Origin of the sequence: Aequorivita lipolytica (assembly GCF_007997135.1) — a bacterium.
In the GTDB taxonomy this organism is placed as follows: Bacteria; Bacteroidota; Bacteroidia; order Flavobacteriales; family Flavobacteriaceae; genus Aequorivita; species Aequorivita lipolytica.
Map to the genome: position 1 here is coordinate 1 of NZ_VORU01000006.1, position 163848 is coordinate 163848.

Below are 163848 nucleotides of genomic sequence, written 5' to 3' on the forward strand. Positions count from 1 at the left end.
GCAACAGCGAAAGATTGGATTTTAAAATATTCCGAAGAATATTTGTCCAAAAAAGAAGCCTACGCTCGTGAACTGGCTATCAAAAGAAAAAAATCCAAAAAATTTATCCAAAATCTTATCAACTCAGCTGAATAGCGCATCCCGATTTCCAATCGGGACGGTCGAAGGTTCGAATCCTTCTGCGATCACAGACAATCCCCTATTCAGGGGATTTTTTGTTTTAACAAGCTGCCTTAATAAACCACAATGTTTATTTCAGCATTAATTTCAATGGTTTTGTTTCCTGCCTTGGCTGTCTCTATAAGATTTGAAACTGTGGTTTGCGCACATTTTAATTCTTCAAGACGCTTTTTATATCTTTCTGAGTTACCAAGATTACGTTCTTCGCTACTAAATATTTGACGGTTATTAAATTTTATTTTATCACCGATTATCGAAAATAATATTTCTTTCGCTTCCTCAGGCGTAAACTCACCCTTAATTAAATCTACTGTTTCCTCTTTATTCATAAATCATTTTTTTTCGTTCTAGATACAAATATGACGATGTTTTATCATATATTTTTATTTATATTTACTATCTATTACATAAAATATATTAATGAATTATACACTGAATCAACTTAATATTTTTTTGAAAATAACGGAGCTTAAAAGTATCACCAAGGCAGCAGAAGCGCTTTATTTAACGCAGCCTGCAGTATCCATTCAACTTAAAAATTTTCAGGATCAGTTTGAAATTCCCTTAACGGAAGTGATTGGAAGGCAGCTCTATGTTACCCCATTCGGTCAAGAAATTGCCGAGGCGACCAAAAGAATTTTAGCCGAAGTGGAAATGATGAAGCATAAAGGCCTCGCCTTTAAAGGGCAACTTACAGGTCGTTTAAACATTGCCATTGTTTCTACGGGAAAATATGTTATGCCGTATTTTCTCTCTACTTTTCTAAAACAGCACAGCGGGATAGATTTGGTGATGGACGTTACCAATCGTTATCAGGTATTAGAATCTCTCGAAAAAAACGAAATAGACTTTGCCTTGGTTTCCGTATTGCCGGACAATCTAAAAGTGGAGAAAATAAGCCTAATGGAAAATAAATTATTCCTTGTAGGAAATCCTGAATTAGCGAAGACCATTTCAAAAGAAGAAAACGAATTGTTTGAGAATTTATCCTGGATTTATCGCGAAGAAGGCTCCGCTACCCGTCAATCTATGGAACGGTTTATAGCGAACAAGAAAATACAGGTAAACAAAAAAATACAGTTAACCTCCAACGAAGCTGTAAAACAAGCAGTCCTAGCGGGTTTGGGATTTAGCATTATGCCGTTGATTGGCTTAAAAAATGAATTGAATGACCGCGAAATAGCCATTATTCCCGTTAAAGGCCTTCCCATAAAAACGTCTTGGAATTTAATTTGGTTAAAGGGCAAAAAATTCTCCCCCGCTGCCCTCGCTTATCTTGAATTTTTGAAAAGTAATATTGAAGCGGTTATAAATACTAATTACAAGTGGTTGGAAAACTACTAATTCAAAAAGCCACTATTTAAGGATTGCAATAATCACAAAATGTGGGATCTTGAAACGGTATACCTTCTTTTTTCCGCTCACAAGTGAAAGCACATTTTTGGCACGAAAAGATATATGCCTTCACTCCCTTTGTAGGCAAATTGCATAGCTGGCAGCGTAAGCCACGCATAGCTTCAATAATAGAAAAGCCGGGAGCATTACATTCGGGACAAAGTGAATTGATGTTAATCAGTAAGTTTTTCGTGGCCAATCCTATTGCCAGCATTCTGGTGGGATTATTCATCGCCCGCATATCTGTTTCTGCACTGATGGTATTTCCACCTGTCAAAAATTCTAAAACTTGGCTTTGTAATGAAATGAAATCTTTAAAGTCTTTGTGTATGATTTCTGAATTAGCTTTATTTCTAACCTTCACAATTATTCCGTGTTCAGGAAAACCTATTCGCTCCGTAAACTCCTTCAAATCAAATAGTGCTTCTATTTTTTGATGGTTGAAATTTGTTTTTTCAGTAAAAAAACGACCTATTATTTCGAAATTGTTTTCTATATCTATAAGTATTACCAATTCTTCACTTCCCGTTACAAATGGACTTTCGGGATGCGGTCCGAAAGAGCCCTCACTTGCTATTACCAAAGTTTCATTACAATCTGAAAGTGCCGCTAAAGCTTTTGCTCGAACGGTTTCCAATGGATTGCTCTTTCGTTCAATTTCTCCACTAAAAGTGCCGAATTGATCTGTATTAAATCCCTTCGGCACTAAACATTTCATATTAAATTCATCTTCCAGCAAGGGTGCAATTACCTTTTCCTTTGCGTGCATCGTGGCTATTACCACTCGCCTATTTTTAAAAATTTTGACACCCGTATATTTGTTCATTTCGAAAAAAAATTGATCTAAACCGCAGTGGCTATTTCTACTTTACTTGCTGTTTTGGTGCTTTTCGTATTCGCTTCAGAAGATATAACGGCGTTCCAATTCATTCCTTTTGAATATTTCTTGATACGATAATTATCATTTGGATCCATTGCCATTAGATAAATCCATTCGTTGTCCAAAAGACCTTTTAGATTTTCGTTTTTATTTAAAATACTCTCAATATTCTCAATCGGTGCCTGAATAATTACTGAAAGTCGCAGCGGTTGATGGTACATTTCATTATCGCTCTGGTTTACCGATTCTAAAGGAAGTCCCATTTTTAAATCGCCACCATTGCCCTGCACTACACCAAATTTTCCAGTAATATTATGAGTTATTTTTGAACCGCCCCCAAAGGTTTCATTATCAACGGTCGAAAAATAATAATGGTTGTTGATCCACTGTGTAACCACCATCGGCCCCTGCATTATTCCTTCCAATGCGGCGCCTTCTAAATCTCGCTCCCAATCGTAAGAATGTAGAAAGCAACGTCCGTCAAGATTTAGATTTTTGGTCAATTTCCGCGGTGCGATTATAAAACTCGCATTTTTTGCAAGTCCCCATTCTGGTCGCGTTTCAGACCAATTATTGGCGTTGCTCTGGGCTTGCGAAACGCTCTTATTCTTATTCTTTTTATTTAAGCGTTCTGCAGTGGCATTATCTTGTGCTTTGGCGAGATTAACTTTCAAATTTTGAATTGCGGAAGTCTGAACAGGTGGAACATCGGCGTCAAAGATTACAATTTCATCTGTTGTTGTGTTGTGTTCGGCTCCTATAAAAACCGTATCCTTTGGAATTTCAATAGCGTACTTCTCCATTAAAGTGTTACGTACATCTTTCAAATTGGCCATTTTGGCAAGCATCCGCGCGTTGTGTCTTCCAGGGCTTGCGGCACAGGCACCACAATCTAAACTGGAACCAAAGGGATTGTTTGCAGTATGGCTCCCGTGGCCTACAAAAAGAACCAGCGGCGCAAAGTTTTTCCAACCCGTGAGATCAAACGCTCCTTTTACAATTGCAACTTTTTCATCCAATGGAATGTCAAGTTGTTCGTGGTTTTCCCCTGAACACTTATTAATTTTTGGTTGGTATATTTTTTCATAATCGGTTGCTTGCAGGGTACTTTTTCTATAGTTATATCCTGGAAATAATGTTCTGCCAACCAGTGAAAAGCCATAAAAAATACCAGAACCTTCCACATAACCAAAGGCTGACGGGAGCATATTTTTCAATCTTCTCAAAAAGTATTCGCTGAAATTTTTCAGCTGAATTTTCTTGGCGAATTTTTCAGCTTTATCCGTCTTATTTTCCTGCGGTGTTTCTGAAACAACATAGGCAGAACCTAAAATTGGCGGACAAGATTTACGAACAATACCGTCATTTTCATTTTTATAATCCATCGCAATTCCGAAGAAACCTGCGTAGCCGAAGGTTTCGTAGTTACCCGCATTTTCAATATGCCTGCGCATCATTTCAGAACGGGTGTCAATGCACAATGCAAATTGTGCATCGGGAATTTGTGGTTGTGAAGTTTTAGATTTCAATTCATTTTTATTGTTTTCTAGCGTTGTAGAAATTTGTTTTTGCCAACTCCCTTCCCATGCCTTTAACCAAAGATGGCGAAGCGTTAAGGTTTCCAAATGTTTTTTCGGAGAAGCGTTCTTCGGAAGAAACTCCGCTTTTAGTTGTTTCGCAATAAAAAGTCGCACGGCCAAGTAATCCAGCAATGTAATTGGATATTCTCTTTGCCAAGCTGTATCGTTTTCATTTCTATGCTTTATGTAGCCGGTCCAACCTGGAAGTGCGGCCAAATGGTGTTTGAAGATTTCTAAATGCTCTTTCTGTGAATAATCCTTCAACAATATATCTAAGGTTTCAAGAGCTGTGGATGGAATATCGTTCGTATTTCGAACTTTGATTTCAGAATCATATTTAGCCAATTTTCTCCAAGAGTTATAAAAACCTTCATTTTTGTTCGGCATTTCCCATTCTGCCAATCCTTCGTCCATAAAGGCGGCGAGCCATTTTGAAACAAGCCTGTCTAGATTTGCATTGTGGTTTCTTTCAATGGTAACTGTTTCAATTTCCATCTGCTTCAGGGATTCTGAAGGTGTAGTTTTAAATCCGTTTTCTTTCAGCAAATTAGCCACTTCACTTTCCAGAATTTCATTGCGCTGCCAAGCTTGACGATAAACAGCAACTTCTGGAAATGATCTTGCTCCAAAAAGAGTTTCGGCTTGGTTCACGGCTTCGGAAAAGTGTTTCTTTTCAAACCCAACCAGCGGATTGGAAGTTACAAAGGTATACAGCGGCCAGGTGGTTCCAACAATTTCGGAAGCTTCATTTAAACTTTGCTGCAATTTTGAATTCATCATAATGATTTCTTATTTGAAGTTAGAATGGATTTTTTATAAGGTTGTGAATCGTTCATCAGTTTTACATAAAGCCACGGTACTTTGCGGAAGATTCCTAATTTCATAATAAAGAAACCGATTAGGAAAATGATTCCGAAAATAATGTGCACCGCGGAAATTGGTACGGCGGCATCCACCATCGGCATATCGCCCATTAAGAAGGTTACCGCGTTGTAGAGCATTGCATAGAGCACGATACCCACTGTGAAAAGTAGTATGGGGAAGAAAATCTTTTGAAATGAATTGAAAATTTCCTGTTTCACAATATTGTAAGTTACCTGTCCTACCGTTATTGCAACAATTAGGGTTAGAATAATCCCACTGTCCATAGCCGTTCCTTTTCCGGTGAGATAGGAAAACAGCACCGCACCCATAGCTCCGAAAATTAATACCACCAAAGCTTGAACCGGCGTGATTACTATTTTGTATGGTTTGGTAGGTTTTGTATTTTTAATTTCCTCTCCCGCCGAAAGGAACAAATAGGCCTTATAAAACCCGTGCAAAATAAGGTGTGCAATGGCCGCGTTAAAAAAGCCTAACCCGCACTGCATAATCATAAACCCCATTTGGGCAATTGTGGAGCAGGCCAGTTTTTGCTTTACGTTTACTTGTAATAGTTTTGTGAACTGCGCTGTTACGGCCGTAATTCCTCCTATTATGAAAAGAAGCGTCAAGGTATGTGATTCAAAAAACAATGTTGAAAAGAATGCGAGTAGAATTCCGGCACCATTTACAAAGCCAGCGTGCATAAGTGCAGAAGCCGGCGTAGGTGAAGTCATCGCCGATAGCAACCATCGCTGAAAAGGAAAAATAGCAGATTGTATTATTGCCGCCATTATTGTACAAAGCGCTGCAATAACGGTAATGTATGTTGGCAGGAATGACAGATTCTGAATTATTCCATCAATAGCGTATGTATTGGTTTGGGTTGCCAAAAGAAGTAATCCCGCTCCAAGAAAGAAAGTACCCAATAAAAAAAACTTTTGTGCGTACTCTGAAGCCTCCCGAGCCTCTGCCCAAGATTTGTTGATACCAATAAGTTGTGCCATAAATATGCCCATTAGCAACCAAGAACCCACAAAGGGAATTATATGGTTGGACATAACTAGAAGCATTACTGAGAATAGGAACCCCAGACTGTTTAGCGTAAAACTTAAGTGATGGGCGAACCCTTTTAAATAATTGCTCGCATAGGTACTTACTATGGCGCTAAAAAATGTTACCGTTGTCCAGATTAAAATAGTAAAACCGTTTATTCTGAAAATGTTTTCCCATTGCCACAAAGGCGTATTTGGTAGATAATAAATTATGGCAAAAAGAGTCGCTAGAAAAAGAACCCAGTGAATGACGGGAACGAGTGTGTAAATTTTAGATTGTTGAAGTAATTTTTGGTTTGGATGGGATTGGTTTAAATCTGGTTGTTTCAGGATGGCCTGCATAATTTTCAAGGTTTTTTAAAAATTTGAATTTTTAAGCTGATAACCAATTTATCAACGGGACAAATGTCCAAAAACCTTTTCATTAATTTTTATTTATATTTTATATCATTAGCATAAATAATTTTAATGCAATAAGTATCGGAAAACTCTAGCCAATCAACTAAACATAAGCGGATCTCGAAGAATAAGGAAACCGATCAGAAGAAGAGTCGGTAGAAATTATTTATTTCCTATTCTGGATATTCAACTCTAAGATGGTAAATATTGTTGAGTTTCTTTTTGAGTACTTTCTTAATCATTTCAATTTCCTTGAAAGTAATATCCGCATTTAAAAATTGGCCCTGCGCCATTTGGTTGTTGATTATTTTTTCAACAAACTCATCAATAATTGTAGAAGATGGTTCCTTTAAACTTTTGCTGGCGGCCTCCACGCTGTCCGCCATCATTAAAATCGCAGTTTCTTTTGAAAAAGGAATTGGACCCGGATACGTAAAGTCGTCTTTATTGGCCTCTCCTTGAAGTTCCTTCTCTTTTTTGTAGAAGTAATATACCAGGCTCGTTCCGTGATGGGTTCTTATAAAATCAATCACCCGGTCCGGGAGGTTATGTTTTCGGGCTATTTCTATGCCCTTTATTACGTGATCTATTATTATTTGGGAGCTTTCTTTCGGGTCCAGTTCGTTGTGCGAATTGATTGAATTCGCTTGGTTTTCGGTAAACATTGTTGGATTCAACATTTTGCCAACATCGTGGTAAAGCGCTCCTACCCGCACCAGCATACTGTTTGCGCCAATCTCGTTTGCGGAAGCTTCTGCCAAATTTGCAACGTTCAAAGAATGGTGAAATGTTCCCGGCGCTTTATTAGAAAGTTCTTTCAACAGTTTTGAATTGGTATCGCTCAGTTCCAATAATGAAACATCTGAAACCAATCCGAAGATTTTTTCGTAAAAATATATAAGTGGATGCGCAAATAGCGTTGCCAAACCACAAAGAATAAAATATTGGAAATTCTGCCATTCCATGGTTTGTATATTTCCTTCCTGAATTACGAAAAAGGCGAAATATCCAAGAATATATATCAACGTTATCTGCCCTACGGAAATAAATAGGTTGGCTCTTTTGTACAATTCTGAAACGGTAAGAATCGTTACAATTCCCGCAATAAATTGCAGAAACATATACTCAAAACTATTGGGTACAATAAATCCGAGCAATAAAATTGTCAAAACGTGAACAAACAAACCAACGCGTGGATCGAAAAATGCCTTTAGAATAAGCGGCAGAATACATATGGGTACAATATAAACATAATCGGCGTGAACCTTTAATACCAGCGTGGTTAAGAAAACCATCAAAAAAATGTTGAAGAATATAAAAGTTACCTTGGTATTATTATTATATATGTAAGGACGATAATTTTTCAGAAATAGAAAAAGCATCAAAAACACTAGTGAAACCAACATAGAATAGCCAACCAAGAGCCACAGGTAGTTGTTTTTGCTCCATATTTGGCTATCAAATTCGGCTTTCAGCGAATTTAAAATCTGGAATTTATCACCTTCCACCACTTCGCCTTTTGCGATTACTCGTCCACCTTTTTCAATGATTCCACGATTTGGATTTAAGGCCTGTATTTCTGCATCAATGGCAGATTCTGTTAATTTGATATTTAGGGATACATTGGGCTGAAAAACCTCGTTAAAAATATTGTAGAGCAATACTTGTGCATCTTCGGTTCTGTTCTTTTCAACCAGTTCCCTAACTTTTTTGTTAAGAATTTCCTTTTTGAAAAATTGTGAATAATTACGCTCTTCTATCTCGTTTCCGTTTTTTAAATAAATAAGCCGGTCGCCATCGTATACGTGAATTTCATCAGTAACCCCATTTTTATACGCTTCGGAGATAAACCTTTGCCCTAATGTCTCTAAGTTTTTTTGTGGCGTTTGGTAAAGACTATCCACATATTTGGTTTTAAGCTGGCTTTCAAAATTTTCTAAAACATCTTCCTCCACATTAGTATTATACTCAAAATACGGAATGGCATTCGCCCTTATTTCCTCACGCTCTTTCTTTAAAGTTTCTTCGTTCTTTTTGATGGTAAAGCTGAAGGGAGCGTAAAGATTTTCATACTGCCAAGGCTTCCCTTTTTGGAAATTATATTTAAACTGTCCGCCCTTCGGAAGAAAATAAATAACTAAAAGCGTGGAGATTATGAAAAGAAAAACCTTATAAATAAGGGATTGGTTTTTTGCGAACAAAGAAATAAGGTTCTTCATAAAATTATAACTTAGAGTAAAGGTATAAATAAGGAACGAGTTATCCCAAAACCAATACCTGCAAAGATTGATATTTAAGTTAGAAATATGTAATTTCGCAGTCCTTATTTTAATTATTAAAACCGTAGCATGAGCAACAAAGTAGTTATAGTATCCGCAGCCAGAACACCCATAGGAAGTTTTATGGGAAGCCTTTCATCACTAACAGCAACCCAATTGGGTTCTGCGACCATAAAAGGCGCAATGGAAAAAATAAACCTCGATCCAGCTTTGGTTCAGGAAGTTTATATGGGTAACGTTGTTCAAGCTGGCGTAGGCCAGGCTCCGGCAAGACAAGCAGCTTTAGGTGCTGGAATTCCAGATACCGTTCCTGCTACAACAGTAAATAAAGTTTGTGCCTCTGGAATGAAAGCTGTAATAAACGCCGCACAAGCCATTGCTTTGGGCGATGCCGATGTAATTGTTGCCGGCGGAATGGAGAGTATGAGCAATATTCCACACTATGTATATATGCGAAGCGGAACTAAATTTGGTCCAGCTACCCTTATTGACGGAATGCAAAAAGACGGTTTGGTAGATGCTTACGATCACAACGCAATGGGAACTTGCGCAGATCTTTGTGCTGCGGAATACAACTTTTCACGCGAAGATCAGGATGCTTTCGCAGTAAAATCTTATGAACGCTCCGCAAAAGCTTGGGCTGATGGTAAATTTAACGACGAAGTAATTTCAGTTGAAGTGCCACAGCGCCGTGGTGAGCCAATTGTAATTTCTGAAGACGAAGAATTCAAAAATGTAAAAATGGACAAGATTTCTTCATTACGTCCTGCCTTTTCAAAAGATGGAACAGTAACTGCAGCAAACGCTTCAACCATAAATGATGGCGCTGGTGCAATGGTTTTAATGAGCGAAGCAAAAGCAAAAGAATTGGGACTAACTCCACTGGCTTACATAAAAAGTTATGCCGATGCCGCGCAAGAGCCAAAATGGTTTACAACCGCACCGTCAAAAGCGCTTCCAAAGGCTATTGCAAAAGCTGGAATCGATATTAAAGATGTAGATTATTTTGAATTCAATGAAGCATTCGCAGTTGTGGGTCTTGCAAATATGAAAATTCTTGGACTAAACGATAGTAATGTAAATGTAAATGGTGGCGCCGTATCTTTAGGCCATCCACTTGGTTGTAGCGGAGTGCGTATTTTGATAACGCTTCTAAATGTTTTGAAACAAAACGATGCCAAAATTGGAGCTGCAGCAATCTGTAATGGTGGAGGTGGTGCTTCTGCAATGGTAATTGAACGATTCTAGAACCCTATATTTTCAATAATTGTTGAATGGATTACGGTATCTGTAATTTAAGTATTGTTCCACTTAGAGCTGAAGCTTCCGATGCGAGCGAAATGGTTACGCAACTACTCTATGGCGAACATTTCAAAATAGTTGAAACCCGAAAAAAATGGAGCCGAATCCGTTTGGCTTTTGATAAATATGAAGGGTGGATAGACAATAAACAATTTATAAATATAGCTGAAGAGGACTATTCAGATTTTGAAAAAAAGGAACTGAAGCTATCCTCAGATTTGGTGGATTTTGTTACTGCTGCAGATAACCAGTTATTTTCAATTTGTCTGGGAAGCAATGTTTCCGCAGCGCCATATTTGAAGCATAAATTTGAAGGAAAATCTATTTCCGAAAAACTTCCGAAGGAACACTTAATAGAAACTGCCTTACTGTACTTAACCAGTCCATATCTTTGGGGAGGTAAAACACCATTTGGCATTGATTGTAGCGGCTTTACGCAAATGGTTTATAAATTGAACGGCCATAGGTTATTACGCGACGCTAGCCAGCAAGCTACCCAAGGGGAAGCGTTGAGTTTTATTGAAGAAAGTGAGCCGGGAGATTTGGCGTTTTTTGACAATGACGAAGGAAAAATTACGCACGTTGGCATAATTATGAAAGATAACTACATTATCCACGCGCATGGGAAGGTTCGTATTGATAGGCTTGACCATAGCGGTATATTTAATTATGATGTCCGCAACCACACACACAAACTCCGTGTAATAAAACGAATTATCTAAAAAGAAAAACCCCTGATATTGCAGGGGTTTTTAGTATAATTGATATTTTAAACTATCCTTTCGTTTCTAAAGCATCTAGTTTGGCTTTCATTTCCTTAAATTTTGCATCTTCCGCCAATTGACCGTAGATGTTCATCAAAGTCCTCATCACTTCAGGATTGTTAGGATTGAGCTGCAATGCTTTTTCCAAGTAAGGCATCGTTTCTTTGTAGACATCATTTCGCTGCTGCTTCAATTCATCATATTTTTGATTGTCTGCCCTAGAATTGCCCAAACTGTTCATTTGCTCAACTAATTTATCTTCTTTGGAAAGTTTCAAAACCGCTACGTTAATCAGTGCCGCTTCATAATTAGGGTCAAGCTCTAAAGCTTTTTTGTAATATCCAATTGCTTTATCGGTATTACCAATTTCAGCACTACCAACACCAAGGTTGAAATAGATTTCCGGGTTTTCTGGGTCTGAGGCCACAATTTTTTCCATCAATTCATTGTATCTTTCTACATCGTCCATTTTATAACTCATATCTGCATCAGCACGCATTAAGTAAATGTCATCTGGGTTTTCTGCACGAGCTGCTTTCATAAGTGAGGTTGCTTTTTCATTATTGCCCTGTTCAATATAAATGAGGGTCATATTTCTTAGTATCTCACCTTTTCTGGATTCGGTAACGCGTATTTCCGGTTTAATGAATTCACCAGATTTTACGGCGATATTCCTTAGGTTTTCGGTATCAAAAGGTTCTACTTCTCCAGTTTCCTTGCGTGTAGCAACAAATTCTTGTGTTTCACCTGTATAACCTGTGTCCAAAAGCATTTGATAATATTCTAAGGAAGTGTCGTAATCCTTACCGTTTACGGCATTTCCCGCAGCAAAATAAAGATCTGATGGATCTTTACTTACCATATAGCTAGTGTATAACTTATCTGTTGCCATTTTATATTGGCCAGCGTTTTGGTCTTTTATTGCACCATTTATTAATCCCGCACGTAGGTTCTGCAGTGGAGCAGACAATTGGGCTTCCATTTTTGGATCTAGTTTCAGTGCTTCGCTAAATGCTTCGGCGGCACCTTTTAGTTTGGTGTAATCTGTTCCACCAGATCCTAATAATGCTTCTCCCCTTGCAGCATAAAACTGCGCCTTCATTTCATCATCGGCAGCCCCTAACATAGGTTCCGCTTCGTTTAAATAGGATAGGGCTTCACTGTATTCATTCGATTTTAACGCTTTTTCAGCTTTTTTTATTTCCTTTTTTTGCCCAAAGGAAATAGCAGATACAAAAGCCAGTCCTGTTATTAAAATTCGTGTTTTCATGTGTTAAGGTTTATTCGTTATTTTCGGTTTGAGTTTCGTTATTATCAAGAGTAGTGCCATCATTATTTTCATCAGTTATATCAGTAACGTCTTCATCGTCATCCTTCATTGCTTTTGCAACTGCAGCGATGGCGTCATCTTCCCTGACTTTAATTAAGCGTACTCCTTGAGTGGCGCGGCCCATAACCCTGAGGTTAGCGACGGCCATTCTTATTGCAATACCCGATTTATTGATGATCATTAAATCGTCGTCATCGGTTACATTCTTGATTGCTACTAATTTACCTGTTTTTTCCGTAATATTAATAGTTTTTACACCTTTTCCACCACGGTTGGTGATTCTGTAGTCGTCAATAGACGATCTTTTTCCGTAACCGTTTTCAGAAACAACAAGAATGTCGGAATCATTTTCATTTACGGCAATCATTCCTATAACTTCATCATTTTTATCTCCGAGCCTTATTCCGCGAACACCAGAAGCATTTCTGCCCATAGATCTCGTCTTTTCCTCTTCAAAGCGAATGGCTTTTCCAGAGCGCACAGCCAACATAACTTGGCTAGTGCCAGTTGTCAATTTTGCTTCAAGTAATTCATCATCTTCACGAATGGTTATAGCGTTGATACCATTGGATCGCGGTCGGGAATATTGCTCCAAAGGCGTCTTCTTAACCTGCCCTTTTTTGGTGGCCATAATTACGTAATGACTGTTTATGTAATCTTCGTCCTTTAAATCTTGTGTACAGATAAAAGCTTTCACTTTATCATCCGGTTCAATATTTATCAAATTCTGAATAGCTCTTCCCTTAGAAGTTCTTGTTCCTTCTGGAATTTCGAAAACGCGCATCCAGAAACATTTTCCTTTTTGGGTGAAGAACAACATATATTGGTGATTGGTTCCCACAAATAGATGTTCCAAGAAATCCTCATTCCTTGTTGCCGAAGCTTTTTGACCTACCCCGCCCCTATTCTGTGTTTTATATTCCGAAAGTGAAGTACGTTTAATATAACCTGCGTGTGAAATGGTTAAAACCACTTGCTCATCTGCAATTAAATCTGTAATGCTTACGTCGCCACCTGCATATTCAATTGTTGAGCGGCGCTCGTCGCCATATTTAGTGCGGATCTCCTCAAGTTCTTCAGTTATAATCTGCATTCTGCGCTCTTTGCTTGCAAGAATGTCTCTGTAGTCCTGAATTGTTTTCATCAATTCTTCATACTCAGATCGAAGTTTATCCTGCTCCAAACCGGTCAACTGGCGAAGTCGCATTTCAACAATGGCCTTGGCTTGGATTTCCGTGAGCTTGAAGGTTTCCATCAACTTCTCCCTTGCCTCATCGGCATTGGAAGAAGCACGAATTAATCTAATTACTTCATCAATATTATCGGAAGCAATAATCAATCCTTCTAAAATATGTGCGCGCTCCTCCGCTTTACGAAGCAAATACTCAGTCCGGCGAACCACAACTTCATGACGGTGCTCCACAAAATAGTGGATCAATTCCTTCAAGTTCAGCATTTGTGGTCTTCCCTTTACCAACGCAATATTATTTACGCTGAAACTGGATTGCAATGCTGTGTATTTATATAAGGTATTAAGTACGATATTCGGAATGGCGTCGCGCTTCAGAATATAAACTATGCGCATTCCGTTTCTATCACTTTCATCGCGAATATTGGAAATGCCTTCAATTTTCTTATCGTTCACCATATCAGCGGTCTTTTTGATCATGTCCGCTTTGTTAACTTGATATGGAATTTCAGTAACAATGATACATTCCCGCCCTTGCACTTCCTCAAAGCTCGCTTTGGCACGCATCACTACACGACCTCGACCTGTATGGAAAGCTTCGCGAACACCTTCGTAACCGTAAATTGTTCCACCTGTTGGAAAATCGGGTGCTTTGATGTGCTGCATTAACCCGTCGATATCGATATCGTTATCTTCAATATAGGCAATGGTTCCGTTTATAACTTCCGTAAGGTTGTGTGGCGGCATATTGGTTGCCATCCCCACTGCAATACCTGAAGCTCCATTTATAAGAAGTCCTGGAACACGAGTTGGAAGAACGGTAGGTTCTTTCAGGGTATCGTCAAAATTCAGTTTGTGGTCAACGGTTTCTTTATCAATATCGGCAAGCATATCTTCGGAAATCTTATGCATCCTTGCCTCGGTATAACGCATTGCCGCGGGGCTATCGCCATCAACGGAACCGAAGTTTCCCTGACCGTCAACCAGCAAATAACGCAAGCTCCATGATTGTGCCATACGCACCATGGCATCGTAAACTGAAGTATCACCGTGTGGGTGATATTTACCGAGAACCTCTCCTACAATTCTCGCAGATTTTTTATGTGCGCCCGTGGCTCTAATGCCCAGTTCGTGCATCCCGAACAAAACCCTTCTGTGAACGGGTTTCATTCCATCGCGAACATCTGGCAGCGCACGTGACACTATGACCGACATCGAATAATCGATGTAGGCAGATTTCATTTCATCTTCAATGTTAATAGGGATTATTTTATCACCTTCAGCCATAAAAAAATAGGTTTATTTATCGTTGTTAATCTAATGGAGCAAGATACACTTTTTCGTAGGTTTAACAGGGGTTTTTGCCATTCGTTATTCACGAATTTATTAACAAATTTGAGGGGTAAAATCGTTAATAAGTATCCTTGAATATCCTTTGAATTCCACCATAAATTTTGTCCTTTTACTAAAATGATATCAAAGAGGAACAGTTTTTGTCCTATTTTGGTTAATTTAGTACCAAACAGAAGAGCCGATATTTAAAATATGGATGATAATTTTTCCCCCAGAGTAAAAGATGTAATTGCCTTTAGCAAAGAAGAAGCGCTTCGTTTAGGCCACGATTTTATTGGCACTGAGCATTTAATGCTTGGTCTTTTAAGAGACGGTCAAGGCAAAGCGGTAACTATTCTAAATGCACTAGCAATAGATTTAAACCACCTAAGAAGAAAAGTAGAGATTTTGAGCCCTGCAAATCCGGGCGTTACAACAAGTACAAACGACAAAAAGAATCTTCACCTTACCCGTCAAGCTGAAAGAGCGCTTAAAACTACGTTTTTGGAAGCGAAGTTGTTTCAGAGCAATTCCATAAACACTGCGCATTTACTATTGTGTATTCTTAGGAATGAAAACGACCCTACTACAAAATTGTTGAACAAAATGAAGGTTGATTATGACGTGGTAAAAGATCAATTTAAACTTATGATAACAAACGACGATGATTATATAGACACCCCAAGTGCAGAATTCCCGAATGATGACGATACTTCTGCGGAGGATGCTGGAAAGGAAAATCTCTTTTCTGGTACAGCGGCAAAAACAAATAAAAAATCCAAAACCCCTGTTTTGGATAACTTCGGAAGAGACCTTACTGCAATGGCAGAAGAAGGAAAACTTGATCCCGTTGTAGGTCGCGAAAGCGAAATTCAACGTGTTTCACAGATTTTAAGCCGAAGAAAGAAAAACAATCCATTACTAATTGGTGAACCGGGTGTAGGTAAATCTGCAATCGCCGAAGGTTTGGCACTCCGAATAATTCAACGTAAAGTTTCAAGAATACTTTATGATAAAAGAGTGGTGACTTTGGATTTGGCAAGCCTTGTGGCTGGAACCAAATATCGTGGCCAGTTTGAGGAACGAATGAAAGCCGTAATGAACGAGCTTGAAAAGAATGACGATATTATACTTTTTATTGATGAAATCCATACAATTGTTGGTGCCGGTGGCGCTACGGGTTCTTTGGACGCCTCCAATATGTTTAAACCTGCTTTGGCAAGAGGTGAAATTCAATGCATTGGCGCAACAACATTAGATGAATACCGTCAGTACATAGAAAAAGACGGCGCGCTGGAAAGACGTTTTCAAAAAGTATTGGTCGAGCCTACTACGGTTGAAGAAACCATTGAAATTCTTACCAATATTAAAGATAAATACGAAGCACACCACAATGTAATTTATACTGATGAAGCTATAAAAGCTTGCGTTACACTTACAAATAGGTATATGAGCGAACGCTTCCTTCCGGACAAAGCTATTGATGCTTTGGATGAAGCAGGCTCTCGCGTTCACATCACCAATATTCACGTTCCCGATAAAATTTTGGAAATTGAAAAGCAGTTGGAAGAAGTACGCGAACTTAAAAATACGGTAGTAAAAAAGCAGAAATACGAGGAAGCTGCAAAACTTCGTGACGATGAGAAAAATCTTGAAAAGGAACTCGCTGTTCAGCAGGAAAAGTGGGAAGCAGATTCAAAACTTCACAAGGAAACGGTTTCGGAAGAAAATGTTGCAGAAGTTGTCTCCATGATGACTGGAGTGCCCGTAAACAGAATAGCGCAAACCGAAAGTAAAAAACTTGCCGCCCTCCCCGACCGAATTAAAGGAAAGGTAATAGGCCAAGATGAGGCAGTTGCAAAAGTGGTAAAGGCAATCCAAAGAAACCGCGCTGGATTAAAAGACCCAAACAAGCCTATTGGTTCCTTTATATTTTTAGGACAAACCGGTGTTGGTAAAACACAACTCGCAAAAGTGTTGGCTCGTGAATTATTTGATTCAGAAAATGCTCTAATTCGTATTGACATGAGCGAGTATATGGAGAAATTTTCCATTTCCCGTTTAGTGGGTGCGCCTCCAGGATATGTGGGTTACGAAGAAGGTGGTCAGTTAACTGAAAAAATAAGGAGGAAACCTTATGCCGTGCTTCTTTTGGACGAAATTGAAAAAGCACACCCAGATGTTTTCAATATGTTGCTTCAAGTTTTGGATGATGGTTATTTAACTGACAGTCTTGGAAGAAAGATAGACTTCAGAAATACTATAATAATTATGACTTCCAATATTGGTGCCCGCCAAATCAAAGATTTCGGACAAGGTGTTGGTTTTGGAACTTCCGCCAAGAAGAACCAGGAAGAATCACACACAAAAAGCGTAATTGAAAATGCATTAAAGAAAACCTTCGCCCCAGAATTCTTAAACAGAATTGATGACGTTATGGTATTCAATGCCTTGGAAAGAGAAGATATTCATAAGATTATCGATATTGAGCTTGATAAACTTTTTGCCCGTATATCAGATTTGGGCTACGAGCTTAAATTGACTGAAAAGGCCAAAGATTTTATTGCAGACAAAGGCTTTGATAAACAATATGGAGCTCGCCCACTGAACCGGGCCATTCAGAAATACATTGAAGATGCACTGGCTGAAGAAATAATAAACAGTAGCTTGCAGGAAGGCGACACAATAACCATGGATCTTGATGAGAAAACGAATGAACTTACTATAAAAATCAAGAAGCAGAAAAACACGACTGAGTCGTAATTGATTAGATATCAATAAATCAAAAATTCCCAAATCAATTGATTTGGGAATTTTTTTTATTTATATATCAATAATATTTTAAGTATTTTAAAGGTATTCCTTAGAAAATATTAACTTACATATATTAAATTCATCATTTTATGATTAAAACATTACATTTTGATTTTGGGGAAATTCGGGTTTTCAAAAATTTTGTAGTTGTGATAATGAAAGAAGGAATTACAGTCAAACCTGAAGACAACCAGCATTTAGTAAATATTTCAAAAGAATATTTTAGCGAGAGATGTTTTGGTTACATAACCTATCGTATAAATAGTTACGCTGTGAATCCTATGGTTTATATTGAGACTTCAAAAATTGAAAACTTGGTAGCTTTTGCCGTTGTTTCGGCAGAGGGTCTAAAAGTAAGTAATCTACAGCTCGAAAAAAGATTTATAACTATCCCCTTTGAACACTTTAGCGATTTAGATAATGCTAAAAATTGGGTAAACGGCCTAGTTTCTAAACGCGATTCCTGAGATAAAAACTCATTTTATTACTCTGAAAGTTTTCTTAGTGCCTCCTATTCCATTTACTACAATTAAATATACCCCACTGCTGTAACTAGAAAGATCTATGGAAATGCTTTTTTCAAAATTATTGATAATGGTTTCAATTTTCTTTCCTGTTAAGTTGTAAAGAGTTGCCTCTGTTATTTTTCCAGTATTGGTCAACAAACAAACTCCGCTACCGTATATGCTGGAAACTACTACTTTTTCCAACGTATTACTTGGGATATCTAAAACAGTCGGGATACAGTCATCTATAGAGTCCAGGTTAGCATAAAAACCTGTAGCATTTTTGAAATAACAGCTTAATTGACCAACACCGTTAATATCTGGCTTTCCTCCCGGCGCATTGATAAGTGAAAGTGAGCCCACTCCTTCTACCCATACCGCATTACCCGTGCTAAAAGGGTTTGAAGGTGTAGGAGAAAAATACAAATGATCATAATCCTGACCATTTACCAACGGCTTAGGAATAATAGAATCTAACTTAAAAAAACCACCGTTTTTAGGAAATGGCGATATGGGGTTTTGCATTTGAATGGTATCTCCCACTTGAAGCGAAAAATCGTAAAGCAAATATTCTTGAATTCCACCACCAGGAATAATTTGCGCAAAATACAACTCCTTTTCAGCTACCTCTTCCCTCAGTAAAAAAGTTCTGGAGATATAATGATAGCCATCAAGTATTTTATACATTTTTCCATTTACCAGCGTGTCACCATCTGTGTAATAGATATCGCTGTAACAGCCAAAATTGCAGGTGGTGAAATGCCATTCGTTACTATAATCTAATATTGGCGTATAATCTTGAGCACGGATTGACTGAGTGCAAAATAAAAGTATAAAAATTATATAAATAGACCTCATAAAGCTTCTAGTTAAAATTGAATCACTAAGATATTTATTTTTATCCAAACAGTATCTCTGAATCAATGTCTAACGATTGTAAAAATGCAACACTGGCATGAATATCTTCTGATAGCACTCTGTCGTTTTCAACAAAAGGAACTATAGATCGATAAGGTTTCAGAAATGACTCTATAAAAGAAGAGGATTTTTTCGGTTCTCTAAATTTTAATGCTTGCGAAGCATTCATCAATTCTATAGCCAATATGGTTTCAAGATTTTCAAGTACCCGCAAACATTTTGTTGCGCCGTTAGCCCCCATACTTACGTGGTCTTCCTGCCCGTTTGAAGATACAATTGAGTCAACCGAAGCCGGCGTTGCCAACTGTTTGTTTTGGCTCACAATACTCGCGGCAGTATATTGCGGAATCATAAACCCGCTATTAAGTCCTGGGTTACTTACCAAAAACGCAGGTAATTCGCGCAGGCCAGAAACCAATTGATAGGTTCTTCTTTCTGAAATATTACCGAGCTCCGCCAATGCGATTGCTAAATAATCGAATGCTAGTGCCAAGGGTTGCCCATGAAAATTGCCGCCTGAAATTATAAGATCTTCCTTAACAAAAATATTAGGGTTATCTGTCACCGAATTAATTTCAGTCTTAAATGTTTTGTGCACAAAATGCAAAGTATCTTTTGTTGCTCCGTGAACCTGCGGAATACATCTAAAAGAATAAGGATCCTGCACACTTTTCTTTTCGGAAAGACCCAATTCACTTCCTTCCAAAAATTCCAGAATCTGTTCAGCGGTTTTTACCTGTCCGCGGTGTGGCCGCACCAAATGGACTAAAGCATTGAACGGGCTCATATTGCAATCAAAAGCATCTACGGAAACTGAACCAATTAAATCTGCCAAATAGGATATTTTATAACACTTTAAAAGACAATAAACGCCATAGGCACTCATAAACTGGGTTCCATTAAGCAGGGCCAGTCCTTCTTTGGCTTGCAGGGTAATAGGTTCCCAATTAAATTTTTTCAACACTTTTTCTGCAGCAATACGCTCGCCGCCATAATATACTTCACCTTTACCCAATAACGGTAAAGAGAGATGGGCTAGTGGCGCCAAATCTCCCGAAGCACCCAAACTTCCCTGCGAATAGATTACGGGTAAAATATCATTATTATAAAAATCAATCAATCTTTCCACAGTTTCAATCTGCACCCCGCTGTAGCCATAACTCAGCGATTGTATCTTCAGCAAAAGCATCAATTTTATGATTGGTTTTGGAACAAATTCACCCGTACCACAAGCGTGGGACATTACGAGGTTTTCCTGTAATTGCGAAAGATTTTCTGAAGAAATCTTGACGTTACATAATGATCCGAACCCAGTGTTTATACCATAAACAGGCGTTTCATTATCTTTCATTTTGTGTATAAGATACTCTCGCGCCTTTTTTATATTAAGCTGTGCTTCTTCAGAAAGAGCAAGAGTTTTATGGTTTTCTGTAATGTCCCTGATTATGGAGAGGTCCAAAATTTCGGAACTTATATAATGTGTTTCTTGCATTGGGTTGGGTTTCCGCAAAAATACTGATTTTTAATTGCTGTGCTACCATTCTTCGTTTCAAAAAGTGATTACCAATCACATCTCAATTTTTAGGAGATGCCCCATAAAAATAACAGTGCGCAATAGAGTGATATCTTAATTCAATATGTAATTTTACAAGCAAATTAAAAATAGATAAATGAAAAAACTAAGTTTATTTCTTTTGGTACTGATCATTGTTTCCTGCAAACAAGAGGAAAAACCTCAATATTCAGTAATAACTGGAACCGTTGAAAATAATAATTCGGAAACTGTATTTGTTCGCGGTAATGATTTCGAATATAGAACCCCAATTAATGGAGACGGAACTTTTTCTGACACACTTCTCATAAAGACTGATGGTTTTTATGAAATGTATGTGGGCCGTGAGCGCACTGGGATTTATTTGGAAAAGGGAAAGAATCTTTCTGTTACCCTAAACGCAAATGAATTTGATGAATCTCTGAAATACGCAGGCGATCTGGGAAACATCAATAACTTTTTGGCTGCTAAATATCTTTGGAACGAACAAAATTCAGATTTCAAGAAAGTATTTTCAATGGATGAAGAGAACTTCCTAAAAAAACTGGAGAACAATCAAAAAAGCTTTGATAGTTTGTATGCGGCCAATAAAATTTCCAACGATAATTTCAAGAAAAAACTTGCTGAGGAAGATAGCTATTCGAGAGCCATTATGCTGGAGAATTATAAAGAAGCACACATCTATTATTCAGGCAAAGAAGATTATAATGTTTCAGACGGCTTTTATGACGAATTGAAAAATATAAATTACACGGATACGCTCACTTATAGAAATTCAGTGGGTTACCAAACGCTGCTTGATGCACATTTCAACCGATTAATTAGCGAAGAAGCAAATGGAAGCGACAGCATCAGTCAAACTATTCGCTATATGAAAAAAGTAGATGAAAACTTGCCAGATGGTTTTGCAAAAGATAGAATTATGAGTTCATATTTACAATTCGGCCTTAAGCCTAACGCTACTTTAGATGAAACTTTTAATATTTACATAAACAGCAATCCTGATGCAGAAAATCTTGCAACACTTACCGAGCGCTACAACAAATTAAGAACAATTACTGAAGGTAATCCCTCCCCTACGTTTGATTATGAAAATCACAAAGGCGGAACCACTTCCTTAGAAAGCTTAAAGGGAAAGTATGTTTACATAGACGTTTGGGCTACTTGGTGCGGGCCGTGCTTGCGCGAAATTCCTGCGCTGAAAGAGGTTGAGAAAGACTATCAAAACAAAAACGTAAAGTTTGTGAGCATTTCTATAGATGAACCAAAAGATTACGACAAATGGAAAGCAATGGTTTTTGAAAAGGAACTTGGCGGAATCCAACTGATGTCCGATAATAACTGGAAATCAAAATTTGTAGCGGACTACGCCATATTGGGAATTCCAAGATTTATATTGATTGATCCACAAGGCAACATCATTTCTGCAGATGCGCCACGACCATCCGACCCTAAGTTGAGAAAGATGCTCGACGAGTTGCTATAATTAGCATTTAATATTTCAGCCACGAATACACGAATAAAATAAAAAAACATTCGTGTATTGGTGGTCTTTTTTTTCAGTTTACTTATTGCAACCATTACTCCCAATCTAATCCGCATAGATGATTGTCCACAAAAAAATAGAAAAGATTCGTGTATTCGTGGCTAACTTTTTTCAGCTGAGTTATTTGTAGTCTCTTCCTCTCTCGCGAATAAATCTATATATGCTTCCGAAAGATTATCAATTACATCGCCAGCCATAATCGCTTCATACCCCATCTGTCCCGCAGCAATATCGCCAGCCCTTCCATGCATATAAACACCAAATACCGAAGCCAATAATTGGTCGTATCCCTGCGAAAGCAAACCGGTAATCACTCCACTTAGGGCATCACCGCTCCCGGCCGTTCCCATTCCTGGATTTCCCGTAGTATTTATGTAGAGTTTATTACTGAAGACCGTAATTGTATAAGCACCTTTAATAACCAGGACAACTTCGTGTTTTTCTGAAAACTTTTTCGCCTTTTCAAGCTTGTCGTAATCGTTTTTCCATTCGCCTATCAATCGTTTCAATTCGCCAGGATGTGGTGTTAAAACTGAATTTTTCGGAAGCAGTTTCAGCAAATCTTTGTTTTCGGAAATATTATTCAATGCATCGGCATCAATAACTAATGGAATATCTTTTTTCTGAAATAGAACTTTCAAAGCTGCTACCGTTGCTTTATTTTTTCCTAGCCCCATTCCTACTCCAATTGCTGAAGGTTCAATATCAAAGGCTATTTCACTAATAAACTCTTCCTCTTTATCGGTAATTACCATTGCTTCGGGCACAGTGGTCTGTAGAATATTATAGCCACATTTAGGCACAAAAGCTGTCACCATTCCAGCGCCAATTCTAAAGGCGGAAGTAGTTGAAAGTACCGCAGCGCCAATCTTTCCATAACTCCCTGCAATTATAAGTGCGTGCCCGTAAGTTCCTTTATGGTCAAACTTTTCACGGGGTTTGTAAAATCGTTGAGCCTCTGGTTTCGAAATTAATTGCGCCAAAGGCTCCGTAGTTTGAAGGAACTCTATGTCTAAACCAATTTCCAAGGCGTCAAAATTTGATACAAACGGAGCTGTTTCGGGCAAAAAGAATGAAAGCTTTGGTGTTTGGAAAGTGAGCGTATGGTTCGCTTTAAGCACCGCTTCCTTGTCTTCTAAGGGTAAATTGGCATATAGCCCACTAGGAATATCAATTGCAAGTTTAAAGGCTTTGCTTTCATTTAAATATTGAATCAGCTTTTTTACCCAACCTCCCGGACAACGGTTAAGCCCGATGCCAAAAATAGCGTCCACAATAATATCTTCAGAACCTATTTCGGGGAAATCAGCCTCGCCCTTCATTAAAGTGGGCCATTTTTTGGTTACATTTTTTATCCTGTCATAATTCAGTAGAAAATTCTTGGAGCGCTTGTCGCTACAGTTTACCACATATACTATCACATTATAGCCGTGCTCAATCATTAAACGACCGAGTACTAGGCCATCACCACCATTATTACCGATCCCGCAGAAAATGCGAATAGGCACGGGCGCTCCATTCAACCGTCTATTGAGCCATTGAAATATTTGTATCCCGGCGCGCTCCATTAGGGCCTCCGTGGTAATTTCTTGTTTTTCAACCGTAATTTTATCTGCTTCGTATAATTGTTCTGCGGAAAATATTTTCATCTATAAGCTTATTTTAATAATTCACTATAAAATTTTAAAATGGCAGGTTTATTGTCTGTCCATTTCCAAAGATAGCAACATTCCCTCGTATTGTTGAAAAGAGCGTTTATAACTAATTGCCCATCCACCCAAAAAACGCTTGATTATTTATAATTTTAAAAAAAACATATCATGGAAACTAGAGATAGCTTACTGCTCAATATGCGCCCAGAGATTCCTTCTGCCAGAATAACCCCCAATATGTCTGCCAATGAAAGTTTTCAAAACAAGACCTTACGGCCTGTAATAAAACTTCAGCACCAATTATTGCTCGCTGCGTTTAAAAACTACATTAATAAACATAAAAATGTTTTTTATAGCCTCAGCGTTGAAAAGAAACTGGATTACATAGAAAACGCCATCCATAAGGACATGAAGTTTAGAAATTCGCTAAAGGGAATAATCATTGGCCAATTTACACTCGATGAATTTGAAATTTACATTCAGAATTCATCTGCGCTTAACAAGCGGATGATGGATATTGTTAAAGAACGCCTAAAAGATAATTTGCTGTATTTTGAAAGGGTAACGATGTTAATGGCTCAATAACAAACCTATATAAAAAGACTTCTTACAAGCACTTGTTAAATTTAATCTAATTAGAGTAATAAACTTTCGTCTCCACATAATTGTAGGTAATTTCGCATATTAAAACCTACAAATATGAAAAGATTAGTACTTCCTTTATTACTGCTAGCCGTTGGCGCAATTTCTGCCCAAGAAACCGCTTCTACTATGCAGGATGAAAAAAACAATGATTACAACCGATGGTCCGTCGAAATTTCCGGTGGTTTACACAAGCCAAGTAGACCCTTCGCCCCTGGCTATTATACTAAAACCCCAGATATAGGTCAAGTTGGTCTCGGTGTTCGTTACATGTTTAATGACAAATTTGGTCTTCGCCTTGGCTTGGGCTACAATAATATTGAAGGCGATGAGGATAGTCTCCCTTTTGAATCCAGCTACTACCGAAGTACGCTTGAGGGTGTTGTGAATCTTACCAGCGTTCTAAATTTTAGCGATTGGACAAATTCCGTGGGTCTTTTGATACACGGTGGTGCAGGATATTCCTTTATGGAGCATAAAAGCCCAGTGGCCATTGATGGAAATGACAACATGCTAAACATTATGGGTGGTATAACACCAATGATCAAGCTGGGAAAAAGTGTTGCCCTTTTTGGCGATATTTCCGCTGTTGGCAATATTAGGCAGACCTTAACTTTAGATGGAACACAGCGCAATATTAAAAGAGATGTGGACGGTTTTATGGTGAATGCATCCATAGGTCTTAATATATACTTAGGCGGTGCAGATAAACACGCCGATTGGTATTCCGAAGAAAAGGATTATCAAGAACAAGTAATGTTGCTCGAGGAACGTGTGGCCAAATTGGAAACTGACTTAATAGATACGGATCAGGATGGTGTGCCAGATTATCTGGATAGAGAACCTAACACTATGAGTGGTGTTGCAGTAGATACTAAAGGTATTGCCGTTGATAAAAATAACAATGGTATTCCTGATGAAATTGAAACTTCCCTTGACGATCGCTACTTGAAAAAATCAGATTATGTAAAAGGTGGTGGTGACGACAACGTTGCAGAGTTACTGAACAAAGGGTACGTAAATGTTTACTTCCAGTTTAACAGCGACAGGCCAGAAACCTATTCTTTGGAAGCAATCAATTATTTGATGAAATATATGAAAGACCACCCAGGTTCAAATGCTGAATTGATTGGTTATGCAGACGAACTGGGCAATCCGGAATACAACCAAAAGCTTTCAGAGAAACGAGCGAAAAGAGTTTACGATATCTTGATTGCCTCTGGAATTGCTGAAAACAGGTTGACCTATAGCGGTGGTGGTGAAGATACGACCGTAGATAAATCTTCTTCCCCGGCAAGACAGTTGGTGCGAAGAGTTACCTTCAGGTTGAAATAAAAACTTATATAATTAATTTAAAGAGCCTTCCAATGGAAGGCTCTTTTTTTATATATGTTCAACCTAATTATTCAAGAAGTGAAACCCCATTCAAGTCTGTTGTCAAAACATCGCTCGTATAATTGAAAAATGGACGAAGTAATTGATAGTGATAAATTAAGTTATCCTTAAAATCTGCAGCAAATACTTCTTTATCGGTAAACGGATGATTTACGAAAAAGTTCTTAAGCCTAATTAAATCTATATTTTCATCTTCTTTACTGAAACCTTTTGGAGCTGTCTTAACAGCGTATTGCTGATTGAAATTTCCGAAGGATTTTTTAAAATCTTTTTGTGCTAAAATCTCCCGTATTTCAGAACTGTCCATTTCAAATTCCTTGCGAATGCGAAGTAAATCTGCTGGGCTCGGATCAAAGAAACCTCCGGCCATATAACTATTTCCTGACTCCAAACGCAGGTAATAACCACCGCGACGCTGTGCTCCTGCCCTACTGAAACTAACACTACGGTGAACATTGTACGGAGTTTTGTCATTACTAAAGCGAATGTCTCGGTTTATGCGGAATATTTTTGTCTTGGCTATTTCATCTGTAACGTTTAGATCTTTCTCAACAGCTGCATAAAATTCCTTTAAAGCCTTTTCATTTGCCAAGTAATCCTTTTTGTGCTCCTGCATCCACTCGCGGTTATTGTTATTTTTAAGTTTTAGCAGAAACTCGAAAGCAGATTTGGGAATGGTAGGATTCATCTTTTTTTAGTAAATATAAAGGTTAATGTTCGAAGGGAAAAAAGGGAGGCTCTAAATTAACTTTCTTTCCCGATTCAGTCTTACAGCTTTGCTCATGATGGATTGCGAAGAATTGATTTTAGATTAAAGCTGAAATACTGAGCGTGGTGGAAGTCAGTCGAGAGTGAATTTAAATGTGGACTATATTGTATATTTATAAATTATCTATATTTATAGCAACAACTGTAAAACCAATATATTATGAATGCAACAACAAAACCAAACAAGGCATTTTGGATAATCGCCGTGCTTGCACTTTTATGGAATCTGATTGGCGTCTATTTCTGGGCAATGGAATACTTCTTTATGACGGAAGAAATGAAAGCCGCCTATCCACCCGAAGAACTTGAATTAATTAACAGTGCCCCATCATGGGGAATCTATGTTTATGCAATTGCTGTTTTTGGTGGTCTATTGGCAAGTATTCTACTATTAGCGCGCAAGAAAATGGCAGTTGTTATTTTTGGACTCTCCTTATTCGCTATTTTGCTTCTGCAGGGTTACTGGATTTTTGCTATGGATATGGCAGCCATTATGGGCCCTCAGTCGCTAATTATGCCCCTCATTGTCATAGCAATCGCTATTTTTGAATATTTCTATAGTAAAGGTGCTGCACAGAATGGGTGGATAGTATAGTCTTATATTTCATAAACAAAAAAACGTTTTGAAGGAACACTTCTGTGAACATCCAAAACGTTTTTTTGACTCTTTTGAGTTATATTTATAATGCCTTAAGCAGGTTCCAATGTGCGCTTTGATTTTCTATAAATATAATTTGGATAAATAGTCCGTTTTGCAAAACGGTTCAGTTTATCGCTATTTACCATTTTTATATAAATTTGTCTGGTTACACCAAAGTATTCATAGGTATTGCCATCTAAATAAGTAATCTCTAACAGCATTCCTTTGTGCTGAAAATCGGCAATGCCTGAGTTCGTGATAGTTTCTGTGTATTCTTCAAGATTAGCTGCTTTCGTTTCTGGGGCAATGCTTACCAGAAAATGGTAGCCATCTATAATTTTTCGGCTATTCACTTCGGCTTCCTCACGCAGCGCATCACCATCTTGAAACTTGTCTGGGTGCCATTCCTTTACCAAGTTTCGGTAACTGGTTTTTATTGCTTTTAGCTCTATCTCCTTTTCAACTCCAAAGAGTTTTTTGTATTCATTGATGCGTTTCATAAGCTTATTGTTTTGCGGCCGCGAAAGTACAGTTAATATTTTAGAAATGGTTGATTTGTATAATATTAATAACAAGAAAATTAAAGTGACTACCGTGTTACACCCCTAACGAAGTTTTCATAAGTTGTTTCAAAACAAAAAACCATCCGTTAAGATGGTTTTTTAATAGTTTTACTTAAGCGTGTTATAGCAATCTTACTTTTACAGCGCTAAGACCTTTGTCCCCTTGCTCCACATCAAATTGAACTTTATCATCCTCACGAATGTTGTCAATTAGATTGGTTGAATGAACAAAAATGTCTTGATCTGTGTCTTTTACTTTAATGAAACCAAAACCTTTAGCCTCATTGAAAAATTTTACTGTACCTTCTTTCATTACATTTACTTTTTTAATATTTATTAATTTATTTATAAATCCTTTTAACATTTTTAGTATTCTTTAAATTATAATTTGCTGTTTGCCAATCTTGGACTAAGTTGATTTAGTTTTTACCAAACTCTTGCAGAGCCTGTTATAGAAAATTTATTGTTATTGCTATAACGGCCAATAGCCTTTATATGTTAAGGTAAAAAAGAAAGCGTAGGATTGATTAAAATTCGGTGGAGATTAAAAAAAGATAAGCTGACTAAATCGTCTATGCGGTAAATGTAGGTGAAATAAACCCAGCGCTTACTTTATATATGTTAAAGAATTGATTCTCATATAAATAATCAACATAATTATCGCTAAAGAGCGACCGAATGAATGACTGAAGCAATCTGCCCTGGCATAACCAAGAGAACAGGTAGGCCCGTGAGATTAACGCGTTTCGCTCGAAATAACATTTATAATTAAAGAATATAAATCCGCACTTTCTTCTTTTTGAGGCGACTGTTGTTCAATTTACCCACCAATTGGCTTGCAAGCGCTAAGGGTACTGCAACAAAAGCACAATCCTGCTTTAACTCTATAGCACCCAATTGTTCTTGCCGTATGTTTCCCTGTTTTATAAATAGTCCTGCAATATCACCTTTGGAGATTTTGTCTTTCCTTCCGCCCGAAATAAAAAGGGTTTCCCATAACTCCGCTTCTTGCATTGCTACTTGTGGAATTTCTATGGGTTCAGTTTTTTCAATAAACTCGGGTAAAAGCTGGTTTTTCCATTTCAGCACATAGGCGGTGCCTTTTTCATTAACTCTTGCCGTTCTGCCGTTTCTATGTGTAAATTCTACTGCAGAATGTGGCAGCTCATAATGAATTATAAATTTTAATTCAGGAATATCAATCCCTCTGGCGGCAAGGTCTGTGGCCACCAAAATCTGGCTAGTGCCATTTCTAAATTTTATAAGCGCACGCTCCCTGTCCTTTTGCTCCATTCCGCCAGAAAAACAGGTATGGCTTAGGTTGTTTTTATTTAGAAAATCGCTGACCATTTCAATACTATCCCTAAAGTTGCAAAAGATGATTCCGGGTTGGTTGCCTAGGTAAAGCACAAGCTTCAACAAGGTTGTCAGTTTGTCTTTATCAGGGGAAATAACTGTTTTTATAGCTAGTTTATAATCTATTTTTTCAGATAAATAATCTAGCACTGTTGGCTTATCCAATTTCACAAACTTTGGAATTCCAACTCCCTGTGTGGCAGAAGTTAATATACGCTTACTTACAGCAGGTAATGAATTAAGTATTTCACTCATTTCACTTTCAAAACCAATTTCTAGCGACTTATCATATTCATCCAGAATCAAGGTATGGATACTCGCTTTTGAAAATCGATCATCGTCAAAATGATCCAGAATTCTTCCCGGTGTACCCACTAGAATAGCTGGCGTATGTTTTAATTCTATTTTGTCCTTGCTCTTTGCCCTACCGCCATATACGGCATTCACCTTAAAGCCCGAACCCATATTACGAATTACTTGTTCTATCTGTATGGCAAGCTCTCGAGTAGGAACAACTATCAATGCTTGAACTTCTGGGTTAGCAGCATCCAAATTTTTAAGAATAGGCAATAAAAACGCTAGCGTTTTCCCTGTTCCCGTGGGAGATAACAAAATGGTATTTGCTGTTTTTTCAATTATGGCAATAGCTTCCTCTTGCATAGGGTTTAAGGCCGCTATGTTTAGCTTTGCAAGTATATCCTTTTGGTCTTTTGTTTCGTTTGCCATTATTTCTTTTTCTTCTTTTTCTTTGAAGTTGCTTCTTCTTTTGGAGCAGTTACAGCGGTTTGCGCCAATTGATGTGCAAGTATTTTATCTATCAACTCTTCCTTGGTTAAGTGGTGGAATACGGTGCTTATCTTTTCTTTAAAATCTGCTGAAATGGTCCGGTTGGGTTTTGTTTTAAAAATTTTCTTTGCCCATAACAGCGTATTGTTTTCCTCTGTGCTTTGGGCATCTGGTTTTTTCATTTCAGTAAAAACAATACCCAATTCTTCTTCAAACTCTGGAATTTCAAAAACTTCCTCTTGCTGCAGTATGGTTACCGAAAGCCCCGTTGCCCCTGCCCTAGCCGTCCGGCCGCTTCGGTGTACGTAGGTTTCATAAGTATCTGGCAAGTGATAATTAATCACATAACTAATTTCCTTAACGTCCAGTCCACGTGCTGCAAGGTCAGTGGCTACCAAAATAGCAATATGTCCTTCCCGAAACTGCCCCATAACACGATCGCGAATGGCTTGGGTTAGACTACCGTGGATGGCGCCTGAAGAAAATTTATTAATAGCAAGATTCTTCGCAAGTTTATTTACTGCGGCTTTTGTTTTACAAAAAATAATGCCCCGTTCTCCTTCCTTACTACTTAAAAAGTGCATCAACACCTCCAACTTCTCAATAGGTTCCACCACCATAAATTGATGGTCTATGCCCTGATGCCCCATAGTTTCCATATCGGCTTCTATATGCAGCACTTGTTTGCTCATATAGTTTTGAACCAATTGTTTTATGGTGCCCGGCATGGTAGCGGTAAACAAAAGCGTTCTTCTACTTTTTGGGATTTCTACAATAATGCTGTCCAAATCTGTTTTTAAGGCGCTGACCATTTCATCGGCTTCATCGAGAACTAAATATTTAACGTTTTTAAGATCAATAGCTTTCCGATTTAATAAATCTACCAAGCGTCCTGGGGTTGCTATTACAATATGAGTGGTGCTCTTTAAACGTTCAATCTGTGGCTTAATAGGAATGCCGCCACAAAGTGAGGCAATACTAATTTCAGGACTGTTGATTGCAAAGGATACCAAATTAGTATTTATTTGCTGCCCCAGCTCTCGGGTAGGCGCTAGAATCACAGTTTGTATATGGGTGCTTTTAGTATCTATAAGTTGCAGTAATGGTATTCCAAAGGCTGCCGTTTTTCCTGTTCCCGTCTTCGCTAAGGCCACAACATCCTTTGTTTGGGTAAGAATGAGCGGAATTGTTTTTTGTTGGATGTCTGTGGGCTCAGCGATGTTTAACTCGGCTAAACTCTTTTGTAGTGCAGGATTGATTCCTAAAGCTGAAAAGGTATTGGGCATAAGGCTGTTTTCGGCAAAGATAGTCAGGGTTTTGGTGAAAAGGGTTAATAAGCGAAGCATTTTGCTTAACTTCAATTATCTGGCTTTTATAGATTCAAATGAATACAACCCCACTAATCCATTAAGTCTTAGAAGATGTTCAGTGATTATTCTATTCTCTCTGACTGTCTAAAATTTTATGGGCACTGCTCACTCTATTTACAGCTATAAACGTTTTCAATTAAACAATTTTAAGCTGGAACCCGCTCCGCAACTTCTCTCCTATCCCAATTTCTGTGCTGTTGAATTGCTTTTTTAAACTCACTTGCTTTTCCGTTTACAATTACTGCCTTATCATCCATATGTCCCGAAACGAAAGTCTTGTTTAAAAATTCCTCTCCTTCATTATCGGCAGCAATCGCCTTACAGTGCTTAAACGCTTCGTTTACAAATTTTATATACTTAACATTCTCGGCTAATGTCTTTACAGATTTCTTACCTCCGGGAATATAAACTGCATCAAAAAGAACACTTTCTGTTGTCATTATTGCAGCATCTACTTTATGCTTCATTTTTTCATCACAAGTGATAGTACCGCCGTGAGGTGCAACTATTTTAATCATAGCTCCCTCCTTTTCCAATGCTGATTTTATTTTACTCAGATCTTTCATACTAAACCCATCTGCGGCCAATACTGCAATCTGGCGCGTGGCGATGCTAACAAATTTGGTATTTGCCTGACTTAAGGCTGGCGATTTATCCAAGTAGTTTTTCTTGGCAATAGGCTGATGTTTTGACACATCTGCATCTGCTCCTATAGCTTGGTTCACCGGCTCCTTAATTTTCTTGGGTACTTTTATTCCCAATCCTTTAGAAACCTTTAATGCTAAGTCGTTGTCTATTTGATTAATCATATAAAGCATTCTTTCTTTTATATGGTCCAACTTGCACTTGCCCAGCTCGAAGGTATAGGCAGCTACAACATGTTCCTGTTCCCACTCGGATAGACTTCTGTAAAACAAAGCGGGCTGCGAGAAGTGGTCGCTAAAACTCTCACTACGTGTACGCACCTTTTTGGCATCAATACGCTCTTCATAACTTCCAAAAGCACCTTCTGCCATTTTAGACAAGTGTGGACAACCACCACTTATAGAATTCGGAAAATAGGCCGTTTGCCCTTGGGGAATTTCCATCTGCATATGGCCATCCCTCTGGTTATTATGCCCTTTAACCACAGGTCTATTAATGGGTATTTGATGAAAGTTTGGACTGCCTAATCGCGAAAGCTGAGTGTCGCGATAGGAGAACAAACGTCCCTGTAACAATGGATCATTCGTAAAATCAATTCCAGGTACAATATGGCCAGGTAAAAAAGCTACCTGTTCGGTTTCAGCAAAGAAATTATCAGGGTTTTTATTAAGGGTCATTTTTCCTATAACTTTTACGGGTACCATTTCTTCGGGTATAAGTTTGGTGGGATCGAGCAAATCAAATTCATATTTGTGCTCATCGGCTTCAGGTATTATTTGGACTCCAAACTCCCATTCCGGAAAGTAACCTGCGTCTATCGCTTCCCATAAATCCCTCCTATGAAAATCAGAATCTGCTCCGCTTATTTTTACAGCCTCATCCCAAGTTACTGAATGAACCCCCAAGACAGGTTTCCAGTGAAATCTTACAAAATGGGATTCTCCTTCTTCGTTTATAAATCGAAAAGTATGGATTCCGAAGCCCTCCATCATCCTAAAACTTCGCGGAATTGCCCTATCGCTCATAAGCCATATTTGGTTGTGCAAAGTTTCAGTGGCGTGCGATACAAAATCATAAAAAGTGTCATGGGCAGACGCTGCCTGAGGTATTTCATTGTTAGGTTCCGGTTTTACTGAATGCACCAAATCTGGAAATTTCATGGCATCCTGAATAAAAAATATTGGCATATTATTGCCCACCAAATCCCAAGTTCCCTCTTCGGTGTAAAATTTGGTTGCAAATCCCCTAACATCTCTCGCCAAATCCGTGGAACCTTTAGACCCTCCTACTGTAGAAAATCGCACAAAAACTGGGGTCTTTCTAGAGGTATCGTTAAAAATGCCTGCCTTGGTATATTGTGGTATGGCCTCAAATAGTTCAAAATAACCGTGCGCTCCACTTCCGCGGGCATGTACTATGCGCTCTGGAATACGCTCATGATCAAAATGGGTTATCTTTTCACGAAGTAAAAAATCCTCCAATAATGTTGCGCCACGCTCGCCAGATTTTAGGGAGGTATTGGTGTCATTGATTTTCAATCCTTGATTTGTTTTCATAGTAGATCCCTCTACTTTCCAAGTATCGTCCTTTAATTGCTCAACTTTTTGAGAAATATTTTCCTTTTTCGAATTTTTGTTTTTCATATTGCAAGTTTTAATTCTATAATTTATTCGATGGATTGAGTATGATGCTTAATCCAAATTTTTCTTTATCAAAACAAATTCCACATCGTGTATTTTACATTGGTGATCCCTTAAGTGCCTCCTTTCCCGGAACAAATTATTTCTTGTCCTCTTAGAAATTTATTTATTTGGATGTAAAATTTACTATGAAATTATAAATAAATCAATTCTATTGAAATAGTTCAATTGTTTATTTTAAATAATCTTGCTATTAAGTTAAAAATTATGGCTTTTCAGCTATATTTTCTTCGAAGAAACTTAACCCACAATAATTTGACTCGGAATTTCGAATGCTAGTTTTTTATTCAAACAGTCATCTGTAGGAATATTTCTAAGTTCACCTAAACGTATAGACCCTTAACTAATCTCTTACCTTCCATTACTTTATAAAGTTAATTGAAAAGCGTCTACTACCAATAAAAAAAGCTGAAAATTGTAATTTCAATTTTATAGTGGGTTAAGTTTCTCCTCAAAAAAAGTCAGAATATTATTTCCTTTGTGATTTAAAACCATTGTAAATGTGCTTTAATTCCACCCAATCAACTACCCTTCAAAAGCACTCGATCCAATCACCACTAAATGCGGAAAACCGGGTTTTTCGAAAATAATTATGATCAAATAAATATTTAAAGTTAAAGCAATTACCTATATAAATTAATCTTAAAGCCTATCCGTTACTGAAAAGAAATTATTAGATTTAAAAAAAAAACTATGAAAAAGAAAACAATTTTAATCACTGGTGCAGGTTCAGGTCTTGGTAAAGGAACCGCCGTAGGTCTAGCAAAGAAAGGCCATCAAGTAATTGCCGCAGTGCATACTTGGGAACAGATGTCTCGTTTTATTACCGATCTGGAGAATACAGATTATAAAAAAAATATTGAATTGATAAAGCTTGATATCCGCGATATGATGGATTGTGAAAAGGCTTGGGATTTTGAGATTGATATTTTGGTCAATAATGCCGGTATTGGGCAAACAGGTCCGATGGCGGAAATTCCTGTAGATCTTATTCGCGAAGTAATGGAAACCAATGCGTTTTCAACCTTGGAATTCTCTCAACCCATAATAAGGAAAATGGTGGAAAGAGGAAATGGGAAAGTGGTATTCCTATCTTCCGTGGCAGGTTTAGTGACCAATGCTTATCTAGGCCCATACAATGCCTCCAAACACGCTTTGGAAGCTATAGTTCAATGCTTGCGCGATGAATTAAAACCTTTAGGGGTAACCGTTGCCACCATAAACCCAGGTCCTTTTGAAACCGGCTTTAACGATAGAATGTACGATACCTACCAGCAATGGTTTGATGAAGATCTACACTTTACTCCCTTAAAAGATATCGAAAAAGCTGCCAAGGGAATGGCCAACAATCAATTGGATCCGCAAGAAATGATTGATAAAATGGTAGAAATAATTCCGATGGAATCTCATGATTTTCGCACTGTTTTTCCCGAGAAATTAGCAGAAAAATGTCAAGAATATCAAAAAAGACAATACGATATCAAAACGGATACCGTAGATAAATCTAAGAAATAACGGCCGAAGAAAAATAATTCTTCATTGAGTCCTAACTCAGATTGGAACTATTACCAACAGTCCCTTAAAAGAGAGTTAGGTAAATTTTATGCCGTGAGGCATCTGTCAGAATACTTTCTAAACAAAAATGAAATCAAAACTAGCTGCTTTTGATAAGTAGACTTAATTAATTATTCATATAACTAAAACAAAATATTTTACCTTAATAAAATCAATCATGGAAGACAAAAAAGATAATAATCGCCCAGAGCAGCGCCCTATTGATCCTGACAAAAATAACGCAAATCAGGAAAAAGAATACAGAAAAGATAAACGCGAAGGAAAGATTGATGAAGATATTGAAGATGAAATTGATGACGAATCATAGCATTAAGCGCAGTAAATATTTATATCGAGTCCACAAATTTATAATACCCAATTTATGCCTACCATTTTCAACACTTAAATTTCACCTCGGCGGGGTTTAATTCCTTTGAAATTTGTTAACGGGTCTTCAGATATAATGGTTGCCCTGTTTATTTTGTCATTAAATTCTAATACAATAAACATTTCCGAAGGGCAATAACGCTATTACTGAATCTATCGTTTTAGCCAATTGTTCATTCAAATAAGACATTAAACAAATGTTTTGAATCAAAATGATCACCTTTTTCGTTTTAGATTTGTATTCCCATTTCAATTAAAACCCAACCTGCGAAACCGATAACCTAAAAATTATGCCGGATAAAAAAGGCATTGATAATGGTTTGCTTATTAGCAAGCTTATAGTTTATATTTATGTTGCCCTAATGTCGTTTTCTTTGATATTGGCAATTATCTCTATTGTTATTTTTTCCAATAATTAATTGAAAAACCCAAATTCATAAACTCTTAACATCTTTTGTTAAACATCATTTAAATTTTCTAGTTTCTTGGCTACAATCTGTAAATTAGTGGAATACTAACACAAAAAACTAAAAATATGATACGTTGAATTATTATTTTCCTTGTTATTGCCATTATTGCCGCTATCTTCGGATTTGGTGGTATTGCTGAAGGAGCAACCGATATTGCCCAAATTATTTTTTACATTTTCTTGGTTTTATTGGTACTTGGACTATTATCCCGATTGTTTATAAGATAATCCTTACACTTAAATTACATTTCTAACAACTAAAAAAACAACTATGAGAATTGAAGCATACTTAGCTTACCGAGGCAACTGCCAAGAGGCATTTAATTTCTACCAAGAAATTTTCGGCGGCGAAATCAAAAACACAGAAACTTATAAGGACAAGGAAATAGATATTCCAGAGAACTATCGCTCCAAATGGCAACACGCAGAATTACGAGGAAAGAATTTTACAATTCTGGGTTATGATGCAGCTCCCGATACTCCCCTAACAGATGGAACGAATATGCATCTTGGGGTAGATATGGACACTGAAGATGCTGCCAAAGCTGCCTTTGATAAATTATCTAAAAGCGGACAAGTACACACTAATTTTCAAGAAACTTCTTGGGGTGCTAAATATGGCAGATGTACGGATAAATACGGGATTAATTGGATGATTAATTTCAAAAAATAATTTGCTTTATTATAATTTAGAACCCGAACTTATTAGCTAGGTTCGGGTTTTTCTTTTGTATGAATCGCTGTCATTATTAAATACCATTTGTATTATTACATTGATATTTCTTAATTTGGCTTTCTCAACATTAACAGCGATAACTTGAAAAACCTAAGCTTTATAATTCTTATTTTTTTGTGTGGTAACAGCGTAAACTCCCAAATTAAACTTACACATAATGCAGGTGCTGGCCCCTTGGAAACAATTATGTTCACTTGTGTTGAAGACGAGTATTGGGCCAGAACCTATATTTTGGAAGATTTTGGTGTCGCTATTGATAGTGAATCATATGTCCTTAAAGGAGAAATTGCATTTTATAGATCTTATGCGGGTGCAACGGCAAAATTTAATATATATGCCATAGACGAAAATTTTCCCCAAAGTTTCCCTTCAGCAATACTTTTGGGCAGCAGCCAGATTGAACCCATTCCGTGGTATAACGGTCCAGAAACCATGATATTGAATTTTGAAACCCCAGTAGAAATCCCACCAAATGTGGAAAGAATTTTGGTAGAAGTACAAAAAGGTGACGATCCCAATAGTTTCTTCTCCCCATTAGCCTATGCGGCAGGAAGTGAATTCGAGAATGACTATTCGTATTACAAAGGCTGTGGACAAAATTTTACCTATAAAACTACTGCCAATTTAAACCCTCCAAGACCTAATGCCAATTTTATTGTAAATGCGATTGTAGATAAAAACTTATCAAATTATGAGAATACAATGGAACCATTTACGCTATACCCAATTCCAACTCGGGATATCTTAAAAGTCAAATCAAAGTTATCACTTCAGGATTTTAAGATTTACACTATTACTGGTACCCTTTTAATTGAGGATTCCATCTCTGAAACTATAGATGTTTCTGTATTAGAATCAGGCATTTATTTTTTTGAGACTATAATTGATGGCACCCGAATTATAAGAAAATTTTTAAAATTGTAAAAAACCTATTCTCAGTCCGTCGTATCTACTTCCAGATTTTATAATTTATAACCAACTTTTTTGTTTGAATCAGTTTTCGCCAGTCAATAAAGAAAAGACAGAAAAGAAGTAATAAGCTCAATATTAAGCTTGCAATTGACTGCCAAGAGAATAGATTCTCGATAATACTTCCAATATTTTCTGATGCGTATTTTCCCAGATGTAATGCAATTGTGTCACTAGTAAATTTGCCAATAATAAATGCTGGTATAATATAAAGGGGTCTTAATTTGGAAATGCCCGCCCCTAAAAAAAGAGGTGTAGTGGGAAGTGGTAATAACGAATATGCAAGTACGATCGCTTGGCCCTTCCATTTATTCTCTTTCATTTTCGCACCAAGAAACTGAATATCATTATTCTTCGATTCGTTCAAATATTTAGTTGCTAATAATGGAGCATATAAAAGCAGAATATATCTGCCCAAAACCGAGCCAGCTACGCCTATTATAATTACTGCCCACACATTCAACCCAAAAATGATCTGAAAAAACATCATTATGGTAAATGCAGGCGGAAAAGGAAAAGGAACTATATCAAACAATAACGCGCCTAAAAAAACTAATAGATATTGCCACCACATTTTATACTTTTTTTTACTGAAATTTCCATTAAACAATTACCGCACAACGGTATATATGAAAACTTTTACTAAAAGTTTCTAATAGTCGAAAGGTAGCAAATCGTGTGGGATTCATACTGAATGAAGGAAGTAAAAGCCAAAAATTTGCACACAACTTAATTGGTAGCATACGTGACTGCCCATAATCTGCTTGCCTGACCTACACTTGCCTGTTGATGAAGGATAAAATTGAAGCAACCTGCCCTATCGCAGTTTCAATCATGATGGCAAGTAGAAATTATTCGTAGACGGTATTTAATTTCCAAAAACTTATCTCAGGAGGCCCAGCAAGGAAAGTAGAAGATTCACCTATAAATTTTTGCAAATGTTCCGTCTTCATATGCTCATTTTTATAATAGCTTTCATCTTCCCATTCTTCGTAGAGTAAGATGTTTGAGTTATCATTGGGATCAATGTACATTTTAATTTGTTTGAAGTGTTCTTCTTTCTCCACTTCCCCAATAAGTGTTTTCAAAGCAACAACCGCATCAATGTTCTTGTTGGGTTGGGTTTTATATTTTACAAAGACTACCAAGTTTTCTTTTGAATCTGAATTACAACTTAGCAATACAGTAAAAAGCGCAAAAAAAAGTAAGTGAAGCGTTTTCATAATTTTTTAAATTAATTTGTTTAGATCTCGATTCCTATTATTAAAAGTACAAAACTTCGTTAAATAAACCGGTATAAAGTTTTTAGAGGAATGTTGCTTAGCTTAAGTCACGAGCGAAAAGCTCAAGCCAGAGGGGGATCTATTATATCACTAAAACGAAGAACATTTTTTTTCAAAGCTTAATTGGTGTATTTGGGTTTTCGAGGGACACTGCGTTGCAAACGCGCGCGAGCTTGGATGTAAAAAAAGCGCTGATAGATATTTTAAATTATTTACTCATTTTTCCAGCTCTTTCTTTTAGCCCTTTCACATTGGTAGGATAAGGATTTTGTTTTAAAATTTTAGCCGCGTGAACCAGATCATGCACCATTAAAAGCATCATATTATTGGTAAATTCATGTTTATCTACACCAGCTTCAATATAACTTGGCCCAGGGCCAGCTTTCCCTACATAATAGGTCATGGCATTTACGGGCACCGTAAATCCATGTGCCGAAAGATCAAAACAAATACTTGAGATAGCTTTCAATTTTGTTTAAAATGCATTCGTCCTGAATTTGGATAACAGAGTTTTCTCACGCCAATTAGTGATAAGCAATAAAAATTGACAAAGCGATTTATAACGTGTTTTGAGTGGCGAATAAAATATCTTTCATCTTGTCAACATGAAATTGTATATCTTCTCCTTTTTCCCGATAGCTTGCTGCCATTCTAGATAAGCCTTTTTTATTATTATCGTCTTCCATTTTCTTCAAAAGATTACTGCGCTCCTCCATAATGCGCAAGGCTATCCATAGTGTAGATTCTAATATTTCACCCTGCTTCACTACCAAATCTTTTTCAGAATACGAATGCCCAATATGGCAACGGTACCGGTCTGATTTTCCATTTTGTTTGGGGGATGTCCCACAATCCGCCGCCACAATCAGGACAGGCATAAATACTTTTTTCGCCGATTTGTTTTACATGTTCATAATCCACTACTACTCTTTCAGCAATTTCAGATTCTATAATTACATCTTGTGGGGCAGCAATTTCCTCGGGGTTGGTTTGGGTAATTTCAAAAATTGTCTCACCCATTTGGTGGAGTGGCATGCAGTAATCAACTTCCATGTTATTGAGAACTGACAAGGGCATGTCTGGATATTCTGCTTCGTTAGGGTCTTGTACCATGCAGGTTCCTCCACTTCTTTTAATTGCTAACATGCCTGTAGTTCCGTCATCAAGCGAGCCTGTTAATACAATCCCAATAACTCGTGTACTGTATGCGGCAGCGGCTGAACGGAACAATACATCAATGGAAGGGCGCCAACGATTTTCCTCAGGGCCGCGACCAAGAATAATTTTATTTTTCTTAACGAGTAAATGTTGATTGGGTGCGGCAACGTAAATATGACCTTTTTCTATTGAAGCATCTTCTGCTACTTCACATTTTAAAGAGGTATGTGGTTGAAGTCGATGCACTAAAAAATCGCTGATACTTGTGCGTGATAAGTGCATCACGATAAAAAAAGCCGCATCCATATTTTCTTTCAATTGCGAAACCAATTCTATCAAGGCATTCATACCGCCAGCCGAAGTGCCAACAACAATAATAAATTTAGGTGTTTTCATTTTTTAAATTTTTTTATAATCATTAAGAATGCTGCCATTGATTTGCAAACGAATGAGACGATAAAAAAAGTGCCCTAGTCAGTTTTATATTAGCAAGGTTCCTTAGAAGGCATGCAGCCTGGAAATAAACTTAATACCAATCATGTTTCTTTCAAATATACCAAAAATTCAATCCTTTTTATCGCAACACAAACCCAATATATTTAAAGCCAAAGAACTTATCCCATAACTTCCGTTATAATTTTTGGGCGGCAAGCGGTGCAAAAAAAGTTCGGACAAAACTTTGGTTCCCTCTTTAAATGGGCAATAGAGACGTAGGTTTTCGAGGGATGTGTTTTAAAATTGAAATCGAAGATAAAGTTAAAACACTGAATTTCTAATTTTTAATCGCTAAGGGGAGTGTTTCCAGATGTTGGGTTACTCACTGTAGCAAAGGACACAGAGGTAAGCCCGAGCCAACTTAGAGTTTTCTATTCTAGAATAATCTTCTTTATTGAAATTCCATTTTCGGTTTCAATTTTTAAAAAATAGATCCCTCTTTTATTTGCTGAAAACTTGGTTTTATTTTTTGTCGTGTTAAAAATCTTATTTCCCAAAATATCATAGGCTGAAATATTTATTATTTCAGAATTAGATTCGATTGTTAATTGCTCATTTACAGGTAACGGATTGGGATATATTATAATATTGTTCAATTTATTGTAATCACCAATGGAGAGTGCAGCACCATCACCGTGTACAACATTTGATGGGAGCGATTCGCCCGATGGATTTATGTAGACTGCCGTTACATAATAATCACCTTCCCCATAGGTTACATCTTCATAAGTTGTAGTGGTGAAAAACACCATAAAATCTTCCTCAAAATACAGATTGTAACCCACTAATTCAGATTCAATACCTGACACGTCTGGCGCATCGAATGAATAGTAATATACCGTATCTCCTGGGTCGTAACCTGGGCCACAAGTGTCTGGCCATGCATAACAAAATTGAATATCGAAGTTTGTTGGACTTGGGAAATCCTGTCCATAAGAAAGGTTTGAAATAACGATAAAAGTGAAAAGATATAGTAGCGTTTTCATATGAACATATTTTTGGTTTAAAAAATGATAGTACAAGTTACAATTTAAGTCTTTTTTAACGTTAATTAATGCAGGTTAATTGGAACTAATTAATTGGTTTAGTTCTATTTGCGCTAACAGGTACATACTTCCATCCACCCCTGTCTATTCCAAATATATCAAAAATTAACTATGTACTCTAACTCGAGCCTTCTCTATAATAACAATTTACTCACGCTTTTAATATTATATATTGTGTTAGTGAATTGCCAATTATAATTTAGCTAATTATGACGCTTCAACAATGGCGATTTGCTCTTCGGTTAGGTTATGGCGTTGATATACTGGCTTGCCTATTTGGGTTGTGAAAGTTAATCGCTGCAAAGGCACTCCCTCTCATAATATTCATCTCCACTCTTGTAATTTTGGGTCATATATTCTCTCCTTATTGAATAGGTCGAAAAGTTTTAACTCGTAATCCGTATCAGTCAAACTATATTCAATCTTATTCGCAAAGTATTTCTCTAATAAGTTCAAATCACCATCAATATTTATTGTTTCTAAACCGCTTGGATATTTAGAGTAACGGTTTTTATAATTTTCAGCTTCGGTTGAAATTTTCTGTCCAACACTTTCTGTTATGTGGTCATAGGTCTTAATTGTAAATAAATACAGAACCATATTTATAAATCCAAACCAAGCAATGGTTTCTGCATATGTCCGAACTTTCGAGTCCTTATTGCTCCCCCAATACCAACGAGCTATCAAAGCTGCTACACCCATTGCTATCATAATTGTCCAAAATGCGGCAAGACCTGTTAAGGTCAACATGAGTAAACCAATGGAACTTAAAATGTAAAGAATTGCCTTCTGAAAACCTAAGAGCGAGGAACCTACCTTGTTAACCTTAAATGACTGGATGATATTTCTTCTTTCTTCTTTTTCCGATTTGCTTAACTTGTTTATTAGATCATTCAGAGTATTTACATTAATGTTTATTTGCCCTAAATTTAAATTGAGCTGCTGTGCTCCAATTTGTTTATTAATTTTCGCTGCCCACTTGTATTGTTTTTTTTTGAAAATAAATGTGTTGTCTGCTACTATTGAAACAAACTTTTGTCCAAAGATGTCAATTGGATATGCTACAATTATTTGTTCCCATTTAATCTCGTCCTGGTTTGTGGTTCTGTCCCAAATGCCATTTTCATTAATTATAATTTGAGGCCTTTTATCAAAAATTTGAAAAAGTCCTACTGGAATACCAAGGCCGAAGAAACAAACACCAAACCAACCCATTATGTAATTAATTGTTCCTGGAGAATCTTGCGTTATCATCCATATTCCAATCACTACAAACGGAATAGTCAATCCAATAATTTTCAATCCTTTGGCCGTCGTTTTATATAGTTTTATTTCCTTCATTTATAGTTTCACTGGCTTTCGTCGTGGTCTTATTATATCCCTACTAACATACATATATACTTCACACCACACTTGTCTATTTCAAATGTATTAAAAAAATTAACTATGTATTCGAACTCGTTGCGTCCTCTATAATAGCAATTGAAATTGAAGTTGAAGTTGAAAAATCCATCTGTGGAGGACACGCGTTTCAAATGCATACCAGCTTGGTATTATAAATTCATAAAATCAGTGACTGAATAACGTAAAGGAAGATTAATAAAAATTGCTCTCGTTTATTTTTTACTAGCGCGAACGTCTCGCTCGTGCCGGAAATGCTAGGTTACTCACTGAGCCGAAGGACACGGGCGAGACACCCGTACCAGCGGGAGTAATTTTTATTAAAGTATATTGTCAAAACAATTCAATGAATATATTGCATTTTCCGGTATTATCCAGTTAGTAATGGTATTTGAATAATCAATATCGTCCACCTGAACACACTCCAAAGTAGTATTGTTAAGCCCAAAAAAGAATATCAATATTTTATCATTACTGTTATTTCTAACATTAACTGTTTTCAAATTATAATTGCACACGCCTTTAATTACCACAAGATTTGTGTTTTTGGAAAGGTCTAGTGTAGCAATTTTTGTGGTTCTTATATCTAGATGTGTCAATTTGGTATTTGGGCTAAGATCTATTTCATAAAAGGGATTGTTTCCGCAGTTAAGACTTTCTAAACTAAGATTGTTACTCATATCGAGCGTGTTTAACTTATTATTTGCGCAATTCAATGCTATTATATTTACAAATTTCTCGATTCCGGTTAAGCTTTCAATAGTATTAAAGGAAACATCTATAGCGCCTTTATATGCCGTGGCTTCTTCAAAACTAATTTCATTGTCTTTGTTTGTATTAATATCAAAATTGTTCAATATTATTTCTTTAAGGACCATATCTTCAAAATGCACGAAGGGCCCATCACCTATGGTATATTTAAAATATTTGTTTTCTTCCTGCAAATTTTCTTCCTCCGGTAAGCTGTCTTTGGAGCAGGATATTGTTAAGAAAGGTGCCAAAAATAAGAGAAATAATAGCTTTGAAGTTTTCATAGTTTTATTTTTTTAAGTTCAACGTTGTGTTTATGCTTATTGACTGGTAAACAAAATATTGCTATAAATATAAGCAGCATTTTTTGATTTCTTCACTCATCGAAGAGCACGGGCGGAACGTATGAGCCAGCGTGGAGTATTTATTATTGAAAATAATTTTTTCTAATATTGAAATGCGAACGGATTTACTTGGTCAATAGTATGAGGAATTTCATCTGTAAAGCCATCGGTTTCGATACCATTTTTTTTCATAATCCATCGAATTTTAAAGTGTTCAGCGGTTTCGGGTACGCTGTAATAAATTATGGACTTTACATCAATTCCGGTCCAAGAGGTTTCTTCCCAAGGTCCAATGGTACCGCCACCTGGAAGCTGTTCTTCTGGATGGTAGGTGTTTTCTATCCCAAAGTTTTCAATATCGGTTCTTTTCACATTTATTAGTCCTGCAAAGAAATCAATGTTAATAAAATCATTTCCGTCAATTGGATTGGTGTTATTGACAGATATTTTAAACTTAATAAATTTATCGACTTCTATAATAATAGGTTCATTAATTGGATAGTCTGTATATATTCCTGTTCCAGAGTAATCGTCATCTCCTTGATGAACAATTGTAATAAATGCACCTACTTCATTTATTAAGGCTGCTGAAAAATTTCCATTTACGTCTGTGATAACTTCTGTGCGGTCTAACTCTTTAATAGTTGAGAACAAACCAGAACCAGTGTGTTTTCTTGTCATTACAATTACCGATTGGTCAGCAATTCCGTTTCCATCTAGTGCACGTTGGACTGTACCATTGATAGTGGCATTTATAGCATCATCAGAAGAACAACTGATTAATATCAAAAAAAACAGCAATAAAAGATGTGATTTTTTCATGATTTGAGTTTTTTATAATATGAATTATAACAAGCTAATATACTTCATTATACACATGCTTATTAAAATATATCAAACAATTAACTAAGCCCTCTAACTCGTAGCCTCCTCAATATTAGCAATTAAAAATTAAGTTGAAGTTGAAGATGAAGTTGAAAAATTAAGCAGTAGAGAATACGCGTTTCAAACACACAACTGCTTAGGATTATTGATTCATAAAATAGTTATTGAATAACGTAAAGAAAGATTAGTTAAAAATTGCCTTCGTATATTTTTGTGCTAGCGAGTGTCTGGCTCGTGCCGGAAATGCTGGGTTACTCACTGAGCCAAAGGACACGAGTGGGAACCCCAGCGCCAGCGTGGAGCAAAATAATTTATTCCTACTTCTTCTTTTTTTCCTTGAGCTTGTCAATCTGTTCTTGGGCTCTCTTTAATTCTTTTTCTGTGGCAGGGTCGGGCAATTGTTCTTGGGCACCTTCCGGTTCAAAGTCTAAAGATGCGTAATATGGAAAATGATCAGAATCTATAGCCTCCTCCACTCTAATATCTGATACTCTAAATTCTGGCGTCACATAAATATGGTCCAAAGGCCATCTTAACAATGTTTTCTCAGCATTGTAAGTACTGTAAAATCCTCGACCTATTCTTATATCCAGTAGTTCCGCAGTGTTTTTAAAGAGCTTTGAAGTATCAGACCAGGGGATATCGTTTAAGTCCCCAATTACAATTACGGGTATTTCCGATTCCCTTGCTAATCTTGCGGTAAGCATCATTTCAGCATCCCTATCTGTTGAAAGTGGGTTTTCCTGTGGCATTGGTGGGGTGGGATGAATGGCGTAAAGTTGTATCAATTCTCCAGTAGGCATTTTAAATTTTGTATGTATTGACGGTATGGTATCGGTAACCATAAATTTTATTTCGGGATCTATAAGTTCATACTTTGAATATAATAACATACCATAGGTGTTGGAAAGTGGCAGTTCTACACTGTAAGCATACTTTTTACCCAAGCCTTTATTTATAGCTTTTTGCCACAAGCTATCTGCCTCAGTAAAAACCATAATATCTGCATTCAAATTCTTTATTAGGGCGACTAGTTTATGGTTATTTTCATTTTTCTGCAGAACATTTGCAGTAAGTATTTTTACCCTGCGATCTTTTTGGGAATTAGTAGCTGAAAGCACATCTTTTTTATAAAGTGGGGTAAAAGATACTATAACTGAAAATTGATACACAAAACATCCTATTAGGACGGAAAGCAATACAACATCTTTCTTTTTCTGAAAACTAAAAATGATGCTATATAATAATATGGCAAAAAATGTAAGTGCAGTTACTTGAAGATGTGGAAAGCCCCACATGCGTACCCACCAATAATCTGCGGGCAATAATGGCAAAAAGGTTATTATAATAGTTATAACCCCAAACCAAAAAAAGATCTGTCTAAATGCAATTTTTTTCATTGTTGTAGTGCGTTTTTATTCCGTTTTCTTTCTGTTTTTCAAAATTAATAGGGTAATGATATAAATTAATACTATGCCAAAAGGTATTACAACAAATCTGTATTCTGGTAGCAGGTACCAAAGTACAAGAACCAAAACTGTTCTTGTAAGCGCATGGAAAATACCAACCCAATGATTAATAATCCATGAAAATGGTAGCCACATTAGTCCTGTTAAAATTCCTACTGTTAAAGGTAATGACGAATAGTCTATAATAAAAAACGGAATTGCAATTGAATATACCAAAATTGCTTGCCCTACAGTAAAAAAGAACAGTTTGTCAAATTCATTTTTAGGTTTTGTTTTGTCCAGAAAATTCTCGCCCGTAAATTTTGAAATAAACATTCCCAAATACACAATGCAGCCAGTGGCAATGAATAATACCCAAACAGTTGCTTGAATTGGTAGTGTAAGTCCTGCAATGCCAACTATTAACCACGCTATTAAACCAGCTAAAGGTGTTGCTAGGAATTTTCTATTTGCGAACTCAATTCGTTGTTCTTCGAGCGTTCTTTTAGGATGGTTCATTTATTAGTATGGTTGTTGAATTTTTTAGGTTGCATTACCTTGTAAAGCAGGATTTTCTTTTTATGCACCGCTAACATAACCGTCTCGCTCGTGCCGGAAATGCTGGGTTACTCATTGAGCCGAAGGACACGGGCGGGACGCCCGCTACAGCGAGGGTTTTTGGAAAAATACAGACTGGAGGTTCGCGATAGCTAAAAGATTCATTTTTTTGGAGGCTTTAGTCGCTTTATGTCTTCTTCTATTTCCTTTAAGCTTTGTTCTTTTTCTATTACTTTTTGCTGTTGTTTGAATTTCTCATATTCTTCACCTGCTTTCTCCACAGCTTTATTATGACTTATTTTTCCTGCGTGAGTTAAAAGTTCTCTGCCATTTAGTTGCAAAATACTGTCTAGTCTATTTGCCCAATCTTTCATATACATTGGCGTTTGTTGTTGTGCCATAGTTTGAGCAAATGCTAAATATTGTTCTACCAAAAGCCCTAATAGTTTTATTTCATCCTCATCTAAATAATTTTTAGCAATACTTACTTCGGTTTTTTTAATAGCTATTTTTCTCTTTTTATGATAGGAAAGCATACCCATAAGCGGTAACGAGGAGTCTGCACGCCTAAAAACTAATTCTGCTGCGGTTTGCTGGCTTATTGCCCAAAGCAGTTTGTTTTGAACCATCTTGAAAAACTGAATGGTATTTTTATCTTTTGGATCATAATCTATACTGGTAGCGTAAATGTCTTTTATTTTTTGATAGAAGAATTTTTCTGATAATCGTATTTCACGAATACGGTCTTGCAGCTCATTAAAGTAATTCATTGCAGTGCCCGACTTAAAACGGTCATCATTCAAGGCAAAACCTTTAATAATGTATTCTTTTAAACGTTGGGTAGCCCAAATACGAAACTGTGTACCTTGCACCGATTTTACTCTATAACCTACTGATATAATAACGTCTAGATTATAATGTTCTATATCTCTTTCAACTGTTCGAGAGCCTTCGGTCCGAACTTGTCGGAATTTCCGACTAGTTGCTTCTGCCTCCAACTCGTTTTCTGAAAACACGTTTTGAATATGCTCTGTAACAGTACTTCTACCTTTCCCAAACAAGGTAGCCATTTGGTCTTGCGTAAGCCACACCGTTTCTTCTTCTAAGCGAACATCTATTTTAATGTTGCCGTCTTGGTTTTGGTAAATTAATATTTGGTCATCCATTGTCTTGAACTAGTCTTTTGACAGATTTTCTGATGGGCTTTTATTTTTAGTGGTCTTCATTCGCGCTCGTACCAGAAATGCTGGGTTACTCACTGAGCCGAAGTACACGGGCGAGTACAGTTTTTATTCCACGCCTCTTTTCCTCAAATCCATTCTTTCGTGTAAAATTCTTGTTATTTCAACATAGCTTTCGCTTAAAGGTCTGTAGAATATAATATGTCGATTTGCTTTCATTCCCAGAAGTTGCTTTGATATTCCTTCATAGTTTTTTCCTAAATCTGGATTTTCTGCAATTTCTTGGCAATTAGAAATTAGTGAATCGTAATATTTGTCAGCTTGTTGTTCTGACCAAACCTCAAAAGTATAATTCCAAATCTTTGATAAATCCGCAACAGCTTTGTTCGTCAACTTATATTCAGCCATTCGAGTGTTTTTTCGCTTTTAGAGATTCAAGGTGTTTCTTTGGGTCAAAGTCGTGAGCTATTCCACTGTCAATTCCTTCTTGAATTGCGCTTTTCAGAGCAATCACTTTGCTTTCTTCCTCTTCTAAAAGTCTTAATCCTGCGCGTATTACTTCGCTAACATTTTTGAACCTTCCTTCACTTATACTACTTTGAACGAATTGATCAAAATAATTTCCGAGTGATATTGATGTGTTTTTGTTCATTTGATTACAATTTTACTCAAATATACCAAAAATTGGTATTTTGGCAAAATTTTTATCAAATCGTGGGCGCCTTGCGTATATACGCCATCTTGCTCATGTTATTTTAAATACAGTAAAAAAAATATTTGAAGGTATTCAAATGCTTGCATCCGCAGGATGAAGGTGAAGTTGAAGTTGAAGTTGAAACTGAAGTTGAAAAAGCCATCTTTGAAGAACACGCGTTGCAAACACACACCAGCTTAGGATTATAGATTCATAAAATCAGTTACCGTATATCTTAAAGGAAGATCAAAATTGCCTTCGTTTAGTTTTCGCTAGCGCGAGCGTCTCGCTCGTGGCGCAAATGCTGGGTTACTCACTGAGCCGAAGGATACGGGGGAATTGTTTATTGTTTATTGTTTGTCTTCTTATTTTTTTGCTAGCGCGAGCGTCTCGCTCGTGCCAGAAATGCTGGGTTACTCACTGAGCCGAAAGACACGGGGGAATTGTTTATTGTTTATTGTTTATTGTTTGTCTTCTTATTCTTTTGCTAGTGCGAGCGTCTCGCTCGTGCCGGAAATGCTGGGTTACTCACTGAGACGAAGGACACGGGCGGGACGCCCGCGCCAGCAGGGGGTAAAGATTTGATGGTTATTTCAAATATAAACAAACTGCTCATTAAGTAATAGCTCATCTAATTATTCTATATGCGGCTCATCGTTTTTATCTTTTCTGTTTAACCATTTTGCAATGTGTACATAGTTTGTTAATAGTATATAACCAAGAATTATATTCATTCCCGCAATAGCCCAATTAAAATAATCAAATGGTTTCCCGAAAGCTAAATCTTCCATAGCGTTTAAACCATTTGTGGCAACCTGTTTTTTAAAAGCCAGATAACACGAGTGGAGAAAGTCTGGTAGATAATCTATTATTAGAAAGCCACCGATTACTATTAATGCTAATTGCACAATGGTTCGGCTGTTAAAATTGCTAAACACAATACGGTCATCGTCAAAGCCTTTATCTATTTTAAGTAGGTCGATGATTTTGTCGGTTTTTAAAATTAGAAATATGTAAACTAGAAATACGAATACTAAAATCCCTAAAATCCAGAGAAAAGAAAAGGGTTCAAAATCATAAATTATATAACTAATATTTGAGGGGATGTAATAGAATACCGCTAATATTAAGGAATAAAGGCCAAATAGTTTGATTATGATTCGGAAGAAGTCTTTTTTGGTCATAGTTTTTTGAGTGATTTCAATTTAACTTAGAGACACGGGCGGGACGCCCGCGCCAGCGTGAGGTATTTATTTTACTTTTTATCTATTATATTCAAATCATAATAATATTCTTTACCGCAAGAGCACTCTTCTATTAAGCCAGAATCATAGAAATTAACAAAATTCCTTACAGCAAAAATAGCCGTCGTATAGTCAAATTTTATTAGCCTTTGGTAAAGATCTTTATACTTTGTATTCGTTTTTTCAGGTGAAGGTTTTAAATGAATTATATCATTTCTTAAACAAATGATTCGCCGAATAATATTGTCATCTTTTCTATTAACTCTTTTAAACTTATCTTTTTTTATTTCCGGAATTGCCGTGTTGATTTTGTAGTCAAGGGTTAATTTTTTCATTGGTTCTCCGTTTTTATCAATGGGTTGATAATCATCTGTAATTATGCTATTAGCATAAGTTTCAATTGTTGCCTGAAGATTTATAATACAATTAGTTGCTAGCTGAAAAAAAAATCCAAATTTCTTTGGGTCAACTAGCTTTCGATGATTTTTCAGTGTAGGAGAATCTTCTATCAATGTATTTTGGCTTGCAACCAAATTTTTATGACTCATTACTGCGTTTGAGTAAAAAATAGTGACAGGATTTAACTCTGGCAAAACTATTTTTTTCCCAAAATGAAATACATCAAAACCAAAAACTATATTATCATCAAATAATATCATTAAATCATAACCATATTGATCAGAAGTTTTTTTTGAGTTTTCAACTTCAGTTATTATTTTTTGACTTTCCTCTGGTATTACAATGTCTTTTATTACTTCAGAAGGATTAAAGTCAATATCAATATTTGTTGTTGGTTTTAATTTTGTGTGTGTTAGATGCATTTAAAGTTTATTGTTTTTGTTACCGACATGGATGGTATTATCGGGATGGTTTTACAGTTAAAAATGATATATATAGGTACAATTTACATGGAGAACACGCGTAACAAAGGTAAGTTAACGTGGGGTTTATACATCTAATCGTTCGATATATGTATCTAAATTTATTGTACATTGATAGAATTCATAAAGCATTGGACATAGAAAAGACAGGTTTTCTTTTTCTTCAATCATACCTTTTTGATCTAAATAGATATAACCTATTCTCATAAATGCGCATTTCCGAATATCATTCAATAGTCTAATATGGTCAGTTTCCAAGTGAGACATGAATCTAAATAGCTCTTCTATGTGGTCATTGGTCTTTTTTTGGATATTTTTAAAATGTTCTAAATAACTAATTGGAGAAATAGTACCTCTAATCCATAAGAAATCATACGTATCTGTAATTTTATTAAGAAGACAAAATGTTTCAAAATCCGCTTTGGTCAGTCCCCTTTTTACAGTAGGTATGTCAGACGGGGGTTGTATTCCTAAATTAGGTTTTATAATTGTACTTCCGGTATATGCAATATCAAAAGATAACCATTTTGCAGTTGCGTAAATATTTTTTAAATCTCTTTTTTTGGGTAGAGCCACCACCACCTCATAGAATAAATAGGTTACAATATAAGCTAGACTTAAATCATAGGTGACTTCACCAATCTCACTACCTATGTCCCATATTTCAGGCACAGAAACAAAAATGAATTTTATGACTAAAATGCAGCCTATAGCGATAATTAAGATTGTTCGTAGTACAATGTTTTGTTTTTTGGTAGTCATTATATTTGCGCCTATCTTAATTATTTACATATAGCAGTTATTAATCCCCAGGATTATGCCTATGAGGTTTTAGACCTGGGTGATTCGGTTTGCTTGGAGGAGCAACCCTTCTTCTTCTATCTGGCGTATCATCAGGCTTATTTGGCTTCGGTCCAGGTTTAATTGCTTTAATTGTCAACATCGCATTTTGTTATAAAATTATTCTTAAACAAGTTACTCTATTTAACTATTTACAGTCTCGTTTTTCATAGGTTGTTCTTAACAAACTTTTCAACATTGAACTTTTAAACAGTTGCCTCCTCAATAATAGCAACCTCATCTTCCGTTAGGTTGTAGAGTTGATAGACTAGCTGGTCTATTTGGGCTTCGAGGGCGGTGGTGTCTGCTTTTACATCTGTTTGTTTAAGAGCGAAAATGTTTTCCACTAAATCAACAATTTTAGATTCTATTTCTTCATCTACAATTTTAATGGGAAGCATTCTGCACTGACCAATTTTCGCTTTCGGAAAAACTCCATCCCTTTCTGAAAATTTGTTCACGAAATAGAAACCCATAAGTTTTGAATTTAATATCCCGACCAAATATTTACAATTGTATTCAGGGTTTGGTATGAATACGTGCGCTGTATTTTTGACAGTATAATCTTCTTTTGTGTAACTAACAAGTAAACCACTTTTACTAGGTATTTCACGAATAATAAATCTTTCGCCTTCGAAATATTTTGAATCGCGAGCTGCCCCAAGATGTTTACCGTATTTTAGGTAATTACCTTTCCAATTTATAGAATATTTTTCCACATCTGAACCAGTTACATGTTTTCTAAAGTCTTCACTCAGCTTTTCCTTAGAATTGAAAACTTTCTCCTTCCGGTCGGAAATTGTTTGAGGCGGTGTACCCTTTCCTGTTTCGTATTCTTTTATTCCACTGGAAGAATCGGTAATTTCATTTAAGAGAACAGTTTCTGTCTCAATCTTTGACAATAATTCTTTGTTAACAGAACTTGTAAGAAAATCGAAATAATAATTTTCATTGTTTTCAAAAGTAGACTGCTTGAATTTTTCAAAGAAAACAAAATCAGTTTTATTGATTTCAAAAGCATTTAATGAGCTATCATTTTTTTTCGGTAATTGACAAGTAATTACCACTGTATCAACAGTTGCGTCTGGAAATACCCCAATAGGAGTGTTTATTATATTGTTCACAGAACTTTCATCTAAAATGAATTTTCTAATCTTCGAATTATTTAGATTATTAGAGATTGAATTTGGTATTATAAATCCAAAATTGCCTTTCTTATGAAGGACTTGAAAAGCCTTTTCTATGAATAATATGAATAGATCGGATTGATATTCTGCAACAGAATAATTATTTAGCATATAATTCTTTTCATGAACATCTTTAATGTCTCTGAAATTAACATAAGGCGGATTCCCAATAACCACATCAAAGCCCACAAAATCCCCACTATCATCCAGCACCTCGGGAAACTCAAAGCGCCATTCAAAGGCATCTTCGTAAATCTTGTTGTTTTTTATTTCTTCTATTTCGGTTTCCAGCTTGGTGGTGGCTTCCGCCAGTTGCTTTAGCTTTTTGTTCCAAACGGCTTTTTCCTTTTGGGTCATCGCAAACATTTGAGTTTGGTTGGTCATGCCAAAGAGTTCGCCCTTTAGTTTGGTCAACCGTTTCACCTTTGGGTCGTTGCTGGAAATTTCACTTCTAAAATCGCTCTTTATGGCGTCTATCAGCTTTTCCATGGCGTGCTTCTGCTCCTTGTTTTGGGCGTTGCGGTAGGTATCTACCGCCACACGGTAGCTGTCTATGGTCCATTTGCTGCTTTTTAGGGCTTTTGTTAGGTCTGCATCAAGCGCAAACCTGCTAATGAGGGAGTTGCCGCACTTTATGTTTATGTCTATGTTTGGGAGGGTTTCTAGTTCGGTTTCGTTTTTATAATAGGCGTTTTTAAGCAGCTCTATCCAAAGCCGCAGGCGGCAGATTTTTACTGAGTTTGGGTTTATGTCTACCCCAAACAGGCAGTTTTCAATAATGGTCTGCTTTTCGTGAAAGAGGGTTTGCTGTATGCGCTGGCTTTCTGAAACAACGGGCACTTCGGCTCCGCTCAGTGACCGTTTTGAAGGATTGTATTCAAAGAGTTCGCCGTCTTCGTCGGTTACTATCAATTCGTCATTTACTACTTCAAACTGATATTCCTTTAAACGCTTGCCGTCGCGGTCCTGCAATATTTTTAGGTCGTTCTTGATGGCAATCATTTCATTTAAGGCAGAAACTAGGAAATGCCCGGAGCCCACTGCGGGATCACATATTTTTAGGCTGTTTACAATTTGGTTGGCTTCTGCCCTATCTTCTGTTCCTATTTTATCATACAGCGCATCAATATCTTTACAATCCCAGCCTTTGGTTTCGTTAAACTTTTGCACCACCGCCTTGCGGATGGTTTCGCGGCACATATACATTGTGATAAAGCCGGGGGTAAAGAAAGAGCCGTCTTTATAGCCGTTTATCTTTTCAAAGATAAGCCCGAGTACCGAGGCGTTGATGAGGGTTTTGTTGTCTTCCTGTATTTCTTCTTTGCCCTCGCTGCTAAAGTCGTAAGCGTTTAGGAATTCAAACAGATATTCCAAAGTGCTTAAACTGCCCGTGCGTTTTTTACCGTTATCGGTCTTTAGCACGGTGGCTTGATAGATAGGCAGGGGTTTATCGTCGCGCAGGTTGCTTATAAACAGCGTGCCGTGCTCAATGCCCGTAGGTTCAAAGAGCGAACTGTTTAGGTAGGGCACTTTTGCGAAAGTGTCCTTTACATCCTCATTGCGCTGCTCGTGTTTGCGGGCCAGCACTTGGAAGAAGAGGCTGTTGAGGTCGTCATAGTTTTTTATCTTGTCTATGCTTAGGAACTCGTAACTCTTATCGCTTTTATGATATGTGAGTAGCTGCGCCTCCAACAGTTTTAGGAAAAGAATACGGTTTATCCAAGTAATGGCTAACTCTAAGCCTACGTTGAAAAGACGTTCCTCTTGGGTAGCGCCAAAGTGGAGTGGATTATCCAAACGGTTTATTTTATCTAAACTATCTAATTGAATGATAGCGTTTTCCAAAAAACTGCCTGTATTGCGTTCTCCTGCTTTGTTGCGTTCTATCAGTTTTTTGCTGCCTTCCTTTGTTTCGGAAAGGCCTATTATGTGGAGCAGTTCCCCATAAAAGCGTTTGTCCAGACTATTGCTGTCATTGGCGAAAGGAAGTTTCAGCAAATGCTCTGGCGAAAGGAGCTTAAAAAGGGCAATGAGTTTGTTATCGTCTTTTGGGTTATCGTTGCGCAGTGGATTTTCGTACTCGCGGATGTCAAAGAAGGTGAATTCAATTTCCTGTGTTATTGTATTGATAAAAGGCTCGGCTATTTCTTTGTAGAAGAAATCGGTATTCTTTCCTGCCAGCCTGCCGCCCTCAAAGTCATTGAACTGTTTTACCAGTGCTTTGTTTTGGGCGAAGAGTTTTTCGAAGCTGTTGGCGTCAAAAATGAACCATTCGTTAATGTTGGTAACCACCAGCTGTTTTACCTCCAGGTTTTTATGGGTAATGCGCTCCCGCAAATAATAAAGCACCAATTCCTGAAATGCTTTTACGTTAAGCTTTGCCGCAGTAACCATCTCGGTCCTATTGGTAGGTTTTTTGGCTTCAATAATTACGCCTACGGTGCTTTTTGCCTTGTTGCCGTTGTGGATAACCAGATCGTTCCGCCCTTTGGTGTTTATAAAATGGTTGGGTTCGTAATAGGTTCTTTTTAGGAAATCTGAAACCAGGTTTTTATGAAACTCCTCGCTCTCGGTATCGTTGGTTCGGTCCAGCAGTTCAATCAAGTTTGCCTTGAAAGCTTCAATCTCTGTGCGGTTAGGTTTTATTTTTAGAAAAGCTTTGTTTATTGCCTTTCGTGGTTTTAGGGGTTTTGGCAGCATTGCATTTGGTAATTGGTGTTGATGGGGGAAATTAGTGATTTTTTGGGGGATTGCACTTGAAATAATAAGGCAAAAAGCAGAAATTATATGTTCGAGTTTGAACTAGCAAGGGATTAGCGGGGGTTATATTGCAAATGCTTTGTTTAATTGGGTACGCTTTGGAAAGGCACGGCAGCGGACTATTGATTTTTGTCTGTAAGTAGCACTTTGTCTATTCTGGCGCCGTCCATATCTACTATTTCAATTTCAAAATTGAGCCATAAAAGGGTGTCGCCTGTAGCTGGTATTCGGCTTAATTGATTCAGTATTAAACCGCTTATGGTATTAAATGGATAATCTTCTGCCAAATCGTCTAAGTCTATTTTTCTTAAAAACTCTGTAAGTGGGTATTGTGCGTCTATAAGCCAACTGCCGTCTTCGCGATGAATAAAATCAAACTCGCTGCTGTAAAAATCAGACACATCGCCCACCAAGGCTTCCAATAAATCGTTCATTGTTACTATACCTTGCATTTGGCCAAACTCATCTATAACAATAGCTTGATGTGTGTTTCCGGTTTTGAATAATTTCAACGCTTCATAAGCAGATAAGTTTTCTGAAAAGTATTGCGGCTGCCTTAAGTGATCTGTAATTTTAAATTTAGGTTTATTAATGTGTTTGAAAAGGTCTTTGAGTAAAATTATACCCTCAACACCACTTTCCTTATTCAGCACTGGGTAAACAGAGTGCATTTCACTATTTACGGTGCTGTTGATAGTTTTTACGTTAAAGGTTGTTCTTAAAAAAATAGTGTCGAACCTATGTGTCATTAGCGACGCTACTTTACGGTCGCCCATGCTGATAACCCGCTCCATAATGTCCTGCTCTATTTCGTGAATGGCGCCTCCTTCCATCCCTTCCTGAATAATTGCTTTTATTTCTTCTTCAGTTACTCTGCCTTCTAAAGTGGGCTTGATTTGAAACAGTTTAATAATTGCGTCTGAAGTAAAAGTGAGCAACCAGATGAAAGGCGCAGCGATTACAGAAATGTAATACATTGGGAATGACAATAGTTTTGAAATCTTTTCGGGCATTGTCAGCCCTATTCGTTTGGGAACAAGTTCGCCCAGCACCAATGAAAAGAAGGTAAGTGTTACCACAATAATTGTTACTGCAATGGTCTCGCTGTATTGCCTAAGCAGTCCAAAGTTGTTTAGGTAGTTAACTAAATCATCTTCAATTTTTTCGCCGCTATAAATACCCGTAAGTATCCCTATAAGCGTAATGCCAATTTGAACGGTGGAAAGAAATTTTCCTGGGTTTTGAGAAAGTTCAAGAGCCTTTTTTGCGGTTTTATCACCTCTTTTAGCTGCGGTTTCCAGGCGTGATTTACGCGATGAAACCATAGCAATTTCTGACATGGCAAAAATTCCATTCATCAATATCAATAGAAATATAATCAGTATTGCCATGGCGTAAAGTTAATGATTATGTTGTTCTATAAATATGTTAATTTATTGTTGTGTTTTTTGATTTCAGTGGCGAAAAGCTCTGCGCCGGCGGGGGTTATTATTGTTCTACCAATTTCCTTTTTCATATAGGTCTAAAAATGAAGCTGCCGACAGGTTTAAAAAGTCGACTAAAAAGTGAGCCAGTATAATCCATCTCAAACTAGCTGTTTTCTTATAGACGAGTCCCCAAACTATTCCCATAATGAATGTAGAAATTATTACGGTTAAACCGCTATTTAAATCTGAATTCACTCCGAAGACAGCGTGACTAAAAGCAAATACTAAACTTGTGAATAGTATTGCGGTCCAATTTGACCAGTTTTTTGTGTAATTAAGAAGTAATCCGCGCCAATAAAATTCTTCAATCCATGGATTGAATAGCGCTAACAAAATCCAAGGTAACCAAACTTGCCAAATTTGTAATGTTTCGTAATGCATTAGAAACAATGGAAGTGGAAGTAATCCAACGATTAAAGCCAAGATGTTCCAACCGAATGAACCTTTGGGTTTTTGTAAAAATTTCTTTCTTGTTTCCTTATCAGTATATTTAAAAATAAAGAATATAAAAAGACACCATTGAATCAAAATGATTGGTATAAAAGCCCATTTTCCGATAATGTTTCCGAATAGAAAGGCGATTCCAAAGCTGATTGCAATAATCAAAAATGGTGATGCGAGAACAATTTCCTTTTTTGTTATTTTCATACGGGATTGGTTTTATTAAATGTATGGCAAGAAGCGGATTTGCTTAGTACCTATTGCGGCTATCTTACAAATATGCGACATTATTTATTTAATAATCTTTTCAAAATTTTAAAACATATTAAATCCCAATAAGATATAATCTTCCGTAATTTTTTTTTCAGACTTTAAAAGGCCATAGGATGGAATAGAAACTAATCGTTTGGGAATTATTTCAGCTATTTCAGAAACCATACCTCCCTTTCACCCTTATGATACGTTAATCTCATTTATGAATTTTATCTACCTACTAAATCTTTTTTCCCTCTCGCACATCATAGAGTATATTTTCTGATTCTGGCAATTCATCCATATTTTAAATTATGCCATTTGCATTAGGATAGCTTGAAATATAGTAATATCTTATTCAACAGATTTTTTTCTGAAAAACGCACTAATTCGCTCTTTTTGAGAATTCTGTATAATTAAATTTGGATTATTACCTAAAAAACTTCGGTAGGGTAATCTCACCGAAAAGTATTGCAATATAAGATTGGAAATTAATAGATACCATCTCTCCCATTCCTAGAAATAACAGAAAAAATGGACCATCATTGGACATTATTCTTAAAAAATATATCGTTTGAAAACAATAATTTTATCTGTAAAGTGTAACAAGCTAATCTCCATAAAAACCATGGTGAATGTTCTCCTATTTACGCTTTTGAGCAATATGGTAGGAATAGGCGTTTACACTGCAAAAGCTCAAGACTCAACCAGCACCAATGTTCCTTCAAAAGATAGTACCATAGTAGAGGCTAATATTAATACAAGTTCAATTCAGGGGTATGAAGAGAACTATTATGTAGTTCAGCATAGAAATCAATTTTTTGATCGCTCGGAAATAAATGTGAACAGAGAAACTCCCCAAGCTTCTCTTGAAAATTTTATTTTGAGCGCAAGAAATGCTGATTATCTCAAGGCTGCCCATTCCTTCAATTTAAATTTAATTTCTGATGATGTTTCTAATGAACAAATAGAGCAATTAGCCCAAAAACTCTACATTATCATCAATAAAAATGTCACTATTGATTGGGACAAATTGTCTGAGAGACCTGATGGGCAGAGCGATGAAATATTCACTAATAATAAAGCGGTTTCCAGAGAACCACGAAAGAGTATCGCTTTTGGGAAATTAAGTCTCAATGAAAGAGATGTAACCCTGAGACTCCAACGGATAAAATACAAATCTGAGCCACCATATTGGGTGATATCGGCCAATACAGTAGAACATATTGACGCGCTTTATACAGCCTACGGACCGACTAAAATAGTTCAACTCATCCCAGATGGTTGGGGATTGAAAGGTGAATTTTTAAAAATCCCTATTTGGAAAATTATTGGATTATTTATTTCAGTGGGCATAGCCTATGGCTTAGGCTGGCTCACGATGTTTCTTTTAAAACGCATATTTGGTAGGTCAAAGTGGGAATGGATATCTTCTTTCTCGTCGCGCCTAGCGCTACCTGCTGGTTATTTCGTTGGGATGTTTGCGCTATATTTGCTTTTAAACAACTTAATAGTATTTAGCGGCGATTTAGCAAATTGGTTTTATACAATGCTTTTGATTGCAACAGTAGTTTGTGGTACTTGGTTTATTATGCGTATTTTAAATGCCTTTATCTTTTATGTGGCAGAAAATAAAACAGATGATATCTATGCTGAAGAAAACTTGAAAAGTCGTCAAGTCCTAACCCAACTATCGGTAGCTAGAAGGGTAGTGTCATTCATAATTTTTTTGATAGGGGCTGGCATCATTCTTTCTCAATTTGAAAGTTTCAAAAACTTGGGGACATCACTCTTTGCCTCTGCCGGAGTTGCTACCATAATTATTGGTATTGCTGCCCAAGGTACTTTGGGTAATATTATTGCTGGAATTCAAATAGCAATTACCAAACCAGCCCAGATTGGCGATCTGGTACTATTCGATGGACAATGGGGCCATGTGGAAGACATTGGCTTTGTATATATGATCGTTAAAACTTGGGATGAAAGGAGAATAGTTACACCGCTTAAGAGTGTTATTTCAAATTCATTCGAAAATTGGTCCATGCGGGGCTCAAAGCAAATTCGTTCTATTGATATTTACACCGATTATAGAATTAATATCCAAAAAGTTCGGGAAAAATATGAAGAACTCCTTAGAGAATCCCCAGCTTGGGATAAACAAGTTTCACCATCCGTTCAAGTTGTAGAATCTACTGAAAAAGCTATTAAGATTAGAGCCTTGTGCAGTGCCAGTGATCCTTTTACTGCCTGGGATTTACAGTGCGAGTTAAGGGAAAAACTTATAGATTACATCTGTGAATTAGAAGAAGGCTTGGGATTGTCAAAAACCAGAATTGCTTTGGAGTCCACTGATAAAGAAGATTTATAGAAGAAATTTCACTTAAATAACGGGATTGTATATTGTTAGTGACGGATTTCGAAGCAATTAACTTTCGGTTTAGCACTTGGTTTGATTAAAGCTAAAATGTTTTATTCCAGTACAAAACCGCCATTAACCATCCATAGAAGTAAAAATTTCGTCATTTCAATTCCATTCTTTTATTGGATTAGAAGATAGTCATATATAAGACAATTCTAATGTCACCCATTACGGATAATTGTCAGGCTCTTTTCGCAGGATACGCTAGTATGCGCTGGCTTTTTCAGCTATATTTTTAAATCAAGGTCAATAAATATCCTACTATTGCTCCTCCTAATACTATAAATGCACTATTCAACTTTTTAAAAACAAAGACCAAAATCAAACTTGCAACCGCAATTAAAATTGTACGCCAATCTGTAAGTGTATCCTTTGCCATTTCCACGCAAACTGCAATTATCAATGCAACTGCCGCAACATTTACTGCGTCCAAAATCGCTCCGATAATCTTTGACTTCCGCATTTTAGGTATTAACGGGTTTAATATTAAAACAAATAAAAACGACGGAAGGAAAATTCCAACAGTTGCTACAATTGCACCCGTTATTCCGTTCATTTGCCAACCTATAAAAGTTGCGGTAGACAAAACGGGTCCAGGCGTTATTTGTCCAATAGCAACTGCGTCAATTAACGCTTGTCTTGTTAGCCATCCGTTTGCGACTAATTCTGTGTCGAGAAATGCAAACAAAACATAACCGCTTCCATAAAGTATTGCTCCAACTTTTAAGAAAATCAAGAATATTTTGAAAACATCAATTTTTGAAGGATCGGCAAGTTGAAAAAGTAAAAGTGGAATAAAAATCTTTAAATTACCCGTATTCTTTTTGAAGAAATACAGTGCCAAACCAAGTAAACCACAGCCAAAAAGAGCGATTATTTCGTTTACTCCGAGTAAGCAGACTACTAAAGTTATGATGCCTAAAATCGCGAGTTCTATGTTTTTTACCGCCTTTTTTCCAAGTCGGAACGCCGCCATTATGATTATTGCAATAACTGCTGGTTTAATTCCGTAAATGAAAGGCTCAACTTTTGGTAACTGTCCATATTCTAGATAAAGCCAAGCAAAAACGGAAGTGATAACAACTGCCGGAAAAATAAAACAAAACCCTGCCACAAACAGCCCTTTCCAACCTGCACGTTCGTGTCCGCAATGCATTGTCATTTCAGTCGAATTCGGACCCGGAATTAAATTGGTTGCACCCACTAGGTCCAGAAAGTGTTCTTGTGTCATCCACTTTCTTTTTTTTACCACTTCGTCTTCCATCATTGCGATGTGAGCAGCTGGTCCACCAAAAGCAATACTTCCGAGTTTAAAAAACAATTTTGCTATTTCTATCAGTTCTTTATTGTTTGACATATTTATTCGGTTATAATAACTGTCATGCTTAAAAGCTGAACAAGGTTCAAAATATAAAATATTTTACTTTGTTATGTTACATTAATAATAAATAAAATGCCCACTACAAAAATATATGCAGAGGGCATTTGCTTTGGAACAAAGAAAAGTGTTACTAATTCAAATCTATTGTACCGTCACGTTAAAGGTTGCTGCAATATCTGTTTCTCCCCCAGCATCGCCAAGACCCGTATTTGGTTTTGTAGGTTCGTGACGCAGCGTAAACGTTAATGTTCCTGAACTTGCTGCACCTGCTGTAAGCGTGAATTGTGTTCCCAATGGGTTTCCATCAGTATCAAAATTGCTATAGGCAGTAGTTACGTCCAATCCGCCACCGAGCGTATAGAAAAATTGGTGCTCCCCTGCTTCTTCCTCCACTTCTACGGTAATATTTTCAGGTGGGTTCACGGTTTCGTTAAGCAGTACAATGGCGCCATTGTAAGTAACTCCAGTTGCCAAGTTTCCTGAAACGGTAACAACGGGTGCGTTGGGACCATCGCCGTCCAAATCGCGGGTCTGTAAAATAATGGCCGTTCCGCCGCCATTGGGGGCAAGGGTTACCGTGAAAGTAGTAATTACTTCTTCTTCGTTTACTTCCACGGGGGTATCATCATCACTTGAGCACGATACAAATAATAGTGTTGCAAAAATTGCAGTTGCTAAAAATTTTACTTTTTTCATTTGTTTTTGTTTTAAATAATTAATAATTGAGTTTAAGGTTTAATAAAAAGTTTCTGCCCAAATCGTCTGCATAATAGCGCAAGCGGTTTAGGTAATTTCTGTAAGAGGTGTTTAATACATTGGTAATTCCAAAACCTACCGTAAGTGTTGATGTTTGGGTGGTTTTAAAATCGATGCTCGTATTAAAGTTGAACAAGTTGTATGCATCGGGCGGTGTACTTAAGTCCACAGTTTCCATAGTTTCAGTCTCTGGAATAAACACTTCAAAATTGTTATCGGGATATTCGTTCTGGTGGAATACATACTCATTCTGCAATGCCAAGCGTAGATTTTTGAACGCTGGATTTTGATAGACAATTTCGTTTTTGGTATTTGCGGGCGGTATATTTATCAAGGGTTCATCGCGAGAACGGTCGTACCCTTTTACCAATGAGAACTGGTGGTTGAAACGGAAATTTTCAGCAAAGGCATAAGAGGCTTCAAAATCCACTCCCAACAGTTGCGCATCGGTCTGTCTGTACTCCCATACTTGAAAATTACCTCTTACTGTTTGCTGGATTTCTGTGGGTTCAATAACGATAAAATCATTAATGGTGTTTATAAAGGGATTTACTGAAAAGCTGAACTTTTCATTTTCACGCTGAAGGGTCAATGATACTTTATGTCCCACTTCTGAATTGAAACGCAAATCTCCCAACTCAATACGGGAAGCGGAATGGTGTAAGCCCTCGCTAAAAAGTTCGGAAGGATTGGGTGCACGGGATGCTATTGAATAATTGAAAAACAGTTTATACTCTACGTTGAATTTGTATGTAGCTCCCAATGTTGCCGAAGGGTTATAAAAATTGAGTTGGGGATTGGTCAAAATTTGATTGTCCAATTCTTCTACTACTAATTCAGGGAATAGTTCGTCATAATTTCGGGATTCCCAAAAAGAGGTTCGATAGAATTTAAAAACGTCCATATACGTATAATCAAATCGTCCACCTGCTTCCATAAGCAGATTGTCATTCAAGCGGTAATCTGCTATGGCATATATTCCCAAATCGTATTTATCATAATCTGGTATCAATCTGCGCACTCCGGTATTTGGGTCTGCAAAGTTGTTTTGATATCGGGCCATTATACCAGTTTTTAGGTTTATTGCATCGGTTAAGTGAGAATCCAAATCCAGCATCAGTGTATGGGTAACCAGTTGTAAATCCAACGATGCCTTATCCCTATCTGCACCACGCCTGATATCAAATTCCAAGCGGTTGTTGTGTTGAAAATCATATTGTAGGCTCAATTTTCCGAAGCTATCAAACTTTTTGAAGCCTTTTATTCGGGCTAAATGGTGCGTTACATCTTGCTTTGGTTCGTTTATTTGATATGTAAAATCATTGATGACTAAAGGTCTATTGCTATTTATGGCTCTAATTTGGTCCTGTGCACCTCCCAAGTGTGATGCCCTTAAAATGCCGATTTCATTTTTAAAGAGTGAATAATAAGCCTCTACGCCATAATTGAACCGATTAATGCCCACGAGCAAAGAAGCGTTTCGTTCAAAAATCCCAGTATTGCTCAACACATAATCCGGTGCTTCAAAATCGCCAAAACGTTTCAATGTTCCTTGCAGGGTTGAATACCATCCGCTTTGATAACTCTTTGTAAATTGGGAAGTCATTGAAGAACCGCGCCCATTTGATGCTGCCGTATACAACGTCTTTCCGTAGAGGCTATCTTTTACAGGCACTTTTGAAGCTTCTGCTACAATCACTCCTCCCACTGCATCGCCACTATATTGCAATGCACCTGCTCCTTTTATTAGGGTAAGGTTGCCTACGGAATTGACATCAACGTTTGGTGCGTGCTCTGCTCCCCATTCTTGGTCTTCCATCCGAACGCCATTATTTATAATGACAACACGACTGCTGTGAAGGCCATTAATCAATGGTTTTACAACGGTATTTCCAGTATTGAGTGAAGAAACTCCGCTCAAACTGTTGAGAGCGTCGCCGAGCGTACCACTGCTAAAGCGTTCCAATTCTTCTTTTGAGATGGTGTTTTCAAATATTGTTTTGGACTTGTTACTATAGGCTTTTCCCTCAACGGTAATTTGGTTAAGTTCTTCCAAATGGTGTTCCAGTTTAAAAACTTTGCTGGTATTGCCTTTAATTTGAACAGTGAAACCTTTGGTCAAGCAGTTTGGGTGCGATACCTGTATGGAATAAGTGTCATTACAAAGATTTGAAATTGTATATTTCCCATCCATGTCTGTCTGCACAGCTTTCTCAGTACCTGCAACAATAAGGGTTGCGCCTACAAGTAAAGACCCATCGTGAAGGTCTGTTACAGTACCGGAAAGTGTGTTGTCACAATTTTGTGATATAGATGGAATACTGCTCAATAGCAGCATCAATAGTGCATACTTGCGCATAAAAATTCTTAATTAACATAAAAAATAATTGTTAGTTTATTAAGAAAAAATAGGCGGTGCGCGTAGCTGTGTATTGGTTATTTTAAAGGAATGGAACTGTAAGGAAGCAAAGTTTGCTTTAATCTTTACAGGAATTTTAGGTAGTAATAAATTAGGGTATTCGGCTATATCGTAGTTGAAAGATGCCAAGTGAAAATGACAAATATGGCAATCAGGTACATCTTGATGAATGTGTGTGCTAACTTCGGTGCAAGCAATATGTTCGTGCCCCTCAAAAATATGAAAAAACTGAATGGCAGTGGGCAACATTAAAGCTACAAAGAGCAATAATGCGGCTATATTTTTGCCAAGCTGTTTTTTAAAATCCATTGTTTTCTGTTATATCGAAAACGCAAAAATATAGAATTATTGCGGAATTATTTTAATAATTACATAGGAATAAACGTGGGTTAAATTCTTAATGCCTAATTGCCAATTAAATTTACACCCAAAAAAGGTGAAATTACTATCTCCATACAAGTATCTCAGCACAAAAAAATGGTATCCCTTATTATTAGGGATGCGGGAAAAGGAATTTAGCGAGAACATCTTCCACTTATTTTTGATAGATATTTTATGACCTTTTATATTGAAAATAATATTGGCAAAGGTGTCCCGTCCAGAAATACGGCTACAGGCTAAAATTGATTTTACGCTGTTAATTTTTTACCCATATTCGGTGTTTTGAAGTCTAAAGAGAATTCATCTTTAAGGATACCATTTACACATTCTGCCATTGCATTTCATTATCAGTGGTTCTCCTCGATTATACCGATACCTATCTTTTTTCTTTTGAATATTTGAGTGTAGAGACTGCTGAAATACTGTATTCCTCTGCCAGAATGGTATATGAGTCCTTTAATGTTATTAGTTTGATAATTTGCCCTATTAAGAGCTCTTACGTATCCATTAAGTTCCGTGCTATCACTTAAGACATTACTGACTTTTTTCTTGGAATACATATCTGTTATGAGCGCTAGGTAGCAAACCCTTTTGAGGTCCTGACATAGGTAATATCTGATTAGACTTACCTATTAACGTTGACCGTTTTTGCTCTTCGCCGCCGCCAAATTTAAAGTGTCTACTCTTGAGGTTGGCAAGATCAAAGCAGCCCGTGTTCCGAAGCAAATTTATAATGCGAGATGGCATTCCCTTCTATGTTCAATTTTTTAAATATATTGCGACGGTGGGTTTGTACCGTAAAGCTGGAAAGAAAAAGTAGGTCTGCTATTTCTTTAGAGTTATGGCCTTTGCAGACCATCTGTATTACTTCGGCTTCTCGTTTGGTGAGATTGTATTTCTTTAAAAACTGATCTAAAAAGGTAAATTCGTTTAGGTCTTCTTCGGTTTTTTTTGAAAAGTCTGGAAAAACTTTTTTGCCATCCATCACTTCCAAAATAATAGCTGCTAAGCTATCGAGATTGTCCGATTTCAAAATATAACCGTTTGCCCCTGCCATCTCGCACTGCGCTGCCAGTTCTTTTGAAAAATAGGAAGTAAGAACCAAAACCTGCAGTTTAAGCCCCATGAACTTTATAGCTTCCAATACTTGTAACCCATCTTTGCCCGGCATATTCAAATCTAACAGCAATACATCTACGTCTGGTAAGACGGTGGACTGCATTAGAGAGTTACCGTCCTTATGGGTTTCCAGGACGCTGAAGCGTTTATTCTTTTCCAGTATCTCGGTAATTCCCGTAATAATAAGTGGGTGATCGTCTGCTATTATTACCTTTATTTTAGCTTTGGGAGAATTGGGGCCTTCGTGGGTTAACATGTATTGTTTTTCTATTTATAGCTTAGGTAGTTTGCTTTTATACGGTTTTCTTTTTATGTTTTTTTTTCTCAATGGGAAGTTCTGCCAGAATGAAAGTGCCTTTGTTAGCATCGCCATTTATTTCTATGGTTCCATTCAGGTATTCCACATTGCTTTTTAGTATTTTTAAGCCAATGCCCTCCTGCCCTGCATCAGTATTCATTCCCCTTCCATTGTCCTCTATATAAATAGTTACGGAATCTTCCAATTCTACTATCTGCACTACTACGTGGCTTGCCTGTGCGTGCTTAATAATATTGTTCATCGCTTCTTGTAAGATTCGATAAACTGTTAGGCAAAAATCTTCACCCCAACTACTTGTATCATCAAGTCCTTCCAATATTTCTTCTACTTTTAGTTTTTGTGAAGTGTTTACCGCATTGACCAAATCGTGAATGGCTGCTTTTAATCCATATTTTTCAAGGGCTACCGGCATAAGCGTATGGCTAATGTTGCGAACACTATCACTGATGTCCACTAAAATCTTTTGTGTGGTATCCAGCTTTTTTTCAGCATTGCTTTCAGTTTTGAAAACGTCGCCCTGCAATTGCTTTAAGTTTAATATAGCTATGGAAAGCATGGAACCAGCTTCGTCATGAAGTTTGTGTGCTATTTTCTTGCGTTCCTCTTGTTCTGCACTCTTTAGGGATTTGGAAAGGTTTAAACGGTGTTCTTGATCCAAGTTTACAATTTGGGCTTGGTGGCGCTCCTTCAATTGCTTTCGGCGTAGCCATAGCGACAGGGATAGCAATAAAAGTATAAGCGCAACGCCCCCACCTATTATCAAAAACTGCTGCCTAGCAAGTTCCTGTTTTTCCTTTTGAAGCGCCATTTGCATATCGCGCTTTTCCATTTCATAGGCAGTCTCTGTTTTCAGGGCGTTTACCTTTTCATTTTCAGTGAAAAGAGTTCTTTCCAAATCAAGCTCTTGGGTTTGATAATAGAGCGCTTTTTCAAAATTTCCTTCTTGGGTATATAACTCTTTTAGGTAGCCGTAAAGTTCCTTCAAATTTCTATTGGAACGACTCTTACCCTTATATATGGGTTCGGCGGCCAAGAGATATTCCTCTGCTTCTTTCCACTTTTTTTGTTCCATGGCTGATTTCCCCAGCACTGAAAGTGAGCTTGCTGCAGCCAGCTCTGCTCCTATTTGTTTCCGAAGTTCATAGGCTTTCTGTAAACGCTTGTCTGCTTCAGTATAATTTTTAGTGATTACAAGAAAATTTCCATAATTATGGTTTGCAAAGGCAATTCCGCCCGTATCTGAAGCCATTTCAAAATAGCGAATGCCTTGAGTGTAAAGCGTGTCTACTCCATCATATCGCTCCTTGGCAATGTAAACCGTGGCCAGATTAACAAGGCTCAAGCCCAGCGATTTATGGTTAGCGGCCTGTTTGCTCAAGGCAATACTTTTTTTGTAATAGGTAATAGCCTTGTCAAACTCATCACCGTTTCGGAAAGCAATTCCCAGGTTGTTGTAAACGCGCAAGAGTCCTGTGGTGTCCTTCATCTTTTCACAAATTCTGATAACCTTAAAATGAAATTCAACGGCCTCATCAAATTTTGAAAGGCGGGAAAGGGTAATTGCGTAATTAGTATAAAGAAGTGCGAGCTGTTTATCATCATTTATTTCCGCTGCAAACTCCATTGCTTTTTCTATAAGTGACAGGCTTTTTAAGTAGTTTCCCTGCGAACCTGCTATAATATTATATCTGCTATACAATTCTGCTAAGCGGGCTGCGTCCTGATTTCGGGAATTCTCTTCCAGCTCTATGGCTTGTTTTATGAGTTCTTCGGCTTTGTTGAAGTTTCCAAAGTTTATAAACTCCCTTCCCAGATTCCCGATAGCTACTGCCCTGCCTTTTTTGTATGAAATTTTTTCGGCCAACTGTATTGCGAGGGAATCATAGTGAGCGGCCTGCTTGGGTTCTCCATATATAAAGTGAAGGTTGCCATAGGCAATGTAACTGTCCGTTTCCCCTTCATTATACTTCTTTTCAGTAAAAAATGATAGCGCAGACTCAAGGTCATCAAAACCTTTTTCACGTTCGTTCTTGCCGAACAAAACCCCACGTTTTAATTGTAGTTGGGCTTTTTCTGAAGGGATCGTTTCTTTCGCTATCAGCCGTGAAAGACTATCAATTTTATTCTGCCCCACGCTAACAGTTAGCACGAAACACGCAATTGGTAGGGTTAGTTTTTTTAGAAGTTTAGCGAAAAAATTGGAACTGTTAATTAAGGAGCTGGTTTGGATAAATAGCACAGTTAGTTGAAGGTTTTTAAATAAATTATTGAGGAATCATAACTATTTTAAGAACATAAATATATAGAAATCATTAAACTAACCAAAGCCTATGGAAGAATAGAAAATCGCACGCTTTAAAAAGAGAACCTACTCCTCTCTTTTTAAGGTAAATAGCCATTATTAAAAAGATGAAATTTATTTGAATATATAATTTTAGGAAGTGCCAGTGTTTAGTTTCCCTGAAGTGTTCAACTATTTTAAAAAAAATGCGACCCTTTAGGAATCGCATTTTAATTAATAATTTTACTAATTACTAATTACTAATTACTAATCGCTAAGCGAAGCCATATCAATCACAAAACGATATTTTACGTCGGCTTTTACCACACGCTCATAGGCTTCATTGATGTTTTTAATATCTATAAGTTCAATATCTGAAATAATATTATGTTTGCCACAGAAATCTAGCATTTCCTGGGTTTCTTTAATTCCTCCAATCAAAGACCCAGCTATTCGTTTGCGGCCCATAATGATACTTCCACCATTGAATGGCTTAAGAGGTTCTACAGCGCCTACCAATACCATTGTGGCATCTATTTTCAAAAGAGCAATGTAAGGATCCATTTCGTGCCCTACGGGGATTGTATTTAAGATAAAGTCAAAGCTACCTTGATGTTTCGCCATTTCGTCATCGTCTTTGCTGATAAGCACTTCGTGGGCTCCCAACTTTTTAGCATCTTCAGCTTTTGAAGGCGAAGTAGTAATCATAACTACCTGCGCGCCCAAAGCATGCGCAAACTTTACGCCCATGTGGCCCAAGCCTCCAAGACCAATTACGCCTACCTTGTCACCTTTTTTTACTTTCCAATGCGTAAGTGGCGACCAAGTGGTAATGCCCGCACACAATAACGGTGCAGCGCCTGCTTCGTCTAAATTTTCAGGAATGCGAAGGATAAACTCTTTGTTCACCACTACACTCCTAGAATAGCCACCGTAGGTTTGTTGCCCTTTTAAGTGTTTGTCTTCACTGTTATAGGTAAAAGTTGCGCCTTTTTCACAGAACTGTTCCAAATCATTTTTACATTGTGCACATTCCTGGCAGGAATCTACCATACAGCCTACCCCCACTAAATCTCCCTCTTTATGATCTTTCACGTTTTTTCCAACCGCGGTAACGCGACCAATTATTTCATGTCCGGGAACCACTGGATAAGTAGAACCTCCCCACTCGTTGCGCGCAGTATGTATATCGCTATGGCAAACGCCACAATAGGAGATGTCTATTTTTACATCGTCTTCACCCACCTCCCGACGCTTTATGTCCATTGGTTTTAGATTGTCATTTTCGTTTTGTACGCCGTATGCTTTTGTATTTGTAGTCATTAAATTTATTGTTTTTTTATTGAATAAATGTGCAGGAAAGAAATCTAATTGAAAGTTTTTTTGAATTTCATAAAGATATTATAGCAAGTTTCCAAATCGGGTTAAGGCTTTGTTAATAAATTTTGATTCATTCTATGTTTAATACTAAAAAAATCATAAAAAACATTTTTGCGCTCTAGATATTGTAAATAAAGTATTAATTTAACTTCACTAACATTTAAATAACAAAACTATGGGTAACATTTTATGGATTATTGTAGTCTTACTGGTAATAGGTTGGCTACTCGGATTTTTAGTATTTCCTGCCATTGGCGGAATCATTCACATCTTACTGGTAATAGCAGTGATTATGATAGTTTATCAATTACTGACCGGAAGAAAAGTTTAATACTTAACCTTCTTATTTTTAAAAAAGGCTTCTAGATTAATTTTTGGAAGTCTTTTTTATTGTAACCTCCTACTTCATTAGATATTATTTCACTTAAACTGTATAGTTATTTTAGGACGGGTCAAGGAGGGGCCATTTAAATAGATACTCCATAGATAAGCCATAGATAAGTCATTAGAATGTAAGAAAACACTTCTATTTTCCTACAAAATAAAAATCCCATAAAACTTCACGCAAATTTAATCCTTATCGCGATTTTTCATCTTTCCAGAAAACCTAGGAATAGTAAGGGTAGTCTTAGTAGTGTTTATAAAATAAACCCCTGTAAGTAAAACCGCAGCTGCAATTATAGACTGAAGGGTTATTTGCTCATCCAAAATATACCAACCTAGAATAAGTGCTATGATTGGATTTACGTAAGTAGAAGTAGCAACCTTGTCTGGCGAAACGGTTTTAAGTAAATAATTAAAAGAGGTAAAGGCTACAATGCTTCCAAAAACAATAAGCAATATCATACTAAGTTGTACAGGTTGTCCCCACTCACTGGGCGCTACCCATTTTTCCCCAAAAAGCAAACTGGCAAGGGCAAGTGTTATTCCGGCGGTAAACATTTGGTAGCCGGTGTTTACGAAGAAATTCTTTGGCAGATCTGCCTTGCCCACAAAAAGGCTACCGTACGCCCAACTTAGCATACAGGCAAAGATCATTACCATTCCCAGCACAGTGCCCTCTTTGGTAATTAGCTGTTTCTGGGCAACGAGAAGAAAAATACCCACAATTCCAAAACCAACGCCCACCAACGACATAGGTTTTATGCGTTTGCCCTGCAAAAGCCACATCAGCAATAAAACTACCAAGGGCTGCGCGGAAATTTCCAAAGCAGCAAAACCGCTGTCAACATATTTTAGCGCCCATACAATCAAGCCATTGCCAAAGGAAAGAAAGAGAATGCCTACTATGAAAGCATTTTTAAACTGTTTTCGAGTAATGGCGAGACTTTTACCCATTGCTTTGGAAATGATAAATATGAGTAAACCTGCTGTTGTAAACCGAATGGATGCCAAAAAGAATGGCGGCAATTCCGAAACCGCAACTTTATTAAGCATATAGGTAGATCCCCAAATAACGTAAATGGAAAAAAATGCAAGGATTATCAGTAAAGGGTTTTTTGTTTCTGGTTTCAAGTTTCTGTTGGTTAATAAAAGTTTAAAATTAGAAGTTCAAGGTTAGTAGCTTTGCAAATTTCAATTTTTGAATCTTGAACCTTAAATTAAAAAATTATTTTCCTTTTTTTCTCTTGTTGTAATTCTTGTCCCCCCGCGTTTTGGGCTTCTTGTATTTCTGCTTAATAATACGCTTGTAGGAACCTCCTTGGTTTTCCTTTTGGTTTTTTTCTTTCTTCTCATGGAAAGCCGGGCCAACTTCATCTACATTATTGGGGTTGTTTATCTCTACAATTTGCGGTTGTTCGTCGTAAGTGAGTTGTTTTGAGATTTCAACTTCTTTTGGAAAATCAAGTTCTTCAATCTTTAAATTCATCAATTTTTCGATGGCAGCTTTAGCATCTTCCTCTTTAGCAGTATAGAGCAAAATAGCGGTTCCCTCCTGCTCTGCCCGTCCAGTTCTACCTATGCGGTGCATATAGTTTTCAGGGAAGTTCGGAACGTCAAAATTGATAACGTGGCTTATCTTATCTAAATCCAGACCACGCGCCATAACATCCGTAGTGACAAGAATGCGGGTTTTTTCAGCATTAAAATCTTCTATGGAACGAATTCTGTAATTCTGGGTTTTATTTGAATGGATAACGGCTACTTCACTTCCGAAGAATTCATCCAATATATCAAAAAGCATATCGGCACTTTTTTTATTCGGAACAAAAATGAGCACTTTTGTAAAATCGCTCTCATTCTGAAGCAAATGTTTCAGTAGATTAGCTTTGGTATAAAAATTAGGAACAGCATACGCAAATTGCGAAATATTTTCCAAAGGCGTACCGCTAACCGCGACAGATACCGTAGTTGGCACAATAAAGAAATCGTGGATAAACACATTCACATCTTCGGTCATAGTTGCCGAAAACATAATATTCTGGCGTTTATTAGGAAGCAGTTCCAATATATTGGTAAGCTGAAAACGGAAACCAAGATCGAGCATTACATCTACTTCATCAATAACCACTTTTTTAATGGCCTTTAGCTGAAGCGCGCGGCTCACAACCAAATCGTACAAACGTCCCGGCGTTGCTACAATAATATCGGCACCTTCGGCAACAGCTTCTTTTTGGCGATTTATATTCGTACCTCCAAAAACACCTATTACGCGAATGGAAGAATATTTTCCAAACTTTTCTATCTCTTCTACAACCTGCAAAACCAATTCTCGAGTGGGAACCATCACCAAAACCCGCGGATTAATTTCTTTTGAAAATTTGAGATCCTGCAGAATGGGAAGCATATAGGCAAAAGTTTTACCCGTTCCCGTTTGCGCAATTCCAATCATATCTGTGCCCGACATAATTACCGAAAACGACTGTGCCTGAATGGGCGTGGGCTTTTCGAAACCCAGATCGGCAATGGCATACTGCAGTTGATTGGAAATATTAAGCTCGTTGAATGATTCCATTGGTGATTGTTTGGTACAAATATAGTGTTTTGTTAATTCAGGATTCAGGATTCGTGAATTTGGAAACCTGCAGCGTAGAACTTGAAACCTTCAACTAATCCTGCGGTGGATGCCCGTGAATTTCTTCAAAGACGGTATCAAAATTATCCCGAAGATAACTTCGCAGTTTTAGGCGGTAGTCGTCTCTCAACCAACTTAAAAAGTTATGTGTGCTTTTGCTAATGCACTGCGAGTACCTCTCAATACGGTGGTCAATATCGTCACCCAGCATTTTTGCCAAGCCCAAAGCGTCGTAAACATCTTCGCTGTTTTCTATACAAATATATGCGTGCTGCGCAATGGAACGTTCCAAAACTACCTTGGAGGATTCGCCTTTATACGTTGCCTCAATATAAGTTTCCTTGATGTTGAAATAAACCTCCTTGCTATTCGCAAACTCTGCGCGAAGCTCTTCTGGCATTTCATATCTAAAATGGCTCTCAAGCTCCTCATCGCTGCTAAGACGATCCATATAATAATCTGGCGATCTGAAAATTGCCTGCCAATCCAAAGGTGCTTCCCAAGGGCCAAAACGCTGGTAATTGTTCCCCAAATCGATCATGGAAAATTTGGACTTGTTGTTCAAAATACGCGAACCACGCCCAATCATCTGAAAATACAGCGTTAACGAACGCGTTGCCCTGTTTAGAATAATAGTGTCTATAGTTGGTTCATCAAAACCTGTGGTCAAAATACTTACGGAGGTCAATATAGCATCTGGAGTTTCCTTAAACCATCTTAAGATTTGCTTTCGCTGTTTCTTGGTTGCAGTATTATCTAAATGCATAATGGGCAAACCTTCCGCCTTCAAATGGTAATATACTTGAATGGACGTGTTTATCCCATTGTTGAAAATCAGGGTTTTCTTTCCTTTGGAATGGTTCAAATAAGCTTGATACAATTGATCAAGCATTCCCACTGCCGAATACAGATCATCTGAAGATTTTACTGTGTAATCGCCATTGGAGCCAATCTCCAGAGAGGTCAAGCCCATATTGTATTGAAAAACTTCAACCTCAGCCAAAAATTCATTTTCAATCAAAGATTCAATGCTTTCCCCAACAATCAGTTCCTGATAATTGTCCTTCATTGGAAGATTTCTGTTGGAACTTAAAGGTGTAGCGGTAACTCCGAGAATAAACGACTTTTCAAAAAATTTAAATAGTTTGGTGAAAGAATTATAATGGGCTTCGTCAATGATTACCAAACCGATGTCTGAAATATCCAATTTATTGTCGTTCAAACGGTTGTTCAAGGTTTCAACCATTGCCACGAAGCAACTGTATTTGGCTTGATCGGAAAGGTCTGCGGTGCTATTTACCACTTTATTCACTACGCCAAAACTGGTTAGCATTTCTGAAGTCTGCTTACAAAGTTCCACCCGGTGGGTCATTACCAGTACCTTTTTGTTGTGATTCTTTAAGTATTGGCGAACTATTTCAGAAAAGATTACTGTTTTTCCTCCACCCGTAGGTAATTGGTAGAGCAAATGATAATCTTCTGGCGCAGTTTCAAATTTGTCAAATATTCTGTCTATCGCTCCTTTCTGGTAGCTATATAGCTCTTTATCAGTCTTTTTCTCTTGAATTGCGTCTTGAATATCTGTCATAAAATCCCTATTTGTGCAGGATTGCAAAAATACGTCCTTTTGTAGCTTTTAAAAGAAGAATTGAGAATTTAATTTCGAAAGAATTTTATTAAGCTTTCGGAAATTTAGTTTTAAGATAAAGTTGCTCCACCTTTTCACGTGCCCAAGGAGTTTTCCGAAGAAAAGTTAGGCTAGATTTGATTGACGGATTGCTATTGAAAGAGTTGATTTTTATCTTTTCACCCAAAATATCCCAGCCGTAATAATCTACAAGAGATTCAAGTATATCTGCAAGTTTTAAACCGTGTAAAGGGTTATTCGGTTGTTCGCTATTCATAACTGCTTTTTTAAAGTCTTTTCTCTTTATTCTTTCATCTTTACTCTCTGAAAACTACCATTCAATAGGCCTATAATCCTTCAAAAACTTCCCACTCCAGTGTTTTCCAGTATTTATCCCATCAATCAATGGATCCATTACTCGGGCCGCTCCGTCAACAATATCCAATGGTGGTTGAAAATCGTGCAGCTCCATTTTGCGTTTTGCAAGTTCTGCTGGGTCCTCATCGGTTACCCAACCAGTATCTACAGCATTAATAAATATTCCTTCTTTTGCAAGACTTCCCGCCGCCGTATGGGTTAACATATTGAGTGCGGCTTTTGCCATATTGGTATGCGGATGGCGGTCTTCCTTAAAAAATCTATGGAATTTCCCTTCCATTGCCGAAACGTTTATAATGTGCTTTTTCCCAGTGTTTTTTTTCTTCATTATCTCTCCCAAACGGTTGCAAAGAACAAATGGAGCAATGGAGTTTACTAACTGAACCTCAATCATTTCGGTGGTTTCAATTTCACCAAGCCTTAAACGCCAACTATTTGTTTCTCTCAAATCTATTTGTTGTAAATCTGCATCCAGTTTTCCTTCGGGAAACACTTCTTTTGCGCTTAAGGAATTATCAAAACTATACGGAATCTGCGAAAGTTTTGCTGAAGCGCGAATACCAATTCCCGGCTCTGAACCGTGCCAAGTAACTGGCAAGTTTTTATTTGGGTTTTTACCGATATCTGCCGTAAGGGATTTTAGCTCTTGCAAGCAATTCATATGGTCGTGCAGTAAATCTTTTACAAACTGCGGATGCTCTTCAAAAGGCATTTCCTCTTTCGCCATTAAATGCTGGTAGAAACCTGCCGGCCTGCGAACGGTCTGGGCTGCGTTATTTATTAGAATATCTAGGTTTTCATATTTCTGTTCAATATAATTACAGAAAATTTCTACACTCGGAATATGGCGAAGGTCTAAACCGTGAATCTTTAAACGGTCCGCCCATTGATAAAAATCTTCCTCTTGCGCAAAGCGATAAGCAGAATCAGCCGGAAATCTAGTAGTGGCCACAACCGTTGCTCCGGCTCTAAGCAGCATTAAAGAAATATGATACCCAATCTTTAAACGGGAACCCGTCATAACTGCAACTTGCCCAGTTAGATCGGCGGTTTGAAAGCGTTTTGCATAATTGAAATCGCCACACTCCGTACACATAGTATCGTAAAAGTGATGCAATTTTGTATAAAGGATTTTGCAGACGTAACAGTTTCTTGGTGTTTCCAACTCCAACCCCTTCTTTAAAGATAAATCAGCAGCCTGTAATAATTTTGGAGCTACAAATACTACATTTTCGCGGGCGCTTCTAATACCTGTTTCTTTTCGTGCGGTTCTGTCTTTATTAGCCTGTTTGCGCTTCTCGGCCTTCTTTGCGTCTTTTTTTCTACGAGAAAACTCGTCACGGTTGGGGCGTGAAAACTTTCCGGAAGCTTTTATAAGCGCAGTGCGCTGTTCCTTTGGGATTTCGAATATCTTGTCTGTATTGCTGTTTAAATGCTCAAGAATAGCAATACACTTTGCTATTTCATCAGAACTGATTTCCGTTTCGGCCTCTATACCTGAAATGGTACTATCCATATTTTCCATTGCTTCCTTTGTGGAAGTTTCCTTTTCAGAAACCTGCTGCGACATAAATTAATTTTCGGCAAATATAGTCACAGTTTGAACTTGTAAAACATTTTATTGAAAATCATTGCTTTGGCATAAAACTAGTAAAAGGCTGCCAATCTGTAAATACTTCTTAAAATTAATGGGCATTGTATTAAATAAATATTAAAGTCATTTTGGAATAATCTAAAACAGCACTAAAAGCGTATCTTCACATAAACAAAAAAATAAACAACATGAACAATAAAGGAAAAGGATTATTAGCGCTACTTGGTTTAGCGGGGGGTGCATTTGCATTTTGGAAATACAAAAACATGACACCTGACGAGAAGCAAAAACTTAAGGATAAAGCCAACGAAACAGGCAGTAAAATAAAGGAAAGAGCTGGAGAGGTACAGGATACCATTTCAGAAAAGTATGATCAGCTTAAAAATTCTGCAAAAAAAGAGACGAATGATCTTAAAAGAGAAGCAAACGATTTGGCTAATTAGTGATTAATATAGCCAGTTAATAAGAAATCCCGCAATTTGCGGGATTTTTTTTGTGTCTTAATAATGAAGGTAAAAATTAAATTTTTGTAACCTTTACCGCATTCATTCCCCGTTGACCTTTTTCTAGTTCGAACGAAACGTTATCATTTTCTGTAATTTCATCAATAATACCGCTAACGTGGGTAAAATATTTCTCATTATTTTCATTGTCAATGATAAAGCCAAAACCTTTTGACGAATCATAAAATGAAACCTTTCCTTTTCGTACGGGATTAAAAGCTTCACGGTCACCCTCCTCTTTTGGTGGAATACCCAAAACAATGTCTTCAGCCTCAATCTCTACTTTCATAGAAGGATCTGGCGGAGTATCTACCAAGTTACCATTATAGTCAACGTATACGAATTCTATTCCAGGAGTTTTGTCAGCTTTACGGGCCTCTTTCTTCTTCTGCTTATCTTCCCGCTTTTTCAGCTTTGCCTTTTCCTTCTCTTTCTTACTGTACGTTTGTTGCGATTTTGCCATTTGTGTTTTTGAAATAAAAAAAGCCATCCGCGATAGGCAGATGACTTTATAATTAATTATATGTTATTGCTTGTTTTATTGGTTTACCTATCTGGATTTTAAAAATTAATCATCCGAATGCTGCAAATGTACAGTAAATTATACCGTTAAATTCATAAAAAGGGTTAAAGTATTTAAAGATAAGGAATCAATATCCATAAAAATCTTTAGACGTATCACCTTAAATAATTGGAGCTCATTATTAGTGAGATATCAATTTATCGGCATGCATTTGCCTGAGTTTTGCTAGTTTTGGTGAAATAACTGCGGTACAGTAGCCTTGTGATTTGTTGTTTGAATAATAGTCTTGATGCTCATCTTCAGCTGGATGGAACTTTTCCAATGGGCTCACTTCTGTAACGATATCGTTTTCATAATAGCTTGCCATTTCCTTTAAAACCGTTTCAGCAATTGCTCGTTGCTTTTCATCATGATAAAAAATCACAGAGCGATATTGCGTACCTCGGTCCGCTCCTTGCCTATTTAAAGTTGTAGGATCGTGGCTGGTCATAAATATTATAAGCAGATCTTCAAACGACACAATTGATGGATCAAAAGTTACTTGAATTACTTCGGCGTGGCCAGTCAATCCGCTGCATACCTCGCGATAGGTTGGTGTGCCGGGAACGGTACCGCCTGAATATCCCGAAACTACTTTTTCTACACCTTTCACCTGATCAAAAACCGCTTCGGTACACCAGAAGCATCCTCCGCCAACGGTCAATTTTACTGAGTTATTATTTTCCATTTCTCTTTTTTGAATTCAAATTCAAAGATAGTCAGTATACATTTTTTGAACCCTAAAGTACTGTTAAACCTGCTTTGCGTTTTCGCTGCTAATATTTCCTTAATTTGCTCTGAAATTTATATCTTTCAAAGAATTATAAAAAATAACCGTCCATGATTAAAAAACTACTCCTAGCATTATTTATTTTAACAAGTTGCACTCCACTATTTTCACAGGAAAGACCAATTGAAATTGTTGAAGAAGTAAAGGCCAATCGCCTTTTTCTTTATGCGCTAAACAAAAATGAACAGGACCTAGACGTTTTAATTACTGTGGAAGGAACTAACTTTCGTCAAAGTAAAAGCGTTCCAAGACCAGTACGAGTGCCGGCTGCTTCTAAGGCATTGCTTACCAATCTGATTGTTGAAAGAGGAAAAAACGCAAACTATACCTATGAACTAAAAGTGAGCGATAGCCTATCCCACCGAGCTTTACGCAGGGAATTCGATCCCATAAAAATTGATCCCAAAAAAAAGGTAATCGTTTACATACCTGAAAAATGTATGAATTGTGATACTCTCATCGCAAGCCTTAACAAAAGCCGTTATATTTATTCAGCTTACAGTTTTTCTGAAAAACCTGAATTAAAGGACCAACTGGCTCCGGCATTTATAAATTCTTCAGTAAAAATAGATTTAGTTACCACTCCTATAATAAGTTTGGGCGGTGTACTTCACGTAAAAATTGATGATTACGATCAGCTTCTCGAAGAATTAAACAAATAATCATATTTTAAAAAGGATACCCAATTCCAAAGTTGAAAACGGTCTCTTTCACATTAAAATCAAGACGGTTTCCTTCGGACAGGGATGGATCGTGAAATGGAGCGGCAAAATCAAAACGAATTACAAATCCTTGCACATCAACCCTTAATCCAACACCAGCGCCCATTCCCAATTCATTAATAAAATTGGAAGTAAATTTATCCTTTCCATCATAAGTGGGATTCGCCTTTGAGTTCCAAATATTTCCCGCATCGGCAAAAACGGCACCTTTTAGAAACGAAATAATAGGAAAGCGATATTCAATATTGGCCTCTAAGCGTATGTTTCCTGTTTGGTCAAAATAATTGTTTTCCGGATTATTTTCATCACTGTAAGTTCCCGGTCCTAAAGAGCGAATCCTAAAAGCACGAACACTGTAAGGTCCTCCGGAATAATACTGTTTTACGTAAGGTATAACATCAGAATTTCCATAAGCATAGCCATAACCACCAAATAATCTTGTTGCAATAAGTTGCTCTTTCCCAAGTTTAAAATGGTACCTAAAATCCACGTCAACCTTGGCGTATTGTGCATATTCCAATCCCAAAACTTCCTTCTTGCCGGTACCGTTCTCTTTTCCAAATAAACTCACGGAGTTTCCCGCAACGTCCAGTGTGGCATTCACAAAAAATTGGTTTGTTTTTGTAGCGTCCACCATTCCGTTATATGTAAAAGAATAGTTGAGCCCAGAAATAAACTGTTGGTCAAAACTGCGCTTTAAGAATGGGTTTTCATCTAAAATTGCATCAAACTCAGGAGTTGTATTTGAAGGTTTTGTGTAATTAATTGAAATAGGAATAATTTCGTGGGTCACAAATTTATTCGCTTGCCAAATGTACCCAAATTGAGCGGTGCCCGACAATAACGTATATAGTTGGGTCCTGCTCAGATAATTAATGCTTACGCCGGTTTTGGTTTTAGGAATGGAATATTTAAAAAAGTCAGTATTTATCTTTATTGGGAAAATAACGCGAGGAAAGATAAGTTCAGATTTTAGACCTAAATCAATACTGGTATTACCGCTATTTCCACCGCCGCCTACCTGCACCTCATACCCAAAACTGGCCGTTGTGTTTAAAGTTTCACCGCCTTTAAAAAGATTTCTATTACTGTACGTAAGTGCCAATCCTGGACCGGCAAAATTATTTGATTTTGAAACCGCTTGCAATTCGGCTCTTATGGCACGTTTGTTTAACGGTGAAAGAAATATATTGGCTTCCAAAATTCCCAAACTGTCAGAAAGTAACGAATCTTTCTCCTTATACTGAATGTTAACAAATTTATAGGCGCCAATAGTAGAAAGCCGTCTTGCAGTGTTTCTTGAGTCTTCGGGACTGTATAACTGTCCCTCTTCCATTGTTATAAATTGGTCGAGGTACTTTGGTTTGAAAAAATCTGAACTATTTATATAGTTTTTTTCGTTAAAACGCGTCACATCTGCTACTGTAGAGTCCTGCGCATCATATCTTCCATAGACGTTTATTTTTGAAATTTTATAGGGAACAATAGCTTTTTCTGGTACTTCTTTTTTCAACCGAAGGAAAAGATCGAATCGTTTTTTGTCGTATTGATTGGTGTCTGCTTCAAAAATAAGGAAGCTGTTATTAAAATTATAATAGCCTTTTTCTTTTAAATTACGGTCTATTCTTTCACGTTCCTGTTTCATATTTGAAAGGTCGAAACGCATTCCTTTGGAAAGTTTTGCCTCTGCTACAATTTTCTTTATTTCGGAATAAATGGGTTGTGGCAATGAGTCTAACTTATAACTGGCAATTCTATATGGGCTGGAAGCTCTTACGGTATATTGTAATGAAGCTGTTTTTTCTGTTTCTTCAAATTCTGAATTTACGTCACTGTAGAAGAAACCTCTGTTTTCCATTCTATTTAGTAGTATTTCCTCAACCTCATATGGTTTTACATCACTCTGATAAACAGGTTCCTCACCGAACTTTTTATACAAAAACCGATTTATAAATCCTGGGTTCTCCTTTTGCACTTTGTAGTAATAATGAAGTCCCGCGCGCATTCCCAAGAATTTTGAATTAGGCTCGGGACGCAAAGCCTCCTCAAGTACAGCTTCAAGATTGTCCTTGTTCTCAATAACTGAATCAGATTTTACCGCTACTGTCGCGCCAGTATAAAGCCTTTTGCCCTCGGGAATATATTTATTTACTGCACAAGATTGCAGCAACATTAAAATTGCTGCAAAAACTATTACTATTTTGAATGTAAGTTTCACCTGTGTTTTATTTCTTTAAAATCATAACTTATCCCTCTTCATTTTCCTCCTGTATTGCATCAACGCCATTTTCAGTTTTATTCTTTTTATCGTTTTCCTTCTCCTTTTTCGCTTTCGCTTCCTCTTCCGCCTCTTTCGTCCTTGTTTCCGCTGCCTTTTTTTCAGCTTTTTCCTTTTCTGTCTCGCCACGTAGCAAGGCTTGCCACAATTCATCAAACTTATTGAATTCCTGTGTGAAAATTAAAGCGATACCGCTAACGATAGTCTGCCCATCTACGATATTTTCAAATTGATTTTTTCTGAAACCTTTAAGTCGATAACGGCCGTTTTCTGTGAGCAAATATTCCAAACTAACGTTGCCAATTATAGGTGCTGGTTCGTTTGTGGAACTGCTTCCCTGCAAATCTACTTCGCTCCCCACGCGCACTATCAACCTGTCATTAAACAATTCTTTTTGTGCGGCAATATCCAGCTGGGTTCTTTCCTGAGCGGTCTCTCCTTGGTAATCTGTATAACTATCCAAACCAAAATCAAGCTGAACGCCGCTGTTGCCCAAGAGTTTATTAGAGAAAGTATTTAATTGGTCTGAAACAGCATCATTTAAATTGTCGCGCGCAACGGTTGCAAACCCACCACCACTGCCATCGCTGCCTGGCTCAGGATAAAAACGGCCCAACACTAAAAGTGAAAAAACCTGTCTATTAAGTTCGTCTTGCTGCGTATTTACCTGCTGCAATCTGCCGTAAACCTGTCCGCCGATAGCGCCTTGTTCGTCTTCTGGCATATTGATGTCAAAACTGATGACCGGCTGTGTTAATTGTCCGTCAATATTTAAATAGACATTAAAAGGTAAAACCTGCTTGTATTTATTCTTAACCGCAGGGTCTGAACCAGAAATTATAGGCGCCATCAAAGGCGATGCAGACGCTTTTACTGTATAAATTGCTTTCACATCCAACTTAGCATCAAATGGATCGCCAGACCACGAAACGCGGCTTTCTGGAGAAAGTTCAAACCTTCTATTAACAAGATTGTATAAATTCATTTCATAATGACCGCCAACAATATCGTACACGCCGCTCAAGGTCATTCTGCCGTTAGGGTTCATATTAAAATTGAATTCGCCATCGCCATAAACCTCAAAATTATCACCTGTTTCCTGATCGATTATAATAGTTATTTTGGCGGCTTGTCCTATTTTCAAAAGCGCATCTACGTCCAGTCCAGAAAATGTAGCTGTCGTTTCTGTATTTTTCGTTAAAATAGCATCAGGATTCTCTCGATTCACAAAAATAACAATACCATCCCGCTCTTCAATGGCAACACTGGAGGATGGAAGTATGTAGGTTACGTCCGTCCCATCATTTACAGTTAGCCGGGCATTCAATTTTGGAATTTGAAGATCGCCCGTTAACTTGGCATCTGCATCAAAGGAAGCTTTTCCATATATAAAATCATTATCACCCTCGTTAGCATCAAGAACTTGGAAGTTCTGCGCCCTCAGCTTTAGATTGAAAGTTGGGTTGATGAAACTCTCCGTTCCAATCTTTCCGTTCATTACAAGCGTATTTTGGTTTTCATCGCGAACCGTAAAACCATCCATATAAAGGCCTTGATTATCTATACGCAGCACTTCATTGGATAAAGTGAAAGGTGCATTCAGTTTTGTAATTGTAAAATCTGCTTCGTTAAAATTTAGGCTTCCTTCATATTTGGGAGCAGTTGTGGTTCCGGTAACGCTGAAATTTCCAGAAAAACTACCATCCGTATTTTTAATTTCGCCTAAAGAAAATCCTTCTAAAGCGCGCATTTTAAATTCATTGATGTTCAAATCTAAATTCAATTTTGCTTCAGTTCGTGTAGCCACATAATCTCCTGTTAAGTCTAAATCTACTTCGCCATCCTTTAAAGCCAAATCAAAATCATAACTATTACCGCCTTTAGATTTTGCATCAACAGTTAGTTTTCCTAAATCTACATCGAGCAAATTAAATTCTTCTACGGAAATATCTGCTAAAAGACCAGCGTTTCCAAAGGGTTCTACAATTGCTAAGTTCCCGTTTAAACTTCCTTGTGCAAGCTCTTCGGAAGGATTTAAGTAGTTCAGAATTTCACTTAATTTGAAATTTTCAAAGGTAATAGCAGCGTGTTGTTGTGAAACTCCTGAAAGACTGTTGGTTAATTCCACAACCTCATCGTTTCTCGTAAAACGAAAATTATTAAATTCTAGATTGTTTTTAGAGAAAAGGATTTCATTGTTTTCAGGAGTTGACCAAGGGTTTCTATCCAAAATTAAATCTTCCGGAACTATGTGAAACCTAAGTTTCTCTGAAGTTCCCGTAATCTGCGATTGAATATTTATTAACGTACTATCTTTATAAACTGAATTAAATGTCAAGTTCAACTCTCCATTTTGTTGATTACCGGCAATTTTAGTTTTCGGAATATCGAAAGGACCGCCTTTTATATTCTTGAAACCGAGAGCGAAAACAAACTTTTCTTTATCGGTATCCATTGTGAAAGCAAGGCTATCTAATTCATTTCCGCCATAATTAATATGTGGTGCAGTAATATCTGCTTTCAGTTTTCTGGCTGCTTCATCAAAAGCTACGTCAATTTTTATGGTATCCAGCTCTTTTACATTTACCAAAAACACTTCGTTTAAAACGGGAGCTTCCACAATTTGCCCTTTAATTTCAAGCTTTACGGGGTCTTGAATTGTATCTGAGAATTTCACGTTTTTTGAAAAATAGCTGGCTATATGGCGCTGAACTGAAGTGCTGAAAGTTGCTGGATCTGTATTACTTTCCAAACTTAGTTTAATCATTTTATTATCCAGCCAGATAGAGGTTGTATCACTGCGAACGTGGGCTGTTGCAAGAACATCACCAAGTAAGTACGATTTATCGTCATAGACCACTACCCCATCGCCAATGGTTGTAATTACATTGAAACCGTCTTTGTTTCCTTCAAAATCTGCATCAAGTTTAAACGATGTACGCACGTCACGCCCCATTAACCCAAGCGACTGCAGATTAGCGCCAATAATATTTAAATGCGCACTTGCCTGTGGCGCAACGGAATCCAAAACCACATCTGCCTTAAAATCGAGATTTATATTCTTGTCTTTGTAAGATGACACTACCTCTCCCTTTCCGTTTTTAATTTTTCCAGTTATGGGCAAGTTTTCTATTGCGTAACCATTAAATTCAAAACTAGAAATATTAGCTTCCAAAGTAGCGTCCAGACTGTTGATATCTGTACCCGAGCCCTGTGTTTTAACATTTAAACTCAACGTTCCCAATTGGTCGTTTTTCAGTAGTTCGTTGAGTTCGTATTCCTTTATTTCAAGGTTCAAATCAAAAGCAATTTGCGAGTCGTTTTTGAAATGTCCATCAATGATTGCAATACCTTGCGAAGTGGTCAAGTTTGCCTTTGCGTAGATATCTTCCAAATCTCCTTTTGCGTTTCCTTTTAGTGAAATATCCTGCGGTAAACTCACCCCGAGGTCTTCTTCGTTAACAAACTGAAGAAGATCGCTGCGTTTGGTTTGCACTGAAAAACGGGGGATATCAAATTTTAAGTCGTTGGGATTTGTAGCATTTTGAATAAATCCATTCGCGGCAATACGGGTTGTGTTTCCCCAACGAACATTCAAATCTGGAATTTGTATTGCTGAAATAAAACCCGATGCTTCAACATTTCCTGAAAGATATTTCTTGCTGAGTGTCGCTAAATATTCGTTCTTTTTAAGCGCTGGCTGAAACTTGAAAACTTCCTTTAAATCTAGCTGAAAAGAAGGTACGTCCAAAGCAATTTTTGATTGGTCTGGCGCCTCAATTAAAGCTGGCAACGATGGATATTCCAGTCGTAATTTTCCCTTTAGCGTATTATTATTTAACGCTAATTTTAAATCATTAATTTCTAGAAAATTATCTGTAGCTTCCAGATTTAGAGCCAGTTCCTTTAGGTTTATCCCAGAGCCTTCTTCAAAAGTTAATGCGTCCAACTGCAGACCTGCTCTTTTATCCTTCAGAAATATATCGTTTGCTTTTAGATTTAAGTTTTTCAGCGCAATTGCATTTGGATTAAACACATTTTGTTTCACTTCGTTTTCACCTACAAAATAGTTAACGTTATTTCCTTCCAAATCAATTGCTGCAATAGCTATTTTTAAATCTGGCCACTCAAACTTTTGAATATCTTTTTTTAAGTCATCCTTCACTTCTTGGGCTTTTTGAGTTAAGCCATTGGTTTCGGTTTCCGTATTAATAGTAACGATTGAATTTTTTAAACTGAAATCACCAATTTGATAATTGTTATTCGCTAAATCTGCTTTTTTCAATTCTAACAGCAAATCTGCAATCTCCACATTTGCTGCAATTCTATCCGTGTACGACTGATAATCAACAAACACATTTTTAAGGGTAACTTCATCCAAAACCAGATATGGCAATGGCAAGTCCTCCTGCGGCGTGGGCAGTACTGGCGTCTGTATATATTTTATGCGCGCATTGGAAAGCGAACCCTCGGAAGCACGGAAATCCATATTTTCCAAATCGGTTTTCTTCATTTGAAGCGCGAGTGAGCCTATCTTAAACTGGCTATCTATACCAAGCACCGCATCATTGAAGACGACATTGAAATCTTTCAGATTTATATCACCCAAAATAATATTCATGGGCGCGGAAGTAGTATCGGTTTTAACAGTGGTAGTATCTGTAGCGGCAAAGGCATCCATCAAAAACTGAAAGTTGTAACCGTTTATAGAATCTTTTCGAATAATATTTGCGTGTACACCTTCCCAGTCCAAATAGTTGACTCCAATACCGTTTCCGCGAATGATGGGAAGCAAGGGCACATCGGCTTCCAACGATTTTGAGTAAATTAAAGTATCACCCTTTTTGTCTTCCAGATAAAGGCCTTTCAGCATAATATTTCCGTCAAAAGTGATAAATAGTTTCTCTATTTCAACTTTGGTATTGGTTTTATCTGAAACATAATTTACGGCTTTTTGAACAATGATGTCCTGCCCCCAAGGACTGCGGATGAAGAGTATAAGTAAAATGAACAGGATTAAAAGAACTGCAAATATCCACGCAATGATTCTTAAAAACCTGTACTTACTGCTTTTTGTCTTTTTTTCTTTTTTCTTTTCCAAAGCTATTTTTGGTAGGTTTCAAAAGTATGAAAATTCCTTTATACTATATTCGGCGATACGTTTAAGTAATTGCTCATTTGCCATAAACTTCTGTTAAAAATTAAAAGTCAAAATAATGATTTCGAATATTTTAAGTCGAATTTTACATTGAAACTTAAATTACTGAAATAGAGCACTTTTCATTTCTTATCATACATCAATGCGAGAGTTTATGGCGAACCCTAAATTTGTTTCAGATATAATTAATAACTTAAAATTTAAAAATATGGAAAACACAAAAACCACTTGGAATATTGATCCCACACATTCAGAAATCAATTTCAAAGTAAAACACTTGATGATTTCTACTGTAACAGGTAGTTTCGAAAAATTTGATGGAAAGGTTGAAACTTCAAAAGAGGATTTCAAAAATGCAGATTTTTCATTTGCTGCAGAAATTGATTCAGTAAACACCAATAATAAAGATCGCGATGATCATTTAAAAAGTGATGAATTTTTTGGGGCGGAAAAAAATCCAGAATTAAGATTCAAATCAAAATCATTTGACGGTGAAAAAATGGTGGGTGATTTAACAATAAAAGACGTTACAAAAGAAGTAATATTAAACACAGAATACAACGGAACGGCAGTTGACCCTTACGGACAAACAAAAGCAGGTTTTGAGATTGAAGGCGAAATAAACCGTAAAGATTTCGGTCTTACTTGGAATGCAATTACCGAGGCGGGAAGTGTTGTAGTAAGCGATAAAGTGAAGTTGATTGCTTCGCTACAATTCATAAAACAATAATTATTCTATGTCCGTTCTAACAAAGTCGAGAACTACTGGCTCTTTCAAAAAGTTCTTGACTTTAATTTATCCTGAACGGAGCCGAAGGGCTCGACCAGACAGAATAATAAAAAAATAACTTAAATATGAAAACACGAACAATAGAAAGAGTCCTAACCCCGCCCCGACCGCATATGGTTGGCGATGGGTTTAGAGTACATCAATATATTCCTGGAGGTTTGGGCCAAGGTTTTGAGAGAATGGATCCATTTATTATGATGGATTACAACAGCAAATTCTATTTTCCTCCCACAGACCAGCCTCGTGGGGTTGGGGTGCATCCACACAGAGGTTTTGAAACGGTGACAATTGCGTATAGAGGAAGTGTGGCCCATCACGACAGTGCTGGCAATAGTGGTGTAATTGGCGAAGGCGATGTGCAATGGATGACGGCCGCTTCGGGAATTCTTCATAAAGAATATCACGAGGAAGAATTCAGCAAGGCTGGTGGCGATTTCCAGATGGTACAATTGTGGGTAAATCTTCCCGCCAAAGACAAAATGAATGCACCAAAATATCAGGGTATCAAAAATGCTGAAATGACAAAAGTGAAACTTCCCGATAATGCTGGTACAGTTGAAGTTATTGCAGGTGAATACAATGAAGAAAAAGGAACAGCTTCCACTTTTACTCCTGTAAATATGCTCAACGCAAAACTAAATAACGGTGGAAAAGCGACTTTCAGTTTTCCCGAAAATTACAATACCGTAATTTTAGTAGTTGAAGGAAATATTTTAGTGAACAGTTCCGAAGAAATAAAAACCGATGGTCTGGGATTGTTTGCCAATGATGGAGAAGAATTCACAATTCAAGCAACGGATAATGCTGTAGTTTTAATTCTTAGCGGAGAACCAATTAATGAACCAATTGCGGCGCAAGGTCCATTTGTAATGAACACAAAAGCTGAGATTATACAGGCGATTAGTGATTTTAATATGGGCAAATTTGGGTATTTGGAATAATAATTAATTACTTTCTTTTTAATCATTTCAACTCGGTTTAAAATTTTTATGCGCTAACTCTTTCCGAACGCGGCTAAGGCTTTCTGGTGTTATTCCCAAATAGGAAGCAATCATCCATTGTGGAACACGAAGCAGTAAGTCTGGATATGTTTTTATAAAACTTAAGTAACGTGTTTCCGCGGTTGCGCCGAGTAAAAGGTTGATTCGTTTTTGCATATGCAATATGTGGTTGTGCAATAACCTATCGTTGAATTTGCTGAAAGCAAGGCTAGTTTCACTTGCTTTACAAATAAAATCTTCCTCTATAAAAACCACAATGGTATCCTCGATGGCTTCAATATAACTTTCAGAGGCATCATTAAAATAAACACTACTTCTATCTACAATAAACCAATTTTCGGGAGCAAACTGAATTACATGCTCCTTTCCATCCTCATCAAGCATATAGGATCGCAATAGCCCTTTTTCAACAAAAAATGAATGTTTGCATACATCTCCTTTTTTTAAAAGAATTGATCCTTTTTCATAATTCATTCGCTTTAACGGAAAGGATAACTGCTGCGCCTCGGTTTCAGATAAACCAACGGCTTTGATCAAATAGGACGTGAAATCTTCTGGGGTCGTATGGCTCTCAGGCTTTATCATTTATTAATTATTTAAAAGCTTAAAATTACCATTTATCTTTTATTTCTTTTAAAAAAATAGATTATCTTTGATTTTCTTCTCACGATAAATTTAAAAGCGAATATTTTAACTTTTACGTCTATTTTTACGACAAAAAGCGATATAAGTCCGATTAAAAACAAAATTTAACAATTATCATTAGCCTTTCATCAAGCTAGTGCATAAATTTGCAACTCAAAATTGAATGAAATGACCTACAAAAACTTATATCTTTTTATGGGGCTATTTTTGATGTGCGCTTTGTCTCAAGTTCATTCCCAAGTAGGTATTAATACAACTACTCCACGCAAAGCACTAGAGGTTGCAGGGAGTATGAAAATTTCTGATTCCATTGAAATTAGTCAAATAAATGCGCTAAAAGACATAGATACTTCTACATTTCTAATTCAGGATAATCAACAATTTGTAAAAACACTGGATGTAAGTAATCCTATTGGTGAGGCTTTGGGATATATCCAAGTATATTTAATTGAAAACCCAAACCTAGATTGGGTACTGGATTTTGACACCAAAGTTAACGCTAACGATTATGTATTAAACACCATTTCTGCCCATTTTAATCGAGAACTAGTTATGAATACAAGTGATGGTCGCAATTCAAGCGTACCCTATACATCGGCTTTTGTAAGAAATGGAACTTGGCATATTATTGCTGATTATCCTTCTGCAGCTAATAAAAATTCATCCGAAATTGGTACTTGGACAATAACCACTCTCATTTATTCAAAAGATCTTTCCAAACAATTTGGAACCGTAAACATACCAATGAACAATGGTTCTAACGGAAGTGCAACTACCCCAATTATAAATTGAAGACTATGAATAAAGTTACGTTTCTACTGCTTTTTATTATGAACATTGGCTTTGCCCAAGTAGGAGTTGGTACGCTAAATCCACAAGCGGAATTAGATATTAATGGATCCTTGCTAGTGCAGCAAGAATTTGTGACTGGGTCTTTACCTACGGTAAAAATCACAGACGAAAACTTTAAATTATTAACGCGCCTTACAAACTCATCTCCCGTCGGAGAAATTAGGGTGCTAAATGTGGATTCACTTACCGTAGCACCCATTAATGTAGTTAATTACAGATTCGACAACATATATTTAGACAACCTTACCGATGTAGATTTACAATATGACGCCAATAAATATATTGTTGGTGTAGCAAATTTTAGATATGTTGGCGATGCAATAAAGAAAATTGCAACGGGTGGCACCAACTCAATAGGAGCTTTTGTAGTTAGGACTTTTATACAAAATGGAACTTGGCACTTAGAGATCCGAAACAGATTTCTAGATATTACTGACGGTACCGAAGGAATACAATACTACGTAACTTTTATTATTTATGATAAATCCTATTTCAAAAATCTGCCCGCAATAACAACAAACCTAAATGGATCACAGATAGGTGTAGCATCCTCAGTACCTAATTTATAATTAAAACTGATGTTTAAAATTAACAACTTTCATTTAATTTTTTTTCTACTAAACAGTGTTTTTATAATGGCTCAAGTAGGAATTAATAATCCAAATCCTACTGCTACGCTGGATGTAACGGGAAGCGTGTTAGTAGGAAAGAATTTGTATTTGGAAAATCCTGGAGAGTTTCCCGAAATTAGAGGGTCTCAATTATTGATTAAAAAAACGGATGAACAGGTTGTTAAATATGATATTGACCAGAGTAAATATGGCCCCATAAATTATGTACAGTTCGTCTTTAGAAATACTAATACAATTGGACTTCAAAATTATGATACCAAAATTTCAGCAAATGATTATTTAGTTACCGTACAAGGGTTTTATTTCTTGGTAAACGGAACAAACAGTACCAACATTACAATACACAGCAATATTGCCGAAGATAATATTGAAGGATATCAAATCTATGCCTATACAGATAATTCTACCCAAACGTGGCATATCAAAGGGTTTGTAAATGATAGCACGTTTAGAAATGATGCAAATGCGGATACAGCAATCGATCTTTATATAAATTTGATCATTTTCAGAAATGGTTTTATTGCTAAGCCCTTGGAAAATGTATATGTAAATATGAATAATCAAGAAACCAAAACGGTTCCAGCTCCCACAGGTTTTTAAATTTTTAATCTTCTCAATAAAATCATTTCTTCTTTTGGGACAATTAATTTAGTATTATTTTTAAGGAAATATTCATAGAAAAAAAATGAACTGGACATTCGAAAACTTCAAACCTGCTCTCGATAATCTGACGCCACAGGTTCGTGAAAAAGCAGTGAAAATAGCCCATAAGCTAATGGAGCAAGGTGGCATTTCAGAAGAAAGAGCCATCCAACAAGCAATTGTTAGAGCCGAGGAATGGTTTTACAATTCTGAAGGCTAATTTCTATCTTTCTATAGGAAGAAAAGGCCCAACCGAAGATATTTGCTGAAAAGTGTTTATATTTAATTATGACAAAAGCGAGCAAAAAGGAATTAACTCCGAAACTAAGCGAAGAAATTCTCAGCAAATTAAAAGCCCGTTTTGAACAAAACAAGAATCGTCATGAAGACGTTGAATGGGCCAAAGTACAAATGAAGCTGGAAGCAAGTCCCGAAAAACTTTGGTCGCTATACCAAATGGAAGAAACCAATGGCGAACCGGATATTGTGGGCTATGATAGTAAAACAAATGAATATATTTTTTATGACTGTTCCAAGGAAAGTCCAAAAGGACGAAGAAGCTTTTGTTATGACAATGAGGCTTTAGAAGCCAGAAAAGAACACAAACCAAAAAATAGTGCTGCAGGTATGGCTGAAGAAATGAGAATCGAGCTTCTAAGCGAAGAACAGTACCATGAATTACAACAACTCGGCGAGTTCGATACTAAAACTTCAAGTTGGTTGAAAACACCTGCCGATATACGAAAACTGGGCGGTGCTATTTTTGGTGATTTCCGGTTCAATACGGTATTCGTTTATCATAATGGGGTTGAATCTTATTATAGTGGAAGAGGTTTCAGAGGTGCGTTGCGGGTTTAGTAATTTAGTTACAAATCACGAATCAACGAATCCCTAATTAACGAATCGCAAAGCTATTCACGCTCGTGTTCCTCTATATCCTTCCTCAAATCAAGCTTTCTAAGTTTTGGAAAAAAGAATCCCGTGCCTAGCACAGTAAGTATTGTCATCCCACCGCCGAAAACAACAGCTGTTACAGTCCCCATTAATTTTGCAGTAAGTCCGCTTTCAAAAGCACCCAACTCGTTTGATGAACCTACAAACATAGAATTTACTGAAGCTACACGACCACGCATTGCATCTGGCGTTCTTAATTGTAGAATAGTCTGCCTTATAATCATTGAAATTCCATCTGTTACCCCACTCAAAAAAAGCGCAATTACTGAAATCCAAAACCACGTGGAAACCCCAAATATAATAATGCAAATACCAAAGCCAAAGATGGCTGCAAGTAATTTCATACCAGCGTTTTTGTTAAGTGGAAAATGTGCTGAAGTAAACATAATTAATAATGCGCCTACAGCAGGTGCGGCTCGTAAAATTCCAAAACCTTCAGGGCCCACTTTTAAAATATCCTGCGCATAAATTGGTAACAGTGCAACTGCCCCCCCGAAAAGAACCGCAAACATATCTAAAGTAAGCGCCCCGAGAATCACCCTCGTGTTCCTAACAAATCTAATACCCTCTTTCAGGCTTTTCATAATCGGTTCGCCAATATTTGGGTTCAGTATCGGTTTCTTTGGAATTTGGAGCAATAGCAACAAAGCCATTAATGAAAAGGCGAAAACGAAGCACATGGACCAATGCACACCTATCCAATGAATAAAAAATCCACCGAATGCGGGACCTACAACGGCACCCATTTGCCAAACTGAACTACTCCAAGTAGCAGCATTGGGATATATTTTTTTTGGAACCAATAAAGAGAAAAGTGAAAATATTGTAGGCCCAAGAAAAGCCCGTACAATACCGCCGAGAAAAACTAAGAAGTAAACTGTGTAAAGTACCATATCTGTAGAAAGATCGGCGATTATATATGGCCAAGTTATAAGAAATAAACCTAAACTTACAACGGAAAACCCAAGAATACATTTAATTAAAAGTCCGCGCTTTTCTTTTTGATCTACAATATGTCCTGCAAAAAGTGCCATAGACACAGCCGGAATTACTTCCATCAAACCTATAATTCCTAAAGAAAGTGGGTTTTTAGTAATACTGTAAACCTCCCATTCAATTATTACAAACTGCATGCTCCAAGCAAACACCATTGCGAAACGAACTAAAAGAAAAATGTTGAACTCCCGAAATCGTAATGCAGCGTAGGGATCGTTTTTCTTCATTTAAAGAAGCGGTTATTTCAAGAATAAAAAGGTTTTTTTCGAAAAAAAATATTTCGATACTCCAAATGTACTATACCAAATTGAATATGGCAATTGCATAAAGATAAAACCGAACAAAACGAAGCAAGCCAAACATAAGGTAATTTCTAAATTTATAGTGAATCATCCCCGCAGCCATACTCGTCATTGAGTAAGGGATAGGCAGCAAGGCACCTACAATAATTAAGAACCCGCCCCATTTGCGAATGTGTTTTAAATGCTTTTTCATCTTCCCTTCCATATACTCAAAAACGCGGGGAATTGTAAAAATCCATTTTCCGATGAAATAGGAAATAATACCACCAACGTACGAAAGCGTTGCCAATAATGTTAAATATAGTATGGGCTGCGGCATTTTATCGCTCCAAGCAATAAATATTTCAGGAGGAACTAGCCCCAAAAACGATTCGGATGCAAGGAAAACCAACAAAATATTTAGTGGTGCATAGGTTTCTGTTATGTACGTAAAAAGATTGCTGAAATCTATTACGTAAAGATCTACCACGATCAGAGCAACAATCATCAAAATTATTGGTATGATTGCTTTTTTAAGGCTCTGTCCTACAAAGGAATAAAACCCAGTGTATTTATAATACAAATGGGTTCGCTTGAGTTTATTTGTTTCAGATTTTTTAATGGTATTCATTGTGATTATAGATACTAATATTTCTAATATTTCAGTGATAAATTAATTCGTCATTATTCGTTTTTACCAGGTTGCAAATATATAGTTATACCCACCATAGTGCAATTATTTGGCAATACTTTGGTGGTTAATGGTATGTTAAACAACTACTAAATTCTTAAAAGTATGACCGCAGCTTGCTCAAAGGTTAATGTTTAGTTAAATCATTACTTTGTATTACATAGTACTGTAACAATATACCCTTCCCTGCGTCTTTTAGATATAACCCAATAAAACAATTTATTATGAGAACTTTAGACAGCGACCAGTTAACAGGAAAAATGAAAACTTCAAAATCGTATTCTTGGAATATGAAAAGAAGATTTCGCTAATAAACTTAAACAGAAAACAATTAAAACTTACAATTATGAGAACATTGAACAGTAACGAAAAACAACACAGACCACAAAATTCCAAAGCGTATAATTGGAATATGAAACGGCGTTTTAAATAACGTCCACTACTGAAAAACTAAAAGCAACTAACTATGAAAACTTTACGAAATATTCAAAAGAGGATAAAATGCGGATCGCAAAAAGAGCACACATTGAGCTACTTAAACGGAAGTCATCATCTGTTTGAAGATCCTACAATAAGAATAATATGCAGATACGTGTATTGAAACATAAGAAACCGAGAAATGACTAAAGCTGGATATAAGAAATTTAATCCAGCTTTTTTATTTTTTAGGATTGGGACTATATTTACGAACAGGTTTTGGTTTATCTTGAGCTTTAGTCACCTTCTTTTCCGGCATTGGACCCCTCAAATGAATGACCAAACCATTTAAAAAATTACGAAGAAACTGGTCGCCACATTCCATGTATTTTTCATGGTTTTCATTTCTAAAGATAGCACCCAACTCACTCTTGGTCACTGCAAAATCAACTAGCGAACATATTTTTACAATGTCCTCGTCGCGCAGTTTGTGAGCTACGCGTAGTTTTTTCATTATATCATTATTCGTAAGTGCCATAATTTATTTTTAAATGAAATGATCTTTAGGCGAAGGTAATAATTAAACAACAAAACCTTAAACCGCTGTTATATTTTATTTAATGATTGTTAAATTGAGTTTTGGTTTTAGCGATTTTGAATACCTTTAAAGAAAAATAATATGAAAAATTCAGAAAAACATTCAAGTCCAAAAAAGCAATCAGAAATAAAAGGTGAAAACGAAAATCTCCCTTATAACCCAAATATTACTGAACACGACAAAGACATACTTTCACAGAAAAATATTCATGGTGATGGCGGGGATGATCAACAACTACGCGACCGCAAACAAAAAGTAGATTTTGAAGGAAAAGATTTAGATGTTCCTGGTAGAAGTCAAGCTAAAAAGTCTAATGGAAATGGTCTCCGAGATGAAGAAAACAAGCTATTCAGCCAAGGCGGGGAAGACAATGAAAGTTTAGAACAAGATAAACAGTTATAAACATTTATGTACTATCACTTCCCTGTTGGCACCATGTAAACAGGGATTTTTGTGTGTTCCAAAACGCTGGAAGCTACAGTTCCCAAAAATATTCTTTCTAAGGTCCCGTGACTGTGTGTACCCAAAACTATTAAATCTGCTTTCCACTCTTCCGCGTATAGCGTAATACTTTGAGCGGTATCTCCTTCTGCTAAATGGGTTGTAATATTTTCTCCACCCAAATGAGCAGCGGTTTTTTCAAGATAATCTTTTGCCACTTTAACAAATTCTTCCTGAATTCTGAAATCTACAGGGAAGGCATAACCTTCATAGCCCATAAAAGGTTCATACTGCATACCGTAATAGCGTACTTCGGCAAGTACATGGAATAAACAAATTTCAGCTTGCATCAGCTTGGCAAGCTCATAGCCCATATTTACCACTTTTTCCGAGTTTGGGTTATAGTCGAGAGCAATCAGTACTTTTTTCATAATTAGGATGTTTAATGTAAAGTTAAACTACGATTCATGAAAAACATAAAAATTCCTGAAAAAAAACAAAGGAGTAAATAACTTTTCAACCTCGAATTTTATTAAGTAAAGATAACGACACCTTTTTTGATGCCTTTAAATAGATTAGTCAATTACTGTTTCACCAAAATGGCCGTGGCCTTATTGCCAGTTAGAAGATTCCATTCATAGGAAGCGAGCAAATTTCCAATTTCATCATATATATTCAATTGTGCGGTATTTGGGCCAGAGGAACCTTGGTTTAACGCTTCAAAATCTATTTTGTTGAAGCCATCTTTCAGCGGTAAATCAAAACCTCTAAAACTGCCCTCAAGTCTGGCATTGGGTATTTCAATTTCACCATTTACATAAACGCGAATCATATCACCATCCACAAATTCGTGGTCGCGATACATAAATGTTGCTTTTTTGGCTGTAGTTTTAAAGTCGCCAAGATATTGATCTTTACCGTATTCGGGCTTTTCCTCTTTGTCTTTTGTGAAATATTTCGGAGTTTTGTTTGTGCCAGTATATTCAATCAAACCATCTCCGTTTTGCATATCGATTTGTTTCTCTTTTTCTTTTCCTAAATTGGAATTGTTCGGAGTATTTGGATTCTTGGTGTTTGAAAGTGTCGGAGTTTTAATTGCAGGAATTTCAAAACCTGTTGGACTGTTCAAATTGGATTCGGAAGCATCAAAACGCACCGAATTATTACGCAAATCTATTTGCGAAAAAGTTGCCCAACCGGTTAATATAAAACTAATGAGAAATAAATTTTTAAGCATAACGGTAAATTTTTCAATGTTGATAACAACAATTGCACCAAAAATAGTATTCAATTTGGTATAAATTAATTTCTAAAGGCTGAAATTATTTTTTATTATTTCCTTTATTTCTTCGCTTTTTTCTCCAAACGAAGTATAACAACACCGCACACAAAGGAAGTACAATATATATTATTATATCTGCAGGATTAGAAAGGTCTATCGGTTCTGAACTAGGCCCAGGAACTCCAGTGGGTTGTTGTGCACTTATTGCTCCTGAAAACATTGTAAGGCATGAGAGAATTATTCTTTTATCCATTATCATAGAATTTTCTTCTAAAATAAGGAAAAAAGTTAGACCGTGAAATTTTAACAACTTCTGTTAACTATTTGGAAATTACCTCAAATTGTCTTACTATGCCGTGTTATTATTAAAAACTAAGAGAATATATGAGACAACTTAAAATCACGAAGCAAGTAACCAACCGCGAAACCAAATCTTTAAACAGTTATTTACAGGATGTTAGCAAAATAGATTTGATAACTGCCGAAGAGGAAGTTGAGTTGGCGCAGCGCATTCGTGAAGGAGATCAGGCTGCTCTGAACAAATTGAGCAGAGCAAATTTACGATTTGTGATTTCCGTGGCGAAACAATACCAAAATCAGGGATTGAGCCTTCCCGATCTTATTAACGAAGGAAATGTGGGCTTAGTGAAAGCAGCTAAGCGATTTGATGAAACTCGAGGTTTCAAATTTATATCTTATGCGGTTTGGTGGATACGTCAAGCAATTTTGCAGGCTATCGCTGAACAATCCCGTGTAGTGCGTTTGCCTCTGAACAAAATTGGCGATATAAACAAAATAAAGAAAGCCTCCATTCACCTTGAACAAAAATTTCAACGTGTACCTACAGCGGCAGAAATTGCCCAAGAGCTCGATTTCAGTGAAGCTAAAGTGAAAAGTTCACTTAAGAATTCTACACGTAGTCTTTCAATGGACGCACCTTTCCAAGAAGGTGAAAACGACAACAATCTTTATGACGTTCTCAGTTCTGGCGAAAGTCCAAATCCAGATAAAAACTTATTGCATGAATCACTTCGAATTGAAATAAATCGTGCGTTGGACACCTTAGCACCACGTGAAGCAGACGTTGTAAAGCTGAATTTTGGTCTTTGTGGTCAACCACCAATGACGCTTCAGGAAATTGGAGATACTTTTGATTTGAGCCGCGAACGTGTACGCCAGATTCGCGAAAAAGCAATTCGTAGACTTCGTCAAACTTCAAAAAGCCACATATTGAAGAAATATTTGGGCTAATCAATAAATGTTAAAAATATTGTGCTCACAATATTTTATGACTTTCTTAGGAACGGGTTTTATTTCTGCGGTTATCTTTATGGGTTCAACCATCAAACCAAATGACCACAGAAATAATACTCGTTTTTTCTATTCTGTTTGTTACCATTATCCTATTTGCATTTGAAATTTTTACAGTTGATAAAATTGCAATGCTCATTATTGCTTCTTTGGCATTAACTGGATTGGTAAATCCCGAGGAAGCAATTTCCGGATTCTCAAACATTGCAACGATCACCGTTCTTTCTTTAATGATAATTGCGCTTGCTCTAGAGGATAATGGAGTTATTGCTTCCTTGGCAAGACTTCTTAAGAACTTGCATATTCTGCCATTATTTTTACTATTACCCGTTCTCATGCTTATTACAGGAGGAATTTCAGCATTTATAAATACAACCGCAGTAGTAATTGTATTCATTAAAATCATTTCAGAATTATCAAAACGTTTTAATCTGTCGCAAGCAAAACTACTCTTGCCTATTTCGTTCGCAGGTATTTTAGGTGGCAGTTGTACTTTGATGGGAACTTCTACAAACTTGATAGTAAATTCCATTGCACTAGATTTGGGTGCAGAGCGGTTCAGCTTTTTTGAATTTTCTTTTTTTGGTGCAATTTTTTTGGTTATTGGAATGGTCGTAGTAACAATTGCTTCAAGGTGGCTTCCAAAGGATTCTAAGGAAAATTTAAGGGATGCTTACGATTTAGAAAATTATATAACCACCGTTGTGATCAATAACGACTCGGATCTAATTGATAAAAAGATTGAAGACACTTATCTATTTACAAATTCAGAAATTTCTATATTAAAATTAACTCGAAATAAGCAAATTACAAATGCGCCCGGCCGCTACATTACTTTAAAAGCAAAGGATAAACTCGTTCTGATGTGCGATTTGGAAAACCTTACAAGACTTAACGAAGCCAAAGATTTAAGTGTTCACAAGACAAAAGAGAATACAAAGAAGAAAGAAAGTGAAGAAGAAGATATAAAGAAACAAGAAGATTTAGGATTTGTAGAACTACTAATCCTTCCAGGCTCTATATTAGTTGGTAAAACATTGAAACAGCTTAGAAAGCAAACATTTCAAAACGCACTGCCCATAGCTATCAAAAAGAGAAGAAATATCAGAAATACAAAGGAGCGTCTGGTGCGAAGGAATATTGAGCAAATTACCTTAAAACCAGGAGATAGGCTACTCGTAGAAACTCCAAAAGACCAAATTCATCGGCTTGACGATATTGAAAATGTTGCTGTTCTTATGGAACACGATGTTAAGCCTTCTGTTAATACTACCAAAAGAGCTCTTTCATTTGCAATACTATTAGTGGTGGTAGGTTTAGCTGCCAGTGGAGTTTTAAGTATTTTAATTAGCGCCATTACAGGTGTTAGCCTTTTATTGCTCACGCGCTGCTTAGACTTAAATGATGTATACCACCGCATCAACTGGCAAGTAATTTTTCTGTTGGCGGGAATGATTCCGCTAGGAATTGCAATGAACAACACTGGCGCAGATAGATGGATTTCAGACCACTTGCTGGATATTTTAAGCGGGCAGTCAAATATTATTGTAATTGGACTCATTTTTTTGATAACGATGCTAATGAGTAGCGTGGTGAGCAACAATGCAACGGCAATAATTATGACACCCATTGCTATAGCGGTTGCAGTTGGGCTAGATCTAACTATGAAACCTTTTATACTTGCAGTACTTTTTGGCGCAAACTTTAGCTTTTTCACGCCTATGGGTTACCAAACAAATACATTAATTTACGGAATGGGCTTTTATAAGTTCAAACATTTTTTTATTATTGGAGGGACACTTTCCTTAATCCTATGGATTTTGGGTACTTTTATGCTTTCTACTTTATTTTAAACATAATCTAATATGCTAAAAGAAAAATTTTCAGTTCACGATTCAATTACTGGTCTATGGGACAAACTGGACGGTTGGCTGGATGCAATAATTTTGAAGCTTCCTAATTTTGCAGTAGCCGTGCTCGTAATGGTTGTTTTTTACTTTATCGCAAAAGGCCTGAAAAAACTTTCGCATAAAGTACTCTTTAAAAAAATAAGCGACGAGTCTATTAAACAGGTTCTTTCCAAATTAATTTATGCAATTGTCCTATTGGTAGGCTTCTTTATCGCCCTCGGGGTGATGCAATTAGATAAAGTACTTACCTCGGTTTTGGCCGGTGCAGGAGTAATGGGTTTAGCAATTGGTTTCGCACTGCAAGGTACTTTAAGCAATACAGTGTCTGGCTTTATGCTGTCCTTCCAACCCAAAGTTCGTATCGGCGATTATATTGAAGCGCAGGGAAATACTGGATACGTAGAAGAAATCAATTTGAGAAATGTTACAATTCGTCAACCGGATAATGATTACGTTATCATTCCGAATAAGATTTTTGCCGAAAATCCCTTTACCAACTATTCGTGGACAGAGCGAGGCAGAATCTCGGTAAGTTGCGGCGTAGGTTATGAAAGTGATCTGCAAAAAGTGGAAGATTTGGTCGTGAAGATTATTTCTGAAAATTTTGAACAACGCATCAATGAAGGCGTAGAGTTCTTTTATACTGAATTTGGAGATAGCTCAATTAACTTTGTTACCCGATTTTGGATTACAAGTCAAAAACCAAAACCAAAGCTTGAGGCCCAGCACACGGCAATAAAACTTATTAAGAAAAATTTCAACGAAGCTGGAATCAATATCCCTTTCCCTATTCGTACGTTGGATTTTGGAAAGAATAAATTACAGATGGCTCCCAACAAAACCGAATAACTTCGATATATATCTTTCAAAAAAATAATTATGAAAAAATTGCTCAGAATTTTACTTGCCGGTTGGGGCGCCAAAAAAATTGGCGGTGGAAAATGCGGCTGCATAGGTACTATTGTTGTATTCATCATACTGTATTGGCTATTAGGTTATGTTTTCAAAATATTTTGATAGGTTTCTTTTAACAAAACAATAGCATCCGTTAACTAATTTTTTGGTGCATTGTGCGGTTATATTTGCCTCACAAACCCTTAAAAACTTAGTATTATGAAAAAAGCTATTGCATTAACCATGCTAGCAGGAGCGCTTATTGCGACGTCCTGTGTGTCAAAAAAGAAGTATGTAGAACTGGAAACTCAGTACAATGATACCCGGTCTACGCTAGCTAAAACCCAACTTGAAAAAGAAGAAATCGAGGCTAAATATGCCAAGATTGAAGAACGGGTTGCTAGCTACAACTCAAAAATCCAATCTTTAACAGATTCCAACAACAGTCGCTTACAGCAAATTGAAGGCGTTGTAGTTTCGGAAAACGATAAAGAAAAGATGCGTAAAGCCCTTGCCAATGTAGATCCCCAAGAATTGGCGCAGGCAAAAACGTTGAAGGATTCTATGAACCTTATCGTTTCCCACAATCTTAAAAAGAACCTAGACAACAATTTGGTTGGCGAAGGTGAAGAAGATGATATTAAGATTGACATTAATGAAACTGTGGTAATGATTACAATTTCTGATAAATTATTGTTCAACTCAGGAAGTGCGCGCGTTAACAATAAGGCAAATCCACTTTTGGAGCGTCTTGCAAATGTAATAAACAGCGAGCCAGCTCTTGAAGTAATGGTTGAAGGCCACACAGATAGCCAAACTGTAAAGCCAGGTGCTTACATTAAAGATAATTGGGAATTGAGCGTAGACCGCTCCACGGCAGTTATCCGCAAATTACAGGATGATTATGGTGTTGCTCCTGAAAAGCTGATAGCAGCTGGACGTAGCAGTTTTCACCCTCTTACGGAAAATGAAACCAAAGATGGTCGCGCTACTAATAGAAGAACGCGTATTGTAATACTGCCAAACCTTGATAAGTTTTTGGCTTTGCTTTCTGCAAATTAAAATAGAAAGTATTTAAAATTGTGAAGGCGATTCAGAAATGAATCGCCTTTTTTTTGTTTGCAATTTGCAGGTTATTTGGGCATTGAAGGTCGAACCTCAATTTTGCTCGGTAACGTGCGAGGATTCATTTTTAATAAATCTACCACTAGCTCACCTATATCTTCTATTTGAATTTTCCAGGCGTCACTATCATCAGGTTCGTTACCCGCAAAATGTGTAGAAACTGAACCTGGCATTATCGTACTTACTTTTACACCGTGATCTCTTAAATCTAACATAGCAGCTTGCGTAAAGCCAGTCAATCCAAACTTACTCGCGTTATAAGCGCTTCCACCTTTAAAGAAATTGGTGCCAGCCAAACTGGAAATACTTATAAAATAACCTTCATTTTTTTTCAATTGGTCAACACTCGCTTTCAAAGAATAAAAAGGCCCTGAAAGGTTAGTGTCTATAGTTTCTTTCCATTGCTCAATAGTAATGTCTTCCACAGAGCCGAAATGACCAAGACCGGCATTTGCAATTACAATGTCTAGCTTTCCAAATTTATCTGTTGCTTCAGAAACCGCTTTTTGTTGGCTTTCATAATTTCGCACATCAGCCTCTAACCCTATTGCCTGTGCCCTATCGTTTCCGTGAGCGTTTAGTTTTTTGGCTGCTTCTACGGCTGTTTCCTTTGTTCTTCCAGTTATGGCAACGTTAATACCTTCTTTCAGCAATGCTTCCGCAATTCCATATCCTATTCCTTTTGTACCGCCTGTAATAAGTGCGGATTTGTTTCCTAAATCATTCATATTTTTTCGTTTTTCCCAAAGTTACAAATAGTGATTCCGAATGTTATTAAATTCTACTTAAATTTGAAATATGAAGTTGCTGCCAATTTTATTTTATACGTTTCTATTTTTTAGTTTTTCTTCGGAAGAGAATTCTCAACAACCTTTAGTAGATCTCGAGTCGCTTTCAACCGAATTCAGCTATCAAATTCGTTACGCCACACCGTATAACTTTATTGGTGAAACACTTTACGATTGTGCAAAATGCTTGCTCCGCCCTGAAGTGGCCGAAGCACTGCTAGAAGCCAACCAATACTTTTGCGAAAAAGGCTACCGTATAAAAATATACGATTGCTACCGTCCCTTAGATGTGCAGAAAAAGATGTGGGCCAAAGTACCGCGACCAACTTATGTAGGCAATCCCTATGGCAATGGTTCTATCCATAATAAAGGTGCGGCTGTAGATATTACGTTGGAAACTTTAGAAGGTTGTTACATTGAAATGGGTAGCGATTACGATTATTTCGGAAGGGAGGCGCATATTGACAACTATAATTTTTCAGAAGAAATACTCGCCCATCGCAAGTTGCTATTTGAGGGTATGCGTAAATTTGGTTTTAGTACTATTAGAACGGAATGGTGGCATTTTAGCTACAAAAGAAATTGGAGCTACAAAACCCTGAACATTCCCCTGCCCTGCGACTGATTTAATATTTCATTAGCACACTTTCCGTTTGCTTCATTGTAACTTTATAAAAAACAAATATTATGAAAAATAAAACAGTAATAGTAACCGGAGCTGGTTCTGGTTTAGGAAGGGCGATTGCACATAAATTTGCAAAAAATGGGGCGAACGTAATTGTCTCAGATATTGACGTAGATTCTGGAAATAAAGTAGTTAAAGAAATAACTGATGAAAGCGGAAAAGCTTTTTTTATAAAGGCAGACACTTCAAAAGCAAAGGAATGTGAGCAATTGGTAAAACAAACTATCGATAAATTCGGCAAGCTTCATTATGCTGTTAACAATGCTGGCATAGGAGGCGAAATGGCAAAAACTGGCGATTATCCATTAGACAGTTGGGAGAAAGTAATAGGAATTAATTTGAGTGGCGTGTTTTACGGTACGCGCTATCAAATTCCTGAAATGATAAAGGCCGGCGGCGGCGCTATCGTTAATATGGCATCTATTTTGGGTAGCGTCGGTTCGGCATATTCCGTTGCTTATGTTGCGGCAAAACATGGAGTTGTCGGTCTAACAAAAACCGCTGCTATTGAATATGCAAAGGACAACGTTCGTGTAAATTCCGTTGGACCGGGATATATTAAAACACCACTATTGGATCAACTTGATGACGAACAGAAAGAACAATTAATACAGGCTCACCCAATAGGCAGATTAGGAAAGCCCGAAGAAGTTGCGAACTTGGTTTATTGGTTGTGTAGTGATGAGGCTAGCTTTGTAACCGGATCTTACCATCTCGTAGATGGTGGTTATACCGCACAATAATTATTATTAACTCTGTGGTTTTTAAACGCAAACACGAAAAGATCGCAGGGTTTTTAATTATTATCTTTTTTTGGAAATTCCGGACTGTTTCTAAATTTAATTGGAATAGCATCCTCAGTTCCATAAATTTTAAGTTCCTTAATATCTGCAGGAAGATTAAAGCCTTTTTTAAACAATTCTTCCTTGACTTGTCTAATAACCATTCCTCGTAATACACGCGATGCGCGACGATAGTCAAACGTATCTACCCAAAAATACACCTTTAAATTTACCGTGCTTGCGGCGAGTTCGTCTTCAATGACAAAATTTTCGTGATCTAAATCTCGCATTATTTCCGTATTGGCATCCAAAATATCCTGAATCACCTTTTTCGCTGCTACAATATCATCTTCATAACCAATCCCCACCGTAAATTCTACTCTATAAAAACCATCGGCTGTATAATTTTCAACTGGCTTGGTGAGCACATCGCTATTTGGAATATAAATATCACGGCCATCAAAGGTTTTTATGTGAGAATATCTAAAACTTAACGCTTTCACCTTTCCGAAGATATCGTCCACTTTAATGGTATCGTTAATATTAAAAGGTCTGTTGAAGGCAAGTATAACTCCCGCCAAGAAGTTCTTGCCAATATCCTGAAATGCAAATCCCAATATAATTGCCCCACCTCCAACGGCTGTTAATAATCCTGTGGCTATTCCATCTAAGCCAGCAACTCTCAATGCCAGCATAATTGCAATTATAATGAGTATAATTTTTACCGCTTGTGCCAAAAATCTTGACATTAACGGATCTTCAGATTTTTTCTGAAATCGTTTTTTATAAAAATTGGTAATCAATTGGGCTAGTAAAACACCCAAAATTATCACCAAAATCGCCAAAGCAACACGTGGAAGAACCTTTAGGAATTCATCATAATATTTTTCGAGCGAAATTTGGATTGTCTCAGTTGGCGATTGTAGTAATGGAAGCATCTATTTTTTCTTTTAAAGATAGTAATTCTTCGCAAAAGATTTCTTCCCATAAATTAGCCTTAAAGTTTAGTGGGGAAATTTCCAAGATGTATCTTTGCCAAAAAATAAAGCTGTGGAACTTTCAGTAAAATCTTTTCGACTAATTAGCACGCTAGAAGCCATCTCATTTCTTGTGCTTTTGGGAATAGCAATGCCTTTAAAATATATTTGGAACATGCCGCAAATGGTTCAAATTGTCGGGATGGCACACGGTGTTTTATTTGTACTTTATGTGGGCGGAGCACTTTATATGTATAAAAAATTAAATTGGTCTATTACAGATTTATTTATTGTAGTAATGTGCTCCGTCCTTCCGTTTGGGCCGTTTTATGTAGAACGTAAATATTTATAATGAATAGAGAAACCATTCAAAAATACAGTTGCCTTTTTCAGGACTATCTCGTTAACGAAGGGATGACCATCGAATGGGCTATTTTTTTGAATGTCCTCGTAAACTGTGTTATCGTCTTTGCAGCAGTTTTAATATTGGATGTAGTTTTCAGAAAATTGATCGTTGAAACCTTCAAAGCTTTCAGCGACAAAACAAAAACGACATTTGATGACTATCTTGTGAAGAGTAATTTTCCGCGATTTATTGCCCACTGTCTTCCTTTGGGCCTTGTGTGGTATCTCATTCCAATCATTTTTGTTGAGTCGGCGTTTATGACCAACTTATTGCAAATTGCTGCTCAGGTTTATTTGATTATTCTTTGTGTTTATATTTTCAGAAGTATTCTGCGAACCACACGTAATTTTCTTGAAGAAAGCGAAAGTTATCGCGACAAGCCAATGGAAAGCTACGTGCAGGTAATGATGATTTTTGCCTGGGGAATTGGCGTTTTCTGGATTATACAATTGCTAACCGGTTTTTCGGTAGTTAGCTTAACTACTCTTGGAGCTGCTTCTGCAGTAATTCTGCTTATTTTTAAGGATACAATTCTCGGCTTTGTGGCAAGTATTCAAGTTTCAGTGAATGATATTGTGCGTATTGGCGACTGGATTACTTTTAGCAAATTTGGCGCTGATGGTTACGTTACCGAAATAAACCTAGCAACTGTCCGGGTTCAGAATTTTGACAATACTTTTACCACCATTCCCACATATAGTTTAATTGCAGATTCTTTCCAAAACTGGCGCGGAATGCAGGAAAGCAAGGGCCGAAGAATTAAGCGTTCTATTTTCATCAAGCAATCCTCCATTAAATTTCTTTCTTCGGAAGATATTGAAAGGCTTAAAAACATTCAGTTGATAAAACCCTATTTAGAGCATCGCCAAAGAGATGTTGACAAATTTAACCGAATGAATGAGGCAGATAAAGAATTACTCATAAACGGGCGAAACCAAACAAATCTCGGAGTTTTTCGTCATTACGCTGATGCTTTTTTAAACGAAAATTCTGCCATAAATAAAGATCTTTTTTTGATGGTTCGTCATTTGGCGCCAACTGACAAGGGTATTCCTATTGAAATTTTTTGCTTTAGCCACGATAAAAAGTGGGAAAATTACGAACACATTCAAGCAGATATTTTTGACCATTTGCTGGCCTCTATCTCCTATTTCGATTTGGAAGTTTTTGAATTACCCACAGGAAGAGACCTTCAAGCCTTGGCATAATTTTATTTTGCCAGACGGTCTTTTACGTATTCTGTTTCAGTCTTTCCGTGCGGGGAGGAGTTTCCGTCATCATCCAAGCTAACCATAATAATTTTATCGATACTGATGATGACCTCTCGCGTCATTTTGTTGCGTACCTCGCAGGCGAGCGTTATGGATGTTCTTCCAAATTTTGTCACCTCTAGCCCTATTTCAATTATATCACCCTTTTTCGCAGAGCTTCTGAAATTGATTTCACTCATAAACTTGGTAACAGTTCGGGGGTTTTCAAGTTGAATTATTGAATAAAGCGCGGCTTCCTCGTCTATCCATTCCAGCAGTCTTCCGCCGAAAAGTGTTTCGTTAGGATTTAAATCCTCAGGTTTAATCCATTTTCTTGTGTGAAAGTTCATCTAAAATAAAGTATCAGGGTTATCCATTCGCGGAATGTGGAGATTTGTTCCAAATCTTTCATTCGCTTTTTTAATAAAATGTGCCGAAAGCAGTGGCGATGCTTTTTCGAGATTTTGGTGAACAAAAAAGTAAATATTCTGTAAACCTTGATCAATCCATGTTTCCAAGCGGTCTATCCATTCGTCCAATCGCGTATAATCGCTCTGGTGGTTTGCGCCATTATAACGTATAAAAGCTGTAGGTGTAGTCAGCCTCATATGCAGCAAATCTCGCCTTCCGGCGGAATCTACAATTGTGTTTGTAATATTGTATTTTTCAAGAATTCCATAAAGTTCTTCAGCTGCTTCTTTATTATTGAACCAATCTGTGTGTCTAAATTCTATAGCAGGCTTAATATCCTTTGGAAGCATTTTAAAAAACGGTTCCAATCTATCACTGTTTTTAGGTCCAAAATTTTCAGGCAATTGCACAAACGGCATTTCCAGTTTTTCCTTCAAATTTGAAGAATTTAAGATGTATTCATTCAAATTTTCTTCACAATCCTGAAGTCGTTTCCAATGTGAAATTCCTTGAAAAAATTTCGGGAAAAACCTGAAATCAGCCGGCGTTTTTTCATACCAACTCGCAAATACGTCCGCAGAAAAAATTCTGTAAAAGGTAGCGTTCAATTCAATACTGTTAAATTGCGTTGAATAATAAGCCAGCTCGTCTTTTGTGCCCCTCGGATAGAATCCTTTTAAGTCGGCCTTGTTCCATTTTGCACAGCCAACATACAATTTTGGAGGAGTAGCTTTTTTATATTTTGAAAGAATTTCCTTTGTTCGCGGATGATCCGGCGGAAGTGTAAAGTCTATATTTTCAGGGTCATCAACTTTACCGAACTTCATAATAGTGTTGTTTCCGTAAAGATAAACCTTAAAAAAAAATCAAAAAAATAATAGGCTGTAACTTTTTATAAAACTGTTAGTCTTATATTTACTGAAACTTAAAATGTTATTTATAAATGTCCTCCGCCACCGCGGATTCAAGATAAACGAAGTTGGACTAGGGCATTCCATCTTCCATTAAAAACAAATATTCCATACAAAATGAAAATCATTAAAACACTTACCATCGCTTTTTTACTAACTGCAATTGCGCCAGTTTCTGCGCAGACTGCAGATGAAATTATTAATAATTATTTTGAGAATACCGGCGGAAAAACGGCTTGGGAAAACTTAAAAAGCGTAAAAATGACTGCAACTGCAAATGCACAAGGAATGGAAATTCCTGTAGAAATTTTTCAAACCAAAGACGGAAAACAATTGATTAAAATCAATTTTCAAGGCCAAGAAATTACCCAATTGGCCTTTGATGGTGAAATCATGTGGTCCACCAATTTTATGACAATGCAACCTGAAAAGAGCGATGCAGAATCTACCGCAAATATGATGAAGCAGACAAAAGATTTTCCAACTCCTTTTTTGAATTATAAAGATAAAGGCTTTACCGTTGAACTGATGGGTAAAGAAACCAAAGAAGGAACTGATACGTACAAAATTAAACTTACGCAATCACCGGTTATGGTTGATGGTGTGGAGCAGCCCAATGTTTCTTATCACTATTTTGACACTGAAACTTTTGTACCTATCGTTACAGAAAGTGAAATTGCCCAAGGTCCAATGAAAGGTCAAATGAATGTTAGCACAATGAGCGATTATCAGGAAGTTGATGGACTTTATTTTCCTTTTGCACTTTCAATGGCAGGACAGGGAATTCAACTGAAAGAAGTAGTTCTAAATCCCGAAATTGATGTGGCTATGTTCACATTTCCCGCTACAGCAGCCGATTCAGAGAAAAAATAACCAAATAGATCCTAAAAGAAAATCCCTGCTCGTTCAGGGATTTTTTTTAAATAATAATTAAATCTTTATTGTTGCAGAATAACCAAAAAACCATCATTATGAAAAATTTCATCTTAACGTTCATAGCTATTTTTTCAAGCTTCACGTTTATTCAAGCTCAAGAAACCTCTTTAAAAGGCAAAGAACTTTTCGGCAATATGAATGCGCGCCACATTGGTCCAGCATTAATGAGCGGACGTATCAATGACCTTGAAAATCATCCCACAAACGCACGTATTATCTATGCAGGAACAGCTGGTGGCGGTGTTTGGAAATCTGGCGATGGCGGTGCAACATTCGCACCGATTTTCGATGAACACGCACAATCCATTGGTGTAGTTACCCTAGATCCAAAAAATCCTGATGAAGTAATCTGGGTGGGAACCGGTGAAACCTGGACGCGTAACTCTGTTTCTGTGGGCGATGGCCTCTACAAATCTACCGATGGTGGTAATAACTGGAAGGAAATCCCTGGCTTTGAAGATTCTGAAAGAATTACTTCCGTTGTTATAAATCCAAATAATACAGATGAAGTTTATGTAGGCGTTTTGGGCGCATTGTGGAGCGATAGTGAAGATCGCGGGATTTATAAAACAACTGATGGCGGAAAAAATTGGAATAAAATTCTCTATGTAAATCCAGCTACGGGTGTTTCCGATATTTTGATGGATCCAAAAAACCCAAACATTTTAATTGCTTCTATGTGGGAATTTAGAAGAACCGCTTGGGGATTTAATTCCGGAGGTGAAAACAGTGCTATCTACAAATCTACCGATAGTGGAAAAACTTGGAATAAGCTAAGTAAAGACCTTCCAACCGGAAAGCTGGGAAGAATAGGTATTGCAATGGCTCCAAGCGATAGTAAAATAATTTACGCAGTGATTGAAACCGGTGTAAAAGAAACAAACGGTCTATGGAGATCCAACGATGGTGGCAATTCTTGGGAACATTTAAACAATGATTTCGGACTTACCGTGCGGCCTTTTTACTTTTCAAGAATAACAGTTGATCCAAAAAATCCAGATATTGTGGTGAAAGGTGGTCTAACTGGCTCCATTAGTAGAGACGGCGGAAAGACATTTAAAAATCTCGGAAATATGCACAGCGACATTCACGATGTTGTTTTCGATATAAATAATAGCGATATTATGTATTCAGGCACAGATGGTGGCGTTTATCGTTCTTGGAATGGAGGTTCTACTTTTGAAATAGTTGAAAATCTTCCCCTTTCCCAGTTTTATCACGTAAGCGTTGACGATGCCGAACCGTATAATGTTTACGGTGGTCTGCAGGACAATGGTTCGTGGTACGGCCCCTCCTCTGCTCCTGGCGGAGTTACCGCTCGAGATTGGAACAGCGTTGGCTACGGTGACGGTTTTAGAGTTTTAAAGCATCCTACAAAAAATATCATATATTCTGAAATGCAGGGCGCAGCAAATGTTTGGCGTTATGATGTGGACAGAAATAGAACGACAACCGTACAGCCACAACCAAAAAAAGGCGATCCTGAATTGCGTTTCAACTGGAATGCGCCAATGGCAGTAAGTGCTTTTGTTCCAGATAGATTTTATATGGGAAGCCAATTTCTCCATCGTTCAGACGATATGGGCGATAGCTGGACCATCATTTCACCAGACTTAACCACTAACGACAAAACAAAGCAAGACCAATCCAGTTCCGGAGGACTTTCGGTAGATAACAGTGGTGCTGAAAACCATACAACAATATTCACAATCGCTGAATCACCACTCGATCAAAATATTATTTGGGTGGGAACCGATGACGGAAACGTACAACTTACTACCGACGGTGGAAAGACTTGGACAAATCTTACCGAAAATCTTGTGGGAATCCCAAAAAACACTTGGGTTTATCATATTGAAGCGAGTGTTCACGGAAAAGGAACAGCTTACGCTGTTTTTGAAGGTCACACAACTGGCGATATGAAACCATATACCTTGAAAACTACCGATTATGGAAAAACTTGGAAATCAATTATTTCAGAAGATATAGATGATAAAGCTTTTGTCAGAAATATTCAGGAAGATTATGTGAATGAAGATTTACTTTTCCTCGGAACCGAATTCGGACTTTACGTTACTATTGATGGCGGAAAAAACTGGTCGCAGTTCACAAATAATATGCCTCCTGCAGCAGTTCATTTTATAGAACTTCAAAAAAGGACTAATGATTTGGTGATGGGCACTCACGGCCGTGGTGTTATAATTATTGACAATATAAGCCCGTTGCGAGAATTGACTCCCGAAATTTTAAACAAAGACCTTCATTTTTTCAAAACCGAACCATTTACAATGACTGAAGATAGCGGCTTTAGTGGAAGTTTTGGGGCAGAAACGCAATTTGTTGGAGAGAACAAAAACACGAGTGCTCAAATAGTTTACTACCTTAAAAAGCGCCACACTTTTGGAAAGATGGAGATGGAAATTCAAGATATGCAGGGGAATAAAATTACAACAATTGCTCCAGGAAAGTCAAAGGGTATTAATGTTGTTTCTTGGAACTTCACTGGTACAAATCCAAAAGTAGCCCAAGCCAAAACACTTGCATATGGAGGTTTTGCCGCCCCAAGGGTTCCGGCTGGAAAGTATAAAGCCGTAATGACTAAGGGAAAAGAAACATACAGTTACGAAATTGATGTAAAGTATGATGAAAAATCCATAACCACTTTGGAACAGCGGAAAGAGCAGGAAACACTCACCAAAAAACTTTATAATATGGTTGAAGATCTGGCATATATGGTGTATGAAATAACCGAAACCCAAGCAAAAGCCACCGAGGTAGTTGAAAACAATCCAAAAGGAAAAAAGGATGCTCAAAAATTTTATGATGCGCTTGAAAACCTTCGGAAAGATTTAGTAATTACCACTGGCGACAATTACGTAGCTTCCGCAGACCCAGAATTGCGTGAAAAAATGGCGGATCTTTACAGCAATGTTGCTACAAACTTCAATAAAGTTTCCGGAGCTTCGAAAGCAAATTTGGAATTAATTTCTGAAGATTTTTCAAAAGCGAAAAAGCGCTATGAAACTTTAATGGAAAAGGAAGGAAAGAAATTCAATTCATTTTTGGAAAAAAACAATATTCCGAAACCAGAACTTGAAAGCAAAGAAGAGTTTTTGAAGAAAGGATAATTTATTATTTAGCCACGAATTCACGAAAAATTATTAAAAATATTCGTGAATTCGTGGCTTTTTATTTTTTATGTATTTATATAAACAGTTTTGCGATTTACGAATTCTTTTATTCCGTCGTCGCTAAGCTCACGCCCATAGCCACTCTGTTTAATTCCACCAAAAGGCAGCCGTGGATCACTTTTCACTAATTCATTTATAAAAACGGCACCTTCATCAAACTGAAACGCCAACTTTTCGGCCTCTTCAATATTCTTTGTGAATATAGAAACACCCAATCCAAATTTTGAATTATTTGAAAGTGCTACCGCCTCTTCCACAGTTTTAAAAGTGGTAACCGAAAGTACCGGGCCAAAGGTTTCTTCTTTAAATACAGACATTCCCTCATTTACATTTGTTAAAATAGTAGGTTCAAAATAAGCACCTTGCCGCTTTCCTCCTATTTCTAATTTCGCTCCTGCCTTGATAGAATCATTTACTTGTTTTTCCAAATCTTTCGCTAAATCTGCACGCGCCATTGTGCCAACATAGGTTTCTTCATCCATTGGATCGCCACTTTTAAGCTCTCTAACTTTCACAAGCATTTTTTCAACAAATTCTTCGGAAATAGATGCATCTATAATCAATCTTTTTCCTGCAATGCAACTTTGTCCGGTATTCTGAAAGCGCGCTTGCACGCAGGTTTCGATAGTTTTATCCATCTCGCAATCTTTCATAATGACCAAAGCGTTATTTCCACCCAATTCCAAAACAGATTTCTTTATATTTTTCCCAGCAATAGAAGCCACTGAAGAGCCCGCTGGACCGCTGCCGGTAAGAGTCACTGCTTTAACTTTTTCGTTTTCAATAATTTCTTCCACTGCATCGCTTCCCACCAATAAAGTAGTAAAACAATTCTCAGGAAAACCTGCTCTTTTAAAAACCTTTTCAATATTCAAAGCACTTCCAAAAACGTTTGAAGCATGTTTTAAAATTCCAATGTTTCCAGCCATCAAAGCTGGTGCAGCAAAACGAAAAACTTGCCAAAAAGGATAATTCCAAGGCATTATAGCCAATACTACACCCAACGGTTCATAGCTTACATAGCTTTTATGGGCATCGGTTTTTACTCGTTCATTTTCAAGATGCTTTTCAGCATTTTCAGCATAATATTCACAGACCCACGCACACTTTTCTACCTCGGCGATAGCTTGTGTAATAGGCTTGCCCATTTCCAAAGTCATCGTTTTAGCATATTCCTGTTTGTTCTTTTTCAATTCAGAAGCAGCGGCAAGCATTAATTTTTTTCGTTCAGAAAATGAGGTTTCACGCCAATTGTAAAAACGTTTATCGGCTTTGTCAATTATTTCTGAAACTTCTTTTTTTGTGTGATTTTTATAGGATTGCAATTCTTCATCCGTGTACGGATTTATCGAGAGGGTTGTGGCCATGATTTTTCTTTTAAAAGTATTGAAAACATTGGGAACGAAGCAGCCGATTATGATGATTTTAACGTGAAGATTGTTGAAAATTATCCTTGTAAATACTCGCTAACTTCTACCTATTGTAATACATTTGCGAAAACTTTTTTACTGATGAAAAACACAGCACTTACACACATACACGAACAATTGGGCGCTAAAATAGTTCCATTTGCAGGTTATAACATGCCAGTTTCTTACGAAGGCGTGAATGCCGAACACGAAACCGTACGCAATAGCGTTGGTGTTTTTGATGTTTCGCATATGGGCGAATTTTTAATTACCGGCCCAAAAGCGTTGGATTTGATCCAAAAAGTATGCAGTAATGATGTTTCAAAAATTGTTGATGGCCAAGCGCAATACAACTGTTTGCCAAACGAAACGGGCGGAATTGTTGACGATTTAATTGTTTATAAGCTAAAAGATGAAAAATATTTATTGGTCGTAAACGCTTCAAACATCGAAAAAGATTGGGCTTGGATCTCAAAACACAACACCATGGGCGCAGAAATGCGCAATCTTTCTGAAGATTATTCACTGTTGGCAATACAAGGTCCAAAGGCAATTGAGGCTATGCAGTCATTAACTTCCGAAGATTTGAGCGCTATAAAATTTTACACCTTCAAAGTGTCCGATTTCGCTGGGATAGAGCACGTAATAATCAGCGCAACAGGTTATACCGGAAGTGGCGGTTTTGAAATTTACTGCAAAAATAACGAAGTAGAACAAGTTTGGAATAAAGTAATGGAAGCCGGAAAAGAGTTTGGCATTAAACCTATTGGATTAGCTGCGCGCGATACGCTTAGGTTGGAGATGGGCTTCTGTCTTTACGGAAACGATATTAGCGACACAACTTCACCTTTGGAAGCAGGTCTGGGCTGGATTACAAAATTTACAAAAGATTTTATTAATTCAGAAAACTTAAAAAAACAAAAGGAAGATGGCGTAAAACGAAAACTTGTGGGCTTCGAACTTAACGAACGTGGAATTCCAAGACACGATTACGAAATCGCTAACAAAGACGGTAAAACCATAGGAATTGTAACCAGCGGAACGATGGCGCCATCACTTAATAAAGCTATTGGGCTGGGCTATGTAACCGTGGAAAACAGTGCACCGGGAACAGAAATTTTTATTCAGATAAGAAATAGACCAATTGCAGCAACTGTTGTGAAAACCCCATTTTACAAAGGTTAATGGTAGAATACCAAACTATATTAGAAGAAATTCACGAGTCACTTAAGAATGTTGAAAATACAGGCGAAGTTGCGAGTTATATTCCCGAATTGGCGAATGTTTCAAAAGACAAATTCGGGATTCATCTTCAACTAATTACAGGTGAAAATTTTGCGGTTGGCGATGCTTCTGAAAAATTTTCCATCCAAAGTATTTCAAAAGTTCTCTCACTTGTCAAGGCATTTCAACTTATCGGGAATGATTTGTGGGAGCGTGTTGATGTGGAACCATCGGGCAACCCGTTTAACCATCTTTCGCTTTTGGAACTTGAAAATGGAATTCCCCGAAACCCTTTGATAAACTCCGGAGCCATTGTAATTGCTGATGTTCTGCTTTCACATTTAAAAAATCCTAAAGAAGATTTCTTAAATTTTGTTCGAGAATTAACACACGACGAAAGCATTCACTACAACGAAAAAATAGCTGAATCTGAAAGAGTAACGGGTTTTAATAATTACGCCGCTGCAAATCTTTTAAAAGCTTACGGAAACCTAAACAACAAAGTTGAGGACGTATTGGATTTTTATTTCCATCAATGTTCGATTATGATGGATTGCAGACAACTTACCAATGCTTTTTTCGTTTTCGCTAATAAGGGAAAATGTATAAAGGAAGTTCAACATTTAACTCCAAGTCAAGTAAAACGTATAAATGCAATTATGCTCACTTGCGGTTTTTATGACGAAGCTGGAGAATTCGCTTTTGAGGTTGGACTCCCCGGAAAGAGTGGCGTGGGCGGTGGTATTGTAGCGCTTTTGCCACATTGCTACACAATTGCTACGTGGGCGCCAGCACTAAACCCAAAAGGAAATTCGTATTTGGGAATGCAAGCCTTGGAACAATTTACCACGAAAACCAAATTGTCCATTTTTTAAGAAGTGACGATAGATTTTAATGAAGAAAAGAGAAGAAAAAAATCGGATTCTTATTTTAGGCGGCAGTGGTTTCATTGGCAATGGCCTCTACAAAGAACTCCACTCCTATTTTGATGTGCATTGCACGTACTGCCAACAGCACGGCGCATTTTCAGAGAATCAAATCTTTCACAAATTTTGTGTTGAAGAGGATTCCATGTTCTTATTATTGAATGAAATTAAGCCTACCGTAATTATTTCAGCCATAAACGGTGAATTTAAAAGTCAGTTTGAGACGCACAAAGAAATTGTGAATTATGCCTTACTGAATGATGGTTGCGCTGTTTTATACATTTCTTCTGTCGAAGTTTTTAATGGGAAATCCTCCCATCCTTCTTATGAAAATGATACAACGTTTTCGGAAAAGGCTACTGGAAAATTTAAAATTTCTGTGGAAAAATTATTGTTAGAAACTATTCCGCAGCAAACCGCAATCTTGAGATTACCGATAGTACTTGGCATTAATTCGCCAGAAATACTTCATCTTCGACAGTGCATTCGGCACAAAGCCGCATTTGAAGTTTTTCCAAACTTGGTGATAACCACTACAACAATCAACAAAGTTTGTCAGCAAATTCATTATATAATCAATCAATCCCTTCGCGGAATTTTCCATTTGGCAAGCAATGATATGGTTCACCACGAAGATCTTTTTAGGGAAATTACTTCAAAAATGGGAGATAAAATGCCTATCTTTAAAAGTGTATTTACCAGTAATGAAGATAAATACAATGCAATTATCCCGAAGAAAAATAAATTACCTGACTCACATCAAATAACTGTTTCACAGGTTATTGAAGAGTGTAGTCTAAATGAAGAGATTATATCAATAAAATAAATATTTAACTATGAAAGCAATATCAGAAAAACAAATAAACGAAAGATTAAAAGAATTTGAAGGATGGGAGTACCAAGAAGGAGCGCTACATACAATTTTTGAATTCGAAGATTTTAAGGAAGCATTCTCTGCAATGACGCGAATAGCTTTTGAATGTGAAAACCTAAACCACCATCCCGAATGGAGTAACGTTTATAACTCATTGGAGATTTACCTTTCCACTCACGATGCCGATGGCGTTACAGAAAAAGATTTTGAGCTTGCCGCAATTATTGATGAATTAATTGGATAGAAATTGCTAAAAAGCGACAATTTACAAATACCAAATTCCAAACAAACCACAAAAAACAAGTTCTAAAACACAAACAGTTTTAAAATTGAATTTTGTGATTTGTAATTTATTTGGGTTTTGGAATTTGTATTTTTTTATATTTGAACTTTCATTTCAAGAATAGACAATAGCAAATAACAATAGATAATAATTGTATGGGAAGAGCTTTTGAATTTAGAAAAGCAAGAAAAATGAAGCGTTGGTCTGCCATGTCCAAGGCTTTTACACGTATTGGGAAAGATATAGTAATGGCCGTGAAAGAAGGCGGTCCAGATCCTGATGCTAACTCTAGACTACGCGCTGTCATTCAAAACGCGAAGGCGGTGAATATGCCCAAAGACAATGTGGAACGCGCCATAAAACGGGCCAGCGATAAAAGTTTGGGCGATTTTAAAGAAGTGCTTTTTGAAGGTTACGCACCACACGGAATTGCTATTTTAATAGAAACTGCAACAGATAATAATACCCGAACGGTTGCTAATATTCGCAGCTATTTCAATAAATGTGATGGTAGTTTGGGAACTTCCGGCTCTGTTTCATTTATGTTCGATCATACGTGCAACTTTCGCATAAATCCAGAAGGGATGGATATCGAAGAACTGGAACTTGAGCTAATTGACCACGGCGTTGATGAAATTTTTGAAGACGAAGACGGAATTATGATCTACGGTCCTTTTGAGAGTTTTGGCGCTATTCAGTCTTATCTTGAAGAAAATAATATTGAAATCCTTTCTTCCGGTTTTGAGCAAATTCCCCAGGTAACCAAAAAATTGACAGAGGAAGAAGTTGCAGATGTTGAAAAGCTTTTAGAAAAAATTGAGGAAGATGATGATGTTCAAAACGTATATCACACTATGGAAGAGTCTTCAGAGGAATAATTAAAATACTTCTTGAAAATTAAAAAGCCACCTAAACGGTGGCTTTTCCTAATTTTAATTAACTATTATTTATCAATGTAAAACAATGATGAAGCTCCAGGGAACTCAGAGCTAAGATCTGGAACCAAATTACCTCCTGCCTCTATATTGTAAAAGAATAGAATTTTACCTCCATCATTGGCTCGCTCAGCTATAAAAACAGTATTATCTGAATGTTCGTATTCAACAGCAACAGGGTTTCCAAGGCCGGTCAATGCCCCCGAAACTCTAATTTGGTTTCCTACAAAGCTAAGCGTTCCTCCATTGGGTATAGCATTAAATTTTGTGACAAAATCACCTATAAATTGAAAACCACCATCACTTTCGTTTGATGCATCACCAATGTCCGTAAGAATCACAGAACCTTCATCCTCTGTAATTCCGTGTGTACGTGTGATACCTTCAATTGAAATTTGCTTATCTGGAGTAGCAATAACATCTGTTGTATAGTTGGTTATGAAATTCTTTAAAACGGCAACATCAGAAGTTTTATCAACCACTGTGTATAAATCGTCTCCTATAAACTGAATACCCCAAACAGCGTAATTTACAGTAACAGTATTTCGAAGTGTGTATCCACTAGCATCTCTTGTGAAAATAAAAAATCTGCCATCTTCAGTATTTAGATCGCCATCTACATCGGCATTGTCTGATACTACATAAATATCATCCTTAACTGCAATATCCCTCGGACTTTCCAATACAGAGTTACTTGACAGAAAAGGGCTCAGCACAGTACCGCTCTCAGTATTTTCAATATTTGAATATGTGTTAATTACCGATTGCTCTCTTGAATTAACCACAAGTTCATCTGCAGCATCGTCATAATAAATACCTTCATTATCAGCAGAGCTTGTAGAGAAAGAACGTAGCACTACTCCATTTGAAGTAAAATCATACGAAAGTATAGAATTATTCAAATTACTGGTTGCGTAAAGATTGGCAAAAACAGGTATTGGTAGCGGCCCACCACCACCTCCTTGAGGATCATCATTACTGCAGGATGCAAACAACAGCCCGGACACTAAAACTGGAAATATTAATTTTATTCTTTTCATAATTATTTTTAAATTTTGTACATAAATAATATTTAGAATTTAAATAATTGAAATTTCTGAAGAGGTTAACTTGTTTTTAACAACACACCGCTGAATACTAAGTACTTATGATATGGCACTGAATGTTGGTTTTAACATTTTCAATTAGAAGTTCATCGATTTTTTCCTGTTACACCATCAAAATATGTTCTTAGCTTCACGCTATCCAATTCAATATTACCTGATGGATAAAAAGCAGGGTTTATAATGATGGATTTTTTTTTGTAGTCAAAACCCACACAGATTATTGGAACTTTTGCAGCTAACGCAATATAATAGAAACCCGTTTTCCAAGTTAAAACTTTTTTTCGAGTACCTTCAGGTGACAGAGCTAAACGAAATTCATCTTTTTTCTTAAAAATTTCAGCAATTGCCTCAACCTTATTTTGCCCAGGGGTTCGGTCTAATTTTACGCCACCCGTCCAACGGAAATACCATCCAAATGGCCAGCTAAAGAGTTCTTTTTTTGCGATATAGTTTATCTGGGTCTTTGTTAATCTTCGTGTGAATAACCCGAGATAAAAATCATGCCAGCTTGTATGCGGAACGACTATTATAACTGCTTTTTTAACCGCTGGAGCAAAGGTACCTTCAATGCGCCAGCCCATTAATTTTTCAAAAATAAATTTTGTAATTCCCATAGAGAGCTGATGTGTTTTACATCTTTAAATATAATTCTCTTAATTTTTCATAGGTAATTACTTCCTCCCAATTGCTTCCCAATGCATTTTCCCAAAGAGGCACCATTCCCAAAGCTACGGTTATCATTGAGTTCAATTGTTCTTCGGTAAGATTTTTGCAGATTTCTTGGGGAATTTCAACTCCGTGTTTCTTTACCATTTTTTTGAATAGCGCAACATCTTTAGAATAAAATTCTTCTAAATACTGAAAAACGATACAATTGCCAACCCCGTGCTTTGTTCCCAAAACGTAACCCAGCCCATAACTCATTGCATGCGCCACGCCTACTTGCGAATAAGCGATGCTCATTCCACCATGCCAGGAGGCCATCATCAATTTTGCCCGTGATTCTTCTTCGGAGAGGGAATCGTCCAAGAATATTTCCTTACATAAATCGTATGCTTTTTCGCCATAGCTTTGGCTAAAAGCGTTTAGAAATGTACCGTTCAAAGATTCCACACAGTGAATAAAACAATCCATTCCTGTGTAAAACCATTGATTTTTTGGAACCCCTTTTGTAAGTTCTGGGTCTAGAATTACTTGATCAAAAGGTGTAAAGTCACTATTGATTCCTAATTTGCGCACGGGTCCGGTTAAAACTGTAGTTCGAGAAACTTCAGCTCCCGTTCCCGAAATGGTTGGAATACCAACGTGGTAAACGGCTTTCTGTTTTACCAAATCCCATCCTTGATAATCGGCAGCACTTCCTTTATTTATAAGCATAATGGAAACGGCTTTTGCAAGATCCATCACTGTTCCCCCACCAATACCAATTATTCCCGAAGGTGTATTGGTGAATTCGGCTTTAATTTTTTTTACCAAATCATCAACTTGAGATGTTTTCGGTTCTTCTTCAGTAGAAACAAAGATTAATTTGTCATTGAAACGAAGGTTAATTCGATCCAAAAATTCCTTATTTCGCTCAAAAACATCATCTACTAAAAATATAAACGGAGCCTTTTCCTGCTTCTGTGCTGAAAGGATTGAGGTAAGCTGGTCAAAACAACCTTCTCCAAAAACCACCTTGGGCACCATCGGGAAATTTCTAAATTTGTTATTTACGGCGTTCGGTTTCTTTTCTTTCAGAAGTTTATTCGCCCTTATAAGATCTTCAGGAGTATCTATTTCAACTCCAGTTGTATTTGAAACTGCCATTTTTATATTTTTCCCGTATTCTAAGTAACGAATACATTCTATTTTTTCTACTGCTTCCAAAGAGCGCATAGGCAGTCGGTAAAAATCCATTATTGCCTGCTTCCTGAAAGCGTAAATACCTTTGTGCTTGTAGTATTGCATTTCCACATTCTTATCGCGTGGATATGGAATTGGTGAGCGAGAAAAATAAAGTGCGAAATTATCTTTATCAACAATTACCTTCACACAGTTTGGGTCGCTAATTTCTTTCCAATCGTGTATTTCGGTCATTAGCGAAGCTAAATCTATTTTATCTGCATCTGGCTCATTAAAAACCGCCAAAACTTTTTCCAGTCCTTCTCTGCTCGTAAACGGTTCATCGCCTTGAACATTTACAACAATATCTACGTCCATGTTTTCTACAGCTTCGGCAATGCGATCGCTGCCGCAGTCGTGTTCTTTTTGGCTCATAATAGCTTTTCCGCCATTTGCTTCAATCTCTTGAAAAATAATCTCGCTATCTGTTACTACATAAACTTCATCAAAAAGATTGGTGGCCTTTGCAGCTTCATAAGTTCTAACAATTACGGGCTTTCCAGCCAAATCCTGCATTAATTTTCCGGGAAAACGAGACGCACCATAGCGCGCGGGAATCATTGCGATTATTTTCAAGTTGAAGTTTTTAAAATGATTTCAAAAATAAGAAGTTTAAGTTTGTGGCAATCTCTTTTTGCGAAGCTTTTTATAAAACTTAAAAAGTATATAAAGCAAAATTAATACAAATATGAATGCCAAAACTGGAATAAATATGGAAGCGAAGGCCATTAATACAGCAAGAGCCGTTTCTACTGTTGCAATTATTGGATTTGCAACCCCTGCTGTAGTTGTAGTTGATGTTAGCCTGGCCGCTGAAGCATTTCCCTTTATTACAGCAGCCGTACCACCTCCTGCAATAATAGCCAAGGTCCAAGTTACAACCGGATTCAAATCTATGACCGTTGCAACCATAACAGCTGTTCCAGCAACTGTTGCCAAAGGCAATGCAATTGTGTCTAGCAAATTATCCAACCATGGAATATAATAGCCTACAATCTCAACAAAAGTGGCGACCGCCATTGTTATTACAGCTGTTGTACTCCCTATCCATTGCCAGTTTTCATTTATGGGAATAACTTCGCAAAAGCTTGCAAGGCTTAAAATTAATAAGGGTAAAAAAATTCGGAAACCAACAGCAGCAGCAAGCCCAATGCCCAGAAAAATGCTGATTATGATTTCGATGTTTTCCATTAAGTACTAATCTACAAAAAATTCGTCCTTAAAACCTATTAAATACAATTTTTCACGGGCTCGGGTTACAGCGGTATAAAGCCAGCGAAGATACTCTTTATCAATTCCGTTGGGAAGATATGGCTGCTCAACAAAAACAGTATTCCACTGTCCTCCTTGCGATTTATGACAGGTAATAGCGTAACTGAATTTTACTTGAAGCGCATTAAAATATTTATTATTCTTAACGGCCAGAAATTTTTTGTATTTGGATTTCTCGGTTGCATAATCTTTCATCACTTCTTGATAAAGCTTGTTTGATTCATCATAAGTAAGAGAAGGGCTTTCAGAAGTAAGTGTATCTAAAAGCAGCACTGTTTCCAAAGGTTTCATATTTGGGTAATCTACCATTCTTATTTTCACTTCAGCAAAACGAAAACCATATAGCTCCTTAAAGGCGAATATTTCCAATACCTCTACAATATCGCCATTGGCAACAAATCCAGCTTCGCTTGTATTGTCTACCCAAAAATAATTGTTCTTCACCACCATCAAATAATCGCCCGCCGATAGCTCCGATTCCTGAAAAAGTATGCGTTCGCGAATGCTTTGATTGTATAGGTTCGCTCTTTTATTGGAACGCACTATTATTACTGTGTCTTCATTGCCCAAAGCTGAATAACTGTCATTTATGGCGTCCATTATTTCCTGACCATCAACAGGGCGAATAACATCCGGAAAATTTGCTCCAGAAAATTTAAAGGCTTCGTATAATTCGTCGTCCAGCCGTTCCCGAATCCGCGTTGCGTTCAACAAAATACCACTGTCCTTTTGCTGACGTACTACTTCATCCAACTCAAGAAATATCACTTCTCGATTATACTGGTTTTCTAGTAATGTTGCATCCAGCGCGGGACTAATGTCTAAATGAACAGGCGGCAACTGAGCTGAATCTCCAATTAAAAGTAATCTGCAATTATTGCCACTGTACACGTACTGCATTAAATCATCGAGTAGCGAACCGTTTTCAAATAGTTTTGAGTCTTGGTTTATATCGGGAATCATCGATGCCTCATCTACTATAAATATAGTATCCCTGTGTTTGTTTTGTTGAAGCGTGAAGGAAACAGAACCTTTATCACTCTTTGGAAAATATATTTTCTTATGAATGGTAAAAGCCTGCTGGCTTGAATAGTTACTGATGACCTTCGCCGCCCTACCCGTTGGCGCCAAAAGCACAGAGCGTTTTTTAACTTTGGATAGATTTTTTACCAAAGAGCCTACAATTGTTGTTTTTCCGGTTCCGGCGTAACCCTTGAGCAAGAAGGTTTCATTTTTGTTTGGGCTCAGCACAAATTTTGCTAATAATTGAAGTGCAATATCCTGTTTTAAGGTTGTGTTATGTGGAAAATCATTTTTTAAAAAACTGTAAAATTCTGATACATTCATCATTCGCTGCTATCAATGAGGGTTTAAAGATAGGTATGATTTTTTCAGAATATACTTTTGCGAACAAAAAAAAATTGTAGATTTGCGATAGACCTTTTAGTAAAATCAACACTTAAATAATATCAATAATGAAATTAGTAATTCAGATTGTTCTTTGGATTGTCATCATTTTTTTGGGCTGGAAGCTATATACCTCGGTTATGGGCCCGGTTGAATTCAATAAAGTTAAGGAGGCACGTTATGCCAAAGTAATTAAGAATTTAAAGGACGTACAAGCTGCAGAGCTTGCACATAAAGAAATCACAGGTAAATTTACTGGTGACTGGGACAGTTTGGTTCGTTTTATTGACACCGCCCAATTTGCCAGAACGCAGAGACGTGACACAAGTTACGCCGACGTTGCCAAGAACAAAGCTTTCGGAATTGATGAAGGTTACTTTATAGAAGAATCATTAATTGATACGCTAGGCTTTACTCCCGTTAAGGATTCGTTATTCGGAGCAACTGACAGGTATAAAACTATGATGAACGTTCCTATAGAAGGAGTTGATGCTAAGTTTGAATTAAAAGCTGGAAAAATCGAGAAAAACGATGCTACATATTCCGTATTTGAAGCAAAAATTGCAAAGAAGATTATATTGGCAGATCTTAATAAAGATCTTTTGGCTCAAGAAATTCAAGTACAATCTGTAGACGGCGTTAACGGTCCTGATATTAAGGTAGGTTCCTTAGAAGAGGTAAATACAACCGGAAACTGGCCAAAAATTTATGATTCTGCAAAAGACTGATAACATAATTGATAAATTAAAAAACAGACTGTCCGTTCAAGTTTCTTTGAACGGGCTTTCTTTTTTGGTGACAAATCCTGAAAGTGAAGGAGTTCTATTCTTTGCTGAAAAAAAGCTGGACCACAGCACTACACCAGAGGAACTATTGATGGACATAGAATCAATAATGTTCAAAAATGATATTCTTAATTCAACCTTCGCTGAAGTATCAGTTGTTTATGCAACACCTGTTTACAGTTTGGTGCCCCATTCACTTTTTGATGAAACAAAGGCTAGCGAATATTTAAAGTTCAATTCAAAAATATTGGCCAATGATTATATGGCGCACGATGTTTTGGAGAATCAGGAAATTGTGGTGGTGTACGTTCCTTTTATGAACATCAACAATTTTTTCTTTGAGAAATATGGTTCCTTTAGCTATTATCATTCTGTTACCGTTATACTGAAAACAATTCTGGAAAAAGAAAAATATACACTTCCAAAAATGTATTTGCACTTTCAGAAAAACAATTTTGATTGTATTGTTCTTAAAAATGGGGAACTGCAACTCTGCAATAGCTACACCTATAAAACTCCCGAAGACTTTATCTATTACACCCTTTTCTGTATGGAACAGTTAAACCTGAACCCTGAAAACCTACCAGTTGTACTTTGTGGCGAAATTGAAAAAGATGATGAAAATTTCAAAATTGCGTATACCTATATCAGAAACTTAGAATTTTTTGATTCAAATGCTTCCAATATAAAGACTTTGGAAGAAGATATGCCCCACAATCATTTCATCTTAAAAAACGTGCTTTAAATGCGAATTATTTCTGGAACATATAAAGGAAGAAGACTAACGGCACCAAAAAATCTGCCCGTGCGTCCAACTACCGATTTTGCGAAGGAAGCTCTTTTCAACATTCTTAGGGTTCGGTATTATTTTGACGAACTTACTGTTCTGGATCTTTTTAGCGGTACTGGAAACATCAGTTTTGAATTTGCTTCGCGTGGCGTTCCTAATATTACTTCAGTTGACGCACATCAAGGCTGTATTCAATACATAAATAAAATTTCGGAAGAGTTTTCGTTTCCTATTACCACTGTAAAATCTGAAGTATCCAAATATTTGGATACCTCCTCTGGGAAATACGATGTAATTTTTGCAGATCCGCCCTATGACTTTGACGTGTCTCAATTAGATACCATAGTTAATACAGTTTTTGATAAAAGTTTTTTAGCTGAAGAAGGGTTGCTTATTATTGAGCATTCTAAAATGAATAGTCTTTCAGACAATAAATATTTCGTAGAGGCCCGAAAATATGGTGGCAATGTTTTTAGTTTTTTTAGCAATATAAAAAATGGAACCTAACAATATAAAATTAAGTTTTGGAACTGCTAGAATTTACGGAAATATCGTGGAGATAATTATAGATGAAGGTACTGTATTTCATCAGGGAAGCTTAAAGGAGCTATTTAATCTTTTTGACACCCACTTTCCAGATGAAAACTTTGGATATATCTCAAATCGCTTAAACGATTACTCGATTGATTTAAGCCCTGCACTTTATCAATCCTTTCATAAAAACCTGACAGCAGTTGCAGCTCTTTGCTATTCAGAAATCTCTTATAAAAATGCTATGTTTGAAAAGGCATTCTACAAACACAAACCGTTTGATGCATTCAAGGATTATGATCAAGCCATAAAGTGGATTAAAACTTATTTGTAAAAAAAGCAGGCCTATAAGCCGGGTTCTGTATTCATCAAAAAGACGAATCCTTATCATTTATCTAGGCGTTCCGTTACCGAAACGCTCAATCTGCCTACCCTCCTGCATCGGGCGGGAACCCTCTCCCGATAGCTATCGGGGCACAGGTTTACGTGGCATTTCACCGCATAGAGTTTACCTGGTTTCACTACAGCATTACCTGTACATACTTTCTGCTGCACTTGTCCTTTCCTCCTTCGCTAGAGCTATGGAGGACGACGGCCGTTAGCCGCTATGCTTCCCTATGGTGTCCGGACTTTCCTCCCCGAAGCTAGTTCGGGGCGATAAGGTGGCCTGCTGCGCAAAAGTACTCCAATGTTAATAAATATGGGAAAATACGAACAGCTATTTTTTTAAAACCCGTTACACATCTTTATATTTGCTTTCACGTCAAAATTCATAACTCGGTCACTGACTACTGATCACTGAATACTGACTACTGAAAATATGGAACACTTCATTGTATCTGCCCGAAAGTACCGCCCCGCCGTTTTTAAAGACGTTGTTGGGCAACAGGCCATAACCAACACTTTGGAAAACGCCATAGAAAACAATCACCTTGCCCAAGCATTGCTTTTTACGGGCCCCCGAGGCGTTGGGAAAACTACTTGTGCACGAATTCTCGCAAAGAAAATTAACCAGGATGGCACCGAAAAGGAAGACGAGGATTTCGCTTTTAATATTTTTGAACTCGATGCGGCTTCAAATAATTCGGTAGACGATATTCGAAATCTTATCGATCAAGTTCGGATTCCGCCACAAGTTGGAAAATACAAGGTTTATATTATTGATGAAGTACATATGCTGTCCTCAGCGGCTTTCAATGCTTTTCTAAAAACCTTGGAAGAACCACCAAAACACGCCATTTTCATTTTGGCAACTACCGAAAAACACAAAATAATACCGACCATCCTTTCCCGTTGCCAGATTTTTGATTTCAGGAGAATTGGCGTTCGTGATATAAAAAATCATTTGGCGGACGTTGCGAAAGCCGAAAACATTGATGCCGAAGACGACGCCCTACACATAATCGCCCAAAAAGCAGATGGTGCGCTACGCGATGCCCTTTCAATTTTTGACCGAGTAGTAAGTTTCTCCGGAAAAAACCTTACTCGCGAAGCCGTCACCGAAAACCTGAACGTGCTGGACTATACGTGGTATTTTCAGATTACCGATTTGCTTTTGGAAAACAACATTCCGCAAGTTTTAGTTACTTATAACGATATTCTTTCAAAAGGTTTTGACGGTCACCATTTTATTATGGGCCTCGCTTCGCACTTCCGCGACTTGTTGGTTTGCAAAAACCAGGTAACAATCGAGCTTTTGGAAGTTGGCGAACAAGTAAAAACAATGTATTTTGAACAATCGCAAAAAACGGACACACAGTTTTTAATTGACGGTATTGACATTGCAAACACTTGCGATTTAAAGTATAAAAACAGCCAGAACCAACGGCTACTTGTTGAACTTTGCCTACTGCAGCTTGCTTCCCTGACTTTTCAGGGCGAAAAAAAAAAGCTTGATCCCCGCGTAGACGGGGACCTCATGAACAATAGTACCAATCGTTTCGTAATACCTCCCTCCCATTTTAAGAGTGAAAAATTTACTTCGGAAAAGATAACTTCTGCAGGAAATGTTGTACCCCAATCTCCAAAAAAGATTGAAACAGAAATCGAAATGGAAATCGAAGAAAGCAAAGCAAGTGAACCTTCCGAAGAGCTTGGCACTGAAAACACTCAACCGAAAACACCTGTCCACCGAAGCTTTTCTAGCGTAGGTGGAGAAAACCAAGAACAGACAACTGACAACCGAGAGTCTCAAAAAGTAATTGAGCGTCCACAAATTTTAGCAGAGCGCAATGCTAAAAAAGTCTCGGCGCTTTCGCTAAAAAGCATTCAAAAAAAGCAGGAAATAAAGCAGGAAATGGTTGCGAACCAACCCGATGCAGAAAACCTTCCTGTTAATAATTTTTCTGAAGAAGAAATGCAAGCAGCATGGACGGAATATACCGCAAATGTAGAAAGTGAAGGAAAATTTAATTTGCTTTCACATTTAACGATGGGCGTTCCAAAACTGGACGGATCCATCATTCATCTCGAATTCCCTAATCATACAATAAAGACCGAAGTAGAACGCGCTAAATATGAACTGCTCAGCTTTCTGCGTGAAAAACTTCAGAATTATGAAATTGACCTGGACATAATAGTTAATGAAACTATCACAAAAAGATACGCATATACAACGAGGGAAAAATTTGAAAAAATGAAAGAAATGAACCCGTTGATCGAAAAACTTAGACAGGAATTTGATTTGGATATCTAAAAAAAATCGTTTCGGCTCCGCTCAACGACCAGTTTTTCTATAAAGCAATTTGAAACTTGAAACCTTGAACCTGAAACTAAAATTATGCTTGGCTTAAAACTTCCCACAGATCCACGATGGGTAAACATTGTTGAAAAAAATATAGAAGACATTCTTACAGATCACGCTTGGTGTGAACAGAAAGCATCTTCAACAGCCATTTCTTTAATAGTTGGCTTTCCCGAATACACAGAGCTAATTCAGGAAATGATTGCTTTGGTGAAAGAAGAAATTAGTCATTTTAAGATGGTGCACGATAAAATCGTGGAGCGCGGCTGGGTTTTAGGACGCGACCGTAAAGATGAATATGTAATGCAAATTATTTCATTCTTCCCAAAAGGCGGAAGCAGAACCACACAGCTTGTACACAGATTGCTTTATGCTGCATTAATTGAAGCCCGCAGTTGTGAGCGTTTCCGTTTACTCAGCGAAGAATTGGAAGACAAAGAACTTGCAGAATTCTATAGAAAACTGATGGTCAGCGAAGCAAATCACTACACTATGTTTCTCGGTTTTGCGCGTCAATACGGCGACAGAAAAGAAGTAGACCAAAAATGGAACGACCTTCTTTCTTTTGAAGCTGAGGTAATGAAAGACCTTAGTAAGCATCAATCTATTCACGGATAAAACTTTCTTAAAATTTCTGTCATGAAGCTAAAAAGAAGAAGAAAGTTAGTTAATTATTTAAGTCTCTTAGATCAGCCAATTAGATTCAATCCTTTCGTTTTTAGTAGAATGTTTATCCTTTGGGCGGTTTTGGGCTTGCTGGGAGGCATCATTTCAGGTGGTTATTGGATAGTATTGGAACATTTTACTGAATTTCTCTCAACATTTGAAGGTTGGTACGTAATACCTACAATGGCCGTCTGCGGTTTATTGGCAGGAATAGTAATTCATCTTATTGGCGATCCTGGAGAAATTCACTTAATAGTGAACAATATCCGTTTCAACCACGGAAAGCTAGACCCCAAGAATAACCCTTCCATGATTCTATCTTCCCTGTTATGCGTAGCATCTGGTGGAAGTTTGGGGCCTGAGGCGCCGTTGGTTCAAGTAACGGGTTCCACGGGAACGTGGTTGGGTAAGTTATTTAGGTTGAAAGGTGAAGAACTGCGGTCTTTAAGCATTGCCGGAATGGCTTCGGGCTTTACAGCATTATTTGGCGCTCCATTGGGCGGAAGTCTTTTCGCTTTGGAAATATTACACCACAAACACGCTGTAGAATACTACAAAGCTATTATTCCGGCTTTGGTAGCCAGTTGTTTCAGTTATATAATTTTTGCTTTAATCGTTCATCTTGGTCTAGGGCCCATCTGGAATTTACCCGCTTATGAAATGGCAAGCGTTTTCGATTTTGCATGGGCTTTCTTCTTTGCTGTCATAGCCACGGTACTTGGTTGGGGATTTATCTTTTGCACCAAATTTTTTAAAGCGGCTTTCGAAAAAATAAAAACGCCTATTTATATAAAAACGCTTATAGGCGGTATTATTCTTGGAACCATTGCTTATTACCTTCCGCTTACGCGTTACTTTGGCCACCACCAAATAAACAATTTAATAACTGGCGATCTTACTGTAAATTTTCTGCTTGCCGTACTTGTTTTCAAAATTATTGCCATCGCCATAACAGTAACCTCTGGTTGGCGTGGCGGATTTATCATTCCATTATTTTTCAGCGGTACTGCTTTAGGACTTTTATTACATACTATCTTCCCTTCTGTTAGCCTCTCACTTACTATTGTAAGCTGCATGGCCGCCATTAATGCTTGCGTTACGCGCACGCCGATGAGTACTACCATTCTTTTGGCAACGCTCACGGGTTTTACTTATTTTATTCCAATCCTTTTTGCTAGTTTAACAGGCTATTTCCTCGCACCTCGGATTCCATTTATTGAAGCCCAAATGGAGGATAGGGAACGGAAAAAAACAAAGAGAAAACAATCTAAAGCTTAAGACCGATCGTAATGAACGAAAAAATGAAACAAACAGCAATAGATTTTTATAAAATGGCATACGGAGGTATCCTCTGAAAAGCAATCGAACTATATTTAGAATCAGAATACATTCAGCACAATCCAGCTGTTAAAAATGGGATGGAAGGTTTTATTGAATATTTTGAAAAGATGCAGAAAGAATGTCCAGACAAAACAATAAAAAGAGCTAATCACTTTTCAAAAATAATTAGTGTTTTCGCAGCAAAAAAGTTCTTAGGAATTATTCATTAGTAATTATTCATTACTAATTAATTAACCTCCATCTCCTCCGCAATCTTTTCATTGTAAAGACTCCGCACGATTCCATCACTAAGCCCAATTTTGGGCACATATACATTCTTAGACTTACTCCATTTCATAGCAGAAAGATAGATGCGCGTGGCAGGAATAACCACATCGGCACGGTCTGGGTTCATATCCAGTTCTGTGATTCGCTCCTCAAAGGTGAGCGATTTAATAAGTTCGTAGTAAGAAGAAAGGTAAAAGTAGCTGAGAGGCTTTCCTATTTTTTTACCGCTCTTTTTGAAAATGGTATTAATATTTCCACCGCTACCAATGACTGAGACTCTTTTAAAACCTTTGGTTTCCTTTTTAATCCAAGTTTCCATATCGTCCCAAATACAATCGTGAACCAGACCTTCCAGTAGCCTAACAGTTCCCAATTTAAAACTTTTGGAGATTACATTAGTGCCATTGGCAAAAAGGGTAAGTTCTGTGCTTCCACCGCCCACATCTACATAGAGAAATACTTTATCGTTCTCTATTAGGCTTTTTAAATCTGTAGAAGCAATAATAGCTGCCTCATCGTTACCATCAATAATATTTATGTGCAGGCCGCTTTTATTTTCAATCATTTCAGCTACCTCCCGCCCATTTGCAGCTTCTCTCATAGCCGAAGTAGCACACGCTCTAAAACGTTTTATATTGTGGGTTTTCATTAATAGTTTGAAGGCTTGCATGGCATCAATCATTCTATTGGCACTATTCTCAGAAATTTTTCCCTTTAGAAAAACTTCCGCTCCCAAACGTATCGGCACGCGTACCAAAGAAGTTTTTTTGAATATAGTATCCTTTCCCTCCTGCTCAATAACAGAAACCACCAATAACCTGATGGCATTACTACCTATATCCACGGCACCGTATTTTTCAATATTTAACAAATCAGTATACTTCTAGTTTTTTTAAATAATAATCATACATTTTAAATTGGGAACGAACCAGCGGTTTGTTGTTCTTAAGATACGCATTATCATTTTTAATACTTATTACGCGTGCTTTAACATTGTCGCTCCAACCTATTTCGAAATTTTCGAGTATTTCTTTTTTTATATCGTCATCATAGATTGGGCAGGAAATTTCTACCCTATTGTCAAGATTTCTACCCATAAAATCTGCCGAAGAAATATACATTTTGATATTGCCAGCATTTTCAAATATAAACAACCGTGGATGTTCCAAATATTTTCCCACAATACTTATTGCCTCAATATTCTCGCTCATCCCTTTTACACCGGGAATTAAACAGCAAATGCCACGTATAATCATCTTTATTTTTACTCCGGCCCGACTTGCTTCGTAAAGTTTATCTATCATCTTAAAATCTGAAAGACTGTTGAGCTTAAGCTTAATACCGCTGGGAAGTCCAGCTTTTTTGTTTTTTATTTCGGCATCAATCAATGAATAGATTGCCTTTCGTGTGTAATGCGGAGAAACTATGAGATGTTGGTATTTACGCACTTGATAATTCACTTCAAAAAACTCGAACACTTTATTTATCTCTTTACAGATTTTCTGGTTTGCCGTAAAAAGTGTGTAATCTGTATAAAGTCTCGCCGTAGATTCGTTGAAATTACCTGTGCTCAAAATTCCGTAGCGCACTTTTTTATTGTTTTCAATCCTTTCAACCAAGCAGGCTTTACTGTGAACCTTCAATCCTTTTACGCCAAAAATTAAACGGATGTCTTCACTTTGTAACAATTCGGCATATTCAATGTTTGCTTCTTCGTCAAAACGGGCCTGAAGTTCGATCTGCACAGTAACGTCTTTTCCATTTTTCTTTGCATTTATCAGTGAACTGGCAATGTGTGAAACTTCCGCAAGACGATAAATAGTAATCTTGATGGATTTCACTTTAGGGTCCAGCGCCGCCTCACGCAGAAACTTAATTACGTACATGAACGTTTGATAGGGTGCGTGCAGCAAATAATCTTTCTCAGCAATTTTATCAAACAGACTGCCCTGAAGGCTCAAACCAGGAATAGGCAATGGTTCTTGATGCTCATACTGAAGATCGGGCCGTCCCAGACGCGGAAAATTCATATAATCACGTCTGTTGTGGTAACGACCACCGGGAATGATACTATCTGTTTTATCAATACCCATTTTTTCCAGCAAAAATTGCAAAGTTCTTTTGTCAATACTTTTGTCGTACACAAACCGAACTGGATCACCCACACTTCTATTTTTTACACTTTTTGAAATTTTATCTATAAAACTTCGGCTTAAATCACTGTCTATATCCAGTTCGGCATCGCGGGTAATCTTTATCATATGTGCCGAAATGGTTTCATATTTAAAAATGCTGAAAATGTTGTGAAGACAATGGCGAATAAGGTCGTCCAGAATAATTACGTACTGCTTCTCCCCTTTTGGCGGAAGCACTACAAACCTATCAATAGTACGCGGAATTTCTATAAGTGCATAGTTGTGCTTTGCCTCAAAAGTATCATCATCCTTACTCATAACCATCGTTACGGCAAGGTAGGCAGCACTATCCCGTAAGCTTGGAAATTCTTCCAACTCCCCAATCATAATGGTCATCATGGCCGGACTTACGTTTCTAATGAAATATTCCGAAATAAATTTACTCTGTTCCGGAGTTATCTCTGTTTCATCAATTATAAAAATATTTTCCTTACGAAGTTCCTTTTGAATATCACTCAGAATATTCAAACTGTGGGCTTGTTGCGCAATTACGGTTTGAGTAATTTCTTCCAAAAGATCTTTTGCTGAAATACCGCCCAGAAAGTTGCGCCCCATCTTTCCGGCTTCCACGATACGCTTGATAGTGGCATAGCGCACCTTGAAGAATTCATCCAGATTATTCGAAAAAATTCCTAAAAATCGAAGCCTTTCAATCAAAGGAAGTTTTTTGTCGTTTGCCTCCTGCAAGACACGCGCATTAAACTGCAGCCAGCTTAGCTCTCTGTTATTGTATTGATTGCGAACCTGTGTATTTGTATCAACTTTTTCGGTCATTATTTAAGATCCCTTGGGAAAATTGTTTTGACGGTTTCACCCGTAGTTATTTCACTCCACTTGTTTTCTTCAAACTGCAACATCACAAAACCACAAGTAGGAACATTGTCAATATAGTGGTTTCCCAGCATATTTGCAACGGAAGTAAAGGCGTGGTTATGACCCACAATCATTACTTTGTCCAGCTCATCAGGCAAAGATTTTATGATTCGCATTACATTCTGGCCACTAAAATCGTAGAGATCGTGATTAGTTTCAAAATCTGCATCGTCGATATCTAGCGCGTCTTTAAAGAAATGCGCGGTGGATAGTGCGCGCGTAGCATCACTGCTTATTATTTTTTGAGGAGGCTCAATTGTTTTTGAAACCTTATTTGAAACCAATTTTCCATCACGCTCTCCCCTTCCTTTTAAAGGTCGTTTATGGTCGTCAACATCATGTTTCCAAGATGATTTTGCATGTCTAACTAAGTAAAGTGTTTTCATAAAATTGTTTCAGGTTTCAGGTTCCAAGTTTCAGGTTTTGGAGTTTAAAGTTTTGAACATTGAATATTCTTTAAGGAGCCAAACGTTCAATAACCCAATCATCATATTTAAAAGTATAACGAATCCTGTCATGAAGCCTATTGGGTCTTCCCTGCCAAAATTCAATTGAAATAGGTTTCACCAAAAAACCACCCCAATCGTTTGGCTTTGGCACTTCATCGTTTTCGTACTTTTTTTCGAGCTCGGCCAGATTCTTTTCTAAAACCTCACGCGACTCCACAACACTGCTTTGGTGCGAAACCGCAGCTCCCAGTTGGCTCCCTTTTGGTCTAGAATGAAAATAATTGGTTGAATCTGCCACTGATGTTTTTTCAGCAGTTCCTTTAATAATAATTTGACGCTCCATATTTGGCCAAAAGAACGAAAGTGAAACTTTTTTGCAATTGGCTATGGATTCGCCTTTTTCGCTATTATAATTGGTATAAAAATAGAAGCCGTATTCATCGTATTTTTTCAGCAGCACAACTCTACCTTTCGGAAAACCGTCGGTGCCAATTGTGGAAATGGTCATTGCATTTACTTCATCCACGCCTCCGTTATCCTTCACTTCATAAAACCAAGTTCGGAATTGCTGCATCGGGTTTTCATCAACCGATGTTTCAGAAAGTTCGCCCTTATCGTAGGATTTTCGGTAGTCGTGAAGCTTTTCAGCCATAGTTCAAGTTTTAACGCAAGTTAAGGGTTTTGGATAAGCTATAAAACAGTGGCTTATTAAATATCTATTAAATTTTGGTTGCTGTGAATACTGTGGATATTGAATTTTCAATTTCGTCACTATAGCTTTCGAAATCGATTTCAAAACGAAAACGTTTTTCCATCCTCAGCCAATTCCACATTCTCAAAAACCTCCTGTGCTTCTTTTCTAAATAGATCCAAATTTCCATAACGACCAGAATAATGCCCAAGTATCAAAGTTCCAACTTTAGCCTTTCTGGCAATAACCCCAGCTTCTTTAGCAGTACTGTGCTTGGTTTTATCGCAAAGATGATGGTGCTCTTCTAAAAAAGTAGATTCGTGATATAAGACGTTCGCATTTTCGATTTGCGAAACCATTACAGGATTATAAGCCGTATCACTGCAATAAGCATAGCTTTTTGGGGGCGGTGGATCAAAAGTGATTTTTTTATTTAGAATCAGTTTTCCATCTCTGTTTTCAACATCAAAACCTTGTTTTATTTTGTTGTAATAGCTCAAATCTATATTGAGCTTCCGGGCTGTTTCAACGTCCAACTTTCTATCATCGGGTTTTTCTTTAAAAAGAAATCCGTTGGTATAAACCCTGTGATCCAGCGGTATTGTTTCTACAGAAACCTTGTCATCCTCAAAAATAATTTGGGGCGTCGTTTCTTCCAACTCGTGAAAATATAGTGGGTAATTAGTGTATGTTTTTCCAAGTTTGAGAAGAAGCAGAATAGCCTCTTTGATTCCTTTTGGACCATAAACGTGCAATTCGGCTTCCCTTCCCAAAAGTAAAAAAGTAGAAATTAGGCCCGGCAAACCGAAAAAGTGATCGCCGTGTAAATGGGAAATAAAAATATGTCTGATTCTAGAGAATTTAACCCTGTATTTTCGCAATTGCATTTGCGTTCCTTCGCCACAATCAATCAAAAATAAATGTCCCTTCATCTCCAAAACCTGCGCCGTTGGGTGCGCTGAGGCCTTTGGTGTTGCAGAATGACATCCTAGGATAGTTAAATTCATAAATAAGTATACAGTGGGCAGTGGCAGTTTGCAGTTGGCAGTATTGAAAATTAAAACTGCTACCGCCAACTGCTACTGCAAACTTTTTTAAAACCCCAAGTCCCTTTCAATTTCCTCCATTTCAATAATATCTTCCGCCTCCTGTAGGGTCGGAACAACAATCATTTCAAAAGGCACTTCATCAATATCTAATGCATCGTTCACAATAACGAAGGATTGCTTGGTCTTTCGGTGAAGGCTGGAAGTTTTAATGAATTGCAATAAATGCGGAAGCTCCATTGAAGTGTATTTCAAGAGATTCAAAACCACATTTTGACCTTTATATTTTGAAGGGACCTGATTTTCGATGAACGAGGCAAAGTCTATAATATCGTCCTTTTCATCTTCCAGGACCACAAAATTTGGGTGATTATCAATCTTCATGATGTTTAATTTTTGAAGCCAATAAATAGATTACCGCCATACGTATGGCAACGCCGTTTTGTACTTGTTCCAAAATGATGGACTGTTTGCTGTCCGCCACATCGCTGGTAATTTCTACACCACGATTAATTGGGCCTGGGTGCATTACTACGATTTCTTTATTCAAAGAATCAAGAATTGCTTTGTTCAATCCAAATTGCTGTGTGTATTCCCGCGTTGTGGGGAAATAACTAATATCCATCCGTTCATTTTGTACACGAAGCATATTGGCCACATCGCACCATTCTAACGCTTTACGAAGATTGGTTTCAATCTCCACATTTAATTTTTCTATATATTTAGGAATAAGAGTTTTAGGACCACATACTTTAACTGTCGCTCCCAGCTTTTGAAGTGCGAAAATATTTGATAGGGCAACCCGCGAATGCAGAATATCGCCAACGATTACAACTTTTTTTCCGGCTACATCCCCCAATTTTTCACGAATGGAATAGGTATCAAGTAATGCTTGTGTTGGATGTTCGTGTGCACCGTCTCCTGCATTGATTATACTGGCGTCAACGTGCTTTGAAAGAAATACTCCAGCTCCGGGATTTGGGTGGCGCATCACCACTATATCCACTTTCATTGATAGAATGTTGTTTACGGTATCAATAAGCGTTTCGCCTTTGGTTACCGAAGAACTTGAAGAAGCGAAATTAATAACATCTGCAGAAAGCCTTTTCTCTGCAAGTTCAAATGAAAGCTTGGTTCGGGTGCTGTTTTCAAAAAAAAGATTGGCAATAGTAATATCACGAAGCGATGGGACTTTTTTAATGGGCCGATTGATAACCTCTTTAAAATGATCTGCCGTTTCGAAGATGAGTTGGATATCGGCTTCGGTAATGTATTTAATTCCCAATAAGTGGTTTACACTTAGTTCGCTCATTGTTTTTTTATTAAAAACGCTATAGGCTATATGCTTTACGCTTTAGGCCGCCTATTGCATATTGCCTAAAGCTTATGGCAAAAATTTTAACTTTTAACTAAGTACACAGCATCTTCCCCATCATTTTCTTTCCAACAAACCTTTACTTTTTCACCATTGATCGCATCTACCTGTCTTCCTCGATAATCTGGCTGAATTGGCAAATGGCGGCTAAAACGACGATCTATTAAAGTGAGTAATTCTATTTCCAACGGTCGTCCGAAGGATTGAACCGCAGTCAATGCTGAGCGAATGCTTCGTCCAGTGAAAAGCACATCGTCAATAAATACTATGTTTTTGTCTTCAACAATAAAATTTATCTGGGTTTTATTGGCTTCCAGTGGTTTGTCGCTTCTCCTAAAGTCATCACGGAAAAAGGTAATGTCCAAATAACCAAGTTTGATGTTCTTGATTTTATATTCAGTTTCGAGCAATGTTTTCAGCCTTTCAGCTAAAAATACCCCTCGCGGTTGGATTCCTATAAGTACGGTTTTGGAAAAGTCGTCATGTTTTTCGATCAATTGGCAAGCCAAACGGTTAAGCGCAATGTGTATCTCGGTTGCGTTCAGTAACACTTTTTGGCTCATAGGAAGTTCTGAATTGTATTTGGGAAGCAAAAATACATTTTTTTTGGCTTTTTAAAGTGATGTATTTAAAATTGATTAAATCTATCGCACAAAAAAAGCCTTCCGTTTCCGAAAGGCTTTTCTTTATTAAATGGATGGTGTCCCTGCCTGCGCAGGAATAAAATTATTTTTTACCGTCCATTTTGTCTTTAAGTGCTTGAAGCGCAGAGTTGGCATCACCTAAAGTGGTTTTTGCCTCGTCCTGAGAAGCCGCTTGTTTTTTCACAGCCTCTTTTACAATTTTCGCTTCTTCTTCTTTGTGAATAGCCATATGCGAAGCAACCACTTTCTTGAATTCTTTGTTGAACTCAATAATTTGGAATTCTGCTTCATCACCTTTCTTCAACATAGAGCCATCTTCTTTTTCAAGGTGACGGCTTGGTACGAATGCTACGATATCATCGTTGAATTTTATAGTTGCTCCTTTGTCAACTACTTCGTCAATTGAAGCAGTGTGCTTGGTTCCAACAGCAAATTCACCTTCGTATTTGTCCCAAGGATTTTCCTCAGTTTGTTTGTGACCTAAACTAAGTTTACGGCCTTCAACATCCAATTCCAATACAACCACTTCAAGTGTGTCACCAATATTGGTAAATTCACTTGGGTGCTTGATTTTCTTGGTCCAAGAAAGATCGCTAATATAGATAAGACCATCAATACCTTCTTCAAGTTCAACAAAAACACCAAAATTGGTAAAGTTGCGAACAATACCTTTGTGGCGCGAACCAACTGGGTATTTTGTAGTAATATCTGTCCATGGGTCTGGCGTCATTTGTTTTATACCAAGGCTCATTTTGCGCTCTTCCTTATCCATTGTAAGGATTACCGCTTCAACTATATCACCAACATTTACGAAATCCTGTGCGCTGCGCAAGTGCGTGCTCCAAGACATTTCGCTAACGTGGATAAGGCCTTCAACACCTTCAGCAACTTCAATAAATGCACCGTAGTCTGCAATAACAACTACTTTACCTTTTACTTTGTCACCAACTTTCAACTCTTCACCAAGAGCTTCCCATGGGTGAGGATTCAATTGCTTAAGACCTAATTGGATACGTGTTTTATCTTCATCGAAATCAAGAATTACAACGTTCAATTTCTGGTCAAGTTCAACGATCTCATTTGGATGGTTGATACGTGACCAAGAAAGGTCAGTAATGTGAACAAGTCCATCAACGCCGCCAAGATCAACAAATACTCCGTATGAAGTGATGTTTTTAACAACACCTTCAAGTACTTGTCCTTTTTCAAGCTGCCCAATGATTTCTTTTTTCTGCTCCTCAATATCCGCTTCAATAAGCGCTTTGTGCGAAACAACAACGTTCTTGAATTCGTGGTTGATCTTAACAACCTTGAACTCCATTGTTTTACCAACGTAAATATCGTAATCACGAATTGGCTTAACATCAATTTGCGAACCTGGCAAGAAAGCTTCGATACCGAAAACATCCACGATCATACCACCTTTTGTGCGGCATTTTACGTATCCATTTACGATTGTAGCTTCGTCGTGGGCAGCGTTTACGCGATCCCAAGCCTTAATGGTTCTAGCTTTACGGTGGCTAAGAATAAGTTGACCGGTGCTGTCCTCACGAACGTCGATCAATACTTCTACCGTGTCACCAACTTTTAAATCTGGATTGTAACGGAATTCGTTCAAGGAAACAACACCTTCACTCTTAGCGTTGATGTCAATGATTGCATCACGATCTGTAATAAAAACCACTTTTCCGTCAACAACCTCGTCATCAAGGGTATCAACGAAATTTGCCTTTACCAATTTTTCGAATTCTTCCAACTTGCCGTCATCGATTGGGTCTATGCCTTCTTCGTAATTGTGCCAGTTAAAATCTGCAAGAAATTTTTCAGGATTGCTTTCTTTCAAAGAAACCTCAGCCTTCGGCTTTTTGTTTTCTTCTGCTTGTACTTCATCAGTGTTGTTTTCTTCAGTTTGCATTTCTGCAACTGCAGTTTCCTCTTGTTTTGTTGCAGCTTTTTCTTCAGCTACTTCTTTGTTTGCTTTATCAGCCATTTGTTTGTAGAATTGATTTCTTAGGTTCCGAAGTTTCGGGAAAACCTTTTAAAATCAATGTTTTGTATTCTGCGCTGTTACAAGAATTTTATGCGACTATCCCACAGAAGGGTTTATTTTTGTTTGTTTAATATCTCTTATTCTTGACTCGTCGCTAAGAGGGGCGCAAAAATAAGGTATTTCTTTTGAAAATCAAAAGGTTTGGAACTGGAAAATGTGAATTTTCAGTGTTTTTGCGCGAAGCGTTAAAACAACAACCCTTGCCCGCCTTCCTCAGTTTTTGAATCGTCTTCTTTATCTGAATTGTTTTCAGTTTGTTGATTTTCCTTTTCTGAGGTCATATCCTCTTCATCCACAACGTCTATCTCTTCCGGTTCTACTTGGGCTGGCGGCTCGTAAGGCAAGGATTGCATCGCAGTTATTTCCAGAACTTTATCTTTGGTCAATTGGTTCCCCATTGCAGTAATTCCTTTCACAGAAATAAAATCTTCCAAATTCAACTCTAAATTTTCTTCCCGCTCCTGCCCTCTTTTTTTGGCGAAAATAACTTCTGCCATTGGGCGATAATCAGTAAATATTTTTTCTAGATAAGAATTGGGATGCTCGGTAATAATAGTCTCTTCGCGATCGGGGTGTTCGATAAAAAATCGTTTCACATAAAAAAGTTCCTTTTCGCCTTCCCAATAAATGGCGCTCAGCGGTTTTTTAGGATCCCACTTTTCCAGAATGATCATATCGTCATCAAAACGAAGTTGAAGATCGGGAACGACCGTTTTCACTACTCCTTTTTGATTTACTATTAGCAATCGGTCTTCTTTTTTGAATTCTCCCAAAAGCTCGCCCCTATCATCTACATTTAAACGTTGAACTGAATCGTCAAACCATATCTTGCGAGGTTTTAGCGTGGAAAGTCCTTTTTCTTTGAGCTCAATTTTTTTTATGGAATACTTAGTGACGATATTTCCTTTTGAATTTCGACCTTTCACTAATTGATCGGCAAAATCGAGATCAAATTTTAGCTTTTTGATGCTTCCACTTTGGCGTAAATAAATGGTTACCACTTCTGCTTCCCCATTGGGATTGGCTGTAAAATAAAGCGCCTTAGAACCTTTGGCTGCATTTGTCATATCATACTCTTTATCCCGAGTAGTAGAAGTTACGGCAAAACGCTTTACATAATTCGCACCGCGTGCACCGTCGCGGTAAATCATATTATAAATGGTTCGCTTGTCTTTCTTCTTAAAAACAGCAACATGAATAATGCCTTTTCCCACAAACGTCTTTTGATCCACTTTTGTTACCATCATTTTTCCGTCTTCGGTGAAAACGATGATGTCGTCAATATCACTACAATCGGTTACGTATTCGTCGCGTTTCAGACTAGTGCCAACAAAACCTTCTTCGCGATTTACGTAGAGTTTTGTATTTCTGATCACAACCTTCGTCGCCTCAATATCATCAAAGGTCCTGATTTCGGTATTACGCTCCTTTCCGGCGCCGTAATCCTTCTTTAATCTTTTGAAATAATCAATAGCATATTCAATCAAATTTGCTAAGTGATGCTTTATTTGAGCGATACTATCTTCCAGTGCATCAATCTTTTGCTGCGCTTTATCAATGTCAAACTTAGAAATTCTTTTAATGCGAATTTCTGTCAATCGCACAATATCTTCTTCGGTAACGGCGCGTTTCAAATGTTGGATATGTGGTTGTAACCCTTTATCAATTGCGGCAATTACGCCTTCCCAAGTTTCTTCTTCTTCTATGTCGCGATAGATTCTCTTTTCTATGAAAATTCTCTCCAATGAAGCGAAATGCCATTGCTCTTCCAATTCATCCAATTGAATCTCTAGTTCACTTTTTAGCAATTCCACCGTGCGATCAGTGCTTACGCGAAGCATTTCTGAAACACCTACAAATAATGGTCTGTTATCTTCAATTACACATCCCAAAGGTGAAATGGATGTTTCACAAGCCGTGAAAGCATACAATGCATCAATAGTTTTATCGGGTGAAATACCGCTAGGCAAATGGATTTGAATCTCTACTGCAGCAGCCGTATTATCCTCTATTTTTTTAATCTTTATTTTCCCCTTTTCATTCGCTTTCAGAATAGTATCAATTAGCGATGAAGTATTGGTTCCAAAAGGAATTTCGGTAATTACAAGTGTGTTTTTATCAAGTTGGTTGATTCGCGCACGACTTCGAATTTTTCCTCCGCGCAAACCATCGTTATAATTGGCAACATCCATAATTCCACCGGTTGGGAAATCTGGGTAAATCTGAAATTTCTTGCCCTGCAAATGCTTAATAGAAGCATCAATAAGTTCAAGAAAGTTATGCGGAAGTATTTTGGTGGAAAGTCCAACCGCAATACCTTCCCCACCTTGATTTAGCAGCAACGGAAACTTAACCGGAAGATTGATTGGCTCTTTTCTTCGCCCATCATAAGAAGCCTGCCACCTAGTCACTTTTGGATGATAAACCACATCCAGCGCAAACTTTGAAAGTCGCGCCTCAATATATCGTGAAGCCGCAGCACTGTCGCCTGTTAAAATGTTTCCCCAGTTTCCTTGAGTATCAATCAGTAGATCTTTTTGACCGATCTGCACCATGGCATCAGCAATACTAGCATCACCGTGTGGGTGATATTGCATGGTATGCCCAACAATATTCGCAACTTTATTGTACCGCCCATCGTCCAAATCTTTCATGGACTGCATAATACGGCGCTGCACTGGTTTAAAACCGTCCTCAATTGCGGGCACGGCACGTTCCAGAATTACGTAGCTGGCGTAGTCCAAAAACCAGTCGCGAAACATCCCTGGTACCTTTTTAATAGTATCGCCGGAGGTATCTTCGTTTACGCCCAAATAGTCTGGGCCTGTAATTGCTTGTTCTTCGTTATTGTCGAGTTCGTCACTCATTATTTATTCTCTATTCTTTATTTTTATTTTTTATTCTCTGTGCGCTCTGTGTTTTAGCTATTACGCAGAGTTGCGCGGAGGTTTCGCGGAGTTTCACAAAGGGCTTATTTCTGAATTATATATGAGGTTGTTTCAGAAGATATTTCTTCTCCATTTAATTTAAATGAATCTACTCTTTTATAATTAAAACAATCCCCATCATACTCATTTATGGTTAAGTTTAAAATATCTGTTTCATTAGCTCTAAGCCTGAAGTCGTAATCTGCCATAGACTGCATTGATCCATAATTCAATCCAATTGATGTATTTCCTTGAAATTCAATAAACTCTAATTCAATTTCTTGTCCATTTCTAGAAAGCATTATTTCAGAAGGTTTGTAAGTGTTTTCTTCTCCAATTAAAGACTTTCCTTCATTATCTACAATTGAAATGGCGATTGTTGGTGGTGCTGGAAAAACACTTTCGCATTCATCTTTTCTATCGCAAGAGGCAAAAATTACTATACTCAAAATAATTAAAAATGTCTTTTCCATAAAAAATAATTTAATAGATGCACGCGATGAATCGCGAGCCTACTGCAAACTGTTACTGAATACCGAACACTTTTTTCACTCTTCCACCCTATCCAGTTCAACCTTCAAATTACCAATAATAAACTCCTGCCTATCCGGCGTATTTTTGCCCATATAGAATGAAAGCAATTCCTCAATACTCATAGACTTATCCAGCATTACAGGGTCCAAACGAATGTCGTTCCCAATAAAATGCACAAACTCATCCGGTGAAATTTCACCCAAACCTTTAAAGCGGGTGATTTCGGGTTTTGGCTTTAATTTTTCTATGGCGTTTACTCGTTCCTCTTCAGAATAGCAATAAATGGTTTCCTTTTTATTTCGAACACGGAAAAGCGGCGTTTGCAGAATGTACAAATGCCCTTCCTTTATCAATTCGGGAAAAAACTGAAGGAAAAAAGTAATCAACAATAACCGAATGTGCATTCCATCCACATCGGCATCCGTTGCTATTACAATGTTGTTATAGCGCAAATCTTCCATCGAATCCTCAATATTCAGCGCGGCTTGCAAGAGGTTAAATTCTTCGTTTTCGTAAACGATCTTTTTGGTCATTCCGTAAGTATTCAACGGTTTTCCGCGCAATGAAAAAACAGCCTGTGTATTTACGTCACGGCTTTTGGTAATACTTCCACTTGCAGAATCTCCCTCGGTTATGAAAAGGGTTGATTCTAAATTTCGTTCGTTTTTAATATCTGCCAAATGCACGCGGCAATCGCGCAATTTTTTATTGTGAAGATTGGCTTTTTTTGCTCGGTCCTTTGCAAGTTTTCGAATTCCACTTAATTCCTTTCGTTCTCTTTCGGCTTGAACTATTTTACGCTGGATTCCATCTGCCGCCTCAGGGTTTTTATGAAGATAATTGTCGAACTGGGTTTTTACGAAATCATTTATAAACGTTCGCACCGTGGGAAGTCCGCCACCCATATCGGTGGAACCCAATTTGGTCTTGGTCTGGCTTTCAAAAACAGGTTCGGTAACTTTTATACTAATTGCCGAAACAATGGATTTTCGAACATCGCTGGCTTCGTAATTTTTATTATAAAATTCGCGAATGGTTTTTACCAAAGCTTCGCGAAAAGCGGCCAAATGCGTTCCGCCCTGAGTTGTATTCTGTCCATTCACAAAACTGTGATATTCCTCGCTATACTGGGTTTTGCTATGCGTCATCGCAATTTCAATATCTTCACCTTTCAAATGAATTATCGGGTATGCGCTGTCTTCTTCAGAAATGGTCTCCATCAAAAGATCTTTCAATCCATTTTCAGAATAGAATTTCTCGCCATTAAAATCTATCGTCAGTCCCGGATTGAGATAGACGTAGTTTTTCAGCATTTTTTCTACGTACTCGTTCCTGTATTTGAAGTTTTTGAAGATAGCCTCATCCGGAATGAAAATCACTTTTGTTCCCTTTCGCTTTGTAGATTCTTCAATGGCAAGGTCATTTGTGAGTTCGCCCAAAGAAAACTCAGCCGCTTTCAGCTGGTTGTCGCGAACCGATTCTACTTTAAAAAACGAAGAAAGTGCATTTACAGCTTTCGTTCCAACGCCATTCAAACCAACCGATTTCTTAAACGCACGACTGTCGTACTTTCCTCCGGTGTTCATTTTGGAGACAACATCTATCACTTTTCCTAACGGAATGCCTCGGCCGTAATCGCGCACTTTCACTTCTTTATCTTTAATGCGTACTTCGATGGTTTTTCCCGCGCCCATTACAAACTCATCAATACAGTTGTCAATAACCTCTTTTAGAAGGATATAGATACCGTCATCGGGCGAAGATCCGTCACCAAGTTTCCCAATATACATCCCAGGACGCATACGGATGTGTTCCTTCCAGTCCAGCGAGCGTATGTTGTCTTCGGTATATTGCGTTTCGGTCATAAGATTTGGTGTAGGGTGGCTAATATAAATATACGTGAGCACTTGTGAAACCAATACTTGGGAAAGTAATTAACAATAAAATGAGCGTTATTGTTAGTAAAAAGTCCCTCTAACCCCCAAAGGGGAAACTCTTACGTAAACTCCTCCCCTTTGGGGAGGCTGGGAGGGGACATTTCCGCTTTGGGAAATTAAGGGGACTGCTAAACTTTTGTGAAGAAAATTAGATTGGAAGAATGAATTGCAATACTTTTCATAATTTCATACCACAAACAAAAAACCTGAATGGAATTTATAGATTACTACAAAGTTTTGGGACTTGACAAAAGTGCTACTGCCGCAGATATTAAAAAAGCTTATCGCAAACTCGCGCGAAAGTTACACCCAGATTTAAACCCAAACGATAAAACAGCGCAACAGAAATTTCAGCAAGTAAATGAGGCAAACGAAGTGTTGAGCGATGTTGAAAAGCGTAAAAAATATGACCAATACGGAAAGGATTGGCAGCATGCAGATGCTTTTGAAGAAGCAAAACGTAATCAAGGCTCCCAAGGATTTGGAGGCCAGCGGACTTATTCGGGCGGTGGGCAAGGTTTTGACGACAGCCAGTTTTCAGACTTTTTTGAATCTATGTTTGGCGGCGGGGGCGGCTTTAATCGCGGTGGCGGAAACAGAAGACAAACTTCGCAATTTAAAGGTCAGGATTTGAGTGCAACGCTTCGGTTGAATTTGACCGATATTTTGGAAAGCCAAAAGCAAACTATCAGTATTGGCAACAAAAAAATCCGGCTTACAATTCCAGCGGGAGTTGAAGACGGACAGACCCTCAAAATAAAAGGCTACGGTGGCGAAGGAATGAATGGGGGCCCAAAAGGAGATTTGCTAATTACTTTTGAAATTTTAAACAACACACGCTTCAAGCGATTGGAAAATGATATTTATTCAACAGAAGAAATTTCACTATACACTGCGCTTTTGGGTGGCGAGATAACCGTTGAAACCTTAACTGGTAAGGTAAAGCTGAATGTAAAACCCGAAACCCAAAACGATACCAAAGTAAAGCTAAAAGGAAAAGGGCTTCCGAAGTACAAAAAGGAAGAACAGCACGGTGATCTTTACATTACTTATAAAATTGTACTGCCCAAAAACCTTTCAGAAAAAGAAAAAGAATTATTTACTGAACTTTCAAAACTTAGATAATGGAACGTGAAAAATATATACTGATAAGTCATTTTTGCAATCATACACATATTGAGGTTTCATTTGTTGAAAATCTTCGCGAATATGGTTTGGTGACTTTTGAGGAAAAGGAAAATGATATTTTTATTGACGAAAAAGATATTTCAGAAATTGAACGCATGTTTCGCCTTCACAATGATTTGGGAATAAATTTTGAGGGATTGGATGCCATCAAACAAATGCTGAAACGTCTCCAGAAAATGGAAAAAGAAATGGATTTGCTTCAAAAAAGATTGCGTTTGTATGAATAGCCATTTCTAAATGGAACGGTAAATTCTCTTTATGAAATGTTAAATGGAATTTACACAATTTGGCAATCCTATATCTTTACCGGCTTATGAAAAAAACCATCTTACTTTCCGCATTAACTTTTTGTGCAAACTTTTACGCACAGCAATCTTTTCAAAATTCAAATAACCTATCCAATAGTAACGAAACAGTTTCCTTTAAGTACGGAATGAATGATTCTGCTGATTTTATTGCCGACAATCAAAATTCAGACCAGACCTCTTCCCAAACAAATTTTAACCCAAAAGATAAAACCGTTTTTGAAACCCAAAAAAGCAACTCTCCCTATGAATGGAAATGGGTCCGCGATGGAATCTGGACAGGTGCCGCACTTGGAGCGAGCGCTTATGGCCTCCTTCTTATTAAAGAAAAAAATGATTTGCCTGAAAGTGAAGAATTCAGTTTCACTGACCCCGAGAGTCTTCGGGAAAAAATTGATAATATAAATTTTTTGGACCAATGGGTGGCTGGAAAACACAATGAAGATGCAAATGCAATGAGCGACATTCCTTTTGCACTTTCTTTTGTCGCACCTTTTGCGCTGCTTTTTGACGATGAAATTAACGATCACACAGGTCAATACATTGGCCTTTATCTTGAAAGTTTGGCTACAACCGCAGCTCTATATACAATAACCGCTGGTTTGGTTGATAGAAGCAGACCTTATGTTTATGACAACAGTGGCGTTACATCTGAAGATAGACGCTTTAGAAACAATGGCCAGCGCTCTTTTTATTCTGGACACGTTGCCGCTACTGCCACTGCAACCTTTTTTGCCGCAAAGGCATATAGCGATTTTAACCCAGATTCCAACGGAAAGATTTACGTCTGGGCTGGTGCCGCCACATTGCCAGCTGCTGTTGGGATTTTAAGAATGGAAGCAGGACAGCACTTTTTAACCGATGTTCTTATTGGTTATGTTTTAGGAGCTGGAACAGGTATTTTAGTGCCAGAGTTGCATAAAAAGAAAATGGAAGACATAGATATCTACCCGAGCTCAGGAACCAGTTTTAATGGTGACACTTATAATGGAATGGCTTTTAAGTATACTTTTTAGATTCTTCGATCTTTATATCTTTAGAAAGAAACTTTAATTAAAAAATCCCGCCATAAGCGGGATTTTTTAATTTATACATTGAAGCGGAAGTGCATTACATCGCCATCCTTGACGATATACTCCTTCCCTTCTACCCCCATTTTACCAGCTTCTTTTACTTTGGCCTCACTTCCAAAGGTTACGTAATCGTCATACTTTATAACCTCGGCACGAATGAAACCTTTTTCAAAATCTGTATGGATAACGCCAGCGGCTTGTGGAGCAGTAGCGCCAACAGGAATAGTCCAAGCCCGCACTTCCTTTACACCCGCGGTAAAATATGTTTGAAGATTCAATAATTTATAAGCACTGCGAATCAATTTTGCAGAGCCGGCTTCGTCAAGTCCTAAATCTTCCAAAAACATTTGGCGTTCTTCAAAAGTTTCCAACTCAGTGATGTCTGCTTCAGTGCCCACGGCCAGAACCAATACTTCCGCGTTTTCGCCGGCAACTGCTTCTTTTACTTTCTCAACATAAGCATTTCCACTTGCTGCAGAGTCTTCATCTACATTGCAAACATACATTACAGGTTTGTCTGTAATAAATTGTGCATTCACAATATATTCTTCTCTTTCTTCATTTGTTAGAACAATTGCACGAACAGAGATACCTGCTTCCAATCCGCTTTTTACTTTCAACAAAGCAGCTTCTTCTTTTTGAGCTTCTTTATTTCCGGTACGGGAGGCGCGTTTCACTTTTTCAAGTTTTTTATCTACCGTTTCCAAATCCTTTAATTGAAGTTCAATGTCAATTGTTTCCTTATCGCGAATTGGGTTTATATTGCCATCAACGTGAATAATGTTATCATTGTCGAAACAGCGCAAAACGTGCAGAATGGCATCTGTTTCCCGAATGTTGCTCAAAAACTGGTTGCCAAGACCTTCGCCTTTGCTGGCGCCTTTCACAAGACCAGCAATATCAACAATTTCTACAGTTGCGGGAAGAACGCGTTCTGGTTTCACCAATTCTTCAAGTTTCAACAAACGTTTGTCGGGCACATTGACCACCCCAATGTTAGGTTCAATGGTACAAAAAGGAAAATTTGCACTCTGTGCTTTTGCATTGGACAAACAATTAAATAGAGTGGATTTTCCAACATTTGGCAATCCTACGATACCTGCTTTCATCTAAAATAAGTTTTATAGGTAAACGAGTTATTAATTTAGCCTCGATTTACGAAGGTGCAAATATACATTTTAGAAGAATACTTTCAATGATTGGTTTAAAATGCTTTTTAGAAAAAGATTGGGTTTTATTTCACTAAAAATTGACAAGAATTTAACTATAATAGATTTAGTTTTACCCGATAAACCTTAAATAACCAATAATTATGAAAAAAGCGATTTTAAGCCTTGCAGTTGCAATTTTAACTATAACGGGAATAAACGCCCAGGATAACAAAGATGTTCAATCTACCACAACCGTTAAAAAAGTGACGCAAAAAGGAACTGATGTGAAAACAAAAGTGATGAAGGAAACTGAAACGGACAGCGAAATCATCCAAGTTGAAGGTACTGAAAAACAGGATCAAGCAACGAAAGTTATCAAGAATAAAGATCTTGATTCAAAAATGGTTACTGACGATGTTTCAATAGATGCTGCGAACCAACAAGGGCAAATAGCAATTAAGCAAAGACAAGAAGCGGAGTTGGCCAAAAACATTGCTGAGCAAAAAGAAAAGGCTGCAGCAGAAGCAAAATATGTGCGCCAGGAAAAAATGATGCAACAGCAAAAGGAACTTGAAGCCAGAAGAGCTGAATTGACAAATCGCCCTGATGGAATGGCAAAATTGAAAAAAGACTAAGAGAATTTGCTTTCCCAATTAATATAAATCCGCTCATACTATGGGCGGATTTATTATTTAAAGCGTTTTGTATAAAATTTCTTTATACACCTCGCTATCTACTAATTCGTTATGTGATCCCCCTGGTACGGTAACAAATGTGAGGTTTCCTTTTGTTTGAACCTTTGAAAGCCTTTGGCTGTTTTCGTAATCTACCACATAATCATCGGTGCCATGAAAAATTATTATCGGACATTTTACTTCCCTCAAATACTCATTTGTGGGAAAATTATATTTCAGAAACCAACTTACTGGAAAGATTGGGAAACGCGCGCCTGCAACTTCCGAAAGGTTATAAAATGGAGCTTCTAAAAATAACCGCTGTGGATTGTTTTTTGAAGCAACATAAGTAGCAAATGTAGTCCCCAAAGATCTTCCATAAACTACAATTTTATCTTCTGGATATCTTACAAGTAAATAATTGTAAAACAACTGAGCATCACTATAAAGCGCTTTTTCATTGAGGTTTCCAACACTTTTCCCATAGCTTCGGTAATCCATCACCACCACATCGTATTGCAAATCGACAAATTTTTGAACTACAATTCCCCATCGGGAAAGTTCGCCTGCATTTCCGTGAAAATAAAGCACTACACCTTTTGGGTTTTCTACTTTAAAATGAAGTGCGTTTAGTTTTGCGCCATCTGTAGTATTTAAAAAGATTTCCTCAAAATTGTTTTTGAAAGTATAGGTATAATCCTGCGGAAGTGATTCGGGAATAAAGATCATTTTCTCCTGCAAAAAATAAAGCGCTGCAAAAATGACAACATATAGGGATGCTATTACAATTAAAAATTTTTTTAGTCTGCGCATCATCATCTTGAAGCGTGTTTTACACCAATACTAGTGGTTGAAAAATCAATATTTTTTTGCTTTGATTTGATAATTTCTGTTAGAATTTTATGGTAGGATTCGAAGTTATTCAAATTTTTATGACCACCTTCTATTATTGGGTGCAACCGAGTAAGTTTTGCGTTTATTTGAGAGAGTTTTACACTGCTGCTAAACGGTATCAACTTATCATTTGTTCCGTGGATAATGTGTATTGGGCACTTAACGTATTTAAGCCATCTGTAGGTTGGCATTGGGTATTTCAGAATAATGGAAAGCGGCATGAAAGGCATATAACGGCCGGTTACTTTAGTGAGACTATAATAAGGGGCGTCAAGAATAAGCATTTTTGGATTGTTCATAGATGCCAGTTTGGTGGCAAATCCTGAGCCAAGCGAACGTCCGTAAAGAACAATATATTTTTCACTTACCTTTTCACGAATTTTATAATAAATAAATTGTAAATCGTGTTTTATTGCTTTTTGGGAACGCTTTCCGGTACTCTTGCCGAAACCCCGGTAATCAACCATAATCACATCGTAGTTATTTCGAGTGAAATCTACCGCAAACTTGCCCCAGCCCTTTATACTTTTTGAGTTTCCTTTTAAATATAAAACTACGCCAAGTGGTTCTTCCACAGCAAAGTGAAGACCATTAATAATAGCGCCATCACGCGTTTCCAGATTGTATTCTGAAACCTTTTGGTTCTCATAATAGAAGTTGAAATCCTTCGGCAGTTTTTCAGGCTTAAATAAAAAGTAATCCTGTAAATAATACAACAGTAGGCTAAGGACAGTATAGGCCACTAGAATAATAATTAATATATGAGTCCAGAGTGGCATAAGTTTTACTTTCTAATAAATGTACAAAAATACTCTCACGCTTTTTAGAATTTAGAAAGTTATGCGCAAAAGCTTGTTTATAAATTGAAAACCAAATCGCCTAACGAATGAATTAAAAGTCTAACTTTAACAAATAACTAACACAAAAAACAACAACCAATGAAGAAAATTACATTTTTAGTATTACTTATTTGCGGAATCACATTTTCGCAAACAAACGTTTCAGGAACGGTGACGGATAATTCCGGAATCCCACTTTCCTTTGTGAACGTAGTTGAAAAAGGAACCACGAACGGAACAACAACATCCATAGACGGTGTTTTTTCAATTGAGGTGAAAGAAAATGCCACTTTAAGCTTTAGCTATATTGGGTTTAACACCCAAGAAATTGAAGTGAATGGACAAATAAATATTCAAGTTACACTTTCCGAAGGTGAGTCGCTGGAAGATGTAATGCTTGTTGGCTCGCGTAGTCCAAAAAGAACTGCTATAAATACAGCAGTACCCATTGATATTATTGATGTGGAGAGCACAACACTGCAAGTAGGAAAAGTAGAGATAAACGAACTGTTGCAGTATGCAGCACCCTCTTTTAACGCGAGTAAGCAATCGGGTTCTGACGGAGCAGATCATATTGATCCCGCTTCATTGCGCGGTTTAGGCCCAGACCAAACCTTGGTTTTGATAAATGGCAAAAGAAGACACCAATCTTCACTGATAAACGTTTTTGGAACTCGCGGACGTGGAAACACTGGTACCGACTTAAATGCAATTCCCGTTACATCTATAAAAAGAATTGAGATATTGCGTGATGGTGCTTCCGCACAATACGGTAGCGACGCCATTGCAGGTGTTATAAACATTGTGCTAAAAGACAACGTTGATGAGCTATCAGGAAGTGTTTCTTATGGCGCTTATAGCAACAACGCAGACGTTGATACAAGCGCTTTTACTGATGGGGCTTATGGCCTTTGGAATACGGATGGCTACCGTCTTGATACAGAAAAGGATGGAAATGCTATTGGCAAGGATAAAAATTTTGACGGAGGCTCTGTAAAATTTGGAGCTAATTACGGATTTGCTATTGGCGAAAAAGGTGGTTTTGCAAATTTTACAACTGAGTATATCAATAAAAATAAAACGTTACGACCTACTTTCGATTTCAGAAAAGGTTTTGGAGAAGCTGCTATTGAAGGTTTCAATTTAATGGGTAATGTTGGAATTCCAGTTTCCGATAAAACTGAAGTTTATGCTTTCGGCGGTAGAAACTACAGAGATACCGATGCGTACGCTTTCACCAGAAATGGCGGAAACCGTGTTGTTGAGTCAATTTTTCCTAACGGTTACACCCCGAGAATTACTTCAATAATTACTGATAATTCAGTAGTTGCCGGTGTTAAAACTGAAGCCGATTCTGGATGGAAAGTGGATATTAGCAACGCTTATGGAATCAACAATTTTCATTATTATATAAAAGGTACATTGAATGCTTCCTTGGTAGATCTTTCTCCCACAGAATTTGACGCGGGTGGTCACTCTTTGTCACAAAACACAGTGAATTTGGACTTTTCAAAATATTACGATGATGTTTTAAGCGGGATGAACCTAGCTTTTGGCGCTGAATATAGAACTGAGAATTTCAAAATTTTTGCAGGAGAAGAAGGCTCTTACGCAACATATGACGTTAATGGAGTGCCCGTAAATGCAAATACTCCGGAAGAAGATATTGTAATTTATAGAGATGGCGACGGCAATCCAATTTTGGATGATGATGGCAATACTATTTTAAGACCGGGCGGCTCACAAGGTTTTCCTGGTTATGGTCCCGTAAATGAAGTGGACCGAAGCAGATCAAACATTTCAGTATATGCAGACGGTGAATTTGATTTAAGCGAAGCATTCTTAATCAGCGCCGCCGGACGTTTTGAAAACTATAGCGACTTCGGAAGTACCATCAATGGAAAACTTGCAATGCGATTTAAAGCCACTGAAAACATAAATGTTAGAGGTTCTGCAAGCACTGGTTTCAGAGCTCCCTCGTTGGCGCAGATTTATTACAATTTACGTTTTACCAATTTTATTGGTGGCGTGGCGAGTGATCAATTATTATCGCCAAATAACAGTCCTGTTACCGCATCCTTTGGAATCGGTCCTTTAAAAGAAGAAAAATCTACCAACGCTGGTTTGGGTTTTACTGCAAATTTTTCAAAATTCACCGCAACGGCAGATCTTTATTATATAGATGTTCGTGACAGGATTGTTTTGACAGGTAATTTTCCAGCCCCACAAATTGAAAATGTGGATTCTGCACAATTTTTTGCAAATGGCGTGGATACAGAAACCACAGGACTTGACCTTGTTTTAACGTATAAAGAAAATTTAAATGATAATATTCTTGGAGTTTCAGTTTTGGCGAACTTCAATAATATGGTAATAAAAGATGTGAAAAACGGAAATTTGGACGAACAGACATTTTTCGGTGAAAGGGATAAAGCCTTTTTATTAGCATCCGCTCCAGAAAGCAAATTGGTTGGAATACTTACCTATGAAAGAAATTGGTTTAGTGCTGCATTAACGACATCGCGCTTTAGTGAAGTTGAACTCTTGGATTTCCAAATGTTTGAAGATCCAGCAGATTACGGTGGGTTCGAAAACCAAATTGTAGCTGCAACAGATACTTATACCGCTAAATTTGTAACAGACCTAAACCTCGGTTTTGAGGTTTCAAAAAACATAAAATTAAATGTAGGCTCAAACAATCTTTTTAACGTCTACCCTGACCAGCAAGACGATTGGACAGAAGGCGGAGGATATTGGGATTCTGTGCAAATGGGCTTTGGTGGTGCGTTTTATTATGCTCGTATAAATTATAATTTTTAGAAAAATTAGTTTTAACAATATTTTAAGCCCTATCATATTTTTGATAGGGTTTTTCAATTTAAATAAACTACCCCATTTATACCTTTTTCTCTTTATTAAATAAACGGTCTTTAGTGATTCAATGAAAAGGATAAAATGTGATATTAAATAATAAACTATCCCCACAAGCAAATCATCCTTCAAACTGAGGTTTGAGTGGCAATTTTTTATTTCATTTAAGTTTTAATGATGATATTTTCAAATATTTTCGATTATAAATGAATAGTAAACATACAATGCAAAATATTCACTACATTAGCTATAACTAACTGATTATTAATTAAAAACAAAAAATTATGAAAAAAATTTCTACTTTAATCGTAATGCTTTCTATAGCATTCTCAGCATTTTCACAGGATTGTAATATTGGCAATTCCGATGACACCGATCCAAATTATGAGGGTGGAAATATTTTGCCCAATTATTTGTTGGGAGTAAATTTCACGCTTTCGCAAGTGGGTGTTCTGCAATCCCTGAATATGATTGGGAATGGGACAGGGGCTAATTTTCAAATGGCCTTTTATAATGATAATGGAGGAGTGCCGAATAATCTCGTGGCCCAGACCGCTATTTCAACAGTGGGAACAGGCATTAATAGCCTCCCTGTTACTCCTGTTGAATTGGCGGCTGGAGATTATTGGATTATGGCCGTTTATGACAACAACGGCTCAAGCACCAGCCACAGCGACGTAAATCTTTCTGCGGCGAGCAGTATGGTTTATTTCGACAATTTGCCTTTTGGCAATGCAATACCCCCTAATGCATCGGGATTTCAGACCTATACTGGGCAAGACTTTCTGTACTTCGCAGTAATAAGTTGTGGGCCATTGTCCGTAAATGAATTCGAAGAAAATAACGTTTCCATTTCGCCAAATCCGGCATCCGATTTTATCGTGATCGGGAACCTAAAGGAAAATACAACGTTTGAAATCTACGATCTAACAGGGAAAAAGTTAATAGAAAATGAGTTGGGCACGACAAACAATCAAATAGACATTAGCCGTCTCGCTGTAGGAACATATTTACTGAAGTACGGTACAAACACAATGACCAGGTTTGTGAAAAATTAAAATTCTTTAATTTAACAAAAAAGCAACCCGAAAAGGTTGCTTTTTTTATGAGATAAATTGGCTTTTTACTTCTTGTGCATAAACGCCTGTTTCCCTAGTAACTCTTCCTCAGTCTCAACGTGATCCTCGTCGGGAACGCAACAATCCACGGGGCAAACGGCTGCACATTGCGGCTCATCGTGAAACCCTTTACACTCGGTACATTTATCGGGCACTATAAAATATATTTCGTCGCTCACTGGCTCCTGCGCGTCATTTGCATCTACCGCTTTTCCATTAGGGAGCACAACTTTGCCTTCCAAATCAGTGCCATCCGCATAACGCCAATCATCAGCTCCTTCGTAGATTGCAGTGTTTGGGCATTCGGGCTCACATGCGCCGCAGTTTATACATTCGTCGGTTATAATAATTGCCATGGGATATTCTTTTTCTAACTTTGCGCAAATTTAATGCCTATCAATCGCAACACCAAACTAAGTATGCAATTAAAACAAAGAATTAACGCTTTTGTCTCCTTGGGAAAATTTCTGAAACAAATTACTTCGGAAAACAATAAATTTGAAGCGGAAACAGTCTTCCGAAAAGCAGAAGCTGAAAGCGGTTGGTTTACACTTGAAAATATAAAATTCTCCTTAAACAGTTGGGGCGAAGCTCTCTCAGAAGAAAATCTTCAACAATGGGTTTCAAATTATAAAATTGAAGAAACCGAACCCAAAACTATTGCAATTATAATGGCCGGAAATATTCCGTTGGTTGGTTTCCACGATTTTCTATCCGTTTTAATTTCTGGAAATAAAGTCTTGGCGAAGCTTTCGTCCAATGATAAAACGTTGTTGCCCTTTATTGCGGAACATTTAATTTCCATAGAGCCAAAATTTAAAGGTTACATAGAATTTACGGAAGGAAGGTTAAAAGATTTTGACGCTGTAATCGCTACTGGAAGCAACAATACATCGCGTTATTTTGATTATTATTTTGGTAAATACCCAAACATAATACGTAAAAACCGAAACTCAATAGCCGTTTTAGCAGGAAATGAAACCGAAGAAGATTTAACAAAACTAGCCGATGATATTTTTAGATATTTCGGTCTCGGTTGCCGCAATGTTTCAAAAATATATATCCCAGAAGATTACGATTTTGAACCATTTTTCAAAGCAATGTACAGCTGGAAAGATATAATACACAACCATAAATACATTAATAATTACGATTATAACAAAGCAGTTTACTTAATGGACAGCTTTCCGTTGCTGGATAATGAGTTTATGCTGCTTAAGGAAGATTCAGGCTTCTCCTCTCCTATTTCCGTGGTTTTTTATGAAAAATACACATCGCTGGAAAGGCTCGAAGTAGAATTGAAAATTCAATCGGAAAAAATACAATGTACGGTTTCCAAAACTGGCCTACAAAATGAAGTTGCCTTCGGAAAAGCGCAAAATCCTGAGTTATGGGATTATGCCGACGGTGTGGACACGGTTGAATTCCTGTTAAAACTTACTTGATAAAATATTCATAATTCCCACATAGTTAGTCACATAATTTACATCTTTGTATTATAAATTTTCATCAAAATGAAAAAACATAATTTTAGTGCAGGTCCCTGCGTTCTGCCGCAATCAGTATTGCAAAAATCGGCGGAGGCAGTTTTAAATTTCAATAATTCAAACCTTTCGTTATTAGAAATTTCACACCGAAGCAAAGACTTTGTAGAGGTAATGGATAACGCCCGGAATTTAGCTCTAGAGCATTTGGGACTTCAAAATAAAGGGTATCAAGCCCTATTTCTGCAGGGAGGCGCAAGTCTTGAATTTTTAATGGTGGCCTATAATCTTTTAGAGAAAAAAGCAGCCTATTTAAATACAGGAACTTGGAGTGACAAGGCTATAAAAGAAGCCAAACTATTTGGTGAAGTTGTGGAAGTAGCCACTTCAAAAAGTGATAACTTCAACTTTATTCCTAAAAATTACAAGGTGCCTTCAGATGCAGATTATTTTCACTGCACAAGTAACAACACAATTTTTGGGACGCAGATGCAAAGCTTTCCAGAAATAAATATTCCAATGGTCTGTGATATGAGCAGCGATATTTTTTCGCGTCAGCTTGACTTTTCAAAATTCAGTTTAATTTATGCTGGAGCCCAAAAAAATATGGGACCAGCCGGAACAACTTTGATTGTTATAAAAGAAGAAATTCTTGGTAAAGTTTCACGCGTTATTCCTTCAATGTTAAATTACAAGGTACACATTGACAAAGAAAGCATGTTCAATACTCCGGCGGTTTTCCCCGTTTACGTTTCTATGTTAACCTTGCAATGGCTAAAAGATATGGGCGGTGTTTCGGCAATAGAAAAAGTAAACAATCAAAAAGCGGAGATTCTTTATTCCGAAATTGATAAAAATCCATTGTTTGAGGGTTTCGTAACCAACAAAGAAGATCGTTCAAAAATGAACGCTACTTTTAATTTGCGAAATGATAAACTGAAAGCAACCTTTGATGATCTTTTAAAACAAGCAGGCATTAACGGTTTAAATGGCCATCGCAGTGTTGGCGGCTATCGCGCGTCTATGTACAACGCGCTTACGCTGGAAAGCGTTCAGGTTTTGGTCTCTATAATGCAAGCTTTGGAAAAAGGCGCATAATTCAATATTTAATAACTCAGTAATAATTTTAGATGAAAGTATTAGCAAACGACGGAATTTCAAAAAGCGGAATATCTGATTTAGAAAAAGCAGGTTTTGAAGTATCAACTGTACATGTAGCGCAGGAGCAGCTTCAGAATTACATTAACACACATAAAGTAGAAGTGCTTTTAGTGCGCAGCGCCACACAAGTGCGAAAAGATATAATTGACAATTGCCCTTCTTTAAAAATTATAGGTCGTGGTGGCGTCGGCATGGATAATATTGATGTTAATTATGCCCGTGAGAACGGTTTGGAAGTAATTAATACGCCAGCAGCTTCTTCAGCTTCCGTAGCGGAATTGGTTTTTGCACATCTCTTTGGAGGCGTACGTTTTCTACACGACTCCAACCGCAATATGCCTTTGGATGGCGATACAAAATTTAAGGAGTTAAAGAAAAATTATGGCGGCGGTAGAGAATTAAGAGGAAAAACACTGGGAATTGTTGGTTTTGGAAGAATAGGTCGCGAAGTTGCAAAAATAGCTTTAGGTTGCGGAATGAAAGTTGTTGCCAGCGACCATGAAGTGGGCGAAGCTGATATCACACTCGATTTTTACGACGGTCAGAAAATAACACTACAGATTAAAACCGCCCCCGTTTCAGAATTAATAAAACACAGCGATTTTATATCGCTACACGTTCCATCCCAAAATGGATACCTAATCGGCAAAGATGAAATTGCACAGATGAAAGATGGCGTAGGCATCGTAAACGCAGCACGTGGCGGTGTACTTAATGAAAAAGCGCTGTTGGAAGGTCTGGAAGATGGTAAAATTTCCTTCGCCGCCCTCGATGTTTTCGAAGAAGAACCCACTCCGTCTGTAAAAGTACTTATGAATGATAGAATATCATTAACGCCCCATATTGGTGCTGCAACCAACGAAGCACAGGACAGAATTGGTACGGAACTGGCTAGCCAGATTATTTCTCTTTTGTGTAAATAACCGTAAGCCTTAACTTTTTTGATAGCAATACTGTTCATTTTTATTAACTTAACCCTTTAATTATATCATTCAAAAAATGTCAGGAATTGTAGATTTATTAAACAGTGATCTCGGAAAAAAGATTATTGGAGGTATTAGCCAAGAAACACATCAACCAGTAGACAAAACTGCTTCGGTTGTTGCAATGGCAATGCCTATACTTCTGGGAGCAATGAAACGCAATGCAAGTAGCGATAGTGGTGCAGCAAATTTAATGAACGCTTTAAACAATAAGCACGACGGTAGCATCTTAGACAATCTAACAGGACTTTTTGGGGGCGGTGTAAATGAAGATGTAAAACAAGACGGTCTTGGTATTTTAGGGCACGTTTTAGGCGGTTCGCAAGATAATGCCGTACACGCACTATCCCAAAAATCTGGATTAGACACCAATTCAGTAATGCAAATTTTACAGGTCGCAGCACCTATCCTATTGGGTTATTTAGGAAAACAGAAGCAAGAAAGGAACGTTAGTTCAGAATCCGGAATCGGTGATTTGCTCGGAAGTTTAATGGGCGGTAGCAATAAAAAGCAGCCGCAGCAGCAATCTCTTATTGAATCACTCCTGGACGGCAATAATGATGGCAGCGTTATAGATGATATAGCCGGAATGTTTTTAGGCGGAAATAAGAAAAAAGGCGGTATTGCTGGAATGCTCGGCGGCTTTTTCGGGAAATAATTTCGAAATACGCAAATACCGTTCATTATTCAAGTTGGACGGTTTTTTTAAATGAAAGTTAAATTCAGCCTGCATCGTTTTTCATTTGTTAACTTTGCGAAAATCATTATTATGAAAAATTATTTCCTGATTGCGGTACTTTCAATTTTGATCTATAGTTGTGGAACTGGAAACAAAACCCTGAATAATTCCACTTCTTCTGAAATTACGAAGAACGATACCATTCGCATTGCTAATGATAGCTTAGAATACGAAATTTTAATTATAGAACCGGGTTTTAATTCTTGGCTAATTTCGCAGCCGCCACGCGGTTTTTATGGCCAAGCAAAACTAGAGGGAAAAAATATGCAGTTTGTTGCCGATTATAATAACCGCGTATTAAATCCAAACAAATACTCCCGCAACTTATATACCGAGCGAATTAATTACGATCCCTCAATAGATTATGGCTATGAGGTAAATTACCTTTTGTACAATTACTTTGTGTACTTTCAGGATAAGTACAATCAAAAATTTATTGGAGGACGCAATTGAAAAAGCTTAAAGAACGTTGGAATATTGAAACCAACGGCCAACTTTTTATAGTATTTCTGGTTTTTGCAATTACCGGAAGTTCCGCAGCAAAATTAGGGTCACCAATCACTGATTTTTTTGAAATTAAGAAAGAATTGGGATGGTATGTTTATTGGCCTTTTAGAATATTAATTATTCTGCCAATTTATCAAGTGCTTCTTGTTTTTTACGGTTGGGTGTTTGGTGAATATGATTTTTTTTGGAAATTTGAAAAGAAAATGCTCCGCAGTATGGGTTTAGGATTTATATTTAAAAAATGACCATCTTTAAAAAGGAAATAATACGACTTTTTGTTGCGTCTATTTTTTCGTTGGCATTGTTATATCCTACTGCCGTGCAATTTGCACATACTTTTGAGGGCCACGAACACAAGGCCTGTACAGAAACTTCAACACATCTTCACGAAAAGCAATTGGACTGTTCCATTTGTGATTTTCAATTTTCAATATTTAATTTTAGCCCACAGGAACTTCCTGAATTTACGGTATTCCACAGTTATCAAAATATTGAAACTGTCTATGTTTTACCAGAATTCAAATTAAATACTACTCATTATTTTCTAAGAGGTCCGCCGCTATTTTCTTGATTTTTAGCATTTTATTTCAATCAAACAATTACTTTTAAATCAAGAAAGCATGAAAAATATTCTATGCTTGCTTGCGGTGTTCTTAGTTTATACCGCAGCGAGCTCACAAAATTCCTTGACAGGAACCATAACTTCAGAAAATACAAACGAGGCCGTTCCCGCAACAATCTACATTCCCCAACTTGAAAAAGGGACGGTTGCAGACTTTGACGGCAACTACAGCTTAAATAATATTCCAGACGGAAACTACAACGTAATCTTTTCTTCTTTGGGCTTTGCGACCGTTTCAAAAAAAATAAATTTTTCCAACGCTAAAAGTGTGATGGAAAATCTTGAAATGCAGGAAAGCGCTGTGGAAATGGAAGAAGTAATAGTTTCTACCCCATTTCATAAATTACAGAGCGATAATGTAATGAAAGTAGAGCGCGTTTCTACGGAAGATCTAAACACTTCAGGTGCTTTAACACTCGCTGACGGCATTAAAAACATTGCTGGCGTAGATATAATTTCAACAGGTACAGGCATTGGAAAACCCGTTATTCGAGGCTTAAGTTCGAATCGAATTTTAACTTATACTCAGGGTGTGCGATTGGAAAATCAGCAGTTTGGAGACGAGCACGGACTGGGCATTAACGAAGCCGGTATAGAAAGCGTAGAAGTTATAAAAGGCCCAGCATCACTGCTCTATGGAAGTGATGCTTTAGGTGGCGTACTTTACTTGAATCCCGAAAAATTTGCGCTCACTGGTGAAACCCACAGCGATGTAAGCAGCACTTATTTCTCAAATACTTTGGGAACTTCAACAAATCTTGGCGTTAAAACCTCTAGTGAAAAGCTAAAATTTTTAGTGCGTGGCTCTTACTCTTCTTTTAGCGATTATGAAACGGGAGCCGGTTACCGTGTAACCAATTCACGCTTTAACGAAAAGGATTTTAAAACTGGCCTTCAATATTCTGGTACAAAATTTAAATCGACGCTTCGTTATAATTACAATCGCTCCAACATTGGAATTCCAGAAGTAGTTAGCGAACAAACGCAATCAAAGGATTTAGAACTTCCCTTTCAGGAAATCGACAACCATATTTTGAGTTTTGACAATACTTTGTTTTTCAACAATTCAAGTTTAGATGTGAAAGCGGGTTATCTGTTCAATGATAGACGAGAATTTGAGGACGAAGCAGACTTAGCGGCACTTCGGCTGAAACTGAATACGCTCAATTATGATGTGAAATATCACCTTCCGCAATTTGGGAATTATGAAACTATTGTTGGTTTACAGGGAATGTTTCAAAATAACAAAAATGAAGGTGAAGAGATTTTGATTCCGGATGCAAATACTACAGATATTGGATTTTTGGCCACTTCACATTATCATTTGGAAAAAGTTGATTTTCAAGCCGGGATTCGTTTTGATTCACGAAAAATTGAAAGTGAAGCTGCACGAAATCCCGCAGATGAAGATTTTATTCCTGGGTTGGATAGAACATTCAACAGCTTTACTGGAGCTTTAGGAGCTAAAGTGGATTTAGTTGAAAATTTTTCGGCACGCGTTAATTTGGCTAGTGGTTTCAGAGCACCAAACTTGGCAGAACTTACTTCAAATGGTGTACACGAAGGCACAAACAGATATGAACGCGGCAATGCAGATTTAACAAACGAACAGAATTTTCAAGCGGATGTTGCTTTGGAATACAGAAATGAACATGTTGAATTTTTCGCAAATGGTTTTTATAATGCTGTGAACAATTATATTTTCCTTTCACCCAATAATGAAGTAATCGATGATTCTCAAGTATATGACTATCTACAGGACGATGCCTCGCTCTATGGTGGTGAATTCGGTTTTCACCTTCACCCGCATCCGCTGGATTGGCTTCATTTGGAAAGCAGTTTTGAAACCGTTACGGGTATGTTGAGCAATGACAGTTATTTGCCTCTTATTCCTGCCAATTCGTTGCGTAATACATTTCGTGTAGAAATGCACGATGGAAAAACAAGAAAATCCAGTTCGGCATTTATAACGCTTGAAAATACTTTTGACCAAAAAAACGTAAGTGATTTTGAAACAAGAACGGGCGGTTATTCGTTATTAAGTGCGGGTGTGGAAAGCAGTTTTCAGCTTCAAAAAGTTTTGCTGAAAATTGGCTTAAACGGAACCAATCTTACTGACAAACAATACACAGCGCATCTGTCAAGATTTAAGCCAGATGGCATATTCAATATTGGAAGAAGTATAAATGTAAATTTAAAGCTAGAAATCTAAAAAAGAAGAGGTCGTCTAAAAACTATTTAGGCGACCTTTTATTTTTTGGTCTTTTTGATTTTATTCTGAAGCTGATTGTTTAATTAGGTGATTAGTCAGTAGATCAAATTAAGCAAAGCGATTCTTACATCG

General features: G+C 37.3%; 149 protein-coding genes, 1 other RNA gene and 1 pseudogene. 64 read left to right on the plus strand and 87 right to left on the minus strand.

Annotated elements, in window-relative coordinates:
* Positions 1–233: 233 nt before the first annotated feature.
* On the minus strand, positions 234–509 hold the full coding sequence (locus tag ESV24_RS08475; protein WP_111815954.1) for a hypothetical protein: 276 nt from the start codon (positions 507–509) through the stop codon (positions 234–236).
* A gap of 91 nt (positions 510–600) precedes the next feature.
* On the opposite strand from ESV24_RS08475, the gene ESV24_RS08480 reads away from it, so the two are divergent.
* Positions 601–1524 (plus strand): LysR family transcriptional regulator, encoded by a 924-nt coding sequence (locus ESV24_RS08480; RefSeq protein WP_111815953.1) that lies wholly within the window; start codon positions 601–603, stop codon positions 1522–1524.
* 16 nt (positions 1525–1540) lie between these two features.
* Here the strand turns inward: ESV24_RS08480 and ESV24_RS08485 are convergent, their stop codons facing one another.
* From ESV24_RS08485 to ESV24_RS08500, 4 genes are all read right to left on the minus strand, one after another.
* Positions 1541–2401 carry a DUF6671 family protein gene (locus ESV24_RS08485; protein WP_111815952.1) on the minus strand — a complete coding sequence of 287 codons (861 nt, stop codon included), beginning with the start codon at positions 2399–2401 and terminating at the stop codon, positions 1541–1543.
* Positions 2402–2418: 17 nt separating this feature from the next.
* On the minus strand, positions 2419–4815 hold the full coding sequence (locus ESV24_RS08490) for a DUF2309 domain-containing protein (protein WP_111815951.1): 2397 nt from the start codon (positions 4813–4815) through the stop codon (positions 2419–2421).
* Positions 4812–6293, minus strand: coding sequence for a proton-conducting transporter transmembrane domain-containing protein (locus tag ESV24_RS08495; protein ID WP_111815950.1), 1482 nt, complete (start codon positions 6291–6293; stop codon positions 4812–4814). The genes ESV24_RS08490 and ESV24_RS08495 overlap by 4 nt, the downstream gene beginning before the upstream one ends.
* A 230-nt stretch (positions 6294–6523) precedes the next feature.
* A complete protein-coding gene (locus ESV24_RS08500) occupies positions 6524–8569 on the minus strand; it encodes an HD family phosphohydrolase (RefSeq protein ID WP_111815949.1) in 2046 nt (681 codons plus the stop codon).
* Between the two features lie 129 nt (positions 8570–8698).
* Here ESV24_RS08500 and ESV24_RS08505 point away from each other — a divergent pair, with 129 nt between their 5' ends.
* A complete protein-coding gene (locus tag ESV24_RS08505; protein ID WP_111815948.1) occupies positions 8699–9877 on the plus strand; it encodes an acetyl-CoA C-acyltransferase in 1179 nt (392 codons plus the stop codon).
* 26 nt (positions 9878–9903) lie between these two features.
* Positions 9904–10653, plus strand: coding sequence for a C40 family peptidase (locus tag ESV24_RS08510; protein ID WP_111815947.1), 750 nt, complete (start codon positions 9904–9906; stop codon positions 10651–10653).
* Positions 10654–10705: 52 nt separating this feature from the next.
* Here the strand turns inward: ESV24_RS08510 and ESV24_RS08515 are convergent, their stop codons facing one another.
* Positions 10706–11965: a tetratricopeptide repeat protein gene (locus tag ESV24_RS08515; protein WP_111815946.1), complete on the minus strand. Its 1260-nt coding sequence runs from the start codon at positions 11963–11965 to the stop codon at positions 10706–10708.
* 10 nt (positions 11966–11975) lie between these two features.
* On the minus strand, positions 11976–14501 hold the full coding sequence (gene gyrA, locus ESV24_RS08520) for a DNA gyrase subunit A (protein ID WP_111815945.1): 2526 nt from the start codon (positions 14499–14501) through the stop codon (positions 11976–11978).
* A gap of 258 nt (positions 14502–14759) precedes the next feature.
* Here gyrA and ESV24_RS08525 point away from each other — a divergent pair, with 258 nt between their 5' ends.
* Together ESV24_RS08525 and ESV24_RS08530 are read left to right on the plus strand one after the other, a co-directional pair.
* On the plus strand, positions 14760–17309 hold the full coding sequence (locus ESV24_RS08525; protein WP_111815944.1) for an ATP-dependent Clp protease ATP-binding subunit: 2550 nt from the start codon (positions 14760–14762) through the stop codon (positions 17307–17309).
* Positions 17310–17449: 140 nt separating this feature from the next.
* A complete protein-coding gene (locus tag ESV24_RS08530; protein WP_111815943.1) occupies positions 17450–17827 on the plus strand; it encodes a hypothetical protein in 378 nt (125 codons plus the stop codon).
* Positions 17828–17836: 9 nt separating this feature from the next.
* On the opposite strand, the gene ESV24_RS08535 is transcribed toward ESV24_RS08530, so the two are convergent.
* Together ESV24_RS08535 and hutH are read right to left on the minus strand one after the other, a co-directional pair.
* Positions 17837–18724 (minus strand): T9SS type A sorting domain-containing protein, encoded by an 888-nt coding sequence (locus ESV24_RS08535; protein WP_146743153.1) that lies wholly within the window; start codon positions 18722–18724, stop codon positions 17837–17839.
* A 40-nt stretch (positions 18725–18764) separates the two neighbouring features.
* Positions 18765–20276, minus strand: coding sequence for a histidine ammonia-lyase (hutH, locus tag ESV24_RS08540; RefSeq protein WP_111815941.1), 1512 nt, complete (start codon positions 20274–20276; stop codon positions 18765–18767).
* Positions 20277–20454: 178 nt separating this feature from the next.
* Between hutH and ESV24_RS08545 the strand changes: the two genes are divergently transcribed.
* Positions 20455–21822: a TlpA family protein disulfide reductase gene (locus tag ESV24_RS08545; protein ID WP_111815940.1), complete on the plus strand. Its 1368-nt coding sequence runs from the start codon at positions 20455–20457 to the stop codon at positions 21820–21822.
* Positions 21823–21983: 161 nt separating this feature from the next.
* On the opposite strand, the gene ESV24_RS08550 is transcribed toward ESV24_RS08545, so the two are convergent.
* Complete coding sequence (locus ESV24_RS08550) at positions 21984–23531, minus strand: NAD(P)H-hydrate dehydratase (RefSeq protein ID WP_111815939.1); 1548 nt, start codon at positions 23529–23531, stop codon at positions 21984–21986.
* Between the two features lie 171 nt (positions 23532–23702).
* Between ESV24_RS08550 and ESV24_RS08555 the strand changes: the two genes are divergently transcribed.
* Together ESV24_RS08555 and ESV24_RS08560 are read left to right on the plus strand one after the other, a co-directional pair.
* The gene (locus ESV24_RS08555) at positions 23703–24119 is read left to right on the plus strand and encodes a glyoxalase (protein ID WP_111815938.1); all 417 of its coding nucleotides are present in this window, start codon (positions 23703–23705) and stop codon (positions 24117–24119) included.
* Positions 24120–24233: 114 nt separating this feature from the next.
* Positions 24234–25511 (plus strand): OmpA family protein, encoded by a 1278-nt coding sequence (locus tag ESV24_RS08560; RefSeq protein WP_111815937.1) that lies wholly within the window; start codon positions 24234–24236, stop codon positions 25509–25511.
* Positions 25512–25578: 67 nt separating this feature from the next.
* Here ESV24_RS08560 and ESV24_RS08565 read toward each other — a convergent pair whose 3' ends face one another.
* Positions 25579–26259, minus strand: coding sequence for a DUF2461 domain-containing protein (locus tag ESV24_RS08565; RefSeq protein ID WP_111815936.1), 681 nt, complete (start codon positions 26257–26259; stop codon positions 25579–25581).
* Positions 26260–26499: 240 nt separating this feature from the next.
* Between ESV24_RS08565 and ESV24_RS08570 the strand changes: the two genes are divergently transcribed.
* Positions 26500–26934, plus strand: coding sequence for a hypothetical protein (locus ESV24_RS08570; protein WP_111815935.1), 435 nt, complete (start codon positions 26500–26502; stop codon positions 26932–26934).
* 95 nt (positions 26935–27029) lie between these two features.
* Here the strand turns inward: ESV24_RS08570 and ESV24_RS08575 are convergent, their stop codons facing one another.
* The 5 genes from ESV24_RS08575 to ESV24_RS08595 all read right to left on the minus strand — a co-directional run bounded on the left by ESV24_RS08575 (position 27030) and on the right by ESV24_RS08595 (position 33342).
* On the minus strand, positions 27030–27479 hold the full coding sequence (locus ESV24_RS08575) for a KTSC domain-containing protein (RefSeq protein ID WP_111815934.1): 450 nt from the start codon (positions 27477–27479) through the stop codon (positions 27030–27032).
* A gap of 184 nt (positions 27480–27663) precedes the next feature.
* A complete protein-coding gene (locus ESV24_RS08580) occupies positions 27664–27855 on the minus strand; it encodes a cold-shock protein (protein ID WP_111816101.1) in 192 nt (63 codons plus the stop codon).
* A 455-nt stretch (positions 27856–28310) separates the two neighbouring features.
* Positions 28311–29624, minus strand: coding sequence for a DEAD/DEAH box helicase (locus ESV24_RS08585; protein WP_111815933.1), 1314 nt, complete (start codon positions 29622–29624; stop codon positions 28311–28313).
* Positions 29624–30970 (minus strand): DEAD/DEAH box helicase, encoded by a 1347-nt coding sequence (locus ESV24_RS08590; protein ID WP_111816100.1) that lies wholly within the window; start codon positions 30968–30970, stop codon positions 29624–29626. Before ESV24_RS08590 ends, ESV24_RS08585 begins: the two co-directional genes overlap by 1 nt.
* 230 nt (positions 30971–31200) lie before the next feature.
* On the minus strand, positions 31201–33342 hold the full coding sequence (locus tag ESV24_RS08595) for a catalase (RefSeq protein WP_111815932.1): 2142 nt from the start codon (positions 33340–33342) through the stop codon (positions 31201–31203).
* A 750-nt stretch (positions 33343–34092) separates the two neighbouring features.
* Between ESV24_RS08595 and ESV24_RS08600 the strand changes: the two genes are divergently transcribed.
* The 5 genes from ESV24_RS08600 to ESV24_RS08615 all read left to right on the plus strand — a co-directional run bounded on the left by ESV24_RS08600 (position 34093) and on the right by ESV24_RS08615 (position 37469).
* On the plus strand, positions 34093–34914 hold the full coding sequence (locus ESV24_RS08600; protein ID WP_111815931.1) for an SDR family oxidoreductase: 822 nt from the start codon (positions 34093–34095) through the stop codon (positions 34912–34914).
* Positions 34915–35131: 217 nt separating this feature from the next.
* Positions 35132–35281 carry a hypothetical protein gene (locus tag ESV24_RS15290; protein WP_160110601.1) on the plus strand — a complete coding sequence of 50 codons (150 nt, stop codon included), beginning with the start codon at positions 35132–35134 and terminating at the stop codon, positions 35279–35281.
* Positions 35282–35887: 606 nt separating this feature from the next.
* Positions 35888–36037, plus strand: coding sequence for a DUF1328 domain-containing protein (locus ESV24_RS08605; protein WP_235004028.1), 150 nt, complete (start codon positions 35888–35890; stop codon positions 36035–36037).
* Positions 36038–36080: 43 nt separating this feature from the next.
* The gene (locus tag ESV24_RS08610) at positions 36081–36482 is read left to right on the plus strand and encodes a VOC family protein (protein WP_111815930.1); all 402 of its coding nucleotides are present in this window, start codon (positions 36081–36083) and stop codon (positions 36480–36482) included.
* 144 nt (positions 36483–36626) lie between these two features.
* A complete protein-coding gene (locus ESV24_RS08615) occupies positions 36627–37469 on the plus strand; it encodes a T9SS type A sorting domain-containing protein (protein WP_111815929.1) in 843 nt (280 codons plus the stop codon).
* 25 nt (positions 37470–37494) lie between these two features.
* Here ESV24_RS08615 and ESV24_RS08620 read toward each other — a convergent pair whose 3' ends face one another.
* The 14 genes from ESV24_RS08620 to ESV24_RS08685 all read right to left on the minus strand — a co-directional run bounded on the left by ESV24_RS08620 (position 37495) and on the right by ESV24_RS08685 (position 48715).
* On the minus strand, positions 37495–38088 hold the full coding sequence (locus tag ESV24_RS08620; protein WP_111816099.1) for a hypothetical protein: 594 nt from the start codon (positions 38086–38088) through the stop codon (positions 37495–37497).
* Between the two features lie 277 nt (positions 38089–38365).
* The gene (locus ESV24_RS08625; RefSeq protein ID WP_111815928.1) at positions 38366–38737 is read right to left on the minus strand and encodes a putative quinol monooxygenase; all 372 of its coding nucleotides are present in this window, start codon (positions 38735–38737) and stop codon (positions 38366–38368) included.
* A gap of 268 nt (positions 38738–39005) precedes the next feature.
* A complete protein-coding gene (locus ESV24_RS08630; RefSeq protein ID WP_200829526.1) occupies positions 39006–39266 on the minus strand; it encodes a hypothetical protein in 261 nt (86 codons plus the stop codon).
* Between the two features lie 88 nt (positions 39267–39354).
* Positions 39355–39570 (minus strand): hypothetical protein, encoded by a 216-nt coding sequence (locus ESV24_RS08635; RefSeq protein ID WP_111815927.1) that lies wholly within the window; start codon positions 39568–39570, stop codon positions 39355–39357.
* Positions 39571–39577: 7 nt separating this feature from the next.
* Complete coding sequence (locus ESV24_RS08640) at positions 39578–40351, minus strand: chemotaxis protein CheB (protein ID WP_111815926.1); 774 nt, start codon at positions 40349–40351, stop codon at positions 39578–39580.
* A 470-nt stretch (positions 40352–40821) separates the two neighbouring features.
* Positions 40822–41436, minus strand: a complete 615-nt coding sequence (locus tag ESV24_RS08645) for a T9SS type A sorting domain-containing protein (RefSeq protein ID WP_111815925.1) — start codon at positions 41434–41436, stop codon at positions 40822–40824.
* 384 nt (positions 41437–41820) lie between these two features.
* The gene (locus tag ESV24_RS08650) at positions 41821–42837 is read right to left on the minus strand and encodes an STM3941 family protein (RefSeq protein WP_111815924.1); all 1017 of its coding nucleotides are present in this window, start codon (positions 42835–42837) and stop codon (positions 41821–41823) included.
* A gap of 380 nt (positions 42838–43217) precedes the next feature.
* A complete protein-coding gene (locus ESV24_RS08655; RefSeq protein ID WP_111815923.1) occupies positions 43218–43931 on the minus strand; it encodes a leucine-rich repeat domain-containing protein in 714 nt (237 codons plus the stop codon).
* 162 nt (positions 43932–44093) lie between these two features.
* Complete coding sequence (locus ESV24_RS08660) at positions 44094–44813, minus strand: hypothetical protein (protein WP_111815922.1); 720 nt, start codon at positions 44811–44813, stop codon at positions 44094–44096.
* Between the two features lie 380 nt (positions 44814–45193).
* Positions 45194–46276 (minus strand): endonuclease/exonuclease/phosphatase family protein, encoded by a 1083-nt coding sequence (locus ESV24_RS08665; RefSeq protein WP_111815921.1) that lies wholly within the window; start codon positions 46274–46276, stop codon positions 45194–45196.
* Between the two features lie 15 nt (positions 46277–46291).
* On the minus strand, positions 46292–46843 hold the full coding sequence (locus ESV24_RS08670) for a DUF7010 family protein (protein WP_111815920.1): 552 nt from the start codon (positions 46841–46843) through the stop codon (positions 46292–46294).
* Positions 46844–47043: 200 nt separating this feature from the next.
* The gene (locus ESV24_RS08675; RefSeq protein ID WP_111815919.1) at positions 47044–48048 is read right to left on the minus strand and encodes a virulence RhuM family protein; all 1005 of its coding nucleotides are present in this window, start codon (positions 48046–48048) and stop codon (positions 47044–47046) included.
* A 123-nt stretch (positions 48049–48171) separates the two neighbouring features.
* Positions 48172–48471 (minus strand): type II toxin-antitoxin system RelE/ParE family toxin, encoded by a 300-nt coding sequence (locus ESV24_RS08680; protein ID WP_111815918.1) that lies wholly within the window; start codon positions 48469–48471, stop codon positions 48172–48174.
* Positions 48464–48715 (minus strand): type II toxin-antitoxin system ParD family antitoxin, encoded by a 252-nt coding sequence (locus tag ESV24_RS08685; protein WP_111815917.1) that lies wholly within the window; start codon positions 48713–48715, stop codon positions 48464–48466. Before ESV24_RS08685 ends, ESV24_RS08680 begins: the two co-directional genes overlap by 8 nt.
* A gap of 125 nt (positions 48716–48840) precedes the next feature.
* Between ESV24_RS08685 and ESV24_RS15590 the strand changes: the two genes are divergently transcribed.
* Positions 48841–48966 (plus strand): hypothetical protein, encoded by a 126-nt coding sequence (locus tag ESV24_RS15590; RefSeq protein ID WP_262510034.1) that lies wholly within the window; start codon positions 48841–48843, stop codon positions 48964–48966.
* A gap of 426 nt (positions 48967–49392) precedes the next feature.
* On the opposite strand, the gene ESV24_RS08690 is transcribed toward ESV24_RS15590, so the two are convergent.
* From ESV24_RS08690 to ESV24_RS08715, 6 genes are all read right to left on the minus strand, one after another.
* Positions 49393–49941, minus strand: coding sequence for a hypothetical protein (locus ESV24_RS08690; RefSeq protein WP_111815916.1), 549 nt, complete (start codon positions 49939–49941; stop codon positions 49393–49395).
* A 71-nt stretch (positions 49942–50012) separates the two neighbouring features.
* Positions 50013–50822, minus strand: coding sequence for a hypothetical protein (locus ESV24_RS08695; protein WP_111815915.1), 810 nt, complete (start codon positions 50820–50822; stop codon positions 50013–50015).
* A 126-nt stretch (positions 50823–50948) separates the two neighbouring features.
* On the minus strand, positions 50949–51644 hold the full coding sequence (locus tag ESV24_RS08700) for a hypothetical protein (protein WP_111815914.1): 696 nt from the start codon (positions 51642–51644) through the stop codon (positions 50949–50951).
* A gap of 284 nt (positions 51645–51928) precedes the next feature.
* Positions 51929–55609: a DUF7149 domain-containing protein gene (locus ESV24_RS08705; protein WP_111815913.1), complete on the minus strand. Its 3681-nt coding sequence runs from the start codon at positions 55607–55609 to the stop codon at positions 51929–51931.
* A gap of 179 nt (positions 55610–55788) precedes the next feature.
* A complete protein-coding gene (locus ESV24_RS08710; protein WP_111815912.1) occupies positions 55789–57060 on the minus strand; it encodes a hemolysin family protein in 1272 nt (423 codons plus the stop codon).
* Positions 57061–57165: 105 nt separating this feature from the next.
* Positions 57166–57804 (minus strand): CPBP family intramembrane glutamic endopeptidase, encoded by a 639-nt coding sequence (locus ESV24_RS08715; protein WP_111815911.1) that lies wholly within the window; start codon positions 57802–57804, stop codon positions 57166–57168.
* 619 nt (positions 57805–58423) lie between these two features.
* On the opposite strand from ESV24_RS08715, the gene ESV24_RS08725 reads away from it, so the two are divergent.
* Positions 58424–60217: a mechanosensitive ion channel family protein gene (locus ESV24_RS08725; RefSeq protein WP_235004019.1), complete on the plus strand. Its 1794-nt coding sequence runs from the start codon at positions 58424–58426 to the stop codon at positions 60215–60217.
* A gap of 286 nt (positions 60218–60503) precedes the next feature.
* Here ESV24_RS08725 and chrA read toward each other — a convergent pair whose 3' ends face one another.
* The 7 genes from chrA to ESV24_RS08760 form a co-directional block, all read right to left on the minus strand.
* Positions 60504–61625 (minus strand): chromate efflux transporter, encoded by a 1122-nt coding sequence (gene chrA, locus ESV24_RS08730; protein WP_111815910.1) that lies wholly within the window; start codon positions 61623–61625, stop codon positions 60504–60506.
* A 165-nt stretch (positions 61626–61790) separates the two neighbouring features.
* Positions 61791–62345, minus strand: a complete 555-nt coding sequence (locus ESV24_RS08735; protein ID WP_111815909.1) for a type 1 periplasmic binding fold superfamily protein — start codon at positions 62343–62345, stop codon at positions 61791–61793.
* 19 nt (positions 62346–62364) lie between these two features.
* A complete protein-coding gene (locus ESV24_RS08740) occupies positions 62365–64764 on the minus strand; it encodes a TonB-dependent receptor (RefSeq protein WP_111815908.1) in 2400 nt (799 codons plus the stop codon).
* A gap of 39 nt (positions 64765–64803) precedes the next feature.
* Entirely contained in the window at positions 64804–65133 is a 330-nt protein-coding gene (locus tag ESV24_RS08745) for a hypothetical protein (RefSeq protein WP_111815907.1), read from the minus strand.
* A gap of 772 nt (positions 65134–65905) precedes the next feature.
* Complete coding sequence (locus tag ESV24_RS08750) at positions 65906–66580, minus strand: response regulator transcription factor (RefSeq protein ID WP_111815905.1); 675 nt, start codon at positions 66578–66580, stop codon at positions 65906–65908.
* Between the two features lie 37 nt (positions 66581–66617).
* Complete coding sequence (locus ESV24_RS08755) at positions 66618–68792, minus strand: tetratricopeptide repeat-containing sensor histidine kinase (protein ID WP_160110600.1); 2175 nt, start codon at positions 68790–68792, stop codon at positions 66618–66620.
* A gap of 399 nt (positions 68793–69191) precedes the next feature.
* On the minus strand, positions 69192–70247 hold the full coding sequence (locus ESV24_RS08760; RefSeq protein ID WP_111815903.1) for an NAD(P)-dependent alcohol dehydrogenase: 1056 nt from the start codon (positions 70245–70247) through the stop codon (positions 69192–69194).
* 232 nt (positions 70248–70479) lie between these two features.
* Between ESV24_RS08760 and ESV24_RS08765 the strand changes: the two genes are divergently transcribed.
* On the plus strand, positions 70480–70635 hold the full coding sequence (locus tag ESV24_RS08765) for a lmo0937 family membrane protein (RefSeq protein ID WP_111815902.1): 156 nt from the start codon (positions 70480–70482) through the stop codon (positions 70633–70635).
* 239 nt (positions 70636–70874) lie between these two features.
* On the opposite strand, the gene ESV24_RS08770 is transcribed toward ESV24_RS08765, so the two are convergent.
* From ESV24_RS08770 to ESV24_RS08790, 5 genes are all read right to left on the minus strand, one after another.
* Positions 70875–71819, minus strand: coding sequence for an EamA family transporter (locus ESV24_RS08770; protein WP_111815901.1), 945 nt, complete (start codon positions 71817–71819; stop codon positions 70875–70877).
* Positions 71820–71913: 94 nt separating this feature from the next.
* Complete coding sequence (locus ESV24_RS08775) at positions 71914–73260, minus strand: DEAD/DEAH box helicase (RefSeq protein ID WP_111815900.1); 1347 nt, start codon at positions 73258–73260, stop codon at positions 71914–71916.
* A 94-nt stretch (positions 73261–73354) separates the two neighbouring features.
* Positions 73355–74908 (minus strand): DEAD/DEAH box helicase, encoded by a 1554-nt coding sequence (locus ESV24_RS08780; protein ID WP_111815899.1) that lies wholly within the window; start codon positions 74906–74908, stop codon positions 73355–73357.
* Positions 74909–74996: 88 nt separating this feature from the next.
* Positions 74997–75224, minus strand: a complete 228-nt coding sequence (locus tag ESV24_RS08785) for a VF530 family protein (RefSeq protein ID WP_111815898.1) — start codon at positions 75222–75224, stop codon at positions 74997–74999.
* A 54-nt stretch (positions 75225–75278) separates the two neighbouring features.
* On the minus strand, positions 75279–76841 hold the full coding sequence (locus ESV24_RS08790) for an SDR family NAD(P)-dependent oxidoreductase (RefSeq protein ID WP_111816097.1): 1563 nt from the start codon (positions 76839–76841) through the stop codon (positions 75279–75281).
* 266 nt (positions 76842–77107) lie between these two features.
* Between ESV24_RS08790 and ESV24_RS08795 the strand changes: the two genes are divergently transcribed.
* Complete coding sequence (locus tag ESV24_RS08795; RefSeq protein ID WP_111815897.1) at positions 77108–77362, plus strand: YtxH domain-containing protein; 255 nt, start codon at positions 77108–77110, stop codon at positions 77360–77362.
* Between the two features lie 76 nt (positions 77363–77438).
* Here the strand turns inward: ESV24_RS08795 and ESV24_RS08800 are convergent, their stop codons facing one another.
* Positions 77439–77885 carry a cold-shock protein gene (locus ESV24_RS08800; protein ID WP_111816096.1) on the minus strand — a complete coding sequence of 149 codons (447 nt, stop codon included), beginning with the start codon at positions 77883–77885 and terminating at the stop codon, positions 77439–77441.
* Between the two features lie 241 nt (positions 77886–78126).
* Complete coding sequence (msrA, locus tag ESV24_RS08805; protein WP_111815896.1) at positions 78127–78672, minus strand: peptide-methionine (S)-S-oxide reductase MsrA; 546 nt, start codon at positions 78670–78672, stop codon at positions 78127–78129.
* Positions 78673–78824: 152 nt separating this feature from the next.
* Here msrA and ESV24_RS08810 point away from each other — a divergent pair, with 152 nt between their 5' ends.
* Positions 78825–79436, plus strand: coding sequence for a hypothetical protein (locus ESV24_RS08810; RefSeq protein ID WP_111815895.1), 612 nt, complete (start codon positions 78825–78827; stop codon positions 79434–79436).
* Positions 79437–79443: 7 nt separating this feature from the next.
* Here ESV24_RS08810 and tamL read toward each other — a convergent pair whose 3' ends face one another.
* Both tamL and ESV24_RS08820 read right to left on the minus strand, forming a co-directional pair.
* A complete protein-coding gene (gene tamL, locus ESV24_RS08815; protein WP_111815894.1) occupies positions 79444–81669 on the minus strand; it encodes a translocation and assembly module lipoprotein TamL in 2226 nt (741 codons plus the stop codon).
* Between the two features lie 73 nt (positions 81670–81742).
* Positions 81743–86875 carry a translocation/assembly module TamB domain-containing protein gene (locus tag ESV24_RS08820; protein ID WP_111815893.1) on the minus strand — a complete coding sequence of 1711 codons (5133 nt, stop codon included), beginning with the start codon at positions 86873–86875 and terminating at the stop codon, positions 81743–81745.
* Between the two features lie 265 nt (positions 86876–87140).
* Here ESV24_RS08820 and ESV24_RS08825 point away from each other — a divergent pair, with 265 nt between their 5' ends.
* Positions 87141–87662 carry a YceI family protein gene (locus ESV24_RS08825; RefSeq protein WP_111816095.1) on the plus strand — a complete coding sequence of 174 codons (522 nt, stop codon included), beginning with the start codon at positions 87141–87143 and terminating at the stop codon, positions 87660–87662.
* Positions 87663–87787: 125 nt separating this feature from the next.
* Positions 87788–88663 (plus strand): pirin family protein, encoded by an 876-nt coding sequence (locus tag ESV24_RS08830; protein ID WP_111815892.1) that lies wholly within the window; start codon positions 87788–87790, stop codon positions 88661–88663.
* Between the two features lie 27 nt (positions 88664–88690).
* Here the strand turns inward: ESV24_RS08830 and ESV24_RS08835 are convergent, their stop codons facing one another.
* Positions 88691–89308, minus strand: a complete 618-nt coding sequence (locus tag ESV24_RS08835) for a Crp/Fnr family transcriptional regulator (protein ID WP_111815891.1) — start codon at positions 89306–89308, stop codon at positions 88691–88693.
* Positions 89309–89536: 228 nt separating this feature from the next.
* On the opposite strand from ESV24_RS08835, the gene ESV24_RS08840 reads away from it, so the two are divergent.
* The 5 genes from ESV24_RS08840 (at position 89537) to ESV24_RS08855 (ending at position 92352) form a co-directional block, all read left to right on the plus strand.
* A complete protein-coding gene (locus ESV24_RS08840) occupies positions 89537–90160 on the plus strand; it encodes a hypothetical protein (RefSeq protein ID WP_111815890.1) in 624 nt (207 codons plus the stop codon).
* Positions 90161–90165: 5 nt separating this feature from the next.
* Positions 90166–90789, plus strand: a complete 624-nt coding sequence (locus ESV24_RS08845; RefSeq protein WP_146743152.1) for a hypothetical protein — start codon at positions 90166–90168, stop codon at positions 90787–90789.
* A 66-nt stretch (positions 90790–90855) separates the two neighbouring features.
* The gene (locus tag ESV24_RS08850; protein ID WP_146743151.1) at positions 90856–91452 is read left to right on the plus strand and encodes a hypothetical protein; all 597 of its coding nucleotides are present in this window, start codon (positions 90856–90858) and stop codon (positions 91450–91452) included.
* Between the two features lie 85 nt (positions 91453–91537).
* Entirely contained in the window at positions 91538–91714 is a 177-nt protein-coding gene (locus tag ESV24_RS15295; protein WP_170227878.1) for a hypothetical protein, read from the plus strand.
* A gap of 68 nt (positions 91715–91782) precedes the next feature.
* Positions 91783–92352 carry a DUF4256 domain-containing protein gene (locus tag ESV24_RS08855; RefSeq protein ID WP_111815887.1) on the plus strand — a complete coding sequence of 190 codons (570 nt, stop codon included), beginning with the start codon at positions 91783–91785 and terminating at the stop codon, positions 92350–92352.
* 53 nt (positions 92353–92405) lie between these two features.
* Here the strand turns inward: ESV24_RS08855 and ESV24_RS08860 are convergent, their stop codons facing one another.
* The 3 genes from ESV24_RS08860 to ESV24_RS08870 all read right to left on the minus strand — a co-directional run bounded on the left by ESV24_RS08860 (position 92406) and on the right by ESV24_RS08870 (position 95371).
* On the minus strand, positions 92406–93671 hold the full coding sequence (locus ESV24_RS08860; RefSeq protein ID WP_111815886.1) for an MFS transporter: 1266 nt from the start codon (positions 93669–93671) through the stop codon (positions 92406–92408).
* 70 nt (positions 93672–93741) lie between these two features.
* Positions 93742–94356 carry a YqaA family protein gene (locus tag ESV24_RS08865; protein ID WP_111815885.1) on the minus strand — a complete coding sequence of 205 codons (615 nt, stop codon included), beginning with the start codon at positions 94354–94356 and terminating at the stop codon, positions 93742–93744.
* Between the two features lie 718 nt (positions 94357–95074).
* Positions 95075–95371 carry a DUF1456 family protein gene (locus tag ESV24_RS08870; RefSeq protein WP_111815884.1) on the minus strand — a complete coding sequence of 99 codons (297 nt, stop codon included), beginning with the start codon at positions 95369–95371 and terminating at the stop codon, positions 95075–95077.
* A 141-nt stretch (positions 95372–95512) separates the two neighbouring features.
* Between ESV24_RS08870 and ESV24_RS08875 the strand changes: the two genes are divergently transcribed.
* Positions 95513–95833 carry a hypothetical protein gene (locus ESV24_RS08875; protein WP_111815883.1) on the plus strand — a complete coding sequence of 107 codons (321 nt, stop codon included), beginning with the start codon at positions 95513–95515 and terminating at the stop codon, positions 95831–95833.
* Between the two features lie 14 nt (positions 95834–95847).
* On the opposite strand, the gene ESV24_RS08880 is transcribed toward ESV24_RS08875, so the two are convergent.
* From ESV24_RS08880 to ESV24_RS08890, 3 genes are all read right to left on the minus strand, one after another.
* Complete coding sequence (locus ESV24_RS08880; protein ID WP_111815882.1) at positions 95848–96303, minus strand: universal stress protein; 456 nt, start codon at positions 96301–96303, stop codon at positions 95848–95850.
* Positions 96304–96455: 152 nt separating this feature from the next.
* Positions 96456–97163 carry a hypothetical protein gene (locus ESV24_RS08885; RefSeq protein WP_111815881.1) on the minus strand — a complete coding sequence of 236 codons (708 nt, stop codon included), beginning with the start codon at positions 97161–97163 and terminating at the stop codon, positions 96456–96458.
* Between the two features lie 31 nt (positions 97164–97194).
* Complete coding sequence (locus ESV24_RS08890; protein ID WP_146743149.1) at positions 97195–97407, minus strand: adenylosuccinate synthetase; 213 nt, start codon at positions 97405–97407, stop codon at positions 97195–97197.
* A 131-nt stretch (positions 97408–97538) separates the two neighbouring features.
* Here ESV24_RS08890 and ESV24_RS08895 point away from each other — a divergent pair, with 131 nt between their 5' ends.
* The 5 genes from ESV24_RS08895 (at position 97539) to ESV24_RS08910 (ending at position 102331) form a co-directional block, all read left to right on the plus strand.
* Complete coding sequence (locus ESV24_RS08895) at positions 97539–98405, plus strand: sigma-70 family RNA polymerase sigma factor (protein ID WP_111815879.1); 867 nt, start codon at positions 97539–97541, stop codon at positions 98403–98405.
* A 101-nt stretch (positions 98406–98506) separates the two neighbouring features.
* Positions 98507–100318 (plus strand): SLC13 family permease, encoded by a 1812-nt coding sequence (locus ESV24_RS08900; RefSeq protein ID WP_111815878.1) that lies wholly within the window; start codon positions 98507–98509, stop codon positions 100316–100318.
* Positions 100319–100330: 12 nt separating this feature from the next.
* Complete coding sequence (locus ESV24_RS08905) at positions 100331–101224, plus strand: mechanosensitive ion channel family protein (protein WP_111815877.1); 894 nt, start codon at positions 100331–100333, stop codon at positions 101222–101224.
* Positions 101225–101254: 30 nt separating this feature from the next.
* A complete protein-coding gene (locus tag ESV24_RS15300) occupies positions 101255–101392 on the plus strand; it encodes a hypothetical protein (RefSeq protein ID WP_170227879.1) in 138 nt (45 codons plus the stop codon).
* Positions 101393–101488: 96 nt separating this feature from the next.
* Entirely contained in the window at positions 101489–102331 is an 843-nt protein-coding gene (locus ESV24_RS08910) for an OmpA/MotB family protein (protein WP_111815876.1), read from the plus strand.
* Positions 102332–102402: 71 nt separating this feature from the next.
* Here ESV24_RS08910 and ESV24_RS08915 read toward each other — a convergent pair whose 3' ends face one another.
* Complete coding sequence (locus ESV24_RS08915; protein WP_111815875.1) at positions 102403–103122, minus strand: SDR family oxidoreductase; 720 nt, start codon at positions 103120–103122, stop codon at positions 102403–102405.
* Positions 103123–103192: 70 nt separating this feature from the next.
* Here ESV24_RS08915 and ESV24_RS08920 point away from each other — a divergent pair, with 70 nt between their 5' ends.
* Together ESV24_RS08920 and ESV24_RS08925 are read left to right on the plus strand one after the other, a co-directional pair.
* Positions 103193–103807: a M15 family metallopeptidase gene (locus tag ESV24_RS08920; protein WP_111815874.1), complete on the plus strand. Its 615-nt coding sequence runs from the start codon at positions 103193–103195 to the stop codon at positions 103805–103807.
* 62 nt (positions 103808–103869) lie between these two features.
* Positions 103870–104610, plus strand: coding sequence for an SDR family NAD(P)-dependent oxidoreductase (locus tag ESV24_RS08925; RefSeq protein ID WP_111815873.1), 741 nt, complete (start codon positions 103870–103872; stop codon positions 104608–104610).
* A gap of 53 nt (positions 104611–104663) precedes the next feature.
* On the opposite strand, the gene ESV24_RS08930 is transcribed toward ESV24_RS08925, so the two are convergent.
* Positions 104664–105587: a mechanosensitive ion channel family protein gene (locus tag ESV24_RS08930; RefSeq protein ID WP_111815872.1), complete on the minus strand. Its 924-nt coding sequence runs from the start codon at positions 105585–105587 to the stop codon at positions 104664–104666.
* 112 nt (positions 105588–105699) lie between these two features.
* Here ESV24_RS08930 and ESV24_RS08935 point away from each other — a divergent pair, with 112 nt between their 5' ends.
* Both ESV24_RS08935 and ESV24_RS08940 read left to right on the plus strand, forming a co-directional pair.
* Positions 105700–105978 carry a DUF3817 domain-containing protein gene (locus ESV24_RS08935; protein WP_111816094.1) on the plus strand — a complete coding sequence of 93 codons (279 nt, stop codon included), beginning with the start codon at positions 105700–105702 and terminating at the stop codon, positions 105976–105978.
* Positions 105978–107240 (plus strand): mechanosensitive ion channel family protein, encoded by a 1263-nt coding sequence (locus ESV24_RS08940; RefSeq protein WP_111815871.1) that lies wholly within the window; start codon positions 105978–105980, stop codon positions 107238–107240. The genes ESV24_RS08935 and ESV24_RS08940 overlap by 1 nt, the downstream gene beginning before the upstream one ends.
* 2 nt (positions 107241–107242) lie before the next feature.
* Here ESV24_RS08940 and ESV24_RS08945 read toward each other — a convergent pair whose 3' ends face one another.
* Positions 107243–107632, minus strand: coding sequence for an acyl-CoA thioesterase (locus ESV24_RS08945; protein WP_111815870.1), 390 nt, complete (start codon positions 107630–107632; stop codon positions 107243–107245).
* A complete protein-coding gene (locus ESV24_RS08950) occupies positions 107633–108520 on the minus strand; it encodes a DUF72 domain-containing protein (RefSeq protein ID WP_111815869.1) in 888 nt (295 codons plus the stop codon). It abuts the gene before it with no gap.
* 201 nt (positions 108521–108721) lie between these two features.
* Here ESV24_RS08950 and ESV24_RS08955 point away from each other — a divergent pair, with 201 nt between their 5' ends.
* Together ESV24_RS08955 and ESV24_RS08960 are read left to right on the plus strand one after the other, a co-directional pair.
* Positions 108722–109477, plus strand: coding sequence for a LolA-like protein (locus tag ESV24_RS08955; protein WP_111815868.1), 756 nt, complete (start codon positions 108722–108724; stop codon positions 109475–109477).
* A gap of 98 nt (positions 109478–109575) precedes the next feature.
* Positions 109576–112668 (plus strand): WD40/YVTN/BNR-like repeat-containing protein, encoded by a 3093-nt coding sequence (locus ESV24_RS08960; RefSeq protein WP_111816093.1) that lies wholly within the window; start codon positions 109576–109578, stop codon positions 112666–112668.
* A gap of 68 nt (positions 112669–112736) precedes the next feature.
* On the opposite strand, the gene ESV24_RS08965 is transcribed toward ESV24_RS08960, so the two are convergent.
* Complete coding sequence (locus tag ESV24_RS08965) at positions 112737–114098, minus strand: NAD-dependent succinate-semialdehyde dehydrogenase (protein ID WP_111815867.1); 1362 nt, start codon at positions 114096–114098, stop codon at positions 112737–112739.
* Positions 114099–114242: 144 nt separating this feature from the next.
* On the opposite strand from ESV24_RS08965, the gene gcvT reads away from it, so the two are divergent.
* From gcvT to ESV24_RS08990, 5 genes are all read left to right on the plus strand, one after another.
* Positions 114243–115325: a glycine cleavage system aminomethyltransferase GcvT gene (gene gcvT, locus ESV24_RS08970; RefSeq protein ID WP_111815866.1), complete on the plus strand. Its 1083-nt coding sequence runs from the start codon at positions 114243–114245 to the stop codon at positions 115323–115325.
* Positions 115325–116239, plus strand: a complete 915-nt coding sequence (locus ESV24_RS08975) for a glutaminase (RefSeq protein ID WP_111815865.1) — start codon at positions 115325–115327, stop codon at positions 116237–116239. The genes gcvT and ESV24_RS08975 overlap by 1 nt, the downstream gene beginning before the upstream one ends.
* Before the next feature lie 19 nt (positions 116240–116258).
* Entirely contained in the window at positions 116259–117116 is an 858-nt protein-coding gene (locus ESV24_RS08980) for a sugar nucleotide-binding protein (protein ID WP_111815864.1), read from the plus strand.
* A 10-nt stretch (positions 117117–117126) separates the two neighbouring features.
* Positions 117127–117408: a 4a-hydroxytetrahydrobiopterin dehydratase gene (locus ESV24_RS08985; RefSeq protein WP_111815863.1), complete on the plus strand. Its 282-nt coding sequence runs from the start codon at positions 117127–117129 to the stop codon at positions 117406–117408.
* A 194-nt stretch (positions 117409–117602) separates the two neighbouring features.
* Positions 117603–118325, plus strand: a complete 723-nt coding sequence (locus tag ESV24_RS08990; RefSeq protein WP_111815862.1) for a YebC/PmpR family DNA-binding transcriptional regulator — start codon at positions 117603–117605, stop codon at positions 118323–118325.
* A gap of 65 nt (positions 118326–118390) precedes the next feature.
* Here the strand turns inward: ESV24_RS08990 and ESV24_RS08995 are convergent, their stop codons facing one another.
* The 6 genes and pseudogenes from ESV24_RS08995 to ESV24_RS09015 all read right to left on the minus strand — a co-directional run bounded on the left by ESV24_RS08995 (position 118391) and on the right by ESV24_RS09015 (position 123991).
* Positions 118391–119422: a hypothetical protein gene (locus ESV24_RS08995; RefSeq protein ID WP_111815861.1), complete on the minus strand. Its 1032-nt coding sequence runs from the start codon at positions 119420–119422 to the stop codon at positions 118391–118393.
* A 152-nt stretch (positions 119423–119574) separates the two neighbouring features.
* Entirely contained in the window at positions 119575–120102 is a 528-nt protein-coding gene (locus ESV24_RS09000) for a 1-acyl-sn-glycerol-3-phosphate acyltransferase (protein WP_111815860.1), read from the minus strand.
* A gap of 16 nt (positions 120103–120118) precedes the next feature.
* Entirely contained in the window at positions 120119–121177 is a 1059-nt protein-coding gene (locus ESV24_RS15525) for an iron-containing alcohol dehydrogenase family protein (protein ID WP_235004026.1), read from the minus strand.
* A 45-nt stretch (positions 121178–121222) separates the two neighbouring features.
* Positions 121223–121933, minus strand: a pseudogene (kdsB, locus tag ESV24_RS15530) (3-deoxy-manno-octulosonate cytidylyltransferase); the annotation flags it as partial.
* 51 nt (positions 121934–121984) lie between these two features.
* Positions 121985–122563 (minus strand): DUF4126 domain-containing protein, encoded by a 579-nt coding sequence (locus ESV24_RS09010; RefSeq protein WP_111815858.1) that lies wholly within the window; start codon positions 122561–122563, stop codon positions 121985–121987.
* Between the two features lie 6 nt (positions 122564–122569).
* Complete coding sequence (locus ESV24_RS09015) at positions 122570–123991, minus strand: ATP-dependent DNA helicase (protein ID WP_111815857.1); 1422 nt, start codon at positions 123989–123991, stop codon at positions 122570–122572.
* A gap of 128 nt (positions 123992–124119) precedes the next feature.
* Between ESV24_RS09015 and ESV24_RS09020 the strand changes: the two genes are divergently transcribed.
* The 4 genes from ESV24_RS09020 to ESV24_RS09035 are packed head-to-tail and all read left to right on the plus strand — an operon-like array spanning position 124120 to position 126491.
* Positions 124120–124779: a hypothetical protein gene (locus tag ESV24_RS09020; RefSeq protein WP_111815856.1), complete on the plus strand. Its 660-nt coding sequence runs from the start codon at positions 124120–124122 to the stop codon at positions 124777–124779.
* Positions 124760–125581, plus strand: a complete 822-nt coding sequence (locus ESV24_RS09025; RefSeq protein ID WP_111815855.1) for a DUF3822 family protein — start codon at positions 124760–124762, stop codon at positions 125579–125581. Before ESV24_RS09020 ends, ESV24_RS09025 begins: the two co-directional genes overlap by 20 nt.
* Positions 125582–126133: an RsmD family RNA methyltransferase gene (locus ESV24_RS09030; RefSeq protein WP_111815854.1), complete on the plus strand. Its 552-nt coding sequence runs from the start codon at positions 125582–125584 to the stop codon at positions 126131–126133.
* Entirely contained in the window at positions 126123–126491 is a 369-nt protein-coding gene (locus tag ESV24_RS09035) for a hypothetical protein (RefSeq protein ID WP_111815853.1), read from the plus strand. Before ESV24_RS09030 ends, ESV24_RS09035 begins: the two co-directional genes overlap by 11 nt.
* Here the strand turns inward: ESV24_RS09035 and rnpB are convergent.
* An RNA gene (gene rnpB, locus ESV24_RS09040) (RNase P RNA component class A) lies at positions 126490–126831 on the minus strand. The two genes, ESV24_RS09035 and rnpB, sit on opposite strands and share 2 nt — an antisense overlap.
* Before the next feature lie 146 nt (positions 126832–126977).
* On the opposite strand from rnpB, the gene ESV24_RS09045 reads away from it, so the two are divergent.
* The 3 genes from ESV24_RS09045 (at position 126978) to ESV24_RS09055 (ending at position 130844) form a co-directional block, all read left to right on the plus strand.
* Entirely contained in the window at positions 126978–128852 is a 1875-nt protein-coding gene (locus tag ESV24_RS09045; protein ID WP_111815852.1) for a DNA polymerase III subunit gamma/tau, read from the plus strand.
* An 84-nt stretch (positions 128853–128936) separates the two neighbouring features.
* Entirely contained in the window at positions 128937–129518 is a 582-nt protein-coding gene (locus ESV24_RS09050) for a MiaE family protein (protein WP_111815851.1), read from the plus strand.
* A 21-nt stretch (positions 129519–129539) separates the two neighbouring features.
* Positions 129540–130844 carry a chloride channel protein gene (locus ESV24_RS09055; protein ID WP_111815850.1) on the plus strand — a complete coding sequence of 435 codons (1305 nt, stop codon included), beginning with the start codon at positions 129540–129542 and terminating at the stop codon, positions 130842–130844.
* 289 nt (positions 130845–131133) lie between these two features.
* On the opposite strand, the gene ESV24_RS09060 is transcribed toward ESV24_RS09055, so the two are convergent.
* The 12 genes from ESV24_RS09060 to ESV24_RS09115 form a co-directional block, all read right to left on the minus strand.
* On the minus strand, positions 131134–132045 hold the full coding sequence (locus ESV24_RS09060; RefSeq protein WP_111815849.1) for a Ppx/GppA phosphatase family protein: 912 nt from the start codon (positions 132043–132045) through the stop codon (positions 131134–131136).
* A 1-nt stretch (position 132046) separates the two neighbouring features.
* Positions 132047–134143, minus strand: coding sequence for a polyphosphate kinase 1 (gene ppk1, locus ESV24_RS09065; protein ID WP_111815848.1), 2097 nt, complete (start codon positions 134141–134143; stop codon positions 132047–132049).
* The gene (locus ESV24_RS09070) at positions 134143–134628 is read right to left on the minus strand and encodes a SixA phosphatase family protein (RefSeq protein WP_111815847.1); all 486 of its coding nucleotides are present in this window, start codon (positions 134626–134628) and stop codon (positions 134143–134145) included. Before ESV24_RS09070 ends, ppk1 begins: the two co-directional genes overlap by 1 nt.
* 70 nt (positions 134629–134698) lie before the next feature.
* Positions 134699–135343: a pyridoxamine 5'-phosphate oxidase gene (gene pdxH, locus ESV24_RS09075; RefSeq protein WP_111815846.1), complete on the minus strand. Its 645-nt coding sequence runs from the start codon at positions 135341–135343 to the stop codon at positions 134699–134701.
* 140 nt (positions 135344–135483) lie between these two features.
* Positions 135484–136389 (minus strand): ribonuclease Z, encoded by a 906-nt coding sequence (locus tag ESV24_RS09080; RefSeq protein WP_111816092.1) that lies wholly within the window; start codon positions 136387–136389, stop codon positions 135484–135486.
* An 87-nt stretch (positions 136390–136476) separates the two neighbouring features.
* Complete coding sequence (locus ESV24_RS09085; RefSeq protein WP_111815845.1) at positions 136477–136812, minus strand: ribonuclease Z; 336 nt, start codon at positions 136810–136812, stop codon at positions 136477–136479.
* Entirely contained in the window at positions 136802–137740 is a 939-nt protein-coding gene (locus ESV24_RS09090; RefSeq protein ID WP_111815844.1) for an aspartate carbamoyltransferase catalytic subunit, read from the minus strand. The genes ESV24_RS09085 and ESV24_RS09090 overlap by 11 nt, the downstream gene beginning before the upstream one ends.
* A gap of 86 nt (positions 137741–137826) precedes the next feature.
* Entirely contained in the window at positions 137827–138366 is a 540-nt protein-coding gene (gene pyrR / locus ESV24_RS09095; RefSeq protein ID WP_111816091.1) for a bifunctional pyr operon transcriptional regulator/uracil phosphoribosyltransferase PyrR, read from the minus strand.
* A gap of 163 nt (positions 138367–138529) precedes the next feature.
* Positions 138530–140362, minus strand: coding sequence for a 30S ribosomal protein S1 (gene rpsA / locus ESV24_RS09100; RefSeq protein WP_111816090.1), 1833 nt, complete (start codon positions 140360–140362; stop codon positions 138530–138532).
* 320 nt (positions 140363–140682) lie between these two features.
* A complete protein-coding gene (locus ESV24_RS09105) occupies positions 140683–143364 on the minus strand; it encodes a DNA gyrase/topoisomerase IV subunit A (RefSeq protein WP_111815843.1) in 2682 nt (893 codons plus the stop codon).
* 104 nt (positions 143365–143468) lie between these two features.
* Positions 143469–143897 carry a hypothetical protein gene (locus ESV24_RS09110; protein WP_111815842.1) on the minus strand — a complete coding sequence of 143 codons (429 nt, stop codon included), beginning with the start codon at positions 143895–143897 and terminating at the stop codon, positions 143469–143471.
* 75 nt (positions 143898–143972) lie between these two features.
* On the minus strand, positions 143973–145823 hold the full coding sequence (locus tag ESV24_RS09115) for a DNA topoisomerase IV subunit B (protein WP_111815841.1): 1851 nt from the start codon (positions 145821–145823) through the stop codon (positions 143973–143975).
* Between the two features lie 282 nt (positions 145824–146105).
* Between ESV24_RS09115 and ESV24_RS09120 the strand changes: the two genes are divergently transcribed.
* From ESV24_RS09120 to ESV24_RS09130, 3 genes are all read left to right on the plus strand, one after another.
* Complete coding sequence (locus tag ESV24_RS09120; protein ID WP_111815840.1) at positions 146106–147020, plus strand: DnaJ C-terminal domain-containing protein; 915 nt, start codon at positions 146106–146108, stop codon at positions 147018–147020.
* Positions 147020–147310 carry a chaperone modulator CbpM gene (locus ESV24_RS09125; RefSeq protein WP_111815839.1) on the plus strand — a complete coding sequence of 97 codons (291 nt, stop codon included), beginning with the start codon at positions 147020–147022 and terminating at the stop codon, positions 147308–147310. The genes ESV24_RS09120 and ESV24_RS09125 overlap by 1 nt, the downstream gene beginning before the upstream one ends.
* Before the next feature lie 86 nt (positions 147311–147396).
* Positions 147397–148404 (plus strand): phosphatase PAP2 family protein, encoded by a 1008-nt coding sequence (locus ESV24_RS09130; protein WP_111815838.1) that lies wholly within the window; start codon positions 147397–147399, stop codon positions 148402–148404.
* A gap of 71 nt (positions 148405–148475) precedes the next feature.
* Here ESV24_RS09130 and ychF read toward each other — a convergent pair whose 3' ends face one another.
* Complete coding sequence (gene ychF, locus ESV24_RS09135; protein WP_111815837.1) at positions 148476–149570, minus strand: redox-regulated ATPase YchF; 1095 nt, start codon at positions 149568–149570, stop codon at positions 148476–148478.
* 203 nt (positions 149571–149773) lie between these two features.
* Here ychF and ESV24_RS09140 point away from each other — a divergent pair, with 203 nt between their 5' ends.
* Positions 149774–150247 carry a hypothetical protein gene (locus ESV24_RS09140; RefSeq protein ID WP_111815836.1) on the plus strand — a complete coding sequence of 158 codons (474 nt, stop codon included), beginning with the start codon at positions 149774–149776 and terminating at the stop codon, positions 150245–150247.
* Positions 150248–150304: 57 nt separating this feature from the next.
* On the opposite strand, the gene ESV24_RS09145 is transcribed toward ESV24_RS09140, so the two are convergent.
* Both ESV24_RS09145 and ESV24_RS09150 read right to left on the minus strand, forming a co-directional pair.
* A complete protein-coding gene (locus ESV24_RS09145) occupies positions 150305–151102 on the minus strand; it encodes an alpha/beta hydrolase (RefSeq protein WP_111816089.1) in 798 nt (265 codons plus the stop codon).
* On the minus strand, positions 151102–151959 hold the full coding sequence (locus ESV24_RS09150; RefSeq protein ID WP_111815835.1) for an alpha/beta hydrolase: 858 nt from the start codon (positions 151957–151959) through the stop codon (positions 151102–151104). Before ESV24_RS09150 ends, ESV24_RS09145 begins: the two co-directional genes overlap by 1 nt.
* 159 nt (positions 151960–152118) lie before the next feature.
* Between ESV24_RS09150 and ESV24_RS09155 the strand changes: the two genes are divergently transcribed.
* Both ESV24_RS09155 and ESV24_RS09160 read left to right on the plus strand, forming a co-directional pair.
* Entirely contained in the window at positions 152119–154839 is a 2721-nt protein-coding gene (locus ESV24_RS09155) for a TonB-dependent receptor (RefSeq protein ID WP_111815834.1), read from the plus strand.
* Between the two features lie 335 nt (positions 154840–155174).
* On the plus strand, positions 155175–155948 hold the full coding sequence (locus ESV24_RS09160) for a T9SS type A sorting domain-containing protein (protein WP_111815833.1): 774 nt from the start codon (positions 155175–155177) through the stop codon (positions 155946–155948).
* A gap of 65 nt (positions 155949–156013) precedes the next feature.
* Here the strand turns inward: ESV24_RS09160 and ESV24_RS09165 are convergent, their stop codons facing one another.
* On the minus strand, positions 156014–156364 hold the full coding sequence (locus ESV24_RS09165; protein ID WP_111815832.1) for a 4Fe-4S dicluster domain-containing protein: 351 nt from the start codon (positions 156362–156364) through the stop codon (positions 156014–156016).
* 63 nt (positions 156365–156427) lie between these two features.
* On the opposite strand from ESV24_RS09165, the gene ESV24_RS09170 reads away from it, so the two are divergent.
* The 8 genes from ESV24_RS09170 to ESV24_RS09205 all read left to right on the plus strand — a co-directional run bounded on the left by ESV24_RS09170 (position 156428) and on the right by ESV24_RS09205 (position 163716).
* Complete coding sequence (locus tag ESV24_RS09170) at positions 156428–157453, plus strand: acyl-CoA reductase (protein ID WP_111816088.1); 1026 nt, start codon at positions 156428–156430, stop codon at positions 157451–157453.
* 69 nt (positions 157454–157522) lie between these two features.
* A complete protein-coding gene (gene serC, locus ESV24_RS09175) occupies positions 157523–158590 on the plus strand; it encodes a 3-phosphoserine/phosphohydroxythreonine transaminase (RefSeq protein WP_111815831.1) in 1068 nt (355 codons plus the stop codon).
* A 32-nt stretch (positions 158591–158622) separates the two neighbouring features.
* Positions 158623–159576 carry a D-2-hydroxyacid dehydrogenase gene (locus tag ESV24_RS09180; protein ID WP_111815830.1) on the plus strand — a complete coding sequence of 318 codons (954 nt, stop codon included), beginning with the start codon at positions 158623–158625 and terminating at the stop codon, positions 159574–159576.
* Positions 159577–159652: 76 nt separating this feature from the next.
* The gene (locus ESV24_RS09185; protein ID WP_111815829.1) at positions 159653–160294 is read left to right on the plus strand and encodes a DUF937 domain-containing protein; all 642 of its coding nucleotides are present in this window, start codon (positions 159653–159655) and stop codon (positions 160292–160294) included.
* A gap of 111 nt (positions 160295–160405) precedes the next feature.
* Positions 160406–160828 (plus strand): DUF6146 family protein, encoded by a 423-nt coding sequence (locus tag ESV24_RS09190; protein WP_170227880.1) that lies wholly within the window; start codon positions 160406–160408, stop codon positions 160826–160828.
* Positions 160825–161127 carry a DUF6787 family protein gene (locus tag ESV24_RS09195; protein WP_111815827.1) on the plus strand — a complete coding sequence of 101 codons (303 nt, stop codon included), beginning with the start codon at positions 160825–160827 and terminating at the stop codon, positions 161125–161127. The genes ESV24_RS09190 and ESV24_RS09195 overlap by 4 nt, the downstream gene beginning before the upstream one ends.
* Positions 161124–161453 carry a hypothetical protein gene (locus ESV24_RS09200; protein ID WP_111815826.1) on the plus strand — a complete coding sequence of 110 codons (330 nt, stop codon included), beginning with the start codon at positions 161124–161126 and terminating at the stop codon, positions 161451–161453. Before ESV24_RS09195 ends, ESV24_RS09200 begins: the two co-directional genes overlap by 4 nt.
* Before the next feature lie 49 nt (positions 161454–161502).
* The gene (locus ESV24_RS09205; protein WP_111815825.1) at positions 161503–163716 is read left to right on the plus strand and encodes a TonB-dependent receptor; all 2214 of its coding nucleotides are present in this window, start codon (positions 161503–161505) and stop codon (positions 163714–163716) included.
* Positions 163717–163848: the final 132 nt, after the last annotated feature.

Coding starts and splice junctions, on each gene's coding strand:
- ESV24_RS08475 (WP_111815954.1), bottom strand. CDS start 509: ATGAATAAAGAGGAAACAGTAGATTTAATTAAGGGTGAGTTTACGCCT.
- ESV24_RS08480 (WP_111815953.1), top strand. CDS start 601: ATGAATTATACACTGAATCAACTTAATATTTTTTTGAAAATAACGGAG.
- ESV24_RS08485 (WP_111815952.1), bottom strand. CDS start 2,401: ATGAACAAATATACGGGTGTCAAAATTTTTAAAAATAGGCGAGTGGTA.
- ESV24_RS08490 (WP_111815951.1), bottom strand. CDS start 4,815: ATGATGAATTCAAAATTGCAGCAAAGTTTAAATGAAGCTTCCGAAATT.
- ESV24_RS08495 (WP_111815950.1), bottom strand. CDS start 6,293: ATGCAGGCCATCCTGAAACAACCAGATTTAAACCAATCCCATCCAAAC.
- ESV24_RS08500 (WP_111815949.1), bottom strand. CDS start 8,569: ATGAAGAACCTTATTTCTTTGTTCGCAAAAAACCAATCCCTTATTTAT.
- ESV24_RS08505 (WP_111815948.1), top strand. CDS start 8,699: ATGAGCAACAAAGTAGTTATAGTATCCGCAGCCAGAACACCCATAGGA.
- ESV24_RS08510 (WP_111815947.1), top strand. CDS start 9,904: ATGGATTACGGTATCTGTAATTTAAGTATTGTTCCACTTAGAGCTGAA.
- ESV24_RS08515 (WP_111815946.1), bottom strand. CDS start 11,965: ATGAAAACACGAATTTTAATAACAGGACTGGCTTTTGTATCTGCTATT.
- gyrA (WP_111815945.1), bottom strand. CDS start 14,501: ATGGCTGAAGGTGATAAAATAATCCCTATTAACATTGAAGATGAAATG.
- ESV24_RS08525 (WP_111815944.1), top strand. CDS start 14,760: ATGGATGATAATTTTTCCCCCAGAGTAAAAGATGTAATTGCCTTTAGC.
- ESV24_RS08530 (WP_111815943.1), top strand. CDS start 17,450: ATGATTAAAACATTACATTTTGATTTTGGGGAAATTCGGGTTTTCAAA.
- ESV24_RS08535 (WP_146743153.1), bottom strand. CDS start 18,724: ATGAGGTCTATTTATATAATTTTTATACTTTTATTTTGCACTCAGTCA.
- hutH (WP_111815941.1), bottom strand. CDS start 20,276: ATGCAAGAAACACATTATATAAGTTCCGAAATTTTGGACCTCTCCATA.
- ESV24_RS08545 (WP_111815940.1), top strand. CDS start 20,455: ATGAAAAAACTAAGTTTATTTCTTTTGGTACTGATCATTGTTTCCTGC.
- ESV24_RS08550 (WP_111815939.1), bottom strand. CDS start 23,531: ATGAAAATATTTTCCGCAGAACAATTATACGAAGCAGATAAAATTACG.
- ESV24_RS08555 (WP_111815938.1), top strand. CDS start 23,703: ATGGAAACTAGAGATAGCTTACTGCTCAATATGCGCCCAGAGATTCCT.
- ESV24_RS08560 (WP_111815937.1), top strand. CDS start 24,234: ATGAAAAGATTAGTACTTCCTTTATTACTGCTAGCCGTTGGCGCAATT.
- ESV24_RS08565 (WP_111815936.1), bottom strand. CDS start 26,259: ATGAATCCTACCATTCCCAAATCTGCTTTCGAGTTTCTGCTAAAACTT.
- ESV24_RS08570 (WP_111815935.1), top strand. CDS start 26,500: ATGAATGCAACAACAAAACCAAACAAGGCATTTTGGATAATCGCCGTG.
- ESV24_RS08575 (WP_111815934.1), bottom strand. CDS start 27,479: ATGAAACGCATCAATGAATACAAAAAACTCTTTGGAGTTGAAAAGGAG.
- ESV24_RS08580 (WP_111816101.1), bottom strand. CDS start 27,855: ATGAAAGAAGGTACAGTAAAATTTTTCAATGAGGCTAAAGGTTTTGGT.
- ESV24_RS08585 (WP_111815933.1), bottom strand. CDS start 29,624: ATGGCAAACGAAACAAAAGACCAAAAGGATATACTTGCAAAGCTAAAC.
- ESV24_RS08590 (WP_111816100.1), bottom strand. CDS start 30,970: ATGCCCAATACCTTTTCAGCTTTAGGAATCAATCCTGCACTACAAAAG.
- ESV24_RS08595 (WP_111815932.1), bottom strand. CDS start 33,342: ATGAAAAACAAAAATTCGAAAAAGGAAAATATTTCTCAAAAAGTTGAG.
- ESV24_RS08600 (WP_111815931.1), top strand. CDS start 34,093: ATGAAAAAGAAAACAATTTTAATCACTGGTGCAGGTTCAGGTCTTGGT.
- ESV24_RS15290 (WP_160110601.1), top strand. CDS start 35,132: ATGGAAGACAAAAAAGATAATAATCGCCCAGAGCAGCGCCCTATTGAT.
- ESV24_RS08610 (WP_111815930.1), top strand. CDS start 36,081: ATGAGAATTGAAGCATACTTAGCTTACCGAGGCAACTGCCAAGAGGCA.
- ESV24_RS08620 (WP_111816099.1), bottom strand. CDS start 38,088: ATGTGGTGGCAATATCTATTAGTTTTTTTAGGCGCGTTATTGTTTGAT.
- ESV24_RS08625 (WP_111815928.1), bottom strand. CDS start 38,737: ATGAAAACGCTTCACTTACTTTTTTTTGCGCTTTTTACTGTATTGCTA.
- ESV24_RS08640 (WP_111815926.1), bottom strand. CDS start 40,351: ATGAAAACACCTAAATTTATTATTGTTGTTGGCACTTCGGCTGGCGGT.
- ESV24_RS08645 (WP_111815925.1), bottom strand. CDS start 41,436: ATGAAAACGCTACTATATCTTTTCACTTTTATCGTTATTTCAAACCTT.
- ESV24_RS08650 (WP_111815924.1), bottom strand. CDS start 42,837: ATGAAGGAAATAAAACTATATAAAACGACGGCCAAAGGATTGAAAATT.
- ESV24_RS08655 (WP_111815923.1), bottom strand. CDS start 43,931: ATGAAAACTTCAAAGCTATTATTTCTCTTATTTTTGGCACCTTTCTTA.
- ESV24_RS08660 (WP_111815922.1), bottom strand. CDS start 44,813: ATGAAAAAATCACATCTTTTATTGCTGTTTTTTTTGATATTAATCAGT.
- ESV24_RS08665 (WP_111815921.1), bottom strand. CDS start 46,276: ATGAAAAAAATTGCATTTAGACAGATCTTTTTTTGGTTTGGGGTTATA.
- ESV24_RS08670 (WP_111815920.1), bottom strand. CDS start 46,843: ATGAACCATCCTAAAAGAACGCTCGAAGAACAACGAATTGAGTTCGCA.
- ESV24_RS08675 (WP_111815919.1), bottom strand. CDS start 48,048: ATGGATGACCAAATATTAATTTACCAAAACCAAGACGGCAACATTAAA.
- ESV24_RS08680 (WP_111815918.1), bottom strand. CDS start 48,471: ATGGCTGAATATAAGTTGACGAACAAAGCTGTTGCGGATTTATCAAAG.
- ESV24_RS08685 (WP_111815917.1), bottom strand. CDS start 48,715: ATGAACAAAAACACATCAATATCACTCGGAAATTATTTTGATCAATTC.
- ESV24_RS08690 (WP_111815916.1), bottom strand. CDS start 49,941: ATGACCAAAAAAGACTTCTTCCGAATCATAATCAAACTATTTGGCCTT.
- ESV24_RS08695 (WP_111815915.1), bottom strand. CDS start 50,822: ATGCATCTAACACACACAAAATTAAAACCAACAACAAATATTGATATT.
- ESV24_RS08700 (WP_111815914.1), bottom strand. CDS start 51,644: ATGACTACCAAAAAACAAAACATTGTACTACGAACAATCTTAATTATC.
- ESV24_RS08705 (WP_111815913.1), bottom strand. CDS start 55,609: ATGCTGCCAAAACCCCTAAAACCACGAAAGGCAATAAACAAAGCTTTT.
- ESV24_RS08710 (WP_111815912.1), bottom strand. CDS start 57,060: ATGGCAATACTGATTATATTTCTATTGATATTGATGAATGGAATTTTT.
- ESV24_RS08715 (WP_111815911.1), bottom strand. CDS start 57,804: ATGAAAATAACAAAAAAGGAAATTGTTCTCGCATCACCATTTTTGATT.
- chrA (WP_111815910.1), bottom strand. CDS start 61,625: ATGTCAAACAATAAAGAACTGATAGAAATAGCAAAATTGTTTTTTAAA.
- ESV24_RS08735 (WP_111815909.1), bottom strand. CDS start 62,345: ATGAAAAAAGTAAAATTTTTAGCAACTGCAATTTTTGCAACACTATTA.
- ESV24_RS08740 (WP_111815908.1), bottom strand. CDS start 64,764: ATGCGCAAGTATGCACTATTGATGCTGCTATTGAGCAGTATTCCATCT.
- ESV24_RS08745 (WP_111815907.1), bottom strand. CDS start 65,133: ATGGATTTTAAAAAACAGCTTGGCAAAAATATAGCCGCATTATTGCTC.
- ESV24_RS08750 (WP_111815905.1), bottom strand. CDS start 66,580: ATGTTAACCCACGAAGGCCCCAATTCTCCCAAAGCTAAAATAAAGGTA.
- ESV24_RS08760 (WP_111815903.1), bottom strand. CDS start 70,247: ATGACTACAAATACAAAAGCATACGGCGTACAAAACGAAAATGACAAT.
- ESV24_RS08765 (WP_111815902.1), top strand. CDS start 70,480: ATGGGTAACATTTTATGGATTATTGTAGTCTTACTGGTAATAGGTTGG.
- ESV24_RS08775 (WP_111815900.1), bottom strand. CDS start 73,260: ATGGAATCATTCAACGAGCTTAATATTTCCAATCAACTGCAGTATGCC.
- ESV24_RS08780 (WP_111815899.1), bottom strand. CDS start 74,908: ATGACAGATATTCAAGACGCAATTCAAGAGAAAAAGACTGATAAAGAG.
- ESV24_RS08785 (WP_111815898.1), bottom strand. CDS start 75,224: ATGAATAGCGAACAACCGAATAACCCTTTACACGGTTTAAAACTTGCA.
- ESV24_RS08790 (WP_111816097.1), bottom strand. CDS start 76,841: ATGGATAGTACCATTTCAGGTATAGAGGCCGAAACGGAAATCAGTTCT.
- ESV24_RS08795 (WP_111815897.1), top strand. CDS start 77,108: ATGAACAATAAAGGAAAAGGATTATTAGCGCTACTTGGTTTAGCGGGG.
- ESV24_RS08800 (WP_111816096.1), bottom strand. CDS start 77,885: ATGGCAAAATCGCAACAAACGTACAGTAAGAAAGAGAAGGAAAAGGCA.
- msrA (WP_111815896.1), bottom strand. CDS start 78,672: ATGGAAAATAATAACTCAGTAAAATTGACCGTTGGCGGAGGATGCTTC.
- ESV24_RS08810 (WP_111815895.1), top strand. CDS start 78,825: ATGATTAAAAAACTACTCCTAGCATTATTTATTTTAACAAGTTGCACT.
- tamL (WP_111815894.1), bottom strand. CDS start 81,669: ATGTTGCTGCAATCTTGTGCAGTAAATAAATATATTCCCGAGGGCAAA.
- ESV24_RS08825 (WP_111816095.1), top strand. CDS start 87,141: ATGGAAAACACAAAAACCACTTGGAATATTGATCCCACACATTCAGAA.
- ESV24_RS08830 (WP_111815892.1), top strand. CDS start 87,788: ATGAAAACACGAACAATAGAAAGAGTCCTAACCCCGCCCCGACCGCAT.
- ESV24_RS08835 (WP_111815891.1), bottom strand. CDS start 89,308: ATGATAAAGCCTGAGAGCCATACGACCCCAGAAGATTTCACGTCCTAT.
- ESV24_RS08840 (WP_111815890.1), top strand. CDS start 89,537: ATGACCTACAAAAACTTATATCTTTTTATGGGGCTATTTTTGATGTGC.
- ESV24_RS08845 (WP_146743152.1), top strand. CDS start 90,166: ATGAATAAAGTTACGTTTCTACTGCTTTTTATTATGAACATTGGCTTT.
- ESV24_RS08850 (WP_146743151.1), top strand. CDS start 90,856: ATGGCTCAAGTAGGAATTAATAATCCAAATCCTACTGCTACGCTGGAT.
- ESV24_RS15295 (WP_170227878.1), top strand. CDS start 91,538: ATGAACTGGACATTCGAAAACTTCAAACCTGCTCTCGATAATCTGACG.
- ESV24_RS08855 (WP_111815887.1), top strand. CDS start 91,783: ATGACAAAAGCGAGCAAAAAGGAATTAACTCCGAAACTAAGCGAAGAA.
- ESV24_RS08860 (WP_111815886.1), bottom strand. CDS start 93,671: ATGAAGAAAAACGATCCCTACGCTGCATTACGATTTCGGGAGTTCAAC.
- ESV24_RS08865 (WP_111815885.1), bottom strand. CDS start 94,356: ATGAATACCATTAAAAAATCTGAAACAAATAAACTCAAGCGAACCCAT.
- ESV24_RS08870 (WP_111815884.1), bottom strand. CDS start 95,371: ATGGCACTTACGAATAATGATATAATGAAAAAACTACGCGTAGCTCAC.
- ESV24_RS08875 (WP_111815883.1), top strand. CDS start 95,513: ATGAAAAATTCAGAAAAACATTCAAGTCCAAAAAAGCAATCAGAAATA.
- ESV24_RS08880 (WP_111815882.1), bottom strand. CDS start 96,303: ATGAAAAAAGTACTGATTGCTCTCGACTATAACCCAAACTCGGAAAAA.
- ESV24_RS08890 (WP_146743149.1), bottom strand. CDS start 97,407: ATGGATAAAAGAATAATTCTCTCATGCCTTACAATGTTTTCAGGAGCA.
- ESV24_RS08895 (WP_111815879.1), top strand. CDS start 97,539: ATGAGACAACTTAAAATCACGAAGCAAGTAACCAACCGCGAAACCAAA.
- ESV24_RS08900 (WP_111815878.1), top strand. CDS start 98,507: ATGACCACAGAAATAATACTCGTTTTTTCTATTCTGTTTGTTACCATT.
- ESV24_RS08905 (WP_111815877.1), top strand. CDS start 100,331: ATGCTAAAAGAAAAATTTTCAGTTCACGATTCAATTACTGGTCTATGG.
- ESV24_RS15300 (WP_170227879.1), top strand. CDS start 101,255: ATGAAAAAATTGCTCAGAATTTTACTTGCCGGTTGGGGCGCCAAAAAA.
- ESV24_RS08910 (WP_111815876.1), top strand. CDS start 101,489: ATGAAAAAAGCTATTGCATTAACCATGCTAGCAGGAGCGCTTATTGCG.
- ESV24_RS08915 (WP_111815875.1), bottom strand. CDS start 103,122: ATGAATGATTTAGGAAACAAATCCGCACTTATTACAGGCGGTACAAAA.
- ESV24_RS08920 (WP_111815874.1), top strand. CDS start 103,193: ATGAAGTTGCTGCCAATTTTATTTTATACGTTTCTATTTTTTAGTTTT.
- ESV24_RS08925 (WP_111815873.1), top strand. CDS start 103,870: ATGAAAAATAAAACAGTAATAGTAACCGGAGCTGGTTCTGGTTTAGGA.
- ESV24_RS08930 (WP_111815872.1), bottom strand. CDS start 105,587: ATGCTTCCATTACTACAATCGCCAACTGAGACAATCCAAATTTCGCTC.
- ESV24_RS08940 (WP_111815871.1), top strand. CDS start 105,978: ATGAATAGAGAAACCATTCAAAAATACAGTTGCCTTTTTCAGGACTAT.
- ESV24_RS08945 (WP_111815870.1), bottom strand. CDS start 107,632: ATGAACTTTCACACAAGAAAATGGATTAAACCTGAGGATTTAAATCCT.
- ESV24_RS08950 (WP_111815869.1), bottom strand. CDS start 108,520: ATGAAGTTCGGTAAAGTTGATGACCCTGAAAATATAGACTTTACACTT.
- ESV24_RS08955 (WP_111815868.1), top strand. CDS start 108,722: ATGAAAATCATTAAAACACTTACCATCGCTTTTTTACTAACTGCAATT.
- ESV24_RS08960 (WP_111816093.1), top strand. CDS start 109,576: ATGAAAAATTTCATCTTAACGTTCATAGCTATTTTTTCAAGCTTCACG.
- ESV24_RS08965 (WP_111815867.1), bottom strand. CDS start 114,098: ATGGCCACAACCCTCTCGATAAATCCGTACACGGATGAAGAATTGCAA.
- gcvT (WP_111815866.1), top strand. CDS start 114,243: ATGAAAAACACAGCACTTACACACATACACGAACAATTGGGCGCTAAA.
- ESV24_RS08975 (WP_111815865.1), top strand. CDS start 115,325: ATGGTAGAATACCAAACTATATTAGAAGAAATTCACGAGTCACTTAAG.
- ESV24_RS08980 (WP_111815864.1), top strand. CDS start 116,259: ATGAAGAAAAGAGAAGAAAAAAATCGGATTCTTATTTTAGGCGGCAGT.
- ESV24_RS08985 (WP_111815863.1), top strand. CDS start 117,127: ATGAAAGCAATATCAGAAAAACAAATAAACGAAAGATTAAAAGAATTT.
- ESV24_RS08990 (WP_111815862.1), top strand. CDS start 117,603: ATGGGAAGAGCTTTTGAATTTAGAAAAGCAAGAAAAATGAAGCGTTGG.
- ESV24_RS08995 (WP_111815861.1), bottom strand. CDS start 119,422: ATGAAAAGAATAAAATTAATATTTCCAGTTTTAGTGTCCGGGCTGTTG.
- ESV24_RS09000 (WP_111815860.1), bottom strand. CDS start 120,102: ATGGGAATTACAAAATTTATTTTTGAAAAATTAATGGGCTGGCGCATT.
- ESV24_RS15525 (WP_235004026.1), bottom strand. CDS start 121,177: ATGGTGCCCAAGGTGGTTTTTGGAGAAGGTTGTTTTGACCAGCTTACC.
- ESV24_RS09010 (WP_111815858.1), bottom strand. CDS start 122,563: ATGGAAAACATCGAAATCATAATCAGCATTTTTCTGGGCATTGGGCTT.
- ESV24_RS09015 (WP_111815857.1), bottom strand. CDS start 123,991: ATGAATGTATCAGAATTTTACAGTTTTTTAAAAAATGATTTTCCACAT.
- ESV24_RS09020 (WP_111815856.1), top strand. CDS start 124,120: ATGAAATTAGTAATTCAGATTGTTCTTTGGATTGTCATCATTTTTTTG.
- ESV24_RS09025 (WP_111815855.1), top strand. CDS start 124,760: ATGATTCTGCAAAAGACTGATAACATAATTGATAAATTAAAAAACAGA.
- ESV24_RS09030 (WP_111815854.1), top strand. CDS start 125,582: ATGCGAATTATTTCTGGAACATATAAAGGAAGAAGACTAACGGCACCA.
- ESV24_RS09035 (WP_111815853.1), top strand. CDS start 126,123: ATGGAACCTAACAATATAAAATTAAGTTTTGGAACTGCTAGAATTTAC.
- ESV24_RS09045 (WP_111815852.1), top strand. CDS start 126,978: ATGGAACACTTCATTGTATCTGCCCGAAAGTACCGCCCCGCCGTTTTT.
- ESV24_RS09050 (WP_111815851.1), top strand. CDS start 128,937: ATGCTTGGCTTAAAACTTCCCACAGATCCACGATGGGTAAACATTGTT.
- ESV24_RS09055 (WP_111815850.1), top strand. CDS start 129,540: ATGAAGCTAAAAAGAAGAAGAAAGTTAGTTAATTATTTAAGTCTCTTA.
- ppk1 (WP_111815848.1), bottom strand. CDS start 134,143: ATGACCGAAAAAGTTGATACAAATACACAGGTTCGCAATCAATACAAT.
- ESV24_RS09070 (WP_111815847.1), bottom strand. CDS start 134,628: ATGAAAACACTTTACTTAGTTAGACATGCAAAATCATCTTGGAAACAT.
- pdxH (WP_111815846.1), bottom strand. CDS start 135,343: ATGGCTGAAAAGCTTCACGACTACCGAAAATCCTACGATAAGGGCGAA.
- ESV24_RS09080 (WP_111816092.1), bottom strand. CDS start 136,389: ATGAATTTAACTATCCTAGGATGTCATTCTGCAACACCAAAGGCCTCA.
- ESV24_RS09085 (WP_111815845.1), bottom strand. CDS start 136,812: ATGAAGATTGATAATCACCCAAATTTTGTGGTCCTGGAAGATGAAAAG.
- ESV24_RS09090 (WP_111815844.1), bottom strand. CDS start 137,740: ATGAGCGAACTAAGTGTAAACCACTTATTGGGAATTAAATACATTACC.
- pyrR (WP_111816091.1), bottom strand. CDS start 138,366: ATGAGCCAAAAAGTGTTACTGAACGCAACCGAGATACACATTGCGCTT.
- rpsA (WP_111816090.1), bottom strand. CDS start 140,362: ATGCAAACTGAAGAAAACAACACTGATGAAGTACAAGCAGAAGAAAAC.
- ESV24_RS09105 (WP_111815843.1), bottom strand. CDS start 143,364: ATGAGTGACGAACTCGACAATAACGAAGAACAAGCAATTACAGGCCCA.
- ESV24_RS09110 (WP_111815842.1), bottom strand. CDS start 143,897: ATGGAAAAGACATTTTTAATTATTTTGAGTATAGTAATTTTTGCCTCT.
- ESV24_RS09115 (WP_111815841.1), bottom strand. CDS start 145,823: ATGACCGAAACGCAATATACCGAAGACAACATACGCTCGCTGGACTGG.
- ESV24_RS09120 (WP_111815840.1), top strand. CDS start 146,106: ATGGAATTTATAGATTACTACAAAGTTTTGGGACTTGACAAAAGTGCT.
- ESV24_RS09125 (WP_111815839.1), top strand. CDS start 147,020: ATGGAACGTGAAAAATATATACTGATAAGTCATTTTTGCAATCATACA.
- ESV24_RS09130 (WP_111815838.1), top strand. CDS start 147,397: ATGAAAAAAACCATCTTACTTTCCGCATTAACTTTTTGTGCAAACTTT.
- ychF (WP_111815837.1), bottom strand. CDS start 149,570: ATGAAAGCAGGTATCGTAGGATTGCCAAATGTTGGAAAATCCACTCTA.
- ESV24_RS09140 (WP_111815836.1), top strand. CDS start 149,774: ATGAAAAAAGCGATTTTAAGCCTTGCAGTTGCAATTTTAACTATAACG.
- ESV24_RS09145 (WP_111816089.1), bottom strand. CDS start 151,102: ATGATGCGCAGACTAAAAAAATTTTTAATTGTAATAGCATCCCTATAT.
- ESV24_RS09150 (WP_111815835.1), bottom strand. CDS start 151,959: ATGCCACTCTGGACTCATATATTAATTATTATTCTAGTGGCCTATACT.
- ESV24_RS09155 (WP_111815834.1), top strand. CDS start 152,119: ATGAAGAAAATTACATTTTTAGTATTACTTATTTGCGGAATCACATTT.
- ESV24_RS09160 (WP_111815833.1), top strand. CDS start 155,175: ATGAAAAAAATTTCTACTTTAATCGTAATGCTTTCTATAGCATTCTCA.
- ESV24_RS09165 (WP_111815832.1), bottom strand. CDS start 156,364: ATGGCAATTATTATAACCGACGAATGTATAAACTGCGGCGCATGTGAG.
- ESV24_RS09170 (WP_111816088.1), top strand. CDS start 156,428: ATGCAATTAAAACAAAGAATTAACGCTTTTGTCTCCTTGGGAAAATTT.
- serC (WP_111815831.1), top strand. CDS start 157,523: ATGAAAAAACATAATTTTAGTGCAGGTCCCTGCGTTCTGCCGCAATCA.
- ESV24_RS09180 (WP_111815830.1), top strand. CDS start 158,623: ATGAAAGTATTAGCAAACGACGGAATTTCAAAAAGCGGAATATCTGAT.
- ESV24_RS09185 (WP_111815829.1), top strand. CDS start 159,653: ATGTCAGGAATTGTAGATTTATTAAACAGTGATCTCGGAAAAAAGATT.
- ESV24_RS09190 (WP_170227880.1), top strand. CDS start 160,406: ATGAAAAATTATTTCCTGATTGCGGTACTTTCAATTTTGATCTATAGT.
- ESV24_RS09200 (WP_111815826.1), top strand. CDS start 161,124: ATGACCATCTTTAAAAAGGAAATAATACGACTTTTTGTTGCGTCTATT.
- ESV24_RS09205 (WP_111815825.1), top strand. CDS start 161,503: ATGAAAAATATTCTATGCTTGCTTGCGGTGTTCTTAGTTTATACCGCA.